The organism is Candidatus Njordibacter sp. Uisw_039 (assembly GCF_047730075.1).
Lineage (GTDB): Bacteria > Pseudomonadota > Gammaproteobacteria > Pseudomonadales > Balneatricaceae > Njordibacter.
Genome location: NZ_CP159831.1, coordinates 1,994,675 through 2,225,360, shown reverse-complemented (window position 1 = coordinate 2,225,360; position 230,686 = coordinate 1,994,675). Strand labels below are relative to the sequence as shown.

Annotated in this window: 214 protein-coding genes, 1 tRNA gene and 6 pseudogenes (2 of these 221 cut by a window edge); 162 read left to right on the top strand and 59 right to left on the bottom strand. The window is 44.3% G+C overall.

Features of this window, described 5'->3' with window-relative positions:
• Together ABXT70_RS10485 and ABXT70_RS10480 are read right to left on the bottom strand one after the other, a co-directional pair.
• Window positions 1-648 carry the 5' portion of a 5-oxoprolinase subunit PxpA gene (locus ABXT70_RS10485; protein ID WP_443640439.1) on the bottom strand. 129 nt of this gene lie to the left of the window's left edge, so only the first 648 of its 777 coding nucleotides appear in the window; the start codon lies at window positions 646-648; its stop codon lies off the left edge, out of view.
• Window positions 649-662: 14 nt separating this feature from the next.
• Window positions 663-1,445, bottom strand: a complete 783-nt coding sequence (locus ABXT70_RS10480; RefSeq protein WP_443640438.1) for a putative hydro-lyase — start codon at window positions 1,443-1,445, stop codon at window positions 663-665.
• Between the two features lie 226 nt (window positions 1,446-1,671).
• On the opposite strand from ABXT70_RS10480, the gene ABXT70_RS10475 reads away from it, so the two are divergent.
• From ABXT70_RS10475 to ABXT70_RS10440, 8 genes are all read left to right on the top strand, one after another.
• Entirely contained in the window at window positions 1,672-2,634 is a 963-nt protein-coding gene (locus ABXT70_RS10475) for a lytic murein transglycosylase (protein ID WP_443640437.1), read from the top strand.
• A 14-nt stretch (window positions 2,635-2,648) separates the two neighbouring features.
• Window positions 2,649-3,635 (top strand): septal ring lytic transglycosylase RlpA family protein, encoded by a 987-nt coding sequence (locus tag ABXT70_RS10470; RefSeq protein ID WP_443640436.1) that lies wholly within the window; start codon window positions 2,649-2,651, stop codon window positions 3,633-3,635.
• A 104-nt stretch (window positions 3,636-3,739) separates the two neighbouring features.
• The gene (locus ABXT70_RS10465; protein ID WP_443640435.1) at window positions 3,740-4,960 is read left to right on the top strand and encodes a D-alanyl-D-alanine carboxypeptidase family protein; all 1,221 of its coding nucleotides are present in this window, start codon (window positions 3,740-3,742) and stop codon (window positions 4,958-4,960) included.
• Window positions 4,957-5,235, top strand: a complete 279-nt coding sequence (locus tag ABXT70_RS10460; RefSeq protein WP_443640434.1) for a YbeD family protein — start codon at window positions 4,957-4,959, stop codon at window positions 5,233-5,235. Before ABXT70_RS10465 ends, ABXT70_RS10460 begins: the two co-directional genes overlap by 4 nt.
• Window positions 5,225-5,899, top strand: coding sequence for a lipoyl(octanoyl) transferase LipB (lipB, locus tag ABXT70_RS10455; RefSeq protein ID WP_443640433.1), 675 nt, complete (start codon window positions 5,225-5,227; stop codon window positions 5,897-5,899). The genes ABXT70_RS10460 and lipB overlap by 11 nt, the downstream gene beginning before the upstream one ends.
• 26 nt (window positions 5,900-5,925) lie before the next feature.
• A complete protein-coding gene (gene lipA / locus ABXT70_RS10450) occupies window positions 5,926-6,882 on the top strand; it encodes a lipoyl synthase (RefSeq protein ID WP_443640432.1) in 957 nt (318 codons plus the stop codon).
• Window positions 6,883-6,951: 69 nt separating this feature from the next.
• Window positions 6,952-8,115 carry a saccharopine dehydrogenase family protein gene (locus ABXT70_RS10445; protein WP_443640431.1) on the top strand — a complete coding sequence of 388 codons (1,164 nt, stop codon included), beginning with the start codon at window positions 6,952-6,954 and terminating at the stop codon, window positions 8,113-8,115.
• Window positions 8,116-8,117: 2 nt separating this feature from the next.
• Window positions 8,118-9,365, top strand: coding sequence for an NAD(P)/FAD-dependent oxidoreductase (locus ABXT70_RS10440; RefSeq protein ID WP_443640430.1), 1,248 nt, complete (start codon window positions 8,118-8,120; stop codon window positions 9,363-9,365).
• A gap of 3 nt (window positions 9,366-9,368) precedes the next feature.
• On the opposite strand, the gene holA is transcribed toward ABXT70_RS10440, so the two are convergent.
• Genes holA through leuS form a run of 3 tightly spaced genes read right to left on the bottom strand, consistent with a single transcriptional unit; the run spans window position 9,369 to window position 13,551 of the window.
• Window positions 9,369-10,373 (bottom strand): DNA polymerase III subunit delta, encoded by a 1,005-nt coding sequence (holA, locus tag ABXT70_RS10435; protein ID WP_443640429.1) that lies wholly within the window; start codon window positions 10,371-10,373, stop codon window positions 9,369-9,371.
• Window positions 10,374-10,378: 5 nt separating this feature from the next.
• Window positions 10,379-10,915 carry a hypothetical protein gene (locus ABXT70_RS10430; protein WP_443640428.1) on the bottom strand — a complete coding sequence of 179 codons (537 nt, stop codon included), beginning with the start codon at window positions 10,913-10,915 and terminating at the stop codon, window positions 10,379-10,381.
• A 44-nt stretch (window positions 10,916-10,959) separates the two neighbouring features.
• Entirely contained in the window at window positions 10,960-13,551 is a 2,592-nt protein-coding gene (gene leuS / locus ABXT70_RS10425; RefSeq protein ID WP_443640427.1) for a leucine--tRNA ligase, read from the bottom strand.
• 260 nt (window positions 13,552-13,811) lie between these two features.
• Here leuS and ABXT70_RS10420 point away from each other — a divergent pair.
• Together ABXT70_RS10420 and ABXT70_RS10415 are read left to right on the top strand one after the other, a co-directional pair.
• Window positions 13,812-13,888, top strand: a tRNA-Arg gene (locus ABXT70_RS10420).
• 404 nt (window positions 13,889-14,292) lie between these two features.
• A complete protein-coding gene (locus ABXT70_RS10415; RefSeq protein ID WP_443640426.1) occupies window positions 14,293-15,249 on the top strand; it encodes a phosphotransferase in 957 nt (318 codons plus the stop codon).
• On the opposite strand, the gene ABXT70_RS10410 is transcribed toward ABXT70_RS10415, so the two are convergent.
• The 3 genes from ABXT70_RS10410 to ABXT70_RS10400 are packed head-to-tail and all read right to left on the bottom strand — an operon-like array spanning window position 15,226 to window position 20,251.
• Window positions 15,226-18,264 carry an aminotransferase class III-fold pyridoxal phosphate-dependent enzyme gene (locus ABXT70_RS10410; RefSeq protein WP_443640425.1) on the bottom strand — a complete coding sequence of 1,013 codons (3,039 nt, stop codon included), beginning with the start codon at window positions 18,262-18,264 and terminating at the stop codon, window positions 15,226-15,228. The two genes, ABXT70_RS10415 and ABXT70_RS10410, sit on opposite strands and share 24 nt — an antisense overlap.
• Window positions 18,257-19,417, bottom strand: coding sequence for a pyridoxal phosphate-dependent aminotransferase (locus tag ABXT70_RS10405; protein WP_443640424.1), 1,161 nt, complete (start codon window positions 19,415-19,417; stop codon window positions 18,257-18,259). The genes ABXT70_RS10410 and ABXT70_RS10405 overlap by 8 nt, the downstream gene beginning before the upstream one ends.
• Before the next feature lie 60 nt (window positions 19,418-19,477).
• The gene (locus tag ABXT70_RS10400; RefSeq protein WP_443640423.1) at window positions 19,478-20,251 is read right to left on the bottom strand and encodes an inositol monophosphatase family protein; all 774 of its coding nucleotides are present in this window, start codon (window positions 20,249-20,251) and stop codon (window positions 19,478-19,480) included.
• 218 nt (window positions 20,252-20,469) lie between these two features.
• Between ABXT70_RS10400 and ABXT70_RS10395 the strand changes: the two genes are divergently transcribed.
• The gene (locus ABXT70_RS10395; protein ID WP_443640422.1) at window positions 20,470-21,435 is read left to right on the top strand and encodes an ornithine cyclodeaminase family protein; all 966 of its coding nucleotides are present in this window, start codon (window positions 20,470-20,472) and stop codon (window positions 21,433-21,435) included.
• A 40-nt stretch (window positions 21,436-21,475) separates the two neighbouring features.
• On the opposite strand, the gene ABXT70_RS10390 is transcribed toward ABXT70_RS10395, so the two are convergent.
• From ABXT70_RS10390 to ABXT70_RS10375, 4 genes are all read right to left on the bottom strand, one after another.
• Window positions 21,476-22,228: an amino acid ABC transporter ATP-binding protein gene (locus ABXT70_RS10390; protein ID WP_443640421.1), complete on the bottom strand. Its 753-nt coding sequence runs from the start codon at window positions 22,226-22,228 to the stop codon at window positions 21,476-21,478.
• 1 nt (window position 22,229) lies between these two features.
• Window positions 22,230-22,925 (bottom strand): ABC transporter permease, encoded by a 696-nt coding sequence (locus ABXT70_RS10385; RefSeq protein WP_443640420.1) that lies wholly within the window; start codon window positions 22,923-22,925, stop codon window positions 22,230-22,232.
• The gene (locus ABXT70_RS10380) at window positions 22,922-23,617 is read right to left on the bottom strand and encodes an ABC transporter permease (RefSeq protein WP_443640419.1); all 696 of its coding nucleotides are present in this window, start codon (window positions 23,615-23,617) and stop codon (window positions 22,922-22,924) included. The genes ABXT70_RS10385 and ABXT70_RS10380 overlap by 4 nt, the downstream gene beginning before the upstream one ends.
• Window positions 23,618-23,710: 93 nt before the next feature.
• Window positions 23,711-24,514: a transporter substrate-binding domain-containing protein gene (locus ABXT70_RS10375; protein ID WP_443640418.1), complete on the bottom strand. Its 804-nt coding sequence runs from the start codon at window positions 24,512-24,514 to the stop codon at window positions 23,711-23,713.
• A gap of 230 nt (window positions 24,515-24,744) precedes the next feature.
• Here ABXT70_RS10375 and thrC point away from each other — a divergent pair, with 230 nt between their 5' ends.
• Entirely contained in the window at window positions 24,745-26,202 is a 1,458-nt protein-coding gene (thrC, locus tag ABXT70_RS10370; RefSeq protein WP_443640417.1) for a threonine synthase, read from the top strand.
• 382 nt (window positions 26,203-26,584) lie between these two features.
• Here the strand turns inward: thrC and ABXT70_RS10365 are convergent, their stop codons facing one another.
• Together ABXT70_RS10365 and ABXT70_RS10360 are read right to left on the bottom strand one after the other, a co-directional pair.
• A complete protein-coding gene (locus ABXT70_RS10365; protein WP_443640416.1) occupies window positions 26,585-28,531 on the bottom strand; it encodes an oxidoreductase in 1,947 nt (648 codons plus the stop codon).
• Between the two features lie 5 nt (window positions 28,532-28,536).
• Window positions 28,537-29,184, bottom strand: coding sequence for a DsbA family protein (locus ABXT70_RS10360; RefSeq protein ID WP_443640415.1), 648 nt, complete (start codon window positions 29,182-29,184; stop codon window positions 28,537-28,539).
• 334 nt (window positions 29,185-29,518) lie between these two features.
• Between ABXT70_RS10360 and ABXT70_RS10355 the strand changes: the two genes are divergently transcribed.
• From ABXT70_RS10355 to ABXT70_RS10345, 3 genes are all read left to right on the top strand, one after another.
• Window positions 29,519-30,523 carry a glycine betaine ABC transporter substrate-binding protein gene (locus ABXT70_RS10355; RefSeq protein ID WP_443640414.1) on the top strand — a complete coding sequence of 335 codons (1,005 nt, stop codon included), beginning with the start codon at window positions 29,519-29,521 and terminating at the stop codon, window positions 30,521-30,523.
• Between the two features lie 103 nt (window positions 30,524-30,626).
• Window positions 30,627-31,490 (top strand): ABC transporter permease, encoded by an 864-nt coding sequence (locus ABXT70_RS10350; RefSeq protein WP_443642504.1) that lies wholly within the window; start codon window positions 30,627-30,629, stop codon window positions 31,488-31,490.
• Window positions 31,480-32,529: a quaternary amine ABC transporter ATP-binding protein gene (locus ABXT70_RS10345; protein ID WP_443640413.1), complete on the top strand. Its 1,050-nt coding sequence runs from the start codon at window positions 31,480-31,482 to the stop codon at window positions 32,527-32,529. Before ABXT70_RS10350 ends, ABXT70_RS10345 begins: the two co-directional genes overlap by 11 nt.
• 61 nt (window positions 32,530-32,590) lie before the next feature.
• Here the strand turns inward: ABXT70_RS10345 and ABXT70_RS10340 are convergent, their stop codons facing one another.
• Window positions 32,591-33,862, bottom strand: coding sequence for a CaiB/BaiF CoA transferase family protein (locus ABXT70_RS10340; protein WP_443640412.1), 1,272 nt, complete (start codon window positions 33,860-33,862; stop codon window positions 32,591-32,593).
• Window positions 33,863-34,191: 329 nt separating this feature from the next.
• Window positions 34,192-34,623: a GFA family protein gene (locus ABXT70_RS10335; protein ID WP_443640411.1), complete on the bottom strand. Its 432-nt coding sequence runs from the start codon at window positions 34,621-34,623 to the stop codon at window positions 34,192-34,194.
• A gap of 69 nt (window positions 34,624-34,692) precedes the next feature.
• On the opposite strand from ABXT70_RS10335, the gene thiI reads away from it, so the two are divergent.
• The 5 genes from thiI (at window position 34,693) to ABXT70_RS10310 (ending at window position 40,075) form a co-directional block, all read left to right on the top strand.
• A complete protein-coding gene (gene thiI, locus ABXT70_RS10330) occupies window positions 34,693-36,150 on the top strand; it encodes a tRNA uracil 4-sulfurtransferase ThiI (protein WP_443640410.1) in 1,458 nt (485 codons plus the stop codon).
• A gap of 207 nt (window positions 36,151-36,357) precedes the next feature.
• A complete protein-coding gene (locus ABXT70_RS10325) occupies window positions 36,358-36,612 on the top strand; it encodes an OadG family protein (RefSeq protein ID WP_443640409.1) in 255 nt (84 codons plus the stop codon).
• Window positions 36,613-36,666: 54 nt separating this feature from the next.
• A complete protein-coding gene (gene oadA / locus ABXT70_RS10320) occupies window positions 36,667-38,466 on the top strand; it encodes a sodium-extruding oxaloacetate decarboxylase subunit alpha (protein WP_443640408.1) in 1,800 nt (599 codons plus the stop codon).
• 11 nt (window positions 38,467-38,477) lie between these two features.
• Window positions 38,478-39,614, top strand: a complete 1,137-nt coding sequence (locus ABXT70_RS10315; RefSeq protein ID WP_443640407.1) for a sodium ion-translocating decarboxylase subunit beta — start codon at window positions 38,478-38,480, stop codon at window positions 39,612-39,614.
• Between the two features lie 5 nt (window positions 39,615-39,619).
• Window positions 39,620-40,075, top strand: coding sequence for a hypothetical protein (locus tag ABXT70_RS10310; protein ID WP_443640406.1), 456 nt, complete (start codon window positions 39,620-39,622; stop codon window positions 40,073-40,075).
• On the opposite strand, the gene ABXT70_RS10305 is transcribed toward ABXT70_RS10310, so the two are convergent.
• Window positions 40,072-40,563 carry a hypothetical protein gene (locus tag ABXT70_RS10305; RefSeq protein WP_443640405.1) on the bottom strand — a complete coding sequence of 164 codons (492 nt, stop codon included), beginning with the start codon at window positions 40,561-40,563 and terminating at the stop codon, window positions 40,072-40,074. The genes ABXT70_RS10310 and ABXT70_RS10305 overlap by 4 nt on opposite strands.
• Window positions 40,564-40,595: 32 nt before the next feature.
• Here ABXT70_RS10305 and ABXT70_RS10300 point away from each other — a divergent pair, with 32 nt between their 5' ends.
• Complete coding sequence (locus ABXT70_RS10300) at window positions 40,596-40,796, top strand: hypothetical protein (RefSeq protein ID WP_443640404.1); 201 nt, start codon at window positions 40,596-40,598, stop codon at window positions 40,794-40,796.
• Window positions 40,797-40,831: 35 nt separating this feature from the next.
• Here ABXT70_RS10300 and ABXT70_RS10295 read toward each other — a convergent pair whose 3' ends face one another.
• Window positions 40,832-41,347 (bottom strand): Lcl C-terminal domain-containing protein, encoded by a 516-nt coding sequence (locus tag ABXT70_RS10295; protein WP_443640403.1) that lies wholly within the window; start codon window positions 41,345-41,347, stop codon window positions 40,832-40,834.
• Window positions 41,348-41,574: 227 nt separating this feature from the next.
• Here ABXT70_RS10295 and ABXT70_RS10290 point away from each other — a divergent pair, with 227 nt between their 5' ends.
• Both ABXT70_RS10290 and ABXT70_RS10285 read left to right on the top strand, forming a co-directional pair.
• On the top strand, window positions 41,575-42,339 hold the full coding sequence (locus tag ABXT70_RS10290; protein ID WP_443640402.1) for a MotA/TolQ/ExbB proton channel family protein: 765 nt from the start codon (window positions 41,575-41,577) through the stop codon (window positions 42,337-42,339).
• 27 nt (window positions 42,340-42,366) lie between these two features.
• Window positions 42,367-43,584, top strand: a complete 1,218-nt coding sequence (locus ABXT70_RS10285) for a flagellar motor protein MotB (RefSeq protein WP_443640401.1) — start codon at window positions 42,367-42,369, stop codon at window positions 43,582-43,584.
• A gap of 19 nt (window positions 43,585-43,603) precedes the next feature.
• Here ABXT70_RS10285 and ABXT70_RS10280 read toward each other — a convergent pair whose 3' ends face one another.
• Complete coding sequence (locus tag ABXT70_RS10280) at window positions 43,604-43,948, bottom strand: hypothetical protein (RefSeq protein WP_443640400.1); 345 nt, start codon at window positions 43,946-43,948, stop codon at window positions 43,604-43,606.
• 47 nt (window positions 43,949-43,995) lie between these two features.
• Here ABXT70_RS10280 and ABXT70_RS10275 point away from each other — a divergent pair, with 47 nt between their 5' ends.
• Window positions 43,996-45,057, top strand: a complete 1,062-nt coding sequence (locus tag ABXT70_RS10275) for a flagellar hook-length control protein FliK (protein WP_443640399.1) — start codon at window positions 43,996-43,998, stop codon at window positions 45,055-45,057.
• Entirely contained in the window at window positions 45,054-45,329 is a 276-nt protein-coding gene (locus tag ABXT70_RS10270) for an EscU/YscU/HrcU family type III secretion system export apparatus switch protein (RefSeq protein WP_443640398.1), read from the top strand. The genes ABXT70_RS10275 and ABXT70_RS10270 overlap by 4 nt, the downstream gene beginning before the upstream one ends.
• A gap of 8 nt (window positions 45,330-45,337) precedes the next feature.
• Here ABXT70_RS10270 and ABXT70_RS10265 read toward each other — a convergent pair whose 3' ends face one another.
• The 4 genes from ABXT70_RS10265 to flgA all read right to left on the bottom strand — a co-directional run bounded on the left by ABXT70_RS10265 (window position 45,338) and on the right by flgA (window position 47,939).
• On the bottom strand, window positions 45,338-45,805 hold the full coding sequence (locus ABXT70_RS10265) for a DUF2802 domain-containing protein (protein ID WP_443640397.1): 468 nt from the start codon (window positions 45,803-45,805) through the stop codon (window positions 45,338-45,340).
• A 44-nt stretch (window positions 45,806-45,849) separates the two neighbouring features.
• Window positions 45,850-46,320, bottom strand: coding sequence for a flagellar export chaperone FlgN (flgN, locus tag ABXT70_RS10260; RefSeq protein WP_443640396.1), 471 nt, complete (start codon window positions 46,318-46,320; stop codon window positions 45,850-45,852).
• A 7-nt stretch (window positions 46,321-46,327) separates the two neighbouring features.
• Window positions 46,328-46,678: a flagellar biosynthesis anti-sigma factor FlgM gene (flgM, locus tag ABXT70_RS10255; RefSeq protein WP_443640395.1), complete on the bottom strand. Its 351-nt coding sequence runs from the start codon at window positions 46,676-46,678 to the stop codon at window positions 46,328-46,330.
• Window positions 46,679-46,814: 136 nt separating this feature from the next.
• Window positions 46,815-47,939, bottom strand: coding sequence for a flagellar basal body P-ring formation chaperone FlgA (gene flgA / locus ABXT70_RS10250; RefSeq protein WP_443640394.1), 1,125 nt, complete (start codon window positions 47,937-47,939; stop codon window positions 46,815-46,817).
• A 121-nt stretch (window positions 47,940-48,060) separates the two neighbouring features.
• Between flgA and flgB the strand changes: the two genes are divergently transcribed.
• The 10 genes from flgB (at window position 48,061) to ABXT70_RS10200 (ending at window position 61,198) form a co-directional block, all read left to right on the top strand.
• Window positions 48,061-48,453 carry a flagellar basal body rod protein FlgB gene (flgB, locus tag ABXT70_RS10245; RefSeq protein ID WP_443640393.1) on the top strand — a complete coding sequence of 131 codons (393 nt, stop codon included), beginning with the start codon at window positions 48,061-48,063 and terminating at the stop codon, window positions 48,451-48,453.
• 44 nt (window positions 48,454-48,497) lie between these two features.
• Window positions 48,498-48,911, top strand: a complete 414-nt coding sequence (gene flgC, locus ABXT70_RS10240) for a flagellar basal body rod protein FlgC (protein ID WP_443640392.1) — start codon at window positions 48,498-48,500, stop codon at window positions 48,909-48,911.
• Window positions 48,912-48,953: 42 nt separating this feature from the next.
• Window positions 48,954-49,304, top strand: a complete 351-nt coding sequence (locus ABXT70_RS10235) for a flagellar basal body rod protein FlgC (RefSeq protein WP_443640391.1) — start codon at window positions 48,954-48,956, stop codon at window positions 49,302-49,304.
• Window positions 49,305-49,346: 42 nt separating this feature from the next.
• Complete coding sequence (locus ABXT70_RS10230) at window positions 49,347-50,021, top strand: flagellar hook assembly protein FlgD (protein ID WP_443640390.1); 675 nt, start codon at window positions 49,347-49,349, stop codon at window positions 50,019-50,021.
• A 76-nt stretch (window positions 50,022-50,097) separates the two neighbouring features.
• Window positions 50,098-54,132: a flagellar hook-basal body complex protein gene (locus ABXT70_RS10225; RefSeq protein ID WP_443640389.1), complete on the top strand. Its 4,035-nt coding sequence runs from the start codon at window positions 50,098-50,100 to the stop codon at window positions 54,130-54,132.
• Between the two features lie 170 nt (window positions 54,133-54,302).
• Complete coding sequence (locus ABXT70_RS10220; protein ID WP_443640388.1) at window positions 54,303-55,439, top strand: flagellar basal body P-ring protein FlgI; 1,137 nt, start codon at window positions 54,303-54,305, stop codon at window positions 55,437-55,439.
• A 58-nt stretch (window positions 55,440-55,497) separates the two neighbouring features.
• Complete coding sequence (locus tag ABXT70_RS10215) at window positions 55,498-55,992, top strand: rod-binding protein (protein ID WP_443640387.1); 495 nt, start codon at window positions 55,498-55,500, stop codon at window positions 55,990-55,992.
• Between the two features lie 53 nt (window positions 55,993-56,045).
• The gene (flgK, locus tag ABXT70_RS10210) at window positions 56,046-58,733 is read left to right on the top strand and encodes a flagellar hook-associated protein FlgK (RefSeq protein WP_443640386.1); all 2,688 of its coding nucleotides are present in this window, start codon (window positions 56,046-56,048) and stop codon (window positions 58,731-58,733) included.
• A 22-nt stretch (window positions 58,734-58,755) separates the two neighbouring features.
• Window positions 58,756-59,682: a flagellar hook-associated protein FlgL gene (gene flgL, locus ABXT70_RS10205; RefSeq protein WP_443640385.1), complete on the top strand. Its 927-nt coding sequence runs from the start codon at window positions 58,756-58,758 to the stop codon at window positions 59,680-59,682.
• A 46-nt stretch (window positions 59,683-59,728) separates the two neighbouring features.
• On the top strand, window positions 59,729-61,198 hold the full coding sequence (locus ABXT70_RS10200; protein WP_443640384.1) for a flagellin N-terminal helical domain-containing protein: 1,470 nt from the start codon (window positions 59,729-59,731) through the stop codon (window positions 61,196-61,198).
• 143 nt (window positions 61,199-61,341) lie between these two features.
• Here ABXT70_RS10200 and galU read toward each other — a convergent pair whose 3' ends face one another.
• Window positions 61,342-62,226 carry a UTP--glucose-1-phosphate uridylyltransferase GalU gene (galU, locus tag ABXT70_RS10195; protein WP_443640383.1) on the bottom strand — a complete coding sequence of 295 codons (885 nt, stop codon included), beginning with the start codon at window positions 62,224-62,226 and terminating at the stop codon, window positions 61,342-61,344.
• Window positions 62,227-62,360: 134 nt separating this feature from the next.
• On the opposite strand from galU, the gene ABXT70_RS10190 reads away from it, so the two are divergent.
• The 9 genes from ABXT70_RS10190 (at window position 62,361) to ABXT70_RS10150 (ending at window position 69,718) form a co-directional block, all read left to right on the top strand.
• Complete coding sequence (locus ABXT70_RS10190) at window positions 62,361-62,981, top strand: L-threonylcarbamoyladenylate synthase (RefSeq protein WP_443640382.1); 621 nt, start codon at window positions 62,361-62,363, stop codon at window positions 62,979-62,981.
• Between the two features lie 206 nt (window positions 62,982-63,187).
• Window positions 63,188-63,700, top strand: coding sequence for a transcription/translation regulatory transformer protein RfaH (rfaH, locus tag ABXT70_RS10185; RefSeq protein ID WP_443640381.1), 513 nt, complete (start codon window positions 63,188-63,190; stop codon window positions 63,698-63,700).
• 151 nt (window positions 63,701-63,851) lie between these two features.
• Entirely contained in the window at window positions 63,852-64,172 is a 321-nt protein-coding gene (locus ABXT70_RS10180) for a MarR family EPS-associated transcriptional regulator (RefSeq protein ID WP_443640380.1), read from the top strand.
• A gap of 55 nt (window positions 64,173-64,227) precedes the next feature.
• Window positions 64,228-65,241: an adenosine kinase gene (locus ABXT70_RS10175; RefSeq protein ID WP_443640379.1), complete on the top strand. Its 1,014-nt coding sequence runs from the start codon at window positions 64,228-64,230 to the stop codon at window positions 65,239-65,241.
• A 33-nt stretch (window positions 65,242-65,274) separates the two neighbouring features.
• Window positions 65,275-66,009, top strand: coding sequence for an acylneuraminate cytidylyltransferase family protein (locus ABXT70_RS10170; RefSeq protein WP_443640378.1), 735 nt, complete (start codon window positions 65,275-65,277; stop codon window positions 66,007-66,009).
• Between the two features lie 289 nt (window positions 66,010-66,298).
• A complete protein-coding gene (locus tag ABXT70_RS10165; RefSeq protein ID WP_443640377.1) occupies window positions 66,299-67,090 on the top strand; it encodes a sugar phosphate isomerase/epimerase family protein in 792 nt (263 codons plus the stop codon).
• Between the two features lies 1 nt (window position 67,091).
• Window positions 67,092-68,114: a Gfo/Idh/MocA family protein gene (locus tag ABXT70_RS10160; RefSeq protein ID WP_443642503.1), complete on the top strand. Its 1,023-nt coding sequence runs from the start codon at window positions 67,092-67,094 to the stop codon at window positions 68,112-68,114.
• Window positions 68,098-68,928, top strand: coding sequence for an SDR family oxidoreductase (locus ABXT70_RS10155; RefSeq protein ID WP_443640376.1), 831 nt, complete (start codon window positions 68,098-68,100; stop codon window positions 68,926-68,928). Before ABXT70_RS10160 ends, ABXT70_RS10155 begins: the two co-directional genes overlap by 17 nt.
• Window positions 68,909-69,718 carry a class I SAM-dependent methyltransferase gene (locus ABXT70_RS10150; RefSeq protein ID WP_443640375.1) on the top strand — a complete coding sequence of 270 codons (810 nt, stop codon included), beginning with the start codon at window positions 68,909-68,911 and terminating at the stop codon, window positions 69,716-69,718. Before ABXT70_RS10155 ends, ABXT70_RS10150 begins: the two co-directional genes overlap by 20 nt.
• A 96-nt stretch (window positions 69,719-69,814) precedes the next feature.
• Here the strand turns inward: ABXT70_RS10150 and ABXT70_RS10145 are convergent.
• A pseudogene (locus ABXT70_RS10145) lies at window positions 69,815-70,899 on the bottom strand (IS3 family transposase).
• A gap of 139 nt (window positions 70,900-71,038) precedes the next feature.
• On the opposite strand from ABXT70_RS10145, the gene ABXT70_RS10140 reads away from it, so the two are divergent.
• The 11 genes and pseudogenes from ABXT70_RS10140 (at window position 71,039) to pseF (ending at window position 81,953) form a co-directional block, all read left to right on the top strand.
• Window positions 71,039-71,740, top strand: a complete 702-nt coding sequence (locus tag ABXT70_RS10140; protein ID WP_443640374.1) for a methyltransferase domain-containing protein — start codon at window positions 71,039-71,041, stop codon at window positions 71,738-71,740.
• Between the two features lie 242 nt (window positions 71,741-71,982).
• A pseudogene (locus tag ABXT70_RS10135) lies at window positions 71,983-73,123 on the top strand (IS30 family transposase).
• 100 nt (window positions 73,124-73,223) lie between these two features.
• Window positions 73,224-73,316: pseudogene (locus ABXT70_RS10130) on the top strand (transposase); the annotation flags it as partial.
• 144 nt (window positions 73,317-73,460) lie between these two features.
• Window positions 73,461-74,993 (top strand): annotated as a pseudogene (locus ABXT70_RS10125) (ATP-binding cassette domain-containing protein); the annotation flags it as partial.
• Window positions 74,994-75,455: 462 nt separating this feature from the next.
• Window positions 75,456-76,085: a D-glycero-alpha-D-manno-heptose-1,7-bisphosphate 7-phosphatase gene (locus tag ABXT70_RS10120; RefSeq protein WP_443640373.1), complete on the top strand. Its 630-nt coding sequence runs from the start codon at window positions 75,456-75,458 to the stop codon at window positions 76,083-76,085.
• Complete coding sequence (locus tag ABXT70_RS10115) at window positions 76,082-76,789, top strand: sugar phosphate nucleotidyltransferase (RefSeq protein ID WP_443640372.1); 708 nt, start codon at window positions 76,082-76,084, stop codon at window positions 76,787-76,789. The genes ABXT70_RS10120 and ABXT70_RS10115 overlap by 4 nt, the downstream gene beginning before the upstream one ends.
• Entirely contained in the window at window positions 76,786-78,159 is a 1,374-nt protein-coding gene (locus ABXT70_RS10110; protein ID WP_443640371.1) for a GHMP family kinase ATP-binding protein, read from the top strand. Before ABXT70_RS10115 ends, ABXT70_RS10110 begins: the two co-directional genes overlap by 4 nt.
• Window positions 78,160-78,287: 128 nt before the next feature.
• Entirely contained in the window at window positions 78,288-78,686 is a 399-nt protein-coding gene (locus ABXT70_RS10105; protein WP_443640370.1) for a hypothetical protein, read from the top strand.
• A 77-nt stretch (window positions 78,687-78,763) separates the two neighbouring features.
• Window positions 78,764-79,993, top strand: a complete 1,230-nt coding sequence (locus tag ABXT70_RS10100; RefSeq protein ID WP_443640369.1) for a hypothetical protein — start codon at window positions 78,764-78,766, stop codon at window positions 79,991-79,993.
• An 86-nt stretch (window positions 79,994-80,079) separates the two neighbouring features.
• Complete coding sequence (gene pseB, locus ABXT70_RS10095; protein WP_443640368.1) at window positions 80,080-81,078, top strand: UDP-N-acetylglucosamine 4,6-dehydratase (inverting); 999 nt, start codon at window positions 80,080-80,082, stop codon at window positions 81,076-81,078.
• Window positions 81,079-81,260: 182 nt separating this feature from the next.
• A complete protein-coding gene (gene pseF / locus ABXT70_RS10090; RefSeq protein WP_443640367.1) occupies window positions 81,261-81,953 on the top strand; it encodes a pseudaminic acid cytidylyltransferase in 693 nt (230 codons plus the stop codon).
• Window positions 81,954-82,022: 69 nt separating this feature from the next.
• Here the strand turns inward: pseF and ABXT70_RS10085 are convergent.
• Window positions 82,023-83,160 (bottom strand): annotated as a pseudogene (locus ABXT70_RS10085) (IS3 family transposase).
• Window positions 83,161-83,717: 557 nt separating this feature from the next.
• Between ABXT70_RS10085 and ABXT70_RS10080 the strand changes: the two are divergent.
• From ABXT70_RS10080 to ABXT70_RS09770, 63 genes and pseudogenes are all read left to right on the top strand, one after another.
• The gene (locus ABXT70_RS10080) at window positions 83,718-84,596 is read left to right on the top strand and encodes a dTDP-4-dehydrorhamnose reductase family protein (protein ID WP_443640366.1); all 879 of its coding nucleotides are present in this window, start codon (window positions 83,718-83,720) and stop codon (window positions 84,594-84,596) included.
• Complete coding sequence (locus ABXT70_RS10075) at window positions 84,583-85,662, top strand: N-acetylneuraminate synthase family protein (protein WP_443640365.1); 1,080 nt, start codon at window positions 84,583-84,585, stop codon at window positions 85,660-85,662. Before ABXT70_RS10080 ends, ABXT70_RS10075 begins: the two co-directional genes overlap by 14 nt.
• Window positions 85,644-86,279: a glycosyltransferase family 2 protein gene (locus tag ABXT70_RS10070; protein ID WP_443640364.1), complete on the top strand. Its 636-nt coding sequence runs from the start codon at window positions 85,644-85,646 to the stop codon at window positions 86,277-86,279. The genes ABXT70_RS10075 and ABXT70_RS10070 overlap by 19 nt, the downstream gene beginning before the upstream one ends.
• A gap of 424 nt (window positions 86,280-86,703) precedes the next feature.
• Window positions 86,704-88,473, top strand: coding sequence for an LIC12162 family transferase (locus tag ABXT70_RS10065; protein WP_443640363.1), 1,770 nt, complete (start codon window positions 86,704-86,706; stop codon window positions 88,471-88,473).
• 217 nt (window positions 88,474-88,690) lie between these two features.
• A complete protein-coding gene (locus ABXT70_RS10060; protein ID WP_443640362.1) occupies window positions 88,691-89,674 on the top strand; it encodes a phosphoglycerate dehydrogenase in 984 nt (327 codons plus the stop codon).
• A 1-nt stretch (window position 89,675) separates the two neighbouring features.
• Complete coding sequence (locus ABXT70_RS10055) at window positions 89,676-90,596, top strand: NAD-dependent epimerase/dehydratase family protein (protein ID WP_443640361.1); 921 nt, start codon at window positions 89,676-89,678, stop codon at window positions 90,594-90,596.
• Entirely contained in the window at window positions 90,568-91,419 is an 852-nt protein-coding gene (locus ABXT70_RS10050) for an FkbM family methyltransferase (protein ID WP_443640360.1), read from the top strand. Before ABXT70_RS10055 ends, ABXT70_RS10050 begins: the two co-directional genes overlap by 29 nt.
• 2 nt (window positions 91,420-91,421) lie before the next feature.
• Window positions 91,422-92,060, top strand: a complete 639-nt coding sequence (locus ABXT70_RS10045) for an HAD family hydrolase (protein ID WP_443640359.1) — start codon at window positions 91,422-91,424, stop codon at window positions 92,058-92,060.
• Window positions 92,057-92,827, top strand: a complete 771-nt coding sequence (locus ABXT70_RS10040; RefSeq protein WP_443640358.1) for an HpcH/HpaI aldolase family protein — start codon at window positions 92,057-92,059, stop codon at window positions 92,825-92,827. Before ABXT70_RS10045 ends, ABXT70_RS10040 begins: the two co-directional genes overlap by 4 nt.
• Window position 92,828: 1 nt before the next feature.
• Window positions 92,829-93,569 (top strand): FkbM family methyltransferase, encoded by a 741-nt coding sequence (locus ABXT70_RS10035; protein WP_443640357.1) that lies wholly within the window; start codon window positions 92,829-92,831, stop codon window positions 93,567-93,569.
• Between the two features lie 45 nt (window positions 93,570-93,614).
• Window positions 93,615-94,364, top strand: coding sequence for a 3-deoxy-manno-octulosonate cytidylyltransferase (locus tag ABXT70_RS10030; protein WP_443640356.1), 750 nt, complete (start codon window positions 93,615-93,617; stop codon window positions 94,362-94,364).
• On the top strand, window positions 94,357-96,321 hold the full coding sequence (locus ABXT70_RS10025; protein WP_443640355.1) for a TIGR04326 family surface carbohydrate biosynthesis protein: 1,965 nt from the start codon (window positions 94,357-94,359) through the stop codon (window positions 96,319-96,321). Before ABXT70_RS10030 ends, ABXT70_RS10025 begins: the two co-directional genes overlap by 8 nt.
• 80 nt (window positions 96,322-96,401) lie before the next feature.
• A complete protein-coding gene (gene rfbF / locus ABXT70_RS10020; protein ID WP_443640354.1) occupies window positions 96,402-97,178 on the top strand; it encodes a glucose-1-phosphate cytidylyltransferase in 777 nt (258 codons plus the stop codon).
• Entirely contained in the window at window positions 97,136-98,275 is a 1,140-nt protein-coding gene (gene rfbG / locus ABXT70_RS10015; RefSeq protein ID WP_443640353.1) for a CDP-glucose 4,6-dehydratase, read from the top strand. The genes rfbF and rfbG overlap by 43 nt, the downstream gene beginning before the upstream one ends.
• Window positions 98,268-98,738: a dTDP-4-dehydrorhamnose 3,5-epimerase family protein gene (locus ABXT70_RS10010; protein WP_443640352.1), complete on the top strand. Its 471-nt coding sequence runs from the start codon at window positions 98,268-98,270 to the stop codon at window positions 98,736-98,738. Before rfbG ends, ABXT70_RS10010 begins: the two co-directional genes overlap by 8 nt.
• Complete coding sequence (locus tag ABXT70_RS10005; protein ID WP_443640351.1) at window positions 98,735-99,691, top strand: NAD-dependent epimerase/dehydratase family protein; 957 nt, start codon at window positions 98,735-98,737, stop codon at window positions 99,689-99,691. Before ABXT70_RS10010 ends, ABXT70_RS10005 begins: the two co-directional genes overlap by 4 nt.
• Before the next feature lies 1 nt (window position 99,692).
• Window positions 99,693-100,607, top strand: a complete 915-nt coding sequence (locus ABXT70_RS10000) for a glycosyltransferase family 2 protein (RefSeq protein ID WP_443640350.1) — start codon at window positions 99,693-99,695, stop codon at window positions 100,605-100,607.
• A gap of 41 nt (window positions 100,608-100,648) precedes the next feature.
• The gene (locus ABXT70_RS09995) at window positions 100,649-101,749 is read left to right on the top strand and encodes a DegT/DnrJ/EryC1/StrS family aminotransferase (protein ID WP_443640349.1); all 1,101 of its coding nucleotides are present in this window, start codon (window positions 100,649-100,651) and stop codon (window positions 101,747-101,749) included.
• 107 nt (window positions 101,750-101,856) lie between these two features.
• Window positions 101,857-102,729, top strand: coding sequence for a polysaccharide deacetylase family protein (locus ABXT70_RS09990; protein WP_443640348.1), 873 nt, complete (start codon window positions 101,857-101,859; stop codon window positions 102,727-102,729).
• 682 nt (window positions 102,730-103,411) lie between these two features.
• Window positions 103,412-104,431, top strand: coding sequence for a hypothetical protein (locus ABXT70_RS09985; RefSeq protein ID WP_443640347.1), 1,020 nt, complete (start codon window positions 103,412-103,414; stop codon window positions 104,429-104,431).
• Window positions 104,432-104,433: 2 nt separating this feature from the next.
• Window positions 104,434-105,447: a lipid II:glycine glycyltransferase FemX gene (locus ABXT70_RS09980; protein ID WP_443640346.1), complete on the top strand. Its 1,014-nt coding sequence runs from the start codon at window positions 104,434-104,436 to the stop codon at window positions 105,445-105,447.
• A gap of 244 nt (window positions 105,448-105,691) precedes the next feature.
• Entirely contained in the window at window positions 105,692-106,657 is a 966-nt protein-coding gene (locus ABXT70_RS09975; RefSeq protein ID WP_443640345.1) for a glycosyltransferase family 2 protein, read from the top strand.
• On the top strand, window positions 106,658-107,062 hold the full coding sequence (locus tag ABXT70_RS09970) for a GtrA family protein (RefSeq protein WP_443640344.1): 405 nt from the start codon (window positions 106,658-106,660) through the stop codon (window positions 107,060-107,062).
• 82 nt (window positions 107,063-107,144) lie between these two features.
• Window positions 107,145-109,040, top strand: a complete 1,896-nt coding sequence (locus tag ABXT70_RS09965; RefSeq protein WP_443640343.1) for a DUF1420 family protein — start codon at window positions 107,145-107,147, stop codon at window positions 109,038-109,040.
• Between the two features lie 138 nt (window positions 109,041-109,178).
• A complete protein-coding gene (locus ABXT70_RS09960) occupies window positions 109,179-110,237 on the top strand; it encodes a glycosyltransferase (protein WP_443640342.1) in 1,059 nt (352 codons plus the stop codon).
• A gap of 96 nt (window positions 110,238-110,333) precedes the next feature.
• Complete coding sequence (locus ABXT70_RS09955) at window positions 110,334-111,362, top strand: polysaccharide biosynthesis protein (RefSeq protein WP_443640341.1); 1,029 nt, start codon at window positions 110,334-110,336, stop codon at window positions 111,360-111,362.
• Window positions 111,363-111,577: 215 nt separating this feature from the next.
• A complete protein-coding gene (wbjC, locus tag ABXT70_RS09950; RefSeq protein WP_443640340.1) occupies window positions 111,578-112,702 on the top strand; it encodes a UDP-2-acetamido-2,6-beta-L-arabino-hexul-4-ose reductase in 1,125 nt (374 codons plus the stop codon).
• On the top strand, window positions 112,703-113,824 hold the full coding sequence (wecB, locus tag ABXT70_RS09945; protein ID WP_443640339.1) for a non-hydrolyzing UDP-N-acetylglucosamine 2-epimerase: 1,122 nt from the start codon (window positions 112,703-112,705) through the stop codon (window positions 113,822-113,824).
• Between the two features lie 12 nt (window positions 113,825-113,836).
• Entirely contained in the window at window positions 113,837-115,081 is a 1,245-nt protein-coding gene (locus tag ABXT70_RS09940; RefSeq protein ID WP_443640338.1) for a glycosyltransferase family 4 protein, read from the top strand.
• A 7-nt stretch (window positions 115,082-115,088) separates the two neighbouring features.
• On the top strand, window positions 115,089-115,658 hold the full coding sequence (locus ABXT70_RS09935) for a sugar transferase (RefSeq protein ID WP_443640337.1): 570 nt from the start codon (window positions 115,089-115,091) through the stop codon (window positions 115,656-115,658).
• A 169-nt stretch (window positions 115,659-115,827) separates the two neighbouring features.
• Complete coding sequence (locus ABXT70_RS09930) at window positions 115,828-117,912, top strand: polysaccharide biosynthesis protein (protein ID WP_443640336.1); 2,085 nt, start codon at window positions 115,828-115,830, stop codon at window positions 117,910-117,912.
• A 69-nt stretch (window positions 117,913-117,981) separates the two neighbouring features.
• Complete coding sequence (gene gmd / locus ABXT70_RS09925; RefSeq protein ID WP_443640335.1) at window positions 117,982-119,061, top strand: GDP-mannose 4,6-dehydratase; 1,080 nt, start codon at window positions 117,982-117,984, stop codon at window positions 119,059-119,061.
• Window positions 119,058-119,618, top strand: a complete 561-nt coding sequence (locus ABXT70_RS09920) for a dTDP-4-dehydrorhamnose 3,5-epimerase family protein (protein WP_443640334.1) — start codon at window positions 119,058-119,060, stop codon at window positions 119,616-119,618. Before gmd ends, ABXT70_RS09920 begins: the two co-directional genes overlap by 4 nt.
• A 47-nt stretch (window positions 119,619-119,665) precedes the next feature.
• Window positions 119,666-120,070 (top strand): hypothetical protein, encoded by a 405-nt coding sequence (locus ABXT70_RS09915; protein ID WP_443640333.1) that lies wholly within the window; start codon window positions 119,666-119,668, stop codon window positions 120,068-120,070.
• A gap of 632 nt (window positions 120,071-120,702) precedes the next feature.
• Window positions 120,703-122,595, top strand: a complete 1,893-nt coding sequence (locus tag ABXT70_RS09910) for an N-acetylneuraminate synthase family protein (protein WP_443640332.1) — start codon at window positions 120,703-120,705, stop codon at window positions 122,593-122,595.
• On the top strand, window positions 122,592-123,188 hold the full coding sequence (locus ABXT70_RS09905; RefSeq protein WP_443640331.1) for a D-sedoheptulose-7-phosphate isomerase: 597 nt from the start codon (window positions 122,592-122,594) through the stop codon (window positions 123,186-123,188). The genes ABXT70_RS09910 and ABXT70_RS09905 overlap by 4 nt, the downstream gene beginning before the upstream one ends.
• Window positions 123,188-123,913 (top strand): acylneuraminate cytidylyltransferase family protein, encoded by a 726-nt coding sequence (locus ABXT70_RS09900; protein WP_443640330.1) that lies wholly within the window; start codon window positions 123,188-123,190, stop codon window positions 123,911-123,913. Before ABXT70_RS09905 ends, ABXT70_RS09900 begins: the two co-directional genes overlap by 1 nt.
• A gap of 8 nt (window positions 123,914-123,921) precedes the next feature.
• Window positions 123,922-125,298, top strand: coding sequence for an aspartate aminotransferase family protein (locus ABXT70_RS09895; RefSeq protein WP_443640329.1), 1,377 nt, complete (start codon window positions 123,922-123,924; stop codon window positions 125,296-125,298).
• Complete coding sequence (locus tag ABXT70_RS09890; RefSeq protein ID WP_443640328.1) at window positions 125,295-125,732, top strand: VOC family protein; 438 nt, start codon at window positions 125,295-125,297, stop codon at window positions 125,730-125,732. Before ABXT70_RS09895 ends, ABXT70_RS09890 begins: the two co-directional genes overlap by 4 nt.
• The gene (locus ABXT70_RS09885; protein ID WP_443640327.1) at window positions 125,729-126,709 is read left to right on the top strand and encodes a class I SAM-dependent methyltransferase; all 981 of its coding nucleotides are present in this window, start codon (window positions 125,729-125,731) and stop codon (window positions 126,707-126,709) included. Before ABXT70_RS09890 ends, ABXT70_RS09885 begins: the two co-directional genes overlap by 4 nt.
• Before the next feature lie 19 nt (window positions 126,710-126,728).
• Window positions 126,729-127,580, top strand: coding sequence for a sugar phosphate isomerase/epimerase family protein (locus ABXT70_RS09880; protein WP_443640326.1), 852 nt, complete (start codon window positions 126,729-126,731; stop codon window positions 127,578-127,580).
• 49 nt (window positions 127,581-127,629) lie between these two features.
• The gene (locus ABXT70_RS09875) at window positions 127,630-128,385 is read left to right on the top strand and encodes an SDR family NAD(P)-dependent oxidoreductase (protein ID WP_443640325.1); all 756 of its coding nucleotides are present in this window, start codon (window positions 127,630-127,632) and stop codon (window positions 128,383-128,385) included.
• Between the two features lie 68 nt (window positions 128,386-128,453).
• Window positions 128,454-128,699 (top strand): annotated as a pseudogene (locus ABXT70_RS09870) (SDR family NAD(P)-dependent oxidoreductase); the annotation flags it as partial.
• Between the two features lie 22 nt (window positions 128,700-128,721).
• Window positions 128,722-129,228: an SDR family oxidoreductase gene (locus ABXT70_RS09865; protein ID WP_443640324.1), complete on the top strand. Its 507-nt coding sequence runs from the start codon at window positions 128,722-128,724 to the stop codon at window positions 129,226-129,228.
• 159 nt (window positions 129,229-129,387) lie between these two features.
• Window positions 129,388-130,472, top strand: a protein-coding gene (locus ABXT70_RS09860) for an IS3 family transposase (RefSeq protein WP_443640323.1) whose coding sequence is annotated in 2 segments (ribosomal slippage) — window positions 129,388-129,640 and window positions 129,640-130,472 — 1,086 coding nt in all. Because the reading frame shifts where the segments join, the coding sequence is not laid out codon by codon here.
• A gap of 378 nt (window positions 130,473-130,850) precedes the next feature.
• A complete protein-coding gene (locus tag ABXT70_RS09855; protein WP_443640322.1) occupies window positions 130,851-132,458 on the top strand; it encodes an SGNH/GDSL hydrolase family protein in 1,608 nt (535 codons plus the stop codon).
• Entirely contained in the window at window positions 132,455-133,414 is a 960-nt protein-coding gene (locus ABXT70_RS09850; RefSeq protein ID WP_443640321.1) for a hypothetical protein, read from the top strand. Before ABXT70_RS09855 ends, ABXT70_RS09850 begins: the two co-directional genes overlap by 4 nt.
• A gap of 13 nt (window positions 133,415-133,427) precedes the next feature.
• Window positions 133,428-134,393, top strand: a complete 966-nt coding sequence (locus ABXT70_RS09845) for a Gfo/Idh/MocA family oxidoreductase (protein WP_443640320.1) — start codon at window positions 133,428-133,430, stop codon at window positions 134,391-134,393.
• A 26-nt stretch (window positions 134,394-134,419) separates the two neighbouring features.
• On the top strand, window positions 134,420-135,244 hold the full coding sequence (locus ABXT70_RS09840; RefSeq protein ID WP_443640319.1) for an ABC transporter permease: 825 nt from the start codon (window positions 134,420-134,422) through the stop codon (window positions 135,242-135,244).
• A 4-nt stretch (window positions 135,245-135,248) separates the two neighbouring features.
• Window positions 135,249-136,538, top strand: coding sequence for an ABC transporter ATP-binding protein (locus ABXT70_RS09835; RefSeq protein ID WP_443640318.1), 1,290 nt, complete (start codon window positions 135,249-135,251; stop codon window positions 136,536-136,538).
• Between the two features lie 257 nt (window positions 136,539-136,795).
• Window positions 136,796-138,553: a hypothetical protein gene (locus ABXT70_RS09830; protein ID WP_443640317.1), complete on the top strand. Its 1,758-nt coding sequence runs from the start codon at window positions 136,796-136,798 to the stop codon at window positions 138,551-138,553.
• Window positions 138,554-138,569: 16 nt separating this feature from the next.
• On the top strand, window positions 138,570-139,844 hold the full coding sequence (locus ABXT70_RS09825) for a hypothetical protein (RefSeq protein ID WP_443640316.1): 1,275 nt from the start codon (window positions 138,570-138,572) through the stop codon (window positions 139,842-139,844).
• Window positions 139,841-140,233 carry an SxtJ family membrane protein gene (locus ABXT70_RS09820; protein WP_443640315.1) on the top strand — a complete coding sequence of 131 codons (393 nt, stop codon included), beginning with the start codon at window positions 139,841-139,843 and terminating at the stop codon, window positions 140,231-140,233. Before ABXT70_RS09825 ends, ABXT70_RS09820 begins: the two co-directional genes overlap by 4 nt.
• Complete coding sequence (locus tag ABXT70_RS09815) at window positions 140,139-140,396, top strand: DUF5989 family protein (RefSeq protein WP_443640314.1); 258 nt, start codon at window positions 140,139-140,141, stop codon at window positions 140,394-140,396. The genes ABXT70_RS09820 and ABXT70_RS09815 overlap by 95 nt, the downstream gene beginning before the upstream one ends.
• A gap of 3 nt (window positions 140,397-140,399) precedes the next feature.
• Entirely contained in the window at window positions 140,400-142,235 is a 1,836-nt protein-coding gene (locus ABXT70_RS09810; RefSeq protein WP_443640313.1) for a carbamoyltransferase family protein, read from the top strand.
• 120 nt (window positions 142,236-142,355) lie between these two features.
• Window positions 142,356-143,450, top strand: coding sequence for a DegT/DnrJ/EryC1/StrS family aminotransferase (locus ABXT70_RS09805; RefSeq protein ID WP_443640312.1), 1,095 nt, complete (start codon window positions 142,356-142,358; stop codon window positions 143,448-143,450).
• Entirely contained in the window at window positions 143,451-144,878 is a 1,428-nt protein-coding gene (locus ABXT70_RS09800) for a mannose-1-phosphate guanylyltransferase/mannose-6-phosphate isomerase (protein WP_443640311.1), read from the top strand.
• Window positions 144,865-145,746, top strand: coding sequence for an alpha-1,2-fucosyltransferase (locus tag ABXT70_RS09795; RefSeq protein ID WP_443640310.1), 882 nt, complete (start codon window positions 144,865-144,867; stop codon window positions 145,744-145,746). Before ABXT70_RS09800 ends, ABXT70_RS09795 begins: the two co-directional genes overlap by 14 nt.
• Window positions 145,747-145,998: 252 nt before the next feature.
• A complete protein-coding gene (locus ABXT70_RS09790; RefSeq protein WP_443640309.1) occupies window positions 145,999-146,556 on the top strand; it encodes an acyltransferase in 558 nt (185 codons plus the stop codon).
• A 9-nt stretch (window positions 146,557-146,565) separates the two neighbouring features.
• Complete coding sequence (locus ABXT70_RS09785; RefSeq protein ID WP_443640308.1) at window positions 146,566-147,450, top strand: hypothetical protein; 885 nt, start codon at window positions 146,566-146,568, stop codon at window positions 147,448-147,450.
• 115 nt (window positions 147,451-147,565) lie between these two features.
• Window positions 147,566-148,549 (top strand): UDP-glucose 4-epimerase GalE, encoded by a 984-nt coding sequence (gene galE / locus ABXT70_RS09780; RefSeq protein ID WP_443640307.1) that lies wholly within the window; start codon window positions 147,566-147,568, stop codon window positions 148,547-148,549.
• Entirely contained in the window at window positions 148,546-149,304 is a 759-nt protein-coding gene (locus tag ABXT70_RS09775) for a glycosyltransferase family 25 protein (protein WP_443640306.1), read from the top strand. The genes galE and ABXT70_RS09775 overlap by 4 nt, the downstream gene beginning before the upstream one ends.
• A 239-nt stretch (window positions 149,305-149,543) precedes the next feature.
• Window positions 149,544-150,791, top strand: coding sequence for an O-antigen ligase family protein (locus tag ABXT70_RS09770; RefSeq protein WP_443640305.1), 1,248 nt, complete (start codon window positions 149,544-149,546; stop codon window positions 150,789-150,791).
• Here the strand turns inward: ABXT70_RS09770 and ABXT70_RS09765 are convergent.
• The 7 genes from ABXT70_RS09765 to ABXT70_RS09735 form a co-directional block, all read right to left on the bottom strand.
• Window positions 150,788-152,761 carry an acyltransferase family protein gene (locus ABXT70_RS09765; protein ID WP_443640304.1) on the bottom strand — a complete coding sequence of 658 codons (1,974 nt, stop codon included), beginning with the start codon at window positions 152,759-152,761 and terminating at the stop codon, window positions 150,788-150,790. The two genes, ABXT70_RS09770 and ABXT70_RS09765, sit on opposite strands and share 4 nt — an antisense overlap.
• Window positions 152,762-153,254: 493 nt before the next feature.
• The gene (gene ahcY / locus ABXT70_RS09760) at window positions 153,255-154,634 is read right to left on the bottom strand and encodes an adenosylhomocysteinase (RefSeq protein ID WP_443640303.1); all 1,380 of its coding nucleotides are present in this window, start codon (window positions 154,632-154,634) and stop codon (window positions 153,255-153,257) included.
• Between the two features lie 43 nt (window positions 154,635-154,677).
• Complete coding sequence (gene hpaI / locus ABXT70_RS09755; RefSeq protein ID WP_443640302.1) at window positions 154,678-155,523, bottom strand: 4-hydroxy-2-oxoheptanedioate aldolase; 846 nt, start codon at window positions 155,521-155,523, stop codon at window positions 154,678-154,680.
• 53 nt (window positions 155,524-155,576) lie between these two features.
• A complete protein-coding gene (hpaH, locus tag ABXT70_RS09750) occupies window positions 155,577-156,380 on the bottom strand; it encodes a 2-oxo-hept-4-ene-1,7-dioate hydratase (RefSeq protein ID WP_443640301.1) in 804 nt (267 codons plus the stop codon).
• 3 nt (window positions 156,381-156,383) lie between these two features.
• Window positions 156,384-157,256 (bottom strand): fumarylacetoacetate hydrolase family protein, encoded by an 873-nt coding sequence (locus ABXT70_RS09745; RefSeq protein ID WP_443640300.1) that lies wholly within the window; start codon window positions 157,254-157,256, stop codon window positions 156,384-156,386.
• Window positions 157,257-157,300: 44 nt separating this feature from the next.
• Window positions 157,301-158,812 (bottom strand): 5-carboxymethyl-2-hydroxymuconate semialdehyde dehydrogenase, encoded by a 1,512-nt coding sequence (hpaE, locus tag ABXT70_RS09740; RefSeq protein WP_443640299.1) that lies wholly within the window; start codon window positions 158,810-158,812, stop codon window positions 157,301-157,303.
• Entirely contained in the window at window positions 158,812-159,231 is a 420-nt protein-coding gene (locus ABXT70_RS09735; protein WP_443640298.1) for a 5-carboxymethyl-2-hydroxymuconate Delta-isomerase, read from the bottom strand. The genes hpaE and ABXT70_RS09735 overlap by 1 nt, the downstream gene beginning before the upstream one ends.
• A gap of 179 nt (window positions 159,232-159,410) precedes the next feature.
• On the opposite strand from ABXT70_RS09735, the gene hpaR reads away from it, so the two are divergent.
• Complete coding sequence (hpaR, locus tag ABXT70_RS09730) at window positions 159,411-159,836, top strand: homoprotocatechuate degradation operon regulator HpaR (protein ID WP_443640297.1); 426 nt, start codon at window positions 159,411-159,413, stop codon at window positions 159,834-159,836.
• A gap of 14 nt (window positions 159,837-159,850) precedes the next feature.
• Here hpaR and ABXT70_RS09725 read toward each other — a convergent pair whose 3' ends face one another.
• The 3 genes from ABXT70_RS09725 to ABXT70_RS09715 all read right to left on the bottom strand — a co-directional run bounded on the left by ABXT70_RS09725 (window position 159,851) and on the right by ABXT70_RS09715 (window position 163,257).
• The gene (locus ABXT70_RS09725; protein WP_443640296.1) at window positions 159,851-161,071 is read right to left on the bottom strand and encodes an NAD(P)/FAD-dependent oxidoreductase; all 1,221 of its coding nucleotides are present in this window, start codon (window positions 161,069-161,071) and stop codon (window positions 159,851-159,853) included.
• 129 nt (window positions 161,072-161,200) lie between these two features.
• Window positions 161,201-162,055: a 3,4-dihydroxyphenylacetate 2,3-dioxygenase gene (gene hpaD / locus ABXT70_RS09720; protein ID WP_443640295.1), complete on the bottom strand. Its 855-nt coding sequence runs from the start codon at window positions 162,053-162,055 to the stop codon at window positions 161,201-161,203.
• A 26-nt stretch (window positions 162,056-162,081) separates the two neighbouring features.
• On the bottom strand, window positions 162,082-163,257 hold the full coding sequence (locus tag ABXT70_RS09715; RefSeq protein ID WP_443640294.1) for a p-hydroxyphenylacetate 3-hydroxylase oxygenase component: 1,176 nt from the start codon (window positions 163,255-163,257) through the stop codon (window positions 162,082-162,084).
• 254 nt (window positions 163,258-163,511) lie between these two features.
• On the opposite strand from ABXT70_RS09715, the gene ABXT70_RS09710 reads away from it, so the two are divergent.
• From ABXT70_RS09710 to ABXT70_RS09680, 7 genes are all read left to right on the top strand, one after another.
• Entirely contained in the window at window positions 163,512-164,534 is a 1,023-nt protein-coding gene (locus ABXT70_RS09710; RefSeq protein WP_443640293.1) for a TRAP transporter substrate-binding protein, read from the top strand.
• Window positions 164,535-164,581: 47 nt separating this feature from the next.
• Window positions 164,582-165,067, top strand: a complete 486-nt coding sequence (locus tag ABXT70_RS09705; RefSeq protein ID WP_443640292.1) for a TRAP transporter small permease — start codon at window positions 164,582-164,584, stop codon at window positions 165,065-165,067.
• Window positions 165,068-165,072: 5 nt separating this feature from the next.
• On the top strand, window positions 165,073-166,407 hold the full coding sequence (locus ABXT70_RS09700; protein ID WP_443640291.1) for a TRAP transporter large permease: 1,335 nt from the start codon (window positions 165,073-165,075) through the stop codon (window positions 166,405-166,407).
• Between the two features lie 4 nt (window positions 166,408-166,411).
• On the top strand, window positions 166,412-167,620 hold the full coding sequence (locus ABXT70_RS09695; protein WP_443640290.1) for a multidrug effflux MFS transporter: 1,209 nt from the start codon (window positions 166,412-166,414) through the stop codon (window positions 167,618-167,620).
• Between the two features lie 82 nt (window positions 167,621-167,702).
• Window positions 167,703-168,446, top strand: a complete 744-nt coding sequence (locus ABXT70_RS09690) for a HisA/HisF-related TIM barrel protein (protein ID WP_443640289.1) — start codon at window positions 167,703-167,705, stop codon at window positions 168,444-168,446.
• On the top strand, window positions 168,410-169,408 hold the full coding sequence (locus tag ABXT70_RS09685) for a PfkB family carbohydrate kinase (RefSeq protein ID WP_443640288.1): 999 nt from the start codon (window positions 168,410-168,412) through the stop codon (window positions 169,406-169,408). Before ABXT70_RS09690 ends, ABXT70_RS09685 begins: the two co-directional genes overlap by 37 nt.
• Window positions 169,384-170,319 (top strand): pseudouridine-5'-phosphate glycosidase, encoded by a 936-nt coding sequence (locus ABXT70_RS09680; RefSeq protein ID WP_443640287.1) that lies wholly within the window; start codon window positions 169,384-169,386, stop codon window positions 170,317-170,319. The genes ABXT70_RS09685 and ABXT70_RS09680 overlap by 25 nt, the downstream gene beginning before the upstream one ends.
• A gap of 26 nt (window positions 170,320-170,345) precedes the next feature.
• Here ABXT70_RS09680 and ABXT70_RS09675 read toward each other — a convergent pair whose 3' ends face one another.
• Complete coding sequence (locus tag ABXT70_RS09675) at window positions 170,346-171,035, bottom strand: nitroreductase family protein (protein WP_443640286.1); 690 nt, start codon at window positions 171,033-171,035, stop codon at window positions 170,346-170,348.
• 13 nt (window positions 171,036-171,048) lie between these two features.
• The gene (locus ABXT70_RS09670; protein ID WP_443640285.1) at window positions 171,049-171,993 is read right to left on the bottom strand and encodes a hypothetical protein; all 945 of its coding nucleotides are present in this window, start codon (window positions 171,991-171,993) and stop codon (window positions 171,049-171,051) included.
• A gap of 485 nt (window positions 171,994-172,478) precedes the next feature.
• On the opposite strand from ABXT70_RS09670, the gene ABXT70_RS09665 reads away from it, so the two are divergent.
• Window positions 172,479-173,060, top strand: a complete 582-nt coding sequence (locus ABXT70_RS09665) for a sulfite oxidase heme-binding subunit YedZ (protein ID WP_443640284.1) — start codon at window positions 172,479-172,481, stop codon at window positions 173,058-173,060.
• Window positions 173,050-173,994 (top strand): protein-methionine-sulfoxide reductase catalytic subunit MsrP, encoded by a 945-nt coding sequence (msrP, locus tag ABXT70_RS09660; protein WP_443640283.1) that lies wholly within the window; start codon window positions 173,050-173,052, stop codon window positions 173,992-173,994. Before ABXT70_RS09665 ends, msrP begins: the two co-directional genes overlap by 11 nt.
• A gap of 8 nt (window positions 173,995-174,002) precedes the next feature.
• Here the strand turns inward: msrP and ABXT70_RS09655 are convergent, their stop codons facing one another.
• The 3 genes from ABXT70_RS09655 to ABXT70_RS09645 form a co-directional block, all read right to left on the bottom strand.
• Complete coding sequence (locus ABXT70_RS09655; RefSeq protein WP_443640282.1) at window positions 174,003-174,878, bottom strand: prepilin peptidase; 876 nt, start codon at window positions 174,876-174,878, stop codon at window positions 174,003-174,005.
• Between the two features lie 79 nt (window positions 174,879-174,957).
• Window positions 174,958-176,628: a 5-guanidino-2-oxopentanoate decarboxylase gene (locus tag ABXT70_RS09650; protein WP_443640281.1), complete on the bottom strand. Its 1,671-nt coding sequence runs from the start codon at window positions 176,626-176,628 to the stop codon at window positions 174,958-174,960.
• Window positions 176,625-177,881, bottom strand: a complete 1,257-nt coding sequence (locus tag ABXT70_RS09645) for a pyridoxal phosphate-dependent aminotransferase (RefSeq protein WP_443640280.1) — start codon at window positions 177,879-177,881, stop codon at window positions 176,625-176,627. The genes ABXT70_RS09650 and ABXT70_RS09645 overlap by 4 nt, the downstream gene beginning before the upstream one ends.
• 48 nt (window positions 177,882-177,929) lie before the next feature.
• Between ABXT70_RS09645 and ABXT70_RS09640 the strand changes: the two genes are divergently transcribed.
• On the top strand, window positions 177,930-178,529 hold the full coding sequence (locus ABXT70_RS09640; RefSeq protein WP_443640279.1) for a TetR/AcrR family transcriptional regulator: 600 nt from the start codon (window positions 177,930-177,932) through the stop codon (window positions 178,527-178,529).
• Here ABXT70_RS09640 and ABXT70_RS09635 read toward each other — a convergent pair.
• The 5 genes from ABXT70_RS09635 to ABXT70_RS09615 all read right to left on the bottom strand — a co-directional run bounded on the left by ABXT70_RS09635 (window position 178,526) and on the right by ABXT70_RS09615 (window position 182,334).
• Window positions 178,526-178,825 carry a helix-turn-helix domain-containing protein gene (locus ABXT70_RS09635; protein WP_443640278.1) on the bottom strand — a complete coding sequence of 100 codons (300 nt, stop codon included), beginning with the start codon at window positions 178,823-178,825 and terminating at the stop codon, window positions 178,526-178,528. The two genes, ABXT70_RS09640 and ABXT70_RS09635, sit on opposite strands and share 4 nt — an antisense overlap.
• Window positions 178,826-179,211: 386 nt before the next feature.
• Window positions 179,212-179,904 (bottom strand): ABC transporter permease, encoded by a 693-nt coding sequence (locus ABXT70_RS09630; RefSeq protein WP_443640277.1) that lies wholly within the window; start codon window positions 179,902-179,904, stop codon window positions 179,212-179,214.
• A 1-nt stretch (window position 179,905) separates the two neighbouring features.
• Complete coding sequence (locus ABXT70_RS09625; RefSeq protein WP_443640276.1) at window positions 179,906-180,631, bottom strand: ABC transporter permease; 726 nt, start codon at window positions 180,629-180,631, stop codon at window positions 179,906-179,908.
• A gap of 113 nt (window positions 180,632-180,744) precedes the next feature.
• Entirely contained in the window at window positions 180,745-181,509 is a 765-nt protein-coding gene (locus ABXT70_RS09620; RefSeq protein WP_443640275.1) for a transporter substrate-binding domain-containing protein, read from the bottom strand.
• Between the two features lie 39 nt (window positions 181,510-181,548).
• A complete protein-coding gene (locus ABXT70_RS09615) occupies window positions 181,549-182,334 on the bottom strand; it encodes an ABC transporter ATP-binding protein (RefSeq protein ID WP_443640274.1) in 786 nt (261 codons plus the stop codon).
• A 259-nt stretch (window positions 182,335-182,593) separates the two neighbouring features.
• On the opposite strand from ABXT70_RS09615, the gene ABXT70_RS09610 reads away from it, so the two are divergent.
• Window positions 182,594-183,466: a dimethylarginine dimethylaminohydrolase family protein gene (locus ABXT70_RS09610; protein WP_443640273.1), complete on the top strand. Its 873-nt coding sequence runs from the start codon at window positions 182,594-182,596 to the stop codon at window positions 183,464-183,466.
• 24 nt (window positions 183,467-183,490) lie between these two features.
• Here the strand turns inward: ABXT70_RS09610 and ABXT70_RS09605 are convergent, their stop codons facing one another.
• The gene (locus ABXT70_RS09605) at window positions 183,491-184,582 is read right to left on the bottom strand and encodes an NADH:flavin oxidoreductase/NADH oxidase (RefSeq protein WP_443640272.1); all 1,092 of its coding nucleotides are present in this window, start codon (window positions 184,580-184,582) and stop codon (window positions 183,491-183,493) included.
• A gap of 156 nt (window positions 184,583-184,738) precedes the next feature.
• Here ABXT70_RS09605 and ABXT70_RS09600 point away from each other — a divergent pair, with 156 nt between their 5' ends.
• Window positions 184,739-185,086, top strand: coding sequence for a RidA family protein (locus ABXT70_RS09600; RefSeq protein ID WP_443642502.1), 348 nt, complete (start codon window positions 184,739-184,741; stop codon window positions 185,084-185,086).
• Between the two features lie 56 nt (window positions 185,087-185,142).
• A complete protein-coding gene (locus tag ABXT70_RS09595; protein WP_443640271.1) occupies window positions 185,143-185,886 on the top strand; it encodes a M23 family metallopeptidase in 744 nt (247 codons plus the stop codon).
• Window positions 185,887-186,010: 124 nt separating this feature from the next.
• On the opposite strand, the gene ABXT70_RS09590 is transcribed toward ABXT70_RS09595, so the two are convergent.
• Complete coding sequence (locus ABXT70_RS09590; protein WP_443640270.1) at window positions 186,011-186,577, bottom strand: AAA family ATPase; 567 nt, start codon at window positions 186,575-186,577, stop codon at window positions 186,011-186,013.
• Between the two features lie 30 nt (window positions 186,578-186,607).
• Complete coding sequence (locus ABXT70_RS09585) at window positions 186,608-186,748, bottom strand: hypothetical protein (protein ID WP_443640269.1); 141 nt, start codon at window positions 186,746-186,748, stop codon at window positions 186,608-186,610.
• 102 nt (window positions 186,749-186,850) lie between these two features.
• On the opposite strand from ABXT70_RS09585, the gene ABXT70_RS09580 reads away from it, so the two are divergent.
• The 5 genes from ABXT70_RS09580 to ABXT70_RS09560 all read left to right on the top strand — a co-directional run bounded on the left by ABXT70_RS09580 (window position 186,851) and on the right by ABXT70_RS09560 (window position 190,981).
• On the top strand, window positions 186,851-187,417 hold the full coding sequence (locus ABXT70_RS09580; RefSeq protein ID WP_443640268.1) for a TIGR00730 family Rossman fold protein: 567 nt from the start codon (window positions 186,851-186,853) through the stop codon (window positions 187,415-187,417).
• Between the two features lie 24 nt (window positions 187,418-187,441).
• Window positions 187,442-188,881, top strand: coding sequence for an aldehyde dehydrogenase family protein (locus ABXT70_RS09575; RefSeq protein ID WP_443640267.1), 1,440 nt, complete (start codon window positions 187,442-187,444; stop codon window positions 188,879-188,881).
• Between the two features lie 180 nt (window positions 188,882-189,061).
• On the top strand, window positions 189,062-189,541 hold the full coding sequence (locus tag ABXT70_RS09570) for a hypothetical protein (RefSeq protein ID WP_443640266.1): 480 nt from the start codon (window positions 189,062-189,064) through the stop codon (window positions 189,539-189,541).
• Window positions 189,542-189,631: 90 nt separating this feature from the next.
• Window positions 189,632-190,267, top strand: a complete 636-nt coding sequence (locus ABXT70_RS09565; protein ID WP_443640265.1) for a DUF2026 family protein — start codon at window positions 189,632-189,634, stop codon at window positions 190,265-190,267.
• Between the two features lie 18 nt (window positions 190,268-190,285).
• Window positions 190,286-190,981, top strand: coding sequence for a pseudouridine synthase (locus ABXT70_RS09560; RefSeq protein WP_443640264.1), 696 nt, complete (start codon window positions 190,286-190,288; stop codon window positions 190,979-190,981).
• On the opposite strand, the gene arfB is transcribed toward ABXT70_RS09560, so the two are convergent.
• Both arfB and ABXT70_RS09550 read right to left on the bottom strand, forming a co-directional pair.
• Entirely contained in the window at window positions 190,961-191,380 is a 420-nt protein-coding gene (gene arfB / locus ABXT70_RS09555) for an alternative ribosome rescue aminoacyl-tRNA hydrolase ArfB (protein ID WP_443640263.1), read from the bottom strand. The genes ABXT70_RS09560 and arfB overlap by 21 nt on opposite strands.
• A 12-nt stretch (window positions 191,381-191,392) precedes the next feature.
• On the bottom strand, window positions 191,393-192,349 hold the full coding sequence (locus tag ABXT70_RS09550) for a hypothetical protein (protein ID WP_443640262.1): 957 nt from the start codon (window positions 192,347-192,349) through the stop codon (window positions 191,393-191,395).
• A gap of 167 nt (window positions 192,350-192,516) precedes the next feature.
• Here ABXT70_RS09550 and ABXT70_RS09545 point away from each other — a divergent pair, with 167 nt between their 5' ends.
• Window positions 192,517-193,134 (top strand): LysE family translocator, encoded by a 618-nt coding sequence (locus ABXT70_RS09545; RefSeq protein ID WP_443640261.1) that lies wholly within the window; start codon window positions 192,517-192,519, stop codon window positions 193,132-193,134.
• Between the two features lie 67 nt (window positions 193,135-193,201).
• On the opposite strand, the gene ABXT70_RS09540 is transcribed toward ABXT70_RS09545, so the two are convergent.
• Complete coding sequence (locus ABXT70_RS09540; protein WP_443640260.1) at window positions 193,202-194,386, bottom strand: YbfB/YjiJ family MFS transporter; 1,185 nt, start codon at window positions 194,384-194,386, stop codon at window positions 193,202-193,204.
• Between the two features lie 277 nt (window positions 194,387-194,663).
• Here ABXT70_RS09540 and ABXT70_RS09535 point away from each other — a divergent pair, with 277 nt between their 5' ends.
• Both ABXT70_RS09535 and ABXT70_RS09530 read left to right on the top strand, forming a co-directional pair.
• Window positions 194,664-195,818 (top strand): MFS transporter, encoded by a 1,155-nt coding sequence (locus ABXT70_RS09535; RefSeq protein WP_443640259.1) that lies wholly within the window; start codon window positions 194,664-194,666, stop codon window positions 195,816-195,818.
• Window positions 195,819-195,836: 18 nt separating this feature from the next.
• Window positions 195,837-196,235: a DUF2306 domain-containing protein gene (locus ABXT70_RS09530; protein WP_443640258.1), complete on the top strand. Its 399-nt coding sequence runs from the start codon at window positions 195,837-195,839 to the stop codon at window positions 196,233-196,235.
• A 23-nt stretch (window positions 196,236-196,258) separates the two neighbouring features.
• Here ABXT70_RS09530 and ABXT70_RS09525 read toward each other — a convergent pair whose 3' ends face one another.
• Window positions 196,259-197,362, bottom strand: coding sequence for a mandelate racemase/muconate lactonizing enzyme family protein (locus ABXT70_RS09525; protein ID WP_443640257.1), 1,104 nt, complete (start codon window positions 197,360-197,362; stop codon window positions 196,259-196,261).
• Window positions 197,363-197,493: 131 nt separating this feature from the next.
• Here ABXT70_RS09525 and ABXT70_RS09520 point away from each other — a divergent pair, with 131 nt between their 5' ends.
• The 20 genes from ABXT70_RS09520 to ABXT70_RS09425 all read left to right on the top strand — a co-directional run bounded on the left by ABXT70_RS09520 (window position 197,494) and on the right by ABXT70_RS09425 (window position 218,771).
• Entirely contained in the window at window positions 197,494-198,090 is a 597-nt protein-coding gene (locus ABXT70_RS09520) for a TetR/AcrR family transcriptional regulator (protein ID WP_443640256.1), read from the top strand.
• 93 nt (window positions 198,091-198,183) lie between these two features.
• A complete protein-coding gene (locus ABXT70_RS09515; protein WP_443640255.1) occupies window positions 198,184-200,223 on the top strand; it encodes an oxidoreductase in 2,040 nt (679 codons plus the stop codon).
• 116 nt (window positions 200,224-200,339) lie between these two features.
• Window positions 200,340-201,323, top strand: coding sequence for an acrylyl-CoA reductase (NADPH) (acuI, locus tag ABXT70_RS09510; protein ID WP_443642501.1), 984 nt, complete (start codon window positions 200,340-200,342; stop codon window positions 201,321-201,323).
• Window positions 201,324-201,565: 242 nt separating this feature from the next.
• Entirely contained in the window at window positions 201,566-202,207 is a 642-nt protein-coding gene (gene acuR / locus ABXT70_RS09505) for an acrylate utilization transcriptional regulator AcuR (RefSeq protein WP_443640254.1), read from the top strand.
• A 178-nt stretch (window positions 202,208-202,385) separates the two neighbouring features.
• Window positions 202,386-203,915, top strand: a complete 1,530-nt coding sequence (locus ABXT70_RS09500; protein ID WP_443640253.1) for a CoA-acylating methylmalonate-semialdehyde dehydrogenase — start codon at window positions 202,386-202,388, stop codon at window positions 203,913-203,915.
• Window positions 203,912-205,573 (top strand): GMC family oxidoreductase, encoded by a 1,662-nt coding sequence (locus tag ABXT70_RS09495; RefSeq protein ID WP_443640252.1) that lies wholly within the window; start codon window positions 203,912-203,914, stop codon window positions 205,571-205,573. The genes ABXT70_RS09500 and ABXT70_RS09495 overlap by 4 nt, the downstream gene beginning before the upstream one ends.
• An 18-nt stretch (window positions 205,574-205,591) precedes the next feature.
• Entirely contained in the window at window positions 205,592-206,848 is a 1,257-nt protein-coding gene (locus ABXT70_RS09490; RefSeq protein ID WP_443640251.1) for a CaiB/BaiF CoA transferase family protein, read from the top strand.
• A gap of 15 nt (window positions 206,849-206,863) precedes the next feature.
• A complete protein-coding gene (locus ABXT70_RS09485) occupies window positions 206,864-207,682 on the top strand; it encodes an enoyl-CoA hydratase-related protein (RefSeq protein ID WP_443640250.1) in 819 nt (272 codons plus the stop codon).
• 132 nt (window positions 207,683-207,814) lie between these two features.
• Window positions 207,815-209,074: an ABC transporter substrate-binding protein gene (locus ABXT70_RS09480; RefSeq protein ID WP_443640249.1), complete on the top strand. Its 1,260-nt coding sequence runs from the start codon at window positions 207,815-207,817 to the stop codon at window positions 209,072-209,074.
• A 133-nt stretch (window positions 209,075-209,207) separates the two neighbouring features.
• Window positions 209,208-210,095: a branched-chain amino acid ABC transporter permease gene (locus ABXT70_RS09475; protein ID WP_443640248.1), complete on the top strand. Its 888-nt coding sequence runs from the start codon at window positions 209,208-209,210 to the stop codon at window positions 210,093-210,095.
• A 4-nt stretch (window positions 210,096-210,099) separates the two neighbouring features.
• A complete protein-coding gene (locus tag ABXT70_RS09470; protein ID WP_443640247.1) occupies window positions 210,100-211,017 on the top strand; it encodes a branched-chain amino acid ABC transporter permease in 918 nt (305 codons plus the stop codon).
• On the top strand, window positions 211,010-211,774 hold the full coding sequence (locus ABXT70_RS09465; RefSeq protein WP_443640246.1) for an ABC transporter ATP-binding protein: 765 nt from the start codon (window positions 211,010-211,012) through the stop codon (window positions 211,772-211,774). The genes ABXT70_RS09470 and ABXT70_RS09465 overlap by 8 nt, the downstream gene beginning before the upstream one ends.
• Window positions 211,774-212,487, top strand: coding sequence for an ABC transporter ATP-binding protein (locus ABXT70_RS09460; protein WP_443640245.1), 714 nt, complete (start codon window positions 211,774-211,776; stop codon window positions 212,485-212,487). Before ABXT70_RS09465 ends, ABXT70_RS09460 begins: the two co-directional genes overlap by 1 nt.
• A gap of 17 nt (window positions 212,488-212,504) precedes the next feature.
• Window positions 212,505-213,401: a branched-chain amino acid ABC transporter permease gene (locus tag ABXT70_RS09455; RefSeq protein WP_443640244.1), complete on the top strand. Its 897-nt coding sequence runs from the start codon at window positions 212,505-212,507 to the stop codon at window positions 213,399-213,401.
• Window positions 213,402-213,404: 3 nt separating this feature from the next.
• On the top strand, window positions 213,405-214,304 hold the full coding sequence (locus ABXT70_RS09450; protein ID WP_443640243.1) for a branched-chain amino acid ABC transporter permease: 900 nt from the start codon (window positions 213,405-213,407) through the stop codon (window positions 214,302-214,304).
• Window positions 214,297-214,950 (top strand): ATP-binding cassette domain-containing protein, encoded by a 654-nt coding sequence (locus ABXT70_RS09445; protein ID WP_443640242.1) that lies wholly within the window; start codon window positions 214,297-214,299, stop codon window positions 214,948-214,950. Before ABXT70_RS09450 ends, ABXT70_RS09445 begins: the two co-directional genes overlap by 8 nt.
• Window positions 214,937-215,572 carry an ATP-binding cassette domain-containing protein gene (locus ABXT70_RS09440; protein WP_443640241.1) on the top strand — a complete coding sequence of 212 codons (636 nt, stop codon included), beginning with the start codon at window positions 214,937-214,939 and terminating at the stop codon, window positions 215,570-215,572. Before ABXT70_RS09445 ends, ABXT70_RS09440 begins: the two co-directional genes overlap by 14 nt.
• A 2-nt stretch (window positions 215,573-215,574) precedes the next feature.
• Window positions 215,575-216,018 (top strand): FixH family protein, encoded by a 444-nt coding sequence (locus tag ABXT70_RS09435; RefSeq protein ID WP_443640240.1) that lies wholly within the window; start codon window positions 215,575-215,577, stop codon window positions 216,016-216,018.
• A 41-nt stretch (window positions 216,019-216,059) separates the two neighbouring features.
• On the top strand, window positions 216,060-216,260 hold the full coding sequence (locus tag ABXT70_RS09430) for a hypothetical protein (RefSeq protein WP_443640239.1): 201 nt from the start codon (window positions 216,060-216,062) through the stop codon (window positions 216,258-216,260).
• 216 nt (window positions 216,261-216,476) lie between these two features.
• Window positions 216,477-218,771 carry an NADP-dependent malic enzyme gene (locus tag ABXT70_RS09425; RefSeq protein ID WP_443640238.1) on the top strand — a complete coding sequence of 765 codons (2,295 nt, stop codon included), beginning with the start codon at window positions 216,477-216,479 and terminating at the stop codon, window positions 218,769-218,771.
• 216 nt (window positions 218,772-218,987) lie between these two features.
• Here ABXT70_RS09425 and ABXT70_RS09420 read toward each other — a convergent pair whose 3' ends face one another.
• Window positions 218,988-220,115, bottom strand: a complete 1,128-nt coding sequence (locus ABXT70_RS09420) for an MBL fold metallo-hydrolase (protein WP_443640237.1) — start codon at window positions 220,113-220,115, stop codon at window positions 218,988-218,990.
• A 279-nt stretch (window positions 220,116-220,394) separates the two neighbouring features.
• Here ABXT70_RS09420 and ABXT70_RS09415 point away from each other — a divergent pair, with 279 nt between their 5' ends.
• Window positions 220,395-221,597, top strand: a complete 1,203-nt coding sequence (locus tag ABXT70_RS09415) for a DegT/DnrJ/EryC1/StrS family aminotransferase (RefSeq protein ID WP_443640236.1) — start codon at window positions 220,395-220,397, stop codon at window positions 221,595-221,597.
• 22 nt (window positions 221,598-221,619) lie between these two features.
• Here ABXT70_RS09415 and ABXT70_RS09410 read toward each other — a convergent pair whose 3' ends face one another.
• From ABXT70_RS09410 to ABXT70_RS09400, 3 genes are read right to left on the bottom strand one after another with little or no spacing between them, the layout of a single operon-like run.
• Window positions 221,620-224,061, bottom strand: coding sequence for a GcvT family protein (locus tag ABXT70_RS09410; RefSeq protein WP_443640235.1), 2,442 nt, complete (start codon window positions 224,059-224,061; stop codon window positions 221,620-221,622).
• A 60-nt stretch (window positions 224,062-224,121) separates the two neighbouring features.
• Window positions 224,122-226,545, bottom strand: coding sequence for an FAD-dependent oxidoreductase (locus ABXT70_RS09405; RefSeq protein ID WP_443640234.1), 2,424 nt, complete (start codon window positions 226,543-226,545; stop codon window positions 224,122-224,124).
• A gap of 24 nt (window positions 226,546-226,569) precedes the next feature.
• Window positions 226,570-228,111 carry a trimethylamine methyltransferase family protein gene (locus ABXT70_RS09400; protein WP_443640233.1) on the bottom strand — a complete coding sequence of 514 codons (1,542 nt, stop codon included), beginning with the start codon at window positions 228,109-228,111 and terminating at the stop codon, window positions 226,570-226,572.
• 139 nt (window positions 228,112-228,250) lie between these two features.
• Here ABXT70_RS09400 and gcvA point away from each other — a divergent pair, with 139 nt between their 5' ends.
• Entirely contained in the window at window positions 228,251-229,129 is an 879-nt protein-coding gene (gene gcvA, locus ABXT70_RS09395) for a transcriptional regulator GcvA (RefSeq protein WP_443640232.1), read from the top strand.
• Here the strand turns inward: gcvA and ABXT70_RS09390 are convergent.
• Window positions 229,126-229,953: an SDR family oxidoreductase gene (locus ABXT70_RS09390; RefSeq protein WP_443640231.1), complete on the bottom strand. Its 828-nt coding sequence runs from the start codon at window positions 229,951-229,953 to the stop codon at window positions 229,126-229,128. The two genes, gcvA and ABXT70_RS09390, sit on opposite strands and share 4 nt — an antisense overlap.
• 45 nt (window positions 229,954-229,998) lie before the next feature.
• Window positions 229,999-230,686 carry the 3' portion of a class II fructose-bisphosphate aldolase gene (locus ABXT70_RS09385; RefSeq protein WP_443640230.1) on the bottom strand. It continues 143 nt past the right edge of the window, so the window shows 688 of its 831 coding nt (coding positions 144-831); the start codon falls outside the window, past its right edge; its stop codon occupies window positions 229,999-230,001.

Here is a 230,686-nt window from a genome sequence, read left to right as displayed (position 1 = left end):
GGTAATCGTGCCGTGCTGCGTTAACTGTTGTACTTGTTTGAGCATGGCATCATGATCTAGTACGGCGCCAGCTTTAGAACGGGCCATCAAACTACCATCATCTTCATAACAACGATCGGCAAAAGCCTCAAAGTACAATTCCAGCTGTAAGTCTTGTGCCTGTTGTAGATGCTCCTCAGCGTTCGCGTTGGCTTGCAGCATTAATTTTAATGGCGGATTTGCTTCCCTATTGGCCGTTGCTCGGGTTGGGTAGCTACTTACTGCTTGCATAATGGCATTTCGCACCGCTACTTTACTCATCATGTCGTTGTACAAAGCGCCATGGGGTTTTACATAACTTAGTGTTAGCCCTTGGCATGCAGCCATGCCTTCCATAGCAGCGATCTGATAATGCATAAATGCAATTATTTCTTGCTCTGAACAGTTCATGGAGCGGCGCCCAAAACCCACCAGATCTGGGTATGCAGGGTGAGCACCCACCATCACCTTGTGTTGCTTTGCTAATGCCAAAGTGTGTTGCATTACCTGTGGGTCACCTGCATGAAAACCACAGGCAATGTTAGCTTGGTCAATGTGCGGCATGGCTCTGGCGTCATGGCCTATAGTCCAAGAGCCGTAGCTTTCGCCTAAATCGCAATTAAGCAACATAAAATCTTCCTTGCCTAGAATATGGCTAGTTGGCTGTTAGGTAAATCGGTTACCAGCATACATCCTGGCGCATGGGTAATACAAAATGGTGGTTTAGCATTTTCAACGGCCACTTGTGGGGTTACACCACAGGCCCAGTAGACTGGAACTTCGCCTTCGTTAACGGTAACCTTGTCTCCAAAATCAGGCTGGTTTAGATCCCCAATGCCGATCTCGCTGGGCTCTCCAAAGTGTACTGGAGCCCCATGCACAGATGGGAAGCGGCTACATATCTGAATGGCTCGGATAGCGTCAGCGGGTTTGTATGGGCGCATACTTACTACCATGTTCCCTGCAAATGGCCCTGCTGCTTTACAGGCAATGTTGGTGCGATACATGGGTACGTTTACACCTTCTGTAAGGTTACGAACATCTAGGCCGTCGGCTAGCAGCGCTTCTTCAAAAGAGAAAGAACAACCCAGCACAAAAGCCACTAAGTCGTCACGCCAATGGTCTAGAATATTGGTGACTTGATGTTCAGCCTGACCATGATTAAATAGTCTATACTGGGGTATGTCAGTGCGTAGGTCGATGTCTTTGCCCAGGCTTTTTAAACGGAAGTCGCCAGGGTTTTCTGACATGCCAATAATAGGGCATGGCTTGGGATTTAGGTGGCAGAATTTTAAAAAGTCATTGGCATACTCGGCGGGTAAAATGCACAGGTTGCCCTGCACGTAACCGGGACATAATCCAGAGGTATTGCTGGTCATAGACCCGTTACGAATCTGTTGCCTAAGTTGCAGTGGTGAAAGGGTCATAGGGCTTCCGACGATTAATGATGGCTATATATGTAGTAACATGTATTTTGCAGGCCAAGGGGGGTAAGTGTCTAATTAAATCTATTTCGAGTATTGATAGATATATTCTATCAATAATTGGCTTATTGATAATTTAACGGCTTAATTGATAGCTTTTATTGAGAAGAAACAAAACCAGCATGATGTGGGTATAAGCTGGCGACGTGGAATTTCCAAGGAGAAGGATGTGAAAAAGATAGTATTAGGTTGTCTGCTCGTTGGACTTTTTAGCGTACATGCTGATGCTGGTTTTGACCACAGAGATGACGTTTCACAGTGGCTAGATGAAGCTGGTGGTTTAGGGTTTACTAAAACTGAGGTGGCGCAGTATTTGGCACAAACTACAGCTAAACCAAGTATTGTGCCGGTGTTACGTAACGCTCCGGAACGCAAGCTATTATGGAGTGGTTATCAGCAGCGGCTGGTGACCTCATCGCGTATTAAACGAGGCCGAGGCTTTGTCAAAAAACATGCTGCCCAATTACATTTGGTGGCCCAAGAAACTGGAGTTGACGCGGCCATTGTTGCAGCTATTGCAGGCATAGAGAGTAATTACGGCGCTAACATGGGAAAGCATTTAACCTTGCGTGTGTTGGCAACATTATCATTTGACTATCCCCGCAGAAGTAAATTTTACCAGCGTCAATTAGCGGAGTTCTTCCGCCTTTGCTATAGGCAGGGCTTAGATCCCACACTGGTTAAAGGGTCTGCAGCAGGCGCGGTGGGTATGGGGCAGTTTATACCTACAAGCTATCGTGATTTTGCGGTGGATGGCGATGGCGACGCGCGCATCGATTTATTCCACAGCGAGGCTGATAATATAGCCAGTATTGCCAATTACCTTGCCCGTCACGGTTGGGAGGCTGGTGCACCATGGCTGTTGGAGGTGGACACACAAGTGGAACCAGTTTGGCTGAGTAAAAAGGTCAAGCGACAAGGAGTGGCTTTAGCTAAATGGCAGGGCAGGGGTATAGTGGTACCCACATCAGTAGATAGCACTGCGGAGTTTAATTTGTATGCTTTCTCAACTGAAGGTCAAAGCGAATATCGCCTAGCAGGAGCTAACTTCTACGCCATAACACGTTATAATCATTCCCTTTGGTATAGTCGAGCGGTGGTGGAAATTGCCCAAGGTATTGCCAAACCCTAAACTAGGTTTTCAATATGCAATATAGATCTCGACTCATTTTAAGCGCTTTTCTGGTGCTGGCTGTTAGTGCTTGCTCTAATACCAGCAGCCAGCCTAGCGGTATGTCACAATCGGCGGTGGTATCGGCGGCGAAAGCTAAAACTGAAGCTCGCTATGCTATTAAACAAGACTTGGGGCCTAAGCAGCACCTAGATATGAGTAAAGCCCCCGATGCAATTCCTAAAGTAGAGCCCCACAGCCGTGGTGGTAACAAGAGTCGATATGAAGTGTGGGGTAAATCTTATTCTGTAATGGCGTCTAGTTTAGGCTTTAAACAGCGTGGTTTAGCCTCTTGGTACGGCCAAAAATTTCACGGTCATTTAACCTCTAATGGTGAGATCTATGACATGTACGCAATGAGCGCAGCCCATAAATCTTTGCCTTTACCAACTTACGCTCGTATTACTAATCTGGCCAATAATAAGACGGTGATTGTTAGGGTTAACGATCGAGGCCCGTTTCATGGCGATCGCGTGATTGACTTGTCTTATGCTGCTGCCAGCAAGTTAGATTATCGTAAGACAGGTGTGGCAGAAGTGTTGGTTGAGGCCATTGACGCAAGTCAATGGAGTCCTGCGCTAGAGCAAAGTATTCGCAAGCAGCGTAACTACAGCAGTTTTTCGTCATCACAAAGTGTGGCTAAGGCACCAGCTAAGTCTACCGCTAAGCCTGTTGTTCAAGCGCAGGTCTCACCCCAGAATGAAATTCGCCAACAATATAAACGTGTGGCGGACTATTACGTGCAAGTGGCTGCGGTGTCAAAGATTGGTGGCGCTTTGTTGTTGCGAAATACTCTAGTGCAAGAGCTTAGGCGTTCTAATGTATTTGTAGAGCAGGCTAGTGATCGACCCGATTTATTTCGTGTGTTAATTGGGCCTCTCACAGATGCCAACAGCGCAGTTGTATTAATGCAGCGATTGGTGGCGTTGGGGCGTGGTCAAGGGCTTATGATAAAGCCTTAATTTTCTGCCTCAAGCACTGGTCTCATGCTATAATCTTGGCCGTTAAAAATTGCCAGTGGAAATTTTGAGTTTTCATTGAGCCAACACATTAAGGTAGTTTGAGTATGGCAAATTTTGTGGCTTCGGCTAAATTACTATTCTGTAAAGTTAGACAAGCAATACAGCATGGGCTTAGGGCTGCGGCGCTAGTCACGGCCGCAACTATGTTCCTGACTGTTAGCCTCGTTATTCCAGCACAAGCTGCTCAAGCATTAGTGCCTCAACCACCCCAACTTGGGGCTAGAGCATATATATTGATTGATGCGGTAACTGGCAAGGTCATCGCTGAAATGAACGCTGATGAAATGTTACCCCCTGCTAGCTTAACCAAGATGATGACAGCCTATATGCTGGCCTATGAGGTGGCTGCTGGTAACGTTTCCTTAGACGATCAGGTGCGCATTAGTGAAAAGGCATGGCGTACAAAAGGCTCGCGCATGTTTATCCAAGAAGGTAAATTTGTTAAGTTGGAAGACTTAATGCGTGGCATTATTATCCAATCTGGCAACGACGCGAGTGTGGCAGTTGCAGAACATTTAGCCGGTACTGAAGAAGCTTTTGCAGACTTAATGAATCAACACGCAACTCGTATGGGTATGACTAAAACTCATTTCAGTAACTCCACAGGCTGGCCAGCAGAAGGTCATTTAACTACAGCAAGAGATCTAGCTATTTTGGCACGGGCTATTATTCTTGACCATCCAGAGAATTACTTGGTGTATGCCGAAAAAGAATTTACCTTTAATAAAATTAGACAACCAAACCGTAATAAGTTGTTGTGGCGTGATAGCACAGTGGATGGCATGAAGACTGGTTATACCTCAGATGCAGGGTACTGTTTAGTGGCATCAGCTAAAAAGGATGGCCAGCGATTAATCTCAGTTATTTTAGGTGCTTCAGGCACCGAAGCTCGAGCTCAAGAATCTCAAAAACTCATCACCTACGGCATGCGGTTTTTTGAAACACATGTTCTTTACGATGCCCAAGAAGTCCTTGCCAAAGCGCGAATTTGGGGTGGTGCAAAAGATTATATAGAATTGTTACTTGAACGTGATGTAGCCGTAACTATTCCCCGTGGCCAGGCCAAGTACATTAAAGCCACCATGGAAATTAATAAAGGTATTGAAGCACCATTGTCTGCGGGTGATGTATTAGGTAAGCTGGTAATTACCCTAGATACAGACGTCATTCTTGAGCGAGATCTAATGGCCCGTAAAGGCATGCTTGAAGGTGGCTTTTTCAAAGGCATTGCAGACACTCTGAGGCGGATAACAAGTGGGGAATGATGAAAGTTAAGCCTGAAGCCCCTAAAATTGAATTCCCCTGTGCTAACTATAGTATGAAAATTGTCGGTCGTAAAACGGCCGATTATCACGCATGGGTTGTTCAGTGTGTGCAGCAGTTAGCACCAGATCTAGACCCCAAAAAAGTACAGGTGGTTGATAGCCGCAATGGCACGTTTCAGTCCATACGTGTTGCGGTAACCGCCCAAAGTGCAGACCACTTGCAACAGATACACCAAACACTAATGGCCAGTGGAAAGGTCAAACTTGTCCTCTAGCTCAGTCGCGAATGAAGGCGTGTTAATAAGACTGTTAGGCCCCCAAGCCTACGAACTAAGCTGGCAAGCGATGCAAGATTTTACCAACCAGCGAGATGCAACTACCTTGGATGAAATATGGGTGTTGCAACACCTCCCCGTATTCACCCAGGGCCAGGCTGGTAAAGCAGAACATATGCTGGACCAAGGCACTATTCCTTTAGTGCAATCGGATCGCGGTGGTCAAGTGACATACCATGGTCCGGGGCAGTTGATGATGTATCTAATGCTAGATTTAAAACGCTTAAGTATAGGTGTTAGGGTGCTGGTTGCGCATATGGAGAAAGCCCTCATCGACTGCTTACGCAACTATGGTATCGCCGCCAATGCAGACACTAAAGCCCCGGGTGTGTTCGTGCAAGGCAGTAAAATAGCCTCTTTGGGCCTGCGGGTCCGTAAAGGGTGCAGTTTTCATGGCCTAGCCCTGAACGTAGACATGGATCTTAGCCCTTTTGAACGCATTAACCCATGCGGCTACCCCGGTTTAGATATGGTGCAAATGATCGATTTCACCAACCCCATTGAGTTCGATAAAGTGGCCCTTAATATGTGCCAACATTTAGTAAAACAATTGCAGTACCAACACGTTAATAAAACTCAACAAGCTTGGGTTGAACATCATTGAATATAACCGACGAGCGATAAGTTATCATGGCGACATCATACAAAGCTGAAGCAGGCGTTAAACTTCGTGGTGCCGATAAGGTAGCCCGTATCCCAATTAAAGTGATTCCCACTGAGAAAATGCCTCGCAAACCGGATTGGTTGCGTATTAAGGTGATGAGTTCGCCTGCGATCAACCGTATTAAGTCTAAACTTAGAGAGCATAAGCTGGCTTCCGTATGTGAAGAGGCTAATTGCCCAAATTTAGGGGAATGTTTTAGTAATGGTACTGCTACCTTTATGATAATGGGCGAAATATGCACACGTAGGTGCCCATTTTGTGATGTGGCCCATGGCCGGCCGAATCCTTTGTCCGTAGACGAACCTCGAGAATTAGCCACAGCTGTAGCTGATATGGCGCTTAAGTACGTTGTGGTGACCTCGGTTGATCGTGACGATTTAAGAGATGGTGGTGCGCAGCATTTTGCTGATTGTATTGGCGCTATTAATGAGCGTACACCAGGGACTCAGGTTGAAGTGCTAGTGCCAGATTTTCGTGGGCGTATGGACATTGCCTTAGATATTCTAGCGGCAACGCCTCCTCATGTGTTTAATCATAACTTAGAATCTATTCCCCGCTTGTACAAAAAAATCCGTCCAGGCTCTGACTATCAATGGTCTTTGGATTTGCTGCAGAAATACAAACAGCGGTGTCCTGATGTGTTAACTAAATCAGGCTTAATGTTGGGTTTGGGTGAGACCAACGAAGAAGTATTACAAGTGTTGCAAGATTTACGAGACCACGATGTAGATATGCTCACCCTTGGACAATACTTGCAACCTAGTTTAAGCCACTTGCCAGTGGATCGTTTTGTACCGCCGGCAGAATTTGATGAACTAGGTGCCGCAGCGAGGGCAATGGGCTTTAAACATGTAGCCAGTGGGCCCTTAGTTAGGTCTTCTTACCATGCAGATTTACAAGCCAAAGGCGAAGTGATAAGTTGAGCGCTAACGATAAAACTCTATTTTATACCGCGTAATACAACAAATAATAAAATAATATAAGGGCAAATTATGGCGATCATTCATTGGTTAGGTGCTGGACTTTCTAGCGCGCCAGGTATCAAACGACTCATCGGTAATGGTGCAGAATTATGGTTGTGGAACCGCACACTGAGCAAAGCCGAAGCCGTTATCCATAATTTAGAAGGTCAATGTCAGGCGCGCACCTTAGACTGGCAACAACTAGCCAACAATGTAAGCAACGGCGATATTCTAGTGTCTATGTTGCCTGGGTCATTTCACCTGCAGGCTGCCCAGTTAGCCTTAGATAGTAATGCTCATTTTGTGTCTAGCAGCTATTTAACCCCGGCCATGGAAGCCTTGAACCAACAAGCCAAAGCAAAAGGTTTATGTTTGGTAAATGAGGTAGGTTTAGACCCTGGTATTGACCATCTTTTGGCCTATGCATTATTAAATGAATACCGTGGATCTGCGGCTTATACAGAAAGTAATCGCCTGGAGTTTAGGTCTTTTTGTGGTGGTTTACCCGCTGAAGAGAATGATTTTAAGTACAAGTTTTCTTGGTCTCCTTTAGGTGTTCTTACTGCTCTACGATCTACTGCAAAATGGCGGGAAGACGGTGAAGTTAAAACCAATAGCAAGCCTTGGCTTGCCGTGCGTGATTACACTATGCCGCTGTCTAAGGACTACAGTGCAACCTTTGAAGCCATTCCTAATCGCGACTCATTGCCTTTTATGTCCCAATACCAGTTTGACCCTCAGTGGCCTGTGGACACATTTATTCGCGGTTCGTTGCGGCTACAAGGCTGGGCACATGCGTGGCAAGATATTTTCAGTTTAGTGGAATCTGCTGAAGGTGCTGATGGGGATGCTGACCTTGCTGCTAAGTCTGATGAGCTTTGGCAGCAGCATGCTTTTAAAGAGGGTGAGCAAGACCGCGTAGTGCTGTATGTAGAGCTTTTGGCTAAAAATCCAGATACTAATCAGTGTATCTGGCGCGAAAGCTATTCCATAGATGCCTTCGGTAATGACAAAGGCAGTGCCATGGCGCGCTTAGTATCAACCACTGTTAGTTTGGCGGTTGAAGCCGTTTTAGAAGAGCGTATCGGTGCGGGTGTTAGTGCAGCACCCAATGATATTGCATTAGTGTCAGATTGGTTGGGGTATTTAAACGATTACCATGAACCCATTAAACACCTTAATCAACTAGATTAACCGTGCAACAACCTCAAAATGCTGTTGTTGTAGGGGCTGGAATGGTGGGCCTGAGCTGTGCTTATGCCCTCCACCTTAGAGGGGTTAAAGTCACTATTGTCGACCGCGATCCAGTGGGAGATAAAACCTCCTATGGCAATGCCGGTGCATTAGCTATCAGTGAATGTGTACCCCACAGTTTGCCCGGCCAAATTTGGTCTATTCCTAAATGGCTACTCAACCCAATGGGCCCCTTGTCCATACGACCAGCGCACATTCCGCAACTTATGCCTTGGTTACTGGCATATCTTGGCCATAGCCGTAAAAAAAACGTAGCGCACATTGCTAAAGCCCTGCAGGCCATTAATGGCAGAGTAAGTGCAGATTATGACCCCATGTTACAAACCATCGGCTATGCAGATAAAGTGCGTGATAAGGGGTGTATTAGAGTCTACGATGATTACAAAAGTTTTAAATTAAGTGCTCAGGAGTGGGATATTCGCAAGCAGTATGGGCAAGATTATGAGCTTTTGGGTGAGAGCGAATTACGGGCCATGGAGCCTGCTATAGGGAAGGCAAAGACGTTTGGTGTATTGCAGCCCCAATGGCGCATTATTGATGATCCAAAGGCCCTTGTTGGCAGCTTGAGGGAGTGGCTAGTAAACCAGGGTGTGGCTTTGGTTGCGGCTAATGTAGATGCCTTAGTAATGCAAGATAAGCGAATTGTGGGAGTTACAACGCCTACGGGAGAGTATTTGGCAGACATAACTGTAGTCGCTGCTGGCGCTTGGTCTAAGCAATTAGCTAAACAAGCAGGCGAACCCTGTTTGCTGGAATCTGAACGGGGCTATAACACCACCTTGCCTTACCCGAATATAGCACTAAGTCATGAACTTTTGTTTGCCGAAGAAATGTTTGCGGTATCTCCTTTGTCTGTTGGTGTACGGGTAGGTGGGGCCTCGGAATTTGCTGGCTTAGCAGCTGCGCCCAACTACAAACGCAGTGATAATTTATTAGGTTTAGCCAAACGCTACTTACCTGAGTTGAACACTGAAAATGGTCAACAGTGGATGGGGCATCGGCCATCTACGCCAGACTCGTTGCCCGTATTAGGGCCTTCAGTAAAGTGGCAGGGATTGGCTTATGCGTTTGGTCATGCCCATTTAGGCATGACTCAGGCGGCGTCCAGTGGGCAAATGTTAGCGGAAGTACTGCTAGAACCAGAAAAAGCTACAGATTTAACGGCCTATAGTATTGGTCGCTTTTGTTGATAGTTAGTGGATAGGTTTACCAGCGAGTTGCATGATTAAGCCGCCCAGTAAGTCCCAGGCATTGGCTTTACTCACGCCTTTTACACACTGATCAATGGCTTCGCATTGGCGCAACATATCTTGCGCACTGCGGCTATTATGTTGTTGTGCTGCAGTGCGAAGATAGTCTTTGCGTTTTTCCCATACCCGCTCCTGCTTAAGTCCCGCCTCAACCCCTTGAGGGTGATTAATGACATTGATTAGCAGCCTAATTTCTCGACTCAGTACCCACAGAATTTCCATAGCATTGGTGCCTTCTTCCTTTAAGCCATAGAGCATAGTGAGGCTGTGGCTAGCTTGGCCCGTAAGGGCGGTATCCACCAGTTGATAGTTACTATAGCGTGCAAAGCCTCCTACATCAGCATCAATATGTTCTGCAGTGATTTCAAAATCGGCACCATTAAGGGTGAACTTCTCCAGTTCCTGAGAGGTGGCAAGTAGGTTGCCTTCAGTTCTTTGAATCAGTAATTGGCAAGCCTCTGGGGTGATTTTTAGCGCTAGTGATTGGGCTCTATTATTAATCCAGCGACCCATGTGTTGGGATTCTAACGGAAAAATTGCAATACACACCCCAACTGTGTCAAGGGCTTTAAACCATTTAGCACTTTGGCTTTTTGAATCAATTTTGCCGCTGCTAATTAACACCAAGTTGTCGGGGTTAGGCTGGGCCATAAGTTGGCTTAAGGCAGTGGCACCTTCCTTACCGGGTTTACCACTGGGCATTCTAATTTCAATTATTTTACGGCTAGAAAAAAGCGACATAGCTTGATCTGAAGCAGTGATTTGCTGCCAATCAAAGCGCCCTTCTACGTGGAATAAATCACGTTCTACAAAACCTTCTTGGCGGGCTTTGTTGCGTATGGCATCACATATTTCTTGCTGTAATAAAGGTTCATCACCATGCACCATATAACTGCCGGCTAAGCCTTTAGTTAAGTGCTTTTGCAGCTGGTCTGGTTTGATGCGCATGGGCGTTATTCGAAACTAAGCTGACGGGTGATACGACTACCAAGTTGTTGGTACAGTATGGCCCAACTATCGGCTTCAATACGTTCGTTAATGGTGGCGTTAGTGCCGCTTAAATCAACGTCGGTGCTCACAGAAATAGGCAGTGAAGCCTGTGCAGTGAGGTTTGTTTTTGCCTCTAATTCTACATCCTTTGGGAGAAACAGGTACTGGCTGCTTAAAGTGTAGCGCCAGATTAAGGCATCACCATCACTATCTAAAATGAGTTCGGCTTTGTGTTTTAGTGTGCGTGTTAGTTGCAGTGTGGGTGCTGTGGCATCAGCGTCCACTACAGACTCTAAGACATCTAAAGAAACTTGATGTTGAACCAGGTCGCTCATAACCACAGAGGCTAATAAAGGGTCATCTACATAGAGATTTAGTTGGGCTGGAAAAGACTTTTGGCTTTGGCCTTGCAAATGAAAGCCGCAGCTAGCCATAACAAGGCTCAAGCATAATATACTGAGCCTGCCTAATAGGCCTAATTTTGAGGTTGTGTCGATCATTTTTTGCTTCCTATTTAGGCCAGCTTAGGCCGTGTTGCTCGGTGTTAACTAACAACAATATTAACCAGCTTATTAGGTACCACAATAATTTTACGTACCGTCATATCAGCCATAAAGCTCTGTACTTTTTTGTCAGCTAAAGCGAGTTGTTGAATGGTATCTCGGTCCATATTAGCATCAATGCTAATCTTGCTGCGGAGCTTGCCATTGACTTGTATCATCATATCAATGTTCGACTTCACAAGGGCACTTTGATCCACTTCTGGCCAGGGTGTTTGTAAAATAGTGTCTGTGCCAGAAAACGCTTGCCATAAAGTGTGACATAAGTGTGGGGTAAAGGGCGACATCAATAACACTGCAGTGCTTAAGCTTTCTGCTCTTACGGCACGGCCTTGGTCGCTCATGTCGTCAAACTTAGAAGTAGTGTTGCTCAATTCCATGATCGCCGCAATTGCTGTGTTAAAGGTAGCACGGCGCTCAATATCGTCGCTAACCTTAAGAATTGTTTCATGGGTTTTACGGCGCATGTCTTGTTGCTTTTGGTTAAGTAGACTTGCCTTTAAGGCAGGCGCAGCAGGTGCAGCTAAATGTTGGTGTACTTGTTTCCAAAAACGTTTGATAAACCGCTGGGAACCTTCAAGGCCGGCATCAGACCACTCAAGAGATTGTTCTGGAGGCGCGGCAAACATGGTAAATAAACGCACAGCGTCTGCACCATACTGATCAATCATGGTTTGTGGGTCAATACCGTTGTTTTTAGACTTCGACATCTTGCCCATACCATCATATAAAACTGCCGAGCCATCGGATTTTTTCACTGCTCCGGTAATGCGGCCTTTGTCATCGGTGATTGGATCAATGTCTAATGGTGAGATCCAGTCCTGACCGCCTTTTTCGTTTAGCTGGTAGTAGGTATGAGCCAACACCATGCCTTGGCAAAGTAATTTCTTAAAGGGTTCGTCAGAGGAAACAAGGCCCATGTCGCGCATTAATTTGTGAAAGAAACGCGAATACAATAGGTGCAAAATAGCGTGTTCAATGCCTCCCACATAATGATCCACAGGAGCCCAATAGTTGGCAGATTGTGGCGCTAACATACTGTCATTATGGTTAGCACTGGTGAAACGAGCGTAATACCATGAAGACTCCATAAAGGTGTCGAAGGTATCAGTTTCGCGTTCTGCTGCAGCGCCACACTTGGGGCAGCTGGTATTGATAAACGATGCCATTTTCTTAAGTGGAGAGCCACTACCGTCAAATTCAACGTCCGTTGGCAACACTACGGGTAGCTGATCTTCTGGCACAGCTACTGCACCACAAGTCTCGCAATTGATCACAGGAATGGGTGCGCCCCAATAGCGTTGGCGGGAAACACCCCAGTCGCGTAAGCGATAGTTGGTGGTGACTTTACCTTTACCACTCCGATCAAGTTCTGCCGCAATAGCGTCGAAGGCTAATTGGAAATCCATCTCGTCAAACACACCAGAATTAACCAGCAGGCCTTTTGCAGTGTAAGCCGCCATAGCCACATTCACTTCAGCGCTATTATCGGTAGGTCGAATCACTTGTTGGATATCAAGGCCATACTTAGTCGCAAATTCCCAGTCACGTTGGTCATGCCCTGGTACAGACATTACCGCACCAGACCCATAATCCATCAGCACAAAGTTGGCGGTCCAAACCGGTACAGACTTACCCGTAATTGGGTGAGTTGCAGTAAAGCCGGTGTCTAAGCCTAACTTTTCCATGGTGGCCATGTCGGCTTCAGCCACCTTCATGTTCTTGCAGCTGTCGATAAACTCAGCCATAGCTGGATTAGTTGTGGCGGCCTTAAAGGCAAGGGGATGTTGCGGCGCTACGGCCAAGTAGGTAACGCCCATTAGGGTATCTGGGCGAGTGGTAAATACTTCTAAAGCGCCATAATTAGCCACCTCAAAACTGAGTTCTACGCCCTGAGAGCGACCAATCCAGTTGCGCTGCATGGTACGAACTTGTTCTGGCCAATCGTCTAGCTGGTCTAAATCGTCTAACAGTTGATCGGCGTAATCAGTAATTTTAAGGAACCATTGAGGGATTTCTTTGCGCTCCACTAATGCGCCAGAACGCCAGCCACGGCCATCAATCACTTGTTCGTTAGCTAGTACAGTTTGGTCTACTGGATCCCAGTTAACCACGGCATTCTTTTTATAAACCAAACCCTTGTCTAGCAATTTGGTAAAGAACCATTGTTCCCAGCGGTAATAGGAAGGTTCGCAGGTGGCCAGTTCACGGCTCCAATCGTAACCAAAACCCATACGTTTGAGTTGTTCGCGCATATAAGCGATGTTTTCATGGGTCCACTTGGCCGGTGCTACGTTGTTTTTCATGGCTGCGTTTTCAGCAGGTAAACCAAAGGCATCCCAGCCCATCGGTTGTAATACGTTTTTACCTTTCATGCGCTGAAAGCGAGAAATCACGTCACCAATGGTGTAGTTGCGCACGTGGCCCATGTGTAAACGACCGCTAGGGTAGGGGAACATAGAGAGGCAGTAATACTTCTCTTGGTTAGGATTGTCCTGCACCTCAAAGCTATTGTTAGTTTCCCAAAAAGCTTGGATTTCTGGTTCTATGTCGCGCGCGTTATATTGTTCGTTCATGGGTGCCGTAAATAGTGGTAAAGCCAATATGGCTAGGAAATGAAATCGACGCACATAATACCACTAGAGCAGCAGTAACAGGTAGCTTGATCGATAAAATTGATCGATAAGTTAGGGAGCTTAATAGCTAAGTAAAAGTGACCTGAGGCTTTGGATTATCAAATAAACCTCTAATAATCAATCAATAACAGTTGAATTCCTAATTTACTGTCGTTATAATTCGCCTCCCTTATACGGCATACGCTGGAAAAAGGTATAGCGCGCCCGTAGCTCAGCTGGATAGAGTACTCGGCTACGAACCGAGCGGTCAGAGGTTCGAATCCTCTCGGGCGCGCCAGTCTATAGTATTGATGCATTGTTTCAAATGTGTTTCAAATGAGGCTTTAAAGCCACGCTTAATAAAGGCTTACTGAAAAGTGGGTCTTTTTTTTGCTTAAATTTTAGTGCTCTTGTTGTTGTTTACTTTAGGGCTGCGCAAAGAACCGTGCAATGAAATCAGGACAAAAGCCAGATATAGGCTTGACGGAGTGCACACGATACTATAATAAATAGGTTAGCTTTAGAAAGTACACCTAGTCCTCTGCTAAGAAGGAATAAATACTGGGCATCTAACAGCTCTTTCCACATTAACGAAACGGTATACACAACCCCACCAATCCCAACTGTAGAACTATAGCCAACACAAGCTGAAAACAGCAGATGTTGCACCATTGGAAACAAATTGGGATTTAGGACAAAACAATGAGTCATAATACAAACTTAACTAGTACAACCATCAGCGATATTTTATTTCCTTATGGCATTAAAAACATAGATTCATATCAACTATTAAGCGGTGGCTCAGAAAACACCAACTATTTGATAAAAACACCAATTCAAGATTATGTTATGACCATCGTCGAGAACAAATCGTTTGAAAAAAGTAAAGAATTAGCTGCGTTTCTCGACTATTTAGATGCAAACAATTTTGCCAGCTCAAAAATTGTAATAACGAAAGATGGCCAGGCCATTACCTCGTGGAATAACAAACCCGTCATGATAAAAGAATTCCTTCATGGTGCTATTTCAGACGATTTATCTGCAGACTTGTTAACTGACTTAGGGGCAGAATTAGCGAAGTTACATACACTACCTGCGCCTGGCTATCTGCCACAGACAGTCAGTTACGGCATCGAACGTTTTGATGAAGTAAAAGTCTATGCTGCCGAATCTTGTTTTTATGTGTGGCTAAAGGAGACAGAAGTATATATCGGAAAATTTATGAGTTCGAATCTACCCAAGTCTCTGATACATAGTGATATTTTTTGTGACAATATTATTGTAAGTAAAGATGGGAAAACTGCCACAATCATGGATTTTGAAGAAGTTAGTTATTATTACCGCATATTTGATATTGGCATGATGATTATTGGTACCTGCCGCAGTGAGGGCGCTCTTTCTCTGGAGAAAGCCAAATACTTATTAAAAGGGTATCAAAAGAATATCAAGTTACAAAACAGCGAAGTGAACGCATTACAAGCATTTACTGCCTACGGCGCGGCTGCAATCGCTTTCTGGAGGCACCAAAATTTCAATTATGTGAATGTCGATACAACAATGAAAGACCATTATCTAACTATGAAGAACTTAGCTGACGACGTAATGCGTATTCCACATGCGAAATTCCAGCAATCATTAGGTATTAATATTCTGGGTTAACCTTGTAATTGCTGTTTCAGAAAGAATCAAATCAAGCGTTTCGAGTAATATTACAACATCATCTGCTTCGATTGTCAGTGGTGGCCTAATTTTCAACACGTTATTATTGGGACCTTCCAAACCGGCAAAAATTCTATAATCTCGCAGGCGATTGACCACATAGGTGGCAACGTCTGTTGCAGGTTTTCGGTGCGACTGATGGGTGACAAAATCGACACCGATAAAGAGTCCCATGCCTCGGACATCACCGATAACTTCATGTTTTTCTTTCAACATTGTTAAACCTTCAAGCGCCTGCTTACCAACCAGAAGTGCATTAGCCTGCAAAGCTTCGTCATCTACAATATCGAGCACCTCCTTGGCCACGACACAAGACAAGGTAGAACCGCCAAACGTAGAAAAGAACTCAGGGCCTTCAGCAAAGCTGTCTGCAATTGCTCTGGTTGTAACCACCACCCCGATTGGATGGCCGTTACCTATAGGCTTACCAAGAACAACGATGTCAGGCAGGACTTCTTGCTGCTGGAAGGCAAAATAATACTCTCCTAGACGACCCAAACCAGTTTGTACTTCGTCGGCTATACAGAGTCCACCGGCAGCACGAATTTTACGATAAACGCTTTGCAGATAACCTTTTGGTGGAATAACCTGACCCCCAACACTGGGAAAGGTTTCCGCGATAAACCCAGCTAATTTCCCACCGACCTGAGTTATTCCATTAATGGCATCATCTACCTGTTGCGAATATAGATGTGCGCAGTCAGTCTCAGGTTGACGGAACTTGCCCCCATAAACATCAGGTATATCCATTAACCAAACCCAGTCAGGCTTGCCAACACCACCAGGGGCGTTGAACTTGTAAGCTGAGATATCAATTGCCCCGGTGGTATTGCCATGATAACCGTGGTCAAGTGTCACCATATGCTTACCACCTGTAACCGCTCGCGCCAAACGTAGCGCCAACTCGTTAGCCTCTGAGCCAGAATTGACAAAAAAGCAAACAGAAAGCTGTTCAGGCATTTTTGAAGTCAACTTGCGGGCGAGTGCAGATTGCGCAGGATGCAGGTAACGGGTATTGGTATTCAGGCGTTTTAATTGCTCACTAATTCTTGCTTGCAAACGGGGATTTGCGTGACCAATATGTGGCACGTTGTTATAAGCATCTAAATAAGGCCGGCCCCATTGATCAAACAAGTAATGTCTCCATCCACGCAGCAGCATGACTGGCTTGGAATAGCTCAATTTCAGATTTGCGCCAAAATCATTCTGTCGTTGTTGCAGGATCACAGATTCGTTCAATGAAACGTAACCAATTTTCTCATCAGGTAAATTCAACAACGCAGCTGGGTTGGGACACAATGCGTTCCAGAAATCGCGCTCATCCGGATCCGCAACCCCAGGCCAGTCTGCTCCTAAGCCTTCAATACCCATTGCCAGTTGAAGATGTAAGTGAGGCGCCCAGCCACCGTTCTGTTGGGGTGTTCCGAGCACAGCAAACACCTCACCAGCCTTAAGTTTTTGACCTTGATGAAGGCTCTGACAGACAGCAGGATCAAGGTGTCCATACAGACTGTAAAAGCGGTCTCCATGGGGCGTCATATGCTTGATTATAACCATGCCACCATAGTCAAGGGGCTCCAGTCGGTTTTCTATGACCTTTATCACGCCGTCCAACGGGGCACAAATTTTGGTGCCCGTTGGTGCGAAAACATCAACACCAAGGTGGACAGTACGACGATTGCTCGCTTTCCACGGGTTAAGCCGAAAAGCGTTATTGGTATAGATTAATCTGGGTTCGTTGTAATATCCCAGCGAGATGTCGGATGCAGCCGCAGTAGCATCTCCTAAAGTTAATGCTTCCAAAGACGTAAGCTCAAACGGATTTTGCGGCACACTGCATCCTTCTACCGACAGAGAATGGCAGGGTGCTTTATCCAGTGCCATGCCAATGATAGCAGCACAGTTCCCACGCACTTCCTGCGACAAATAGCGTCCCACCCTCGCAGCAGATTTTGTTACCGGCAAGTCACAGGCAACCCGTAACCTCGCTGTGACTATAGAATGAACAATTGAAGAACTTTCAAGAAACCGCCACGCAGGACCTTGTGAAATAATCACGTAGGGATCGTCTGGTTTGTCGAGGGCTTCAATTGTTGAATTGACTACACTCACCGCCAATCGACTGCGTAGTAAAGGGTAGATCAGATCAATTTTGTCACCATCCAAAGGCAGCACTGCATGGTAAGCAGCGACAAGAGAACTCAATGCTTGCTCAGGCTGAGTGTGATCGAGCACGATATAGGCGCCTGCGATAGCAAGATCACAAATCCTTGGGGATGAACACATATCACCAAAATCTACAATGCCAGAAATCTTAGGTTCTTCCTTCAGGCTGGCACTAACCAGTAGGTTGTAGTCATTAATATCATTATGGGTGGCAAATAATGGCAGAGCCCGAATAATATCAAGCTGGTCCTGATAATCCATCATCACCGATCTCAGTAGCTCCCTTCTTTGAGGATCGGTAATAAACGTCAGGCTATCGTTAATCCACGCCGCCTGCGTAAGATTCCATTTAAAATCTCGCTGCAGCGACTTGTGTTGAAAGCCTTCCAGTGCCAGATGTAAATTGGCGATTGAGGTGCCGAGTTGACTGATTAAATAAGGAGACTTTGGAGTGAAACCGGCGTAGTCGACACCTTCAAGGAAAGACAGAACCCATACCAGCCGGACCTTACCAGCTTCATCTACCAGCGTCTCAAAATTTCGCTCTGCTGTTGATGGGACGACTGAAGGGACATTAACCAGTTGCGAACTGGCGTGAATATGCTGTAATGCTTGGCACTGCATCTCCACCAGTCCCACATCGCACCCTACTCTCATTACTTTCAGTAAAAAACGGCAACCATCGGCAGTCTCAGCCTTGAAATTGAGGTCAAATTCGCCAGCCAGTTTGGTCAGCTGGGTCTTGATTCCCCAAGACTGAAGCAGACAATTCTCCCAATGTTCATTCATTTAAGCACCAGGTACCTTTGTTCTTTTCGACAAAACGGGCAAGCGCCTGTAAGCTTGTTGGCATCACTTTCTCGCCAAAGCCAATTCGGAAATAATCGTTATACTCATTGGCATCGTCCGTAAATGCATACGTTGGCTTTACAGATATACCATCCTCGGCTAATAGTTCACCAAGTTCGTCAGATGAGAGTGGTCCTTTAAATCTTACAAACCCCACTGCACTTGCTGTAGGTCTAACCCATTCAAATAAATCGCCATATTGATCCATAAATTGGTCAAGCAGCTGAAGATTTTCTTGAATGATGTGCAGGTTTTTTTTGAGAATAATATCACTAGCCCTTAAGGTCATAATAGCTTGAATCTCACTCGCTCTACTCGCACAGGCTGTTCCAAAATATTGAACATCGACGAGCTTTTGTTTTAGCTTCAAGTCTTGTAATGCGAGCCAGCCAATAGTGATACCACATCCTCCCCATGGCTTAGAAATGGTACACGCACTGATTCCATTTTCATAAACATCTGCCATTGCAGTCAGTTGGTCTTTTTTATTATGTTCTAATAGACGGTAGGCTTCATCACATAAAATAGTGATATTGTGCTTGCGGGCGATGGCTACCAACTGTAGTTGAATGTCAGACTTCATTACGGTGCCAGCAGGGTTGTAAGGTTCATTAAATACTATATACCGGGTGTTTTTCTCGATCGCTGATTCAACTTCAGCAGGATCAATTTGCCATTGGTTCTTTGCGTGAAGCTTGATTTTTGTTATTTTGCTGAGCGCATGTATCGGCGCTTGCTGGACTGATTGATAGCCAGGTGTGAAAACAATACTATGGCTGTCGCTATCAAGAAGGGCACACGCTGCTGTCTGCAATGCGACTTGCCCGCCAGCAAAAATTAATATGTTGTCTGCCCCTATTTGAGGTCCATAGAACCTAGCCACTTCCTCACGCAAGTCAAGGCTGCCTCCGTTGGGGGTATAGCTAAGTGCATGATTATAGTACTCGTCAACTAAATCATCATCGCCTCTTGCCAAAGAATACTTTATCAACTCTTCATTCGAGAGTGGTTCTGAAAAAGAGTTAGACAAATTGTAGGGCAACCCTCCTGTAACTCTTTTGTGCTTTTTGGACCATGGTTCTTTATATATCATTAGTCTTTATACTCAATTGGGTTTTATTAAATTAAGCTTGGTGATGATCTTGTGTAATCTTTAGCCATTCAATATTTTGAGAGCCTGGCTATGCATGGCTTGGTCACCACAAGCAAGGAATCGTGGTCCTGATGATAGTGTTAGGGGATTGCCTTGCCAATCTGACATGCTGCCACCAGCGTTGTTAATGATAGGTACCAACGCAAGGTAATCATGAATGTCGTGAGCGGTTTCAAATGCGATATCAATATAACCGTGAGCTACGCGTCCAAACGCATGACAGCCGCCACCAAAGATCAAAAATTGCACAGCCTTCGTTATTCTTTTGTAAGCTGCAATATCGCTCTCGGAAACAAAGTAGAGAGGTGAACTTGTGTGTGCAAAGGCTGTGTCCAATGAATGACATGGGCGGGACTGAATTACTGCCCCATTTAAGGTTGTACTAACCCCATCTACACCGATCCATCGTTCCTGTGTTATAGGACTGTCCATCACTCCGAGTATCGGTGAACCTCGCCAAGTGAGTGCGATCAAAGTCGCGAATGTTGGAAGACCAGCAATAAAGGCCATAGTGCCGTCAATCGGGTCCAATACCCAAACGTAGTCTGAATCTGAGTCAATGTTGTCATATTCCTCTCCGACGATACCATGTTCAGGAAACATTTCTGTTATTGCTTCACGCAGTGCTCGCTCAACCTTTTGGTCGATAGGAGTGACTGGTGTAGCATCTGATTTCACTGTGACCTCTCGAGGACGATAAATTTCTTCGCGAATTATATCGCGCGAAATATCAGCGAGACGGGTTGCGTGACTAACAAACTGGGTAGCATTCATGTATTAATCTCTGGGGAAAAATTTAATAGTGATTTTGAATTCATAGTTTTTATAAAGGCCACTGTACCCTGAAAATATGACGAGTAAAAGTGTCAAGATATGCGATTAAAAGCAATCAAAAGGTCGTTAATTTTGAACACATGATTTAAACTCAGTTCGAAGAGCCGCTATACAGGCTTTCCAATAAAAACTGTAACATTATATTGCTGAAGCATGAGATGCAGATGACAAAAATTTATACGCTTGAACAAATAAAAAATATAGTTGAGACAATGGATTTTTCAACTGAAATTGAACAAGGCTTTATAGCGTATTCGAATGGCCAGGTAATTGTACCGCCAGTTGGTGAGTTGATATTCGAGGACCCACCGGGTGATACACATATAAAGTATGGGTATATTAAGGGAGACGAATATTATGTCATCAAAATTGCATCTGGGTTTTATCAAAATGTAAAAATAAACTTACCTTCAAGTTCAGGCCTAATGCTGGTTTTCTCTCAGAAAACGGGTGTTCTTGAAACTATCCTGCTGGATGAAGGTTTTCTCACTAACATAAGAACTGCAGTTGCGGGAGAGATTGTTGCCAAATATATGGCGCCTAAAGAAGTTTCCACAATAGGTGTTTTCGGCACTGGAACAATGGCCAGAATGCAAGTACAGATTCTGCAATCCGTGACTAACTGTAAGCGCCTGATTGTTTGGGGGCGCTCTGAATCCAGCCTTGAAGCATACAAGAATGACATGGAGGCTGATGGATACGAAGTACAGACTACAATGGAATCAGCCGATGTAACTGAGGCCAGCAACTTAATTTTAATGACCACGCCTTCATCCATGCCACTGATTGATGCCAGTCAAATAAAAAAGGGGACACATATTACTGCAATAGGTTCCGATACTGCTGAAAAGCAGGAACTAGATACAAAAATTCTTCACATGGCTGATATTGTTGTGGCCGACAGCCTGACCCAGTGCCAAGAACGTGGTGAAGTCTATAAAGCTTTGTTAACAAGTGATCTTAAATTGGGTAAGGTTATTGAACTTGGCCACGCCATTAAGAGTGGTAATCGAGTTAGAACTTCAGAGGATCAAGTTACAGTGGCAGATTTAACTGGCGTTGCTGTGCAGGATGTGCAAATTGCTAAAGTGGTCAGCGCTGCACTTTCAGCTGTTTCTGAATAGGTTTATGGGTCGGTAAGACAACTCTTATGCAGTTACCTGATCAGTGGCTAAGGATTTGGTTAAGAAACGCCTTGGTTCGGTCATTGGTTGGGTTGTCAAAGAATGCTTGGGGAGTGGCCTGCTCAACAATCTCGCCCTCATCCATAAAGATAACCCTATCTGCGACAGAACGCGCAAAACCCATTTCATGGGTAACACAGACCATAGTCATACCATCTTTAGCCAGATCGACCATGACATCAAGCACCTCGTTAATCATTTCAGGGTCAAGTGCTGACGTAGGCTCATCGAACAGTATTATTTCTGGATTCATGCACAGTGCGCGCGCAATAGCCACCCGTTGCTGCTGACCACCGGATAGTTGAATCGGATATTTATCTGCCTGCTCAGGAATTTTGACTCTCTCCAGATATTGCATTGCAATCTGCCTGGCTTCGGCCTTAGGCGTTTTTCGAACCAGTTGCTGGGCAATCATCAGGTTCTTAGCGATAGTCATATGAGGGAAAAGATTGAAATTCTGAAACACCATACCAACTTCTCTTCGAACAGCGTCAATATTCTCAACCTTATCGGTTAGCTCAATGCCATCAATATTGATTCGACCATCATTATGCTTTTCAAGACGGTTAATGCACCTAATTAAAGTGGACTTCCCTGAGCCAGAAGGGCCACAAATAACGATGCGTTCACCTTTATACACCTCAAGGTCAATGTTTTTTAATGCCTGAAAGGAACCAAAAAACTTATTCACTTTGATCATTTCTATCAAGGGTTGGGTTTTGTTATCGTTCATGTTATTCCTCTCGCACGGTGTGACGACTTAGATATCTTTCAATTACACCAAAGAGTTTTTGTAACCCGAAAGTAAAGATGATGTACACCATTGCCAGTGATATAAAAACTTCGTAAGGTGCATAGGTATCAGCAACGATAGTTCGTGCAATTCCAGTCATGTCAGTGATGGTGATGGTGCTCGCCAGCGCTGTAGACTTGAGTAAACTGATAACATCATTACTGTACGCTGGCAAAGATAATCGTGTGGCTAATGGCGTTGTAATGTAAATAAACTTTTGCCGCGCCGACATACCTAAAGCGGAGCCAGCTTCAAGTAATCCCTTATCTACACTTAACACACCCCCGCGCAGAATTTCAGATACATAGGCTCCAGTATTTAGAGTCAGCGCAAGAATGGCACAACCTGTTGGCTCGCGCAAAATATGCCAGAACATACTTTCCCGAATTGCTTCAAACTGTGGCAGGCCATAGTAGATAATAAATATCTGTACTAGGATTGGCGTACCGCGAAAAATATAAATATAAATCTGTGCTATCAAATCCAGATAAAGTTTGCCGCTGATTCTCATTAGCAGGAGTAGGATAGCGAGTAACAGGCCCAGAAAACCAGACACCAGCAAAAGTTGTAATGTAATCCCTAGGCCTGCCAACATCTGTGGCAAACTTTGCAGAATTAAATTGAAGTCGAAGCTCATCTTGTGCCTACTGTAGTGCGATTACCAAATTTCTCAATCCCCATAACCGATAACGTAATAATCGTTGAAAAACCCAGGTAAATAACGCCAACCACTATATACATAGTAAATGGTTTGCCGGTAACGGTGATGGCCTGTTTTGCCACAAACAGAGTTTCGTTCAGGCCAATAATAGAAATGAGGGCTGTATCCTTGGTTAGGGACAACATGTGATTGCCAAATGGCGGCAGCGCGATGCGCCACATTTCAGGAATCCGAATGTAGATAAAAGTCTGAAGGGTTGACATACCCAGTGCTCGAGCAGCTTCTATGCTACCAGGATTAACACCAAGGAAGGCACCGCGGAATGTTTCGGTCGCATAAGAACCGACAATAAGTGAGATAGCTATTGTCCCAGCCCAAAAAGGTGGAACGTCAACAAATCGAATTTCTGGATTAAATATCTGCGCAATAGCCGTTAAAGTAATCGCTGAGCCGTAATACAGTAAAAGTATGACCAGAATCTCTGGGGTTCCTCTAAAAATAACCGTATAGGCACTGGCAGTTTTTTGAGCAAGACGGTTTCCCGAAAGTTTAGCACCGGCACCAATAAGCCCAAATAGAATCATTAAGAATAGAGATGCGATGAAAACTTCCGCAACGATAATTGCGCCCCAGAAGTAGTCATCCCACCAACCGTTTAATACTTCCAAATCATTTTCCCGCCAGACGGTAACTGAGCATTACATTGGTACTAAAGAAAAGGGCGACAAAACATGCTTTGTCGCCCAGACTTAACCGAATGCTTACTGACCCCACTCGTCCTTATGAAGTTTGAAAGGAAATATTTTCTTGGCGTAGGTTTCAAGCTCACCTGAATTGATGAGTTCTTTCAATGCGACATTCAATCGCCCTTTGAGGGCTTCTTGTCCTTGACGAAGTCCAATACCAACACCAATTCCAAAGTACTTTTCTTCATCAACTACTGGGCCTTTAAACTCGTATTTTGTACCCTCAGTTTTAGATAGGAATTTAAGATGCGCTTTCATTGGATTAGTCATAATGAGATCAACACGTCCATTCATCAAATCAAGATAAAGTGGTTCAGAACCATCATATAAGACAACATCTGCGCCGGGTAACTCTTCTTCAAACCAGCTTGAATAAGTAGTTGCACGTTCAAGACCAACCTTTAAACCTTTAAAGTTTGCTGCAATCGGGTTTCCTGCATCATCAAATAGATTGACCTTGGTTTTTTTCGCTCCGACAATCTGGCCTGTCGAAAATCGATAGGGACCCGAAAAGTCAATTTTTTTCAGACGCTTCTCAGTAATTGACATAGATGCAATAACAAGGTCAAACTTATTGGCCAAAAGCGCTGGAATCATTCCGTCCCAGTCCTGACAAATATACTCCAAGTCAGCACCAATTATTTTTCCAACACCCTTAGCAACATCGACATCATACCCTGCTAATTCACCATCGGCAGTTTTATAGTTGAATGGCGCGTACGTGCATTCCATACCCACACGAAGTGTTTCCGCAGAGGCAGTGGCACTGAAAACAGCAATAGCACCTAGGGCCATTAGTTTGATTAATTTAGACTTCATACTTTTCTCCTAACCAGTTTATTTTATTATTAACTATTCAAATAAGTATTATACTTCTAATATTATCGCTCAAAGATAATTGCAGGAGTAAAAAGAAATTGCAAGAGAATTAATTTAAACTAGAGTATATTTTTATTTTATTTCAGACTAGCTACAAACTTGAATACAAAAAGTAATAAGTTTTTTTTAAATTTAATGGGTTTTTCAAATAATCGTAGAGTTATAAATCGATGATCAAATATGTTAGTACCAGAGGTGGAATACCTCCAGTTGCTTTTGATGAAGCAGTATTAAGTGGTTTTGCTGCTGATGGTGGATTGTTTGTCCCTGAAACTATCCCAAAAGTTACTCAGGCACAGTTTCAAAGTTGGGCTGAATTAAGTTATCCCGAGCTGGCATTCGAAATATTATCAATGTTTATAGATCGGTCAATAATCCCAGCGACTGATTTAAAAAATCTATTGGATGATAGTTATAGTACGTTTGATAGTCCAAGTGTTATCGACATGGTGCCTCTGGGTGAGGATGGCCGCACTATCATTATGGAGCTGTTTCACGGGCCAACGTTATCCTTTAAAGATGTTGCCATGGGTTTTCTCATCAATGTGCTGGACTATTTACTGGAAAAAAGAAACCAGCGTCTTTCAATCGTCCTTGCGACAACAGGTGATACTGGGCCCGCAGCAGCTTGGGCATCTGCTGGAAAAAAGACCATTGATTGCTGGCCACTGTATCCTCGAGGAATGATTACAGAGGAACAGGAACGGCAGATGACGACATTGAATGCCTCAAATGTGCACCCAATTGGCGTGGATAATTGTGAAGATGGTGCCGATGATCTAGATTTCATCGTTGCAAAGTTATTCTCAGATCACGAACTGAAGGAAAAGATGAATCTCTCGAGCGTTAACTCTATCAACTGGTGCCGGGTGGTGGTGCAATCTGTCCACTACTTCTATGGATACTATCGGGCGGTAGAACAAGTAGGTGACAAGATCAACTTTTCTGTGCCGAGTGGAGCATTTGGCAATTTGTTTGGAGGTTATCTAGCCCGCTCTATGGGTCTACCAGTGAACAAGTTTATTTGTGCCAATAATGCCAACCAAGCATTGCATACCATTTTTTCTAGTGGCGTTTTTGCAAAGAAAGATCTGGTTCAAACAATTTCAACAGCGATCGATATTGTTGTCCCTTACAACTTTTGGCGCTTCCTGTATTACTGTACCGGAAGTGATAGTGAAAAACTGAAAGTATGGCAGGATGAGTTCAAGAACAGCGGCAAGGTGGAATTCGATGCCGCAACTCTTACCGCTATTCAAAATGGTTTTGTGTCAGTTACAGTTTCTGATTATGAAACCAGCAAAACGATCAAGGATACATTTGAGACTTGTGATGGTTACCTATTAGATCCACACACAGCTGTTGCCTTAGCTGCGGCGAACACCCTAAAAAACACGTTGCCAAAAAAAATGAAGGTTATCTGCCTGGCGACAGCCCACCCCGCAAAGTTCCCAGAAACCACCCGTGCTTGTCTTGAGGCAGGCACAGAAATGCCTAACCAAGGCAAACATGTGTCTCTGGAGAGAGCGAGCAAGGTTTGTCAGCATTTGCGAATATGTGATTTAGAAAATCTCGAGTTTGCTTTGATTGAGGCTATGACAACCCATTCAAAAATGCAGGCAGACTAAACTCCATCGATACGTCAACTAATGAGACACTGTAACAGGGTTTAAAGTGCCTCTGAAGAGCTTCTCAAAGGCGATTAGTTGATGTTAGTTGTTTTGGACCAGCAGCAGGATCATTCATCAGGTTTATTCGCCATCAATCTGGCACATCCCTAAACAAATCTGAATACAGAGTAATGATTTCAGCCATGTGGACTCAGACCAACCCCAATAAAGTTATGCACCGCTGTATCTATGAAAATGACGAGATTATAGTAGAGCACTCGATTATAAGGTATCAGGATGAATCACGTGAGTCTTTGATTAGCGTTAAGATGCTAAAGAATGGACAGGTTCTGAGGCAGGAAACTGGCGCTTCCCTAATGAAGTGATAGAACCGACTCGACTAAAGTTCGAAGCCCACCCTCAATCCATCTAATACTGCTTCCTCCGCTGTCCTTGGTGATAGGCAGTCGCCAATCGGGTAAATGGGTGCCACGCCCTCTAGTTCTTCAATAAGGCTGTCCACCCGCTGATGTCCAAGGCTGAGTGCTAAGGTGTCAATTTTTTCAAACACCATGGCTGCATCGGTTATGCTGTGCTGCATATACACTGTATCGTCGTCACAGCCAAATAGTCTGGCGTAGGGCACTATTTTCACGCCTAGGTTGTGTAGGCGTCCTGCCGTGGAGTCTCTTACATAGGATTGCAGCATTTCGCCTGCACATAGACCGTTAACTGCCAAAGTGACGGTGCAGCCTTGTAGAGCTAACTTTTCTGCCACCCCCATGCCGATCCAGTCCGAACGCCAGTCGGCGATGATGACACTTTTACCAACTTTCGCTTGCTCCTGCAGTATTTGCCATGCATCCACTACTTGCATAGATCCATTCCGTTCGAACTCTGGCCAATAGGGTTTGGCACCTGTTGCTAATATAATTGCATCGGGTGCTTCACGTTGCGCCAGCGCTTTATCGGCTGGCGTATTGAGGTGGATGTCTACGTCGAGGCCGCGCAGTTCTTGTTCTAGGTTAACCACTAATCCTCCAAACTCGGCTCTTGTGGGAATCAGTTGGGCTAACAATGCTTGCCCACCAAGGCGAGGTCCAGACTCAAACAGACTCACTTGATGGCCACGCCGAGCAGCGGTCTGCGCAGCCTTCATGCCAGCAGGTCCACCACCTACAACCATCACTCGTTTTGACTTGGTAGCCAGTTGTTGGTTGCTGTACTGCAGTTCTCGTCCTGTTTCCGGGTGCTGGATACACGAGATGGGCACACCTTTATGGAAGTGACCGATACAAGCCTGATTACAGCCTATGCAGGCGCGGATGGTGCGCTGATTTCCAAGCTCAGCTTTGGTCGGCATGTTGGGATCACAGATTAGGGCACGGGTCATACCACAAAGATCGGCCTGCCCAGAGGCAATTATTCGCTCGGCTTCTTGAGGTTGATTTATGCGACCAGCAACCATCACTGGAATGCCTAACTTTTGCTTGAAACGTGCAGACGCAGGTGCAAGGTATGCATGCTTAGTTGTCATGGGAGGTGCGATATGAATAGCACCGCCTGCGGTATTAGAGGTGCCGGCGGTGATGCTTATATAGTCGAGCCGTTGTTCCAGAGCCAATGCAGTTTGCAGTGCTTCCTCGCTTTGCAGACCACTAGGATCTCTTTCGCTTTCCGATAGGCGCAGGCCAATGATAAAGTCATCGCCTGTTTTGTGCCGCACTGCCGTCAATACTTCGGTTAAAAAAAGAAGCTTGTCGTTGCCATATTTATCTTCTCGCAGGTTGACTCGGGGGCTAAGAAACTGGGCAGGCAGGTAACCATGACTGGCGACAATTTCTACCCCATCCAAGCCTGCTTTCTGCATACGGACAGCGGCATCAGCATAGCCTTTGACCACCTCATCAATCAGCTCATGGCTCATGGCGCGTGGCATTTGATGAAAACGCTCAGAAGGTACAGCCGATGCAGAATAGGCTACGGGCTGCATGCCTTCAGCAGTTTCCATAATTTCACGGCCAGGGTGGAATAGTTGGCCAAAAATACACGTGTCGTAGTTATGGCACATGTCTGCTAAACGCCGATAACCTTCGATACAATGGTCATCAGTTGCCATTAATAAGTGAGAGGTATAGCGGGCTGTTTCGTGCACTCCTGAAACCTGCAATACAATTAAACCACAGCCACCGCGGGCGCGGGCTTCATGGTAAGCAACGAGCTCATCATTGACTAGGTCATTGCTAGGTAAGCAGGTGTCATGACCTGTCGACATAATACGATTCTTTAGCTGTTTGCCACGGATGGTTATGGTGGAGAACAAGTTTGGGTGCGCAGTGTGTGTCATGGGGATTACTCGACTGGACAGGTAATATTAATAATCGCCTGCTGCATGGTATGGCTATTATTGTAGTCCAGTGGGATAGCATGCAGCTTGTCCCCCTTGCTTAGCACTAAGCTAGGAAAGCCCTGGGCTGATAACCTGCGAGCTAATTGTAGTTGTTCTTGCAGCTGAATTTCCACGGTTTGGCTAACCATATCATGCCTGAATTGTTGTGGTTTCAGACCTATGCTAGTTGCGATGTCTGTAAGAACATCTATGTTTGAGGGGTTTTTGGCGTGGAGATAGTAGGCTTGTTGAATGCTCAGGATCATAGCCTGTTCTAATTCTGGGTCTTGTATTTTAGCGGCTAACACGGCCCGGCAGGATGGATAGGTGGAGCGCCTTGGCAGTGTTTTGCCGGCATGATGCCAAAAATCATAATTAAATTCGATGCCTGGTATTTGTTGTTGGATGCGTTGCCAGGTGGCTGTTAACGCCTGTTGCATGGCCATGGCCATGGGTAGGTCTGAATCAGCTGCTAAGCCGCCGACTATATAGACAATGTTTACTGTGGCGCTAAGCTGTTGTTCGAGTTGCTGCCATACGGGTCTGAAACCCCAGCACCAGCTGCACATAGGGTCGTGTATGTAAAATAAAGTGGCATTGGAAGTGGTCACTGAATCGCCTTTTAATGTGGCTTGTAGTGTAAATATAACTGCGTAACTCTCTCGTGACAATATTGTTTTAATATTGCCATACTTGCAAATAGGCCGCTTTTTTAACAATAGTCAGTTTAAGCTTGATTTTACTCCAAAGGCTTTTCCAACATTAACTATAGGCCACTGTTGTTTACTTCGGTTTAGCAAAGTAGACTATCTGCGTCATATATATATCTATGTGCGGCAGAGGTGCGTTTAATAAGGCTGTAGGCTTGTGAATGTGATCTTGTTTTGTTATTTTTTATTACCTCTTAAAGATTAATCCTATCTAATTACAATAACGGAGTTTTAAATGAATAAGTTTGTTAAAGGTATTGCTGTTGCTGGTTTAGCAACTGCCATGTCCCAAGGCGCTATCGCTGCCTGTGGCGACGTAACTATTGCAGAAATGAACTGGGCATCTGCCGAGTTTATGGCTAACGTAGACAAAATTATCCTGGAAGAAGGTTACGGTTGCACTGTTGAATTGGTTCCAGGTGCAACTCTGACTACTTTCGCTTCTATGGACACTAAAGGTGTACCAGATATTGCCCCTGAATTATGGACCCAATCGGTAGAAGCTCCGCTGAAAGCTGCCATTGCAGCTGGCAGCTTACATTCGATGAATCCTATGCCGATTATGGGTGCTGGTGAAGGATGGGTTGTACCTAGCTATACGCTAGAGAATCATCCAGAACTTAAAACTGTGCTGGACGTCATCGAGCACCCAGAATTGTTCCCATACAATGAAGATCCATCTAAAGGTGCGTTCGTGAGTTGCCCTGCAGGTTGGGGTTGTCAGCAAATTAATAATAACTTATTCACAGCGTTTGATATGGAAGCGAAGGGCTGGGTGTTAGTTGATCCAGGTTCTGCTGCAGGTCTTGACGGTGCTATGGCTAAGGCTGTGCAACGTGGTGACGACTACTTTGGTTACTACTGGTCTCCAACAGCGATGATGGGCAAGTATAATATGCAGATGCTTGATTTTGGTGTGCCATTTCAAGGAATGGATGTCTGGCTTAGCTGTACTACTCAAGCTGAGTGTGCGGATCCACAGCCAACCTCTTGGAGTGTCTCTGAAATCAACACCATTGTTACTGATTCTTTCATGAAGAACAATGATCCTAAAGCTGCTGCTTACATCACGGCACGTGAATACCCAGCAGACGCCATGGGCGCAATGCTAGTGTATATGGCTGATAACCAAGCTGGTGGTGAAGATGCGGCGATTGAGTTCCTTATGAACCATGAAGATGTTTGGACCCCGTGGGTTGGTGTTCAAGCTGCGAACTTAATCAAAAAATCTTTAAACTAACCTAAGGGTTATTTAAAAAGCCTGCTAACTTTGTTAGCAGGCTTTTTTTTAATGTTTTAACTGAGCAGGAAAAATTGTGGAATTATTTGACGACTTCCCTTCAATGGGGCGAACAGACTTAAGAGACCTAAAAAAAGGCATCGATCTTGCCTTTCGTGAGTTTTCTCGAGAGAACGGTGAGGCGATTGAGGGTTTCTTTGATCCATTAATGTATTTTATGGTGTGGTTTGAAAAGCTTTTAATGAGTGCACCTTGGCCCATTATGATTTTGATATTTGCTGTTCTAGCGTGGCTTGGCGCACGCAGTATTGGTATCGTCATTGGCACTATCGTATCGTTTTTAGCTATTGGTTATTTCGGTATGTGGGAAGATACCATGGCCACAGTGGCCATTATTTCTGTGGCGACTTTCTTGTGCATTGGCTTGGGTATCCCTCTGGGAATTTTGATGTCCCGTTCCAATCGTGTGCAGGCAGGGGTAACTCCTGTCCTGGACATAATGCAAACTATTCCTAGTTTTGTCTATTTGATACCGGTGGTGATGTTGCTGGGTATTGGTAAGGTGCCTGGCCTGATTGCAGTGTGTATCTACGCCTTACCTCCTATTGTGCGCTTAACAAATTTAGGCATTCGTCTGGTGGATAAAGAAGTGCTAGAAGCTGCTGAAGCCTTTGGCTCTAATTATCGGCAGAAATTATTTGATGTTCAAATTCCTTTGGCGTTACCTAATATTTTTGCGGGTGTAAACCAAACGATTATGATGGCCTTGGCCATGGTTGTTATTGCCTCTATGATTGGTGTCAAGGGTTTAGGTGTGCCAGTATTGCGTGCGGTTTCTAACCAGTATCTCGCATTAGGTTTGATGAACGGTTTGGCCATTGTAGCCTTGGCCGTTATATTTGACCGAGTTTCACAACAGTACGGCAAGCGGTTGCAAAAGCACCGTCAAGGAGGCCATGGTGTCTGATATTAAGATTTCCATTAAGAATCTATATAAGATTTTTGGTCCTAACGGTAAAGCTATGGTGCAAAAGGTCGAAGATGGGGCCACTAAAGCATCATTGCAAGCTGAGTATAAGCATGTTCTCGGCTTAAATAATGTCAATATAGACATTCCTGCCCGCCGTATTCAGGTGATTATGGGTTTGTCGGGTTCAGGAAAGTCGACCTTGATTCGTCACTTAAACCGTTTGATTGAGCCTACGTCTGGTGAAATAGTGATTGACGGTGAAAACGTTTTAGCCATGTCCAGTCAAGAGTTACGGGATTTTCGCCGAAATAAAATGTCCATGGTATTCCAAAAGTTTGCCTTGTTACCTCATCGTAATGTTATCGACAACGTTGGTTATGGCTTAAAGATTAAAGGCACCGATAAAGTAGAAATGAATGAGCGTGCCCAAAAGTGGATCGAACGAGTAGGCCTGTCTGGTTTTGAGCACAACTATCCAGCACAGTTATCTGGTGGTATGCAACAACGTGTAGGTTTGGCTCGCGCCTTAGCGACGGATGCTGAAATTCTACTAATGGACGAAGCCTTCTCGGCCTTGGATCCATTAATTCGTAATGACATGCAAGATATCTTGTTGGACTTACAGGAAGAACTACATAAAACTATTATCTTCATCACTCACGATCTGGATGAAGCCCTCAATATTGGTGACAATATTGTTATCCTTCGTGACGGTGCCGTAATTCAACAGGGTTCTCCACAAGAAATTGTGTTAGACCCTGCTGATGACTATGTACGTGACTTCATCAAAGACATCAACCGTGCACGTGTATTGGATGTGTGCTCTGTAATGGAGCCAGGGACTACTGACACTGGTTTAGAATTTGCTGAAAATGTTATTTTGGAGTTAGCCATGCCGGCCATGGTTAAAGCTGACGTAACTAGCGCTAACGTTATGCGCGACGGCGAAGTGGTTGGTGTGGTTACCTTGGCTGACATGATTGGTGGTATTGCCCGTCCAGAAAGTCATGATGGAGAGCAAGTAACTTATCGTTAAGGTTAAGGTTATTTGAACAAAAGGGTAGCTTAGGCTACCCTTTTTGCGTTATGTATCTAAGCTAGCCAAGCTGATCAATTTGCTCTTGGTTATAACCCAATAAATCGCGGTACACCACTTGGTTGGCAGAGCCCATCGGTAGGCCTGGAAAACGAAGTCTAGACTTCTTATTAGCCTCTGAATTGTCGCCCATACGGAAGGGCACATCAGGCATTTTAAGTTCTACGCCCGATACTGGGTCTGTCACCCTGATAATGCTGCCACGAGCTTCGTAGTGCGGGTCTTCGTCTATTTCCTTCATAGACATAATAGGGCCGGCTGTGATGCCTTCTCGGCGGAATAGCTCCAGCGCTTCTTGGTTGGTTTTACTCAACACCCAGGCTTTTATAATTTGATTGAGAGCGATACGGCTATCGGCCTGAATACGATCGTTATTAGTCTTAAAGCGAGGGTCATGAATGAGCTGGGGCTGGCCCATGACTTCGGCTAAACGTTCCCATGTTTTTTGGTTGGAACAAGACATAGCCACCCACAAACCATCACTGGTTTGGTAGTTGTTGCGAGGGGCTGCGGCCCTCAGTTCGTTACCGATCGGTTTGGGAATTTCACCTGTTAATTGGTAACCGATAAATTCACCACCTAAGTAACCAAACAAAGGTTCGTACAAAGAAATATCCACCACTTGGCCGCCGCTTTCTCCGCGCTTACTTTGATGCAGCGCTAGGCTCACAGCATAGGCTAAGTGAATTCCGGTGGTAAGGTCTGCCAAGGCTATGGGTGGACTGGTAGGGCCAGTTTCTTCATAGCCGTTAAGGTATGAGAAGCCACTATAGGCTTCAGCTAAGGTGCCAAAACCTGGCTGGTGGGCATGGGGGCCAGTCATACCATAACCAGATACCTTGCCAATGACGAGCCCTGGGTTAAGTTCTAGTAATGCGTTGTGGCTTAAGCCTAAGCGATCCATAACCCCTAGGCGCATATTTTCTATAAGCACATCGGCAGATTGAATCAGATCCAAAAAGGCCTGTTTACCTGCTTCTGACTTAAGGTTAAGGGTGATAGGTAGTTTATTTCTGCCAATGTAAGCGTGATAAGGTTCTATGCCAGTTGCTGCATGGGTGCCCCAGCCTCGCAGGGCATCTGGCGCCATTGGGTTTTCAACCTTAATGATTTCCGCACCTGCGTCACCAAGTAGGGCTGCACAGTAAGGCGCAGCCACTACGCTGGATAAATCGATCACCCGTTTGCCCTCTAAAGGAAAACCTGCGAAACAGGATTTTTGGCGCTGTTGGGCAATGTAATCGTTGAGGTTGGGTTGTTCTTGTTCACTCATAATGCAGGTCCAGTTAAGGTTATGAGCACAATTTGCATCATCACATGACTGCAGTCAATGCTATAAGTGCAATGAATGAAGTTTAAATGCAAACACTTGTTTTGTTTCCTATAGGCTACCAAAGGAAAGATGAAATAGTATATTTAAAGCTATATATATCATAATCTTAACAATTATTTTAAGATAAAATTCTAGGGTAGTTAAGTGTAGTTTCTAATGCGATATTTATACCGTAAAAATGAAAAATACCATTAAATATTCGCCAATAGGAAATATTGAAGCTAAATGACTTAAAAATCTCTGATTAGCCTTAATGCCAACGGGTTGAGCTATTTTTTGGCTCGCGCTATAGGCATGGTAGCAAAGTCTTTAACGTCTGGACTTATGGGTGTAGAGGGGAGGCGGCTACTGGCCCACACATTACATTGTGGTTGAAACCATGCAGCATCCTCCATAGTGCCTACTTTAATATGTATACGGTCTGGTCTGGTGCTGTTAGTGCCAAATAGTTGGCTGCCACAGTTAGGGCAAAAATGCTTGGTCATAATAGTGCCAGAATCGGCCCTGTGGCTAAAGGTTTTAGTTTCACCTTGCCAGCTAAGGGTTTCAATAGACACAAACGCCAAGGCTGCAAATGCAGAGCCGCCGTTTTTACGGCAATCCTGACAATGACAGTGGGCCTGAAACAACGGCGCTGCAACGGCTTTATAACGTATCTGGCCACATAAACAGCTGCCGTTAATTGTTTGTGTATTGGGCATAGAGCTTGCCTCCTGTTCATTGGTATAATGGCGGCAGATCCCATTATTTAATTGTTTGAAAACTACAGTATGAAATTCATTGTTAAACTCTTTCCTGAAATCACTATTAAGAGTCGTCCCGTAAGAAAACGTTTTATCCAGCGGTTACAGTCGAACTTACAGATCATCCTGCAACGGATTGAGCCAAAGATCAAGGTGCGTGGTTTATGGGATCGTGTAGACATAGATTGTCCACCAGAGGCCGATGCCCTATACGAAGAAATTGTTATGGCGTTGGGCGACACCCCTGGCATAGCTAATATTATTGAAGTGCAAGAATACCCATTAGAAAACCTTGATCAGGTGCTAGGCATTGTCAAGAATGTTTGGTCAGAGCGCTTAATAGGCAAGCGTTTCGTGGTGCGTGTTAAACGTTCTGGGCAGCATGATTTTACTTCTAGTGAAATGGAGCGATACATAGGTGCTGGTTTATTACAGCAGACTGAAGTGCTAAAAGTAGATCTTCACACCCCAGAGGTGACGGTTAATTTAGAAGTGAAGGGTGATACGGTGTTTGTGGTGGAGCGCCGTATTGATGGCCTTGGTGGTTACCCGCAAGGTAGTCAAGAACCTGTGGTGTCGTTAATTTCTGGTGGTTTTGACTCTATCGTCGCTAGTTACCTCACCATGAAGCGTGGTGCAAAAACTCATTTTGTGTTTTTTAATTTAGGTGGTGCAGCCCACGAAGCTGGGGTAAAGCAGGTTTCGTATTATTTGTGGAAAAAGTTTGGTTCCTCTGCACGGGTTAAATTTATATCTGTACCGTTTGAAGAAGTGGTGGGTGAAATATTACAAAACGTCGATCATTCTCATATGGGGGTGGTGCTAAAGCGCATGATGCATAGGGCCGCGGAGCGAGTGGCGGTTAAAATAAAAGCAGAAGCCATGATTACTGGGGAAAGTATTGCACAGGTGTCAAGTCAAACCCTAACCAACTTGGGTGTGATTGATCGTGTGACCGAAGGGTTAGTATTACGCCCTTTAATTACCTACGACAAACAAGACATCATAGACCTAGCCACTAAAATTGGTGCCTATGAGTTTGCCGCGTGTATGCCTGAATACTGCGGTGTGATTTCCGATCGACCTACGGTAAGGGCACAACTAAAACGTGTGGTGGAAGAAGAGCAAAATTTTAACTTTGATGTGCTTGAACAAGCCTTAGAAAAAACCTGTGTGACCAGTATAGACAAGATTCCAGAAGAGCTTAAAGAGCAAAGGCCATTCACGTCTAAGCAGCAATTACAGGTCAATGATGTGGTAGTGGATGTACGGGCCAGTGGCGAGCAACAAAAAAAGCCACTAAACCTGCCAGGTGTAGACATTGTCATGGTGCCTTTTTTCCAAATTAACAAACAGTTTCTGAGTTTTGATCAAAGCCGAAATTACCTGCTTTATTGTGAAAAGGGTGTAATGAGCCAATTACATGCGTTGCACATTAAAGATCAGGGTTTCGAGAATGTGGGTGTGTATCGACCAAAAAGTTAGTTTGTTGTTTAAATTGAGCAAAAGAAGTCGTGTTGTTGAATTTTTTTGACGTTTTTGGAGGCGATAGTAAAATCATTGGTTTTTATACTGAGTATTCTTGCGACTTTGGCCACAACTGGGTAAATTGTCAGATTGAAATGATAAGCAGCCTCACCATGGCTGCATAAATAAGCCGCCACAAGCGGCAAAAAAACCGGAGCTGCTACCGTGCCAACATCCGACTTAATGCTCGAAGGCCTCACCTTAATGGTGTTTGGCATGGGCTTTGTGTTTACTTTTCTTACGTTATTGGTGTTTGCCACCAAAATCATGTCTGCTACTGTGTTGCGGTTTACACCTGTGGAAGATGTGCTGGTAAAGGCTCCTTTGACAATGGTCTCACCTTCGCAGCAAGTTGCTAATGACTCCCAGTTAATGGCGGTGTTAAGCGCAGCAGTGCACCGTTATCGTCAACATCATTGATAGCCGCTTCATCCCCTATTTTTCATATTAGATTATTAGTACAGGCGTAAATACATGACCGCTATTAAACAACCTTTAGGTATTACCGATGTCGTCCTACGTGACGCCCATCAGTCTCTATTTGCTACGCGCATGCGCTTGGCCGACATGCTCCCAATTGCCCCCAAGTTAGATGAAATAGGGTATTGGTCTGTAGAAACATGGGGTGGAGCTACCTTCGATTCATGCATTCGTTATTTGGGTGAAGATCCGTGGCAACGTATACGCGCCCTTAAGGCGGCCATGCCTAAGACGCCACAACAAATGCTGTTTCGCGCCCAAAATATTCTTGGTTACCGCCACTATGCAGATGACGTAGTACGCAAGTTTGTAGAGCGTGCTGCAATTAACGGTGTTGATGTGTTCCGAGTGTTTGACGCCATGAATGATGCTCGCAATTTATCCACAGCTATTGCCGCTGTTAAAGAAACTGGCAAGCATGCCCAAGGTGCCATTTCATACACCTTAAGCGCGCTGCACAATATTGATTATTGGGTTGATTTAGCTAAAAAAATTGAAGACCAGGGCGCCGACTCCATCTGTATTAAAGACATGGCAGGGTTATTGAACCCTTATACGGCGTTTGAATTGGTAAGCCGCCTTAAGGCTGAAACCAACATGCCAGTGCACATGCAATGCCATGCCACCACAGGCTTATCTACAGCGGCTATCTTAAAGGCTGCAGAAGCAGGTATTGATAACGTTGACACCTCTATATCTTCCATGTCTATGACCTACGGTCATTCGCCTACTGAATCCGTGGTGTCTATTTTTGAAGGCAGTGATCGAGATACAGGGCTAGACATCAATGCCCTAGAGGAAGTGGCAGCTTACTTCCGCGATGTGCGTAAAAAATATGCCCAGTGGGAAGGTTCTCTTAGGGGTGTAGACTCCCGCATTCTAGTGGCCCAAGTGCCAGGTGGCATGCTAACCAACATGGAAAGCCAGCTTAGAGAGCAAGGTGCTGCAGATAGACTTGATGAAGTGCTAGCAGAAATCCCAAGGGTACGTGAAGACTTAGGTGTTATTCCTCTAGTGACTCCAACCTCACAAATTGTGGGTACCCAGTCTGTGTTGAATATATTGACGGGTGAAAGATACAAAACCATTACTAAAGAAACTGCAGGCATTTTGAAAGGTGAATACGGCGCTGCCATGGCACCGTTCAATAAAGAATTGCAAACCCGCGTGCTCGATGGCGCTGAAGCCATTACCTGCCGTCCTGCAGACCTTATTGAAGACGAATTGGATAATCTCACCACAGAATTACGTGGCCTAGCACAAGAAAAGAACATTAAATTGGCACCAGGTGATCGTGAAATAGATGACGTTTTAACCTACGCTTTATTCCCTCAAGTGGGGCTTAAATTCTTACAAAATCGTGATAATCCTGATGCCTTTGAGCCAGTGCCTACGCTAGAGTCGGCCCTTGCCGCGACAACGCCTAAACCGGCAGCAGGCGGATCTACCGTTTATACCATTGGTGTAAATGGCCAAAGCTACGTGGTAGAAGTAGAAGAGGGTGGTGACATTTCTGCCGTTGGTTTGGCCCAAGTGGCCATGACAGCCACCCCAGCTTCTGCCGCTGCACCGATCACCGGTGGAGAGCCGGTCACCGCGCCTTTAGCAGGTAACATTTGGAAGGTCCATGCAGTACCTGGCCAAGCGGTACAAGAAGGCGATGTACTATTTATTCTAGAAGCTATGAAGATGGAAACTGAAATTCGCGCCAGTAAGGCCGGTCAGGTTGGTTCTGTAACGGCTAAAGAAGGCGACTCTGTATCCGTTGGTGATACCTTGTTAACCTTAGTTTAGGCGGATCATTCATGGACAAGTTATTACAAATTTGGCACAGCTCTGGCGTTTACCAGGTGCAGCCGGGCCAAGTCATAATGATGGCTGTGGGCTTATTGCTCCTGTATTTAGCCATCAAACGCAACTTTGAACCCTTGCTACTGATCCCTATTGGTTTTGGCGGCATATTAGCTAATATTCCTGGAGCAGGTTTAGCCGAGTCCGGTGGCATTCTTTACATGTTCTATTCTGTAGGTATAGAGACGGGAGCCTTCCCACTCATCATTTTTATGGGTGTGGGTGCTATGACGGATTTTGGCCCACTACTGGCTAACCCTAAAACGCTATTTTTGGGGGCAGCAGCACAGTTTGGTATCTTTGTAACGCTCATTGGTGCTGTGGGTTTGACTACCTTAGGGGTGATGGACTTTACCTTAGCCGATGCCGCCGCCATAGGTATTATTGGTGGTGCCGATGGTCCCACATCCATCTATGTGGCCAGTAAACTTGCACCTGACTTGTTGGGGGCTATTGCCGTGGCCTCATATTCTTACATGGCCTTGGTGCCTTTGATTCAGCCGCCTATTATGCGTGCCCTCACCACAGAAAAAGAGCGTCAGATAAAAATGGTGCAACTACGCCCTGTAGGTAAAGTTGAAAAAATTGTATTCCCATTGCTGTTGTTGTTCCTTGTAGCTTTTATGCTGCCAGACGCTGCGCCTCTATTGGGTATGTTCTGCTTTGGTAACCTCATGCGTGAATCTGGCGTAGTGGATCGTTTATCTGATACCACTCAAAATGCGCTCATTAACGTGGTGACTATCTTCTTAGGTTTGGCAGTGGGTTCTAAACTGTCGGCAGATAAATTCTTAGATTTAACTACCTTAGGCATCCTGTTGCTTGGTATGGTGGCGTTTGCAATTGGTACTGCTTCTGGTGTATTAATGGCAAAGGCCATGAATAAATTGACTGGCGGCGGTATTAACCCGTTGATTGGTTCAGCTGGTGTGTCGGCAGTGCCAATGGCCGCTCGGGTGTCTAACAAGGTTGGTTTAGAAGCCAATAACCAAAACTTTTTGTTAATGCACGCCATGGGCCCTAATGTGGCAGGTGTTATCGGCTCTGCCGTTGCAGCGGGCATTATGATTAACTACGTTGGCGGTGGGTAACTAATATGGGGCGTAGGATTAGCGACAGCGATCCAAGTGGCAAAAAGCCCTGTGCTTTTTGCCGCACTATGCGCGTGGTGGTGATTTTTGCCGTTATGGTGGTGATGCTTATGTTTTATGCCGATAAGCTGCACTGGTTAGAAGACATCGACTTCACTAGTTTGTTTGGTTATCTAGTAGTAGTGTTCTTTTTTACAGTGCTGGGTTATCGGGTATGGGACGAGTATGGCAGGCCTAAGCAATCTCTCGAAGACCTAGAAGCAAAGCGAGTGCAACGAGAGCAACAGTTTGATGAACTAGATGCCTTGGAAGCAGAACGTGCTGTGGTGGAGCATTCAGAGTTGCAACTAAGCGAGGAGCCTCAGGTAGAGGCTGATCATGGGGGTCACGAGTCTGAGTTAAGTCCACAACCCGAACAGTTGGACTTACTGGGTTTTTCTACGCAAAAGAAACCAGACTAGTTTGTAGCTTGTGGCTTACGGAGGTGTTTAATTGCTGGAATACCTAGGGCGAGCAGCCACATAGCAGTAGCAAATAGTTTTGCAGGAAATGATAATCCTTTATGATGCCATCTACCATTGGCTTCTAGAGCATCGGCAAGTGATAAACTTAGTAATAAGAATAGGCCGAAATATGGTCCCATAGTCTGCGTAAGCAAACTAACATCCAGTTGCTCATGATTACCTAAGGCGATCACCGTTAAAGGTATAAATATGTACAGCAACCAACCTAGACATAAAGTAATGGCATAACCTAAAACACCAGTAAGGCTAGATAACGGCCTATAGTGACTCATGCGCTGTAATAGCAGGAGCAAGCCATAGACTAAGAAACCAGCTATTGAGCAGGTTAACAAAAATGCCAACATGCCTAAAAAAACTTGTAAATAAATAGGCAAACCGCTAGTCCACTGGTTAAAATTAGTGACTGCGAGAATAAACTGACCCATGATAACGAGGCTCCTTTTTACCTTGATCCACTATGAATACTAACAGCAGCACGCCTGATTGTATGCAATGCAAGCACTTCTACGTTACTTGGGAAGCAAAATTCCCAAGAGGCTGCCGTTTGTTTGCGATTAAGTCCCGTCAATTGCCCATGATAGAGATCATGCGTATTGATGGCCATGCCTGCCGGGGTTATGCCCCAAAACCTGCACCACAACCCAAGGACATACCTTAAACCGCCTTATAAAGGGTTGTTATAAGCGGTTAGCGTTAGTTTCTTACTAACATAAACCGGAAAGAATCAACCTTTGCTTGTTTGCTAAAGTAGTGGCCGCGATAAAAAAACAACGACCAAGCCATCGAACGTATCCAGAAATTTGATTCATTGCTCCAGTAAACTTCGGGTTCTATACCTGAAAATACTCGGGTATTAATCGAAGGTGATTTGCAATCAGCCTCCACTAAACTGCTCATTTCGTCTATTTCTGGTACTCGCCAATCATCAAAACCTGCTAACTCTAGCGATGCAGCCCAAGCTTTTGCATCCTCATAGGGCAGTAATAATGGGCCACCTTGGCACTGTCCATCACCCCACACCTGACCGGCACCACAGCGAAACCAAGTAAGGCCTGTGAGTGGGTCTTGAACTAAGCCATTGTCCATTCGCTGATAATGGCCGTCAGTTTGATGGGTTGTGAAATATTCGCCACACTTGGGTGCTTTGTCTACAACCCCGTGGCTCAAGGGTGAACACGCAAGGGCAAGAAAAAAAGGTACCAATTTCATAGTTCCACCTCGTTTTATGTTATCTACTATCGACCAAGAATAAGGTAACTTAAACGGTATTAACCAAGAAGAATAAATTTGGCATTTAAGCACAACAAGGCTAAATATTTATTACACTTGGTCGATAATAGTGGATAGTATAGGAATTCTAGTATTCGTGGGTGCATATTTACCCTACTTTACCCCTCAAGAATTTATTAGTCATAAGCTGGTTGGAGATAAGAGAGATGGATTTAGCAACACTTATTGGATTTATTGCGGCTTTTGGAATCGTTGCCACTGGCATTCTTATGGGTGGTCCCATGGGTATGTTCGTTAATGGTGCTTCCATTTTTATTGTTGTCGCGGGCTCTTTGGCTGTGGTATTGATGCGCTCATCTTTGGGTGATTTTATTGGTGCGGGCGCCCTTGCTGGCAAAGCGTTTGCAGATAAAGTGGATAAGCCAGAAGACCTTATTGAGAAGGTAGTAGAGCTTGCAACTATTGCTCGCAAAGATGGCATGATTGCTTTGGAATCTCAGGAAGTGAAGAATGAGTTTCTAAATAAAGGTATGGGTATGTTAGTGGATGGTCAAGATAGCGCTGCTATTAAATCTGCACTCTCTACCGAGGCTGGAATGGCAATCCGAAGAGCTAAAGCGGGTGGTTCCATATTTGAGTCTTGGGGAGACTTTGCCCCAGCCATGGGGATGATCGGTACCTTGGTAGGCTTGGTACAAATGTTGGCTAATATGGGTGACCCAAAATCTATTGGCCCGGCCATGGCGGTAGCCCTGCTAACCACACTCTATGGTGCCGTTATTGCCAATATGATTGCCTTTCCTATTATGCAAAAGCTGGAGCAACGTTCGGAAGCTGATGCGATTAACAATGAACTTATTATTAAATCTCTGCTCTTCATCTCTGAAGGGGGTAACCCACGGGTTATGGAAGGTATGTTGCTTAGCTATTTGTCGCCTAAAGTGCGTGCTAAGTTAGAATCGGCTTCCTAATTGATTGTGGCGTAAGGAGATACGATCATGGCCGAAGAAAATACTGAAGAAAATACTGAAGAACAAGAGAATCCCAATGGGCCCGAAACTACTGCGGGTGAAGAAGGCACAGAAGAGGTTGTTGAGGCGGCGGCTCCTCCTGTAGAGGAAGAGGACGAAGAGGAGTGCCCCGTCTGTAAAAAAGGAGCCCCCCTGTGGATGGCAACCTTTGCCGACATGGCCACTTTACTGATGGCGTTCTTTGTATTAATTTTATCTTTCTCAGAGATGAAAACCCTCAAATACACTCAAATTGCTGGTTCCATGAAAAGTGCGTTTGGTGTGCAAAAAGACGTTAAGGTGCCTGATCCCCCAAAGGGCACAAGCCTGTTATCGCAAGAATTTAGCCCCACAGTTGCAGAAGCTTCTGTATTGGTGCAGGTGAAACAGCAGACCACTGATACTGCCCAAAAAGATTTGGAATTAAAAACTGAGAGCAAAAAGAAGGACTATGACGTTGATGCGGAGAAGGAGAAGGTGGAAATCGCCTTAGCAGAAGAAATTGCTAATGGTCAGGTTGAAGTGACTATTAAAGATAACGAGGTGGTGGTTGAACTGAAAGGTCCTGGCAGCGTTGGTGAGGCAGAACATGACAAAGAGCAAGGCTTTGTGCCTGATGCAACGGTAGAGCTGTACGCAAAGATCGCCGATGCTCAGCAGGCCACAGATGCTCCCATTAAAGTCCAAGATCAACAATCACAACAGCAGCAGGATGAAAAGGTATTACAGGAGCAACAGGAAGAGCAAGCTAAGCAGGAAGTCGCGAAACTCCAAGCTATCCTTTCAGATGCTGTGGCCCAAGGTTTAGCTGAAGTAGAGCAGGAAGGGACTAAGATTATTGTACGCCTCACAGAAAAAGGAGCTTTCCCTGGTGGTGGTGCACAGCTTAACCCTGATGCTTTGCCTATGATTAGAGCCCTAAGGGATACCATTAATAGTAATAAGGGTCAGGTTATTGTGACTGGGCATACGGATAACCGCCAAATAAGACCGGGTGGTGAATTCCCGAGCAACTGGGATTTATCAGCAGTACGTGCAGCGGCTGTGGCTGACTCTTTAAGTAGCTTAATGAAGATTCCTAGGGAGCGTTTATCTGTTGAAGGCATGGCGGATACCGCCGCTCTAAACGAGAACGCATCAGCTGCAGATCGAGCTCGTAACCGTAGGGTTGAAGTGGTGTTAGATATAGCGGGTGTAGAACAATAACAGAAAGCTATGTTAAGGCTTAGACAATAGCGTCGACAGAGGCGCGTTGTTCTGGCTTTTCCATGGCTTGATAAGCGGCTGCTGCTTGCTGGGTGCGTTGTATGGGTATGTCAGTGTAACTGTTTAAGCCGTCACTCCCTTTAGCGGGTTCTGCTTTAGCGCTAATAGTGAGTTGGCTAGTTCGCCAGGAAGAGGCCTCTAAATTGGCTTTTTGTCGGCTTTGGTCTGGTGCTTCTGAACGCGGTGCTGATTCTGTGACTTCTTCTGCCTTTGGGAAGGCATTTTGTGCACGCACTTTAGCTTCCTGATTAATAGCAGGTTGCTGCACAGCAGGTGAAATCGGAGTAGCGTTGCTTACGTTCATGCACACAGTTTAACAAATAATTAACCAATATAGCAAAAGGTGGGCAGATGATCGATAAAGGCTCCCAACCTCTAGCCCCTTCAAGTGGCGTAGCCAGACCGGGTGTTAACCTTGGTAATGGCCCAATACTGCCGTCTATAACCCTAATCAAGGGTCAAATAATAGAAGGTGTGGTGGTGCAATTGCAACCACGACTGTTGGTAGAAACATCCAGTAGTATCTTTAGTGCAGCCATCAGTTCTGCAGCCTATACCCTTGGGGAGCGCTTGTTGTTTAAAGTGTTGGACCCAGATTTGCACCCCCCACGTTTAGAGCTGTTACGCTCTGGGCAGTTGCCTGACTCACTACTAGCGCAACAAAGTGCATATTTACGTAGCCTGTTATACCGCCCCAATGGCCTTGCACCGCTGCAGCAATGGTTATCTAGCTACCTTTCCAACACTAACTTGCCATCAGCATTAGCAGCGCTATTGCAAAAATTTTGGCAGCTACCCAGTGCCCCAAAAGCCCTAGATATACAAAAGGCGCTGTTGATGAGTGGTTTGTTTAGTGAAAGCCGGGGTAAGGCAAAAACCCTAGCTGGCGCGATGATGGGGCCAGCAAAAGCCTATAACGACCTTAAAGCGTTATTGCAGTTGCTGGCATTAGAAGAAGGTTTGGAGCAACAGGTTAAGCCGTTATTAGAGGCATTACATTCAAGCCAAATAAAAAGCCTAGATGCACTCCTTAACAGCCAACTGTATTATCAATGGTTAATGCCCTGGTTTGAGCAGCAACACTTGTTGATCACCTTGCAGCAAAACCAACAGCAGCGTAGTCAAAAACAATGGTCTATTAGTCTCGCTCACCAGGGGCCAGAGCTGGGCACTTTGCACATAAATTTGCTGCTCACTCAGGGCATAACCGCTCGTGAGGCAACGGCTAGTTTACACTTTGCCAGTGATACTTCGTGGCTAGCGCCCTTGGTGAATAGCTCTAAGCACCAGTTGCACAGCGCGTTACAGCTTCACGGCATACAATTACAGCAAGTGAGTGTGGGCCCAATAGCAGAAACTGAGGGTAAAACCAATCCTAAAACGGCCCATACTATCCTGGATGTTCACGTATGAAAAAGCCATTACAAGCCATTGCCATAGAATATGGGAATAACCCAGTGCCTTTGGTTGTGGCCAAAGGTAAAGATGAGTTAGCGCAAAAGATTATTGATGCTGCGGTTGCTGCCGGAGTGCCTATCAAAAAAGATGAAGAGCTAACTGCATTATTAGGCTTACTTGATATTGACGAACAAGTACCGCGCTCGCTGTACACCTTAGTGGCAGAAGTGTTGGTGTATACTTATTGGCTTAAAGGCATGAAGCCTGGGGATGAAAAGACGGCCTGAATTAAGGCTTATTGGTGTAGGTCTAAGATGAGGCTAACCTCACCTTCTGTAAGGCCGCAAACATGTTGGATTTTCTCGCCAGACATGCCTTCTTTGGCCATACGTATGGCGTGTTCGTAATTGCTTTGACTTGGCACTTCTGAAGACAAGGTGCTGCTTGGGCTGGGTTGGTCCTTGATGCGATCTAGCAGTTGGCTGTTAGACTCTATTAAGCCGTAGATATCTTGTAATACTTGGTCCATGCGCTGTTGGCGTTGAGCGCCTAAAAACTGTAGTTTTTCTAGTTTGTTGTAGTCTTCTTGCTGTTCTATAAGCTGGTGGCCTAGATCTGTGAGGCGCCGCTGTAACTGCTGAGCGCCTTGGCGCTCTAACAAAAGGGTAATTAAGGTAGTCACTAAACCCAACAGGCCAATCACCGCTAGCACTAAAAATACCGGCAGCTGAGGATCATTCATTAAGGTGTTGTAAATGTCCATAAATACGATCTGCTATTTAAATGTAGGTGGGGCTAGTCTAACCACTAAGCCTTATCAAGGCTACGGCCTATATTAGACTTGAAGGCATTGCCTAAGTTATTGTAAAGATTTGTGCTGGTCACCGGACTGTTAAGCTCTAGGATTTCTAAGGCTTTACTGATGGATTCTAGCTTGGTGCGCATAAACAAATCACTGGTGCGGTGCAGTTTGTCACAGGCCTCCAATACATCCAACAACTGCTGCCACTGGGCCTGTTGTGGTTTAGGTAGGTGGTGGCTAAAGTTTTTGTCTTCTCTGTCGATACCCGCGTTAGTGCAAAACTGATTACGCAGCGCATCAAATAGTTGAATGGTTTGCACATCGTGCTGTTTGTGGACTTGAAGTTCCTGAAAAGCTTGTAAGTCACTGCTTTTCAGGTATTCGTACTCGAGGTTAAGGGTGCTTTGCAATTGCTGTGCATCGATAACGGCTTGGTTCAGGTGGCCATCAAATTCTTCTTGTAGTTGTGGCAGCAATCGCGGGTTATCCTTGAATTAGTTTTTCTAAGCTAGTCATTTTTTCAGCAATACGTGCGGTATCAACAGGGAACTCACCGTTTTCTAGGGCCTGTTTAATACGATCAACCTTCTTTTGGTTAATGTCGCTAACGTCTTTACTTGCTTGAGTCATACGTAACAAAGTTTGTGATTCCGGCGTGAATTTAGCCTGATCTGCTCCTTGGCTGGGGGCAGCTTTGGTTTGTTCTGTTGCGCGTTGGGTTTGCGCAGTTTGTGTTTGCTGCTGAACATCCTGAGTTTTTTGAGCAGACTTAGCCTGAGTATTATCTACTCGGGTAGTCGTCCCTCCCTGATGCTGATTGCTAATGTCGTTCATGTTGCACCTCTAACCTAATCTAACCTACTTTTCCAACTACGTAGTAGTCATCGGCAGAATTGGTAAAAACTTGAGCCCAAAATAGCATTCTTTTCATAAAAAATCTTAACTTTTACTAAAACACGGTCTAGCCACCTTAACGGCTAAGCTCAACATGGCCTTTAGCAATCACTATACCACGCTTAACTAGGCCGCTAGGAATCACTTTAACCTCAATCTTATCACCCAAATTGCCATTAGACAAAGCCTCAGCTTGGCTGGTGATTTGGTAGTTGTCTAAATTAATCTGTAGGCTTACTTCGCTGCCCTTAGTCACCAGATAAGCTTGGCGTAGCATGTCTTGGGTAAGGGGGGTGCCGCTAGCAATATGACGTTTGGTCACCCAGCCGACTAACGCTTCTTTGTGGTTAAACCCTGCTTGCCTGAGTTTGTGGTCTGGCACCCATGCCATAGTGAGGTCTTGGGCGATAAGTTCTCTACCCATGGTTAATGCCTGGCTGCTAATGACCACATGTTGTTGGCCTTCTACGTCATTTTGATCCAATAGTTTGCCGGCTTTAATATAACGTTTTGCCAACTGACCCAGTAATTGGTTTTTGTTGGTAACGGCATTAGGGCTGGTGGTGCGTGTAGATTCTTTGCTAGCCAATAAGTGTTTTGAGGCGATCACCTGGCCCTGAGAAATGTCCTCTGCCGCGCGCCATAGCAGTTGTAAATCCATAAAATCTATCGGGCTAAGCCAATGGCCCACATCTAACCGGCGCTTAACTTGTTTTCCAGTGGGGTTGGTCTCGCTGCCGATATAACTGCTGCTGGTACCCGTGTAGGTCACCAACACAACCTGGTTGGCATTGATAGTGCCTTGTTCTGCAATGGGGCTAACTAAACGCCAGGCTTGGGTGTTGGTTTGTACATTAATGGATAGATATAACAACCAGCTAGGTTTGTTATTGCTGTGGGTTTTTTCGCAAACCACCTTTACGGTTTTGTGGTTGTTAAAAGGCAGTGACACTTGCAGTGGGGTTTTACACAGGTGGTAACGGCTGCGCTCGTCGAGCTGAGTAATGCGTGCATGGCCACCCAACTCCTGTTGTGAAAATTGATTAATTGCTTGGTAGATGTCTTGATGGGCCTGCCATTGTGCGGCTTGAGTTGCCGTGGTAATTAGCCATAGGCAGGCCATCAATGGCATCCACTTGGGCTGCGTTAACTGGGTGGCAAGGCCTTGCCGCTTGTTGTTTTTTGGTGCTAAATCTGTCATAAAATAATTTCTAACATGATGAAAAGTAACAATTTTTTAATATTGGCATAATCGTTGCTTTAGTGAGTGTGTAGCAGGCATTTTAAGGCCTCTAAACAGTTAACAAAAGTAGCGAGCGATTATGAGCATTTTACAAAACCCACTAGGCATTCACGCCACCGCTTTAAAGCTGCGCGAACAGCGCATTGGCGTATTGGCTTCGAACATTGCCAACGTAGATACACCTAACTATAAGGCTCGTGATATAGATTTTAGCAGCGTAATGGCTACCACGGAAAGTAATAACATGCGCACTAGCCACGGTCGTCATATTGGCGTGAGTAACTACCAGGCGTTGCAGGGCGACAGCATGATTAAGTACCGCATGCCCAGCAGTGCCTCTTTAGATGGCAACACAGTGGAAGTTAACACAGAAAACAGCCTGTTTACAGAAAACTCGATGCGTTACCAGGCCACCAATACTTTCTTGAATAACCGAATTAAAGGTGTCATGAGTGCTTTGCGTGGCGAATAAGCCAAACCTAGCCCACTCATCGTAAACCAAAAGAGGACAGCACAATGTCAATGTTAACAGCCTTAAAGATTTCCAGTTCAGCCATGACCGCGCAGATGGTACGCATGAACACCACTGCCAGTAACTTAGCCAACATGGACGTTGTGGGTACTACATCGGAAGAAGCTTACAGAGCCAAAAAACCGATTTTTAAAACAGTAATGGAGACTCACACTAACAGTAACTTTGAAGCCAGTGTGAAAGTTAACGGCATCCATGTTAGCGATCGGGCTAACACCAAGCGTTATGACCCACAAAACCCTGCAGCTAATGATGACGGTTACGTGTTTATGTCTAACGTGAATTCTATTGAAGAAATGGTGGATATGACCAACGCCTCGCGCTCCTACCAAACCAACGTAGAAGTGATGAACGCCACCAAAAAAATGATGATGGCCACGTTGCAGCTGGGCAAGTAATGCCTTAGCTGGCTTAGCCAGCATAAGCATAGTAAGGAGGAAATGATGACAGCATCTAACTTAGCCAACATGGACGTTTTGGGTACTACAACGGATGAAGTGTGCAAAGCCAAAAACCCAATCTTTAAAACGGTGATGAAAAATCACACTAGCAGTAACTTTGAAGCCAGTGTGAAAGTTAACCGTATCCATGTTGGTGGCCTGGCTAATACTAAGCGTTATGACCCACAAAACTCAGCAGCTAGTAATGACGGTTATGTGTTCATGTCAAACGTTAACTCTATTGAAAAAATGGTGGATATGACCAACGTTTCACGTTCCTACAAAACCAACGTAGAAGTGATGAACGCCACCAAGAAAATGATGATGGCCACGTTACAGCTTGGTATGTAATGCCTTAGCCAGCGTAGCCAGCATAAGCATAGTAAGGAGGAAATGATGACAGCATCAATTAGCTCGGTACCCGAAAGTTTTAGGACCTTGGAATCGACTCAACAAAAAGAAATTAAACGCACCTCGACGTTAGGGCAAGAGGACTTTTTGAAGTTGCTCATGACCCAGTTGCAAAACCAGGACCCAATGAAGCCCATGGATAACGGTGAATTCATGGGCCAGATGGCACAGTTTTCTACCGTGCAAGGCATCACCGAAATGGGTGAATCCGTCGACAATCTAGTGGGTATCTACCAGGGGCAGCAGTTGAGTAACAATGCCTCCATGATTGGTAAACAAGCACTGGTGGATGGTAACTGGGCGCAACTAAAAGGTGGAAAACTTGGTGGCGCCATAGATCTTACGATGGCAGCTAACGACCTTCGCATTGATATTAAGTCTGAAAGTGGTGAAGTAATGACCAGCTTAGGGCTAGGTTCGAAAATGGCTGGCTCCCAAGAATTTGCCTGGGATGGCATCAAACATGATGGCACCGTAGCACCTGAAGGGAGCTATTACCTTAGCGCCTCCGCCGTAAGAGATGGCGTAACCACGGTACCGCCAATGCAGGTGTATGGCACAGTAAATAGTATTCAGCTCAAGGGTGGTGAGGTCACACTCAATGTCTCTGGGCAAGGTAATGTCAGTTTTGACAGTGTTAAGCGCATCAGCCAGTAGGCAGTTAGCGTCACTTAAATGTAATTAACTAAAAGTAATTAATAGTAATTAATAGTAACTAAAAGGGGATCGACTTATGTCATTCTATACTTCACTAACAGGCCTAAACGCGGCGCAAGCACAATTAGGTATCACATCAAACAACGTATCCAACGTAGGTACTGTGGGTTTTAAGAAATCCCGTGCTGAGTTTGGTGACATATTTGCTACCTCACCCTTGGAAAACGCGTCTAGCGCCATCGGCCAGGGTGTGCTTTTGAAGAAAGTAAACCAGCAGTTTAGTCAGGGTAACATTGAGTTCTCTACTAACTCCTTAGACTTGGCGATTTCTGGCCAGGGTTTCTTTGCCTTAAAGCCAAGCCAAACATCTAACCAAACAGTGTACACACGAGCAGGTTCTTTTAGTGTAAACAACGACCGGTATGTAGTTGACTCCTCTGGTCAGTACTTACAAACCTTCCCGGTGAACGATGACGGCTCGGTAATTGCGACAGGTTTGGGTTCTGCTAAATCTCTGCAGTTGCCCTCAACTGCCGGCTTACCCCAACCCTCTTCACAGATTGAATTGGGTCTAAACTTACCAGCGGGTGCGGCAATATTGCCTGAGTCTGCCACTTACACGACCGATAACCCATACAGCTTTGATCGTAATGACAGTGACACGTTCAACAAGTCAACGTCGATCACAGTATACGACTCTTTAGGTAACCCTCACATTGCGACGGTTTATTACGTTAAAACCAGTTCGGCAACAGAGATCAACCCTACCAACAAGTGGGACACGAAAATCTTTATCGGTGATAAAGAGCTAGACCCGTCGATCATTGCGGCAAAAAATGACAAGAGCGAAACCCAGTACATGAATAAGTTTGGGCAAATTAGTACCAACCCTGCAGCCATCGACCCCACATTTAACGCGGCGGCTGCACACCCTCTATACTTTAATGATGACCAACAAACCACGGTGCCGTCATCTCCTGGTGCCACCACGGGTGGTTACATGACGCGTGCGACCGTAGGACACGACTTCGGTTCTACAGACAGCACTAAAGTCACGATTGTGAAGCCTACTGCAGAAGTCGACACCTATGGCTTTACAGCAGATATAGTTGCAACGGGAACAGTTTCCTTTGCCCACACAACTGACAGTGTCACAACGACGTACACTCAGCCCTTTATTACCAGCCACAATGCCACTTTGGACGCTCTGGTGACCAAAATTAATGCGGGCGAAACTGATTTTAAGGCCGCTCGAGTAGACGGTAAAGTCACTTTAACGGCATATAATAGTACAGCCATACCCCCACAGACGGTTACAGGCTTTACAGCCGGCTCTACTGCCCTGGCTTTGAGTGGTGTTAAGGAAGTCGATACTGTTACCTTTGGTGCTTCTGTCGCTTCTGGCGGCACCTTAAAATACAACTATGGTGGCACGACCTATTCAAAGGCCTTTGATACGGACGCAGCAACTACAATTGCCGGTCTTGTAACATTGATAAACGCTGGTGAAACTACGGTGACTGCAGCTGCAGTTAGTGGAAGTGCCACAACTTTCACCATCACTAAAGTAGATGGAAGTGACACACAGATGACTAAAGGCACCGTTGGTGGTACCGCGTCAGGAACTGGTACCGCGGAAGTGGATACTATTACCCTCGGCGCTGCTGTCGCCGCTAGCGGTAGCGTATCCTACACCTATGCTGGCACGACCTATACCCAGGCCTTTGCTACGGATGCGGCTACTACAATTACTAACCTTGTGGCGTTGATCAACGCAGGTACTGATCCGATTACTGCAGCTGCAACTAGCGGTACAGTGTTCACCATAACTAGCGATATGAAAAGTAGCACCCAGATGACCAAGGGCACCATTGGTGGCACAACTAACGGTTCTATTGATCTTACCATTACAACTGCAGACACGACCGCTGGTGTAGGCCTTACCGCCACAACAGCAGACACAACCGTTGGTAGTTTAATTATCCCAACAGCTGATTCTGCAGGCTGGCCTACAGAAGGTGGTGGAACATTTAGTGGTAGTAACTTCGTAACTGTGTCAGTAGATGGTAGTAATACTCAAACCATTGATATTGCTGCTGGATCATATACTGGTACTGAACTTGCAACATTAATGACCCTTAACCTTAACGCCAAGTTTGGCGATGAAAAAAGCTATAAGATGCCCACTACTACTGCGGACCGTACCATTACCCTAGAGCTGCAAGACAGCCTTGGTAATGACATCAACAAAGCCATGGGTCCAGAGGTGGACACTTTTACTTTCAACAGGGATCTTGTTGTTGGTGAAAACGTGACCTTCGCCATCGGTAGCAATACTTACACCCAGGCCTTTGACTCCAATAACACTAAGACCCTGGACGCATTGGCAGTCAAAATCAATGCTGGCGAATCAGCGTTTGATATCAAGCGTGTCGATAAAACCCTTGTGATGGCCGCCCGTTCAAGTACTGCCCTAGGTTCGGTAACAATTGGTGGATCCGTCACAGCAACCAAAGCTGATACAGCTGCTTCTACTGGAACGGAAACCACCGACTTAACGATTGTCGTTGATCAGTATCAAGAAAATACCACTAACTTCAGCCGCACCCAACTGGTCGCTAATGTTCAGGCTAAGGTCGATGCAGTGACTTACATAGGCACTGATAGTGTTGCCCATAAGGGTTTACCTTTGACTGTTGGTTATGACCTTAAAACTAGGGCCCTAACGTTTACGCCGACTGATGCCACTTACGGCAGTATTAAGGCGTCTTCACCAAGTTCTGTGGCAGCCTTTGGCTTAGACAGCGCAACAGCGACCTTCTCTTCTGTAGGTGATGCGTTTAGCGGTGGACAAATCGTGCCAACGGGTGCGGTCTCCCTAGACGCTAAGCAACAGCGCACTGGTTTATTGGTAACTTACAGTAAGGACGCCCATAAGTTCTCATTCTCATCAGGTACCACAGGTGAGGCATCCAAGATTTCTGTAGGTGTTCCTTCAGGCACTGCCGCTACTGGTGGCACCAGCCATCTCTTGGGTATTGGCGCAACCTATGCCACTGAAGTTAAAAATACTATAGGTACAGGCCTTGCCTCTACCGCTGGTATAGTAACCGGCAGCAAGGCAGGTGTAGACATTACGGGTACTTTCTCTGTGACCACTAATGACAACAGCATCAGTGTGACCATAGACGGCGTAGACGGCACCGTAGTTGTGCCGCCTGCTGCCTACACAGGTCATACCTTTGCCACAGCCATCCAGGATCGTGTTAATTTGATCCAGCATACGGACGGTCGCCAAGTGAACGATGTATCAGTTAAATTTGACCAAACAAGCCAAAGCTTTACCGTAACTTCAGGTACTGTGGGCGCAACCTCGTCGGTGAACATAAACGGCCACTCCAACTGGGGCTTTGATACCACCACTCAAACCAGGGGCGTAGTGCCAGCGGTAACGGTTGTGACTCAAGCGACAGATACGGAGGGTAACTTGTTGTACATTGACCAAGCGGGTAAACAAACCACAGCGAAGCCCGATGCAACGCCATCGTGGACCCCCATCTATCTAGATAAGGGTGAGCTGACTTTTGATACCTACGGTAAGCTGATCTCACCCAAAGAGGGTGTGGCTTACTCACCGTTTGACCCGAGTAACGGTTCTGACTTGTTAACCTTGGGCGTAGACTACGGTAAGTTCTCTACCCAGTATTCTGCACCGTTCTCTGTGTTATCTTTGTCTCAGGATGGTTACCCATCAGGCCAGTTAGACGGCTTGGATATTGACTCAGGCGGTGTTGTACGAGCCAACTATACCAACGGTACTCAGGTGGCCCTAGGTAAGTTAATGATGGCCAACTTCGCTAACCCGAACGGTTTGAAGCAGGTGGGTAACGCCAACTTCAAATCCACCACTAACTCAGGTGCAGCCGACTTAGGTGAGGCGGGATCTGACGGTTTTGGTGCCATACAGGGTGGTGCCTTAGAGCGAGCCAACGTGGACTTGACGGAAGAGCTGGTGGCCTTAATCACTGCTCAACGTAACTTCCAGGCCAACGCTAAGGCCATTGAGACCTCAAGTAGCTTAACCCAAACCATTATCAACATTAGGGGATAATTGTTTTAAGCTAAAAAAGCTGCTGCTTAACCCCAGCAGCTTTTTTGTGCCTGTTATTTGCTATCACTGCCTAGGCACCTAGTCGCTGCAGTTCCATCAAGGGCGGTTCGGTGGCTTATGTGACAAATTGGCATTGATATTGCATTAGCTATGACAAGAAGGAGAAGTTCATGAAAATTTGCCGTATTTTTGCCATATTTGCCACCATTCTGGTGGCTCACATTGCTACCCTTGCCCATGCTGATCGTGTGAAAGATCTGGCCGAAGTGGCCGGTGTGCGTGATAACCAACTGATTGGTTATGGTTTGGTTGTGGGTCTAAATGGCACGGGTGACGGTAAAATGTCGTTTACCAGCCAAAGCATGACGTCGATGTTGGCACGGTTTGGGGTAAACCTAAGCGACACCCTTTCTAACTTCGATGGCTCAACCACACGTAATACGCTAGAGCTCAAAAACGTAGCGGCGGTAATGATTACTGCTGACTTGCCCGCTTTTGCCAAGCCCGGTCAGCGTATTGATGTGACTGTATCGACTATTGGTGCAGCCACTAGTTTACGCGGCGGCAGCTTAATCATGTCCCGCCTTTTGGCTGTAGATGGTGAGGTCTATGCCTTGGCTCAGGGTGCCCTAGCCGTAAGCGGCGTTAGTGCAGCTGGTGCTGGCACGACAGCTACTGTCAATGTTCCGACAGTAGGTCGAATACCTTCTGGTGCTACCGTAGAAAAAATGGTTGAAACGCCTTTCTCTACCAGTGAATACATTGTCCTTAACTTAAAAAATTCTGATTTCACGACTAACCGTCGACTAGCCAACTCAATTAACGACACCTTTGGTCCAGGTACTGCGACCGCCTTGGATGCCGTTTCTACGCGCATCTTAGCGCCTGCAGAAATCAACCAGCGGGTGAGCTTTCTTTCCATGATAGAAAACCTAGAGGTGGAGCCGGCCTCACCGCCAGCTCGTGTGGTGGTGAATTCTCGAACCGGCACAGTGGTGATTAGTCGTAACGTTAAAGTAGACGCAGCGGCAGTAACCCATGGGGGCATTACCGTAACAGTGAAAACCAATAACGAAGTGAGCCAGCCAGGGGACTTTGCTAAAGTTGGTGAGACCACAAAGGTAGCCAATGCTGACGTTAATATTGATGAAAAAGCCAACAACATGTTTTTGTTCACCCCAGGTATAGAGCTACAAGACATTGTAGACGCTGTCAACGCTGTAGGGGCTACACCCAGCGCCTTGGTGTCTATCCTGCAGGCCCTTAAACGAAGTGGCAGCCTGCGTGCTGATTTAATCGTTATTTAGTTTAGCTGGTCACAGTGACCACCAACTGACTACCGCAAACCGCCAACGAGGCAACACCATGACCGTAAATACCACACAACATGCCAGTAACTACAACGACTTCACGGGTTTAGCAAACTTGCGTACCCAGGCCCAGCATGATCAAAAAGCGGCACTGGATGAAACGGCACAACAATTTGAAGCCTTGTTTATACAGATGATGCTGGCAGAAATGCGTAAATCCATCCCTAAGGATGGGATGTTTGATTCTCAAGCAGTGCAAACCTATCAAGACATGGCCGACAAACAGGTGTCGTTAGATATGTCTAAGCGTGGTGATTTTGGCATAGCTAATGTGATTAAAGCGCAGTTTGAGCGCCAGGGCATGGCCATGCCAGCTGAGCAATTGTTAAAGCTTAGGAGCGCTAACCAATCCTTTGATGTGCAATCGCTAATATCTGGCATGCCTCTTGCAGGTAGTATGAATACAGCGCTGGAATTGCCGGTTTTCCGCCAGCCAGCCTTTAATATAGAGCGGCAAGATCCTGCCGCTATGTTGTTAAACGCTAAATAAGGGCGCTAAAACGCTTTTTTAAACACCATAGAAACAGCTAACGGAACTAAATAATGGCCGATTTATTATCAACAGGTATCTCTGGAGTGCGCACTTATCAGCGCGCTTTAGCGACTGTGGGTAATAACATTGCCAACGTAGATACTGAAGGTTACAACCGACAGCGTATAGAGATTTCAGAAAACACGTCTTCTAACGAAGGTTCTTTAAACATTGGTAACGGCGCTAGGGCTGTTCGAGTTCAGCGCAGTTATGATAGTTTTGTTGTAGAAAACCTAAGAAGTAGTCAGTCACAGCTCTCTAAACATGCATCTACTCTAGAATATGTCACCCAGCTAGAAAATATTCTGGCCGACAAACAACTCAGCCTGTCCAGCTCCTTGGATGGGTTCTTCTCAGCGGTACAAGAAGTGAGCCTTTCACCTTCTTCTGTGGCTGCACGTCAAAACATGCTTAACGTGGCAAAAGCCACCGTGTCCCAATTTAGTTCTGTGGGCACACAGTTGACCCGTATAGAAGAAGACTCCTATAACGATATGAAAGGCAAAGTGAATGCACTTAATCAATTTGCTGGCCAACTTGCAAGGATCAACTCTTCGTTAAACCGTGTTAACAATATAGATAAACAACCCGGTGAATTGCTGGATCGTAGGGATACATTAATTAAAGACATGTCTAAGTTGCTACGTGTTACTGCAGTAGAAAAAGTAAACGGCGTGGTGGATGTTCATATCGGTGATGTGGCTTCTGGCCAATACCTAGTGCAAGGCACTAAAGGTAGTAGTTTAGGGGTTCAACGAAGTACTACTAACGCTGATGAAGCAACATTGGTTTTAAACCCACACATGAGCCCAGAAAAAGTGCACCAGTTGCTGGGCGGCAGTATTACAGGCATTTCAGAATTTAGACAGAATTCCTTAACAACGTTGAGAGATGAACTAGATACCTTGGCCCAAGTGTTTGTGGGTGAAGTGAATAAGGTCCACGCCTTGGGTATTAATGCCCATGGAACTTTTGGTGGTGAACTGTTCTCGTTGGGTAATGTTTATTCGGTGACTCCAGGCCTTAACACTGGCTCTGGGTTTGTGACCGTAAGCGCAGTGCCAGATGCGAAGATCGAAAAACTCACCATGGCCCTCAGCTATTCCGACAGCACAAAGAATTGGACACTAACCGACACGGCTAGCGAAACAACTGTAAGTGGCACCTCAGAGCTCACTATGGGTGGTATTAAAGTCACCCTTACGGGTGTGCCTAAAGATGGCGATACCTTTAGTTTAAAGTCTAACAAACGCCCTATTGATGCTCTGCAAGTTTCGGTGACAAACCATTTGAATATTGCCGCCGGTGGCGCCGTTTCTGTGGCTCGCGCCAGCACCAATACGAGTATTAGCCGAGTCATACTAAACAGTTATAGCAAACCTGCAGCCCCTGTGGCCGACACTAGCATGGACACAGCATTGCGTAATAATATTTCCCAAGTGGCCGCATCCACAATCACACCCAGTAATAACCTGGCCTTTGTTATCCCAGCCAATACCCAAAATAGTCAGTTTTATAGCACTGACAGTGGCAGTGCAGCGGCCCTGGAAGTAGACACCATTACCCTTAGTGCTGCGGTTGCTTCTAGCGGTAGCGTATCCTACACCTATGCTGGCACGACCTATACAAAGGCTTTTGATACGGACGCAGCAACTACAATGAGTGGGCTTGTGGCCGCGATAAATGCTGGTGCAGCTGGATCAACGGTGACTGCGGCTGCCGTTAGCGGCACAGTCTTCACCATCACTAAAGACGCTGGAAGTGGTACACAGATGACCAAAGGCACCATTGGTGGCACCTCTAACGGCTCTACCGAGCTTACCATTACAACGGTAGACACAACCGCTGGTGTAGATAACACTGTACAAATGCAGGTATTTACCCGAGAAGGTAAACAAATTTATGGCAGCGCTTTAAATAGCTCTGAGCAATCATCATTGCTTACTACTGCTAATGGTTTTAGTACCAATGCTGCCTATGACAGCACCTACAACAACCAAACTGGCAGCAATGCCTACATGGATGCCAACGTAACTGTAACTAACCCTACATCAGGTGACACGCGAGATTACTTCGCCATGGCAGGTAGCCTAAAAGAGGACCTGTTGGTATTCGTTACGGGTAGTGGTTCTGCAGAAGTGAGTGGCCAGTGGGGGAGTTTGGCCACCGTGGACTTGCGGGATCAGCTGCGCCAAAACATTGACGTTCAATTTGCTGCAGACGCCTCCACTTACGTGTTAAAGGATGTAACTACAAACACCAATATCGCCAGCGGTACGTTTACCGCTGGCAGCACCATAGAACACAACGGTTGGAAAGTTTCTTTTGATGGCGTCATCAAAGCCAACGATAAGTTTAGTATACGAGGCAACACCTACCAAGCGGGCGACAACCGCAATTTGCTTAACATCATAGACCTGCAGGGCAATAAAGACATTTTTAGTGGCCGAGGCGATTTTACAGAAGTGTATACAGACGTCATCGGTAATTTAGGTAACAGCGTAGTGCAGTCGGCAGTAAGCCGCGATGCACAGCAAATAATTTTTGATCAGGCACAGGCGAAGCGAGACGAAACGTCTGCTGTGAGTTTGGATGAAGAAGCGGCCGATCTGCTTAGGTTTCAGCAAGCATACCAAGCCTCTGCACAGATAATTAGTACAGCTAATAAGCTGTTCGATACGATATTGGGGATTGGATAGTAATGTGTCCTAAGGAAACAAAATGCGTATAACACAAGTCGGTTTTTATAACCAAGCCACCCAACAAATGGGTAATCAGCAAGCCAAAGTGTTTGAGACCCAAGCGCAGCTGTCGTCTGGTAAAAAGATATTAAGGCCCTCAGATGACCCGGCCCTGGCTACGGCTATTAACAACCTTAAGTCACAAATGGATGTTAACCAGCGGTACCTTACCAACTTGACTCGCATGGAGGACACCTTAAAAATGCAAGAGGCCTCTGTGAGCAGCTCGATAGAAGTGGTATCACGAATTAAAGAGCTCAGTGTACAAGCGGCTAACGACACCTACAGTGCTGCAGACCGGAAGAGTATAGCGATAGAAGTTAAAGAGCTCATCAGTTCATTAGCAGACTTAGGCAACATGCGCGGCACCGATGGTGCTTATTTATTTTCGGGTTACAGCCAAAATACAGCCCCGTTTTCGGAGTCGTCTCTAGGCGTAGTTACCTACACCGGCACTGCAGACCATCAAAAAGTATTGGTGGATGAAGGCCGCAGCATGCAAATAGGCATGCCAGGCTCAGAGCTGTTTGGTAGTTTGCAGCATTTAAATAGCACCACAGGTGTTACAAGCAATATAGATATGTTTACCGCTTTGGGCGCAATGTACCAAGCCCTAGTGACCAACGACTCAGACGCCGTTAGAGCTAATTTAGATAAAGTCTCTAGTGTGCACGAACACATTACCATACAGCAATCTAACATTGGATCGCGTATGAAACGCGTAGACACCTTAACCCATGCGATAGAAGACAGGGATTATACCTACAAAACCCTGCAATCTAGTATGGAAGACTTGGATTACGTAGAAGCCGCATCGCGGTTAAAGAATCAAACACTTGCCCTCCAGGCAGGACAACAAACATTCGCTCAATTGAGCGGACTAAGCTTATTTAAATATATCCGCTAAGCGGAAAAGTGCCTACAACGATGGGCAAAGAAAGGGAGTAGTTATTATGGCTATGGTCATTAATTCAAATATCGCGTCATTGACGTCGCAGCGACACCTGTCGCAATCGCGTAATGATATGGAAGTGGCAATGGAACGAATGTCCTCGGGCAGTCGTATCAACTCTTCTTGGGATGACGCAGCAGGTTTAGCTATCGGTAACCGTATGACGTCGCAGATCGAAGGCTTAAACCAAGCCATTCGTAATGCCAACGACGGTATATCTTTAGCGCAAACGGCAGAAGGTGCGCTAGAGGCGCACTCGGGTATATTGCAGCGTATGCGCGTACTGGCCGTGCAGTCTGCCAACGATACCTATTCCGCATTGGACAGGAAAACCCTCAATAACGAAGTCGTTCAGCTTAAAGAAGAGCTTAACCGAGGTGTGTCTCAGGCTACATTTAACGGCCAAAAAATCTTAGATGGCACTAATACTGGCTTTACCTTTCAGGTAGGTCATACTGCCACAGACACGGTTACCGTAGCCCTAGCTGACATGTCAGGTAGTAAAATTGGCACCCAAACATGGGCAGACAAGTCTGGTGTTACCGCGCCAACGACTGTCTCAGATGTTACAGGCATTACTACAGCAGTTCCTGAAGTGGATACCTATACCACAGGAACAGCGGTCTCCAGTGGCAACATATCCTTAGCCTACGATGGCACCACCTACACAGTGGCCTTTAATGGTAGTTCAACGCAAACGTTGACCGACCTTGCAACAGCCATAAACGCTGGAGCTGCTGGGTCAACGGTTACTGCGGCTGGAACAGGTGCTACGACATTTACCATTACAGCCGATGTTGGAAGTGCGACACAGATGACCAAAGGCACCGTTACTGGTGGTGGTACAATTACTACTGCAGACACAACAGTTGGTGTGGGGCTCCGCGCTGAACAAGAAAGCTACGACTTAAGTAGCATTACCTTGGCGATAGGTGATCGAATTAGCTTAACAATAGGCTCCAAAACCTACACCCAAGACTTTGCTACTGACCAAGCCACCACCATTAGTGCCTTAGGTGCATTAGTGGTGAATGGTGAATCTGGTTACGTCAGTAAAGCTGTAACTAGTGGTAAATTAGTATTCACTGGCGCTGCCGCTGGCACCGCCATGGCCGCTGCTACTATGAAAGTAGAGACTGGAAGTGTTTCAGCTGCTAATAGTGTCGATGACGTACTTGTCACCGACAGCGCCAGCGCCAAAGCGTCTCTTCTCGTACTGGATAACGCTCTAGAAATGATGGCCGACTTCCGATCTAGATTGGGCGCGTCATCTAACCGAATGTTCCATACTGTAGACAATCTCATGAACGTGTCAGAAAACACTTCTGCTGCCCGTTCACGAATCATGGATGCGGACTTCGCCAAAGAATCTGCCGACCTAGCCAAGAGCCAGGTACTGCAAAAAGCTGGCACCGCTATGCTTGCTCAAGCTAATGCCTCAACCCAAGACATATTGAACCTGCTTAAGTAGGTTCTCGTCTTTGGTTGGTGGCAAATCACCAACCCAAAACCCTTTCTTTGAAGTACCCTATTACCCCTAGCCTAAAACACTAGGGGGATTTTTTCCTTTCTGTTATTTTCGAAAGCTGTCATCCAGAGCCAAGCACAGCTATCCTAAACCTTTAAGCCCCGCAAGAACTCAGCAAACTCCTCTCCAATTGTCTCGTGCCTGAGTGCATGCTCCACATAAGCCATAGCTAAGCCCAACTTATCACCACAATCAAAAGTGCGATCAGCAATATGGTAGGCCTCAATAGCGCCGCCAGCTGCCAAATACGCAGCAATGGCATCTGTTAACTGAATTTCATTACCCACACCAGGTGCAGTCGCAGCCAGCTGCTTCCATACATTTCTGTGCAATACATAGCGTCCAGTAATGGCTAAGTTACTAGGCGCATCTTCCACAGCTGGCTTTTCCACCAGGGCTTGAATGCGAGCAAATTCACCATTGTTTAAACCACTGCCATTCACATCCACCACGCCAAAACTAGAGACCTGCTCCTTAGGCACTGGGTTAACCATAATCTGGCAAGCTGCATTATCATTAAAGCGCTGTACCATAGCGGCAAGGTTATCTTGGGCGGGGTTAGAGTTAAGGTTATCAACTAACACATCAGGCAACACCACCACAAAGTCATCATCACCAATGACAGGTTTAGCACTTAAAATAGCATGGCCTAAACCTAACGCCTTACCTTGACGAATGTGCATAATATTCACCCCAGGAGGCGTGATTGAGCGAACCTCATCCAACAACTGCCGCTTAACCCGTGTCTCCAAAGTAGATTCCAACTCAAATTGCGTATCAAAATGATTTTCAATGGAATTTTTACTGCCGTGGGTCACCAGCACAATGTCCTTGATCCCAGCTGCTGCAATTTCATCCACAATGAACTGAATCATGGGTTTATCCACAATGGGCAGCATTTCCTTTGGAATGGCCTTAGTGGCGGGTAACATGCGGGTACCCAAACCGGCTACGGGTATAATTGCTTTCATAATGTCCTTTTACTTTACTTTATTGCGGCCCAAGAGAAACGGTGCAATCTAGTCTAACCATATTCAAGGCGCAGTTTAACGCTTACAATAACCACTGCCAACATAAAATAGAATCCCAGACCAAAAAGACCTCCATGAGCCAATTTTTCCAAATCCATCCAGAATCCCCCCAACCCCGTCTAATCAAACAAGCAGCAGACATTATCCAAAAAGGCGGCGTGGTGGTATACCCCACAGATTGCGCCTACGCCATAGCCTGTCACCTAGGCGACAAAAAAGCCGTAGACCGCATCAAACAGATACGCCAACTAGACGACAAGCATCATCTCACCTTAGTGTGTGAAGACCTAAGCCAAATTGCCACCTATGCCAAAGTAGATAATGAAGCCTATAGAATACTAAAGTCCCACACCCCAGGCGCTTACACCTTTATTCTAAAGGCTAGCAAAGAAGTCCCCAAAAAACTCCTCCACCCTAAAAAGAAAACCATAGGCCTGCGCGTACCAAACAATGTCATCGCCTTAGCGCTGTTAAAGGAGTTGGGTGAACCCATGCTCAGTAGCTCGTTAATACTGCCCAATGAAGAGCTGCCTTTAACCGATCCATACGACATCAGGGCCACCTTAGAGCAAAGCCTAGACTTAATCATAGATGGCGGCTACTGCGGCATGGAAGTCACATCATTAGTGAGCTTAGTCGACGGTGAAGTTGAAGTACTGCGCCAAGGCATGGGCGATACAGCCAACTTCACATAGCCCAATCCAGTCTCTCTAACAGCATTGCGAGGAGAAAAGCCACTTGTCGATCAACCGCCAACCTAAAATTAGGAATATTTCCTAGATAATTAGGCGTATGATAGTTTAATTAGTTAAATGGGGTATGCATGATAACAATAATGCATTGGATGACCAAAAATTTAGTGCGTTTTGGCTCTCGAGATACTGCGTGTTAGGAGTAATGAATGAACATTACTAATTGGCTGTTGCTTCAGGTGAAGCCTAAGCAAGAAACTAGGGCGCTGGAAAACCTGCAGCGCCAAGGTGGCGAGTGTTATTGCCCTCAAATATGCATAGAAAAGCTCAGCCGTGGTAAGCGAATTCAAGCTGAAGAAGCCTTGTTTCCGGGGTATTTATTCATTAACGTGCAACCAGAGCGAAACGGCTTAACCTATACAAACATCCGCTCTAGCCGTGGTGTAAGTAAAATAGTTAGTTTTGGGGCAGAGCCAATAAAAGTGCCAGAAACCCTTATTGCACAAATCAAACACCGTGAACAAGCCGATTCAATCGGCATCCTTGCTAAGGACTTGCCTCAAGCAGGCGATAACATCAATATTACAGAAGGCCCTTTTAGAGGCTTAAAAGCAGTATTCAGTCATACCGATGGTATTCAACGGTCCATTGTATTAATTAATTTGTTAAATCAGCAAGCCCCCACATCATTAGCTAACACCCAAATCAAAAAGCTCGCATAAATAATTTAATCCACGATTAATAGTGTGCTAATATAGTTTGAGTGTTCATTAGTTGAACGCGGTTGAGAAACGCCACCGCAAATACCATAAGTGACCGGGTAGGGCGGTAGCGTGTCCGAAAACTACAAACTACAAACTGAAAACCTGGATCATGCCCACAGAAACTCACCTAAAAATACTCAAACACATACAGGCCAATCCAGATGTCTCGCAACGACAATTGGCAGAAGAGTTAGGTGTAAGTGTTGGTAAAGTGAATTACTGCCTAAGAGCTTTAATTAATAAGGGCTTTGTAAAGGCAGGTAACTTCAAACGTAATACAGATAAACTCAGTTATTTATACCTACTAACTCCTAGAGGTATAGAAGAAAAAGCCAGTTTAACCGCAAACTTTTTAAAACGTAAAATTGCGGAACATGAAAAAATAACTCAAGAGATAGAGCAGCTTAAACAAGATGCTCGATCAATATAATCCAGTCATTGCGATTAGACCAAGTTGATTCGTAATCTAAACTTAGAATTGTAAAATGAAAAAATACCAGATTTATGGCATAGGTGCCGCCCTTGTAGATACAGAGGTTGTGGTTACTGACGAGTTTTTAAACACTAATAAAATCGACAAAAGCTTAATGACCTTAGTGGATGAAGATAGGCAGTTTTATCTATTAGGGGCTTTGAAATCACACTCACATTACATTAAACGCAGCTGCGGCGGTTCGGCATGTAACAGCATTGTTGCGGCAAGTTCCTTCGGTTTGAATGCATTCTATTCGGCTAAAGTGGCCGATGATGAGGATGGGCAGTTCTTTGTTGAGGACCTGCAATCTACAGGAGTTGATTTTCATAATGCAGAAGTGAGTGCCGGTGTCACTGGTAAGTGTTTAGTTATGGTCACAGACGATGCCGAACGTACGATGAATACGTTCTTAGGCGCGAATCTGGATTTGACCTCAAATGAGGTAGATGAGACCGCCCTTATTAATTCAGACTGGTTATACTTAGAAGGGTATTTAGTTACCGATGACTCTAGAACGGCTGTTGCAGTAAAGGCCATGGAGTGTGCCAAAGCAAATCAAGTGAAGACATCACTCAGCCTTTCCGATCCATTCGTTGTGCAGGTATTCGAAGATAATCTGCACAAGGTTATTGGTGATGGCGTAGATTTACTGTTCTGCAACTCAGAAGAAGCACGAAGTTTCACTAATACTAATAGTACCGAAGCTGCAGCTAAGCAGCTAAAGAAGTACGCTAAAACTTTTGTAATTACCCGGGGTGCAGGTGGTTCTTTGTCGTACGACGGCACAGATTTGGTAAAAACTGCTGGTGTTACTACCAATGCAGTCGATACCAATGGTGCTGGAGACATGTACGCAGGAGCATTTCTTTATGCAATTAATGCAGGCCACGACTATGCTTGGGCAGCCAAGTTTGCCAACGCAGCTTCAGCCAGAGTGGTTAGTCAATTTGGCCCAAGAATAGAGGCCATTGAATATGAACAAATTAAACAGCAGTTTCTAATTAACGATGCCATATTTAGTTAGCTTAAATTATTTGAAATACTTTTAGAGGTTTGAATGAAAGTTTTAGCGCTAATTCCAGCGAGGTCAGGCTCAAAAGGAATAAAAGATAAAAATATAGTTAGATTAGGGGGCCACCCACTATTGGCCTACAGTATCGCAGCAGCCAAGCTCTGTGAGGGTATTGACGAAGTAATAGTTTCCACAGACTCAAAGAAATATGCTGCTACAGCAATGGCATATGGTGGAGCAGTACCGTTTATCCGGCCAAAAAAAATGGCTTTGGATAACAGTGTTGACGTTGAGTTCTTTAGGCATGCTATGGAATGGTTTAAAAAAAATAATACTAGTTTTCCAGAGCTTGTAGTGCACTTAAGACCAACTTCCCCTATTCGAGATATTACTGTTCTAAGTCAAGCGATAGCGTTTATGACTGAGAATCCTCAGTTTACAGCATTGCGTTCGGCGCATGAGACTCACCTAACTCCATACAAGATGTTTAAAAATGTTGGGCATTATATGAAACCTTTTTTGTGTTTTGAAGATGTGCTTGAATCTTATAACCTTCCTAGGCAAACATTTGAAAAATGCTTTATACCTAATGGGTATGTGGACATACTTCGTCCAAGTGTTTTTATGTCCGGGGCTCAACTTCATGGGCAACAGATGAAGCTGTGGGAAACTCCAGAAATCCCTGACATTGACACTACTGATGATCTTAAACTAGCAGAAAAATTAATTGGTACTGGAGCTAAAACTGCACTGCTGCAATATTTAGACCGACCAACTTAACTTTGGAGTTTTTTATAGCATTATTGACTATGCTGGAGCTTTTGTAACTGATTTTTGTTCAAAACTCAGCATCGTGTAAATATAAAAAGTATTGGAATGAATAACGTAGTTGATAGATTATCTGGAGCTTGTGATGCAAGTATAGAATATATCTTTCGTCCACTTCCCTCACTAATTATAACTTTTAGATTTTTAATTAATTAATGTTTTTTTATGCTTCCATAAACTGAAATTTTAGTCAAGAGAATTAATTATTATGTATAATATCGGCATAATGCAGGGTAGGTTAATGCCTGAATTATTAAATAAACTTCAAATTTTTCCAATATCTAATTGGTACGCTGAACTCAGTCTGGCTAGTGAGTTAGGTTTTGATGATTTTGAATTACTATATGACAAAGAAAAGGTATTCCTAGAAATTATTTCTGTTCAGGAAAATCATAATATATTATGCCTAGACCTAGATGTTAATAATAAAGTAATACGTCCAAAGTCTATATGTTTAGACTTCATTTCCTCAATGTCGTTAATAAATAAAACGAAAATTGAGAAGTTTATTGATGAACTACGTAAGGCAATACTGTTATTTAGAAATTCGAAGATCCAGATGCTTGTTGTGCCTTTTTGTGATGACAGTGTAGTGCCAGATTTGGCTACCCTCAAAGAAGCCTTGCAGACAATCGACGATTCTAACTTAGATAGTTTAGCTGCGGATTGTGGATTGCAACTTGCCCTTGAATTGACATTGCCGGGTCATATGTTGGTCGAAGGGTTTTCCAAGCACAGTTTTACCAATATCGGTATTTGTTTCGATTTGGGTAATATTAGATCTTCAGGTCTACAGCCTGAAAGTGGCATCCTAGACCTTGGCAGTTTGGTTCGACATGTGCATATTAAAGATAGGAGTGTAGGAGGTTCTAACGTTATGTTAGGCCATGGAGATGTGGACTTTGAAGCCTGTTTTAAATCACTAAAAAAAATAAACTATACAGGTATATGTATTATGGAAACACGTTATTTTACCGACCCTATTAAAGAGGCCAGCACCAACCTTGACTATTTGAAGGGTCTGGTTGTTTGAAATGAGAGCATTGTTCGTAGGAATGGGTTCAGTTGGGCAGCGCCATTTAAAAAATCTTAAGAATTTGATAGGGCCAGCGGCAGAGCTTTTTGCACTACGCAGCACTAATCATAATTTAATAATTGAGAATGGTATTGCTCACCAATGTGATTCTTTAGCTGATTACTGGGGTTATGAGCAGGTAGCTACACTCGAAAAAGGTTTAGCGCTTAAGCCAGATATAGTATTCGTTACTAATCCAAGCTCCATGCACATAGATGTGGCTTTGGCAGCTGCGAAAGCAGGTTGTAATTTATTTATCGAAAAGCCACTGTCGCACAACTTTGATGGTGTTGACGAGCTAAAATCTATTTTAGAGTCAAATGATCTGAGTGCGGTGGTCGGCTACCAAACTAGGTTCCACCCGTGTTTCACCTTTGTGAAATCTATTTTAGCTGAGGCGTCATTCGGAAGTTTGATATCTGCAGGCTTTGAATGGGGGACGTTTCTCCCTGATCACCATCCCTACGAAGACTATAGGCTTGGATATGCTGCTAATAATGATCTTGGTGGTGGTGTGACGTTGGGACTAATTCATGAAATTGATTTAATATATAGTTTTTTAGGTATTCCGAAGTCTGTTGCAGCAATTGGTGGAAGCTTGAGTTCACTAGATATGTCTGCTGAAGACACAGTTTCAGTCCTTATGGGTTTTGAACAAAATCATAAGTTGGTTCCTGTTTCTTTACATCTATCGTACGCGCAAGTTCATGAGGTGAGAGGCTTTCGAATGCAATTTAATGAAGCCTTGCTGGTATGTAACCTGATGTCAAATACTGTGTTGATTTATGGTAAAAATGGTAAAATTCTCGATGAACGTCGTTGGGGCGAAGTGGATCAAAACGAACTATTCAAGTCTCAAATGTTTGAATTTATCTCTCTGGCCATGTCAAAAGAAGGTTCTTCAGTATCTCTGCAAAACGGAATAGATACTTTGGCAATTGCTTTACGAATTAAGGAGAGTTTTAATGGTTTCAATGGCTGATCGATTTAGCTTGAAAGGAAAAATTGCAATAATCACTGGTGGTGCAGGACTTCTTGGATTTCAACATGCTAAGGCGGTAGCAGAGCAAGGTGGAACTCCACTATTATGGGACGTTAATATAGTGCTAGCTGAAAAGAGAGCCAGAGAAATTAATCAACTACGCAGCTGTAAGTGCAGGGCTTTTAATGTAGATATAACGAAAGTGGAAGACGTTAAAAATGCTTTTATGTTAATACTTGACAACTATAAGACAGTGGATATATTAATTAATAATGCAGCCAATGACCCCAAACCTTCGACTGATGAACCTCTTTCGTGGGCTAGAATCGAGAACTTCACTACTGAAATGTGGCAAAAAGACATAGATGTTGGAGTCCTTGGTGCATTTAATTGTAGCAAAATTATCGGAGTCCATATGGCTAGTGTGGGCGGGGGCGTGATTTTGAATATAGCTTCCGATCTGGGTGTGATAGCGCCAGATCAAAGGATTTATCAGGTTGACGGACTTTCAGATGACCAACAACCTGTTAAGCCAGTAACCTACTCTGTAGTGAAACATGCCCTTATTGGCCTGACTAAATATCTTGCAACGTATTGGGTTGGTAAGAATGTAAGAGTTAACTCACTTTCACCAGGTGGAATTCATACTAATCAGCCCGAAGAGTTTGTAAATAAATTGACCTCTTTAATTCCTATGGGGCGCATGGCTAAAGCTGATGAATATCAGGCGGCGGTAATTTTTTTGGTATCAGATGCATCATCATATATGACTGGCTCTAATATGGTTGTTGACGGTGGAAGGACTTGTTGGTAAATATGAATTTTATAAGGAGGCATTTATCAAAAATATAGATCTAGCTGCAAAGTATGACGGTATTTATAAAGACGGTGCATATGATAACTACTTTACTTACAATATGTATGCGGCTGAGAAGTTAATTGTTGATGCTATCCCGACTTGGGCTGGGATAGATGTCTTAGACATTGGTTGTGGTGAGGGAAATTTATCTGCAATGCTAAGTTTTGCTGGGGCCAATCATGTTGACGGGGTAGATTATAGCGAAGAGGCTGTTAAATTAGCTAACAGTCGCATAAATATAGATAACGTAGATTTTATTTACTCAGATTATAAAGGTGTTAATAGTAAATATGATGTTGTTGTAATGAATGGAGTGTTAGAACATTTTGATAACCCATGGGTAGAATTGGACTTTATTAGAAAGAATTTATTAAAAGATAATGGTTATGTAGTTACTACTTCCCCTTCGTTTTTGAATCCCCGCGGTTACGTGTGGATGACCCTTCAATTACTTCTTGATGTTCCAATGTCTCTCTCAGACTTACATTTTCTTTGTCCGTTTGATTTTATAGAATATTGTAAAAAGAGCGACTGTTCTTTGGGATTTGAGTCATGTGATCAGGACTGGGGAGCTGGTGAGAGAACAATACTTGATTTTAGAAAGAGACTAACGAATGCATTAAAAGATGCTGAACTTAGTAATGTTAATGTAGAAAAACTACTAACATGGATGGAAAAAGCAGTTCCCTTTTTCAACACTGATGAACATACTGGAGCTATGGTAGCTTATAAAATTGGTAAGTAGGCTATAACCCCAAAAAACTAGTCTTCATTATCAAAGGCATAGATGAGAGCCTAATTTGTAATCCCCCCATTAATAACCTAGGTTAAAAGTAGAGATTTAGGCAGCGGCCAACTTCATCATTGGTGTAATGCCGTTTAACGCCATATTTGGACGCTCGTTATCGTAGAACCAAAGCCATTGAGTTGCACGATTTTGGACATCTTTAATGCTATCAAACAAGTAATGATTCAACCAGTCATACCTCACCGTTCTGTTGTAACGCTCAACGTAGGCGTTTTGTTGAGGGTTACCCGGTTGGATAAACATGAGCTCAATACCTTTATTTATAGCCCAGGTGGCCAGTAAACTGCTGATGTATTCTGGGCCATTATCACAGCGTATCCGCTTGGGTTGGCCACGCCATTCAATGATTTGATCTAACGCCCTGACGACTCTGCTGGCAGGTAAAGAAAAGTCCATTTCAATGGCCAGGCCTTCCCTGTTAAAGTCGTCAATCACGTTAAATAGCCTGTAGCTTCGGCTATCAGCGAGCTGGTCATGCATAAAATCCATCGACCAACATTGATTAATTGATGTTGGTACTGATAAGGGTTCTGGCTTTTCCCTTACAAGGCGTTTCTTAGGTTTTATACGTAAGTTCAGTTCAAGCTCACGATAAATACGATACACGCGTTTATGGTTCCACTTGAACCCTTTGACGTTACGTAAGTACAGGTAGCACAGACCAAAGCCCCAGTTACGCTGATTATGCGTCAACCTAACCAGCCAATCAGCTATGAGGCCATTGTCACTGCAGAGCTTTGCCTGATAGCGATAACAGGTCTGGCTTACACCAAACGCTTGGCAAGCTAAACGTATGCTTACGGCCTTGTTTAATACGGCTGCCGGAGCCATCTCTTTTCTCTGAGATGGCTTCACCACTTTTTTGCCATGGCCTCCTGAATGATTTCAGACTTTAACCGCTCCTCGGCATACATTTTTTTGAGGTGTCGATTTTCGTCTTCTTATTCCTTCATTCTGGCCATTAATGACGCATCCATATCGCCATACTTTGCTCGCCATTTGTAAAAGGAAGCACCGCTCATTCCATGTTCTCTGCAGAGTTCGGGAATGGGCACGCCACTTTCAGCTTGCTTGATGATGGCCAGTATTTGGCTATCAGAATAACGTGATTTTTTCATGTAGATCTCCTTCGTAAAGTTTACGAGAAAATTCTACTTTTGACCTCCGTTATTTATCGGGGGAATTACCAATTTAGCTATCCTCCTATGCGGGATTTATATTCCTAGATGGGTTGCACTGTAAAAAGAGAGATAAATTATGTCAGACTACTTAACCACATATTATTCAGAGGAGAGGCGCCCTACATCAGATTATCCTCTAAAACTTGCAAAATATATTAGCGAAAAATATCTTGATGCTTCACATAAAAAACTTTTAGATATTGGTTGTGGGCGAGGTGATCAGCTTCGAGCTTTTTCTGCTGCTGGGTATGATGTTGTAGGATGCGATAATGCAGAGTCAGCAAAAGATTTGTGCGAGCCTCATAGTGTCGAAATTCTCAATATTCTTACTTCTAAACTAGAGTTAAAAGATGGATCTGTTGATGTTGTATTTTCTAAATCAGTAATTGAGCACCTAACTGAGCCTGAAAAGTTGCTTAAGGAAGCTCAGCGTGTCTTGAGGCCTGGAGGGAAAATAGTACTTATGTGTCCGAGCTGGGTTCACAATGCTTGGGGGCCATTTTATATAGACCATACGCATGTTACTCCTTTCACCAAACCCTCACTAAGGGATATATTGAAATTAGAAGGATTCAAAGCCGTTCAAGTGAAGCATTTTCGACAGCTGCCCATAACTTGGAAGTACCCTGTTACTGAATATTTATTTCGGCTTATTAGTCGGCTCCCAATTCCCTTTAGCCCCATTCATGATGTCAATTATCACCAAGGGTTAAATAAAATTGTTAGATTCAGTAATGAGGTAATGCTCTTGGCGGTCGCGGAGAAAGATGCTACCTAAACTTGCACAGAATTATAACACCGCATTAGGTTTAATCTGGGTTCACTATATCAATAACAATCATTCGAGCAATCTTTAAAAGCCGCCGTAACCGAAAGTGCATGGTTAAGGTGCAAGTTTAGTAATGGGTGAGTGTCTCACATTTGATGAAAAAACTTTGGGCTAATGGTGATCTCCCAATAAAAAACGGAGACGGATTCAACCGGTCACAGCAACACTCCTAAATAAAACAGAGTGTAAACATGAAGCATCCAAATCTGATGCCCTATAAAATGAATGAAACTATCTGGCACTTTTGGAAAGTGGGAGATCCAATGGCCAATATTTCTAAAGTTTTATCAAAGCCACCGGCCACTATTTTTTCATACGTGCAATACCATGGTGGCATCAGGCCGCGCCTACGTTCAAGGTCTCTCAACTCTTTGACTATTCGAGAACGAGAAACAATCACACGTGGGCTCGCAAGTGGAGACAGCATCCGAGCAATTGCACGTCAATTGGAACGTGGTCCATCAACGGTCTGCCGAGAAGTTAATAATAATGGGGGCTCGTCTAAATACCGAGCCATTGATGCTGATAATGCCGCCTGGAAAAGAGGCAAAAGGCCCAAGCTGTGTCTGCTTAGTATTAACAGGCAGTTGCGGGACGTGGTTGCTTCCAAAATTTCTGACGATTGGTCGCCCGAGCAAATATCGGGATGGCTTCGACGCCATCATCCCAACGATGAAAACATGAGGGTATCTCATGAAACTATTTACAAAAGCCTATTCATTGAAACACGTAATATATCCCATAAGAAATAACCTAAACACCTCAGAACGAAACGAAAATTTCGGCAGGCTAAGGCCCATAAAGTAGGTTCTAGAGGGAAAATTGTTGGTGGTGTATCGATCCATGACCGTCCTGCTGAGGTAGAGTCACGTGCAACTTTGGGTCATTGGGAAGGTGATTTAATAGTTGGTTCAAACAACAGTCACATCGCCACGGTAGTCGAACGATCCACACGATTTACCATGCTTGTACAGGTTGACAGTAAAAAAACTTCTGACGTTGTTGGGTCATTATCAAAACAACTCTCACAGCTCCCAGAGGCGTTTAAGAAAACCCTTACATGTGATCGAGGTGCAGAGCTGGCCGCCCATGCAGAACTCACCTTTGTAAAGGGTATGGACGTGTACTTTTGTTACCCTATGTAGTCCCTGGCGGCAAGGAAGTAACGAAAACACCAATGGTCTTCTTCGGCAGTATTTCCCTAAAGGTACAAGCTTAAAAGGTTATTCGCAGTATTATTTTGACAGTATCGCGTCAAAGCTCAATGATCGCCCACGGAAAACGCTGAAATATCATACCCCTCATGATATGTTAAATATGGTGTTGCTGTGACCGGTTGAATCCGTCGAGGTCAGAAGTGGAATTTTCTCGTAAACTTTATTAAGGAGATCTACATGACAAATCTCATTATTCCAATAGTCAAACACGGGTTATCATCAAGCAGGCTTAAAGTGGCGTGCCCATTTTTGAACTTTGCAGGGAGCACGGAATGAGCAACGATTTATTCTACAAGTGGTCAGCAAAGTAGGGTGGTATGGATGTGTTATTAATAACTTAACTGAAGGCGTGCAACCAAGATGTGTCAAAATGAATTAAAAAGGTTCGTTTATCCCTGTAATTTTTTAAGTACTGACTAGTTAACTCATCTTTCTCAGGGTAATAAATTAAAATGCCAAAATCGACCCTACCCCAGCTCTTACGCCGTCTGTGGAGCCACATTAATCCACAGAGGCGAGTGCAATTTGGGGTCTTGTTTTTAGTGATGATTCTGGCATCTTTTGCTGAAGTTATTAGTATTGCTGCTGTGTTACCATTTTTAGGAGCTTTAACTGCACCAGAACGGATATTTGTTAATCCCATTGCTCAACCGCTTGTTCATTTGCTTAGTCTTACAGAGCCTAAACAACTATTACTACCACTTACTATCGCTTTTTCCGCAGGCGCGTTGCTCTCTGGCCTGATGCGCCTAATGTTGTTGTGGTCGCAAACACGACTTAGTCATGCCATTGGCGCTGACCTTAGTATCAACATTTATCGGCGAGCGCTTTACCAACCTTACACTGTCCATATCTCACGTAATAGTAGCGAGGTAATTGCAGGAATCTCTACAAAGGCAAATCGTGTAGTAGCTTCGACCCTTTTGCCACTAGTCACCATTATAAGTTCTATATGGATTTTGATATTTATTCTACTAGCTTTATTGGCCATTGAGCCTGTAGTAGCTTCAACTGCTTTTATTGGCTTTGGAACTATCTATTTATTGATTGTTTTAGCAACTAAAAAAGCTGTGGCGCGAGATAGCAAACGCATTAGTTATGAATCAGGTCGTGTAATTAAGGCTTTGCAAGAGGGTTTGGGCGGCATCCGGGATGTACTCATTGATGGCACACAAGCAACCTATTGTTATATTTATCGCAATGCTGATTTGCCTCTTCGTCGAGCGCAGGCAAATCTCTCTATTATAAGTGGTAGCCCACGTTACGTTATAGAGTCGCTAGGTATGGTGTTAATAGCAGTTTTAGCATATTTTCTAGCTAATCAGCCGCCTGGTATCACTAGCGCTATACCTATTTTGGGTGCGCTAGCGTTGGGTGCGCAGCGCCTTTTGCCTGTGTTGCAACACGCCTATGCTAGCTGGACTGCATTGAAGGGTGGCCAGGCATCATTAAGTGACGCTTTAGATCTATTAGATCAGCCTATTCCCAACTATGCTGATGCGCCGCAGCAGGCACTTATGCCGTTTAAGCATAGTATTACCTTGAGTAACTTAACTTTTCAATATGCGAAAGATGCTCCATGGGTATTTAAACATGGTCTTAGTCTTAGTATTCCAAAAGGTAGTCGTATTGGATTGATTGGCGCTACCGGGAGTGGTAAAAGCACGTTAATAGATATTATTATGGGCTTATTAAAGCCTTCTGGTGGCAGTCTGGCGATTGATGACGTAATTGTTACTGGCCAAAATCACCGTAGTTGGCAAATGCGCATTGCCCACGTGCCGCAAGTTATATTTTTGGCAGATACCAGTATTGCAGAGAATATTGCTTTTGGTGTGCCAGCAGACCAAATAGACCTCCCCCGGGTACATCTAGCTGCTAGAAAGGCGCAGATTGCGCAAACTATTGAATCGTGGGATAAACAATATGATACTTTTGTTGGTGAACGTGGTGTGCGTTTGTCTGGTGGGCAGCGCCAGCGTATTGGCATTGCCCGTGCGCTCTATAAACAAGCTGATGTGGTGGTATTTGACGAGGCTACTAGTGCACTTGATAACGATACAGAGCAGTCAGTGATAGAAGCTATTGAAGATTTAAGTGATGAACTCACAGTAATTATGGTAGCGCACCGCCTAACCACACTTAAGAACTGTACCCACATAATAGAGTTTGCAGATGGAAAAATTGTGCGGAGTGGCAGTTACCAAACTATTGTTGAGTGTGCAGTCAATAAAATTTAGACTCCATACCTAAAATGTAAGCGAGTTAGATTATTACCATTTAAGTGCCTGTAAGGGTAGTAAAAGCTTAAAAATCACCTAAATGCTAAGTAGTTCATTAGTTCATTAGTTCATTAGTTCACAATGTTCGCTACACTGTTGTTTTAGCTGGTATTGACCTAGATAGAGCTTTTGCAATGTTTTTAGTGCCGTTAGTAAACTTTACACGTGAATAGCAAAATTGGAAATTACGAATTGATAAATTCTACGACTCCAACTAATACTCCAACTGGAGTCAGAGCGCTATTCCTAGATCGGGATGGTGTCATCAACATTGATCATGGCTATGTGCATCAGATTGATAATTTTGAGTTTGTTGATGGAATCTTTGATGTGGTGCAATCTGCTTGTGCCAATAATTTCAAGATTGTGGTAGTTACTAATCAAGCTGGTATTGGGCGAGGGTTATATTCAGAGCGACAGTTTCATCAACTAACATCTTGGATGTGCAGGAAATTCACAAAAGCAGGGGCTCCAATTGATAAAGTGTACTTTTCTCCTTTCCACCCTACTGAAGGTTTGGGTGAATACAAAAAAGATGATTTTTCACGCAAACCAAATCCAGGTATGATTTTACAAGCTGAGAAGGAATTGTGTTTGGATCTAGACAAGTCTATTTTGATAGGCGACAGGTCTAGTGATATTCAGGCTGGTATCGCGGCTGGCCTTGGTCTTAATATTTTTTTTGCTCAGGGGAGTCTCGCGGAAGTTATTCCTCAGCAATGTCATGTCATTACATCTTTGCTTGGCGCGTTGCCATTTATAAATAGTCATACTAAGTCACTGGAATTGAGATGAAGTTATTAATCTTAGCCGGTGGCTTTGGTACACGTCTTCAATCAGTAGTAACTCAGGTGCCCAAAGCCTTGGCACCAGTTGGCGATGTGCCATTTCTTTATCTTCAGATTGAGAATTGGAAAAGCCAAGGTCTACGGTCATTTGTATTTCTACTGCATCATCAGGCAGACTTAATTATCAATTTTTTGGAATTTGAGAAAACTAAGTTACTTAAAGACTGTGAAGTGGCATGGGTAATTGAGCCCAAACCGATGGATACTGGTGGTGCCGTCGCCTATGCGCTTAAGCAGCTTGAGTTGACTGGTGATTTTTTACTTACCAATGCTGATACTTGGTTGGGTACTGGGATTAAAACTTTAGAGCAGACCCCTGTTCCGTCAATGGCAGTGCTCCGCTTGAATGACTCTGCCCGTTATGGGCAAGTTCAATTTGATGATAAATTGAAAGTGACCTCTTTTATCGAAAAAAGCAATACACAGAAAATGGGTTGGATTAGCGTGGGTTTGTGCCATTTGCACTCTAATTTTTTTCGGTATTGGGATGGTTATCCATTTTCACTTGAAAGAATTTTGTTCAAGCTGTTGCTAGATGAAAGAGCCCTAAATGCTGTTGCCCTTAAAACCAATTTTATTGACATCGGCATCCCAGCTGATTACCACCGTTTTTGTATTTGGATAGAAAATAATCGTGAAGGTTCCTTGTGACAATAACTAATTTTTTGATTGATGAACATGCAACTCTGCGAGAAGCATTGGTTCTAATAAATGACAATAATCATGGCATTATCCTCACCGCGGGTTTAGATGGTGCGGTCACAGGGTTGGCTACTGATGGTGACATTCGACGCATGTTGCTCGAAGGTGGTTCGTTAGACGACAAGATAGCATTGTGCGTTAACCCTGATTTCTTTTGGGAAGCCCCATCTACACCGCGGGAGGTATTGCTAAAAAAGCTTGATTCTCGAACGCGTGTTATTCCATTACTGGATGCTGATAGGCAATTAATAGCTATCGTCAGCCATGACCACTTACCCATACAGTTAGAAGAAGCCGTTTACGCTCGCGCCCGTGCGCCAGTGCGCATTAGCTTTGGTGGTGGTGGTTCAGATGTAACTCATTACTTTGATGGGCAATATGGTGCGGTTATCAACGCTACTGTGTCACTATACAGTCATGCTACCTTGCGAATGCGTGACGATCAGAAAATTGCCATTCACTCGATGGATCTTAACAAAAAGCTTATTGCGGATGACCTCAGTGCAGCTCTAAAACAGGTTGGTAAGTTTGGGCTGATTCAGTCCCTACTTAAGACCATACAGCCTGAATTTGGTTTTGAACTTTTTTTGCACTCAGACTTTCCTATAAACTCAGGGCTGGGTGGATCTGCGGTAGTGTCCGCTACGATCCTTGGCTGCTTCAACGAATTCCGACTTGACCGGTGGGATCAGCATGAGTTAGCTGAGCTCGCATTTCAAGCAGAAAGGCTTTACTTGGGTGTTTCTGGGGGTTGGCAAGACCAATATGCGACGGTTTTTGGTGGATTCAATTTCATGGAATTTAGTATGGATCAAAATGTTGTACATCCTCTGCGAATTAATCGGGACACGCTTTTGGAACTGGAGGAGAGTTTGATTCTTTGTGATACCGGCACTGGGCATGACTCAGGTAATATCCATAAAGACCAGCGTCAGCATATGCGTAAGCAGACTATTCGCCAGCAAGTGGAAAAAACTGTTGATCTGACTTATCTCATGCGGAACCATATACTGCGTGGAAGGTTACATGAGTTTGGTGAAAGCTTGCATAAGGCTTGGCAAATGAAACGCCAGTTTAGTAGTAAAATATCTAATAAAAATTTGGATAAAATTTATGCAAATGCGCTCAAGCATGGTGCTTTGGGTGGTAAGTTACTCGGTGCCGGTGGTGGTGGTTTTTTTCTGTTTTATGTGCCACCTTTTTCCAAACATCATCTTATTAACCATCTCAGATCTGAAGGGTTAAACTGCAGTCCCTTTCGTTTTGAACAAGAAGGTCTTCAATCTTGGATGGTCCGTGAGCGCAAAGAACCTACATGAATTAAATATTCATGAATATAACAATTGCTAAGCAAACTATTGGCCACAGCCGTGCTTATGTCATTGCTGGAAACGGAGGCAGTTTTGCCGATGCATAACATCTATCAGCTGAATTCACCTCACGGTTTTTGTTCGACCGAGCACCTTTAGCATCCATTGCGTTGGGCACCAACAGCTCAGCCATGAGTGCGATAGGAAACGATTATGGCTATGATCGGGTGTTTTCTAGAGAGCTTGAAGCTATCACTAAACTCGGAGACGTATTCATTCCAATCACTACCAGTGGCAATAGTAGTAATATATTGTCGGCAGCCACGGCAGCCACGGCAGCCACGGCAGCAATTGGACAGGGGGTCAGCAATGTTGGGCTGACAGGAGACTCTGGTGGAAAGCTACGAACTGTTTGTCCATGTATTTGTATTCCATCAAGTGACACTGCACGGATTCAAGAGTGCCATATTATGCTAGGACATATTTTATGTGGATTGGTTGAAAGCTCTTACTTTCAGACAGATTATTCAACATGAATGGCGTAATCCTGGGCATAGGAAACAGATTTAGCCTGTAGGTTTTTTTTGTAAAAATAATTGAAGGGTTATGAGTTATGAGCAAACTAGCTGGAAGTATTTATGGATGGAGGTTAACTGGCGCATTAAAACAGTTTTTAACTAGGACAATTCCTGGCGTTAATCGCTTCAAAAATATCGCGTGGCATGGAAAAACTGGCTGTGACGTTTTGATTTATGATTCAATGGGGAGCGATGCTCTTCGATCTTGCATACCGACTGGTACAAAAGTCAATGTATTGCGTGTTCGAGAAGGGATGCCCTTGATTAAATCAGGATACTTTTTTTTCTTAGGATTAATTAATTTGTGTCTATACCGAAGCACAACACGTGCCTGGAGAACAGCTTTGGTTAATACCTGGAAGCCCAAAGTGGTTATGACTTTTATTGATAACAGCACTTCAATGGGACGAATTAAATCACTTTTTCCTGAAGTTCAATGTGTTTCTATTCAAAATGGTGCTAGATGGGTACTATCTATGCCATTTCAACAGCGTTTAGACCTAGACCATTATTTTTGTTTTGGAGAAGTTGAAAGCGACATGATGCATCGAGGTGGTCATTTAGTTGAACATTACTATCCAATTGGCTCAATAAAAGCTGGAATTTTTTGGGAACAGCAGCTATCCCATAAAACTAAGAAATTTGATTTATGTTTTATCTCTCAATTTCGATCACGGTTTCTTCCTGCTGATGGATATATTGGAGAAGTGCTAGATGCCTATAAAAAAACTGTTAAAGATGTCTTTACTCAAGTAGCAAATGTTGCAGTAAAAAGAAATATGAGTCTTTGTGTTGCTATGAGGTATCCTCTTGGGAGTGCAGAATACGATAAAGAAGTAGAGTATTTTACCCATAGTAATAATCATGAATTCACTTTCATACCGAAAAGTAATTATTCTTCCTATGAATCAGTACAGGTAAGCAAACTAACAGTCACATGTAGTTCAGCACTGGGGTATGAAGCGCTGGGTTTTGGTGAGCGTGTTATTTTTGCAAAAGACGTAAAAGAAATAGCGTCACTTGTTTTTAAAGGAACATGGAAAACTAATCTAGCCACGGATCATCTACCAGACCTCCAAAGATTATATTCGACTAGTGATGATGAATTATCTAGAAAGGTAGATTCGTTGCTAGCAATGACGGATGAAGAGTATCTGGCATACAGTGAGGAAGCGCGATGGCACTACATGAAGTTTGATAAAAATAAGCTCCCGCAAGATGTTGTTAAGAATAAAATTGCAATATGGTTAGAGCAAAGAGCCTAACAAGGTTACACATATATAATTTGAGCTATTTTTTTGTGAAATTTACTTTTCAATTCAGAAATTACTAAAACCTTAAAGATAAAAAAATGTTAAAAAACTCATCTATTTTAATTACTGGTGGCTCTGGCTCTTTTGGCCATACATTTGTACCCATGGCTCTAGCTAAATATAACCCACGCCGCTTAGTTATTTTCTCGCGTGATGAAATGAAACAATGGGAAATGGCTAAACTTTATCAAAACGATAAGAGGGTAAGATTTTTTATTGGTGATGTGCGTGATAAAGACCGCTTATCGCGTGCTCTTAGCGGTATCGATTATGTGGTTCATGCGGCAGCTACTAAAATTGTACCAACGGCTGAGTACAATCCATTTGAATGTGTTAAAACAAATATTATTGGTGCTATGAACTTGATTGATTCATGTATTGATCAAGGAGTAAAGCGTGTAGTGGCGCTTTCTACTGATAAAGCCAGTAGTCCAGCCAATCTTTATGGCGCCACCAAATTAGCATCGGACAAATTATTTATTGCAGGTAACTCATACAGTGGGCAACAAGATACGAGCTTTTCTGTTGTTCGCTATGGCAATGTAATGGGCTCGCGTGGCTCAGTAATCCCATTTTTCATCACACAGGCAGATAAGGGTATATTGCCTATTACTGATGCCCGTATGACGCGATTTATGATTACATTGGAAGAAGGCGTTAATTTGGTCTGGCATGCTTTTGACGATATGTTAGGTGGTGAAATTTATGTAAAAAAAATCCCTTCTATGAATATAGTTGATCTGGCTCTGGCGTCAGTGCCGGGAGCTCAGCATGAAGTAGTAGGTATTCGCCCAGGTGAAAAGCTGCACGAGCAAATGATTGGTCTTGAGGACGCTCCACATACTTATGAATACGCTGAGCATTACAAGGTGCTGCCTGCTATTCATAACTGGAGTCAAGACTTATCACGTATTGGTAGTGGTAAATTAGTTCACCCTGAGTTTACCTATTCATCAGACAACAATTCTGATTGGATGAGTGTAGAAACCTTGGTGAAATGGATTGCAGAAAACAGGGAAAAAATTGGACAAATTTAAACCATCGTTTGTTAAAATCATTAAAGCATTAACCAAGCCGGTATAGGTGTGTTGTTTCGGTGTGATGCTTATGCTCCCACATCTAAGGCCCTTGTAATGCAAATTTTAGAGAAAACTGTCGGCCATTTCTAGCTTACCATTTTGACTGGGGCACTTTTTTCAAATATCAGGACTAATTACAAATGAATATTGCTATTATTCCAGGCCGTGGTGGCAGCAAGCGTATCCAGCGAAAGAATATAAAAGGGTTTGCTGACAAGCCAATGATTGCCCACGCAATTATAGCTGCAAAGGGCTGTGGCCTTTTTGATCATATAATTGTCTCGACTGATGATGAAGAGATTGCCAAGATTGCAAGATTATGGGGAGCAGAAACGCCTTTTAAGCGTCCTGATAGCCTCGCTGACGAGTTCACGCCAATCGTCCCCGTCATTGCCCATGCAATAAGAGCTTGTCTAGATATTGGATGGTTTGTTGACTACGTCTGTTGCATATTTCCGTGTTCGCCATTTATATCAGCAGATGATTTGATTGCAACTTTAACTGATTTGCAGGCGCAAGATGCAGATTTTATTTACCCCGTGACTGAATTCGCTCATCCAGTGCAGCGTGCAATGCGTCGCCTATCGAGTGGTAGGATGCAATTTTTAAACCCAGAGAGTGAGCTATCCCGCACGCAGGATTTAGAAAAAACTTACCATGATGCTGGGCAATTCTATTGGGGCCAAACCAATGCATGGCTTGAGCATAAAAAAATGCACACTGATGGGCTAGGCTACCCTATACCAAATTGGCGAGTTATTGATATTGACACAGAAGATGATTGGAAGCGTGCAGAGTTGCTATTTAGTATTGTAAATAATGGGGTGATATAATTGAAAAACAACGTTATCGAACATTTAAGGAATCCACAAAAATTCTTTGATTGATACGCACCCATTTTTCTAGACACCCGCTTGGTTCCTAAAATAGTTATTTTCAAACTCCATGGGTGACAAGTCACCGTTATTTCCATGGCGTCGTGTTGGATTGTAAAACAGTTCAATATAATTGAACACATCGGATTTCGCAGCTTCCCTAGTTGGGTATGTGCGGCGTCTAATCCGTTCTTTTTTCAGTAAGCTAAAAAAGCTTTCTGCACATGCATTATCGTGACAGTTACCGCGTCGACTCATGCTGGCCTTTAAGCCATTTGCTTTGAGCATGCTGCGCCACTCGTAGCTAGTATACTGGCACCCTTGATCAGAATGAACGACCACGCCAGCGTGATCTCTGCGTCTCCAGCAAGCCATTGTTAACGCACCGAGTGCTAAATCCGTATTAATGCGATCACTCATAGACCAACCAATTACTGAGCGAGAATACAAATCTAGAACAACCAGCCTTCATGTGTGCGGATGTACGTAATGTCCGTTACCCAAGCGAGATTAGGCTTGGGAACCGAAAACTCACGGTTAAGATGGTTCTCGGCGATCATAGAGATCTCACCAGATTTGTAACTGGCGCGTCTCTTGTAGCCTCTTTGGGCACTAATGCCAGCGCCCTTCATGAGTCTAAGTATACGGTTTCGACCACAGGTTTCGCCCAATACCTTCATATCCTTGGTGATTTTATGGTAACCATAAACACCACCACTTTCTAGCCAAAACTGTTTAACGTAGCCAAGCAGATATGCGTCGTCCTTCTTGCGCTGACATTGCGGATCTCGCAACCAGGCGTAGTAGCCGCTGCGGTGTACCTTGAGTACTTTACACATCAAAGTCACTGGAAAACGGTCATTACGAGACTTTATAAACGTGTATTTTTCTTCGACTCGTTTGCAAAGAACACGGCGGCCTCCTTTAATATGTCACGCTCCTGAGTGACACGCTTTAATTCGGCTTTAAGGCGTTTTAACTCGCCTTCTTGAGCTTGGTTGGCTTCATACTCTGGCGCATTATCGCCGTACCTTGTTCGCCAGTTATAAAGACTTTTAGTGGTAATTCCGAGCCTTCTGGCGACGTCTGGAATTGAATGCCCTTCTTGGGTGATTTGCTTAACCGCAGCAATTTTAAACTCTTGGGTGTATCGTTCGCCTGCCATTGTTGGCCTCCTATTGCGTTACATTGTAACCAATTGGAGTGTCTATTAAACTGGGTGCGCATCAGATGCATTTAAGCTAAGTGAGGCGAGCTATTTATTTTATAGTGTTCCAATGTTTTCGTTATCAGCAATACTGGAAAATATTTTTAAAGATATTTTTCCTCGTTAGTTGTCCAGTGGCCATACGCATCTTTTTACAAATTCATCTATTGAAAAAATGAACTTATTGTGTGGAGCAAAAGTTATTTCTGAGTGGCCATTTGGGACTGATGTCCAGGACATTTATAGAAGTTTTGCCGTTTCATTGCAAGCCAATAAGGTTTCTGATGTGCTGATGCATGAATTTGAAAATGGCTTTATAGGCAGTATAGATAAAATTCAGTCAACTCTTGTTCACACCCATTTTTGTTCAGAAATACATTCAGTCATCATGAAGTCTGATTGATGTGGAAGGAAAATGGAAGATTTTCTAATAACAACTATTTTAAGGCTGGGAAGTTTTGTCAAATTAGTGATTCTCCGTTGTAAGACAGTATTCAGGATGCAAAGTTATTTATATGAATAAAATACTAATATTAGGTGCCACGGGTTTGCTAGGTTCGACTCTGGTTCCTTATTTGAAGGCAGGCCATCATAATATTGTTACTCAAGCAAGAAAAAAAGGGACTGCGGATTTTACATTTGATGTGGATGATTGGGATACGACTTGCGAGTTTTTGACGCAGATTGAGCCTACCATAATAGTTAATCTGGTAGGACTAACAAGTGTTGAAATCTGTCAACAGCAGGCGCATGCAGGCTATCTAGCTAATACGCGAACTGTGGAAAATCTTGCTCGATGGATCAATCAGTCATTCGCGCCCTGCCATCTAATTCAAATCTCTACCGACCAAGTATACGATGGAGATGGACCACATACTGAAAATAACGTAACTTTAACGAATAATTATGCACTGACCAAATATGCGGGCGAAATTGCAGCTGCACAGGTAAAAAGCACTATATTACGCACGAATTTTGTTGGACGGAGTAAAGTGAATTATCGAGAAAGTTTGACAGATTGGGTGTACACATCTTTAATAAACAGTAGGAACGTGCAAGTATTAACAGACGTGGTATTTAGCCCACTATCCATGAACACTCTGGTTGAGATGATTGAACTCGTTATCCGTAATAAGCCAGTTGGAGTATATAACTTGGGTTCAAGCGATGGAATGAGTAAGGCTGATTTTGACTTTGAGTTTGCAGAAAAATTAGGGCTTCCAGTGAACACTATGTTTCGCATTGATTCTTCAGAGGTAACTTTTTTACATGCTTATAGACCAAAAGACATGCGTATGGATTGCTCTAAATTTGAAAAGTTATTTGGTATAAAGCTTCCTCGTTTGAGTGATGAAATTAAAAAATCTGCTGAAGACTATTATGAAAAATCCTAATTCAATACTTGAAATTCAAGGGAGGGAAATTGGCTTAGAATACCCAACCTATTTTATAGCTGACATATCTGCTAACCACGATGGTGAACTTGGGCGAGCAAAAGAGCTTATTTATTTAGCTGCAGAGGCAGGTGCTGATGCAGCTAAGTTTCAGCACTTTCGAGCTGAAACAATTGTAAGTGATGTTGGTTTTAAATCGCTAGAGGGCCCACAATCCCATCAAGCCAGTTGGAGAAAATCTGTATTTGAAGTTTATAAGGGCGCATCAGTAAGTCAAGACTGGACCCCAGTTTTGAAAGAAACATGTGATGATGCTGGTGTCGCTTTCTTTACGAGCCCTTATGCATTAGATATCGTTGACCATGTTGATCCCTATGTTTCTGCATATAAGCTAGGTTCTGGCGATATCACATGGATTGAAATGATTGAATATATTGCTTTAAAGCAAAAGCCCTTAATCATGGCTACTGGTGCTTCAAAAATAGATGATGTTGTGAGGGCTGTATCCGCCGCACTTGCGCTTAACCCTATGTTGTGTCTGATGCAATGTAATACAAATTACACTGCTAGTTTAGAAAACTTCAAATTTATACAACTGCATGTGTTGCGAGTATATAGTGAAATGTTTCCAAATCTGGTCTTAGGCTTAAGTGATCACACGCCGGGGCATGCAACCGTGCTTGGAGCAGTGACATTAGGCGCGCGCATGATTGAAAAGCACTTTACCGATGATGTCCAGCGGACTGGACCAGACCATGCCTTTTCTATGGATAAGAAATTCTGGCGTGATATGGTCGATCGTACACGTGAATTAGAAAACGCGCTTGGAGAAGGTATAAAAAAAGTTGAGGGCAATGAAAAAGAAACAGTGATCCTGCAGCGCCGTGCGATACGAGCAAATATAAGCCTTGAGATGGGTAGTATTTTAACGCGAGACCACTTAACGGTATTGCGACCGTGTCCGACTGACGGACTTCCACCATACGAAATGGATAAATTAATTGGTAAGCAGACAACACGAAAAATTGGTATTGGGGAGCATCTTCGATGGACCGATCTCGCTTAGCGATTATCATCCCAGCTTACAACGAAGGCGCTACCATTAAAAATATCGTGTGTGCTGTTGTTCAGTATGGTATTCCTATAGTTATTGATGATGGTTGTACTGACCAAACTGCCCAAATTGCAATAGAGGCTGGTGCTGAAGTGGTAAGTCACGACAGTAATTTAGGCTACGATGCTGCGTTGAATTCTGGTTTTCTATGCGCACATAACAAAGGGTGTGACTTTGCATTAACTATGGACGCAGATGGACAGCATAATCCGAATTTGCTTCCGGTTTTTATCGTTGCACTAGATGATGGCGCTGATGTAATCGTAGGCGTGCGTGATAAAATGCAACGCTTTTCTGAACATGTGTTTGGTATTATTTCGGGTCTATTTTGGGGTATTCGTGATCCGCTGTGTGGGATGAAAGCATATAGGATGGAGCTTTACAGTTCACTTGGTCATTTTGATGCTTATGGTTCTGTTGGCACGGAAATGGCTATCTATGCAGCAAGGGAACAAAAAGCTATTGTACAGATTCCAATTCTAACCCGTGATCGAATGGATACCCCTCGCTTTGGTCAAATACTAGACTCTAACTGGCGGATTTTGAGGGCTCTATTTCATGCGCTTTGATGCATTAATCAGAAACAAGATTGTTTCATTGACTGATTTAGACTGGCTCTTACACAAGATTACAACCCATCTATAAACTCTGACTTGATTAACAGCTTTCGACTTTCAACAGGTCAATATGAATAGGTATTGGTCAACTCTAGGGTCATCAAAAGTGCGTTTTTAGGCGGTTAGATTATCAAAAAGTGCTAGAAGCTTAGCCACGATGAATCCAGTTCAGATAGTAGATTATTACTGCAGTATTTAGATCTAGCTATATTCTGAAGTGGTTCCTGCTGGATGGCTTTGAATCTAAAATAATAAGCGTCTGCCTTAGGAATTAAATGAATAATTAAATCGGTCGTTGCCTAAATTTCTATTTCTAACTAAGTTATTAATAGTAGATTAGCAAACAGTAAGCGCGAGTTAATTGGAAATAAAATAAATGGCAAAAGAGATAAGACATTTAATTACCACTGAAGATGAACGTACTTGGAAGTTTGATCGACCAGTTCTTTTTACTGGTGAATGGTGTCGACTGTATGATAAAAGGGCGATTTGGGGTGAAATGGATGCAGAAGTTTTACAGCACCAGTGGATAGATAAAGATAAACTGTATTCAGACTATCTCTATTTAGATGGTCTTTATGAAGTGTTGCTAATTCTGCTAGCTGAAAAGCTTAATCAAGTACATAGTGTTAATAAAGAAGTACGTTATTGGCGTATATTAGTAGGCCCGTGGCTTGCCATGTTTATACAGATACTTTTTGATAGGTGGTCAAGTGTAACAGTTGCAGTGAGTCATTTTGAAGTATTAACTAGCACTGTAATAGAGTTTAAGGACAGCACATTAGTGCCAAATGATATGGGGCACTTTGTTGAGATTATGCAGGGTTGCGATTGGAATCATTATATTTATTCATCTATTCTAGAGGAGTTCCCTACTATTTTTTGTAGTAAAAAGGTGTTGAACCATTCAAATGAGAAGGTATCTTCACGGGGAAAATTCAGATCAAAAATTTCTAATATCTATTCACATTTTACAAATTATTTAGTTAAAGAGAACGATGCGTTTTTGAAAAGTACATATCTACCAACTGTTGATGTGGCAAGACTTTCATTGCGTTTAGGGCAGTTTCCACAAATGTGGAAATCAACAAGTCCCGTTTGGGCAGTAGTTGATGTGAATCAACGTGATTGGAAACTGACAATACCAGAAAGTAGTAAGTTTGAGGAATTTGCACTTGCGATGATCCCTAAGCAAATTCCAACAATTTTTCTAGAAGGATACAAACAGTTAAAAGTACAAACTGATCTGTTATCTTGGCCAAAAAGGCCGAAGGTGATTTTTACTTCAAATGCACTTTGGTATGATACGGTAACCATGGCCTATGTCGCGGAAAAGACAGTGAATGGAGCTCCGCTTGTCTACGGGCAGCATGGCGGTCTGTATGGAGTCTGTAGGTTTTCGTGGGCTGAAAAACATGAAGTGGCCATATCTGATCGATATTTGACATGGGGGTGGTCTGATTCATTTTGCCAAAAAGTTAGAGCTATCGGTATGCTTAAAAGGCAAAAAATTAGGAATTTTTCGTCTAATACAAAAAAAAGACTTTTATTTGTAAGTCTTACGAAACCTAAACAAACGTATCTCCTTACCAGCGACACGATGGTAATGTCTAAAAATTTTATCAGCAATTGCCTAACCTTTGCATCCAATCTTGCGGACGTAACTAGGAGCAGCCTTTTAGTTCGGCTTCATGATCGTGACAATGGTTGGGGGCAGGCTAGTCAATGGCGAAATCGATTCCCAAATATCCAGCTAGACCTTGGTTCTAGAACTATGAAGGGTTTATTACGAGACGCTAGGTTGGCAGTTTATACGTATAACTCTACAGGCTATCTAGAGACATTTGCTGCAAATATACCTACAGTTCTATTTTGGGACACTAAATTGAGTACTTTGCGACCTTCTGCAATTCCATATTTTGCTGACTTAAAGTCTGTTGGTATTTTTCATGAAACGCCTGAATCTGCTGCCAGACATGTGAATAAAGTTTGGGATGATGTAGATGGATGGTGGTTGAGCCTTCCTGTGCAAGAAGTTTTGGCACGTTTTACAGTGCAATACTGTAATGCCCCTAAAAATATGCTAACTAGTATTCAAAATGCTTTGTGTGAAACGGCATCAACTTCTAAAAACAACAAAATCTAGCTAACTAATGCCAATGATTCGTCCAGAAAACCTTTATTTTTTCAACCTATGCAAGTTTGGATGAATTGACGTATTAGCGTTTTTACATGCGGACACTAAAATATAGGTATGGCGATGGAAGGTCATTTTACGTTGCTGAAGTTTTCAAGATGTTAAGGCAACATCTATAATTTTTAATTAATAACATTGGCTATAGTCAAATATTTTTGGAGTAGATATGCCCAAAGTGCTTATTACAACAGTGCCTTTTGGTGACAGAAACCGTCTGCCAATAGAGCAGCTTGAAAACGCAGGTATTGAGTATTTAATTAACCCGCTAGGCCGTAAATTAAAAGAAGAAGAATTGGCGGAAATGGTCACTGATTTTGATGCGCTGATTGCAGGAACAGAAATAATTAGTGATAAGGTAATGGGCTGTGCAAAAAACCTTAAATTCATTTCTCGCGTAGGTATTGGGCTGGATGGTGTAGACCTTTTAGCCGCCAAGAGGCGTGGAATTCAAGTAAGCTACACGCCAGATGCTCCAGCACCAGCGGTGGCTGAATTAACTATAGGGCTTATGCTTTCTTTATTAAGAATGACGCATGTATCTAATGCACAATTACATCGTGGTGAATGGCAGCGTCATTTAGGAAGGCGCATCCCTGAGGTGACTATTGGCATTATTGGCACAGGACGAATAGGCGGGCGGGTATTACGTCGACTTGCTGGTTTTGGAAGCCCACGTATTTTAGTTAACGATTTGCATCCAGACATGAAATTAGTACCTGAGCTAAAAATTGAATGGGTTGGTAAAGAAGAAATCTACCATCATGCGGATGTTATAAGTCTGCATGTACCGTTAACAGCTTCTACTAAGAACATGATACGCAGAGAGCATCTTATGCAAATGAAGTCCGATGCAATGATCATTAATACCTCGCGTGGAGGTATTATCAATGAACTTGATCTTGTGGAGGTTATGAATGGGGGGCATTTGAGTGGTGCGGCAATAGATGTGTTTGAGCAGGAACCATACACTGGTGCGCTTGCTCAGATCGATCGATGCATACTTACATCTCATATGGGTTCTATGACTGTTGATTGTCGTACGCGTATGGAAATAGAAGCTACCCAAGAGGCGGTGCGCTTTTTGACTGGGCAGGCTTTGCAAGGCGGGGTTCCTCACGAAGAATATGATGTACAAAGACAGGGGCTTTGATATGAAAAAAATCTGTGTGATTGGCGGTTCTGGTTTTCTGGGCTCGCACGTTTGCGATCAGCTAACAGAGGCTGGTTACAAAGTACTTATTTATGATCGTACTATTTCTCCTTGGATGCGTTCAGATCAAACAATGATTTTGGCAGATATTCTTGACGAAACTGCATTGAGTCAAGCAATTGAAGGCTGCGAAGCAGTTTTCAATTTTGCTGCAATAGCTGATCTGAACGAAGCGATTGACAAACCAATAGAAACAGTCAAAGTGAATATCTTAGGCAATGCAATGGTGCTTGAAGCTTGTCGCCACCATGAGGTCAAGCGCTATGTTTATGCGAGCACGGTCTATGTGCATAGTCGTGAAGGCGGTTTCTATCGTTGCAGTAAACACGCGTCTGAACAGTTTGTTGAAGAATATCAACGCCGTTATGACTTAGATTACACTGTGCTACGCTATGGTTCCCTCTATGGGCCACGTTCTGATTGGCACAACGGTCTGTGGCGCATAGTCAAAAAAGCATTGGACACTGGGCGAGTTAGTTACGAAGGTAGTCCTGAAGCTCTGCGTGAATATATCCATGTCGAAGATGCTGCACGAGCAAGTGTAGTCGCCCTTGGCGAGGAATTCCGCAACCAACATGTCGTTTTAACAGGGCAAGAACCAATGCGAGTAATGGACTTGCTTAAGATATTGGCAGAAATACTGGGGATGTCACAGGCGGTTGAATTTATCGAAACAGACTATGTTGGGCACTACGTTCGAACCCCATATGCCTATCAAGCTAGCTTGGGCCGCAAATATACTCCTCCTTTGCATGTGGATTTGGGGCAGGGGTTGCTACAGTTAATTGATGAGGTGTCTTCCGCTGTAAATGATTTTCAAAAGGCTCAAAAAGATGAAAAAAGTGATAAAGACGTTTCTTAAATCCATCAGTAGCTTACTGGTAAATAGCATTGTTACAACGGTGATTGGACGTTATTTTCTTGATCAGGTTTTAAACTCTGTAATGAGCAGAACCTGGAAGGTTCGACATCAGGGATTAGATTTGACTTTTGCCATGCCGAACAGTCTTAACTATTTCCGCATTAACACTTTTTCTACCAAGGAACCGGAGACGCTGGAGTGGATTGATGGCATTCCGAAGGGATCGGTAGTTTGGGATATTGGTGCAAACATTGGTCTTTATTCATGCTATGCAGCGAAAGCAAGGGAGTGTGAGGTTTTTGCATTTGATCCATCTGTATTTAATTTGGAATTATTAGCCAGGAATGTTTTTTTGAATAATTTGACTGATAAAGTGATCATTGTTCCGTTACCGTTGTGCGAAGATTTGTGTCGTAGCACTCTTAATATGACGAGTGTGGAATGGGGTGGTGCGCTTTCAACCTTTGGCAAGGATTATGGTTGGGATGGAAAAAAAATGCAGAAGGTTTTTGAGTTTCAGACTTTGGGCATCTCTATGGATGCTGCAAATAAAATTCTAAATATTCCATTGCCTCACTATATTAAAATTGACGTTGATGGAATTGAGCATTTGATTTTAAAAGGTGGGTTCGAGGTATTAAAAAAGGTTAATGGATTGCTAATTGAGGTTAATGATGATTTCCACGAGCAAGCAGATTTATGCCAACAGCTTCTTACTTTGGCTGGGCTTGTATTACAGGAAAAGCGACATTCAGAAATGTTTGACAGTCTGGATGCAATGGGTGGTGGGCATGTTTGGAATCAAATATGGACTAGAAAATAGTTATGATCACTCTGCTTGAGGCATCGAAAATAGTCTTTTGGGACTTTGATGGTGTTATAAAAGACTCAGTCGAAGTCAAGACAACAGCCTATGTTGAATTATTTCGCCCATACGGTAAAGAAATTTATGATCGCGTTAAGCAACACCATGAGGCTCACAGCGGTGTTTCCCGCTTTGATAAAATCCCACTTTACTTGGCATGGGCTGGCGAACCAGTGACTGCAGAAAAAGTAGCAGAGCTTTGTGAGTACTTTTCACAGTTGGTGGTTCAGGCTGTTATTAATTCACCCTGGGTGCCCGGTGTTTATGAATATCTGTTGGCACATTGTAAAAAGCAGTATTTTGTGTTGGTTACTGCTACCCCACAACGGGAAATTGAGCACATCCTTGCAGCACTGAATATCGCACACTGTTTTTGTAAATGCTATGGTGCACCCACTGGAAAAACCATTGCCATTAACGACGCTTTACAGCAATTAAAAATTTCACCTAGTGATGCTATTATGCTCGGTGATGCTGAGGGTGATTACAAAGCTGCTCTGGCTAATCATGTTGCTTTTGTGCTACGCAGAACGGCTATTAACCATCATTTACAAGCCCGACATGAGGGTGCTGCATTTAATAATCTGGATTTACAATGAACAGACTAGTCGTTATAAAGAAAATTCGAGAGTGCCTGCAAGGTGGTGGGCAATCTATAGGCAGTTGGATGCAGATACCTCATGCCTCAGTTGCTGAGATTATGGGGCAAGCAGGCTATGATTGGGTGGCGGTAGATATGGAACATGGCGCTATCGGTGCACATCAACTTCCAGATTTATTTCGTGCTTTAGAGCTAGGTGAGACACTGCCACTTGTTAGGCTTTCCCATGGGCACCCTAAAGATTGCAAACAGGCGCTGGATGCGGGGGCCGGTGGCGTGATTGTTCCAATGGTTGACAGTGCCGATCAGTTGTTAGCAGTTCGCGATGCGTGTCGTTGGCCACCCGCTGGCACGAGAGGTGTTGGGTTCTCTCGGGCGAATTTGTTTGGTAAGAACTTTGAAGCTTATCGTGAAGAGGCGCAAGTGCCGCTGTTAGTGGCCATGATTGAGCATTTTCATGCTGTAGAAAACTTGGAAAAAATACTCGAAGTTGAAGGTTTGGATGCTATTTTAATAGGCCCTTATGATCTTTCAGCCTCGATGGGTATGGTAGGTCAATTTGATCACCCCGATTTTCAAAAGATAATGACTCGAATTAGAGAACTTTGTACCAGTAAAGCTATAGCCTGTGGCGTACACGTGGTTCAACCGTCTGAAAAAGAGTTGTGGCAAAGAATCGATGAGGGATATCGCTTTTTGGCGTACTCAATTGATTCGGTATTTTTAAATGCATCATGCGTATCACCTCTTTCGAAGGACTATTAGAATGGAAAATGTAGGCGAATCCTATTCACGTAACAAAAAATTCCAAGAAAAATTTAACCGTGAAAAAATAATTCAAGAATTAGTCAAAGCCTCTCAGCCAATTATCTTTGATGTTGGTGCGCATTTTGGGGAAAGCGTTACATTTTTAAAGAAGGTTTTCCCAAATTCATTCATTCATTCATTTGAGCCCGATCCAGATTCATTCTCAGTACTCACATCTTCAGTAACTGAAAAGTCCCAATGTTTTAACATTGCATTGTCTGATATCGATGGTACGGCATGTTTTTATAGAAATAGTATTTCTCATACCAACAGTTTGCATAAAGTGAACACTGATAGTAAGGATTCAATTAGCATTGCGAAAGCAATTGAAAGTGGTGACTTATCATTTTTTGAAGGCTTCAATCATGAAATTTCTGTGCCAACGGTGCGATTGGATACATTTACAGATGCAAATAATATCGATGTTATTGATTTGCTGAAAATTGATGTGCAGGGTGCTGAGTGCTCTGTTCTAAAGGGAGGAGCTAATGCACTAAAGAAAACAAAGGTTTTAATACTGGAGATTTCTTTTTTTGACTATTACGACATTCAGACAAATTTCATGGATGTAGAACAAATCATTTACCCACTTGGGTTTCGACTTTTTACTATTAGTGAAATATCAAATAACCCAATGAATGGTCGCACTGATTGGGTTGAAGTGATTTATATAAACACGAATCTAAAGAAAAGCGATTAATGAAAAAGCAATCTGGCTAAAAGTAATTTTTGATGAGTATTTTATATGAATATATTAGCACTTATTCCTGCCCGCATGGGTAGTAGTCGTTTTCCTGGCAAACCAATGGCTAAGATTCTTGGTAAGCCAATGATAGGCCATGTTTATGAACGAGTAGCCAGGTCACCTTTATTGGCTTTGACTGCGGTGGCAACCTGTGACAGGGAGATATTTGACTATGTCGAATCGATAGGCGGTGCTGCAGTAATGACAAAAGATACTTATGAGCGAGCATCTGATCGTTGTGCTGAAGCTTTGCTTAAACTGGAGAAAGCAAATAACACGCGCTATGATATTGTAGTAATGGTGCAGGGTGATGAGCCAATGACTCACCCAGATATGATTGCTGAAGCCGTGCAGCCAATGTTGGATGACTCTACTATACGAGTGGTCAATTTGCTGGGTAAGATTGTGAATCTGACGGAGTTTGAAGATAGAAACTGTATTAAGGTGGTTTGTGACCTTAATAGTAATGCGATGTATTTCTCTCGGGAGCCAATCCCGACTCCTAGTAAAACAGATCATATACCAATGGGAAAGCAGGTATGTATTATACCTTTCCGCCGCGATTATCTTCTTGAATATACTCGCCTTGCGCCAACTCCTTTGGAGATAGCTGAGTGTGTGGATATGATGAGAATACTCGAACACGGAATGAAAGTGCGGATGACGCCTACTAAACATAATAGTCAGGCTGTTGACACACCCGATGACTTGAAGAGGGTGGAACTCTTAATGCAGGACATGAATGTCTAATCAAAGCAATAATGAGTCACATTATTTGCTCATCTGGGACAACCAAGCGCTACCTAAAATAACGAATGGCCAAGTGGCGCTTTGGTGCAGTTTTAATGATGGAGGTTCATCTAATACCGTATCTATTCCTGCGTTAGTGGAAGAAAACTCTGAGAGTCTTAGGAAACGCTACTTGGCATGGGTTTATGCATTAGGTGAGACTAAAATACTAGGTAGTCGGTTCGTTGATCATTTAGAGATTCGACCTGGGTTTAGCTACTGGTGGATGACGCTGTTGGTTGAGAAGTGTAATTATGCCAAATCACCACAGATTGACAATGCTATTAAATTGATGGCTTTAGAAGAGTGGTTGGTAGGGCAAACGCTTTCGCGTGTTAAGTTAGTGTCTGCTAATGTTTTGCTTGCCCAGTGTGTCGATACTTGGTGTGTGAATAAGGGACTTGCTTTTGAATGGCAGGCTTTGCCTGCCAAAATAGAACAATTAAAGATCTCCGCCGTACCTGGCACAGATCAAGCAGAGCAAGTATCTTGGGCTAGGCGTATTTATCAAAAGGTGCCTTGTAATCTGAAGGCGCTTATCTGGTTGATTAACTATTTGGGAAAGCGCTGGCCTTTGAAAGGGGTAGGCCTTCATCAATGGAATCAATCAAAAGGGAGGGTAACTTTTTTTTCTTACTTATTTAATTTGGCTCCTGATGCACTCAAGATGGGCAGATTTGAAAGCCGTTATTGGGGACATCTTCCAGATGCTTTACAACACGACAATTGCCAAACTAATTGGCTGCATATGTATGTTCAAGACTCGCCGATCAAAAGCGCTAGGAAAGCTGCTAAAGTGATTCGCGAATTTAATGTGACAGGGAAACCCACGCAAGTGCATGTGACGTTAGATACGTTTTTGGGGTGGCGTGTGGTTTTTAAGGCTATACAAGATTGGCGTTTCGTGCTTCGTGTAGCGCAAAAATATAAATATATCCCAGTTAGTAATACTAGTAACACTATTGATTTTTGGCCGTTATTTGCGGATGACTGGCAGCAATCGTTTATTGGTGTTGGTGCATTAATTAATCTGCTTAATCTTAATTTGTACGAAGTAGCACTTGGAACTCTACCAGCGCAGTGTGTGGGTGTTTATTTACAGGAAAATCAAGGATGGGAGTCTTCCTTAATCAATGCATGGCAGGCTGCTGGGCATGGTAATTTAATTGGGGCCCCGCACTCATCTGTACGTTTTTGGGACTTGCGCTACTTTTTTGATTCACGCAGTTATGATCGAAAACTTAAGAATAACCTCCCTATGCCAGACCAAGTAGCTGTAAATGGATCGGCGTCTATGTCCGCTTATTTAGGTGGTGAATATCCAACAGCTAAATTGTGTGAGGTTGAGGCATTGCGATATTTATATTTAGCTGATTATAGAAATGAAACACCTAAAACTCAGCGCCGGTCAGAGGCCCCCCTAAAAGTGTTAGTTATGGGTGACCATTTGTTAGAAGATATGCAATTGCAGATGGGTTTACTAGAGCAGGCTGCTAAAACTCTACCAAAAGATACGGTCTTTATTATAAAACCACATCCTGCTTGTCCTGTGAATCCGGGTCATTATCATCAACTTGGTATGAGATTCAGCGATGAGCCTCTCTCAATACTGCTTGATGATTGTGATATCGCTTATTCGAGTGGCATAACATCAGCAGCGGTTGATGCTTATTTTGCGGGTGTAGCGATCATTTCAGTACTTAATCTTAGTAAACTGAACTTAAGCCCTCTACGTGGCTGTGCTGGGGTGGTATTTATTAGTACACCAGATGAATTAGCAAATGCTCTAATGTTAGACTTCATTTCACTTGTGCAAGCAACTGGCGTTGATGATTTTTTCTTTCTAGATGCTACGCTACCGCGTTGGCGAGATTTATTAGACACTGACAATCCTATTAAATTAAGGAACTCTAATTAATACAGAACAACCACTAGGTTTGAACCTATGCTAGCTACTCTAGGTTGGTAGCTAAAATATATACTCAATTGAGACGCAATATGAAAACAGTTATTCTCTGTGGTGGCCTAGGCACCCGCCTTGCCGAAGAAACCCAGCTTCGTCCTAAACCTATGGTAGAAGTGGGTGGTCGGCCCATACTTTGGCATATTATGAAAATCTATGAACGCTTTGGTATGAATGACTTTGTGCTAGCGCTCGGTTACAAGGGTGAGTTCATTAAAGATTACTTCCTTAATTATCATCCGCGTATGAGTGATTTAACAATACACCTTAAGAGTGGTCAGGTAGATTATAATAACCCTACTGCTGAAGATTGGCGTGTGTCATTAATTGATACTGGCGCTAATACTATGACAGGTGGCCGTTTATTGCGTTTGAAGCTACAGTTAGAATCTGGTGGTACATTCATGCTGACTTACGGTGATGGTGTTGCTGACGTGGATATTTCTGCACTACTTGCGTTTCATCGCAGCCATGGCCGCCTGGCTACGGTGACCGCAGTCCGGCCTGTTGTGCGCTTTGGTGAGTTGACAGTTAACGGTGGACAGGTTATTAATTTTCACGAAAAGCCACAAGCTGCAGAAGGATGGATTAATGGTGGTTTCTTTGTGTTTGAGCCAGAAGTTTTTGATTTTATTGAAGGGGATGCTACTTTGCTGGAACGTGAGCCATTGGAAAAAATGGCCCAAGCCGGTCAATTGATGGCTTATCACCACCCTGGGTACTGGCAATGTATGGATACCATACGTGATAGGCAGGCGTTAGAAGATTTATGGGGAACTGGCAAGGCACCGTGGCAAGAGTCGAACACATGATTTGCTTTAACGATGTTTACCGTGATCGGAGGGTATTAGTCACTGGCCACACAGGTTTTAAGGGTTCTTGGTTGTCTTTGTGGCTTAAGCAGTTGGGTGCGGAAGTAGGTGGATTTTCTCTTGACACACCTAGCCCGCTATCTAATTTTGAGTTGTTGGGTCTTGAACAGCATCTACACCACTACGTTGGTGATATTCGTGATATATCGCGCTTAGCGCAAGTGATTGATGAATTTAAGCCCGATATAGTGTTTCATTTAGCAGCGCAAGCACTGGTAAGGCGCTCTTACGTAGACCCAGTTACTACCTTTGAAACAAACACTATGGGTATGGTCAACCTGCTTGAGTGCGTACGCACTAGACCTTGGATTAGTGCTGCTGTACTGATTACTAGTGACAAAGTTTACCGCAACGTTGAATGGTGCTGGGGTTATCGTGAAACCGATGTGCTTGGTGGTAATGACCCTTATAGCGGCTCAAAAAGTTGTGCCGATCTTGTGGCGCAATCTTATTTTCACAGTTATCTGCGTCATACACCTACTCATGTTGCCATCACTCGTGGAGGTAATGTGATAGGCGGTGGTGATTGGGCAGAAGACCGCATTTTGCCAGATTGCTTTCGTGCTTGGTCTTTAGGTGAGTCTGTTGAAATACGCAGTCCAGAGGCGACGCGTCCATGGCAACACGTCCTAGAGCCGCTAAGTGGATACTTGTGGTTGGGTGCGAAACTAATGCAACAAGCTGATGGACTTAACGGTGAATCGTTCAACTTTGGCCCTGATGCTAATGTCAATCAGACAGTAGCTGAATTATTAGATGCTATGACAATTAGGTGGCCCGGTGCCGAATGGCAAATTCCACACAGGTTTGAGGATAGTGGTCATGAAGCACAACTACTTAAACTTTCATGCGATAAAGCACTTCTTCATTTAGGCTGGAAAGCTATAATGCAGTTTTCAGAGACTGTAGCCTATACTGTAGATTGGTATCGTAGTTGGCATGACGGTACGCAGGACATGAATAGTTATACGGTTGAGCAGATCGAGCAGTATTGTCAGTTGGCAAAAGCCAGAGGAGCGGAGTGGAATCGTGATTAGCAATTTAACCATGATCGAAGGTGTTAAAACTGTTGCATTAAATGAATTTGCTGATGAGCGCGGTGCTGTATTGCACATGTTACGCAATGATGACCTTGACTTTATTCAGTTTGGTGAATGTTATTTTTCTGAAGTATTACCTGGAGCTATTAAAGCTTGGAAGTTGAACCATAATAAAACGCAAAATATCGCAGTTCCAGTTGGCCGAATACGTATGGTGATTTATGATGAGCGGGCAGAGTCGCGCACTAAAGGGAACCTAGACATACTGGAGCTTGGCCGTCCAGATGTCTATTTACGAGTGCAGATTCCACAAGGGCTTTGGTATGGCTTCTCGTGCATCGGTAACACACCAGCACTGCTGGTTAACTGTGCTGATCTGCCGCATAATCCCACTGAAAGTGAACGTAAATCTGTCTTTGATCCTAGTATCCCTTACGATTGGCAGATTCAGAACAAATGAAACATAGTGTTTTGGTTACGGGTGGTATGGGTTTTGTTGGTGGGCGCGTGGCGCAGTCACTGGCCGCATGTTCCAATGTTACTCTTACATTAGGTAGCAGAACATCGCAGGCAAACCCATACTGGCTAGCGAGCACACAGGTTGTGGCGATGGATTGGCGCTCTCCACAAAGTTTAACATTGGCTTGTGATGGTATCGACACTCTAGTGCATTTGGCGGGCATGAATGATTCTGACTGTTTGCGTGATCCGTTGGCCGCATTAGAGGCTAATGCAGTTAATACGGTACGCTTGATGCAAGCCGCCAAAGTGGTAGGCGTAAAGCGTGTTATTTATTTTTCAACAGCTCACGTTTATGGCCCTAGTTTAATTGGCCAAATTAATGAATCTACATTGCCCAAGGGCCTCCATCCATACGCTACCAGTCATCGTGCAGCGGAAGATGCGGTGTTGGCCGCCGCTAATGAAAATATGGACAGTATTGTATTAAGGCTATCCAACGGCTTTGGTGTGCCTGCTCACTCAGCGGTAAATGCATGGGCGCTTTTGATGAATGACCTATGCCGTCAAGCAGTAACTTTACGTAGTATGACTTTACGATCATCTGGATTGCAGCAGCGAGATTTTATAACGCTTCATGACGTGGTTCGGGTGCTTGATCATATGCGGCACTTACCGAGGGCTAGGCTGGGTGATGGAATATTTAATGTGGGTATGGGGCAGTCAATGCGGGTAATTGAAATGGTGCAACTAATACAAATGAGATGCACTCAAGTACTTGGCTTCACGCCAAAAATCATACGCCTAGAGCCTACTGTAGGTGAAAAAAGCGTAAAGCTAGATTATTGTATAGATAAGCTGTTGAACACTGGCTTCACTTTGAACGGAAACCCAGATGATGAGATTGATGCTATTTTACGTATGTGTCACGAATCATTTATAACAGCACAATAAAATGACGAACGCACCTCTAATATCAATTGTAATCCCTACTTATAACCATGCGCATTATCTTGCTCTTGCCTTAAATTCAGTTATCGACCAGACATATATACATTGGGAAGCCATTGTCATCGACAACCACTCTGCTGACAATACAGAAAGTATTGTACTAAGCTTTGATAATCCTAAAATAAAGTTATTAAAAATACACAACAATGGTGTAATTGGGGCCTCTCGTAATTTGGGGTTAAATGAGGCAAAAGGAGATTGGATTGCATTTTTAGATTCAGATGACTCTTGGTACCCAAGTAAACTTGAGACCGTGGTGAAAAATATTCGGCAAGATGACGAAATAGATGTGTTCAGTACTGATGAAATGCAAGTTAATGAAATGACTGGTGCAAAACAAATTCTTAGATATGGTCCTTACGCCTCAAATTTTTATCAAGTTTTGTTAACTGAAGGGAATAGAGTATCTCCATCAGCTACCTTGGTTCGGCACAAATTTATGATTGAAAATAAAATTTCATTTAGAGAAAATATTAATTTTGTAACTGTCGAGGACTACGACTTTTGGATGCTTTTAGCAAAAGCAGGAGCGCAATTCAAATTTATTGCAGAAGTTCAGGGGGAAGCTATGGTTCACCCGCATAATGCTTCGGGGCAAACCAGTAAGCATAAAAATAACTTATCTAATGTTCTAAAAGATCATGTCTTTAATATACAGAGTTTTGAACCAAATAAAGAAAAGCTTTGGAAAGATATAAAAGTACGTTTATTAATTTTAGAATTTAAAGAACGAGTTATAAATAAAAAGTATTTCAAATCTTTAAAATATTTAAGCTTAGCTTTTTTCAGTTCACCAAAATTTTTCATAAAAATTAGTGTTAATAAAATTTTAATAAATAAAATAATTAAAAATTTTTAATTAATTAATTAATTTTTACAATACCACTAGGATATATTTTAATGTTTATACATACATCGGCAACTCTAAATCCAATAGTGGCTTTTAAAGCAATTTTTTCAAATAAAAATAAAAAAGAAGAAAAATTAAAGTATTTTAGTTTCGCTAGAGGTGCACTAATAACGGCTATCGAATCAATAAGAATTAATAATAATATTTCTGACCCTTCAAGTATTTGGTTACCAGCCTTTATTTGTGACACTGTAGTTATTATTTTAAAAGAATATTCAGTTAATTGTAAGTATTATAAGGTGACTGATAACTTAGAACCCGACTTTACCTTACTAGAAGCCGAGAATATTAAACCAAATGATTTTTTATTATTAGTTCACTATTTTGGATTTTCAATATCTCAGGAAGAAACGGTGAGATTTTGTCACAATAAAAATATATTCCTAATTGAAGATTGTGCACATAGTATTGTTAAAAATATTGGTAAAAGCAAAATCGGTACACAGGGCGATGCTGGGATTTTTGGACTGCGTAAGGCTTTACCAATCCCGAATGGGGGAGTTTTATTTCTAAAAAAAGGGCAATTTTTTTTACCTAAAACTTTGTATTCATATCCTTCAGAATACAGAGGGGTGTTGAAGATGGTAGTGCAATGGTTTTTTCAAAAAATGGGAAGGTCTTGGAAGATTAAGTCAAAGCATGTAAATAAGGACGACTATCCAGTAATGCCAAAAAACTATTATTATTTTGATTGCCAAGAAACTATTGGAAAATGGTCAGAGAAAATAATCAACACCGTAGAACTCAATAACGTTGTAGCTCAACGTCGAGAAAACTATCAGATGTTATTCAAAGAGTTATCATCTGTTAAGTCAATTAAAATACCCAAACCATTAAACCTTGAAAATGAAGAAATTGCCCCTTGGATTTTTTTCTTTTATCACAAAGAATCTGAAAGAATTATCAATATGCTGAGGGATAATGGTATATCAGCATCAACGTTTCCTACTCTACCGGAAGATGTCTTTGATAATCCAGTCTGGAGGACTGAAAATAAGATGTATAGGGAAAGTGTGACACTCCCTGTCCATCAAGACGTTACTAAAGATGAAATTAAAAAAATAATTAAATTAGTGTTGGCTCATGCTTAGCTGTTAAGCAAAAGTTGATTGGTTGACCTTATGCCTTTTATTTCAATTAATAAAATTTACTAATTTGTGGGAAACTTCTTAGATGAAAAAAGTATGTTGGTGTAAAAGTGTCATTTAAACACTATTTATTGATGGCTGTTTATCAACCACTCAAAATCTATAATCTCATTCTAATAAAACTAGGGAGGAGACCTTCTGCCAGACTCAGAGTGTTGCTTTACCACGATATAGCACCTCATCACGAAGCTTCTTTCGATGTTCAACTGCGCTGGCTTGCTAAATCATGGCAGTTCGTTACGCCACAACAATTTTCTGAGATATTAGATGGCGTTCTCCCACTGAAGCACGACAGCTTATTACTTACTTTTGATGATGGATTCTTATCAAACAGGGGAGTTGCAGAAAGAATTCTTAACCCACTAAAAATCAGGGCGCTTTTTTTTATTGTTTCTAACTTTGCTAAACTTTCTACTGAGGATGATTGGCGCAGGTTTGTTGCTCAAAATATTGATCCTGGTCTTAGGCCAGAGGATGTGCCTTTTAGTAAACAGAACATGTCAATTGATGACCTTAAGTTTCTTAATAACACGGGGCACAGTATTGGGGCTCATACGGCCGATCATATTCGTTTATCTGATACTTTGAGTGATGGCTTAAATCGTGAAATCGTTGGTAGTGCTGATTATTTGGAGCAAAAATTAGGAATAAAAATTGAACACTTTGCTTACACATTTGGTGATTTATCCAGTTTTACGCCTGAAGCTTTAGTTGTAGCGAGACGTCGTTTTAAATACATACACACGGGTTTGCGGGGTGATAATTTGCCAATAACTCCGCCTTGGGCGATCAGGCGGGACTCTTCATCTCCTACTGATCCGCTTCATCTATTAGGAGCACTTCTAGAGGGTGGAGCGGACAGACTATATTTGATGAATATGAAAAAGTATGAATCATGGGGAGAGAGGAATCAATTAAAATGACAAGAATAAATGCTTTATACAATAAATTTAAAAATTTGGCTAAAATAACTGATTAAACTTCAAACTCAGTCCCTGTCACGCAGATATTATGTGATTGAAAACTTTTTCCTTAAAAAAAGGATACTCTCTTGACTTTGATGGCCTTATCCCTGCACTGAGCTGATAATTGAGTCAGATTTTTCTAAAAATATGTGACAGCCTACGAAGCGTATGGGAGCCATTATTCCAAATCTTTGTTACGCCATGTATTATAAATGGAGAAGAAACCAAAGTATTTTATTGACGTGGGGTGCGGCAGAGGCAAACAATGTATTTATGCAAAAAATACTTCAATTTTCAAATGATGATTAGAATATATTTTTCCAACAAGTTAATTGATATAGCAAATAAGAATCTATCTAACCTGGAATATAAAAATATTGATATTTTTTTAGCTGATGCCCTTGAGTGGAAGCTACCAGACGCATATAATTTCGTTTTTCTTTATAACCCATTTAATCATATTATTTTAGAGAATTTTATATCTAATAATATTGATAACTTTAAAAACTTTGGGTTGATAGTTTGTTATGAAAATTATTTATATAAAAAACCATTAAGGGATTCTGGCTTTGAAATACTATATCAAGATCATGATTCGAATTCAATTCACAAACTTATCTAGTTAAATAGGTCTTTATAAATGTATTATTTCAATAAATATTCAAAGGAATCTAGGAACGATTGGTTTGAAATTGCAGATCAAGAACCTAGGCTAGATTTAAATGCCTATGATGAATTTAATATTGAAAGAAATAATGATTTCAACTTAATTATCTATAAAAAATATGATGAAAATAGATACACACCAGTTGCAATATTCGTCTCAAATGGTTTTTTTTTAAAGAGTAAAGGTTTAATTAAGGTCTTAGATGCTAATTTTGGTGGACTATTTATTGCACCAAATAATCAAGATGAATTGTGGAAAATCAAAGACTTTTTATATAAAAAAATTGTGCAGGAATACTTTTCAAAAGAACACCGCATCGATTTTATTGATTTCATGTATCCAGCGATTGGAGCTATTGAAAAACCTGAGACATCTTTTATTTCGAATCCCACCCCATATTCTTACGTTAATAATAACTCTATCATGTATATGGAATTAGCTGGCGAATATATTAACAAGTTGAAAAAAACTCCGAGATATGAAATAAAGAAAGGCCTCAAATATTTGCAAAAAAATGATATTTTAAAGCAAAAAAATAAAAATATAATTAACCATTTTATTTATTTGGACAGATATAAATCTCAAAAATTATCTATCAATATGTTCAGCTACTCATACTTTGAGGAACTTCTGAATTCGAAATTTTACAATTTCATTGTTTGTTTAGATAAGGCCTCAAAAAAACCGATAAGTGGAGTTATATATTCAGTCCATGGTGCTATGGGGAATTATGTTTATAATTCCAGTACAGACGAAGGTAAAAATAATTTTTCAAATAAAGCACTTTTGTATTTAGCAATGGAAGAAAGTAAATCTGCAGGAGCAGAATATTTTATTCTAGGGAATGGTTTTGTTCAAACTGGAAATATGTTGTCAGTCACTTCTTTTAAAAGAAGTATGTCATCGAACGAGGTTGCATGTAGTTTATATCGAAATCCAATTTCTTTAAAAGGTAGAATCTATGCATCATTATTACTGCTTAGAGGGCGATAAAATTGTTGATTAGCAGTAAAAAATCGATCAAAGAAAGAACAAAGGTCTGGCATGTTCGCCAAGTATCTAAAAGTGAATGGATTAGTTTTTGGCAACGTTGCACACATAACAATTTGCTTCAATCTTGGGAGTATGGCGCCGCAAAGGAACAGTCGAGTGGCTGGACCCCAAAGAGATTAGTAGTCTTTAATGAAAATAATCTACCTATTGCTTTGGTGCAGGTGCTTACTAGATCTCTAACTTTCTTAGGTAGCATAGCTCGTATTAACCGTGGCCCTCTTTTATTGAATGGTAGTGTTAACGAAGATGTGCAACTGAAGATTGATACCCTTCATGTTTTAATGTCTGAAGCGCGTCGACAACGATGGTGGATTGTTCAAATTGCACCAGAGATAAGTGATTCAGAATGTGTTCGACTAGGTTTAAAAGACTTAGGGTTTCGAAAACAAGGGAACCCAGCTTGGGCTTCTAGTTTGATAGATTTGAGTTTGAGTATTAATGAACTTCACAGTAAGCTAAATCGCAGGTGGAAAAGAGCCTTACTCAAGGCTCCTAAACTTGGGGTGATTGTGAAAAATTTGGAGCTAACGGATGCTAGATTGGCCCATGTCTTGAAAAGCTATGGGGACTTACAGAAACGAAATAAATTTGTAGGTATTAATAGTAAACTCATCGAAGAAATGTCGAAAAAAAAATCAGTTAATTGGGATTTCAATTTATTTGTCGCCGAACTAGTTTGCGAAGAAGCGCCAAATAAGGAGGTGGGTTACCGAGTGACCGTTAGAAGTGGAAACACAGTCTTGGACTTTATGGTTTCGACTAATGAAAAAGGTCGTGAAGTAGAGGCTAATTCAGCACTATATTGGCATGCGATTGTTCAGGCTAAGCAAAATGGATGCCGCTGGTTTGACGTCGGGGGCTTGAGTGAGGCAACGCCCAAAGGTATTGCTGTTTTTAAGCAAGGGTTGAATGCTACTCCTTACCAACTAGTTGGCGAGTGGCGTAAATGGCTTTAGTTATCAAACATCGCAATGGAACTATCTCCTCGACCCATAAAATAAGATGAGTAGATACTAATTTTTTAAAGTGACGTGGAGTATTACGTCGTAGATAGAGTAATAGCTATCGTTTTGATACCTGACGCTTAATGAGTGTTTCACGTAACGGTATTGCTGAGTTTGACAAGGATCTTAACGGGCAGCCCTATTAGTAGTTGGTGAGTGGCACCTATTTTTAAGCTAACGTATTGGAAAAATGAAAATGGCAAATATAGCGGTTATTTTACCAGCATATAACGAAGAATTAACAATATCGGAAACGATTGTTGATTTCCATCGTGCGTTGCCGGACGCGCAAATATGGGTTGTAAATAACGCATCTACTGATAAAACCGAACAAATGGCGAAGGACGTTTTCTATTCCATAGACTGTAAAGGCGGCGTTCTCAGGGAAGACCGCCCAGGTAAAGGCAATGCGGTGCGTTGTGGATTTAGTGAGGTACAGGCAGATATTTATGTGCTCGCTGATGCCGACATGACTTATCCTGCAGAACAGGTTCATCAATTAATAGAGCCTGTGGTTGCTGGACGGGCCGACATGGTTGTGGGAGATCGCCATAGTGCAGGGCATTATGCTGCAGAAAATAAGAGACCATTACATGGTTTTGGCAATCGTCTCGTGGGCGCATTAGTTAATAGGCTGTTTAAAGCAGATCTCCACGATATAATGAGTGGATATCGGGTATTTAATCGAAGTTTTGTAAAGAACTATCCCATTTTAGTTGCAGGATTTGAGATTGAAACCGATATGGTTCTTCATGCATTAGATAAAAAATTCCGTATTGTAGAGCTACCAATTAATTATAAAGATCGACCAGAAGGAAGTGTATCTAAGCTCAATACGTTGGCTGATGGAATTCGAGTGCTGAGTACTATTGCTAATGTTTTACGTCACTACCGTCCCTTGGTGTTTTTTGGCACCGCTGCTCTTGTATTCGCTTTGTTAGGTCTATTGGCTGGCTATCCTGTGATTGATGAATGGGTAAGGATGAAATATATTTCTCATGTGCCTTTGGCGATTCTTGCCACAGGTTTGGCTATTGCCTCCATAGTATTTGGGGCTATTGGGTTGATATTGGATTCCATAGCATTCCAAGGGCGTCGCAGTTTTGAACTTCATTTGCTCAGCCGAACTAATACCTCAACTTTCCAACAAGACCTTGATTAGGTGCTTAATGCTATTCTAAAATTTCAGTTTATTCGTTTTGCTGTGGTAGGTGCTTTTGGGTTTTTCGTGGATGGCTTAGGCCTTGTTTTATTAATTGCGATGGACTGGTCTCTTTTTCCTGCGCGTGCGGTCTCCTTTGCTTGTGCTGTGAGTATTACGTGGTACGTTAACCGAATGTGGACGTTTAATAAAATGGGTGTGGCTAAAGCACGAGTAGTTAAGCAGTATGGCTATTATCTAACTGTACAACTTATAGGTGCAGGCATAAATTTTGGTACCTTTTTTCTAGTTATTTATTGGTTTCCTTATACCGGAAGCCAGCCGCTCATTGCTTTAGCAGTTGGTGCAGTGGTCGCAATGGGCTTTAACTATGTTTTGGCTAAGAAAGTTGTTTACACAAAGTAATTTGAGGACATAAAGTTGACCAAAAAATCTGTATACCCTTGCACTATTTACATTCTCTCCACGTTCCTCTCAGGTTTTTTGTATGTTTAGTTTAGATCAGTTGGCCGCTGTGCCACCTTTTTCAGTCCTGGCATCAGTATTTTTGGTAATTGGTCTTGATTATGTTGGCCTTCAGTTTCTTAAAGTGTCTGGTTTTGTAAGCAGTGACCACTTAAATCATAAAGATTGGCTGAGGTGGCAATCTTCCATAATTGGATCAGTGATCCTGGCAGTGGTTTTGTACCCACTTGCCTTGTTGGGACTTACTCATTTTGTTCTCATGCAAGGTTTGGCAATAGCACTTTTGTTAATGGGGTGTATTCATTTCTTTAATGGCTTATTTAAGCGACAAATAATGCGAAGCAACTGGAGAAAGATGTGGTCTGCACTGCGAAATCAATCTATTATTAAAACAACATTAGCAATGATATTAATAGGAATGGGCCTCACTTCTTTGGGACCTGTTACAAGTGCTGATGCTTTGGATAATCACATAGGCTCAGCTATTGCAGTATTGAATGATGGCGGCTTATTTGGTCATCATGAATGGTTTCATCATCGATTGTCTGGCAATGGTGAAGTGCTTAACGCTGTGGCATTATCGATTGGCGCGGAACAGTTTGGCTCATTATTACAGTTCACCAGTTTACTTGCCATTGTGGGTGCGCTGCTCTTTGTCCATTCTATTTCAAAGGTGTTTCAAGAACCTTTTGAATCACGCTATCTGATAGCTCTAGCTGGAGTATCTGCTCCAGTAGTGCTTTTTTTGACAAGTGCACCAAAACCACAGATGTGGCCCATTTCTATGACAGTTTTGGCGTTTGTGCTCTCTCTCCAACTGTATCGCCAAAATGCGACTCGCGCCAAGCTAATGTTAGAGTATTCTCTGGTATGTGTGCTGGTGATGGTTGCGACTCAGGCTAAATTTAATTACATTTTGGGTGGGGGCCTCGTTGGTATAATGGCATTTGTAGTGATGACTAAGCAGGGGTATTTTAGGCCAGCCCTGTGCCTCGGGTTGTTGATCGCAATCGTAATTCTTCTTCCTCCAGTAGCTTTGAAAGCGATTGCTTTTGATACTAGCTTAATTGATGCCTTTATTTCCCCACTTCCTGGCGATTTACCCGGTACGAGGACGATGGTGAATTTCTCCCAGTTCAATGCAGACAGTGCAAGTTTGTGGTTTTTCCCATTATCTATTTTTATTCCTTCCCACATTGGAGGATATGGAGTAGTTCTTGGCATGGGTTGGTTACTGTTTGTGGGATTAAGGCCTGGTCACTATTTTGTTTTGTGGGTAGGAGTGGCTGCGTCCATTATAATCATTATAGCTAACGTATTATTGGCCCCGCCAGCTGCGCGAATGTATATGGAACCATATTTTTGGCTCTTGCTTGTGTTAGCGATGCAAGAAAAGCAGTTATCGAAACGGTTTGTTAAAGTATTCAGCTGGCCTGTTCTGGGTCAAAGTGTACTTGCAGTTTTGGCTTGTTCGATCGGCGCTGTTACACTATTTCCGGGTGCATTATCACCATCTTGGCGTTCTGAAGTTATGGATCGGTCAGCAAATGGTTATGAGGTTATGCAGTGGGTAGATAAGGTGCTACCTGAAAATGCGGTACTACTCAGCGAACACCGATCAATGGCACTGGTCCCGCGCAAAGCACTTAGTGTGGAATGGGTTAAGTTCGTTGATATGCAAGCCCCCGAAACTGAGTACTATCTAAACATCATAAGAGATAGTCATGTAAGTCATATCCTAGTTATAGGTCCAATTAACTATAATCGTGCTTTGGCAGGCTGTTATGGCGCAGTATTGGCGGGTCCCGGTGTCGGTCATACGGCAACAAGAAACCCATTTAATCAGGGTGGGTATTATGAAGCGTGGATTATGGAATTTGAAAGTGAGCGGTTACCAGGATGTGTACAAAGCAATTAAATTAGACTCGACAGGAGTGGTTAAAATACTTTATGAACTTTAGGTTTCTTGGCCTTGTTTTATAATTGGGGATTGTATGACCTGGAAAGTATTTTTTATTAATGTTCTTTGGTCATATTTTTGAAATGGATGTGATTTATGAAGCTATTTATATTTGCTCCTAATGTTAGAAGTGGTGGTGGTTTAGTACTTTTAAAAGAATTATTTTTACGCCAACCTTCTAAATTAGTATCAAAATGGTTTTTGGCTGAAACTTGTGGGCTCGAGCTTCAGTCAAATATAAGTCTGTTTGAGGCTGGTTTTTTTGGACGCCTTCGCGCCGAGCTTAGTCTTTATATTGAGTCTAGTCAGGAAACAATTATTTTGGCTTTTCATGGCTCGCCTACGTTACTTCCTGTTCGCGGCCGCCAGATCTTATATTTACAAAATCTTTTGCTTGTGTCTAATATTTCGTTAGCTCAGTACTCATATAAAACAAGATTAAGGCTAAATATTGAAAGATGTTTGTTAAAAAAACGTTGGGGTGCTATACATTTATTTTTCGTTCAGACTGAAAGTATGAATTCTGCCCTCATAAACTTTGCAGATCGTTATAGTTTGCCGAAACCAAGAGTAATTGTGCTACCATTTATTAGCTCACATTTTCATGGACCACGCCGTAAAAACAAGGATTGGTTGCAAGGTGAAAAGCAAATATTTTTTTATCCATCATTTTTCCACCCTCATAAAAATCACCTGAATCTCTTAAAAGCATGGTCTGTGTTCGTTAAAAGTGATAGTTCTGAATTTTTATACTTAACTATCACCCAGAGCCAACTTGATTATATAATATCGAGTAATAACTCTTCAGATTGGAATGTTCGCGTTGTGGCCCTGGGTGAAATAACTCATAACGAAGTACTGACAATTCTACAAAATAGTAAAGCACTTGTGTTCCCGTCTGCAGCCGAATCCTTTGGTCTGCCGCTACTCGAAGCAAAGCAGTTAAATGTTCCTATACTTGCCTCTGAACGAGACTTTGTAAGAGATGTGTGTAGCCCCATCGAAACCTTTGATCCAGAATCAAGCCTGTCGATTCTCCGAGCCTTAAGGCGCTTCTCAGGCCACCACGATTCCTTTCAAGACGTTGAAGGGGGTGCAGGTGTTTGGAATAAACTTGTAGATTTAATTGATAGTGAACTAGACGATTGTAGATAATTTGCTAACATGTTTGCAATTGGTAGAACAAAAAAATGCCACAGATAGAAACTTTTCTAGTTAATAAAACATATATAATTAAGGAAAAAGAAAGTAATGTTTGATAACAAAGTTTTGCTAATCACCGGGGGCACAGGGTCTTTTGGTAATGCCGTTTTACAACGATTCTTGGACTCTTCAATTTCAGAAGTTCGAATATTTAGCCGCGATGAAAAAAAACAAGATGATATGCGGAAAAGGTTTTCTAATGATAAAGTCAAATTTTATTTGGGTGATGTTAGGGATGTTGAAAGCATACGCTCTGCAATGCGTGGAGTTGACTATGTCTTTCATGCAGCTGCACTTAAGCAGGTCCCGTCCTGTGAGTTTTATCCTATGCAGGCGGTTAAAACCAACGTCATTGGAACAGAAAATGTTCTAGAAGCTGCCATTGAGTGTGGTGTGGAGCGAGTCATCTGTTTAAGTACTGATAAAGCAGTATACCCAATTAACGCGATGGGTATAAGTAAAGCAATGATGGAAAAAATCGCTGTGGCTAAGTCTAGACAGAGTGGTAAAACGTGCATTTGTGTGACTCGCTATGGCAACGTAATGGCATCCAGAGGCTCTGTAATTCCATTATTTGCAAATCAAATTAAGAGAGGGGTGCCGCTAACAGTTACTGATCCTGATATGACGCGATTCATGATGACGTTGGATGATGCTGTGGACTTAGTGTTGTATGCTTTCCAGAATGGTGAGTCTGGAGACATTTTTGTGCAGAAAGCACCAGCGGTAACTATAGAAATTCTTGTTAAGGCGCTGACACACCTCATGGGTGTTCCTCATCACCCATGTAACGTGATTGGAACGCGTCATGGAGAAAAATTATATGAAGCGCTCCTTAGTAGAGAAGAGCTTGTAGCTGCACGAGATTTTGGTGATTATTACCAAATACCCCCTGATTTTAGAGATTTGAACTATGAACAATACGTGGAGCAGGGGAAAAAAAAGGTTTCATTGGCTGTAGATTATAATTCACATAACAGTACTCAATTGAGTGTGCCAGATATGCAAAGTCTACTAAGAAAGTTGGATGATTTTCGAGAATTTGATGGAGGCAAAAGACGGAAGCTGGAAGAGTAGAATGTATACACATGCGCAAAGAAGGGCGCTGCAAGGTGTTGCAACTGGCAGCGCTGGGTCAATAAAAATGGCAGTCATAGTGGTATTTTTGATAGCTTGCATTGGCAATCCGTTCCTAGCGTTGCGATTAAGCCTGCAGGTAAGGCAGGTACGAGCGATAGTTTATTATATGTCTAAATTTGCTTTTAAACGACCCATTGGAGGATGTGCGGATAATGATTAGTCAGCCCATTAATATCATATTGGTTACAGGAGCATCCGGTTTCATAGGCCAAAACCTAGTAGTGCGCTTGCGAGAAATGCCTAATATTTGTGTTGTTCCTTTTACTCGTCAAGAAAATTCCAATAGCTTGGTCGAACTATTAGCCAGAGTTGATATGGTTGTCCACTTGGCTGGAGTTAATCGCGCTAATGATGAAGGTGAATTTACTATAGGTAACGTAGATTTAACGACAACAGTTTGTGACGCAATTCGGGCGTCAGGTCGGAATATTCCCATGATTTTAGCATCGTCAACACAGGCCTCCCTGCCTACATCATATGGCCAAAGCAAAAAAATGGCTGAAAAAACGGTACAATTATTAGCTGAACAGACGGCCAGTCCAGTTTGTATATACAGACTGCCGGGAGTTTTTGGTAAATGGTGTAAGCCATATTATAATTCAGTTGTTGCTACTTTCTGTCACAATATTGCTCGAAATATACCTATCAAAATTTCAGACCCAGAAGCTAATTTGGACTTGGTATATATTGATGATCTTGTGAGCATATTTATTGATAAGTTGTTTAATATGACTTCAGGTTTAGATTGGGGGCAAGTGACACCTATTTATAATATAACCCTGGGGGAATTGGTTAAGCAGATTCGGAGTTTTGATGGGTGCAGAACAAGCTTAATTTCAGAACGTGTGGGGAATGGGCTGGTTAGGGCGCTCTATTCCACTTATGTAAGTAACTTACCAAAACAGAAGTTTGTTTATACTGTGCCAGTATACGGTGATGAAAGGGGTGTGTTTGTGGAGATGTTAAAAACCCATGATAGTGGTCAGTTCTCTTACTTTACAATCACTCCAGGTGTTACAAGGGGTGCTCACTATCACCATACAAAAACTGAGAAGTTTTTAGTGGTTAAAGGAACAACTCGTATGCGATTTAGACAGTTAGTTGATGGTGATGACTTTGAAATAGTTGTCAATGGAGACACCCCTCAGGTTGTTGACTCAATACCTGGATGGGTTCATGACATTAAAAATATAGGAAATGAAGACGCAATAGTTATGTTATGGGCGAACGAGGTGTTTGACCGTGGAAATCCTGACTGTGTGCCTTGTGAGGTTTAAATGAACGTTTTAAAAGTTCTGACAGTTGTGGGGACTCGTCCTGAAATCATACGGCTGTCGAGGGTGTTAGCGCAGTTGGATAAATACTGTGATCATGTCTTGGTCCACACTGGGCAAAATTATGATTATGAGCTTAATCAAATATTTTTCGAAGACTTGGGTGTCCGCATACCTGACTACTTCCTCAACAGTGCGGATAACTCATCGAGCTCAGCCAATACTATTGGTAACATTATCACCAAAGTAGATGATGTGTTAGTAGAAGAAAAACCAGATGCTATGCTAGTGCTAGGGGATACCAATAGCTGTTTGTCGATTATTCCTGCTAAGCGCAGAAAAATTCCTATTTTTCATATGGAAGCAGGTAATCGCTGCTTTGATCAACGGGTTCCAGAAGAGATAAATCGAAAGATCGTTGACCATACGGCAGACGTGAATTTAACATACAGTACCATTGCCCGTGATTACTTATTGCGTGAGGGTTTGCCTGCAGACCTAGTGATAAAGACGGGAAGTCCCATGTTTGAGGTGCTCAGTCACTATCAGAAACATATTGATCAATCGTTAATATTGCAACAATTAGGTTTGACACATAAAAACTATTTTGTGGTAAGTGCTCATAGGGAAGAAAATATCGAGTCGCCTCAATCTTTTGGTAATCTAGTGGAGACCCTTAATTCGGTTGCAGAAGATTATGGTCTTCCCGTAGTTGTTTCCACCCACCCGCGAACGCAAAGTAAAATTGATGTTATGGGCACGTCATTTCACCCGCTTGTTCGGTTGCTTAAACCTCTGGGTTTCTTTGATTATAATCAGCTGCAACTATCAGCGCGGGCAGTATTGTCTGACAGCGGCACCATTAGTGAAGAGTCGTCAATACTTGGGTTTCCAGCGTTGAATTTAAGAGACGCTCACGAGCGTCCTGAGGGTATGGAGGAGGCTGTCGTTATGATGGTAGGGCTTGATGCTAACAAGGTTCGTCAAGGGCTTACTATATTAGCAGATGGGGAAAGTATGAGGCCTGTAGAAGATTATAATGTACCCAATGTAGCTGCCAAAGTGGTGCGAATTATTCACAGCTACACAGACTATGTTAACCGTGTAATTTGGCGGAAATATTAGTTTGGTAATTTTGTGAATATTCTAATAGTTAGCCAATACTTTTGGCCCGAAAACTTTCGTATCAATGACCTTTCTAAAGAGCTAGTAGAAAGGGGGCATAACGTGACTGTCCTTACGGGCTTGCCTAATTACCCGCAAGGGCATATTTTCCCAGATTTTAATAATAATCCAAGTGATTATCAATATTACGAAGGTGTTGATGTCATCCGTGTGCCATTGATCTCGCGTGGTAAAAGTTCTTGGCGCTTGGCTTTAAATTACTTGAGTTTCGCTATTTTTTCTTGTGCTTTTGGACCTTGGTTGTTACGTAAAAAGAGAATAGACTTAGTTTTTGCCTATCAGCTATCTCCAGTTACTATAGGTTTACCCAGCATTTTAGTGGGGCGCATTAAGCGAGCCCCTGTGGTTTTTTGGGTACTGGACTTGTGGCCTGAGACGCTATCTGCAGCTGGTGTTGTTAAGTCAGGTTGGATGTTGCGTTGGATTGGAAAATTGGTCGGGTTTATTTATCAACGTTGCACCTTAGTGTTAGGCCAGTCGCAAGGTTTCCTTGAGAGTATGGCAAACTATTGTAGTAATGTTGAAAAACTCCGATATTTTCCAAGTTGGGCTGAAAATGATTTTGATGAAGAGAACCTACAACTAGCGCCAGAAGTACCAATTATTAGTGGTACTTTTAATATTGTATTTGCAGGAAATGTTGGTAAAGCACAAGATTTTCCTGCAATTATTCGAGCTGCAGAGTTGTTGAAAGATTACAATTGTATCCGTTGGATCATTGTTGGGGACGGGAGCGTGTTAAGTTGGTTGCATAGGGAAGTGTCTGAAAGAGGTTTGGGGAATAATTTTCTAATATTAGGACGTTTCCCTTTAGAACGAATGCCATCTTTTTATGCTCATGCGAGCGCTTTATTAGTCACTTTAAAAAAGGATCCAGTCTTTGGTATGACAATTCCAGGAAAGGTCCAGTCATACCTGCTGGCGGGGATACCAATACTTGCTATGCTTGATGGTGAAGGTGCGAGGGTGATCAACGAGGCTAATGGAGGGAATGTAAGCCCAGCTGGGGATTCAAATAGTTTGGCAGAATCCATCTTAATGATGTTGATGCTTTCTCCCCAAGATAGAAGGCAACTCGGTTTGAACGGCAGAGCTTATGCTCAACAAGAGTTTGCGAGAGGGTTAGCGATAGATCGGTTGGAAGCTCTATTTCAAGAAGCTCTCGATATAGATAAACTAGCAACATCAGAGTCTTGATTTTCCAATGAACTTTAGTAAGCGAATGCTTGATATCTTTCTGTGTATAGTGGCTGGTTTGTTATTAATGGGACCTGTCTTTATCGTGGCAAGTGTTGTGCTTGTGACTTCTAAAGGCCCCGTCATTTTTTGGTCTGACCGTGTTGGACGAAATAATAAAATTTTTTCAATGGCTAAATTTAGGACTATGAGGTTTGGTGCTCCTACTGTCGCTACAAATGACCTTCAGAACCCGAAGTCACACCTAACCTCTGTTGGAGCCTTTTTGCGTAAAACTAGTTTAGATGAGCTACCCCAGCTTTGGCATATAATTAGAGGTGAGATGAGTTTCGTTGGCCCAAGGCCAGCACTCTTTAATCAAAAGGAACTTATTGAATTACGTAGTGCTAAGGGAGTTCAAATACTCACTCCAGGGCTTACTGGATGGGCTCAAGTAAATGGTAGAGATCAACTTTCCATTGCAGAAAAAGTTGCTTTTGATTCAGCATATTTGGAATCTAAAAGCATCCTTTTTGACATAAAAATTCTGTGGTTAACGTTACTTAGAGTCGTTGGGTCCAGTGGTATATCTCATTAGTAATTTTCATTTAGTAGTAAAGATCGTATAAGCCGATTTATAGTTTAGGATTGAGGTAAAAATACGTCAGTTAGTCACAGAGCACTAATGCTGGGCTAGTTCAATAATTGAGCCAAGCGCCAATTTAAACATATGTTATAAATTTTAAAGATCATAAGCTGGCATTTAAATGTATATATTTTTCAAATATCTCTTGTCAATCTCTCGCTCTACAAAGCGCAGCATTCTCATTACTGTTGACTTTATATTACTCATAGGGGCACTCTGGTTATCGTTTTCACTGCGCTTAGAGAATTGGTATTGGCCTCTAGGAGGCTTTAATAACCCAATAGTCTTTTTGGTGTTGATAGCACCCGTGTTTGCTGTACCTATCTTTGCTCAGTTTGGACTTTATAGGGCTATCATTCGATATTTGGGTATGAGGGCAACATGGTCTATCGTGAAGGCGGTTACGCTTTATGCGGTATTGTGGGGGGTAGTTGTTTTTTTAAGTGGTATACAGGGGGTGCCTAGGTCTGTTGTGCTCATTAATGCCATGGTTGCCGTACTGGCTATTGGTGGTTCCCGTATGGGTGCGCGTTGGTTATTACGTAAGACTGAAGATTCACTTAAAGTGGAAAGCGACGGAATATATATTCGTGCTTCTGACCAATCTAGGGTGGTGGTCTATGGTGCAGGGGCTGCAGGTCGGCAATTAGCAGTTGGCTTAGGGCAAAGCCGTGAATGTATCTTGCTAGCTTTTGTTGATGATAATATTGAACTGCAGGGTAGGGATTTAATGGGTGTACCTATTTTATCGCGAGAAAACCTGCGGACTTTTGTGGCTGACCAGCGCATTGATGACATACTCCTTGCCATTCCTTCCATTACTCGTAAACAGCGTAGTGTAATTATAGAAGGCCTGCGGCCATTGAATGCACGTATTCGTACTTTACCAGGATTGATTGAAATGGCCCGTGGGAAAGTTGACTACAGAGATCTGCATGATCTGGATATCAATGACTTGTTATCACGTGAACCTGCAGAACCAGACGAAGCAATGTTACAAGAGCAAGTGTCAAAAGCAACCGTCATGGTTACTGGAGCAGGGGGCAGCATTGGTAGTGAGCTTTGTAGGCAAATATTGCGGCGTAAACCAAAGGTTTTATTGTTGTTTGAGTCAAGTGAGTTCGCACTTTACACTCTGCATAACGAGTTGCTCGATTCTATACATTACTTTACTCGTCAAGAACATAGTAGTGCTGAGATTGAAATATTGCCAGATATCATACCTTTATTGGGCTCAGTTTCGGATGAAAACCGTGTAAGTGATGTTATCCAAACTTGGAAACCGAGTATTATTTATCATGCGGCGGCGGTAAAACATGTACCCATTGTTGAACAAAATATAGCCGAATGTATAAAAACGAACGTGCTAGGTACATTAGTGATGGCTAAGGTGGCGGCAGAGCAACAGGTAAAACGCTTTATACTCATTAGCACTGATAAGGCGGTGAATCCCACCAACGCCATGGGCGCTAGTAAGCGCTGTTGTGAAATGGTTTTACAAGCTTTGGCTGAGGAACAACACCCTTCATTTGAACCCATGTGGGATGGAACGCCTTCTTCACAAATCGTCCTCACAACACAATTTGCTATAGTTCGTTTTGGCAATGTATTGGGTTCTTCAGGCTCTGTGGTGCCTCACTTTAGGAAACAGATTGCCCAAGGGGGACCAATTACCCTAACGCATAAAGATATTACTCGTTATTTTATGACTATTCCCGAAGCTGCTCAGTTAGTCATGCAAACGGGTACGATGGTGGGTGACCTGAGCCAAGGCATTGGCGGTTATAGAAATCAACACGCCCATAATGGTGCAGATGTCTATGTCCTAGATATGGGTGACCCAGTTAAAATATATGATCTTGCATGCAGAATGATTGAACATTCTGGTTTCCAAATTAAAGACTATAATTCACTGGGAGGTGACATTGCTATTGAACTGGTGGGGTTGCGTCCGGGTGAAAAGCTATATGAGGAACTGCTTATTGGTCATAACACACAGAAAACTGAACATCCGCGAGTTATGAGAGCTCGTGAAAAACATTTACCGTGGGATGAGTTAAAACCTATGCTAAAAACGTTGCAGGTTGCAGCGTTAAATGGCGATGTAATGATGATACGGGCTATTTTTAAGAACCTGGTGCCTGAATATATACCTGATGAGAAAATTGCAGATTGGGTGTACAAAGAACAGCTTAAGCAGTTGTAGATTCGCTCGGAAAAAAATCTATAAATCCTTTATAATTCAGTTTCAACCATTTTAAATTTTTGGATTGACATGAAGATTGCTCTTATCACTGGTATCACTGGCCAGGATGGTGCCTATCTTGCAGAATTTCTTTTGCAAAAAGGCTACATCGTCCATGGCGTTAAGCGCCGTGCGTCCCTTTTTAATACAGCTCGTATTGATCGCTTAATTGAGGCCTCTGCAAGTGGAAATTGTGAATTTTACTTTCACCATGGAGATATGACTGACTCTTCGAGCCTATTCAATATCATTCAAAAAACGCAGCCCGATGAAATCTATAATCTAGCAGCGCAATCACACGTAGCTGTTTCTTTCGAAGAGCCTGAATACACTGCTAATGCTGATGGCACTGGTGTATTGCGAGTTTTAGAAGCTATTCGTAGCTTGGGATTGCAGAATAAAACACGCTTTTACCAAGCGTCTACTTCTGAGCTTTATGGAAAGGTTCAGGAAGTCCCTCAAACTGAAAAAACTCCATTTTATCCACGCAGTCCTTATGCAGTTGCTAAATTGTATGCTTATTGGATCACCATCAATTACCGCGAAGCTTATGGCATCTATGCTTGTAACGGAATTCTATTTAACCATGAATCGCCGTTACGGGGTGAAACCTTTGTTACTCGTAAAATAACTCGTGCGCTTGCGCGTATTAGCTTAGGAACACAGGACTGTTTGTATCTAGGCAACATGGATGCTAAACGTGATTGGGGTCATGCTAAAGACTATGTCCGTATGCAATGGCTCATGCTGCAACAAGAAGAGGCCGATGACTTTGTTATCGCTACAGGCGAACAATACAGCGTACGTGAATTTGTTGAAATTGCCTGTACTAAATTGGGTATGATAATCATGTGGCGTGGTGAAGGGGTGGAAGAAAAAGGCTATGATGCTAATGGTAATTGTGTTGTTGCAGTGGATGCAAAGTACTTCCGTCCTACAGAGGTAGAGACCTTGCTAGGTGATGCAACTAAGGCGAAGACCTTATTGGGATGGGAACCTGAAATTAGTTTTGATCAGCTAGTTTCTGAAATGGTCGATTATGATCTAGCTGAGGCAAAGGTAGAGCAGCAAACGGGTGTTTTACCTCGGCAGGTGAGTGAGCTTATATGAGTTTTGGATTTGAAATATCTGAATCTAAAAGTGTTGCAGGTGTTTATGCCATCACGCCGTCTGTAGCAACAGATGATCGTGGTGATATTTGGACATCATTTTTGAAGCGTGATGTCGAAGCCTTACTTCCTAAAGGTCTATTCTTTAAGCACGATAAGTTCTCTCAGTCTAAGTATAATGTGCTCAGGGGCATTCATGGTGATTCTAAATCATGGAAGCTGGTAACCTGCGTTTATGGTGAAATTACGCAGGTAGTAGTTGATTTACGTAAGGATTCAAACACTTATTTAAAGTGGCAAAGCTATCAAATTAACAAAGCAGAACAAAAAATGGTATTGATTCCACCAGGCTGTGGCAATGCTTATTATGTAGGTAGTGAGCACGCCGTGTATCATTACAAATTAGCATATCAAGGGGCTTATATAGATGTAGGAGAGCAGTTTTCTGTGCGTTGGGACGATCCTAGTATTGGCATAAGATGGCCGGTGTCTGAGCCACTTTTGTCTAAACGGGACTTGGAAGCACCTTTTATTAAGCTGGGTTGTTATTTGCGTTGAAATGAGACCAATTAACCTGGAAATCAGAACAAATTGTAGAGATTGTTATGGCTAAAGAATATAAAGATGGAGAACAATTGTTGGCGCGCCACATTTCAGCTTATGAAGCTTGGAAAGATGGCCTTAACTTTTTTTCTGAGGATGAAGAGTATGTGCAGGTTGGCAGCTGGGGTTATGATAAGGGTACAGCCCTTAAACCCCATGTGCACAATTATGTGCCACGTGAAGTAACTGTAACTCAAGAGGTATTGTACGTGCGTCGTGGTGCTATAAAAGCGCGCATATTTGGTTTGCAGGATCAGCCTGTTGCTGAGTTTAATGCCAGTGAGGGTGATGTTGTTATTTTACTGTGTGGTGGCCATGGTTATGACATTATTGAAGACGGTACTCAGGTGTTGGAAATGAAGAACGGTCCATATTTAGGTGCTGAAGTTGATCGGCGTCGGATTTAAGTTTTTGGGTTCACGTATATTGTGTTTAATTCTATTAAAAGCATCACTCACAATCACATTTGAAAGCTCCCTCGTAATTTTAAGTAAGGTAGATAGTTAGTCATGGCCAAAGAATATATTATGCAAATGCGCCCGTGGTTTGGTGCAGAACAAAAACACACTTAAGAAGATCTGTTGGAAAAATGCCCCCACTGCTAATTTCAATAAAAACGATATGGATTATTTTATTGATAGAACCTTGCCATGGCGAGAGACATTAAATTTGCTCAGTAACCATTCTTGTGGCATTGTATTTAAATTTTAAAATAGTTGCTCTTATGGCGGCGCCAAAAACGATCAAACCAAAGAGTCATCGAGCACTCAATACTGCTATAATGATTTTTAACAATCCTCTTATAGAATAGAGAGTGTGCAAACATATGATTCATTACCAATAGAACCACTGGTGGTAAGTTGCTTGGGGCAGGTGGGGGAGGATTTTTTCTCTTTTATGTAACCCCATTTCGCCAACATGAGCTCATAGCACACTTAAAAGGCGTGGGACTTAAGATACGGCCCTTCCGCTTAGAACCTGATGGCCTCCGTGCTTTGTATGTGTGAGAATGTAAAAATAACAAGGAAAGTGAAAGCAATTGAAAATTAATATTGGTAACTACGAAATTGGCTCTGGGCGTGCTTATGTTATTGCGGAAATAGGTAATAATCACAACGGTAGTTTTGAACGCGCAACCGAAATGGTCGATCTTGCAATTGAAATGGATGCAGATTGCGTAAAATTTCAAATGAGACATTTGGATGAAGTGTATCGTCAGCGCACATTGCGCAAGGATGGCGAAGATTTAGGCACAGAATACGTTCTTGATCTGCTACGTCGTTTTGAGCTTACAAAAGACGAACATCGCAAGCTTTCAGAATATTGTGCGCAGAAGGGTGTTCAATACCTATGCACCCCATGGGATGCTCTCAGCGTGGATGTACTGGAAAGCTTTGGGGTGCCCGCATACAAGGTGGCATCAGCCGATCTAACTAATCTGCCGCTGCTCGACAAATTAGCTAAGACGAAAAAGCCTCTGATTCTTTCCACCGGCATGAGTGCAACAGAAGAAGTTCAGTCTACAGTCACTTTTCTGAATCAACGTGGCGTGCAGTTTGTGCTTTTGCATTGTAATAGCACGTATCCAGCGCCACTGCACGACATTAACCTCAAGTGGATTCACCAACTCCGAAAAATTCATCCGTTGGTCGGTTATTCTGGACACGAACGCGGTATCAATGTGTCTCTTGCAGCAGTGGCTATGGATGCCTGCGTTATTGAGCGTCACTTTACTCTGGATCGAAACATGGAAGGCCCTGATCATGCAGCCAGCCTGACAAATGTCGAATTTAAACGTATGATCCAGGGTACACGTGAAATTGAAGAGGCACTAGGTGAAGGAAAAGAACGGCTAATTTCTCAAGGTGAAATGATCAATCGTGAGAACCTTGGCAAAAGCTTGGTTGCGTCTAAAATTCTTTTAAAAGGTGTTGTTCTTGGCCCGGAGCACATAAAAGTATGCAGTCCTGGGCAAGGTTTGTCACCGCAGCGTTATGAGGAATTGTTAGGCCGTATACTGCAGCATGATATGGGTGAGGAAGATTTTTTCTACCCCTCAGACCTGAGAGATAATCGCATCGAACCGCGCCCTTATCATTTCTCCCGGCCTTGGGGTGTGCCTGTCCGTTATCATGACTTTACAGATTATGCCGCGCGTATTCAGCCCGATTTATGGGAATTTCACCTTTCATATTCAGACATGGACCTAGACCCAGCAGAATTTCTCGATGGTCCCTATACTGCAGATTTCGTCGTGCATGCACCAGAGTTGTTTACGGGTAGCCGCTTGATGGATCTCGCGACGCCTGACGATGAATATCGAAATGAATCGATTCGCGAAACCCAGCGTGTGATCGATATCACACGCAATCTGAAACGTTTTTTCCCTAATACAAAACGGCCCCAAATCGTCGCCAACATTGGTGGCTTCACCATGGATGCCCCGCTGCCAGAATCGGCGATTCAGGGATATTATGAGCGTTTTGCTCAGAGTTTGAAAGAGTTGGACATGGAAGGTGTGGAGTTAATCCCACAGACCATGGCGCCGTTTCCGTGGCATTTTGGCGGGCAGAGATACCAGAATATCTTTGTCAAAATTGATGAAATTGTGGAATGGTGCAGCAAGCTAAATTTGCGTATGTGTTTTGATGTCTCTCATACTCGACTGGCCTGCAATCATTTGGGCTATGATTTTTATGACTTCTGCACCAAGATTGCTCCCTTCACTGCGCATCTTCATTTGGGCGATGCCAGGGGTCTTAATGGTGAAGGACTTCAAGTCGGTGAAGGCGAAATTGATTTCGTTCGTCTCGGTGGTATTTTGCAAAAGGGCTGTTCAACAGCAACTTTTATCCCCGAAATTTGGCAAGGACACAAAAATGGTGGAGAAGGGTTCTGGGTGGCTATGGAGCGTCTTGAGGGTGCACTATGAATAGCCTGATGGCCGACCAGATTCTTAATCAGATTGAAGTGTCGGTTAAGGTAAAGCAAGCTTTAAAGAAAGATTCGCAGATCATCGCCCAGACGGAAGCCTTGATAAACTTATGTTTGCTTTCTCTGCAAGCGGGCGGCAAAATCATCTTTGCAGGTAATGGGGGCAGTTTTGCCGATGCTCAGCATCTATCTGCTGAATTTACTTCGAGATTCTTATTTGACCGGGCGCCTTTGTCATCCCTTGCGTTGGGTACGAATAACTCTACTATAAGTGCAATTGGCAATGATTACGGCTACGACCAGGTATTTGCAAGGGAGCTTGAGTCGATTGCGAAAGCAGTTGATGTGTTCATACCAATCACAACAAGCGGTAACAGTGAAAATATTTTGGCCGCCGCGAATGTAGCTAAACGAATAGGTGTTACCACAGTCGGCCTGACGGGCAAAACAGGTGGTAAGCTGCTATCACTGTGTGAATGCATTTGCATCCCATCAGTTGATACTGCGAGCATACAGGAGTGCCATATCATGCTGGGGCATATTCTTTGTGGTTTGGTAGAATCCGGCTATTTCCAAAAGGAAGGTATTTAATGAGTGAGGTCATCGCGCTTATCCCTGCGCGTGCCGGGTCAAAAGGTGTGCTGAACAAAAACATAAAGATGCTCGGTGGACATGCTTTAATTGAATGGTCTATCGCAGCGTGTAAAAAATCAAAATCAATTGATCGAGTTATTGTTTCTACGGACTCAGTTGAGTACGGTAAACTATGCCAGAGCTACGGTGCAGAAGTACCATTTCATAGACCAGAAAGGATTTCTGGAGATTGTTCGACAGATTATGAATTCGTCATTCATGCCCTTGATTGGTTAGCCATAAATGGTGGTGAGCCAGATTTTATCGTTCATATTCGACCCACTACACCATTCCGCTCTCCTCATTTGATTGATGATGCAATTGTCTCGTTTCAAGCTTCGGCACAAGCAACTGCTTTGCGTTCCGTTCATGAAATGTCTGAGTCAGCATATAAGACATTTGAAGTCTCAGCAGATGGTCAATTGAAGCGTGTAGGTGACGTTAGCACTGCACTGGATGCTGCTAATAATGCTCGTCAACAATTTCCCAGTACATACTTTGCAAATGGTTACGTGGATGTATTATCCACAGTATTTATTCGCAAGCAGGGTTTATTGCATGGTAACAAGGTGATGCCTTATATTACGCCCTCAGTTGCTGAAGTGGATACAGAAGATGACTTTGCTTATCTCGAATTTCAACTTTCCCGCTCTCCATTACTGGCACAGCAAATATTTAATTAAGGAGATATATGACTGGATACGACTTCTCCCGTGACGCAATAACAGTGCCGCTGGTTAGCACAGCGCATCGCAGTATTCAAACACCGATTCCGGCACCTGGAACCAAAGTGATTCTTGAAAGGCTCGACCGTATCGAGTCACGGTCCATGCAAGGTCAATTACCTTTGGTTTGGGATAGGGCCTTAGACTTTAATGTTTTCGATGCCGCAAATAATAAGTGGATTGATTTTACCTCCACTATTTTTGTTGCCAATGTTGGCCACTCAAACCCTCGTGTGACTGCAGCAATAAAGGATGCACTGGATAAACCGTTATATAGTTGTTATGCCTACGGGAACGAAATTCGCGTGCGCTATCTCGAAAAATTGGTAGCATTTGCCGGTAAGCCATTTGAAAAAGCTTTTTTGTTATCTGCTGGCACAGAAGCGACTGATGCCGCCCTCAAATTGATGCGTATGCATGCTCAAAAGCAAGGCAAACGGCGCAGAGGCATCATATGTATCGAGGGCAATTGGCATGGCCGTACCCTAGGTGCTCAAATGTTGGGCAGCAATCTAGCACAACGTGATTGGATTGGTTATCAAGACAAGGATATTTACCACATTCCATTTCCTTATTCCTGGGTGTTGAAGGGGAAAAGCCCTGAATCATTTTTTGAAGAAAGCTTGGACAAACTTACGTCTGCTGGGATTGATATCGCCCAAGATATCGCGGGCTTTATGCTTGAAACTTTTCAGGGTTGGGGAGCAGTTTTTTATCCAAAAGAATATGTGCAGGCCATCGAGGCCGTCTGCCGTCGAAACGATATTCTTTTGGCGTTTGATGAAATGCAGTCAGGTTTCGGTCGAACCGGTAAAGTATTCGGCTTTCAACACTATGAAGTCACCCCAGACTTGATTTGTTGTGGCAAAGGGATGGGCGGTGGTGTGCCGCTTTCTGGCGTACTTGGTCGTGCGGAAGTTATGGATCTACCAGATGTTGGCAATATGAGCAGCACCCACTCTGCGAATCCATTCGTATGTGCAGCAGGGCTGGCGGTCATTGAAGAGCTAGAAGGAAGAGATCTTGTTGCTGAATCGGCTCGTAAAGGCGAGTTGATGTTTGATGGCCTTGCAGGGTTACAGGCCCGATTTCCAGACCGCATTTCAGGATTGCTGGGCAAGGGAATGATTGCAGCGGTATTGTTTCGCTCACCACAAACCGGTGAACCAGATGGTCTGTTTACCAGCAAAGTAGCAGAGCTGTGTATGCACAAGGGGCTGCTTGTCGTGCATACTGGGCGCGAATCGATTAAAATCGGGCCACCTTTGACTATAACGGATGCAGCCCTTTTAGAGGGTGTTGCTGTGTTGGGCGAAGCCATCGCTGAGGTGGCGTCTTCATGATCACTGCGATTCGCCACACTGGCCTAGTAGTTGCTGACTTAATGGGGGCATTACACTTCTGGTGCGATGTATTGGGTTTTAAGGTGGCGAAACAAATGGAGGAGTCAGGCCCACACCTCGATGCCATGATGGGGCTTAAAGATGTCCGCGTGACTACAGTCAAGCTCGCTGCGCCTGACAATAATCTGATTGAGCTTCTGCACTTTCAATCGCATCCAGATAAACCGAATTGGGCCGGCCAACCCTTTTCAACTGGATTTACACACATCGCGCTGACTGTTGACGACCTTGATGAGATGGTTAATAGATTAACTCAGGTTGGCGTTACCTTTCCTGCGAACCCGCAGTACTCTCCTGACGGGTATGCAAAAGTAATCTATGCGCGAGGCCCAGAGGGTATTTTACTCGAACTAGTTGAAATATTAGCAAAATGAAAAATAACTCAAATATTAGTAATCAAATTCATTCAAAAATTTGTCCTCTTTGTAGTTCTATAACAAATCAAATGTTGGCTAAAGAACTAAGGAGAGGCAATGGTGAGGTCTGCTATTGCGCTGCTTGCGATCATGGCTTTCTGGTGCAGAATGAACAGATTGACGCAAAGACATATTACGCTAAACATTATCGCAAGGAGTATTCGCATAATGCTGAAGCAGCCGCGACAAATGCACGCGAACTATTCGAGGTTTACCGAAATTATCAGGAAGCTCGGTTGAAGATTATTAATCCTGTTTTGACTAGTTCCACGCGATTGCTAGAGGTTGGGGCATCATCAGGTCAATTTCTAACTCATATTAAAGATCGGATCGATCTCGTCAATGCAATTGAGTTGGACAAGGCTTGCTGTGCGTTTCTTAACGATGAACTAAATATTCAAACAGATTCTGAATACCTAGAGAACTCAATGTTCGCCAATGAAAAGTATGAAGTTGTTTGTGCATTTCAAGTTATGGAGCACGTGGAGGCACCAGTTAGCTTTTTGAAAGGATTGCGTCGAGCAACCAAGCCTGGTGGATCGATATTTATAGAAGTGCCAAACCTCCGCGACCCTTTGCTTTCAGTTTGGGATGTGGTTTCATACCAGAAGTTCTTTTTCCATTCTGCACACCTTCACTATTTTACAGAAAATTCATTACGGCAAGTTGCACTAGAAGCTGGTTTTCAGCCTGATGAAATAGAAATCAACTTTACTCAGGACTACAATCTTCTGAACCATCTTCACTGGATCATGAACGATGGTCCCCAGTCGAATTGTCATATTGGATTGAATAAGGTATCTTTTATTGGGCGCAATTCAGAAGTAGCCACCTGGTTGACGCAGGAAATGATAGAATTAAATTCCAGATATGTTGCAAAATTGATTGCAGGAAAATGTACTTCTAATATGATGATGACATTAATTAAAAAATAAAACAATAAAACAGTAAAAAATGAAAAATAGAATTGGATATATGCAAGGACGGCTATCCCCCATGGTGAATGGCCTCATTCAGTCATTCCCTTGGCAACATTGGCAAAGCGAGTTTCCGCTTGCCGAGAAAATTGGATTGGGGATGATGGAATGGACATTGGATCAGGATAATCTCTATGAAAATCCATTGTTAACGGCTGATGGGCAGAATGAAATCCGTCAACTTTGTACTCGTCACTCAATCAATATCTGTTCACTGACCGGTGATTGCTTCATGCAGGCGCCTTTCTGGAAAGCAAAGCTTGATAAGCTTAAAGCCTTGGAAGAAGATTTCATTGCTATTGCTAATGCTTGCAGTGCTGTTGGCATTACCTTCATCGTGGTGCCATTAGTAGACAATGGGCGACTAGAAAACCCAGAGCAAGAGAACCAACTAGTCAAATTTTTGCAAGAACAAGCAGATTTCTTCGTGTCTAAAAAGTTGAAGGTTATTTTTGAGTGTGACTTTAACCCGATTGAACTTACTCGTTTTATTGACCGCCTTGATCCGAATATTTTTGGAATCAATTACGACATCGGCAATAGCGCAGCCATAGGTTTTTTACCTGAGGAAGAGTTGGCTGCCTATGGCCACCGTGTCCTGAATGTTCATGTTAAGGATAGAGTCTTTGATGGTAATACGGTACCGTTGGGTTTTGGCACCGCAGATTTTGAGGCTGTATTTAAAGAACTGAGTCGGATCAACTATCAGGGTAACTTCATTTTGCAAACGGCTCGTTCAGTGGATGATGATCACATGATTCCATTGGCTCGATATCGTGACATGACAGATGGGTGGATTAAACAGTTTGGGCTGACATCAGATGTTTGAAACAGTAAGAACCTTTTATAGCTCAACCTCCAACAGAGCATAATAAACCATGAATCTTGATCTTTCCGGTAAGGTAGCACTTGTTACTGGTTCCTCTCGCGGAATTGGGCGGGCTATTGCTGAAACCTTGCATGATGAGGGATGCCGGGTCGCGCTGAATGGACGGAATGCGAAGGACTTGGCCACAGTAACTGCCGCTCTTCCGGGAAGTTTAGTAGTGGTTGGTGATGTTACTCGTGCTGAGGTCGCACGTCGTGTCGTGGCGGAGGTGGTTAGCAAGTTCGGCAGCCTTGATATACTCGTATGCAATGTCGGCAGTGGGCGCTCAGTCCTGCCTGGTAATGAATCGCCTGAGGAATGGCAGCGGGTCTTTGCGCTCAACCTATGGAGCACTACTAACACTGTAGAAGCTGCTCGCGAATCACTGGTAGCGAGCAAAGGTTCAATTGTCTGTGTTTCATCTATCTGTGGGCTTGAAGTAGTGCCAAGTGCACCAGTCACCTATTCAGCAGCAAAGGCTGCATTGCACGCATATGTGAGAGGTATTGCGCGGCCATTGGGCAAAATGGGGGTGCGAATAAATGCTGTGGCACCGGGTAATATTTTATTTGAAAGCTCGGTTTGGTCGCGTAAGTTGAACGAAGATAAGGAATCTGTTCAAGCTATGTTGTTGCGTGATGTAGCGATGGGTAGCCTGGGGGCACCGCGCGATATTGCAAACTTGGTTGCATATTTCTCGTCACCTCGTGCCAGCTTTGCTACAGGTAGCGTATGGGCGCTTGATGGTGGGCAAATTCATTCTTGAATTAATAGGGGATGTGTGAAAAAAATTCGAGAAATTTGATCTGACAGGCAAAACTGCACTCATTATTGGTGCAGCGGGTTTGCTTGGTATTGAACACGCAGCAGCTTTGCTTGAAAGTGGTGCTGACCGATATAGGGGTCTCTGGGCTTGCATCTGCGCGTAAAGTGATAGAGCAGAATGCCGTGGCTAATCGCATCCTCTTATACAAAATGGATGTTTCGAAACTGGATGAAATTCAGAAAGTAGCGAACGATTTATCTAGGACTGGTTGTCGAGTGGATGTTTTAGTTAACAATGCGGCAATTGACCCCAAGGTAAATGGCGATCAAGGGGGTATTGGAAACATCACGTCTAGAAAACTTTCCAATAGACCAATGGGATTTGCAAATAGCAGTGGGGTTGACAGGAGCTTTTTTATGCAGAGAGATTTTTGGTGCAGCGATGGCGAAGGATGGAAAAGGTGGTGTGATACTTAACATTGCTTCTGATTTGTCTGTATTTTCACCGGATCAGCAGTTGTATCGTAAAGATGGCATTTCTGATGATATGCAACCAGTTAAACCGGTGACTTATTCTGTGATTAAGGCGGGGCTTATCGGCTTCACACGTTACTTGGCGACATATTGGGCAGATAGAAATATCCGTGCCAATGCTATATCTCCCGGAGGTGTCTATAACGGCCAAAGTGAGGAGTTCGTGCTGAGACTAACTTCGCTTATACCAAGTGGCCGTATGGCTAACCGTGATGAATATCGAGCAGCAGTGCAATTTCTGTGTTCTAATGCTTCTTCATATTTGAACGGGCAAAACATAGTAATGGATGGCGGTCGCTCAGTTTGGTGAATAAACATAACCTCAGTAATACCGGGTCAAAATTTATGCTTGGTTTAGTATTAATTGCAATGGGTGCATGGAACCGCTAGTGTTGCCGGGGTAATCCCCCCGAAAAATAACTGAGGCCAAAAGTAGAATTTTCTCGTAAACTTTACGAAGGAGATCTACATGAAGAAATCACGATATTCGGACAGCCAAATACTGGCTATCATCAAGCAAGCTGAAAGCGGTGTGCCTATCCCAGAGCTATGCCGTGAACATGGCATGAGCAATGCGTCATTTTATAAATGGCGAGCTAAATACGGTGGCATGGACGCATCGCTCATGGGTCGAATGAAAGAACTAGAAGACGAAAATCGCCGCCTCAAAAAAATGTATGCCGAAGAACGTTTGAAGTCTGAAATTATTCAGGAGGCGATGGCAAAAAAGTGGTAAAGCCATCTCAGCGCAAAGAGATGGCTCAGGCAGCAGTTAGTAATAAGGCGATAAGCGTACGCTTGGCCTGCCAAATCTTTGTCGTAAGCGAAACGTGCTATCGATATCAGCCGAAGCTCAGCGGTGAGAATGCGGTGATTGCAGACCTTCTCGTTCGGCTGACGCATAATCAGCGTAACTGGGGCTTTGGTTTATGTTATTTATACTTGCGTAACGTTAAGGGTTTTCAATGGAACCATAAGCGCGTGTACCGTATCTACCGTGAACTTGAGCTCAACTTACGTATAAAACCTAAAAAGCGATTAGTGAGGCAAAAGCCTGAGCCTCTGTCTGTTCCTGAGGCGATCAACGATTGCTGGTCGATGGATTTCATGCATGATCAACTATCGGACAGCAGAAGCTATCGTCTATTTAATGTCATCGATGACTTCAACAGAGAGGGGTTGGCCATTGAGGTGGATTTTTCACTACCTGCTAGCCGAGTTATAAGAGCACTAGGTCAGGTGATTGAATGGCGTGGAAAGCCTAATCGAATTCGTTGTGACAATGGACCCGAATACATCAGCAATCTGCTGGGTGACTGGGCCAAGAGCAACGGCATAGAATTGGCATTTATACAGCCAGGTAACCCTCAGCAAAATGCATACGTTGAGCGCTACAATCGGACTGTGAGGTATGATTGGTTAAACCATTACCTGTTTGAAAGTATTGATGAGGTTCAAAGGCATGCAACAAATTGGCTTTGGACCTACAATAACGAACGCCCTAATATGGCGTTAAACGGCATTACACCAATGATGAAGTTGGCAGCTGCCTAAATCTCTACTTTTAACTTCGGTTGTTAATGGGGGGATTACCCCGGTTTCTGGTCCCTGTATAAAGTGAGACAATTTGCAGGATTTTAAAGAGCTCATTCAGGTGTCATAGTGCGCTTATGATTAGCACAGTTAATAATTGGGAATTTGTGTTGTCAGCTTTGTATTTCCCCAACTGTTTTATTAGATATCAAAATTAATTTTTTACGGGTAGTTGACATGCAGTAGGTGCGGCTAGATTTGCTCATCACTTTTATGATAAATTTGATAGTCCCATGCTATGAGGCCCCGACAAGCCCGTGCATTTCCATTGTATGTCGCCTAAAAAATACAGTAAACAAAGCCCTAAATTGGAGCCGAGTTTACGATTTTCGTCGGATTATGTATCAAGGATTGATGTTGAGAAATATAGCCATTGTTGCACTTTCTATTTCTATAACACTCTTAGTTGTAGAGATTGGCCTGCGTTTCTTTTTTGTATCAACACCTGCCAAAGCTTACCCTTGTCCTGATGGTGGGCATCCAGCATATTTGTACAATCAATGTCCAACCAGCCAAGACCGGATGGGTACTGCGCAATTCTCTGGAGATTTACTTTATACGCCTATACCTGAAAGCAAAGGTTTGGGTTGGAGTACAGATGAGCATGGATTTCGCCGCAACCAACCTGTGGTAAAGGTCACATTGCCGGTCCTGGTTCCTTTCGAATCTCATCTAAGTAGCGTGGCTACATCTGATAATTTTCAAGAGCATATTGTTGGACGCTCAAGTGTTGATGGCAATATTCTAATTAGCTTTGATGCAAAAATAAAACAGGGGACTTACAACTGGGCCTGGAGAATAACGGTTAATGGTTTGATCAGAGATTCTGGTAACTATATGGACAATATTCAATCTTCTCCATCTCCACATGAATACCGAACAATTGTTACTAACGGGATTGAGGTCAAGCAAGGCGATACCATTGCATTAGAAATGGCACATGCTAATAATGATGGTCAGCCCGTACTCAAGGGAAATCAGGAATTTGATGTAGAGAATTTTTCGATAAATCTGCAATTTGATAATCCTGAGGCTGACAAACATAAAAACATTGCCAACCGACCTAATGATGGGCCAGCAAGCTCGATACCAATCCAAATAAGCGTAACAGGCGGGAGTACAGCTTGGGGCGTAGGTGTGAGGAATGAGCAAACCTTTCCGGCGCAACTACAAGCGCTACTCATACATGAGTGTCCAGGTATGGATGTGGTGGTTTTGAATGCTGCCTTTCCGGCTCAGACATCAGGACAAGAGCGTCGGCGATTTGAAACTGACGTCCTTCCTTTGAGGCCACAAATACATATGGCTTTTTCTGGCTTCAATGATATTTACAACTCCTATACCGGAATACTTCCTCATCAAAATCGAGACTATTTTGACATCGGTAAGCGATTTGGTGTAAAGGGCGTAGATGATTTCATACCAGTCACTCCTAAGCAGGGAGACTCCGCTTTGCGAATTGTGTATCTTGGTAAGCTAGCCTATTTTAATGTGACACATGATGCCAAAAAAATCAGCCAGGCCATCAAACGGCGCCCCGTCAGTGTAGATGAGACCGTGCTTTCAAGTTTGCGTACTACTAAGATATTTGCAGATTGGTCTAAAGAATATGGGTATGAATTCTATTATGCGCTGCAGCCATCGATTTACTCAACAAAGAAGATACTGACATCTGATGAAATAAAGATAAGGAAGTCATCTGCTGACTTTGGAAATTTTCACAACCAAGGTTATGGAAAGCTCAAAGCAGCACTTGCTAAAGCAGCAAAAAAATATGGTTTTAGCTATATAGATATGGACAATGCATTGCGTGATGAAAGCCAAGATGTGTTTATCGACAACGTTCATTTTGGCGATCGTGGATACATGATGCTTGCTTCACTAATGGTAACTCACCTTTTGCAGGTTAGCCCCACCATACAACATCACTGCAAGGAGATGAAATGAAACGGGCAACTGTTCTGTTATCAGGAGCTGGGACACTAGGCTCGCGACACCTGCAAGGCTTAGCAAGATGCGCAATCCCTTTGGATATACACGTCTATGACATTTATCCTGATGCTTTGCGAATATCACAAGCTCGTTGGGAGGAGGTCACAAATCTAAAAGCTGATCATCACGTATTTCTGCACAACACTTGTGAAGCCTTGCCAGTGAACGTTGATATAGCAGTGATTGCAACTACAGCCAATGTACGCCATGAGAACATTGCAGAAATTGTCAGCAAGTGTAGTGTAAAATATTGGATTCTTGAGAAGGTTCTGGCGTGTAGTGAGGAAAATTTAGATCAGATTTTAACTAGTATTAGTGAATTGAAAAATGCGTGGGTTAATACGCCTCGTCGCTCATTGCCATGGCATAGTGAAATTAAAGCATTACTTGGTAAGGGTTACGCCATGACGATGAAGGTAGATGGGGGGGCATGGGGGTTGGCCTGCAATGCCATACATTTTCTGGATATGTTTGCTTGGTGGACTGGTGAAACACTTGTAGAAATTGAAACTAACGGCCTTGACTCTAATTGGATTGAAGCTAAACGTGCAGGCAACATGGAGGTTATGGGAACCTTGCATGCAAGGTTCTCTGGGGGTAGTACAGTGCAGTTGACTGCCCAACCTGGGGATGTATACTACGAATTTGAATTAAATGATGGTTCGTTTATCTGGCATATTGACGAGGTTGGAGGTACTTGTTTCCGGTCTGATGGCCTTAGTATACCCGGTCGTATTCCTTATCAGAGTGAAGTAACAGGTGAGCTTATCGAGTCGTTGTTAAGTAAGGGTGTCTGCCATCTGCCCGGTCTTGAGACGTCAGCACAAATGCACAGGGTGTATTTGCATGCGTTGCTCAAACATTGGCAACATAATGTTAGTTCGTCAGCTAAAATAGTACCTATTACTTAAGTAAAGGAAAAATATGCCAGTTTGGTTGGTTGGTGCTGGTCCACACGCACAAGAATACGCAAAAGTTTTGAGCAGCCTTGGTGTTGATTTCGATGTTATAGGGCGGAGTTCGCATTCAGCGAAGACATTTGAGACTAATACAGGCAAAAAGGTGGTGACTGGCGGTCTGATTAATGCACTGCAATCTCACAAAGCGCCAGAGCAGGCAATTGTAGCAGTAAGCTTTGAGCAACTCGCCAGCACGGCGATTGCTCTCATTCAGGCTGGCACTCGGAGGATTCTTTTGGAAAAACCGGGTGGTATTAGCATCGATGAGTTGGAGCAGGTGTCCAAAGCTGCTAAAGGTCGCGCTCAAGTGATGATTGCTTACAGTCGCCGTTTTTATGCATCTGTAACCGGGGCTAGAAAATTAATAGAAGAGGATGGTGGCCCTGTTAGTTGTAATTTTGAATTTACTGAATGGGCACATACAATTGAACCAATGCCACTCCCGTCGGAAGTGAAAAACGCATGGGTTATTGCTAATTCTTCGCATGTCATGGATCTAGCTTTTCACCTATGCGGGTTTCCAAAGGAATGGAAAAGCTGGCACTCTGGGAAAATGACATGGCACGCTGCGTCAGCAAGGTTCGTCGGGGCTGGCGTAACAGATAGGGGTGTGATGTTCTCCTATCATGCAGACTGGGAGGCGCCAGGTCGCTGGGCGGTGGAAGTGCTCACGCGCAAGCGGCGATTTTTGTTTAAGCCTCTCGAACAATTACAAGTTACCTTATTGGCTTCCACTGCGGTCTCATTTGTGGCCATCGAAGACAGTTTGGACAAATCGTTCAAGCCAGGTTTGTACAAGGAGACGTGTGCATTTCTGAGCGATGACGATAGCTTGTTTTGCAATATTGACAATCAGCTTGATAACGCAAGAGTCTACAGTGAGATGGCTGGATATAGGCTAGGTGGTTACCCAGCAAGTTATAAATTCTGAAATCTATTTAAATTGGATCAAATTAAATGAAAAATATTACTGTCATCGATTCGAAAAAGCATCGTTTTTCATGGGGTTCACTCGTCGAGTTGTGGGAGTTCAGGGAAATGCTTTTGCTATGGATTTGGCGGGACATCAAGGTTCGCTACATGCAATCGACGCTTGGCATTGGCTGGGCATTGTTTCCCATGCTTTCGCAAGTGTTAATTTACACTCTCGTGTTTGGAAAACTTGTTCGTATCGATTCAGATGGAGCACCTTATGCATTGTTTGCGCTAGCAGGGGTAGTACCTTGGATTTTCTTTTCACAAGCACTAACTACAGTTTCTTCCTCAGTGTATGGGGCTGGACAATTTTTGCAAAAAGTATATTTCCCGCGGTTGATATTACCTATTGCAGCTTTGTTCGATAAATTTTTCGACTTTTTGATTTCCTTTACTTTGCTGTTAATCGTCCTGCTGGTTTCTGGTGTTACATTTAGCGTTAATGCTTTGGTTGTACCTTATTTGATTCTTCTCACCATGATAACGGCACTGGGCTTTGGAATGTTGGCTGCAGCCTTGGCCGTGCACTTTCGCGACGTTCTGCACATGATGGGTTACGTTACCATGGCCATGATGTATGGGTCTCCGGTCGTGTACCCTATGAGTCTCGTTCCAATCGAGTACAAATTTTGGTATTCACTCAATCCAATGGTCGGTATAATTGAAGGTTTTCGGGCAGCACTTTTGTCTACGCGCCCTATGCCATGGGACTTGATCGGGATCTCAACTCTAATTGCTTTAAGTGGCCTGATTTTAGGAGTACTCTATTTCAAATCAAGCGAATCAAAATTTACAGATGTAGGATAAGTTAATGGCTGATCAAGATGTTGTATTAAAAGCGACGGGTTTGTCCAAAAGATATCGAATTGGAAGCAAAGTCAATTCGGATTTGACAGTTCGTAAACAGATTGTTGATTTTTTGATGCGGCCCGTCCAGCGATTCAAAGATATTCGTAGCCTATCAAATTTCACTGAAGAAGAGGCCAATGAAAGCGTTTTTTGGGCATTAAACGATGTTAGTTTTGAAGTGCGACGCGGTGAAGTACTGGGTATTATGGGCGCGAATGGTGCGGGGAAAAGTACATTGTTAAAAGTCCTTTCTCGTATTGTCACACCAACATCAGGTGAGTTCTGGTATAAGGGAACTACATCAAGCCTTCTTGAGGTGGGAACCGGCTTCAATGGTGAATTAACAGGACGCGAAAATATTTATCTGAACGGAGCGATACTTGGAATGCGTCGCCATCAAATTGACAAGGTGTTTGACGAAATTGTTGATTTCTCTGGTGTGGAAAGGTTTATTGATACTGCTGTTAAGCGCTATTCAAGCGGAATGACAGTGCGGCTGGCTTTTTCAGTAGCGGCGCATCTGGATCCCGACATTCTCATACTTGACGAAGTCTTATCTGTTGGTGACGCACAATTTTCTCAAAAGTCTATGAAGAAGATGGAAAGCGTTGCCCAGGATGGTCGTACAGTCATTTTTGTTAGCCACAGTGCTTCAGCAGTTTCCAGATTATGTCACAGGGCAATATTTCTTGGTGCAGGTGCCATCACCGCCAGTGGTTCAGTGGAACAAATCACCGGGATCTATCTCGGAGATACCGTCCATACTCGAGCAGAAAAAGTCTGGGACGATGCCGTGGCCCCAAGTGCCGAAGGTTTGGTTAAACTGATATCCGTCAAAATTGTGAACAAACAAAAAGAAACATTGGATATCGTGGATATCAGGCAATCTTTAGGTATTGAAATTTGCTTTCAAGTGTTGCGGTCAGGGAAAATAATTCTTCCTGAGTTTCAAATTGTTAACGATGAGGAGAATGTACTATTCACTTCTATAGAGAATAGAACTGATTGGGATCAAAGTCCACGTGACCCTGGCCTTTATACGGCTATAGGCTGGTTGGATGGAAACTTTCTAACTGAAGGAAGGTTTTCAGTAAATATTTCTTTATCTTCACCGTCACCAAGAGCAGTTTTCTTGACGGAGAATGCCATTCTCTATTTCCAGGTGATTGATTCTCTGATTGGTGATAGCACACGCTGTGATTATGGTACGCAGGTTCCAGGGCTTATCAGTCCAAGACTGCATTGGAGCTGACATGAATTTAGTCGTTATATCGTCAATTTAGGCTTTGAATGAAATATAGTAATGCAACGTACCAAAAAACTAGTTTGTACCTGCTTCTCAGAGTTAGAAACCAGCTTTTAGGAACGAGTAGCTAATACTCTTTTGTCCTTTGAAAACGAAGCCCTCGATTCCAAGGTCATCGGCCTTTTTTACGTTGACATCACATGATGTCAGTATGGAACACAAACCCTGAGACATATTAGCCCGAGATTACACAGGAATTAGATTTGACCACCGACTTGTTCAAAACTTCAAAGACTAGTATACGTCAGACCAGTAAGAAAAAACTTCTGTTGATCAGCTTCTCTGACTCGGAAACATCGTTTCTGGTCCGAGTAGCGAAGAACCTTTTACTCTCGGGAGATTGGGTGTGCAGTTTTCTCATTCTCCACTCCCTAAAAGAAAGTGACCCTATTACTCATGACTTTGATGCAAACAGTATTAAACATCTCATTATTCGAGAGAATGAGTTTTACGATGAATACACGACAGAAAATATTCAAAGCATCGTCAAGTCCATTAAGCCTAGTAGTCATTTAAGGTTATCGGATAAAATGCATTTAAGGTTATCGGATAAAATGCATTTTGCTTGCAGAAAATTTAAATCTGGTAGCTTACGCCATCGCATGGTTGGACGACTGCTAGAGGTTTTGCTTTTTATCCCATGGGTCCCGTTGGTTTTTACACCTTGGTTCCTTAGAACTGGCTATAGATACTGCGTTAGATATTTTTGGCGTAGAGCGTATGAGAGAATTAAGCAGTGGGCAATGGTCCGGCATCCTTATTTATATAATCGGCTTAAACACTATTTAAGAACCATTCAGTTCGTCTGGAGTGAGATCCCCCTGATCTCTAAAGATCGCTTGAAAATCAAAAAAGCCTCCCATATCGATCGTCTAAAAAAATGTATCCGTGCAGCTGAGCACTTTCTTCAAGATACCACGCCAGATACCCTGATTCTAGCGAAGGACTCGGCTTACTACACGACGATTGTTTTTGTTGAGGCAGCCAAAAACCTGGGGATTCCGAGTGCGGTCATTCCCTACGACCGGGCTGACTCGGATACTCTGGCCAATGACAGGCTCGATCATCCCGACCATGTCATAAAATGCTATGCATCACGGGTGACTGCACAAATGTTTCCCAGCTGGGTTTACTCCTACAGTGGCCAATCGTTGCTGCTGTCAAGCCCTGGAGTTGTCTGCGCCATCGAAGAACTGAATTTGTCTCCACCCAATCCTTGGGGATACAACAATAGTCGTTGTGACAGAATTTTTCTCGAAACAGATGAGGACAGGCAGCATTTCATTATTGGTGGGTGGCCAGAATCGCAACTGGTTGTAATTGGCGCCCCCTACATGGACAAGATTGATGATTTAAAATTTCAGAGAAATGAGCTCAGACAAGAATTGTGCAACCGACATAATTTTGACATTAAAAAGCCTTTCGTTGTTGTATCAGTGCCACCGAATAAGTTGTCGCAACGTACTGTTGAGGTTGAGTTTAAAACTTACAGGGAAATAGTTGATAAATGGTCCTCAGCAATATCTCAATATTTGAACTGCAATCTGATTTTTTCATTGCACCCTTTGACTAACAAAAAAGAGATAGCATTCATAGAGAATAGAGGCGGATTGATACTGAATCATCCCATTGAGGAGCTTCTAGCTTTGGCAGATTTATATGTTGTAGACTGTTCAGCCACAACCCGTTGGGCTCGCTATGCTGGTGTAGATGTGATTGATTACGATGTCTACAAATACAATTTGTGGTTCAATTCGAAGATTGAGGGAGTTATTCATGTAGAAACCTATGAGGAATTCGAAACCGAGTTGTTTAAAGCAAATTTAAGGATTAACAATCTAAAGCTTTTTAAACCTAACCAATCTGATTCAAATTCCAAAATGCGGGGCAGATATTTTGAACGACTAAGTAAAGAGATGGATGATATGGTTTTAAATAAAAAGGTTAATAATGTCATTTAATAGCTACCGCACGAACATGAAATATTCAGCCGTTGACTCTGTCAGAGTATTTGTAAGCGCGGTTGCCAATGAATTGCAACAAGACGAACACGTCTTTGCTCAATTCCCAGTGAGTCGATTTACAAATCTTGTTATTCCTCGTCTGGAAAAGTTGGCTTTTTGGGCGGAGAATTTTCCCAGGTTGTTATCTGTCATTGCAAATATAGCGTATATATTCTGGGTGCCGTTATATTTATTATTCCTGTTGCTGCAGACCATAGGTGCCACTTTCTATATATCAGGGAAAAGTGCCTTAGAAGAAAAGGAAATATTTTTTGCAAATTCGTTGGTTTCCATAATTAGTTCAAAAAGCACACATTACTGTGGCAAATTTCTTTATAGCACGAAGGCTCTGGAAAAGGCAGGTCCAGCGGGTGAATCACTAGGTTGTATCAGGGACTATGCTTCCTTGTCTGATATAAGGTCAGCTTTTTTGAATTCGGTTCGATCTCTTTTTATAATCTGGAAGGACAACCGAAAACGAGGGGTTATCTTTCAAGTTTACCCCGCCTTCCAATGGTTCTTAACGTGGAATGTACTGCAAAAAAGCAAAGTCGGTTTGAAAACTATTTGGATAAGTAGTGATAGGGACCGATGGGCAGTGCTTTTTGATCAATTGCCCATAAACGCCGAAAGAATCATTGTCCAGCATGGCTTACTGAACGATCCTGCTGGTCAAGCTGGATTCAGGAACCCAGAGTCTCTTCCAACGCTGCTCAATAATATTTATAAAATCATACTGCTCGACAAAAATTCTGAGTCTTGGTATCGGGATCGGGTGCTTGCCAAAGAAAGTCACACCCAATTTGTATGTAGTAAAGGTTTGTTACCACAACAAGGGTCGCTTCCAAACGCTATGCCAAGCTCGTTGATCGTCGGGCAGCGCGAATGTCTGAAAAAAGAGTGTAGGCTTGCTAACTATTTAGTAGCGGCAGTTCCAAAAGTCCGCATCTATCTGAAACCGCACCCCAGTGTCAGTACGAGACAATACGAAAAATTTTTGGACAAGCGCATCAGACTGATTAAAGACCCATTTTTTTTCCCGATCGTCAGTTTGTGCATCTGCAATGACTATTCAACGCTAGCGTATCTTTATGCAAAGAACGGTACCAAAGTAATCTATATTAATGAAATCGAAGAAGAGACACCTGATTATCTCCAGCAACTGCTCCTAGATACTCTGGCAGCTCAGGCAGCGACTTCGTCAGCTATAGTTGTTCCCAATAGCTCAACTAATTATTCAAGCCTATGAAGCCACTACCATCTGACAGAAGCTTTGGGTTTTTTGTCTCAACTATCATGGCTTGTGCAAGCGTATACTTCCTAATAAAGCACCCGGGAGCTGCCGTCCAATACGTCTTTATATTTTCTAGCATACTGGTATTATTCATTGCCTTAGTCTTCCCGCAGCGTCTACATTCATTGAACCGAGTTTGGTTTTCCATTGGAGAAATTTTGGGTAAGATTGTAAGCCCAATTGTGTTATCCGTAATCTATTTTGGGTTGATCACCCCGATTGCATTGTCTACCCGGCTATCAGGACGCGATGAACTTCGGCTTAAAAAACGAGTCACTTCAACTTATTGGGTCGAGCGCGGACCCGGTGAACCTTCACCCGACTCTTTCAATAACCAATTCTGAGGTAGTTATGAGCTTTAGCTTTATTAAAGAACTTTGGCTGTTCCTTCGTGAGAGAAAAAAACTCTGGCTAGCCCCTGTCATTTTTGTGATTGTACTGATTGGCAGTCTCTTGATTGCTGTACAGGGATCAGTGATGGCACCCTTTATCTACACACTCTTCTGATCAATGAATATTCTTGGAATTTCTGCCTATTATCATGATTCAGCAGCCTGTCTGGTTGTCGATGGTGAGATTATTGCTGCCGCTCAGGAAGAGCGATTTACCCGGAAGAAACACGATTCTGAATTTCCTGTCCAGGCGATCAATTTCTGCCTGGCTGAAGCCGCCATTCGTGCCGAGTCACTAGACTGTGTCGTCTTTTATGATAAGCCCTTTCTGAAGTTTGAACGTCTTTTTGAGACTTACTTGGCCTTTGCCCCAAGAGGCTTCAAGAGCTTCGCTACTTCACTGCCAGTATGGGTCAAAGATAAATTGTTTCAAAAAAAAACCATTACTGATGCTTTGAAAGTAAACTTTGGTACGGATATTGATTGGGGTGCACGTTTACGTTTTTCTGAGCATCACCTGAGCCATGCGGCGTCTGCTTTTTACCCATCCCCCTTCAAAGATGCTGCCATACTGACGATGGATGGTGTTGGTGAGTGGGCAACAACCTCACTAGCGGTTGGCGCAGAAAATACAATCACAGTTCACAAAGAGATTCACTTCCCGCATTCAATTGGTCTGCTCTACTCTGCGTTCACTTCCTTCGCCGGTTTCAAGGTTAACTCTGGGGAATATAAACTTATGGGACTTGCGCCTTATGGTGAGCCTAAGTTCGTGGAATTGATCAAAGACAACTTGATAGATATCAAGGATGATGGTTCATTCCATCTTGACATGAGTTACTTCGATTATTGCACTGATCTGGCTATGACCAATGCACGTTTTGATGCGTTATTTGGCGGGCCGGCGCGCGTTAGCGAAAGTAGTTTGACCCAGCGTGAGATGGATCTTGCGGCCTCGATTCAGGCGGTTACTGAAGAGGTCGTAATCAAACTGGCCCGGGGCATACGCCAATCGACGGGTCAGAGGAATCTCTGCTTAGCTGGAGGAGTTGCGCTTAATTGTGTCGCCAATGGGAAACTGTTGCAAGAGAGAATATTTGACCAGATCTGGATTCAGCCAGCCTCAGGTGATGCGGGTGGAGCTATTGGCGCTGCATTGAGTGTTTATCACCTTATGCTCCAGCAGCCCAGACATATACAGCCAAGAGATGGGATGAAAGGAGCCTATCTTGGCCCATCCTACTCACAGGCAGAAATAGAACGTCGACTTAAAGCCATTGGTGCTTTATTTTCGATTGTCTCTGATGAGGAACTTATCGATGAAACTGCCTCTGCGTTGGTTGAAGGCAAGGCTGTTGGCTGGCACCAAGGCCGAATGGAGTTTGGCCCGCGCTCACTGGGTGCGCGTTCTATTATTGCTGACCCGCGTTCTTCACAAGTTCAAAAACAGCTGAACCTAAAAATAAAATACCGTGAATCGTTTCGCCCATTCGCCCCCAGCGTGTTGCGAGAAGATGCCTCAAACTGGTTTGATATCGACGTAGATAGTCCCTATATGCTCTTAGTTGCCGACATTTCCCATGACAAAAAATTGCCTATGAACGATGAGCAAAATACACTATTCGGCATCGACAAGTTGAACGTAGCCAGATCAGAAATACCTGCAGTCACTCATATTGATTACTCGGCACGTATTCAGACTGTTGATGCAGAGACAAATCCGAAGTATCATGCTTTGATTTCGAAATTCAAGGCGTTGACACAATGCCCGGTTCTAGTGAATACCTCATTCAATGTTCGTGGGGAACCCATTGTGAACACGCCGGAAGATGCCTTTCGATGTCTTATGGGAACCGAGTTAGATTTCTTGGCTATTGGTAACTGTATCCTTCACAAGACTGGGCAGAATCCGGCTTTGATCATCAGGTACGAAAATGAATTCGAACTCGACTAAAATTCAAATAATTATGAAATTATATAATCTAATTCGTCTGTTGGTTACAAATTTACTCATTGCCATCGTCATTCTAGCTGTCGTTGATTTAGTAATCACAAATAAGGTAAAGAGTTAGGTATGGCCAAAGAATTTATTATGCAAATGCGTCCTTGGTTTGGCGCAGAAGAAAAACAGGCCCTCATGGCCTATATGGATGAGGATGGTTTTTTAACCGAATTTAAAAAAACCGAAGCTTTTGAGCAAAGCATTGCCAACTATACTGGTGCTAAGCACTGTGTGGTTGTGAATAATGGCACTATTAGCTTAACCCTAGCCGCGATGGCAGTTGGCATTGAGGCCGGTGACGAGGTGATTGTGCCTAACTACACCATGATTGCCAGCCCTAATTCCTTGCGGATGTTTGGTGCAGTGCCGGTGTTTGTGGATGTTGAACCAGACACCCTTTGCTTAGATATTGCTTTAGTGGAAAAGGTTATTACGGCTAAAACCAAAGCTATTATGTTGGTGGTTGCTAATGGACGCGCGCCAAGTGCAGGTATTGAGGCTTTTCAAAGGCTTTGTGATGAGCGTGGTCTTTTGCTGATTGAAGATGCTGCCCAAGGCTTAGGCAGCTATTATCCAGATGGCGCCCATACAGGCACTAAAGGCCTAGTAGGCAGCTTTTCTTTTTCTGCACCGAAGATTATATCCACGGGCCAAGGTGGCGCATTAGTCACTAATGATGATGATGTGGCAGAAAGGTTAAAGCGCTTAAAAGATTTTGGCCGCGCTGGTGGTGGCAATGATATTCATGACAGCTTGGGCTTTAACTTCAAATTTACCGAGCTACAAGCGGTGGTGGGTTTGTGCCAAATGGACAAGTTGGCTGCTAGGGTCACTCGTAAAAAACACATTTGGCAGCAGTATGCCGATCAGTTGGCTAACTGCCCGCAGGTAAAGCTATTTGCCCACGACTTAAACATTACCACGCCTTGGTTTATTGATGCCTTGGTTGAAAAAAGAGAAGCTCTAGCAGCCCACCTAAAGACCGAATTGATTGGCACTCGGGTGATGTACCCTCCGATTACACAACAAAAGGTTTATGATCTTGCTGGAAATCACCCTGTGTCAGAAAATATTGGGGTAAATGGCTTGTGGTTGCCCTCTTCCAATCAATTAACAGACGCTGATATCACCCGTATATGTGATGCGGTGAAGGCGTTCTACGCTTAAATGACTGCTTTAAAAACGCCATTGGTTTTTGCTTCGGTGGTTATGTCTGGGGGTGTGGGTAGTCGTTTGTGGCCCTTGTCTCGCGCATCCTACCCTAAGCAGTATCAGGTGCTGGTTGACAACAATCATGAGCACACCATGTTGCAGCAGACGTTTGCGCGGTTGCGTGGGCTAGACCAAGTCAATAGTCAGCTCATTTGTAATCAGGATCACCGGTTTTTAGCAGCAGAGCAGTTGCGTAGCCTAGGCCAAGACGCAGATATCATATTAGAGCCAATGGGGCGCAATACTGCCCCTGCAGTCATTATAGCCGCCTTGCGTTTACAGCAGATGGATGGAGACGAGCCCATGTTAGTGTTGTCTGCCGATCACGATATTGCTGATGTGCCAACTTTTCATGTGGCGTTAAGATCAGCCCATGAATTAGCTATGCAAGGTTTTATTGTGACTTTGGGTATTACGCCCAGTTTTGCGTGTACTGGCTATGGCTATATTCATTGTGGTAATCCAGTGCTTAAGGGCTTTGGTGTGGAGAAGTTCGTCGAAAAGCCCAATGGCACTGTGGCTCAAGGCTACTTAAACGCAGGTGACTATTTATGGAATAGTGGCATGTTCATTGTCAAACCCAGTGTCATACTGGCAGAGGCTTTAGCCCTTTGTCCTGGATTACTCAAGCAATGCAAAAGTGCCCTCAATGGGTCTGCCAAAGATTTAGATTTTATCCGTTTGTCCGTTGCTGAGTTTGAGCAGTGCGAAAGCATATCCATAGACTATGCCATTATGGAGAAGACCCAAAAAGCAGTGGTTGTGCCTGTAGCTTGTGGATGGAGTGATGTGGGTGACTTGCAGTCTCTTTGGCAGGTTAATGATCAGGACGAATGTGGCAATGTTAAACAAGGTGATGTGGTGGCCATGGATAGCCACAACTGTTTACTTAAAGCCGATAGCCGTTTGCTGGCTGTGCTGGGTATGGAAGACATTGCCATTATTGAGACTAAAGATGCAGTGTTAGTAGCCAAGTTAGATCAGGCTCAGCAAGTTAAGGAACTGGTGGCCACACTAGCTGGACGAGAAGAGTTAGCGCATCAGCGCGAGGTCTTCCGACCTTGGGGCAGTTATGACAGTGTTGATAGTGGTTCTAATTACCAAGTAAAGCGCATTAGTGTGAATCCCGGGGCACGGTTAAGTCTGCAGCGCCATCAGTTTCGAGCCGAACATTGGGTCGTCGTGCAAGGTCAGGCACAGGTGCATGTGGATGGACAAGATCACCTGCTCAAAGCCAATGACTCTATTTACATCCCTAAGGGTGCCGTGCACTGTTTAGCCAATGAAACCAATGAAGCCTTGCATCTGGTAGAAGTTCAATCGGGTAGTTATTTGGGTGAAGATGACATTGAGCGCTTAGAAGATGTGTATGGCAGACAATAAACATGCGGTGTATGTGCGCTTGTTGGGCGGCTTGGGTAACCAGCTGTTTCAATATGCCATGGGCCGAGCATTGTCAGATGCCAGGCAGACCGAACTGGTTCTAGACCCTCGCTTTATATTGCGTAAAGGCTGCATCTCTGGACTGGCTATTGATGAGTTTGCCATTAGAGCCCGTTATTTAACTGATGCAGAAGCTGCTCATTTTAAAGAGCCTGTATGGAAGTTAACTCGAGCATTAAGGCGCCAAATTAATCCTTGGATGGGTTATTACCACGAGACCGTGCATAGTTTTGATTCTGCAGCACTAGTCCAGAGCTACGACGTCATGTTGTCTGGATTTTGGCAATCTGAGCGCTATTTTGATAACCACAGTGACCTACTACAAAGTGACCTTGTGCTAAAAAAGGCACTTCCACCAGAAGCTGCGCAAGTTGCTGCGCAAATGAAATGTGGCACTAGTGTTGCTATGCATGTGCGGCGGGGTGACTATTTGAGTGACCCTAAAGCATTAGCAAAGCACGGGGCAACCAGTGCACACTATTATCAAACGGCGCTGCAGTTGATGATTGAGAAGTTAGGTGGTGTCGATTTGTATGTGTTTTCTGATGATCCTGAATGGGTTAGAGCCAATATTCAGCACCCCAGTATAACTTTTGTGTCGGACTTCGGTTTTTCTGCTGAGCAAGATCTGTGGCTCATTAGCGCATGCCAACACCAAATTATTGCTAATAGTTCGTTTAGCTGGTGGGGAGCATATTTGAATGATTATGCCAGCAAGATAGTGGTTGCACCCGAACCCTGGTTTGATGCCAAGCATATGGCACAACAAGATATTATTCCCACTGACTGGAATACCTTGGCTAAATAGCATTGGGTATATTTTCAATTTGAGTTTAATGGGTAATATGTTTTTGTATTTTTTGATTCAAAGTAGATTGAGGGATGGATTCTAAAATGAAGGCAAGTAAAAAAATGTCTTGGTGAAAGTGAAGTCAGAAATAAATTTCTTGAAAGCTTCAAAGGCAGTTTACGATAGCACCATTCTAGTTGTGAAGTTATGTTAAAAGAGTCTTCACATAAATCAACACTAAAACATAGAATATTAAAAGCTGAGACGATTGTGACTGATAATATATTTTTTAATAGGGCGGACCTAAAGCATTGCGGCAGCAATGTCATTATTGGCAAAACAGCTAGAATCCGTTATCCAGAATTGGTGTCGATTGGTGATAATGTCATCATTGATGATTTTACCTATATTTCGACACAGTTAGAGGTGTCATCTTTTGTGCATATTTCATCGGGCTGCTCGATCATTGGTGGGCGAAATGCCATGGTGTCCTTTGGCCAGTTTAGTACCTTAGCGCCTAACGTGGTGCTGGCCGCGGGAAGTGATGACTATATCTCGGGCCTTGCCACCCCCATGGTGGCTGAAGAGTTTAAAGGTGACGTAGAGATTGGTAGTATACACATAGGTGATCATTGCATTGTGGGTGCTAATTCTACCATTTTACCTAATGTAACTTTATCCACTGGGGCAAGTGTAGGGGCTAATTGTTTAGTTAAGCATGACTTGGAAGGGTGGTGTTTGTTTGCAGGCGCCCCAGTACGCCGTATCAAACAGCGAAATGCTAAAATAATTTTGGCATTAGAACAAAAATTTAGAAATAGTAAATAAACTGCACCCATGCCTGAACATAGTGAAGAAATTAAAGTGGGTATATTGCCCCATGAACTTAGATACCAAGTAAAGCTAGGCGGTGTGCCTTTGCAGTCATTAGATTGGCCGGGGCAGGTTGCCCCAACAAACGGTACCATAGCCGATTTATCAGCTAGAGACCATGTGGTCGTTTACCCGTCGTCTAAACGCCTATTGCGTGGTTTTGGGCCTCTCAAGTGTAAAATTGACTTACTCATGTCTGAGCCATTAATCATCCATGGTAAGTATTATAAAAATATTTGGCTATTACGTCACAAATTCAATTACATTCTATGCCGATATCAGCAGTATGCAGCTAGGTACGCCAATGTCATTCAGTTTGCTGTGGTTGAATCATGGGTAGATGGTAGTCAATTACAATGGCCACCGATAAAAACACACAATTGTTCGCTTATTGCGTCTGAAAAGATACACTTAGTCGGGCATAAATTGCGCCATGCAGTGGTTGACTGGGTCAGCACTGTACAAGCAGATGTGCATATCATGGGCAGGGGCTATCAGCCCTTCGACTTAAAACAAGATGGTTTGTTGCCTTACCACTATTCTGTAGTGATTGAAAATGTTCCTGAACCTGATTGTTTTACTGAAAAGCTTTTAGATTGCATGCTGTGTGGCACCTTACCCATTTATTACGGGCCAAAGAATATCGGTGACTACTTTAATTTAGACGGTATGATTGTTTGTTGTTCGATCACAGAACTTCAGGCAGCAATAGCCACCACTTTTACTCCCCCTAATGAGATTCAATGGACTGCCATGGAAGAGAATAGGCAGACCGCTTTACGTTATAGCAATCTGAAGCAAAGAGTCGTCGAAGTAATTAGAAATAATGATGTTATTAGAAACGGTTGAATATGGATGTATTTCGCTTTAAAGGTGCGGGCGGATGCCTGTTTTCGCTAGTGCCCTTGATAGCAGCATACATAGTGGAAAAGTTTAGAGCCTAAGAATTGTAGAGGAAGTCGATATGAAAGTACTAGTATTAGGAGGCGCTGGTTATATTGGGTCTCATATGGTGACTTATTTACAGGCTCAAAATATTGGTGTTGTGGTAATCGATGATCTTTCAACAGGCTTTTCAGATTCAGTGGCGGGCGTGCCGCTTTACCAAGGTGATTTTGCCAATCAAGAGCTATTGCAGCAAGTATTTAAAGAACATCAGATCGATGCCGTAATGCACTTCGCGGCGTCTAGCCAGGTAGGCGAATCAGTGTTAAACCCGGAGAAGTACTACTCCAATAACTTGTGTAAAACTCAAGTGCTGCTGAATATTATGCGCCAGCATCAGGTCATCAATATAGTGTTTTCGTCAACGGCAGCTGTGTACGGTAGCCCGGAGCAAGCCTTGATCGACGAACAGCACCCAGTAACGCCTATCAACCCCTATGGCCGCTCTAAACTCGCTGTTGAGTGGATGTTGCAGGACTACGCTAGTGCCTATGGTATAAAGGCGGTTTGTTTGCGTTATTTTAACGCAGCAGGAGCTGCTATTGATGCCAGCAATGGGGAGCGGCATGATCCAGAAACACACCTTATCCCCCTAGTGCTTCAAGCATTGTCAGGTCGACGTCATGGCATTAAGGTTTTTGGAACCGACTATGCAACACCAGACGGTACCTGTATTAGAGACTATATTCATATTTTGGATCTAGCTCAAGCTCATCTTTTGGCCTTGAACTGGCTTCTTACTCAATCAAGTTGCACCTATAGAGCGTTTAATCTTGGCAATGGTGCTGGTTTTTCAGTATGTCAGGTCATTGCCACTGCCAAGGAAATCACGGGCCAGCAGTTAAATGAAGAGGCCTCTGCAAGAAGAATGGGAGACCCTGCTGTTTTGGTAGCCAGTGCGGAACAAGCAAAGCAAGTATTGGGCTGGAAGCCACAATATACTCAATTGCAAGAAATCATTGCCCACGCTTGGGCGTGGGAGCAAAAGTTGGCAGGTCTATGAACGTTGATGATGACTTTGAATACTATGTGATTAATTTGGATCGTTCTAAGAAACGCTGGCAACGGATCAATAAGCACTTACAAAGTATGAGTATCGAGGCTCAGCGAGTTAGTGCTGTTTATGGAGCTGATTTGCCAGACGATGAAATAGCCCGCTATTACACACCATATTTAAATCAAAAACAGTTTTTCATGCCGCTTAAACCTGCAGAAATTGGCTGCTTTATGTCTCATCGAAAGGTGCTTAAATCCTTTGTTGATCTGAGCGATAAGGCCTATGCAGTAATATTGGAAGATGATGTAGAGTTTATTGGTGATGTGCTGGAGTACCAGCAGCAATGGTTGGATGCAGTTCAGGGTGAAGAGCCCGTGATGTTAAAGCTTTTTTCTCGTCGGCAAGTACATGGCCAAGTTGTGTATACACACCAAGGTCGTAGCACAATAAGGCCTCACTTGGTGCCTTTGGGAACACAAGGGGCAGTATTAAATCGTTCTGCTGCGTATCAATTATTAAACACTTTGAGCCAATTTGGAATGCCTGTTGATGTAGCATATCAACATTGGTGGCAACATGGTGTAAGGGTGCTGGTTACTGTGGGAAACCATATTAACGAAATTAGTGCCCAGCTAGGTGGGTCAAACATCTCTAACAAGCAGAATCTACCACTGACTTATAAGATCAAACGAGAGTCTAAACGTTCTTGGTTTCGACTGAAAATAAAACTCATTTCTATGTTTTATTACATGAAAAGCTAATTTATTTATAGTCTGTAACGAGGCGCTTCTTATGATATCTATGGCTCAATTGCAGTGATAAACATGCTCGCTGATGTTATTTGCAAGGTATAATACAACTGCTCACTTAGTGCTGGATGTTAGGTGGCTGATAACGCCAGACCGTTATTAGAATTAAAAATATAAATCTGCACAAAATACTTTTTAAAAAATTAAAAGGTCTTAGAAAGTCAAATACAAAGCAATGAGAAAAGTTAAACATGGAAGTATTGCGTTCTAAAAATATACACATTGGCTTGTTTTGGCTAGTGTCTCTGCTGGCTTTAGTCGTGCCTGCTGCCAGCATCAATTATCCAGTGGCATTGTATTACGTGGCGGTTAGTTTAGTCGTTTTGGGGTTATGTACGGTTATTGTGAGAACAGACCCCCAGCCCTTATCTAAACTAGAAAAGGTGATGATTTTCACTTGGTTATTTTATCCATTGTTTACGGCGCTAGATTTTTGGCTCAGAACAGGGTGGATATGGACTCAATTCCAGGAGCCTAGCCGGTTTATTTTGGTGTTGCCAATCTACCTCATGGTTAGGCGTTTTGGCTTGTCACAAAATGCTTTAAAATGGGGTGTTTTTTTTGGTGCTGTTCTTGCTGGATTTTGGGCTTTTTATCAAAAGCAGGAGTTGGGGATACATCGCGTTCATGGAGGCACCTCTGGCCTCAAAGCTGCCTTTGGTGACATTAGTTTATTACTAGGCGTTATGTCCGTTGCCTTGTTTCAGCCCAATTGGTGTGAAGACAAACGGTGGTGGCTAGTCGTGTTATTTTCTCTTTCATTAGGATTATTTGCATCTTTAGCCTCTGGCACTAAAGGTGGGTGGATTTCTGCCCCTGTTCTATGCTGGGTGATGGTGAGTCTGGCTCGTCATCCATCTTATACCAAGCGCTTTATAATGTTAGCTGTTATGGCCATAGGAGCAGTTTTGGTGTGGTGGTTTTCACCATTTGTTCAGGACAGAGTGGGAAATATACCTCTTGCTGTTGCTACATACTTTGAAACTAGACAAGTAACGGATGGTTCGGCAAGTATTCGTTTGGCTTTATGGCATGCTGCAACCCTAGTTTTTATTGATAATCCTTGGTTTGGTGTAGGCCCCAGTAACTTTGATGCTGCTAAACTACCTTATATTGAAGCCGGCCTACTGCCAACTATAGTTGGTAACTTTGATGGTGCCCATAGTCAATTTTTTGATACTTTGCAAGAGTCTGGCATATTTGGCCCTTTCATGATCTTTTCTATTTATGGTGCGTTTATTATGCACTGTCGTCAATATGTTTTGCAAAACAAAGCGCTTGCCACGGCGGGAATTTTGTTAGCAGTAGGCTTTATGGACTTTGGTTTGGTTGAGATGATATGGGATATCAACAACGCTGGAGTGTTCTTCACAGTAATGATGGCTTTGATCGCAGGACAGTTGTCTTATGAAGGTAATACAAAACCAACAACTAACTAGTTGGCTTGTATAATATCTATGACCACTGGCGCCACTATGTCAGCGCCTGCTTTACTTAAGTGGTTAGTATCATTGTAAAGTAGTTTGGGTAACTGGCTAGTATTGCACCAACTCTGGTCTTTGCATAAGATTTGTTTAGGCTGGGCCCAGTATAGGTTTTTGTGCGTTAGTGATCTAAATTTCTCTAGCGCGGCTGTATGCTGTTGATAAACTAATAGTGGATAACGAAAGTTCTCATCTCTAAGCTCCCCCAACTGAGCTAGCTTTAAATATCGGTTAGGTATATTCCAACCAGCCACCGGAATTTGGTCGATAACAATGACCTTTTTTCCTACACCCAAGAGTTGTGAAACGTATTCAATGTAGCCATTCACAACTTCTTCTTCACGTTTCTGTGATGCTCGTCTGTTGTTACTAATGTCTTGGTAATAATAGTTCATGGCACCAGTTTCGTGCCCACCTAATAAATTATCAAAGCCTTTTCCTGATGAATAGAGTGACCACTGCGCACTCAAAATTACCCATTCAGCAGCATCGCTAGAATCTAATCTCTCTCGCCTACCCTTGTTAATTCTTGAGCATTGATCAGATTGAGTATTGGAAACGTAAAAATCCATTAACGGTGGACAGTTTGGGTTAGTGTGCCATTCAAATGTTTCTAGCGAGCTTGAAAAGGCTGTTGATAAGCTTGGTGCAAGGCTTGCTGCGTGGCTGTCTCCTATTAGCACAATGTCTGCTGAGAAATTGCTGGTACAAGAATCAAAATTACACCCTTGCCATTTAAAATTAGTATTCGTTGCAGCGTTATAGTTTGCTAATTGTTGCTTATTATAACGGCCGGTAAACCCATCTGTCAGGATTGCCGCCATACCAAAGGCAAAAAATGCAATAACTATGCATGTGCCAAGTATGAGCAGTTTTTTTGCCTGAGGCTCTGGGCTGGTACTTTTTCTAAATGGCTGTTCAACGTATTTCCATATAAAGTATGCGGCCACAAAACTTGCTAACCCTAAAGCAACCATTAAGCTAAGATCAGGTTCGCCTAAGCTTCGGTGTCGTGCGAAGGAAAAGAGTGGTTGGTGCACAAGGTATGCGCTGTAGCTAATTAGGCCTAACTTTACTAGGCCAGTATTGCTTAGCAGCCTGTTGGTGAGAGTGCCCTTGGTAGCAAACATGATGATCAACGCTGTTCCAACCGTAGGCAGTAGAGTATAGAAGCTTGGAAACGGGGTATGTTTGTCGAATAAAAAAATAGAAGCAAGAAGGAAACCTAGACCGCATAGGCTTAGTGGGCCGTTGAAGTGAACTTTAATGTAATGGGACAAGCCACCCTTAAATGCAGACATTGCAATAAAGGAGCCAATCAGTAACTCCCAGCCTCGAGTGGGAAGTAGGTAAAAACCAGCCTTTGGGTAATGGTAAACTGTCCATTGTGCAAAATATAAACTCAAACCAGCTAAGATTAGCAAGGTTGGAGTTATGGCTTGTTTACGAACGCGCCAAATCAAAGCAAGTAGTAATGGAAACAACACATAATACTGTTCTTCTACTGCTAGGCTCCATGTATGCAGCAGGGGCTTAAGTTCTACCTCAATATCAAAGTAATTACTCTCACTAAGGAAGTATAAATTAGATGCAAATATAGAGACGGAGGATAGGCTTTGAGCAAAATCCAACATGTCCTTGGGTGGTAACCATAACCATGCAAATGGGATGCACATCAGTGCTACAAAAAAAAGTGCTGGTAGAATTCTACGCGCACGACGTTGATAAAAAACGTTTAAGCTGTATGTATCGTTGGCGAGTTCTTTGAGTAATATAGAGGTGATTAGATAACCACTGATGACGAAAAATACGTCAACACCGATAAATCCACCGCTAAAAGATGAGAAACCTGCATGATAGAGAATCACGGGTATTACGGCTAATGCTCGTAGACCATCTATTTCGGCACGATAATGCAACAGCAAACCTATTTCGTATGTGATTAGATATTTTTGATGAATCAGATTTTACCAGTAACATAGGATTAATTGAAGCCAAGTCTCACAGTTGGCAACGATAATTTGAGATTGGATTAGTTGAAAGCGGCGGGGCATCCCAGCCCCGCACTTTTACACCAACATCCATGTTGATAAACACTGCCATGACAGACCATCCCGGTCTGCGCTTTATGCCTGCGTCCGTGCAGGTAAATACAAGTAAGGTGTTGCGTTTGGAAGCTTTGGAGTAGGAGATAAATACCAAAACCTAGTTGGGTTCTGAGTTCCTTGTCTTTCAGTTGCAATCCGTTTGCAGCGAGGTAACTCACTAGGCGTAAATCTTAGTGAGTTATTTGAAGTGTAGTTTAGATTTTGGTGTTTGCAAAAAAGAATTTAAATTCTGATAGATTGCCAGGCTGCACGTGTGTGGATGATGGGAAGGAGTTCATAAGAACGAGGCGGCTGTGCCGCCTCGTGAACTTTAGTACTTGTAGCTTTCTGGCTTAAACGGACCTTCAGATGGTACGTTGATGTAGTTAGCTTGAGTGGTGGTTAGCTTGGTCATTACACCACCAAAACCTGCCACCATGTCGGCTGCTACTTCTTCATCTAGTTTCTTAGGCAAGATTCTTAGCCATAAGTTGGCTTGCTTGTCGGCTGGGCTTAGGTCTGCGAACTTGGCGTCCCATAGGTGCATTTGCGCTAGCACTTGGTTGGCGAAAGAACCATCCATGATACGTGATGGGTGACCTGTGGCGTTACCTAGGTTAACTAAGCGGCCTTCAGACAGTAGCAGTACGAAATCGCTCTTGTTGTGATCAGCAGCACGGTACACCTTGTGTACTTGGGGCTTCACTTCTTCAAACTTCCAGTTCTCACGCATGAAGGCAGTGTCAATTTCGTTGTCAAAGTGACCAATGTTACAGACTACAGCGCCTTTCTTAATGGTCTTAAGCATGTTGGCATCACACACGTTAGTGTTGCCAGTGGTGGTGACGATAATATCTGTGGTGCCCATCAATAGAGTATCAATGCAGCTGATATCGCCAGTGTTAGTGCCGTCTAGGTACGGCGACACTACTTCAAAGCCGTCCATGCACGCTTGCATGGCACAGATTGGATCAATTTCTGTAATCTTAACGATCATGCCTTCTTGACGAAGTGATGCTGCAGAACCTTTGCCTACGTCGCCGTAACCCACTACAAGGGCTTTCTTGCCTGCTAGAAGGTGGTCTGTAGCACGTTTGATCGCATCATTTAAAGAGTGGCGACAGCCGTACTTGTTGTCGTTTTTGCTCTTAGTCACAGCATCGTTAACGTTGATGGCAGGTACTTTTAAGGTGCCCGCTTCCAACATTTCTTGTAAGCGGTGAACACCAGTAGTGGTTTCTTCAGAAATACCGTGGCAGTTAGCTAAAATTTCTGGGAATTGATTGTGCAGCATGGTGGTTAAATCACCACCGTCGTCTAGGATCATGTTAGCGCCCCAGTCTTTGCCATCTTGCACGATGGTTTGCTCGATGCACCATTCGGCTTCGTCTTCTGTTTCGCCTTTCCAAGCAAATACAGGAATGCCGGCAGCAGCAATAGCAGCAGCGGCGTGATCTTGGGTAGAGAAGATGTTGCAAGAAGACCAACGTACTTCAGCACCTAAGTCGACCAATGTTTCAATCAGCACAGCTGTTTGAATGGTCATGTGGATACAGCCCATGATTTTGGCACTGGCTAGAGGCTTTTGTGCAGCGTATTTAGTACGCAATGCCATAAGAGCGGGCATTTCTGTTTCGGCGATGTCAATTTCCATACGGCCCCACGGGGCTAAAGAGATATCGGCAACCTTGTAATCGGTGAAGTCGGTCATTGGTAAAGCGTCCATAGGTTAAAAATTCAGCCGGTATTATACGCTAGTAAACGTCTGCTGCCGATCGCAAAGCAGAGTTATTTTTCTTTTTAGCGTCATCCTTACTTTCATCTACTCCATTTCCGCCGATGTACTGCGCAGCTAGGGTGTCAGTGGATTTAACGAAGCTGGTAACGTCGGTGCCTACAGCCACAAAGGTGGCGCCCAGAGTAAGGTATTGTTGTACCAGTTCTGGTGCGGCCATAAGAATACCGGCAGCTTTGCCTGCCGCTACAATTTGTTCAATGGCAGTGCGTATTGCCTTTTGTACGGGTTCGGCTGTGGGCTGGCCTAAATAGCCCATGTCTGCAGCCAAGTCTGCCGGGCCAATAAAGACACCATCAATACCGTCTACGGTGAGTATCTCTTTAAGGTTATCTAACCCACGCTGAGCTTCAATTTGCACTAACAGGCACACTTGGTCGTTGGCGGTTTGGAGATAATCTGGAATGCGGTTGTGGTGGGAAGCGCGTGCTAAAGCGGCACCTACGCCTCGAATACCTTGAGGTGGGTAGTTCATGGCCTGTACCAGCTGTTTTGCCTGTTTGGCGGTTTCTACCATGGGCACTAAGACTGTTTGGCAGCCTATGTCTAAAATTTGTTTGATCATCCATGTTTCGCCTATTGGTGGGCGAATCACAATGCTGGAGTCAGACCCTTGCAAGGCGTGCATTTGGCTAACGAGGCTGGTGATGTCGTTGGGGCCGTGTTCGGCGTCTAGGACGAGCCAATCAAAACCTGCACCGCCGGCAATCTCTGCGGCGTTAGGGCTGCCCATAGAGAGCCAAAAACCAATCTGTTGTTGGCCTGTAAGAAGCTTTTGTTTAAACTGATTGATGGGTGCAGGCATGGGTATTCCTTTTACTATCAGTTAAATGTACTAGCAGTTATATGAGTGGCAAATCAAAAGCGGCAGCTTACTTGGCCAAAGTCGCCAAAATCGGCTTCGATTAAAGTGCCTTTTTGGGTTTCTATAGGCCGAATAAAGGAGCCAGACAACACAATTTCACCAGCCTTTATGCTATCACCATATTGGTTTAAACGCGCGGCTAACCATGCAATGCCTAAGGCGGGCTGATTAAGTACACCAGCACCTAAGCCCGTTTCTTCTACTTCGCCGTTGGCACTGACAATGGCGCCAATCCAGCGCATATCCACTTGGCTTGGATCTGTATGCTGCGTTCCCAATACTAAACCTGCGTTGGCTGCATTGTCAGCTATGGTGTCAAATACATTGCGCGCCACGCCCGTGTCTGGGCATGTTCTGTATATACGAGTGTCCAAAATTTCTAAGGAAGGTACAAGGTAGTCTGTCGCCTCAATCACTTGTTCTACGGTGATATTCTCGCCAGTAAGATCATGTTTCATCACAAAAGCGATCTCTGCTTCTACTCGAGGTTGAATAAAACGCTGTTGAGGAATATTGCAGCCACTTTCAAACAGCATATCATCAAACAAAATACCAGAATCTGGAATATCTATGTTTAAAGCGGCTTGCATAGCCTTAGAGGTGAGGCCAATTTTGTGGCCCACAATACGGCGACCACTATTGAGCTTGTACGTTACCCAACCGGCTTGAATGGCATAGGCGTCGTCCATAGTCATGTTAGGGTAGGCCAGAGAGATTAGCCCCGTTTGTTGGCGGGATTGTTCTGCGGTGTCTAGGCGTTGGGCAGCTTCTGAGATCTGTAGTTGATTGAGGGACATAATTTAAGCCTCGTCCACAACGCTGTTGCGCAGGCAGCCAATGCCTTCAGCTTCCACTTCTACGATATCACCTGGCTTTAAATACACTGGTGGATCTAGGCGTGCACCAGAACCCGTAGGGGTGCCAGTGACAATAATGTCACCAGGGGCCAAGGTGGTAAATGTAGAAATGTAGTTAATAATGTAACGGAAATCAAACATCATGCGGCTGGTACGGTCTTCTTGGCGTAATTCACCGTTAACCTTGGTAGTGAGGCGAATGTCTGCAATTTGGCTTTCATCTTTGTAAGCCACCATCCAAGGGCCAATAGCACCGCTGGAATCAAAGTTTTTCCCTTGGGTGACGTTAAACTTAGCGTGACGTACCCAGTCTCGTATGGTGCCTTCGTTACAAAGGCTAATGCCAGCAATATGGTCCAAGGCCGTGGCTTTAGGGATGTGGCGGCCGCCTTTACCAATGACAATGACCACTTCACCTTCGTAATCCAACTGTTTAGAAGCTTTGGGGCGCACTAGTGACGTGTCATGGCCGGTAAACGAGCGAGCAAAACGAATAAACATGGACGGAAATGGTGGCGCTTCTTGGCCGTCTTTGTATTCTTCATTACGGGCTGGGTAATTAACGCCAATGCAAATGAGTTTCTCAGCGTTATTGATGGGGATTTGATAGGTGAATTCACCCTCTTTGAAGTCATCATTCTGGCCTTTGGCAGCGTCTTCTAAAGCCTCTAATTGACCTGCTTCAATGACGTCTTTTAGGGTAGAGTACTGGGCGCCAAAGGTGTTGCTTAGGCTGATAAAGCCAGTATCGGTCACTATGCCGTAGTGGTTTTTTTGGCCTGTCGTAACGGTGGCGAATTTGGGGTAATTGCTCATGCTAGTTCCTGTGTATTGTGCTATAAATCGGCTTGTAAATAAGACTATTTAGCCAGCTGAGGTGGCTGGTGCCCAGCCATAGCAAAACAAATGTTTTTCGTTTCCATATAAAATTCAAACGACCAGTCACCGCCATCACGGCCAATGCCAGAGGCCTTAACACCGCCAAAGGGTGCCGGTAGGTGACGTGAGTTTTCAGAATTAATCCAAATCATGCCAGCTTGCAGTTGATCAGCAATAGCCCAGCAGCGCTCTACATTCTGGCTCCACAGGTATCCTGCCAAGCCGTACTCAATGTCGTTGGCTATGGCTACAGCATCGGCATCGTCTTTAAAGGGAATGGCTGTTAATACGGGACCAAAGATCTCTTCTTGAGAGATGCACATTTGGTTATTGGCCTGGGTAAAGAGTGTGGGTTGCACATAACAGCCCGCTAGGTCGGCCACTTTCTTACCGCCAGCGACAATGGTGGCGCCTTCAGCTTTAGCTACTGCAAAGTAAGATAATACCTTGGCTTCGTGTTCAGGGTGGATGAGTGGGCCAATTACAGTGTTTGGGTCTAATGGATGTCCCACTTTAATACGGTCAGCGCGGTCTGCCACCATGGCACAAAAAGCGTCGTAAATACTTTCTTCTACCAGTAGGCGTGACGAAGAGGTGCAGCGTTCACCATTAAGTGAGTAGATCATAAAGGCGGCAGCATCGGCGGCCTTATCTAAATCGGCATCAGCAAATACCAATACGGGGTTTTTGCCACCTAATTCAAAGTGTGCGCGCTTTAAGGTGTCGGCTCCTTGTTTTTGAATTAACGAGCCGGTGCGGCTTTCGCCTACAAAGGCAATGGCTTTAATTAAAGGATGCTCGGTGAGGGCTTTGCCAGCATCTTCTCCCATGCCATTAACCAAGTTCCATACCCCTTTAGGTACGCCTGCGTCTTCAGCAATTTGGACTAACAAGTTGGCCGTTAGGGGTGAAAACTCTGCGGGTTTATGCACAATAGTGCAACCAGCGGCCAAGGCTGGGGCAATTTTCCATGTGGATAACATAAACGGTGTATTCCACGGGGTAATCACGCCTACAGGGCCGATAGGATAACGTTTGGTGACGTTGACTTGGCCTTGTGCATAAAGCGATTGACCATCTTGGGCTTGTACCGCTTTGTCGGCAAAGAAACGAAAGTTTTCTGCTCCCCTTAGGGCTGCCTTGGCCATAAATTTAATGGCCTGACCCGTATCGATACATTCCAGCAGTGCAATTTCTTGGGCGCGGGCTTCTATGCCGTCCGCCACCTTGTGGAGAATTTTTTGCCTTTGCTTACCACTCATGGCAGCCCATGGGGTAAAAGCATGGTGTGCGGCTTGGGCAGCAAGGTCTATGTCGGCAGCTTTGCCATGGGCCACTTTGGCAAGGGGTTTTAGATCAATGGGCGATAAAATTTCAAACCAAGTGTTATCCAATGCTGCTTGCTGTTGGCCGTTGATGTGGTTTAACACACTACCGTTAAACTGGGCTAAATATTGGGCCGCATCTTTTTGGTTTTGGGCGAAGCTGCTCATTATTTGTGTCCTTTGTCTGTGCTAGAGGCGTTAGCAGCGTTTCGAATACGTGGATGCATGGCGTTGGTTTTCCAGCTAAGCGGGGTGTTAATTTCCCGCACTTCGATGGAAAGAGCAAAGTAAGGTTGGCTTAATTGCGCTGCTAAAAATGCGTTCATGGTGGTATTAATGGCTTCACCAAGGCGTTCTTTATCGGCTTGGCTGCGGCCTAAACCAATACGAATGGAGGTATCGATAAAGCTATTTTTTGGCTGTAAATCGGCTACTGCGTAGTGATCACATTTTATGGCACGTACACGCACGGCACCCAGTTCAAATAGGCCGGTGGCAATGCCAGTGGCGTGAATAGCGCGGCATAAGCCATCAAAATCAACTTGTGATTCCAGATTGGCGGAATATTCCATGGTAACGTGGGGCATGGGTTTGTCTCTTTGTTGCGTGGGCTGCTGACTACAGCAAACTAATTAATATGTTAACTAAATTATTAGTATGATGCAAATCATCTTGCCAGTAATTGTTATTAGTTAACCTGTTTAGTAATTTGTCCTAAGCCCGTATAATAGATGATCATGCCCACTTTAAACCTTAGAGACTGACTATGCAGCCTACTAAAACAGACCGCGCTTTACCTTTGGCCCTATTAAGGGCGCGGGAAACTGTGATGTCGCCTATTCGGCGGGTGCTTAAAGCCCACGATGTGACCGATCAGCAGTGGCGAGTGTTACGGGTGTTGCACGAAAATGGCGTAATGGATGCTAAGGAGTTGGCTAAAAGTGCGTGTGTTCTGGCACCTAGCCTAACGCGAATCATTAAATACCTAGAACAAAAAAACATGCTCACACGGTGTGCCGACGGCAAGGATGGCCGCCGAGTGTTATTGGATATCTTACCCTCAGGTGCTGCGTTAATCGAATCAGTTACCCCAGAAGTGCAGGTGATCTATCAAGCTTTCAACGATAAGTACGGCGCTCAAAAAATGAGTGACTTATTGGATTTACTCCACGATGTGGTGGAGCTAAGATAGGGAGCAGTATGATTCTAGACTAGGCCCTTGGTAATGTTTTGCGAGAGGATGTACGCACCTGTCCATGCATTTTGAAAGTTAAATCCACCTGTAACTGCATCAACATCTAACACCTCTCCTGCAAAATAAAGCCCATACACACGCTTGCTCTCAAAGGATTTAAAGTTAACTTCTTTAAGTGATATGCCTCCTGCTGTAACAAATTCCTCTTTAAACGTACTTTTCCCTGCTACATTAAAAACAGCCTGTGTGAGTTGTTTGGCAAGGGTCTCTATTTGCACTTTGTTGACATCGGCCCAGCGCGCATCTTCAGCTATGTTGGACGCCAAAACCAGCTTATTCCACAACCGTTTGGGTAAATTAAATTGGCTAGACTTAAACGCTGTTTTTTTAGCCCATTGTTGTTTTGAGTTTTTTAACGCCTCCAAGCAGTCGTCAAACGATTGCCTGATAAAGTTAACTTCTATTTGAAATTTGTACTCTCTTTTTGCTATTTCTAAAGCCCCAAAAGCAGATAGTTTTAAAATAGCAGGGGCGCTCATTCCCCAATGAGTAATGAGTAAGGGGCCTTCACTGCATAAATTTGTGCCAAGGATTTTAACCTCTACGTCTTCTGCTACCACTCCAGGTATGTCTTTTATACGCTCATCATTTATTTTGAATGTAAAAAGAGAGGGCACCGCTTTAGAGACGCTATGCCCTAAACCTTCGAGAAGGTTCCAGATTTTAGTATTACTGCCGGTAGCGATGACTATTTTTTTTGACAAAAAAGACCCTTGAGACGTGTCTAACTGAAATAGACCATGTTCATTTTTAAGGGATTTTAAGGAGTGACTGTAGAGCACATCTACATGGTATTTTTTTGCTTCACTTAAAAAGCAATCGATGATGGTTTGCGACGAATTTGAAACAGGAAATATGCGGCCGTCATCTTCAATTTTTAACTCTATGCCGCGTTCTTCAAACCAAGCAATGGTATCCCCCGTCATAAATTGATGAAAGGGCCCTAATAACTCCTTTTCACCGCGGGGGTAGTTCTGCACCAATTCTGAAGGAATGAACTCGGCATGTGTGACATTACATCGACCTCCTCCAGACACCTTAACTTTAGCTAATCCTTTTTGTCCCCGTTCTAAAATGGCTATTTTTAAGTATGGCGCTTGTTTAGCTATATTGATTGCAGCAAAAAAACCTGAGGCTCCTCCACCAACAACAATAATATCTTTTTCAATCATATTTAAAATTACACTGGTTTTAATGCGTCAATAACACGTCGATGGGATTATAGGCTCCTGTATAGGCACCATCAAGAGGCGGGGTGATCTAGGTTTGTGGAGCGTGTTATTGGCGTGTAAGGCAGATGCTTAATCTGGTTCAAACACAACATTCACTTGTCCTGTGCCAGAGCTAGGGAAGTATTCACCAATAATTTCTCCCTTGCCTTGATATTGGTCCCAGCCTAAAGCGCCATAAAGCATGGCGGTGTCATGCATGCCACCTTCGCCGTTACACTTTTGGGCGTATTCGGGCAGCATTTTTAGAAAAGTGGCATGGTCGCCTCGAGTCCATAAATCCAGTACATGCAGGTCCATTTGGCGATTGAATTCACTGGATATAGTAAAGGTGCCATTATTGGCAGCGTAGTCTTCGTTAGCCCATATTTTGTGGGACAAAGAGCCAGAGGCTAATAACAATACCTTGCTGTCACTTTCTTCTACGGCTTCTTTAATGGCTTCGCCCATCAGGCGTGAAGATTCAATGCTGTGTACGCTACACCAAGCTGCAACAGACACTATCTTAAGATCTGACGTTGGATTCATCCAGATCATGGGCACTAGTGTGCCATATTCTAATGTTAATGACTCAAGTTGATGGGAGAGAGCATGCACGCCTTTGGCTTGGGCTTTTTCGGCAATTAGATCACCTAATGCGGGGTTACCTTCATACTGGTATTCTAAGTTTTGAATAAATTGGGGAAATTCATGGCTGGTGTAATTGCCTTTAAAGCTAGCTGCGGCGTTCACGTGATAGCCTGCGTTCACCAACCAATGGGTGTCCAACACAATAACGGTATCGGCTCCCAGCGCTTTAGCTCGGGCTACAATTTCTTTATGGCCGTCAATGGCTTGAGTACGTTTACCAAAGATAGGCCCTGGTTGCTCCGACATGAGCATGGTAGGCACGTGAGTAATTTTGGCGGCTAAGACGATATTTCCCATGGGAGTCTCCTATGTTAAGTGTGATGTTAAAGCAAACGAGGGTCTGGTTCTAGGCCCACTAAGTGGCGGCCATAGATCTGTTTGCATACATCATAATCCGTATAGGCGTGGGCGGCGGTCATGTGGGAATCCCTAAACAAACGTTGAGCTTCATTGGTTAAGAACCATGCATTTGCGCCGCTAGATTCAAATAAACGATCTACCGCTGCCACGCACATTTTAACGGCATAGGCTTGGTTAGTCCGCCATTGAGCCAGCTGGTCGGCATTGGGCAGTGCATGTTTAACGCCCATTTGTGCTAGGTCATTCCAGTCTTTTTCTAACAGGGCGCGGGCGGCATTAATTTGGTGTTTTGATTCTGCTAAGCGCATGTAGGCGGGTACGTCTTTACCTACTTCTGCCCCGGTATAAGCCCGCACGCGGGTTTTGGAGCGCTCGGTAAACCACTTAATCATTTGCTCGGCAATACCCAAGCTTACGGCAGAAAAACCGCTGGCAAAATAAGGCCGATAGGCGGCAAAAAATATATTGCTTTCTGGGTACATGCCATATCCCCTGGATTTTCCGGTCATTAATGCTTTGGCAGATTCAATGCGATGTTCTGGCACAAATACGTTACGCACTTTAAGGGTTTTGGTGCCAGAACCTTTCATAGCCATGGCATGCCAGTCATCGATGATTTCGTAGTCGCCCCGTGGTATTAAAGCAAAGTGCTGGTGGGGTGCAGGGTCAACAGCAGCGCCGGCACGAATGAAGCCCATAATAGCCCACTGAGCATGGTCACACCCACTGCTCCAACTCATGTCGCCACTAAACATCACACCACCGTCTACTTCTGTAGTTTTACCAAAAGGGGCAATGCTAGAGCTAATGGTGGCTTCAGGGTCCTGGCCCCATACGTCTTCTTGGGCTTGTTTTGAGAACAAAGCCAGCTGATGGCTATGAGTGCTAAGTAAGCTAGTAGACCATGCCGTGCTAGCGCATGCACCAGCCAGAGTGGCCACCGCTTCAGCAAACTCTGGTAAAGACAGTTCCAACCCTCCCCATGCTTTTGGCTGAAGGGCGCGCATGAACTTAATGTCTTTTAATAGAGCAATGTTCTCTGGTGGCGTCATACGCAGTGCTTCGGCATTGGCAGCATTGGCGGCAATGGCAGGTAGGATACCTTGTAAGGCGCCGAGAAGATGGCTGGAGGATGTCATGATGGTGGCCTAAGTAATATTTTTATAAATATAGTTAACACATTAACTATTAATGAGCATATAGTAGCAACTGTTGTATTGCTCCGCAACAGATAGAAATGATTCACAAAAATATAATTTATGTGGAAAAAGTATCGTATTAGCGCTTTGTATAGTTTACTTGTGAAGTTAATCGCGTGTATGCTAAAACCAAATCGGTGATTTAAATCACTGTTTTATTGTTTTACTGATAAATCTAAAAACCGGAGTAACACATGAAAAAGTTAATCGTCGCCACTATGGCCACGGGCCTTATGCTTGGAGCATCCACCATGGCCAGTGCTGCCGAAACCCTATTATTATCATCTTGGTTACCACCCAAACATCCCGTGGTTGCCTCTATTATTAAGCCTTGGATTAAGGCTGTAGAAGCTGAAAGTGGTGGTGAACTTAAAATCCGTATTTTACCTAAGGCTTTAGGTGCGCCACCAGCTCATTACGACCTTGCTAAAGATGGCGTTGCCGACATCACTTACGGCGTTCATGGCTATCAGCCAGGTCGGTTTAAACTCACAGCAGCTACTGAGTTGCCTTTCTTAGGTGACAGTGCAGAAGATGTGTCTGTCGCTTACTGGCGTATCTATAAGAAGCACCTTGAGTCGGTTAACGAACATGAAGGCACCGTAGTTTTGGGCTTAATGTCCCATGGGCCAGGTGTAATTCATAACAACGTACGCGCCATTAATAGTGTTGCCGATATGGCAGGCTTAAAGTTCCGCGTTGGTGGAGGTGTTGCAGGTAATGCAGCCAAGGCCTTGGGTGTGACTGCAATGTTAGCCTCTGCAACTAAGAACTACGAAATGTTGTCTAGTGGTGTTGCTGATGGTACCTTCCTGCCCACTGAATCCATTAAGTCGTTCAAACTGACCAAGTTGTTGTCCTTTGCAACAACAGTGCCAGGTGGTTTGTACAACACCAGTTTTTTCTTGACCATGAACCCTGCTAAATTTGACAGCTTAAGTGCCAACAGCCAAGCTGTTCTAATGCGCACTTCGGGTGAAAACTTTGCGCGTATTGCGGGTCAAGGTTGGGATAAGCACGATGCCATAGGTCAAGCTGCTATGGATGCTGCAGGCATTGCCACTATAAATGCAAGTGATGCGTTTGTAGCCGAAATTAAAGCCGCAACAAGCCACTTGGAAGCTGACTGGATTGCCACGGCTAATGGTTTAGGTGTTGATGGTGCTGCTGTAATGGCTGATTTACGTGCAGAAATTGCTAAGGTAGCAGCTGAGTAATGTCGCTTAGTCAATCAAGGAGCCGGACTTTACAGTCTGGCCCCTTAATGCAGTTTGTGCTGCAGCGTATATTGGGTGGCCTAGCGGCCACCTTTTTGTTGGTTTTAATGCTGTTAACATTAGTTGACGTGGTGGGCCGCTACGGCTTTAATGCGCCGGTCAATGGCAGCTTTGAAATTACCGAACTGCTGTTAGCTGCCATCATATTTTCTGCCTTGCCTTTGGTATCTGCCAAAGATCAACATATTACTGTGGATCTCATTGATGCTTTTGTGCCTAGCTTTTTTGCGTGGGTAAGGGATGTCGCTATTGCCTTAGTAACGGCTATAGTCCTAGCGGGAATTAGCTATAAGGTTTGGAACAAAGCCCTTGAATCGGTGCATTATGGCGACCAAACAGCCATGCTGTATCTACCCACAGCACCAGTATACTTTTATATTAGCATTGCCTTAGGCTTGAGCAGTGTGATTGCTTTATTACTCACTTGGCAGTATGCCCGCGCAGGCGCGTTACTTTCCTCTAGAAAAGCATAATTAACATGTATGAATCTTTAATTGCCTTTGCTGCCATGCTCACCTTGGTGATTTTGGTGCGTATGCCCATTGCCTTTGCTATGGGGCTGGTGGGTTTTGTTGGCTTTGGTTTAATGACCAGCTTTTCTGGTTCTTTGGCTATGGCCAGTATCATCACCTATGACACGGGCCTTAACTATGGCCTTTCGGTGGTGCCTTTATTTATTTTAATGGGTAATTTTGTAAGTCGAGCAGGCTTATCTGACGAGTTATATAATGCCGCTAATGCCTTTTTGGGCCATCGGCGCGGTGGCCTGGCCATGGCGACAGTGGTTGCGTGTGGCGGTTTTAGTGCGGTTTGCGGTTCTAGTTTAGCCACCGCTGCCACCATGTCTAAGGTGGCTATGCCACCCATGAAAAAATACGGTTATGACGAAGGCTTAGCCGCGGGATGTATTGCTGCAGGAGGCACTCTCGGTATCTTAATACCTCCCAGTGTAATCCTTATTATTTTTGGCATTATGACTGAAACTGATATTGGTTTGCTGTTTATTGCTGGTATTTTGCCAGGCCTGTTAGGTGTACTTTTTTACTTGGTCGCAGTATTGGTGACGGTCACCTTAAAGCCAGAAAAAGGCCCCAGAGGTGAACGCTTTTCATGGCCTCAACGCTTACATGCGCTTTGGGGTGTGTCTGGTGTATTAAGCTTATTTACATTGGTGATTGGCGGCATTTATGGTGGTATCTTTACGCCTACTGAAGCGGCGGGCATTGGTGCTTCTGGGGCCTTCTTAATTGCCCTAATCCGTCGTCGTTTAAGCCTGCAATCTTTACTTGAAACCTTGGTTGAAAGTGCCCGTACTACGGCGATGATTTTTGTCATCCTTATTGGTGCAGAAATCTTCTCAAACTACGTCAATATCGCAGGCCTGCCCGAGCTGTTATCAGACTGGGTGGTGTCTTTCGACTTGTCAGCCATTGCAGTAATTATGCTCATTATGTTGGTGTATGTGGTGTTGGGCACCGTATTAGAAAGCCTGTCCATGATCATGCTTACTGTGCCAGTATTTTATCCTTTAGTATTGGGGCTTGATTTAGGCGATTATTCAGACGCTTTAATGGATCCAGAAATGGCACTCATCTGGTTTGGTATTATTGTGGTGGTGATTACTGAAATTAGCCTCATTACACCACCTGTTGGCCTTAATGTATTCGTGCTCAAAAGTATGCTTGAGGATGTGAAGCTCAGCACCATATTTCGTGGTGTGACACCGTTTTGGATGGTTGATATCGTGCGTTTAATGACGCTGATATTACTCCCTGGATTGGTGCTATGGCTGCCCAATTTAATGGCGAGCTAGGTCAATGGGTGCATCTAATGTGTCCATGAGCCAACTCGAATTTATTTTCATTATTGCCTCTCTCATGTCTCTGGTGGCTCTTGCTACGGATGCCATGCTGCCGGCTTTAGGCTATATGGCTCAGGACTTTGGTGTTGATGGCAATGCCATCCAATTGGTTGTGACCAGTGTGTTTGTAGGCCATGCCTTAGGCCAGTTGGTCTATGGTCCCGTGTCAGATACCTATGGCCGTAAGCGCAGTATATTTGTGGGCTTGGGTATTTTTTGCGTGGGTAGCTTGATCAGTGTTTGGGCCAACTCCCTAGAGATGATGCTAGTCGGGCGTTTTTTACAAGGTTTTGGTGCTTCAGGGCCACGAGTGATGGTGGTGGCTCTTGTGAGAGACAGTTTTAGTGGGGCGGCCATGGCGCGTATCATGTCCTTTGCCATGACCTTGTTCATGGCCGTGCCTATTATGGCGCCTTTACTGGGGCAGGGCATTTTACTGGTAGGGCCTTGGTCGTGGATTTTTGGTTTTTATGTGATGTTTGCGGTGATTATGTTTACCTGGGTATACCTGCGCTTGGATGAAACCCTCAAGCCTGAAAATCGATTATCTCTGCATCCTAAAAAGCTTTGGCATACCATGCTAAGAGTGCTGCTGAACCCCATAGCTGCAGGTTACTCCATAGTTGCTGGTTTGGGCTTTGGTGCATTTTTGGGTTACCTAAGTTCAAGCCAGCAGATATTTCAACAGCTTTATGGCGTGGGAGACGCCTTCCCTATTTATTTTTCAGTGCTGGTTACACCGACGATTGTGGCGTCGTTACTCAACGCAAAGTTAGTTCTTCGATTTGGTATGTACCCTCTGGTACAAATGAGTAATGTCATCACTGGTACAGCGTGTTTGGCCTTCTATATCTATGCCCAAAGCCTAGCTGCAGGGCCAAGTTTGGGTCAATTTATGGCCTTATGTAGCATTATTTTCTTTGGTGTTGGGTTTCAGTTTGGCAATGTTAATGCACTAGCCATGGAACCCTTGGGTAAGCTTGCAGGGATGGGGGCTTCCGTTGTTGGTTCTAGTTCTACCTTGGTGGCAGTGCCTATTGGTATGTGGGTGGGTATGTCTTACGATGGCTCCGTGTTGCCTTTGGCGTTTGGTTTTGCTGTTGCCTCTTGGACAGCTTTTATGGTCATGCTCTACCTCAATAGCTTGCATCGGTCACCAGCCTAAGGTCGATTTTCCAGTAGTTGAAACTGGATTTTTTGCCACGGCAGAGTATGCTAGAAGAACAATAATAAATAGGAGTTCGAAGATGGTTATTTATCCAGACATAGAAATCCAAAACGGTCGCTGCGTCAATTTACGTCGTGGCCACATGCAAGATCCCATCGTTTATGACATAACCCCCCTAGAGGCTGCGCAGCAGCACGTTGCAAATGGCGCCCAAGTGCTGCATGTAGTGGATTTAGACAACGTTATGCGTGGTGGGCACGACAATCACAAGACGGTATTGGAAATTATTCAATCGGTAGATGTGCCAGTGCAAGTGGGTGGTGGCATCCGCACCATAGAAGGGGCGCGTTGGTGGTTCGAGCATGGTGCCTCGCGGGTGGTAATTGGTACGGCTGCCATAGAAGACCGTCATTTTTTACACGAACTGTGTAATCATTATCCAGGCCAAGTAGTGGTGTCCATTGATGCGCGTCAAAATAAAGTAATGTGCCATGGTTGGACTGAAGAAACCATTTTCACACCACTAGAGGTGGCTAGGGACCTACAAGAACGAGGCGCAGCAGCTATTATCTATACCGATATTGACCTTGATGATGATCATCCAGAAGCCACGTTCGCCATAACGACTAAAATGGTAGATGAACTGCATATTCCAGTAATCTCAAGTGGCGCGGTGAAGACCTTAGATGACATTTCTACCTTACGCATGCTGCCTAATATTGCTGGGGTCGTGGTAGGTAGGGCTCTGATGAGTGGGGCAGTTTCCTTAGCTGATGCTTTGGCCGTGTGCCAACAGCCAGATACCTACGCGGAGTTTTTATAAAACCCTACTGTGTCGTCGTTGGTGGCGCAAATATGGATCTCTTGGGCACACCCCAAGATGCACTAAAACAGCACACATCTAATCCTGGTAAGGTTTCATCTAGTCCTGGAGGAGTAGGCCGAAATATAGCTGAAAACCTACGTCACCTTGGCCAGCCTTGCTGGTTGATGGCCCCCGTAGGTGATGATGCCAATGGCATGTTACTTAAACGTCATTGCCAACAACTCGGCATGCAAACTGATTGTATGGTTGCCCTACCAGGAAAATCCACCTCAACCTATCTATCAATCGTTGATGCAGCGGGTGAAATGCAGATCGCCATTGCTGATATGGCGTTGATCGATGAGTTTGGTGCAGCCCAGTTACAAGAGTTTTTGCCCCAACTACAAAATGCGTCAATGGTGGTCTTAGATGCTAATTTGGCGCCACACTGTTTGGCTTTTCTTGTTCAAGAGCTGCCGCTGCAACATTTTTTTGTGGATACGGTCTCCGTTGCTAAAGCTATTCGAATAGCACCATTTTTGTCACACATACATAGTCTTAAACCTAATTTGATGGAAGCTCAAGCTATCGCTGGCACAGATTTTGGTAGTCACCCTTCCAACTCTCAGCTATTGCAGTTATCTAAGTGGTTTATGGCCCAAGGCGTAAAGCACTTATATTTAAGCCTAGGCCCTATGGGCTTACTTTATAGTGATGCTAACCAATGCTTTATCATCGCGCCTAGTGCGCCTATAAAGTCTATTGATATAGTCAATAGTAATGGCGCTGGAGATGCTATGATGGCCGCCATAGTTGATGCGTGGTTACAAGGTTGTGATGCATTACAAAGCGCCGCCAGTGCCTTGGCCTGCGCTCAAGTTGCTATGGCCAGTGAAACCACCATTAGTCCACACTTAACGCCTGATTTACTACTTCGCATGTTAAAGGAACACCCGTGCAGCATAACCCCACTAACTTAAACGCTTATCTTGATATTCACCCCCGCATTCAACAAGCATTGGCGAACAATAAGCCTGTTGTGGCCTTAGAATCCACCATTATTTCTCATGGTATGCCCTATCCACAAAATGTAGAAACGGCTATGTTGGTTGAGCAAGCCGTGCGAGATAATGGAGCAGAGCCAGCCACCATTGCCATTATCAATGGACGCTTAACAGTAGGGTTAGATGAAGGGCAAATTAACCACATTGGCAAGCATGGCTTTGAGGTTATTAAAACCAGCCGCCGTGATATCCCATTTATTGTAGCAAAAAAGCAAGATGGTGCTACAACGGTAGCCTCCACCATGATTATTGCAGCTATGGCAGGTATCAAAGTGTTTGCCACTGGAGGCATAGGCGGTGTTCATCGCCATGCCGAAACAACGATGGACATTTCTGCAGATTTGCAGGAATTGGCACATACCTCGGTTGCTGTAGTGTGTGCAGGAGTGAAGTCTATTTTAGACATTGGGCTTACACTGGAATATTTGGAAACCCAAGGCGTTCCTGTAGTGGGCTATAAAACTAAGGTTATGCCTGCATTTTATACCCAAACCAGTGCCTATGAAGTGGATTATTCGTTAGACTCTGCGGCGAGCATAGCCCAAGTGTTGTCCGCAAAATGGCGCATGGGATTAGTAGGTGGCGTGGTGGTAGCTAACCCCATACCAGATGCCTATGCTATGGATCCTGTTGCAATAGAGCAGGTTATCGCTGAAGCCATTGTAGAAATGCAAGAGCAGGGCATTTATGGCAAACAAAGTACGCCGTTTTTGTTGTCTAAAATTGCGAAAGTTACCCAAGGCGAGAGTTTAGCGGCTAATATTCAGTTGGTATTAAATAATGCCCGTCTTGGGGCTAATATTGCCAAAGAGCTAGCTAAGCTTTAGCCACTCTCAATACCTTAACCTTAAATTTATATGACAGTTAGTATTTCATCCAATGGCTTTTTGATCCTAGCTACACCAGGCACGGTGGCGTCTTTAGAAGCATGGCCCACGGCTAAGATCATTACGGCTTTTTCGTGGCTTGGCCGGTTAAGGAGTTTGTTTAGAAAGCGCATGGGATTTGGCGTGTGTGTGAGACTGTATAAACCCGCATGGTGCAATGCCGAAATCAGAAATCCCGTGGCGATACCCACACTATCGGGCACATAATAGTTTTTAAACCGAGTGCCATCGTCAAATACCCCGTAACGCTGGGCAAAGATAACAATAAGCCATGGGGCAATATCTAAATGGGGTTTATCTGCATTAGTGCCGATAGGTTCTAAGGCTTTAATCCATTCATCGCCACCACCTCCGGCGTAAAATTTTTCTTCTTCGGCTTCTGCGGCTAAACGCATTTCATGCTTTACCTCAGGATTACGGATAGCCACGAAATGCCATGGTTGGTGGTTGGCTCCGCTGGGGGCCGAGCCTGCCGTGCGAATACAGTTCTGAATCACCTCCTCTGGCACTTTTCGGTCAATAAAATCACGAACTGTATGCCGTTGTTTCATGGTTTGGTAATAAGCCAAAGCAGCTTGCTGCATGTCTTTGTCAGTCATTTCTGGCCGAGGAGTTAGCTGTACCGCTTCATAGGAAAGTTGTTCTCGTGCAAACATGGTGGGTTCCTAGTTAATACTGTGAGGTGATACCAACGGAGATGCTGCTAGAACCCCAGTTAACGCCATTAAGGCGTTGGCTAGCAACGGTTCCCGCGGCACGATAGAAATTGTGCACGCCGGCACCAGTGGAGTATTGGCTTTGTTTAAAGTCTACATTAAAAAAGCTGTTAGGTGTGGGTAGCGCATACGTCATCCCTAAACCCATTTGAGTGCCCTGGCCGCGGGCAGTTTGTCCGAAGCTTTTAGGGTGTTTTAGATCGCTGCGTAAATTCCAATTAGCTTCAGCGTCATAATAGCTGTAGTGATATTCTAACTCAGCGAAGGTGGTCCAACGTTTGGCAGTAACGAAACGCAAATCTAGGCCTACCCAAGGGCCGCGCCAATGTGTGGTAAATGTAGAATTTAAGCCCGCAATTGGTCCAAGGCCGCTACCACAGCTTAATGGTGAGCCGCTGGCGTTACACACCGTTTGATTGCCATTGGTCATAGTGAATGTTTGTCTGTGGCTAGAGAAGCCTACCAGTGGCGTGATATCAATGCGGTTATTAATACGAATTTGCTGGCCAATGGCAATACTAAAATCTTCTGCCGAACTGCGGTCTGAGTCGGATAAAGATCGAGAAAATTCTAAGCTACGGTTATCGCCATTATAGTCTGAGTCTTGGTTAGTGCCCGTGAAGCCCCAACCTTTTGAGGTGTAGCCTTTAACGTGCAAGCTATCGTCGCCAATAACACGAAAGCCAAGCCGTGCTTGGTGAAAACCTACATTGCTCCATGTGAGCTCAGAAATTATATTGGGGCCTGTACCAGCTAAGTTACCGGCGATGTCCCAACTAAACTGGTCGTAACGGATACCATAGTCTAAATCTTGTTTATATTCCCACTTGTTGATCGCCTGAACTTGGGTAGAAATTAACACACTAGCTAAAGCCGCAAGGCCTATAATGCGTTTCAAAAAAACGCTAACAATGTGGGTTATTAAATGTGTATTCATACACGAGTGGCTCAAAACCCATAGGCTATATTAAAACTGTAATCACCATTCTGGATTTTTTGAGTCATTATGTCTAACAGTTTTGTTAGTTGCGGGCCTGTTTTAGGGCCAAGTTGAACAAAATGCTGTGACTTAATTTCATGGCTAAATAACATGAAGTACCCTCAGAACATCTAACTCACTAGCTAAGGATAACTAATGACAATTAATAAAATTAACTATAGCCATGATCGTATAGATGTCTTTGGTTAGAAAAAAGTCATGGGGCTTGTCGAACTTGCCAGATATCCGTTTAGGGTAAATAACCCTTCGTAATATGACCCTGGTCAAGTTTAGATACACAAGGTCACCACTTGCCGAAGCATTATGGTCTGCTATAGTTAATGGTAAATGCCTAAGTCTTTTTCCAAACGATGATTTTTGGTTAAGTAAACAGGGAGCAGTTTGTGGAATTACCCCAAGTACCAATTGCAACACGCAAACACCTGCTGAATATTGGCCTGTTTCTGGCTTTGATGTGGGGTGTTTATGAGGCCATAATGGGGCCAGATTTAGTGTCTGATCTCCGTGACTTTACGGGCCGGTATGGGGCTTATTTATTGCTCATTAGTTTACTATTTACCCCACTGAGCCAGCGCTGGAAATGGGTTAAGCGTCATGTGTCCATGCGTCGTAATATTGGCGTATGGGGCTTTATCTATGCCACTCTGCATTTGCTCATTTGGATTACCCTTGAGTTTTATTATGATTGGCAACTAATGCTGGATGAGATTGCAGGTAACCTATTTATCTTACTGGGCATTTTAGCCTTTGTTTTGCTGTTGCCCTTGGCATTGACATCTAATCACCGCGCTGTTAAATACCTTGGCTACCGTAAGTGGCAGATGCTGCACGTGCTCACTTATGTAGCTGTTCCTGCTGTCATGGCCCATCACTTTATGGCGCAAAAAACTGCCATGTTAGAACCCATACTTATGGGCTTAGTATTAATGTTAGTGCTTATTTGGAGGTACCGTCATGCCCGTTAACTCGTCCGAAATAACACCAGAAAAAGTATATAAAAAACGACGTTCTCTAATCGCTGCTGGGCTAGGGGTGTTAGCATTGCCATTACTAGACAGGGGTTATGGGTTACTTCAGCAAAAGCAGGAAGAGAAAAACCTGCCGTTTGCGCGTGTGGCATTAGAACCAAGTAGGCAGAACCAACCTCTAGAACCTACGCCATATGAGACAGTAACGGGCTATAACAACTATTACGAATTTGGTTATAACAAAGATGATCCTGCTAAAGCAGATAAAAGCTTGATCACTTCGCCCTGGAGTGTGGAGATTGGTGGTGAGGGTGCAGACAAGCCAGGCATTTACGACATTGAAGAGATCAAAGGTGAGCACGCTATAGAGAATCATCTTTACCGATTCCGCTGCGTAGAAGCTTGGTCTATGGTGATTCCGTGGAACGGCATTAAGCTGGCAGAGGTTATTAAAGCAGCCGCTCCAAACAGCAAGGCTAAGTTTGTGCGTTTTACAACCCTAAATGATCCCCAACAAATGCCCAATGCAGACTGGGCAGGTGGGCCCTATGTAGAAGGCTTAACCATTGATGAGGCCATGAATCCGCTAACCTTATTGGCTACGGGCATTTATGATAAGCCGTTAGAACAGCAAAACGGCGCACCTATTCGTTTGGTAGTGCCATGGAAATATGGTTTTAAGTATGCAAAATCTATCGTTAAAATCGAATTAGTGGAGCAAATGCCACAGAACACTTGGTGGTTACAAAATAAGCGTGAATATGGCTTTTATGCCAACGTTAATCCACGGTTTGACCATCCCCGCTGGACCCAAGCTACAGAACGAATTATTGGTAAATTAGGCCGCAAACCTACGCTCTTATATAACGGCTACGCAGAAGAAGTGGCCCATATGTATCCAGATTTAGACAATCGTTTGTATTTTTACTAAGGCAGCTGTTAAGGCTGAAAAATGTGCCATAGTTGCGCGCCCCAGAACAAGTAGACCAAACCACCCACGGATAAAAAAGGGCCGAAGGGCATCTGAGGATCGGTTTGACCCGTCCTAATGCGCAGCACTAAGCCAACCACTATTCCCGCTACTGCGGACACCAGCACGATAATTGGCAAGGCCTGCCAGCCTAGCCATGCACCTAATGCTGCGAGTAACTTAAAATCCCCATAGCCCATACCTTGCTTGCCTGTAGCTAGGCGAAAACACCAGTAAACCAACCACAACGACACATAGCCCGCTACAGCACCCCAGAATGCATCTGCTAGTGTGGTGAGACAACCAAAGGCGTTAATGACCAAACCCAGCCACATTAACGGTAGGGTGATCTGGTCAGGCAATAGCTTATGATCTAGGTCGATAAAGGTTAAGGCCACCAACATGTACACCAATATTAACGTCATCGCAGTGGCTAAACTTGGCCCCAGTACCCACGCAACCAGTACGCCTAGAGCAGAAGTTAGTAGTTCAACTAAGGGGTATCGAGGGCTAATCTTGTTATTGCAAAAAGCACATTTTCCACCCAGCAACAGGTATGAGATAACAGGAATATTGTGCCAGGCTTTTAATGGCACATCACAGCTTGGGCAATGGGAAGCTGGCCACACAATTGAGGCCAACGCTGGGCTTGAGGACTGCTGATCATTTTCTGTTAGCTTGAGGAGAACGCGACATTCTTGCTGCCATTCTTGGTGCATTGCATTAGGCATCCGGCCTATCACCACGTTTAAAAAGCTGCCTACTAATAGGCTAAACAAAGCAACGCTTACTAACCAGAATTGAGAATGTTGCTGTAGTAAATCAAAAAATGGGTAAGAAGTCATGGGCTATGTAAGTTGTATAGAGAACGTGGGTCTATTACAAGGATGTTATACCGGTACACTTTAGTATAGACGCTAATAATTAAAACGGTATTGTGGGTTCAATTTGATCCATCATTAACGCCTCGTTAATCTCTAAGAGCATGGGAGTTTGGTTATCAGCGGCCTGTTGCAGCAAGTCAGCCAACGCTGTGAAGGATGTTAGACGGGCATGGTTTATGCCATAAGCTTGCGCGAGAGCATCTATACTGGGTGGTTTAGGGCTCACACCAATAGGGGTGATACCCACAGCCAACATGGAAGACTCAATTTCACCATACCCTTGATTGTTCCACACCATAAATATAATGGGCAATTCCCAATCTTTGGCAGTGGCTAGTTCAGCTAAGCAAAACTGCAAGCCACCATCACCGGTTAAGGCAATGATAGGCTGATTATTATGTTGTAGCCGTCGTCCTAAAGCGGCCCCTATGGCCGCAGGCACAGCATAACCTAAGGTGCCAAATCCTGTAGCAGAGTTGAACCACGTTTTGGCCGCAGGTGCGTCAAAATAACAATTACCACCATAAGCTGGTTGGGTGGAATCACCCACGATTATTACTTCGGGAAGCGCCTTGGTTATGGCTGTTAGAAAACTATGGTGTTGTTGATACGGCTTAGGAAGCTCGGTAAACGCTTCCTGTCTAGTGGTGCGTGCGCGGGCTTCACCTAAGCTGGTAGAGGGCTGCTTAGGTGCTAACAGTGGCAGTAAGCGGGTTAACCCTTGTGATACGTCACAATGAATCCCAAGCTGCTCTGTTGCTTGTATTACGCTAGGATTAATGTCGATACGAATGAGGTTTTTTAATAGTGGGAAGCCGCCGTTCACGTACATATCGTAATCGGTTTGTCCCATTTCTGTGCCTAGGGCGATCACGCAATCAGCTTGCGCTAGTAGGCTACGAGTTGCTTCTAAGCTAGGACTGGCTGGCACCGACAGGGGGTGGTTAGCTAGCAGGCCACGGCCATTGATGGTGGTTACTACTGGCGCATCAAGTGTCTTAGCAAGCTGCTTTACTTGATGTTGTGCGTTAACTGCGCCACCACCTGCAAGGATAACGATTTGGCTATGCTGATTAATAACATTGGCTGCATTTTGTATCTGGTTTAGTGCTTTGGTGCATTCCTCTGTCAGTTGGTCATGACGCTTAACGGGTTGTTTAACCCCGTTGGCCGTTTCATCACCGGCTAATTGTCCAATAACGTCTAGGGGAATCTGCAGGTGTACAGGACCAAGTTGGGTGCCATTACGGGCCTCTAGTGCGGCAAACACTTGGGCAAGGGTTTCTGTGACACTGTCGTTAGCATTGAGCTGAAAACTAGCAACAGTCAGTGGTCTAATTACGTCTGCCTGCTGTGGCATGGCGTGTAAACAGCCTTGTGCTTCTGTACCAGCAGCATTGACTGTAGAGATGACGAGCATGGGGATACTATCCCCAAGGGCTTGGCCCATGGCCGTAGCAATGTTGGTGAGGCCGGGCCCAGTGATGACAAAACAGACGCCTGGTTTTGCTGTGATTCGAGCGTAGCCATCGGCCATAAATCCTGCACCTTGCTCATGGCGGGGCGTAATGTGTTGAATGTTGGAGGCGGCTAAACCTCGGTAAAGCTCCAAGGTGTGCACACCAGGGATACCAAATACAGTATCGACACCATAAGCTTCCAGCAACTCAATGATTTGTTGGCCTTTGGTTATGGTTGGTGCGCGGCTCATGGGTTAGCCTGCTGACATTGATCAATAAAACCACGAATGCGCTTACAGGCTTCCAGCAATAAGGCCTCATCAACGGTAAATGAAATGCGCACCCAACCGAATGAGGTTTTACCAAAAGCGCCGGCATCGAGAACAGCAACGCCGGTGGCATTATAAAGTGCGTTGGCAAATTCAAGGCCGTTCATGCCTAAGGCACGCACATCCATCATGATAAACATGCCTGCGCTCGGTTTAAGAATTGGAGTGGCTTTAATATTCTTAAGTTCAGCAAAGACCAAATCTCGACGTTGTTTAAAGGTCACCCTAATGTGCTCACTTTCAGCTTGTGATTGTGTTAACGCAGTGTAGGCAGCGGCTTGGGAAAATCCGGCTAAACCATACAACATACACAGGCCCAAGTTGGAAAAATGTTCAACAAGTGCCGTTGGCCCAATAGCCCAACCTACACGCCAGCCTGTCATAGCATAGGTTTTTGATAGGCTGTTTAGAGTAACAGTACGCTCAAACATACCAGGATGGTGGGCGATACTGATATGTTCACCTTCAAATATCAATTGATCGTATACCTCATCGGCAATGACCCAGAGATCATGTTCTATGGCAAGATCGCAAATTAACTCAACCTCATCGTTAGACATCATCACCCCTGTAGGGTTGTTAGGATTAGTAATAAGTATGGCTCTGGTTTTAGGTGTGATGGCTTCACGAGTAGCTTGGGCATTAAACCGAAAGCCACCATCGGCATGCATAGGTACCGGTATTAAGTTAGCACCGGATGCGCCTAAGGTGGCTTCGTAGGTAACATACATTGGGTCTAAGGCCAGTATTTCGTCACCGGGATCTAATAAGCATAAGCTGGCAGCAAATAACGCATTTTGAGCACCAGCAAAAAGCATGACGTTGTCTGCGCTTATGTCTGGGGTGTGGGTTGATCGGAACTGCTCGGCGATAACTTGCCTAACCTCAGGACGTCCCGCTACCAGTTGATAGTGAGTGTCTCCTGACTCCAGGGCTTCAATCGCAGCTTGGGTGATGGCTGTAGGTGTGGCAAAATCTGGATCGCCTACACTTAGTACAATCACATCTTTACCTGCCGCGGCAGCTTTTATAGCAACTTCATGAAGGTCCCATGCAGCTGCGCCTTCGCCGTTGATACGATTAGTTAATTGGGAAAATTGCATAGTCACCTTGGCAGCGTAAACTTCGCTATTGAACGATCGTCCAATAATATTGAGCACTTGCTCAATAGTCAAATAAAGCCGACAATTAAGATTAACTATTTTGCCTGTTTTGGAACTGCTTTGAAGAAAAAATCAGATCGTTTATCCCCCCCTGAAAGGCGAATTCAGCTCATTGAAGCGACACTGATATGCTTAATGAGTGAGGGTGCGAGTGGTTTATCATCACGCAAAATTTGTGCCCAAGCTCAGGTTTCAGTGGGGTTACTCAATCATCACTTTTCCAGCCAAGAGGAGCTGGTGGCTGCAGCCTATGAAGAAAGTTCTCGGCGTTACCATCAAACCTTAAGGACACGTATAGAGGCCGATACGCAGAACCAAGATTCACCCATCAAAACCCTTGTATCTTGTGCCTTTGAGGAAGATATTATGTGCCCAGATCAGTTGCGAGCTTGGGTAGTGTTTTGGTCTAAAACCATTGATTCTAAAGTGATGAGGGCCACTCATGACCGCATTAATGAAAGGCTGCAATCTTATCTTATAGAAGTGCTCGCTAAATCCTTACCTAACAGTAAGGTTGATCTTCGCGTGTTAGCGATTGAATACAGTGCATTAGCAGACGGCCTTTGGTTGGATTGGAGCCTTAACGGCAAGCACCAAAGTTCTGAACTGTGGCAAACCATTTTGAATCAGTGGTTAGATCGTACCTTAGCCTTGGCTTAGGTGGTTAGGGCACGTTCAACTACACTGGGGGCCTGCTCAATTACACGCAATAATATTCTAGCAGATCGTTCAGGTGTGCGACGCCCCTGTTCCCAATCACGCACCGCTCCTAAAGTGAAGCCATAGCGCTGTGCGAATGCTTTTTGTGTTAGGCCTGACACGGCTCTTAATTGCTGGACATCAATTGATTCTGGCACTTTTATTTTAGTTTCTCGTACCGGAACTGGCTTGCCCTCTATGTAGGCTAGGGCTTCTTCTAAGCCTTTGTGAATACTGGAGAAGGTATCTTTTGTCATGATGGTGACCTTATCGATCTGATCTTTTGTGTGATTTTTTTGAGGCTATTTAATTGCTTTTTCGACAAGTTATCTTTGGTGCTCTTGCTATAGACCGAAAGCAATAAAAGAGGTGAATTTTGATGGTAGAAAAAATAGATTACTCGGACACCACCAGTGCCTGTAAGCAAATCCCCAGCATAAGGGTGTGATGACAAAAATATCTTTAGGTCATCAATTGCAGAGTCGTCCATTAATCTGCGAGCTTCACGAAGAGATTCAGGAAGCTCAATTATTGTTTGCATAGTCCATTGCATAAATCCAAGGGTACGGCAATGCCTTACTCAATGCAAGTGTAGAGACCAACAAAACATCTACCTGATGGAACGGTTTTACCCTGAAATCTATTACCCAGAAGCCTTAGGCACTCGGCCTTCTAACCAATGGAATAGCAGAACAATAACGCCGGTGAGGCAAATATAAACACCAGCAATAAGCAGTAGTGGCTCATAGATACGGTAGGTTTCTTGACGGATGATGGTGCCAACACCAAAAATTTCATACACGGTAATAGTAGCCGCCAAGGGTGTGGCTTTAAGGGTGAGCACCATTTCCCCTGCAAGGGTGGGAAATACATTCTGTAGCGCTCGTGGTAGCCATATTCGGCGTAGTAATTGAAAACGGCTCATGCCACTAGCAATGCCTGCTTCTAGTTCGCCCTTGGGTACGTTTTTAAATGCCCCGCGCATAATTTCACCTTCGTAGGCTGCCACACTTAGTGTAAAAGCAACCACGGCATAGGGGAACGCATCGCGCAAATAAGGCCAAAAAAAGCTCGTGCGTATGCCATCTATATAAGGGAAAATGGAGCCAAGGCCATAGTAAAGCAACCACAGTTGAATGAGTAGGGGAGTGCCACGAAAGGCGGTGCAAAAGGCTTTCGCTGGCAGAGATAAAATCCGTGGCCCAGTTACCTGCACCAAACCAAGGGGGATAGCAAGCAGCATGCCAAAAAATATGGCCATCACTAGTAACTGTATAGTGAGCCATGTGCCGGCAAGTAATTTAGGAGCGTATTCGCCTACCCAGTACCATTCCATGTTAATGCCCTAAGCTAGTCATGCCACGAGTTGAACGGCGTTCTAACCACTGAAATCCAAGGTTGGAAATAAGTGTGACGGTTAAATAAATGGCCGCAGCTATTAAAAAGAACTCCAAATAATAACGAGTAGTACCTGCAGCTACACGGGTAGTTAGGGTGAGTTCTTGGAATCCAACAACGGCTAATAATGCTGTGTCTTTGGTGACGATTAACCACAGGTTAGACATGCCTGGCAACGCCAGGGGGATCATGGCTGGGATGGTAATCCGTCTAAACAAGGTGAACCTAGACATGCCAAAAGCTCGCCCAGCTTCTAATTGGCCCCTAGGTATGGCTTGTAATGCACCACGGATCACTTCTGTGGAATAAGCACCTTGAACCACACCCAAAACAACAATACCTGCAACTAAACCACTGATGTCAATGGGCTTGTATCCCAAACTCATGAGTAGCTGGTTTAGTAGGGCACTGCCTGCGTAATAAAGTAATAAAATAAGTACCAGCTCTGGCACTGCACGTACCAAGGTGGTGTAAGTACCGAGTAAAAAACGGGCAACTGGACCGCCGTTTATTTTGCCTAATGCGCCAGAAAAGCCTATGGCGGTGCCTAAGAAGTAAGCCCCAAAGGCGATTTGTAGAGTAGCTAACAAACCATAAAACAGGTTGTCACCCCAGCCCATATCTGAAAACTTGAGTATGTTGAGGAATGCTAGAAATGCGTCCAAGAGTGTCCTTTAGGTTAAAAATAATGGCCAAAGATAAGTGGATGCCATCTAGAACGTAGCCGAGAGATCTAAGATCCTTCGACTACACTCAGGATGACAAGGAACGCTAAACGTTAGCCGCCATAGATGTCGAAGCTAAAGTAAGGTGCCGAGATCTTATCAAAGGTGCCGTCGGACCGAATTTGAGTAATAGCTGCGTTAATTTTGGCTTTAAGATCGGAACCCTTACGTAAGCCAACACCCACACCAGGTCCAAAGATGGCTATATCATGTAAGTCACCTTTAATTTCGCAACATTGGCCTTCGGTAGATTCTAAGAATGGTTGCATAGCCATGCTGTCGCCGATTACTGCATCTAGGCGGCCAGAGAACAAGTCTTGGTTGTGCTCATCAAAGTTCTGGTAAGACTTAATGGTAGCACCAGTCATGTGAGCCTCAACGTAGTTTGCATGCGTAGTAGCTACCTGAACACCAACAAACATACCCTCAACGCTGGCAGCATCTGCGCTAATATTTGAGTCTTTAGGTGCAACAATAACCGCTGGCGTATTGTAGTACTTGTCTGAGAAATCAATGGTCTTCATGCGTTCTTCGGTAATCGACATGGAATTGATAATAGCATCGATTTTGTTGGAGGTTAGTGCAGGAATAAGGCCATCCCACGCCGTCTTCACCCATACGCAGTCTTCATTCATGGCCGCACAAATAGCGTCGGCAATCTGAATTTCCCAGCCTTCGAGTTGTCCAGAGGCGCTTTCTGCTGAAAAGGGAAGGTAAGGTGCGGGGTCGATACCAATACGCACTTCCGCTTGGCTAACGCCGGCCACTAATATTAACGAGGCTGCAGAGCCTAATAGGAGGTTTTTAATTTTCTTCATAGTTAGTTTTCCTTATTTTTATTAAATTGCTTGAACCTTTTAGTTCACACTGCTTAGAAAGGCTCGGCAACGAGCACTTTCAGATTCATAAAATACTTTTTGTGGGCTACCTTGTTCTTCTATACAGCCCTCATGCAAAAACATGATTTGATTCGATACATCTCGTGCAAAGCGCATTTCGTGGGTCACCATAATCATGGTTCTACCCTCTTCGGCAATGCCGCGTATCACTTTTAACACTTCACCTACCAATTCTGGATCTAGAGCAGAGGTGGGTTCATCAAACAGCATCATCTTCGGTTGCATAGCTAAAGCGCGAGCAATAGCCGCACGCTGTTGTTGGCCGCCGGACAAGTGCATTGGATATGCATCTCGTTTATCCCACAAACCTACACGATTTAGCAAGCGCTCAGCTTCATCTATAGCTTGGGCCTTGTCTATTCCTAAAACGTGAATAGGTGCTTCAATGATATTTTTAAGTACAGTTTGGTGTTGCCACAAATTAAAGCTTTGAAACACCATGCCCATATTAGTTCTTAGACGTTGGATTTGTTTTTGACGGGTAGGGCGTAATATATGTCCTTGTAAATTTCTTTTAAATTCAATGGCTTCACCAGCCAGTGAGATATGGCCTTGGCTTGGCAGTTCTAACAAATTTAAACAACGTAAGAAGGTAGATTTACCGGAACCGCTGGAGCCAATAATGGACCACACTTCGCCATCTTTGGCACACATCGAAATGCCTTTGAGCACGTCATTAGCACCAAAAGATTTATGTAAGTTTTCAACCTCTAGGGCATTATGGGCTTGGGGTTCCGTGGGCATTAACATGACCTTCGCGTTTTTCTTATTATTGTACGACTGTTCAATAGTATGTAAGCCATAGTGGTTAGTCAACCTTAGTATAACGATGGGTAGTTGTGGATCAAGTTGAGTAGAACAGGGCGATTTAATCGTGACGGGCTTTACTTCATCACAGCATGTTTGTAGCATCGCATTAACTGAACGATCGTTTAATACCATGTTAATTATGTCAGTGCAGTTGTTACACAATTACTAAACAGTCACCACAAGGAAATCTCCCATGTCCAGCTTTGGTTGCCAGTCCATGTCTCTGCCTCTTCAACGTGTGTTGATGCGGGCACCGCGCGAGAGTTTGTTACACGCCGACCCTCAGCAATGGCACTACGGCCCAACTTTTAATGGCGCTAAAGCGCAGGAACAATATCACCTTTTTCGTAAATTAGTGGAGGCCTGTGGAACAGAAATTATAAATATTGAAGACCATAACGATGGTTTATCAGATGCTATGTTTACCTATGACCCTTCACTCATGAGTGATCATGGCGCTATTATCCTTAATATGGGTAAACCGTTGCGTAAGGCAGAGCCTGCGCTGCATGAGCAGGCTTATATAAATGCTGGCATACCTATTTTAGGGCGTGTGAAAGGCGAGGGCCAGATCGAAGGAGGTGATTGTATTTGGTTAGACCACAACACCCTGGTGGTGGGGCGAGGATTTCGTTCTAACCAAGCTGGTATAGATCAACTTAATGCCATGTTGAACTCTCATGGGGTTAGCGTGCTAGGGTTTGATTTGCCGGTTTGGCAAGGTGCAGAAGCCTGTTTGCACTTGATGTCGGTGATCTCACCTTTAGCTCCAAAGTTAGCTTTAATTCACACCCCTTTGGTACCTACAGCCCTCTATCAGTTGATGCAGGCCATGGGAATCGAGTTGATAGAAGCACCCAATGATGAATTTATAGCGAGTAGTGGTCTTAACCTTAACGTGCTTCCTACGGCACCCTTAAAGTGTATTATGATTGAAGGTTTTCCAGGCACGAAGGCGGTTATGGAGGCATCTGGTTGCGAGGTAAAAACCTTTACCGGTGATGCCTTGTGTATTGCTTGCGAGGGCGGCCCTACGTGTTTAACGCGGCCAATTCTGAGGGCCTAAATATAACCTTACTAACTGACGCTACTAACGGCCTATAAAAAACTGATGCAGTGGTGGCATAACTTGAGGCATTTCAACACCTAGCTCCTTTGCTGCGTGGGTAGGCCAATATGGATCATGGAGCATTGCTCTGGCCAACAGAACAATGTCGGCTTGGCCGCTAGCAATAATGCCTTCGGCTTGCTGTGCTTGGGTGATTTCCCCAACTGCCATGCTCATTAAACCAGAACCTTGGCGCAGGTCTGCGGCCATGCCCACTTGTTGAGCGATACCACCATTAATGGAACCTCGGGCTGCGGGCGTGGCTCCACCAGAGCTACAGTCAACCAGGTCTACGCCTAATGCTTTGAGCCATGTAGCCACCTGGATGTTGTCTACAACAGTTAGCCCACCTTCTACCCAGTCGGTTATGGATAGCCGCACCGCTAAAGGCAACCCTTGGGGCCAAGCAGCACGAACTTTTTCCGTAGTTTCAAGCAGCATACGGGCACGGCATTTGAGGTCGCCACCATAAGCATCAGTGCGCGTATTTACCAGTGGCGACAAAAAACTATGCAATAAATAACCGTGTGCACAGTGGATTTCGAGAAATTCATAACCCGCCTTTAGTGCCCGTTTAGCAGCAGCCACAAAGGCGTCTTGTATCTGCCCTATGTCGTCTTGCTGCATTTTTTTTGGCGCTTTCCATAAGCGAGTGCCATCATCATCAAACGGCTGATCTGTTGGCCCTATGGTACCCCAACCGCCTTCAGCATCCGTAAGTTGTTGCCCGCCTAACCAAGGCTGTGCACTGCTACCTTTGCGGCCAGCATGGGCAAGTTGAACGCCAGGCACGGCACCTTGACTTTTAATGAAGGCGGTAATGGGTTTTATAGCTTCAACTTGAATATCGTTCCACAGGCCCATACACGAAGGAGTAATGCGGCCTTCTGGTAACACGGCAGTGGCTTCGGTAATCACAAGTCCTGCGCCACCTACAGCTTTAGAGCCGAGTTGTGACATGTGCCAAGCTTGGGCAGCACCATCAACGGATTGATATTGGCACATAGGCGCTACTCCAATACGATTACGTAAGGTGATGTCTTTGATCGTTAGGGGGCTAAATAAATGTGACATTGTGACGTTTCCAGTGCAGTGGCAATAACAATGGGCCAGACCATGACATGGTCTATGGATGGGGTCAATAAACTTCTTCAGTGTTGCAAAAAGTTTGATTTACATTTGCTTAAAGATAGATTTTGGTTTTATTATTAAGCTTTTGAGAACATGATTATGAACATAGGTCGTCACCAAACCAATGAACGTACCAGTAAAGTGGTGGTACACAATAATGTAGCTTATCTGTGTGGTCAGGTTGCTGCTGATGCCGAAACAGATATTACCCAACAGACTCAGACCATGCTAGCCAAAGTAGATGAGTTGTTAGTCAGCGTAGGGTCGGACTCTACGCGTATGTTGACGGCCACTATCTATTTAAAATCTATGGACGATTTTGCTGCCATGAACCTGGTATGGAATGCGTGGGTGCCATCAGGCCATGCGCCTGCAAGAGCCTGCGTTCAAGCCGCTATGGCTCGGTCTGCTTTGTTGGTTGAAATTTCTGTCACCGCAGCTTGTTAACGCTTAAGTCAAAATATATAACCTATCGCTTGGTCATAATGGTGGTGGTGTTAGCTGTGAGTGGTATCTCTACTGCATCGGATTACCAGCAAGGTGAGTTGGTCATTGGTCAAGTTGAGTCTGGCACAGATGTATGGCTTGATGGTGTGCAAGTACAGGTGTCAGATACTGGCTTGTATGTATTTGGTTTAGGCCGCAATGCTGCTCCGGGGGTCACCTTGGCGACTAGGCTGAATAACATTCGCACCGAAACCCCTCTGTTTGTTAAACAACGCAGTTATTTAGAACAAAAAATTGATGGATTGCCCAGCAAAAAAGTCACACCTAATGCTGAATCTACTCAACGTATCCGCTCAGACAACCAACAGATTGGCGAGGTTAGGCAAAGCCACAGCCAAGCACATTGGTTAGGCCAACAATGGATACAACCCGTTGAAGGCAGGATAAGTGGGGTTTTTGGTTCACGACGTATTCTTAATGGTGTTCCAAAGAACCCGCATAATGGTGTGGATATTGCTGCGGCTGAAGGCACTAATATCATTGCGCCTTTGGCTGGCCAGGTGGCCCTAGTGCATGAGCAAATGTTTTATACGGGTAAAACCATTATGTTGGATCATGGGTTAGGTGTAACAAGCGTATACGCGCACATGCAACACATAGAAGTAAGTTTAGGGCAAGTTGTTAAGCAAGGACAAGTGCTGGGTCAAGTAGGCCAAACTGGCCGCGCTACGGGGCCACATTTACACTGGGGCGTCACTTGGCAAAAAACCCATTTAGACCCACTGCTGTTAGTGGACTAGACGGCATGTTTAGTCAAATCGTTAGTGAGTTTGTGGGCCCATTTGGCCATGCCATTTATCTTCGAGCCATTCACCCAGTGCAGCACTGCTGCAAAGCGATGGTACTAGGTGTTTGACTGTATGGTTATTGCGCTGGATTTTTTAATAGGGTTTGGATTTGACTAATCAAGAGCTCAATTTTTACTGGCTGGTCTGTTTTAACGATAATAAGTTGGCCTAAATTTAGTGGCCCAAGGCTGGCTTCGGCTTTGTATTCAGACAGCAGGTCATAACCTAAATTTGTGCGGTTCGATTCAGATGTCCCTTGTTTTTGTTGGCGAATTTGAATGCGTTCGTATGACGTTTCTGCTGGGCAGTGGCAATAGATTTCAATCACACGGCTGGAGTGAGTGCGCAACCAAAGGGCATCAGTGCCTGGGGTGGTAGTGGATGCTGGGTGGTTCCAAAAAGTGCATAAAATACCGCAGCCTAATTGCTTGGCTAAGGCCACAAAAACTTGGTCAGCAGTGCTACTAATCTGACGACGCTGCTCTGCACTAGTGGCGCGAGACGCAACATTCATTGCTTCTAAGATGGTGTCTTTATCCATCATTGGCCAATCGAGCTTATCTTGTAGCTGCTTCGCTAAAGTAGATTTACCGCTGGCAGGTAAACCAGTTACTAAAATGTAGTAGGGTGGTTGTGATTTCATGAACGTACACTACTGAATAGGATTTGCTGACTATTCTCTTCCTTTTAGCATCAAATGCCAATAGGTAGAAGGCATAGCTTTGGCGCTAGGCGTTTTAGTGCCGTCCCCTAGACCCAATGTATTGGCGGCACCTGCATCCACAATACAGACATCATAGTTGATTTTTGGCATAGTGGTGCCTTGTCTATTCGTGGCTACTCATTTTATTATTTTCAATTCAATAATAATCTTATAAATTAATCACATATCATTATGGTAAAAAGGTGAATATAGATGCAAGACGTGTGCGTTTTTTGTGGTTCTAGCCCGGGTGAAAATCCTTTGTTTATGCAATCTGCAAAGGCATTAGGGGAAGCAATCAGTAGCAAGTCTATGGGATTGATTTATGGTGGTGCTCAGGTGGGCCTCATGGGCCAGGTAGCTGACGCAGTATTGGCTGGTGGGCAAAAGGTGATTGGCGTAATCCCTCAGTCGTTTGCCCATAAGGTTTCACACGAGGGTTTGACAGAATTACATGTGGTGGATTCAATGCATACCAGAAAAGCCATGATGTTTGAATTGGCGGGTGCTTGTATTGCCTTGCCTGGAGGTTTTGGTACCCTAGAAGAACTAACAGAAGTACTAACTTGGGCACAATTGGGATTCCACCAAAAACCTATTGGTTTACTCAATATTAATGGCTATTATGATGCATTGTTGGTTTTTTTTGACCAAGCAGTTTTAGCTGGTTTTATTAAGCCCCAGCACTTAGAGTTGTTAATTGTGCATCACGACCCTTCAGAATTACTGAAACTACTCGAAGACTACAGGCCGCAAAACGTCGCTAAATGGTCCCGTTAATTAGATTTATAGAGACATAGTTTTATGATTGATACTAAAAAGTTTTACATCAATGGTGCTTGGGTTGCGCCATTGTCCGGTAGTGAAATGGACGTGATAGATCCGTCCACAGAGCAGGTGTGTGCTGTCATTTCAATTGGAGACCAAGCCGATACAGATGCTGCTGTAGCTGCAGCCAAAGCCGCTTTTGATAGCTGGAGCCAAACCCCAAAGGCACAACGGCTAGCACTACTAAAGAAGTTTTTGGAAATATATCAAACCCGCAATGAAGAAATGGGCCATGCCATCAGTCAGGAGATGGGAGCGCCCATTGACATGGCCCTAACCTCTCAAGCGGGGTCAGGGTCAGGCCACACCAAAGGCTTAATTAGAGAGCTAGAAAAATTTGAGTTTGAACGTACGTTAAACGAGCATGCACCTAATGATAGAATCATTTATGAAGCCATTGGTGTGTGTGCATTAATCACACCCTGGAACTGGCCCATGAACCAAGTAAGCCTAAAAGCCATTGCGGCTATGGCTGCTGGTTGTACCATGGTGCTTAAACCCTCTGAGATTGCGCCATTATCGAGTTTAATATTTGCAGATATGATCCACCAAGCGGGAATACCTGCAGGCGTATTCAATATGGTAAATGGCGATGGTGTAGGTGTTGGCTCGCAACTAACTAGTCACCCTGATGTTGATATGGTTTCTTTTACTGGCTCCACTAGAGCGGGAGCCCTTATTTCTAAAAATGCGGCAGATACGGTTAAACGGGTGTCTCTGGAGTTGGGAGGCAAAGGCGCTAACATTGTGTTTGCCGATGCTGACGAAAAAGCCATTTCACGTGGCATTTATCATTGCTTTAACAACACGGGGCAATCCTGCAATGCGCCAACACGAATGCTGGTGGAGCGCAGCGTTTATCAACAAGCCGTGGCCACAGCCATAGCTGCAGCTGCAAAGGTGCAAGTGGGCAGGGCCGCCGATCATGGCCGTCACATTGGGCCTGTTGTATCTGAGTTGCAGTACAACAAAATACAAGCGCTTATTAAAGTAGGTATTGACGAAGGTGCTCGCGTGATCATAGGTGGCCTTGGCAAGCCGGAAGGTTTAGAGACGGGCTATTTTGTTAAACCAACCATTTTTGCTGACGTAAATAACGACATGCAAATTGCCCGGGAAGAAGTGTTTGGTCCAGTTTTATGTATGATCCCCTTTGACACAGAAGAACAAGCCATTGCCATGGCCAATGACACACTTTACGGGTTAACCAATTATATCCAAACTCAAGACAGCGCCAAGGCAAATCGCATTGCTCGCCGTTTACGCTCTGGCATGGTGGAAATGAACGGTACTTTTAGGGCTTCTGGTTCTCCATTTGGTGGTTATAAACAATCAGGCAATGGCCGCGAAGGTGGTGTTTGGGGTTTAGAAGATTTCTTAGAAGTGAAGTCTATAAGTGGGTGGAGCAACGATTAAGGTTACTTGTATTTAGCCTAATAATGGTCGACAAGGTTAGCCTTGTTGATTCATATTGCTATTATGAACGTTACTTTCTATGGTTTAATTTACCATCTAACAACTCACCATAAAAGTAAGATAAATCGACTACATGGTTTGATATACTGATAGATAGATTTAAAGAAAAGGTTCCCTAGTATGTTTACTAAAGTGACTCCAGTTAGGCCTTATTGGTCTGAGATCCGTGACAAAATGTTTACTCAGATTACGGTTGCTGGTTTTACCATTGATGAGGCAGACGTTATTGGTATAAATCAGACTGATGACACAATCATGTCACACTTAATGACTAGAGAAGGGCATATATTGCTGGTGCCTTATAACGCCTCTTCAAGTAACGACACTGCCATGAAAACGGGCCTGGATGTTGTGTTTGCGATTCATGATAATATTCCTAAACTTTTCCCATCACCTATTATTATGCCGGTGGCAAACGCCTTAGCTAGTTCTCTTAGATCAAGACTTGCTGAAGAGCGAGGGAGTGGTCGTTTAACACCACAGATAGACCGGCAAATTTTGTTTATTGCAGAAAATGATTTAGATCGCCCAGAGTTGGCACTACGTATCCGCAGTCATGTGGAAAAACTCTATCAAGCACATGCTTTATTAGACACCTAGTTTAGCCTAACAGGCCTTTGGCCCATGCTTGTTAACGAAAGCTACAATGCTAGCAGATAGGCTTTTATTTTACTTTTTTAGATCTCATATATGCTTATTTCTCTTGCCAATTATCGCCGTATCTATTCAACAATTCACTCTCTATTAATTGCCGATTCGGTAAATAGTCATGAAGCTAGTATGCTGTTTAGTGTGTATGGTGCACAAATTCTAAAACGTCACTTCGGCATGGCAGCCCAGCCTATTGTTGGTGCTTCAGTCTATCACCTTGGTTTGCAGGCTAAGATTCTGGCCTTTGGAGAATATCAAGGTGGGCACTTACAAAGTAGTGATAGCCAACACCACTGGTGGATTGAAGTCGATGGATGGATGATCGATTTTATGGCACCCCTGTTCCCTGTATTGGTTAAGCGGACTGGGAAAAATGCTCAAATTGAACCGTGGATGATGCAAAAGCCTTTAGCGAAAGCCAAAAAAACCTTAGCAGCTGTGCAATATCAAGGTGATTTCTTACTCTTAGAAAACGATAGTTTGGCGAGCCAAAAAATGTCTCAGATGGTCACAGAAAAAGCGCACATACAACGAGGAAAACTAACCGTAGATTGGTTTGTTAAGGCACCTAAAAAGATGCCATCACCACTGAATGTGAAACTTCCAGGTGCCCAAGATGCTGGTAAAAAGAAACTCATAGCTTATAAAAGCTTCCTAGTGAGTGGCTCTTGGTAGCTGGGTAGGATTAAATCTATGGTTTCCTACGCAGCCCGTCTAGATAAGTTTATTAGCCAACAACTGGGCTATAAAAAACGCCAAGTTCAGCTGTTGCTGGCCCGTGGTTTAGTCAGCCTAGATGACGTTATTTGCTACCAAGGTGAACAGATCATTGGGCAGTTTTCGAAACTAGAGGTTGAGGGCAAGGTCCTAAGGCATCAAATGCCCATCTACCTAATGCTATATAAACCTGTGGGTGTTGTCAGTGCCACCCAAGATGATAAACACACTACGGCGTTGGATATTCTGCCATCAAAGTACAGTGGCTTGCACATTGCAGGGCGCTTAGATCTGCAAAGTACTGGCTTGTTACTGTTAACCAACGATGGGCAATGGTCTCATCAAATTACTCAACCAGACACAAAACTCCCTAAGCATTATTCGGTTACAGTAGCTAACCCAATTACCCAAGAGCAAGTGGATGGCTTTACTAGGGGTATTTATTTTGCCTTTGAGGATTTGACTACAGCACCAGCACAACTAAACATTACCACTGATACAACAGCCCAAGTGATATTAAAGCAAGGGCGCTACCACCAAATTAAGCGTATGTTTGGCCACTTTCGTAACCCAGTGCTGAGCATCCACCGTACTCAAATAGGTCATATTAAACTCCCCGCCGATTTGGCGCCTGGGGATTACCGTGTGGTCTCAGACCCCATCGACTTTTGAGCGTAATTTTTTAGTGTGGCCCTTTTGGGTTTTAGTATCTAAGCGCCTGGTTTTAGAACCTTTGGTGGGTTTGGTGGCTATACGGCGTTTTTCTTGCACCATGGCTGCTTGGATCACCTCGACTAACTGCGCTAGCGCTGTCTGACGATTAGCGTCCTGGCTGCGACTGGCTTGGGATTTAATAATGATCTTGCCTGAGGCGCTGATACGATGGTCTGAGGTATTAAGTAGTTTCTGTTTTACGTAGGCTGGTAAAGATGCTGAGGCACGGATGTCAAAAAACAAATGTACTGCAGTAGAGGTTTTGTTGACATGTTGACCACCTGCACCCTGCGAGCGAATAAACTGCTGCTCAATTTCGTGGTCTGGAATGATGATGCGGTTGGATATTTTTAACATGTGCTTTACTGTCTATGGTCTCATTAAATGTTTGTGTTGGAACTCAGGGCTTACCTTAGTGAGCCAGTAACTCATGGCGCTGGTGAAGATAAATGCGAACACTAAACGGAACCAGAGTACACCAGAAAGATGAGCACCTAATAAAACCACTAATAACGTGTCTTCAATAAGGCTGTGACAGAAGCCAAGTAGCACTAAAGAAGAAAAAACGTCCTTTTTAGATACATGCCCTGCATGGGCCTCCTTAATCAATAATCCGCCACCAAAAGATAGCCCTAGGGTAATACCCACTAAGGTAATCGTGGTGGCTTCTTTGCCAATGCCCATTAATTTAAGTATTGGGTGCAGTAGCCATTGGATAATTTTTTCTACACCAATAACACGCAGGATTTTTAAAAAGGTGAGCAACACAATAATGATGATTTGAATCATGGCTAAGGCTTTTAATTGGCTCAATAACCAATAATTTAATCCATCGGCAATAGGTTCTGGTTGCCACACCATTTGCGCAGGTTCCTGCAACCATTGAGTTTGATCGTAGAACACATGTAATAACCAGGCAAAAGCAAAGGCGCCAAACATACGTGTAATAATAGCTGCTCGCATTCTCATACCAGCTAGTTGAGCAATACGAACCTCAATGGGCAGTCCATGAGCCATTAACAAGAGGCCGCTCAAAACGGTCATTTGTGCCACGGTTAAATTGCTTTCACCAGCAAACGAGTAAAGTACTATCATGCCCCCATAAATATTTGTAGCAATGGTGGCTGCCCACACTAAACCCATTTCTTGGGGTAGCCCAACAAGGGCCATAAGTGGGCCTAACCACTGACCTAAAAGTGCTATACCACCAACTTCTTCTAGTACTTTAACAATTAAAATTATTGGCACCATAAGCTTAAAAAGAGGCCATGAAACCGCAATAACTTCGTCAAACAATTGCTTAAAAAATTGGTGCACTTGAAGCATTAAATAAACCTTAATTTGGGCTGGCGCTCTATATAGAGTCATGCAGTAACGTGAGGGCTGATGGTAACTGATTTGTCTATCCGTGTCTTAGGTTGGACGCATCCATTGACACAGATTCCAACCCCATGCACTATCCGCGCGTAGATTCGATTCAATGGACGAAATCAATGAGTGCAGCATTACTCTTAGCCTTAATACCCACCTTCTTTTTTGTATCCGTGACCCCGGGAATGTGCATGACCTTGGCGCTGACCCTCGGCATGACTGTTGGTATACGCCGCACTATGTGGATGATGTTGGGTGAGCTCATAGGTGTAGGTCTACTGGCTGTGCTAGTGGTTTTAGGGGTGGCTGCACTTATTGTCCAGTACCCAGCACTTTTTGTGGTGCTAAAAATTGCGGGTGGGGGTTACCTATTTTATTTGGGTATTCAGCTGTGGCGTTCACGAGGCAAAATGGCCATAGACCTTAACGGTGCTCCTAAAACAACGGGACGTAGGCAACTAGCCAGCCAAGGATTTATCACCGCCGTTGCCAACCCTAAAGGTTGGGCTTTTTTTATCGCGTTGTTGCCACCGTTTATAGAACCATCACGCCCCTTGGTAAATCAAATGGTTATTCTATTAAGTGTAATTCTAACCCTAGAAGCACTATCCCTTTTGGTGTACGCCCTTGGTGGAAAAAGCCTGAGTAAGGTGTTACAAAAGAGTGGCAACGTCCGCCTGATGAACCGTATTGCAGGTACCTTAATGATTGCTGTGGCGGGATGGTTAGTGCTGGGCTAGGGGTGGTGACAAAGGTGGCGTTGGTTGGCGTTATTAACTCAATTTTTTGAGTGAAAAATTAATTATTTTACTCATGGTTGCGCAGTCCGTAGATTAACCAACAGCCTACAAACATGATGCCGCAGGAAATGATAATACTTAAATGGTAGCTGCCAGACCATTGAGCTAAAACGCCTGCGGCTGCTGGAGCGGCCATCTGAGCTAAGCCATAGGATAACGTCATCTTACCCATCATTTTTGCAGGGCGAGTAGGGAAGTATCGTCCTGCCATGGTAAGAACTAGGCTTACAATGCCAATAAAGGTGCCACCAAATAAGCCAGCACCTATAAAGGTCCAGATTAAACCTGGGCTTAAAATGGGGATGAGCATGCCAGTAAACTGCACAACAAAGGCCAACAGTAAGGCGTTTAAATTGCCAAGCTTACGGGCGATAAGGTCCCAAACAATACATGCCGGAGCAGCTGCTAGGCCAATGATCATGAAGGTTACTGAGCCATAGGCATGGTCTGCAGTAATTTGGTTTACATGGGCAACGATGAAAGTGGTAATAACAGCGTAACCCACACCTGCACAGAAATAGGCCAACATAAAGGTTTGTAGAAACTGCTGTGATGGTGGTTGATCCACCATTTTCTCGCCACCCACTGTATAACCACTAGTATCAGGTTTAGGTAACCAAAACCACGCAGGGATCGCTAATAAACAGCCTAATGCGCTAAGCCAAAACCAATGCTGTTGCCAGCTTATCTGGCCTGCAATTAGGTATACAAAAAGTGCGGTCAAAAAGATTCCAGCACCCATGCCAATAAAATGAATTCCCAATTCAGAACGTAATTGATGACGTAGCAACCAATGCATTACTAAGCCAGATCCCAACAATAATCCGGCCGCACTACTGAGGCCTGACAAAAACCTCAACAAACCCCATAACCAAAAATTTAGTGTGAATCCTAAGCCCGCTGTAGTAACTATAGCCACTAATAAACCTAGCCGGTACAGACGGTCTTTCTTAGCTAGATCACTAATGTTTGCAGCAATTAAAGCACCACAAAAATAGCCTGCGTAATTAAAAGCTGCTAACCAGCCCCCTTGAGCAATACCAAGGCCTGCTTGTTGTTGCATTAGAGGCAACATTGGCGTGTAGGCGAATCGCGCAATACCAATCATTAAAATAAGGCTGGCAATGCCCGCAAATAAGACTTTAAGCCGTTGAGCGTTGTACAGAAATGTGGAAGAAACAGTGTTGGGCATTAAGGGCCTGTGCACACGTAAAAGCGATGGAGCCCATTATGGAGAGGCCATCCACACAATACAATCTAGACATTCCGCTAACAGGACTTTTGCACCGTCTTCGGCTACACTTTCGCTGCGTGATTTTACCAGCGGACTTTACCAGTGGAACAGAGACATATTATGGAAGATATAACACCCAAAAAACCAGATGGGGCGACTGACAGTAGAGCCTTAACAGGGATTGGTTTTAATCTGTTAGTGGACGATTTGTCCCGAACATTGGAATTCATAGATTATGCCATCTAGTACTTCATTAACTAAGTTGCGCGGGCAAACGGTATTCTCAGGGTTTTTCTTCGCGTACTTTTGTTGTTTTGGTTTAGTGTTGCCATTTCTGCCTTACTGGATGGTAAGCCGGGGTTTAGATGCCCAAGAGGCTGCGCTGATTCTTAGCTCTGCATTTGTGAGCAAAGTGTTTTTTGGTTTAGGTGTGGGTATTTTGGCAGATGCTACTGGCCATAAGAAACGTTGGATACTATTGTTGTCAGTACTTGCGTTTTTGGGCTTTGGTTTATTTGTGCAATTCGAAACCTTTTGGTCCATGCTTATGGTCTGGTTTGTGGTAGGCGCCTTACAAACTAGCCAAGTTCCCATGGTGGATGGATTAGCAATCGCCACCTCTCGGCTGGGCAAGCTTAATTACAGCAGTGCGCGGCTATGGGGTTCCATAGCTTTTATAGCCTCTTCTACCCTAAGCGGGCTTTACATTGCAGCCTACAGTATTGATGCATTCCCACAACTCCTTTTAGTGCTTGCTGCCATTGTCATCGTGTTTGCTTTATCTTTGCCAGATATCCGCCCGCAAGCTAAAACAAGCCGTAAATTGGCTTTTTTGGAGTTGTTTAAATTACCTGGGTTTGTTGCAGTGGTTGCTGTGGGTTCTTTATTACAAGCTAGCCATGGCGCCCTTTACGCCATCGGCACCTTGCATTGGATTGAGGCGGGTATAAGTGAATCGACTATTGGTCTGTTGTGGGCGCAAAGTGTGGCCGCCGAAGTAGTGCTGTTTGCCGTTGGTATCTGGTTGCTAAGGAAACTTGGTGTTAAAGGCCTATTATGGACGGCAGTGATTGCTGGTGTTGTACGTTGGCTTGCATTGGGCTGGTCCACTGAAGTTGGTCTGCTTTTTACGGTACAAATACTACATGCCTTCACCTTTGCAGCCACTCACTTAGCGATAACTCAATACATCACCCAAAAAGTACCAGACCAGTTAACAGCTTCTGCCCAAACTTTTTATGATGCTCTTGCTCTAGGGGCTTTGATGGGTATGAGTATGACCTTAGTAGGAGGTTTGTATGAGCATATTAGTGGCCAAGTTTTTTGGGCTATGGCATTAATATCCATGATGGCAGGCGTTGTGCTCAAACGCTACGAAAAGTTAATTTAGCAAAACAACAGGCGCATTATGAATCTAAACAACAGTTATGAATTCTTGTCCTTTGTCCACTTAAGTACCATTGGGCCAGCATTTATTATTGCTACTTATATGATGCTAATCAAAAAGGGCACGGCACAGCATAAGTTCCTAGGTCGTATCTACATGGTGCTGATGTTGTTTACAGCCATGGTTACCTTGTTTATGTCGGCCCAAGTAGGCCCTACACTGTTTGACCACTTTGGGTTCATTCACTTGCTGAGTGTGTTGGTGCTTTATTCGGTGCCATCGGCCTACTTTGCCATCAAGGCTGGCGATGTGAAAAAGCACAAGCTCAACATGATAGGGCTCTATATTGGTGGCATGGTAGTTGCTGGTGGTTTTACCTTGGTACCTGGACGTTTTCTTGGCGACCTGATCTTCACTTAAGTCAGGTCGCTGCATAGGTCTTATTAAAATGAATATAACAGTTCGCCAATCCGGTCCTCTTGGGGATTAACACCCAAACCATAGCCTTTGGGTAAATCGAAGTAGCCGTCACTGCAACGAATGGTGTTTTCTGGATCATAACTTTCTTCGATGTAGTTGCCAGCTGTCCAAACAGCTTCGAGCATGGTTGGCTTAACTGTGGCTCCCATATGTAAAATGGCCGCAGATAAAATGTCACCCCCCCAAGTGTCTTCACAGGTATGGGGTAGACCCCGCGCTTCGCAAATATCTCTCATGGTAGCCATGTTGTTAAGGCCACCCACACGAGTGAGTTTTAAACCAAATCCGTCACATACGTTCATGGAAATTGCTCGTAGCATGTCATTGATATTTTCAATGTTTTCGTCAAGGGCAATAGGGTGAGCCATTTGCGGCCTAATGTTAGCCACCTCTTCCATAGTATTGCAGGGTTGTTCAAACAAAAAAGGAATGTCTTTGCAGGCTAAACTTAGTTGCAAGGCTTGGCTACCCGTCATGCCGCGGTTGGCATCTACCACTAGGTTCACTTTTTTGCCCACGGTTTCCCAAACCTTATGAATGACTTCTATGTCCGTTGCTACGTCGCGTCCACCACTTTTAACCTGTATGCGCTGGTAGCCCTGGTCTACCTTATCCTTTGCCTTTCTGGCTACTTCATCGGCGGTGCCCTTGCTGATGGCGAAGTAGGCTGGTAAACGTTCACGCTCGGCGCCACCTAATAAGTCACATACACGCATTTTATAATGTTTACCCATTAAATCCATAATGGCAAAATCAATCGCTGCCTTGGCATAGTTGTGGCCATTTAATAGGTCATTCATGCGCCTTTGTAACAGCAATGGATGGAGGCAGGAACTGCCTATTAATGCTGGTGCTAGGTGACATAAAGCCGCCCGAGCACCTAGTGCATGTTGGGGTTGGTAAACAGGGCCAAGGGGGGACACTTCTCCCCAGCCAACTAACCCGGTGTCGGATACGACCTTAATGATGGTGGCGTCAACGGATGTGAGGGTCATGGTGGACATGATATAAGGCCCATCGACTATAGCTTGATGTTTTTGGAAAATATGTATTTCTGCGATGTTCATCCGTTGTCTCCAAGTTTTAATATGGCTTTAAAAGTAGTAATGCGTTGTTTAAAGATTAACATAGTTGACATATGTGTCAACATTAACGACACTAATGTCAAGTTAGTCATACGCAACATAAAAGGATTATTATGCAACCTAATGCAGGTCGCTCTGCTTGGCTTGATGCTGCCTACAAAATTTTGCTTGAGGCAGGTGTAGAAGCGATAAAAGTAATGACTCTGGCTCGACGTTTGAACGTGTCTCGCACTAGCTTCTACTGGCACTTCAAAGATAGGGTAGATTTGCTAGATGCGCTGGTTATTCGTTGGCAGGAAAAAAATACGGGTCATTTAATTGCCCAGGCTAATTTATTTGCCGGTTCTTTGTGTGAGGCAATGCTCAATGTGATGGACTGTTGGCACAATGCCAATCTGTTTGATTCTCAACTGGATCAGGCCATTCGTTATTGGGCAAGGACAGACCCACAGCTGCAGAGGCATCTTGATATAGCAGATGAACAACGGTTCGAGGCTATTAAATCGATGTTTATGCGCCACGGGTTGGGGGCTGCTCAAGCGGAGGTGAGGGCCATGACGGTGCTCTATACCCAAGTGGGTTATATATCGATGGCCATAAAAGAACCTTCGGTGGTGCGACTCTCACGTATTGCTCAATATTGCGAAGTATTTACTGGTCAGCAGCCCAGCCAAGTTGAAATGCAGCGCTTTTATAGCCGCCATACCTGAGTGTATAACCTATTGCATCAATGGGTGCATGAATGATAAGAATACTATTAAGTTTTTGGATAACTCCTTTTGTCTCTCTTTGGGTACACAGCCATGTCGTCTAATGATCCCTTGTTACAGCCCTACAAGCTAAAGCACTTAACCCTTAAAAACCGCATTATGATGACCTCCCATGAGCCGGCTTATCCTGAAGATGGGTTGCCTAAGGAGCGTTACCTTGCTTATCATGTGGAACGTGCCAAGGCGGGTGTTGCACTCACCATGACAGCTGGATCTGCCACTGTTTCTAGGGACAGTCCGCCAGTATTTAACAACATATTGGCCTATAAAGATGAGGTGGTTCCCTTTGTAAGAGATATGGCAGATGCCTGCCATGAGCATGGCTGTGCAGTGATGTTACAGTTGACTCACCTTGGTCGCCGAACGGGTTGGAATAAAGGCGATTGGCTACCTGCTGTGTCTCCCTCACACCACCGAGAAGCGGCTCACCGTGCCTTCCCTAAAAAAATGGAAGATTGGGACATTGACCGCATTATCCGTGATTATGCTGATGCCGCTGAACGTATGTACGCTGCTGGATTAGATGGTATTGAACTGCAAGCCTACGGTCATTTAATGGATCAATTTTGGTCGCCCTTAACCAATACCTTAGAGCCTCCTTACGGTGGCGCGTTAAACAACCGCATTCGGTTTACCTTGCAGGTGTTGCAGGCAATTCGTGACCGAGTGGGTTCAGAATTCATTGTTGGTGTTCGTTACACTGCAGATGAAGCTTACGCAGGAGGTATTAATCCAAGTGAGGGTATAGAGATTTCTAAAATTCTGCGTGACACGGGCCAAGTCGACTTTCTTAATGTTATTCGTGGGCGCATTAACACTGATGCAGCATTGACTGATGTGATACCCATTATGGGCATGAAAAGCTCGCCCCACCTAGATTTTGCTGGCTCTGTGCGCGAGGCAACAGGATTCCCTGTTTTTCATGGTGCTAAAATCCCCGATGTTGCCACAGCACGCCACGCCATAGCAGACGGAAAACTGGACATGGTGGGCATGACAAGGGCACACATGGCTGACCCTCATTTAGTGCGCAAAATCATGCAGGGTAAAGAAGCAGACATACGTCCTTGCGTCGGGGCTAACTATTGCTTAGATCGTATTTACCAAGCCGGTGATGCTTTGTGTATTCACAATGCGGCTACTGGTCGAGAACTCACAATGCCACATGACATTGCCAAGGCTGATATACGTAAAAAGGTGGTGATTATTGGCGCAGGACCAGGTGGCTTAGAGGCTGCTCGGGTGGCTTCTGAAAGGGGTCACCAGGTCATTGTGTTAGAGGCAGCAGCCGAGCCAGGTGGGCAAATACGCCTCACCGCGCAAACCCCAAGACGCGCAGAAATGTTGTCTATTATTGATTGGCGGATGGCTCAGTGTCAGAAGCGAGATGTGGAATTTCACTTTAATCACTGGGCCGAGGCGGATGACGTTAAGAGCTTGGACCCAGATGTGGTGATTGTAGCCACCGGTGGTATGCCTGATACTGATGTATTAACCTCGGGTAACGAACTTGCAGTGTCGAGCTGGGATATTCTTTCTGGCGATGCCAAACTTGGTAGCAATGTGCTGATTTTTGACGATGCTGGCGACCACCCAGCACTTCAGGCTGCAGAATTGTTAGCTAACAGTGGTGCTAGGGTAGAAATCATGACACCTGATCGAAGCTTCTCACCTGAGGTGATGGCCATGAATCTAGTGCCTTATATGCGCAGTTTACAAGATAAGGATGTTATCTTTACGGTGACTTACCGAGCTGAAAAGGCACGCCGCTTGGGCGATCAAATTGAAGTAACGTTAAGTAGTGATTATGGCAGCATTAACAAAACTCGGCTGGTGGATCAGCTAGTGATTAATCATGGCACTTTACCCTTAGATGGCCTCTATTTTGACTTAAAGGAAGACGCTTCTAACCAAGGTGAGCTTGATCAAAAGGCCTTTATTGAAGGTTTACCTCAAACCAGTCTTCGCAATCTGCAGGGCCAGTATCAGCTGTTTCGTATTGGCGACGCAGTGGCTGCACGCAATACCCATGCAGCTATCTATGATGGTTTACGCTTAGCTAAGGACATCTAACTGCCTTTTATAGAAGCTTAGTTCTTTTTAAGAAAGTGAAGGATTATAGACAAAAGGCTAATAGCTTCGGCACAATTTCAGCGTATGGTTGTTTGCTGATTTACTCTGAGATAGCAATAATGCAAGCACTATTAATCAACAAAGACGAAGCAGGTTACACGGCCCGGTTAGGCCAGATTGAAGAAGCACAGCTACCTGAGGGTGATGTGTTGATTAAGGTGGACTACTCCACACTCAATTACAAAGATAGCCTAGCCATTACTGGCGCATCCCCTGTTGTACGAAGCTTTCCAATGGTGCCTGGAATTGACCTTGCTGGCACCGTAGTAAAGAGTGATCACACCGATTTTAAAGTGGGTGAAAAAGTGGTGTTGAATGGGTTTGGTGTCGGTGAGGGCCATTGGGGAGGTTTAGCCCAAATGGCTCGGGTCAAAGGTGATTGGTTAGTGCCACTGCCTAGCGCATTTACAGCTAAACAAGCCATGACTATTGGTACTGCAGGTTACACAGCCATGTTGTGCGTTATGGCTCTAGAACAACATGGGGTAACCCCAGAAAAGGGTGAAATTTTAGTCACTGGCGCAGCTGGCGGTGTGGGGAGTGTTGCCATTAGTTTGCTGGCTAAATTAGGATATAACGTAGTGGCTTCAAGTGGCCGAGCAGAAGAAACAGATTATTTGTTGAGTTTAGGTGCCACCAAAGTGATGGACCGTAATGAGTTGACTGAAAAGGGTAGGCCGCTAGCTAAAGAGCGTTGGGCTGGTGCTGTAGACGTTGCAGGTAGCCATACCTTAGCTAATATTTGTGCATCGATGAAGTATGGTGGCGCCGTTGCTGCGTGTGGCTTGGCCCAAGGATATGACCTACCAGCCACAGTGATGCCTTTTATTTTACGCGGTGTCACGTTAGCGGGCATTGACAGCGTATATCGTCCTAAGGCGGACCGTATTGCTGCATGGAACCGCTTAGCTCAAGATTTAGACCTTACGCACCTAGAAGCAATAATGACTGAAATAACCCTAGCTCAAGCATTAGAAACTGCCCAATACCAAATTGATGGCCTTACCCGTGGTCGCTTTGTGGTTAATGTAAACACTTAGCTGTTATATTACCAACCCAGCCTTAGGTGTCCAGTGTAACTTGCAGATGCTTGAGGCTCCTGGTATTTGGTCCAATGTTGCGTTTTCTGGTAGACATCAATATATGGCTGCCAAATGGGGAGACCAAAAGTGGATGATCTAAGCAAATTTATTGGTCGCCTGCCTGTATATGTTTTACGAAACACGTCTATTCAGGTTAATTTAGGGTTGAAATATTAGACAGTCGTCTATATAGTGAAGATATGAATAATGTAAGTACCATAAAACAGGCACGTGGGCGCCCCAGTAAAAGTGCCCAACAAACTGATGAAAATCGCCAGCGACTAACTACTATCGGCGTTGCCTTGTTAACCAAAAAAGGTTTTGGTGCAACAGGTTTGGATGAGGTTACCGCAAAAGCCGGTCTGCCTAAAGGATCATTTTATGCTTATTTTGACAGTAAGGAAGCATTTGGTCTGGTACTGATTGATGCTTATGCTAAATTTTTTAATAAGATGTTGGACCATGCTTTTCTGAATGAGGCTTACACTCCGCTTGAGCGGCTCAACAATTTTATTATGGAAGCACGCAGCAACATGGCCAAGTATGATTTTAATCGAGGCTGCCTAGTGGGTAACCTAGGCATTGAAATATATGCCTTGCCAGGAGTTTTTCGGCAACGCCTAGTGGATATCTTCTGTGAATGGCAGGGTAAAACTGAAATCTGTTTGTTAGCAGCTCAGGCCTTAGGTGAAATACCACCAAACATTAATTGCGCAGCCAAAGCTGAATCATTCTGGATTGGCTGGGAAGGAGCTATACTGCGGGCTAAACTAGAACGACGTGCTGCTCCTATTGATATCTTTAAAACAGATTTTTTAGAAAATTTAACAAGGCAGAGGTAGGATTTTTTTTAATTAATTAATAGTCGACTGTCTAATAACTATAATAAATTTAATTTTATATGGCATTATATTTATTATCCAAATGTCTTATAAATCTGAATTAACAAGATTTACTTATTTTATTTATTAGTCGATTGTCTATTAAATATTTGATTTTAACGCTTTAAGGAACATTAATATGACAGGTGTAAATACGGTTACAGATCAGAAAGCCGTCACAGTGATTGGCAACTATGTAGCTGGGCAGCACTGTGAAGCTTCAGGTTCAGTCGGACATGAGGTGTTTAACCCAGCCTCTGGAGAGGTCTGTGCCCATGTGACTTATTCAACCGTTGATGATGTGAATCAGGCTGTGGCGCAAGCCCGTAAGGCTTTTGTAACTTGGTCAGAAGTGCCACCCATTATCCGTGCTCGTAAAATGAACCGCTTACTAACCTTAATGCAAGATCATAAAGAAGCCTTGGCAGCAGCCATCACTACCGAACACGGTAAAGTGTTTTCTGATGCGATGGGTGAAGTTGAGCGGGGCATTGATATTGTTGAGTTTGCCTGTGGCATCCCGCAGCTGCTGAAAGGTGACTTTTCGGATCAAGTGTCTACCAACATGGATAACTGGACTATGCGCCAGCCTCTTGGTGTGGTAGCTGGAGTTACACCATTTAACTTTCCTGTCATGGTCCCCGCTTGGATGTTTCCGGTAGCCATTGCTTGCGGTAATACTTTTATTCTTAAGCCATCTCCTACTGATCCTACCCCTTCGTTGTTGATCGCCGATCTTATAGAGGCTGCTGGTTTCCCTGATGGTGTATTCAATGTTTTGCAGGGTGATAAGTTGGCTGTAGAAGCATTACTTGATCACCCAGATGTAGAGGCCCTGTCATTTGTAGGATCTACTCCCATAGCCAATGCTGTTTACCAGCGTGGTGCTGCCAATGGCAAACGCATACAAGCTCTAGGCGGTGCCAAAAACCATATGGTGGTAATGCCAGACGCCGATATATCTAAGGCGGTTGATGGTCTTATGGGAGCCGCTTTCGGTTCTGCTGGAGAACGATGCATGGCTATTTCGGTTGCTGTACTAGTGGCTGATGCAGCTGATCGGGTAATGCCCTTGTTGACTCAGCGTGCGCAAAAGATCTGCATTGGTTCAGGAATGGCACCAGAAAGTGAGATGGGGCCGATTATTAGTGATTCTGCGCGCCAGCGCATAAGTGGCTACATTGATACAGGTGTTGAAGAAGGGGCACAATTACTTGTTGATGGCCGCGATCATTCTGTGCCTGGGTTTGAAGGAGGGTTCTTCTTGGGGGCCACTTTATTTGATCAGGTCAAGCCCACTATGAAAATTTATCAAGAAGAAATATTTGGCCCAGTGTTGTGCTGTGTTCGAGTTGATACGGTGGAACAGGCCATTGAGCTTATTAATTCTCATCGTTTTGGCAATGGCGTTTCCTGCTATACCCGCAGTGGTGGGGTAGCCCGATTATTTAATCGCACCATACAAGTTGGAATGGTAGGTATCAATGTACCTATCCCTGTACCTATGGCTTGGCAGGGATTTGGCGGTTGGAAGAAAAGCTTGTTCGGTGACATGCATGCCTATGGAGAAGAGGGAGTACGTTTCTATACCCGACAAAAGTCAATAATGCAGCGTTGGCCTGAAGATATGGCGGATGGCGCAGAATTTGCTATGCCAGTGGCCAAATGATGAATCAAAAATTTGATTACATTATCGTTGGAGCTGGCACAGCTGGTGCGCTCTTAGCTAACAGGCTAAGTGCTGATAGCTCAAAGCGTGTGCTGTTGTTAGAGGCTGGAGGTAAGGATAATTATCACTGGATTCATATTCCTGTGGGATACCTGTATTGCATCGACAACCCCCGCACTGATTGGCAGTTTAAGACGGAACCAGAAGCAGGTCTAAATGGCCGCTCCCTGTTATACCCACGAGGTAAAACACTGGGTGGTTGTTCCTCTATTAATGGCATGATCTACATGCGTGGCCAGGCCAGAGATTATGATCAGTGGGCAGAGCTAACGGGCGACCCTGACTGGTCTTGGCCCGCCAGTTTGGAGGACTTTAAGGCCCACGAGGACTACTATCGTCTGGATGACAGTGCTAATAGTCTTGACCCAAAAATACAAGGATGTGCGCGTTTGCATGGTTCTGGTGGCGAATGGCGAGTGGAAAAACAACGCTTGCGTTGGGAAATATTAGAAGCTTATGCCAAAGCAGCAACCCAGACAGGCATACCCTACACCGATGACTTTAATGGTGGTGATAATACTGGTGCTGGCTACTTTGACGTTAACCAGCGTTCAGGCTGGCGTTGGAATACTTCAAAGGCGTTTCTGCGGCCCATAAAAAAACGCCCAAATTTAGAAATCTGGACCCATGCTCAAGTCACCAAACTTAATCTTGGTACGGATGCTGATGGCCAAAAAAGATGCACTTCTGTAGATATTAGGGTTAAGGGTAAAGGCCTAACTGTCGAGGCTGGGTTGGAGGTGTTACTGAGTGCCGGTGCTATTGGCAGCCCTCACATTTTGCAGCTTTCTGGCATTGGTTGCCCAGAACATTTGGCCAGTGTAGGTGTTGAGGTTAAACACGCCCTTAAAGGGGTTGGCCGTAACCTGCAGGACCATTTGCAAATTCGTACTGTATACGGTGTTGAAGGGGTGAAAACCCTCAATAAAATGGCCTCTACTTTAATAGGCAAAGCAGCTTTTGCTCTGGAATATGCACTCAAGCGCACTGGACCTATGAGTATGGCACCTTCCCAATTGGGAATATTTACCAAGAGTGACCCAGCCCTCAAACATGCCAATCTAGAATTCCATGTACAACCTCTTAGCCTAGAAGCCTTTGGTCAGCCATTGCACGATTTTCCAGCCATTACTGCCAGCGTTTGTAACCTTAACCCCACTAGCAGAGGCACAGTATTACTCAAGTCAGCTGACCCTTTTCAAGCACCAGCTATTGCGCCTAACTACCTGAGTACAGAAGAAGATCGTAAAGTAGCCGCTGACAGTATGCGAGTGGTGCGTGGCATCGCCCAGCAGCAGGCATTGGCTCAGTACAAGCCTAAGGAAATAAAGCCTGGGGCCCAATTCCAGACCGACGCTGAACTGGCACAGGTGGCTGGTGATATTGCTTCCACCATCTTTCACCCAGTGGGAACTACCAAGATGGGTCAGAAGAATGATCCTCTAGCCGTGGTTGACAGTCACTTAAGGGTCTACGGTATTCGTGGCCTGAGGGTCGTGGACGCTGGCGTTATGCCAACCATTACCAGCGGTAATACAAACAGCCCAACTTTGATGATTGCCGAAAAGGCAGCGCGTTGGATTTTGCAGGATAACTAACCGGACATTAGCAAAGCTATGGATGATATACCTTTGAAAAAAGGCCCCCTCAGTGGGGTCACAGTACTCGACTTTTCACGAGTTTTAGCTGGCCCTTACTGCACCATGGTCCTAGCTGACCTTGGAGCTCGTGTTATTAAGGTTGAAAAAATTGGCACTGGTGATGATACGCGTGCCTTTGGCCCCTTTATTGAAAAAGAATCGGCTTACTTTAATTGCTTCAACCGACATAAGGAAAGCATCGTCTTAGATATTAAATCGCCACGTGATCGAGAGTTATTAGAACGCTTGTTTGATACGGCTGATGTGCTGGTAGAGAATTTTCGTCCTGGCGTCATGGATCGCCTAGGTTATGGACCTGAGCGTATAGCCAAGACCCACCCCCATTTAATCTACACCTCCATTTCTGGTTTTGGCCATTCGGGTCCCTATAAGGAGTTCCCAGGCTACGACATGGTGGTTCAGGCTATGGGTGGCATTATGAGCCTCACAGGCTGGCCCGACGGTGAGCCCGCTCGTGTAGGCACTAGTTTTGGTGATTTAGGTGCGGCTTTGTTTGCGGCAGTGGGTATTGTTTCAGCACTTTATAGTCGTACAAAGGATGCACAGGGCACTCGAGTAGATATTGGCATGCTTGATTGTCAGGCAGCGTTAATGGAAACGGCCCTTGCACGTTATGATGTTGAGGGTATTGTGCCCAATCGGACAGGCGATTCTCACCCCTCGCTGGCTCCCTTTGAAAGTTTTCTCACTAAGGATGAGAAGATTGTTATTGCTGCAGGTAATGACACCCTGTTCATGTTGATGGCAGATGCTCTAGAAATTCCAGGATTAGCCCTTGATCCACGCTTTATGACCAACGATCTAAGGTGTAAAAATAGGCCCGAGATGGTCATTGAGATCGAAAGAGCACTAAAGCAACAACCTGTGACTCACTGGATTGATGCGCTGAATGATGTGGGTGTGCCCTGTGCCCCAATTAATACCATTGACAAGTTGTTTGACCACCCACAATTGCTGTCTAGAGACATGATTGTTCAGGTAGAGGGGCCTTCAAAAGTACCACTAAGAACCGCTGGTAATCCTATCAAGATGCATGGCCATGAGGAAATTGATGTTAATACTCCTCTCTATGCACCCGGTTTGGGTGAGCATCGTGAGCGTATTTTGGCTGAGCTCTTGGGCAACCATGGCGCTTATGACCTGCCTGCCAACAAGCAGAAAGGTAAGCAAAAAGAAACACCAAAAAAACCAAAAAAAACTTCAAGTAAATAAGGGGAAATAACTCAGATGACTGCAAATAAAGACAAAACAACGACTCAGCCAAGTACTAAGGCTGAACCAGAAATGATTTTGGTTGAGCGACGTGAGCAGGTGGGCTTAATCACCCTTAACCGGCCCAAACAGTTAAATGCGCTCAATCGGCAACTCGCCAATGAAACCCTTGCGGCACTGCGTGATTTTGATGTTGATCCACAAATTGGTGCCATCGTTATTACTGGAAGTTCTAGAGCCTTTGCTGCTGGGGCAGATATTGAAGAAATGGCATCACAGAGTTTCACCGAATTTTATATGGATGATTTTTTGTCCCCTTGGGATCAAGTCAGTAGTATCAGCAAGCCTATTATTGCAGCGGTTGGTGGCTTTGCCTTAGGGGGTGGTTGTGAGTTGGCATTGCTATGCGACTTTATTATTGCCTCAGAAGATGCTCAGTTTGGTCAGCCAGAAATTAAACTTGGCATCTTGCCAGGTATCGGTGGATCTCAACGACTGACCCGTTCTGTGGGTAAAGCTTTGGCCATGGACTTAGTGCTAACTGGTCGCAATATTGGCGCCCAAGAAGCGAAAGAGGTGGGGCTAGTGGCGCGAGTGGTGCCATCAAAAGATCTACTACAGATCACATTAGAAGCTGCTCATACTATCGCTGGCTATAATGCTCCAGCCGTAAGAATGGCTAAGCGAGCTGTCAATATGGCACTTGAGGCGCCATTAGCTGAGGGTTTACGCACTGAAAGACTATATTTTCAAGCGGCCTTTGCAACGGATGGCCAAAAAGAAGGCATGAGTGCCTTTTTGCACAAGCGCGCCCCAGTATTTCGTAACCGCTAAATCAACGAATGAAGAATTACGAAGTAAGGATTATTAATGGAGGATAACTAAGAGAGGATAACTAAGAGAGGGTAACTATACCTAGTATTAAATTTTACTTAACTAACTAAATAACAAAAAGAGAGAGAAACTATGAAACAAGTAACAAGAAACATAATTGTCAGTGCAGTATCAGCTCTGCTGCTTACCTCTGGCGCAGCAGTTGCTCAAACGGAAATTAATATTGCCGGTTGGGGTGCTAAATCGGGGCCGTTAAGATCATTCGGTATTAATTCAGAAGCAGTGATGAAGGCTGCTGTTGCCCGAGTTAATGAAATGGGTGGTGTTAAACTGGCTAATGGTTCTATGGCGAACCTTACCTATAATTACAGTGACAGTGCCTGTAATGCTGAGCAGGCCATTGCCGTAGCTCGAAAAGAAGCAGCTGAAGGTAAATCACTTATTGGTATAGGTCCCACATGCTCTGGCGCAGCTGCAGCAATGTTTGGTGTGTTCCAAAAGCAGGTTGATGATGCTGGTGACACTGGTCTGCAATATCCTATTCTAACGGATACCGCAGTCCGTAATGGCTTGGCTAAGATTTCGCAATGGACCTTCCGTAACACGCCCAACGAGCCAGAAATGTATGATCGTCTATGGGCTTGGATAGCTGAAAACAATCCTGAGCTAAAGACTATTTATGGTGGCACAGAAACAGACCAAGGGCACTCTAATGGAACTTACTCTAAGGTTATTGTGCAAGCGGCTACGCGTCATGGCTTTACCTGGGCTACAGGTGACATCGAAGGTTTAACTGGTGATATAGCCTCTGGCTACAAGGAAGTGTTAAATAACTCTTCTAACTGGCTCCAGGCTGATGCTAGTTTTTCGGTCCAAGCACGTGCTTTTCGACGTTCAAATGCTGATGTTTTGATTATTTCATCTCACCCTTTCACCACTTGTGGCATGCTCAAAGAATTGTCCCGCCAGAAGGTTAAACCAAAGATGATTGTAGGTTTGACGTCATCGTCATCTGCAGAAGTTATGAAAGGTTGTGCGGCTGAAGCCGAAGGTATGATTATTCCTACTAGTTTTGCTCCGATTACAGAAGCCGCTGCTGAAGTTGCAGCACTTGCTAATGCTAATGGTGGTGATGCCGATTTGCACTCTGCTGCAGTATGGGAAAACGTGATGATCATTAAACAGGTTATCGAAAATGTAGGAATTACTGGTGATCCAGCCATGATTGAGCAAGAGCGCCGTAAGATTCGTGATGGGCTTGCTGCTCTAACTGAAACTGACGGTTTGCTAGGTAAGATTACCCGAGTACAAGACGAAGGTGAGGCTCTTAAGCCCTACGTATTTGTCCAGGCTCAGAGTGGTTCATGGAATGTAATCCACGACCCTAGGTAAGCTGGGTATACGCCCTTTGAACCCGCTGGTATGACACTGGCGGGTTCGTGCCCAAATTAATAAGCCATAGCCACACTTAATGGGTGTTTCGCATAAAGGTGGGCTGTTGCAAAAATGTACGAAGTGAAAACTTATGAATTTTGACCATATAGACATAATCCAGTCACTGATTGACGGAGTCCTGTTTGGCTCCATTTATGCCTTGATTGGGTTAGGCTTTACGCTGATTTTTGGGGCAATGCATAAACTCAACCTAGCCTACGCAGCATCCAGTATTGCTGGTGCGTATTCGGGTTTGATGTCGTTGACCATATTTGGCCTACCCCCACTAATGGCTTTTATTATCGGACCCATTATGTCGGGTGTTATTGGCTTGATACTTTATTTTGCCTGCTTCCGATTCATGCCAAGGGGCAACCATCTTGCACCCCTAATGGCTTCCATCGGTGCCCTATTTTTTATTGACGAACTGATTATTCACGAAACTTCTGGTTCGCCATTGTCGTTCCCCGCAATCTTGCCAGACGCCTATTTTTTTCTGGGTGAATTTGGTATTCGTGGTGATTTACTTTTGGTTATGGGTTTTAGTTTCATCCTCATGGCTATCGTTATGCTGTTGCTCTACCGAACTAAACTTGGATTGGGCACACGTGCCACCTCACAGCAACCTGTAGCTGCATTACTATGTGGTATTCCAATCCATAGAACTAATAGTGCGACCTTTATTCTGGCGGGTGTCTTGGGAGGCTTTGCAGGGTGTCTATTAGCCGCTTCAGTAGGCGTGCTGTCACCCCTTTTGACCTTGCCCCTCACGGTAAAGGGTCTTATCGTTACCGTAATTGGAGGCCTTGGTAGTATTCGTGGTGCCATCGTTGCTGGCTTCGCAGTAGGTGCAGCTGAAGGTATCTTCTTACTAGTTCGTGGTGTAAACGAACGTGACATCTATGTATTCCTGCTGCTTTTCTTATTCCTTGTGCTGCGCCCCAACGGGTTATTCGGCACCACCATCAACCGGGATTGATACCATGACGTATTTACTAGGTATTTTTCAGACTATCGGGGTGCATACGCTGCTTGGTCTGTCAGCTTATTTATTATTACTTACCGGCCAGTTAAGTCTGGCTCAGGTTGGTTTTTTTGCCATTGGTGCCTATGTTTCAGGCATTTTGACTGTTATTTTTAGTTGGAATATTTTTGCTGCCTTGATTCTTGGCTCTCTTATGGCTGGTTTTTTTGCCTTTTTGGTGGGTTTTCCAGCGTTAAGGGTAAAGGGTTTGATGCTGGTGGTCGCGACTATTTCTTTTTCTGAAATTGTGCGCTTGTTCTTCTTTAACCTCAGTTGGCGAGTTAACGTGAACGGTGTTGAAGTTGGCCCTGATAGTACTCAAGGGTTTAGAGAAATTCGTTATTTTGCTGCCAATGGCTGGGAACAGATACATATCGTTGGCCTCATCTGGTTTGTGGTCATGGTGGTAATGCTGGCACTTTGGTGGCTGGACCAAGTCCGGGCTGGTGCTGTTTTGCGGGCCGTTGGTACGGATGAGCTTGCAGCTCAAAGCTCAGGTATTAACCTGACTATGGTAAAGGTTGCTGCTATGACTGGGGGTGGTGTTATCGCTGGTATTGGAGGTGGGTTATTTGCTCATTCAACCACTTATGTTGACCATCATACTTTTGTGATTTTATTGGCAACTTTTGCTGTCTCTTATCCCATTATAGGTGGCCTACGTAGTGTTATGGGAACACTATTGGCGGTCATATTTATCCAAGGGTTTATTATTGAAGGCTTAAGGTTTATGGGTGATTACCGCAACCTTATTTTTGGTTTGCTGATTATTCTAGTAATGAATATGCGGCCACAAGGTTTGCTCGATGGTCACCTAGTGGCAGACATGAGAAAGCTGCTGTTAAGACTGACAAAGGGAGACAAGGCAGATGCTTGAAGTACGAAACTTAGTTAAGCATTTTGGCGGTGTACGTGCCGTAGATGGACTTGACTTTAAAATTCAACAAGGTGAAGTGTTTGGCCTTATTGGCCCCAATGGATCTGGCAAAAGCACCACTGTGAATCTAGTGTGTGGTGTCTTTGCGCCCACTGATGGGGAAATTCTGTTGGATGGTATTGATCTTTGTGCCATCGCTCCCCACAACAGGGTTGATGCGGGAGTTGCCCGTACCTTTCAAAATATCAGGTTATTCAGTGAGTTGACTGTTTGGCAGAATTTATGGGTGGCCTGGCGAGATCAGCCTGGCCAAGAACAGGGCTGGGTATCTAACTGGTTTGGCCGTTCGCCAGCACGTCGACAGGAAATACAGAAATTATTAGAGTTCTCGGGCTTGGGCGATAAAGCAGACCATCTTGCGGGTAATCTCGCCTTTGGCGAACAAAGGCGTTTGGAGCTAGCCAGGGCGATGGCATCCAAACCTAAGCTAATTCTCTTAGATGAGCCGGCAGCGGGCATGAACTCTGCTGAGATCAAAGATCTTTGTCAGCGAGTGCTGGCTATGAAGGAAATGGGTATGACTGTATTGCTAGTGGAACATGTGATGGAATTGGTGATGAATGTGACTGACCGCATTACAGTGTTGAACTTTGGTAAGCCTATAGCACAGGGTACTCCAGTCGAAATTCAGAATAACAAGCTAGTGCAAGAGGCTTATTTTGGATCGGCAGAAAACGCCCATGGAGGAGTTAGCTAATGTTGAGTGTAAACAATTTGGTTACTTCATATGGACTCATTAAGGCTTTGAAGGGGGTTTCGTTGGAGGCCAAGAAAGGCGCAGTGACTTGTATCCTTGGCCCCAATGGTGCAGGTAAGACTACCCTTATGTTTACCTTGGCTGGAATTTTGACTCCAGATACTGGCACAGTTAACTTGCTTGACCAAAATTTAACGGGCCTTGGAGCACCAAAAATACTGCGTAAAGGTTTGGCATTGGTGCCAGAGAATCGCTTAGTATTTGCTGATTTGTCAGTGTACGAAAACCTTCTCGCTGGCGCCTTTACCCAAAGTCGAGCCATGGCTACGCAAGTCAGTGACGACATAGAAAAGATGTACGACCGTTTTCCGATCCTTAAAGATCGCCACGATCAGCCAGCAGGTAACCTTTCTGGGGGTGAACAGCAGATGTTGGCTTTGGCACGTGCATTAATGTCACGACCAAGTATATTGTTGATGGATGAACCCTCTGTTGGCTTGTCACCTATTATTGTGGATGAAATTTTTGCCATTATTAAGCAGCTCAACGAGGACGGTATGTCTATCCTTTTGGTGGAACAAAATGCCACTAAAGCCTTGCAGGTCGCAGATTATTTCTACTTATTAGATCAGGGCAAGGTCACCTTTAGTGGCACACCAGATCAGGTAAAGGATGATGATATTATTAAGCGGGCTTACCTTGGTGGTGGCTAGAATATAGGGTGGTGCTGATGGATATGCTGCAAACAAGTCTTGATGGCCTAATGATAGGATCTACGTATGCGCTACTGGGACTAAGTTTTGCCTTAGTGTTTGGCATCATGCGCCGAATCAACCTTGCCTTTGGAGCCTGCCTGCTATTTGGCGCTTCCCTAGCTATTTACCTTGAACCCATACTTGGATGGGGTGCTTGGGGTCTGTTTCTAATTACGATAGTGGGAGTGGCTCTAGCCTCTGCCTATGTAGAACGTCTGTGCTTTGCCCCCCACAGCAAACGCCATGGAGCTTTAACAGCAATGGTTGCTAGTTTCGCTGTGTGGATGCAGTTGGACGAAATTTCATCCCAACTTTTACCACAGAGAACCCACGCATTTCAGGGGCTTGAGGTGCCAAATTTTTGGTGGGGAGAAATTTTTGTGCGTGGTGATCAACTGCTGCACTTTGCTATAGCCTTAGTTAGCATCCTCTTATTGTATCTGTTGCTTTATAAAACTCGCCTTGGGCTTTTGATTAGGGCCACGGCGGACAGTCCGGAAACGGCGCACTTGTTGGGTGCTCAGGTGCCTTGGTTGGGTTTTATAATCTTTTTGTTGGCAGGGATTTTAGGTGGTGTGGCAGCCTTCATGATTTTGTCTGCAGATGGTTATGTGACGCCTTTGTTTGGCTTATGGAGCACATTTAAAGGCCTTGTAGCCATGATTATTGGTGGTGTAGGCTCATTAATGGGAGCTGTCCTTGGAGGGCTTATACTGGGTCTTGTCGAAACTCATGCTGGGGCTGCACTGGGTGCTGAGTTTCGTGACATGGTGACCTTTGGTTTAGTTTTTCTAGTATTGATCATAAGGCCAGGTGGCCTAATGGGAGTTAAAATTTATCGTACCGATAGCCTAGCTCGGGACCGAGTTTAAGCGATGGATATTTACCTTGCCTCTGTATTGACCAATATGACGTTAATTGCATTTTTGGCTCTTTCTGCTTATCTGGTGCTAGTGGTTGGTGAAGTCTCATTTGGGCAACAGGCTTTTTTTGGCATTGGTGCTTATATTACCGCATCAGTAACAGCTCTGGCTGGCGCTCATATTTTTTGGGGGCTATTGGCTGGGGCTATAGGTGGAGCAGTCTGTGCTCTGTTGTTAGGGCTGCTTACTATACGTTTGTCAGGTATCTACTTTGCTATTAGCACCCTTTGCTTTGCTGAATTACTACGTTTTTTTTTGTTGCACATTCGTTTCACCCAGAATATTGATGGACGTATAATAGGTCCCGATGGTCCGGAAGGGTTTTCTAACATCCGCTGGATTTTTGAGAATCATTATGAGGTGGTGGATTTTTTATTATTGGCAGCAACGTGTCTGACAATACTGCTGATATTACTCTTTAGTCTAGAGCGCAGCCGGATCATGTTAGGCGCGCGTATGGTGGGTAATGACCCTATTCTAGCTCAGTCCCAGGGCCTCAGCCCTACTCGGTACCGACTTAGTTTTATTACCTTATCTGGCGCTGTGGCAGGTTTTGGTGGTGGCCTATTTGCCCTTTTTAATACCCATATTGAGCCAGCTATGTTTGGTGTCATGCTGGGAATACATGGCTTAGCCTATGCCATTATTGGTGGTCTTGGTTCGGCAATGGGTCCCCTATTAGGGGTTGTTCTAGACATAGGATTGCTGGAAAGTATTCGTCAACTGGCAGCCTACCGGATGATTATTTTTGGTGGTCTGGTGGCATTGTTGCTGGTGTTTCGACCTGAAGGTATTGTTAGCCCAAGGCTAGTGTCTCGCCTAAAAAGCCGTTGGAGAAACCGCCATGTATAGTCTTCAAGGCATAGGAAAATCCTTTGGTGGGATTGATGTACTAACCGATATATGTCTAACATTAAGGCCTGGGCAGCGCCTAGGCATTACTGGTGCTAATGGGGTGGGTAAGTCAACCCTAATTAATATTGCTACAGGCTTTTTGACACCTGATTCAGGTCATATTCATCTCAACAAAAAAATATTGACATATCGACCTGCCTGGGCCTTCGCTCACGCAGGTATTCAGAGAACTTTTCAAACTACTCGTTTTTTAACAACAGCCAATCTGGGAGAACAATTACTGTTCGCGGCCCGGGCTCCTGAATCAAAAATAAGATTGACCCAGCTAATAAGATTGAGTGGCTTGCAGGCAAGCTTGCACCTGTTTCCAGACGAGATCCCTCTACCTGTGCTGCGTAAAGCTGAAGTTATAAGGGGCCTAGTGGTTAGCCCAGAAGTGCTTTTTTTAGATGAACCATCGGCTGGTTTGACGGTCGACGAACTAGATCAATTTGGTGCTTTTTTGCAGCAACAACTGGGACAAAAAACGGCTTTGGTGGTGGTAGAGCACAGGTTAGACTTTATGGCCATCATTACTGATTCTATAGTCGAAATGAAACTTAATCGGGGGCTAGTTAAGAGGGTGGTTGATGTTAAAACTTGACCAAATAACGGTTCAATACGGTGCGCTTACGGCCTTAAATAAGGTGGGCCTATGCATAGCTGAGGGCACAATTAGTGTGGTTGAGGGGCACCATGGCGCAGGTAAATCCAGTCTCCTCAGAGCGATTATTGGAGCGGTACCTTCAAAGGGCAAGGTCTGGCTTGATCAGCGCCTGATAACTCGCCGCAGTCCAGCCCGGTTGCTGCAGGCGGGAGTGGTGCTGGTGCCAGAAGGGCGACAGTTATTTGGGCGTCTTTCAACGCGGGACAACCTTCAGTTTGGCCTCCACGTAGCAGGTGTCAGGGGCAGCATTGAAACAGCACTTGAGTATTTTCCACAGCTAACACCGCTGCTAGATAAGCCAGCCTATGTCTTGAGTGGTGGTCAGGCACAAATGCTCGCCATGGCTAGAGCAATGCTTGCTAAACCTCGTTACCTATTAGCTGATGAGCCATTGATGGGCCTGTCGGATGGCCCTAGAGAGCAGGTTTGGCAAGTGCTTGTCGATCTGCGGAGCAGGGGAATTGGCGTCTTGGTTACTGGTGAACATATGGTGCCCACTGGCACAGTTATTGAACAGCATAAAATAATTAATAATGGCAACCTTGAACTAGGAGAATAATAATGAAAAACACCATAACCTATGCTTTGGCCCTGACAATGGCCAGTGGTATTGCACAGGCTAATATGGCCAAAACTCAGACTAGTTGTATGCCCCATGAACAGGCATTAACCTATGCCTGCATGGTTAATCTATCCGTCCATAGCAAACCAGTCAGCAATGCTGGCATTAGTGTCAGTGCAGATATGCCCTCCATGCCTATGGCACACAATATGAGGCAAATCATAGCGACGCCCGTTGCCGGTTTAACGGGCCAGTATGAGTTTGTTCTGGTATTAGAAATGGCAGGTGACTGGAGGCTCATTTACAATATTTCCAGCCCATTTATTGATCGACTGCATGAACCTTTGGTTATAGGGATTAGTGATAAGTCTAAACAGCCTAAATCATCACATGACAATACCATGGCAGATCACTCAAGCACGCACAGTACAGACCATAACTAAACTATTACCTAGGTTTTTTGGTTAGCCAAGCTGAAAGAGAAATGGTCATTGTTACCACATCCAATAATGCTCAAGCAACAGTCGATGAGGATTTTGTGGTATTGAAAGGTCATGGCTTTAGTAATGATGACATTTGGGACATTGCTGCCATTACAGCCTTTTTCGGGCTCGGCAATCCTATGGTCAACTTTGCCTCAATGCGGCCTAATAAAGAGTTTTATAGCATGGCCAGAGAGATCTGATGAGAGTCAAAATAGGTGTGGCAGTCTACTAAAAACACTCCAGTACTAGCTTAGTGAGTTATTAGACTTTAGTCACACATAAATCACCACTATCTAGCATTTTATAGCGCTCAGTCCTGTTGATCTTACTCCAAACGCGTTACCATATGCGACCTTTTTATACACCAAGCCGACACTGCTGCTGTCCGTTAATTAACTACCGCCAAGGAAAACTTCATGCCTGAGTCTCTCAAAGATAGCGCCATGCGCTACCATACTCACCCAACACCCGGTAAATTGTGTATTCAACCCACAAAACCGCTAGCTAATAAACGTGACCTTGCTCGCGCTTATTCCCCTGGTGTGGCATATGCTTGTGAAGCGATCGTAGAAGATGAGGATATGGCAGCAGCAGTTACTGCCCGTGGTAACTTGGTGGGTGTAATTACTAATGGTACAGCAGTGCTTGGCTTAGGTAACATTGGCCCATTGGCATCTAAACCGGTGATGGAAGGCAAAGCCGTTTTATTTAAAAAGTTTGCTAATATCGACGTGTTTGATATTGAAATTCAAGAAAACGAAGTAGATAAACTAGTGGATATCATCGCCTCGTTAGAGCCTACCTTTGGTGCCATCAACCTAGAAGACATTAAAGCACCAGAATGTTTTTTGGTAGAGAAGCAGCTACGTGAACGCATGAATATCCCTGTATTCCATGATGATCAGCACGGTACAGCTATTGTTGCTGCGGCTGCGGTTTATAATGGCTTACGAGTGGTAGGAAAGAACATAGAAGACATCAAGGTGGTAGGATCAGGTTCTGGTGCGGCCAGCATTGCCTGCTTAGACTTGCTTGTGAGTATGGGTTTGCCACGTGACCAAGTCACCTTGATAGATCGCTCAGGCGTTATCTATAAAGGCCGAGATCATGGAATGAACCCCTGGAAGGAAGACTACGCAAGGGAAACTGGCGATCGTACCTTAGCTGATGCCATGGTTGATGCTGATCTGTTTATGGGGCTATCTGCGCCCGGTGTGTTAACCCAAGACATGGTAAAAACCATGGCCCCAAAACCACTTATTTTAGCCATGGCTAACCCTACGCCAGAAATTATGCCTGAACTAGCTATGGCAGTGCGTCCCGACGCTATTGTTGCTACAGGACGTTCTGATTTCCCTAACCAGGTAAACAACGTGCTGTGCTTCCCGTTCATCTTCCGTGGTGCATTAGATTGTGGTGCCACTACGATTAACGAGGCTATGAAACAAGCTTGTGTTAGAGCTATTGCAGACCTAGCTTGCAAGGAAGTCACAGATGTTGTGGCAGCAGCTTACCCTGGTGAAAACTTTAAGTTTGGTCCCGAATACCTTATTCCTAAGCCCTTTGACCCGCGCTTAATCGAAGAAGTGCCGCTAGCCGTAGTTAAAGCAGCCATGGAAAGCGGCGTAGCAACGCGGCCTATTGAAGATTTAGACGCCTACCGCGTTAAGTTACAAGGCTATGTCAACCAAGCTGGTTTGTTCATGCAGCCCATGATCGAAAAAGCCAAGCAAGGCCCAAAGCGTCGAATCGTTTATGCTGAAGGCGAGAATGACGATGTGCTCATGTCCATGCAAGCCATGGTGGATGAAGCCGTAGCAAAACCTATTCTCATTGGCCGCCAAAGTGTGATCAAAACATCTATAGAACGTTTGAGTTTGCGCTTTAAATTAGGCGAAGACGTAGAGGTGTTTGATCCTAAAGATTGTGACTTACACGATCGTTATTGGCAGCACTATCACAAAAAAGTAGCACGTAAAGGGATCTCAATAGACAGCGCCAAACAAGAAATGCGTAATAATAGCACTGCGTTGGCTTCTGTTATGGTGGACCTGGATGAAGCACACGGTATGATTTGTGGCAAAGTAGGGCGCTTTGATACCCACTTTAAAACACTACTGCAAGTGCTTGGCCCAAAGACCCCAGACACCCATGTGTCTACCGTATGTGCGTTATTATTGCCTAGTGGTCCGTTATTCTTAGCAGATGCGTTCTTAACCGTAGACCCAACTGCAGAAGACATCGTTGCCTCCACTGAAGCCAGCATGGGCTTTGTACGTCAGTTTGGTATTAAACCCAAGGTGGCACTTTTGTCCCACTCTAACTTTGGCACTTCTAATGACCCCCAAGCTAATAAAATGCGCCAGGCCTCTGCTACCTTACGTGAACGTTATCCTAATGAGGAAATTGAAGGTGAAATGCACTCTTTCACAGCCCTGAATGAAGAATTGCGGCAGGCCATTTTCCCCAACTCAAACTTAACAGGCCAGCCCAACCTATTGATAATGCCTAACCTAGATACGGCCAACATTACTTTAGGTCTTATTCGCTCGTTAACTGATGCTCTGCTCATCGGCCCCTTTGTTCACGGTTTAGCCAAACCTGCACACATTGTTATTCCATCGGTTACAGGTCGTGGCATGTTTAACATGAGCGCCATTACGGCAGCCGATGTGGAAGTGCATTGTGAAAATAATGAGTGTAGCGTTTAGTTCATAGCTAATTTTTTGTGAATCCTTCTGCACTAAAGTGATTCATGGTCTATACTAATTATGCATAATGAGTTTATGCGTAACAGGTATCTTTAAGTGACTTTGCCCAGTTGATCTGGGCTTTTTTTGCTTAAAAATAATCAAACTAGAAAGAGAAATTTTTACAGCATTACGGGCCTTCGATAAAGCTTAACAAAATATTTTGTCGTCTTTGGGTCAGTATTTCTGCCACCAGGGACCTCTAACTATGGGTTCATGGAGTAACTGCATTAGTTCACCGATGCGTGGAATGACAAACGCCTGATCTTGCTGTTGAGCCAGCAACCTGGTCTGCTGCGCAGGTTCGTCCCATGGATGCAATGACAAGGTAAAAGCGCCCCAGTGCACGGGCATCATAATATGGGCATCTAAATCTTGCGCAGCTTGAACACTCTGTTTAGGCCGCATGTGAATCGCCTGCCAGCGGAAATTATATTGCCCTGTATCTAGGAGGGCGATATCAATGGGGCCAAAACGTTGGCCAATTTCTTTAAAGTGAGGGCCATAGCCGCTGTCGCCACTAAAAAATACCCGCTGGTCTGGGGCTTCAACCATCCACCCTCCCCATAAAGTAGAGTTGCGATTGTCCCAGCGTCTGCCAGAAAAGTGACGAGCGGGGGTGAGTGTCAGCTTAATGCTATTTAAATTGTTAGATTGCCACCAGTCCATTTCGCTAATGCGCTCTGGCGCTATGCCCCAATGTAGTAGATGTTGCCCTACCCCAAGGGGCACATAATAGTGCTTAACCTTGGCATCTAGCTGCATAATGCTGGGGTAGTCTAGATGGTCATAGTGATCATGGGAGATGATGACAGCATCTATAGGGGGTAGTTGTTCTGGCTCAATAGGCAGGTTTTTGTTATAGCGCTTGCTACCTAGAGCAGGGTGGGGTGCGGCTGTGTCACTGAATATAGGGTCGAATAACAAGGTTTGATTGGCGCTTTGTAGTAAAAACGAGGAATGACCAAGCCACATGAGTTGGGTTTTATTGTTGGCGTTGTTGAGTTGTGACGGATCAGCTTTAACTATTTCCAGGTTGTGCTCTGGGGCTAGCCCCTCTGCAGTAACGTAGTCCCACAATGCACCAGCCATCAGCCCAAAAGTTTGGTCCATGTCAGTGTTTATCTGATTAATGAACAGGGTTTCTGAAAAGTTACTTGAGGTGATGTAGCTCCGTTGCTGGGCAGGTGTCATTGACGCACCAAACACAGCAGCGTTGGAATACCAATAATAGCCCACTGCAACTGCGGCTAGGGTTAATGTGAGTGTTATGGCAGCTAGACTGAGGCCTATTTTTTTAATCATTGAAACTGAAACTCACGATATTTTTTCTAGAATATTACGATGATCACCATGCAGGTTAGATAATACTCTACACACTGTTCTTTTACTTGTTTCTATAGAACTATAGCCAAATATTAAGTGGGCGTTAGTGTATTGTAAAGTTAGTATTAGTTGATGTTTTTTACGGGTTCAAGTAATTGATTTATATCATAGGTTAGGGTGAATCTAGTAGTTGCATGTAATGCTTGTTTTGGGTGATGATATGTACAAATTGACATGTTAGTGTCCAAGGAAAATGTAATGTCAAAACTGAAGTTTATGAAACCCTTTACCCAGCAAGAACCTATTCCCGAACAGGCTAAAAAAAAGGTCATGGAGCTGCTTGATTCAGGGCGATTACATCGTTACAACACGGTGGGTAGTGAGTTGTCTGATGCGGCCTTGTTAGAACAAGATTTTGCTCAATACCAAGGTCGAAAATACTGTTTAGCCTGTACTTCAGGAGGTTATGGTTTGCATATCGCTCTACGGGCCATGGGTTTGCAAGCAGGCGACGAAGTGCTAACGAATGCCTATACATTAGCGCCAGTACCTGGCGCTATTCATGCTGCTGGAGGTAAACCAGTATTGGTGGAAATTGATAACAACTACCACCTCGATTTGACCGACTTAGAGGCTAAGGCAAAGGGCAGCAATGCTAAAATTTTGTTGTTATCGCTTATGCGTGGGCATATTCCCAATATGGATCAGCTTATGGCCTTATGTAATAAGTTAGGTCTGCAGGTATTAGAGGATTGTGCTCACACCATGGGTGGCGCATGGTCTGGTGTGAAGTCTGGAAATTTTGGTCAGGTAGCGGCGTTTAGCCTACAGACTTATAAACACATGAACACTGGTGAAGGTGGCTTAGTAGTAACTGATGATGCAGAAGTAGCGGCCCGCCTCATTATGCATTCTGGATCCTATATGTTCTACGAACGCCATGGTGCAGCACCGGCACCAGAGGTATTTGAAAAAATACGTTTAACCAGTGCCAATATGTCTGGCCGCATGGATAATATACGTGCGGTTATAGGCCTAGCACAATTACCAGGGTTAGATAAAAACTGTGAGCGCTGGAATCAGCGATATAACATCCTTCACAGCTCTATTGCATTGATTTCGGGGCTGGATATTCCTGCTAGAGACAAGCGAGAGTCTTTTGTGGGTAGCTCTCTTCAGTTTCGGGCAACAGGCTTAGACGTAGAGCAAATCCCTGACTTTATTGCTGCCTGCGTAGCTCAAGGTGTAGAGCTCAAGTGGTTTGGTGCGGCTCAGCCCAATGCTTTCACAAGTCGCTATGACAGCTGGCATTACATTGAACCCATGCCACACTTGCCGAACACTCTTAAAGCCTTAGAGAAAACATTAGATCTTCGTGTGCCGTTGACATTCAATGATGAAGACTGTTATTTAATCGGAGCTGTTATTGAACAAGTTATGGCTCAGTTCATGGGGCGATAATCCCATGAACTGAGGCCTAGATCTATGCTTTCGGGCGCAGACCTTTAGGGTCGTAGAAGCCTTGTAAGCTGGCTTGAGCTGAGTAGCGTTTGAGGGCAATTTCGATTTCGAATTTAGCCTTGGATAAACGAATTGGAGACAGGTCAGGAGAGTTTACATATCCCATGCCAATGGCACTGCCTATGGCATGGCCATACATGCCTGAGGATAAATAACCCACGATTTCACCGTTCATGACGATGGGTTCGTTATGGAATAACATTGCTTCAGTATCGTCGAGCTTAAATTGCACTAACCTGCGGGTAGATTTTTTAGATTGAAGTTGTTCTTTAAAGCCATTAATGCCTATAAAGTCACCCGCATTTGGTTTAGCGGCCCACTCAAGGCCAGCATCAAATAAGGTGTCTTCTGGTCCCACATCATGTCCCCAATGCACAAAACCTTTTTCCATACGGGCACTATTAACGGCATGCATACCCACATTACGTATGCCAAACTTGGCACCCGCTTCAAATAAAGCACGGTATACTGTGGCTGTGTGTTGAGCGGGAACAAACAACTCCCAGCCTAGTTCGCCAACGTAACTTAAGCGTTGTACCCACATGCGTACACCCGCCACGTCCATCACTTTACCCGTAGCAAATGGGAAGGCCTCGTTGCTTAATTCTGTGGCTGTAACTTTAGACAACACATCTCGAGCTAATGGACCTTGAAGGGCCATTGCGCCAAAATTCATGCTAATGTCTTGCAGCAACACATCGTCGATGAGGCGGTGATTAAGGTGCCACCAATCCCTTGAATGGGAGCTAATGCCAGTGATGACCCAGTAAGTTGTCTCACCAGTGCGCACAACAGTCAGATCTGCTTCGATACCACCGCGAGCATTAAGGAAGTGGGTGTACACCACTTTGCCTACGGGCACATCAATATTGCCTGCACAAATGTATTGTAAGTTCTTGCCAGCCGCAGGTCCGGTCACTTCAAACTTACCAAAGGATGACATGTCGTAAATACCAACACTTTCACGCATAGCCATGTGTTCTTGTTTGTTGTTGTCGAACCAGTTTGGCTTTTGGTAGCTGTATTGGTAATTGGCTTCTTGTCCTGGGTTGGCAAACCAGTTAGCGCGTTCGTAGCCACACACTTCACCAAAACAGGCGCCTGCTGCTGTAAGTTCTTGGTGGAGTGGTGAATGAATCTGGTCACGTGCTGTTTCGTATTGATAGAACGGCCAATGCATAGCATAACTATGACCTAAGGCTTCTGGGATACGTTCTGACACATATTCGTCGTGTTGTTGGGCAGGGTGATGGCGGCGCAAGTCGCACTCACTCACGTCACCCGATGGAAAACCATCAATCATCCAATCGGCCATGATTTTACCCACGCCACCCCCAGCACCAATGCCTTTGGAATTCATGCCTGCTGCAATAAATAACTTGTCTATTTGAGGGGTAGGGCCAAGCAAGTGAAGGTTATCGTTAGTGAAACTTTCTGGGCCATTAAACCAAGTGCGAATTCCTGTTTCTTGTAACTGTGGGAAGGTTTCCATACCATTCAACAGGTAGGGTTCTACGTGATCTTGGTCTAAGGGAAACTGTCCAAAACAGAAGTCGTCAGTAATTTTATCCATGGGTAGCCCAATAGCGTTGTCTTCAAACCATCCCACTAACATTTTTCCAGCGTCTTCTTTAAAATATAAACCACGGTCAAAGTCACGTAATACTGGGCGCTGGGTTAAGCCTTCCATTTCCTCTGTGACAATGTAGGAATGTTCACAAGCGTAAAGAGGCAGCTGAACACCCACTGTTTTAGCAAGGTCACGGGTCCACATACCACCACATAGGATCACCTGGTCAACTTCCATAGTGCCTTTGTCGGTGCGAATACCGGTAATGACGTTGTCTTTAGTGAGCAATTCTTCCATGACGGTGTTTTCAAAAATTTCCACACCATTCATCTTGGCACCTTTGGCTAATGCCATGGTGGTGTCAATGGGGTTGGTTTGGCCGTCACCGGGTGTGTAGAGCGCCCCTATAACACCTTCAGTATTAATACCAGGGTAAAGCTCTGCTAAACGGGTGTTGTTGATCATTTCTGATTCCACACCAAACACTTTGCATATAGACGAGGTGCGTTTAATTTCTTCTAAACGTGCTTCTGTACGCGCTAAGGAGATGCTACCAATACGCTTGTAACCTGTAGCTTGGCCTGTCTCCTCCTCTAAACTGGCATACAACTCGTGGCTGTATTTGGCCAAGTTAGTAAGGGTAGGTGTAGCCCATGCAAGGCTTATTAGGCCTGCAGCGTGCCAAGTTGTGCCGCAGGTTAACTGCTTACGTTCTATTAGCACTACATCTTGAATGCCACGTTTGGCTAAGTGGTAGGCTACGGAGGTGCCGATAATACCACCACCAATGATGGCAATACGGGCTTTTTCTGGCAATACTTGGGTGTCGCTCATAACATTCTCGTTAGTCGTGGAGTAGTAATAGCCCACGGTGTTTTTTATTTGTATTAGTGGTTAGCCGCGCAATAAACTATTGTTTGGGTTATACGCAGCGTCGAGTTCTACATGACAATGTCGCGTGCCAACAGAGGTCTCTACGGTAAGTGCCTGACCCACATTACAGTGTTCGGGTTTTAGGTAGGCAAAGGCTAAACTTTTTTCTACCCGATAGCCATAGGCGCCGCCGGTGATAATACCTGTATGGTCACCATTAGCAAACACCGCTTCGTTACCAAAACATTCTGCAGGCACGTCGTCATCAAATACCAGATAAGCCAGTTGTATAGAAAGGCCATTAGCTTGGCGTTGAAGCATATTAGTGCTGCCAATGAACTCGTGGCTTAAATCCAAGAAACGATCCATGCCAGCTTCTAACCCAGAAATTTCTTCAGTAAATTCAGTCCCATAAGCACGGTACATTTTTTCCATACGCATGCTATTAAAAGCACGAGTGCCAAAGTCTCGTAAACCCAAAGGTTTCCCAAATTGCATTAATGACTCATAGATAGAAATAAGTTGCCAAACGGGCATGTGTAATTCCCAGCCTAATTCTCCAGCATAAGACACCCGCATGGCAAAAACAGGGGCAGAATCCAGCTGAATGGTTTGGCAAGCGAGCCAGGGGAAGGCGCTGGTGGATAGGTCGTCTTCACAAATGTGCTCAAGAATTTCGCGGGCTTTAGGGCCAGTGAGTAATAAGCCACCCCAATCTTCGGTGAAATCTTCAATAGCAACGTCATAATCACCCACATGCTGTTGCATCCACTGCAGGTCTTTAATTTGTGAGCCAATAGCGCCCATCAATACAAAGTGGTCTTGGCTAATACGGCTTACGGTTTGCTCGGCCATGATGCCACCGTTTTTTGCATGGAATAGGGTGAGGCTAATACGGCCATCTTTAGCGGGTAGCTTGTTGCATGACAGGTGATCTATGAAGGCGTAAGCGTCTGGTCCTGTAACACGATATTTGGCTGTTCCACTGATGTCAGTGATGCCGCAGGTGTTTTGCACTGCAGCACATTCTTCTGCTACAACAGTATGTGCTTCGCTGTGGGTCCAAGTTTCGCTTTCGCTGCGCACTGCATTGGTCTTAAACCAAGCTGGTTTTTCATAACCTGCGGTAACAAAATGTACCGCATCCTTTTGTGCCATCACCGTATGTAATGGGCTGGTACGAATAGGGCGTCCATGGGGACGGTTTTCTGTAGGTGAACCGCTGGAGTACATGCGCTCATAGGATTCAATAGCGCGGGTAATACAATAATTTTTATTAGCCCAATCACCAAAGCGGCGACTATCTAACGAGGCCATATTGAGTTCTGTTTGGCCGTGCACCATCCACTGCGCCATGTATTTACCGATACCACCTTGAGCGATACCAATAGAGGCCCCAGTCATGTTCCAAAAATTAGTTAAGCCGGCTACTGGGCCCACTAAGAAGTTGTCATCTGGTGTGTGGGTAATAGGGCCATTAATGATGTTTTTAACGCCTACTTCTTGGAAGATAGGCACCAGTTCCATACAACGTTCTAACCAGGGCATTAGGCGTACTAAGTCACCAGCAAATAACTCCCGATCAAAGTCCCAATCCATGCCGTTGATGGCCCACGGTTTTGAACCTCGGGTTTCGTAGGGTCCCACCAATAAACCATTGCCTTCTTGGCGAATGTAAGCAGCAGCAGTGGAGTCTCGGGTTACTGGCAGTTCTTTGACTAAGGCTGCTAGCTCTGGGTGGTCTTCGGTGACTAGATATTGGTGTTCTAGGTTGATAATAGGCACATGAACGCCTACCATGCGGCCCACTTCTGGGGCAAAACAACCCCCTGCGTTGACCACGTGCTCGGCAATGATGTTGCCTTGTTCGGTTATGACCTCGTAACCACCTTGGGGCAGTATATTAATGTCTGTGACGCGGTTAAAACGGCTAATTTTAGCACCATTTTCACGGGCTAGTTGAGACAAGGGCATAACCACAGCCGTTGGATCCACGTGGCCGTCATTTGGCGTGTATAAAATACAGCGAGCGCCATCAAAGTTCATCACGGGATTAATTGCTTTGGCTTCTTCTTTAGACACCCAGCGCATTTCACAACCAATGTTGTGAGCCCGGCTCATGATGTTACGGAACCATTGCTCTTCTACTTCTGTATAGCCTACCCGCAGGCTGCCACACTTGTGGAATGAGGAAGGTAGTCCCGTTTTGGCAGGTAAAATTTTGTCATACAACTCGATAGTGTAATCGTGAATTTTAGACAGGGTATGATTGCCATTAAAGTTAGGGCAAAGGCCTGCGGCGTGCCATGTTGACCCGCTAGTAAGCTCACCCTTTTCAATCATTACCACATCGGTCCAGCCTTCTTCTGTAAGGTGGTACATGAGGTTAACGCCAAGGGAACCACCACCAATAATTACAACGCGGGCATGGGATTGTAGGGACATAATATGCTTCTCTAACGGCTAGTATTAACGGCCAATTTGTTCACGGGTGAGGCGGATGTCAAATTCCGCGCGTATAGCTAAGTCAGCCTCGTCGCTAATGTGTGTGGGGAAATAGTTGGCTAACAGTTCTTTCTTTTTAGCGATCGCCTTTTCTAATAACACGGGTTTACCTTGTTCTGCCCATACATTAGGGCTGCTGCGGTCGCCTAGATTGGGGTAAATATATTCGCTTTGCATTACTGATAGAGTTTGATCTGAACCTAGGTAGTGGCCCTTACCACCCATACAGACTTCATTAATTACGTCAAAACTTAGGCTGTCTTCGTCTACTTTAATGCCTTTGGTCATGCGCATGCAAGCACCTAATACGTCATTGTCCATGAGTAAACTTTCTGGGCAAGCGCCCATAAGACTGCCGTACATGCCTGCAGATTCGTATACCACGTTGGCACCGGCCATGGCCGCTGCTACGGCGGTATAGGCTCTTTCAGCACCGGCTTGAAAATCTGGGAATTTTGCGTCGGTCATGCCACACGCTGTGCCCGTAGGTAAATCAAAATAGTTACCCATCTGTGCACATGCTGCAGATAATATGCCTTGTTCTGGGGAGCCTCCACTCATGGCACCGGTGCGTAAATCAGAGACAAAGGGCCAGGTACCAATAATGGCGGGAGCACCTGGTTTAATCGCATTAACGTAAACTAAACCGCCTAAACATTCAGCCCAAGCTTGAGATACTGCGCCAGCTAACAGCGCAGGAGACGTGGCTCCAGCCTGTCCGGCAGAGAGCAACAGAATGGGCATGCCACCTTCTACCCCCACCCGCAGGCATTCTAAGGATTCTTCTGCAAAGGTCATTGGGGGCACTACAAAGCAGTTGGACATGCTCACAAAAGGCCGTGCTCGCCAAGCTTCTTCGCTACCAGCAAAGTGGTGTAGCATCTTCAGCCCAGCTGTCACATGGTCTGCTTCAGTAAAGCTGGTGCCTATATGCTTGCTGTTACCAATAATAGAGCAGTATAAGGTATTTAAATCCATAGTTTTTGGATCGTCTATGTCCCTTAAAACACACATGCGCTGGAACATGTGGATATGTTCACAGGTATCAGCAATACGCGCCATGTCATACAAATCTTCTGTAGCAGAATTACGGTAGGTGTTGTTTTCTGGATCTGACACATGCACAGCGGCACCAGCCGTCGAAAAATGCACACGCTGTCCACTTAGCTCTAAATCATGTTTAGGCTCTACGCCATGGAGTGTTAGATTTCGCTGGCAGATACTTAAGGTATGGTCTACTAAACTGCGTGAAATGCGCAAACGCCCATCATCTCCCATAATCGCCCCGGCGGACACCATGGTTTCTGTGCAGTGAGGTGTAGAGCGACTAAAACCAATTTCAGACAAGATGCGATAAGCGTTGTCTGCGACAGCGGACATGGCGCTTTCAGACAGGGGCATAAACGTGCCACCAGTTTCTCCAGGATGAACGGGTTTGGCTTCTTCAGTTAAGGGTGCCAAACGTACTGCTAAACGGGCCTGACGGCCACCGGATCGACGTGACATAGCTGGTTTCCAAGGTAGTTTTTATTGCTTTAAAACAGGCTGATTTTTAGCTTAAATCTAATTCTGTTCAATTGATTAATTCTATTGATATGGATTAGAATAACTAATCTAAAATGCGACGCATGAATGAGGTTAATTAATGGCCAGAAAACTGCCTCCACTAAACAGCCTACGTGCTTTCGAAGCAGCGGCAAGACACCTGAGTTTTACTCGCGCTGCAGACGAGTTATTTGTCACCCAAGCGGCTATTAGCCACCAAGTGAAAGGCTTGGAAGATTATCTGGGCCATAGTTTGTTTAAACGGTTGCCACGCAACCTAACGCTCACCAACCAAGGTGCGGCCTTGATGCCCGTGTTAGCAGATGCGTTTGACGATATGGCCAATGCCGTTATTAGTCTTAAACACGAGAAGACTGGCTCTGTACTTAACGTGCGCTTAGCGCCTTATTTTGCCGCTAAATGGCTATCACCACGGTTAGAAGAGTTTTGGCGACTTTACCCCAAAATTGACTTGCGCTTGTTTCATAGTCACAAAGCGGTCGATTTTGAACGTGAAGACATTGATCTAGCAATAACTTATGGCCGAGGCGACTGGAAGGGAGTACAGAGTACACCTATCATAAAGTTGAATTTTTTTCCTGTAGCAAGCCCTATGTGGCTCGCCAATAACGGACCCTTAATTAAACCTGAACAGTTGCTCGATGTAACGTTACTGCATGATGCAGACCCGAACGCCTGGAACGACTGGCTAAGACAAGTGGGCGTGAAGGGTATTAATAACAAACGTGGCACCACTATTGACGACACCAATGTATTGATTCAAGCTGCGATAGATGGTCAGGGCGTGGCGTTAGGTGCTACCCCGTTTGTGGAGGACCACTTGGCGTCTGGACGCTTGGTTGCTGTGTTTGATCAGGTGCTAATAACTGACTATGTCTATTATGTAGTGTGCCCTAAAAACAATCTACAACGCCCAGATGTAAAGGCGTTCAAGGAATGGTTGTTGGCTCAGGTTTAATCGGGTAACCGCTGCTCAGGCACCACCATGGCATCACTAGCAGCCCACACGGACTGATCAAAATTAACTATGGAACCGGTCATTAATCCAGATTCGTCGCTGGCTAGGAAGGCTAAGGCACGGGCCACTTCTTCAGGGTCTACTAAACGCCCAAAAGGCATCTCGGCACCTATTGCTTCTTGCCAGCCGTCTTCAGCACCATGGTATTTTCGCTGAACGACGTCTTCTCCATCGCTCGACATCCAGCCAATATTTAAGCAGTTAACGCGTATGCGGTCACGCATCAGCGCGTGGGCAGCATTTCGGGTGAGAGTGTTAAGACCGCCTTTGGAAGTGCAGTAAGCGGTGAGCATAGGCATGCCTGCATAGGCGGCAATGGAACCTATGCTCACAATGGCGCCATCGGCACCCGTACTGCGCATCAATTTAGCCGCTTCTTGTATAAGAAAGAAGGGGGCTCGCACATTAATGTTCATAATGCGATCGTACAACTCAGGTGAGGTGTCTAATATCGTGCCACGGGCAGACAGGCCGGCTACGTTGATGAGAATGTCTAATTGTCCAAAATGCTCTTGTGCAGCCCCTATGATGTTCTTTGGGGAGTCGATTTCAGCTAAATCTGCGGTGACAAAGTGAACTTCACAGGATGGGTGTTGTTGTTGAATTTCATCAGCTACTGCTAGGCCCTTGTCTGTTTGGCGCCCACACAACACAAGGCCTTTAGCACCTCGCGCTGCAAATAGGTGCGCAGTGGCAGCGCCTAGGCCTTGGCTGCCACCTGTGATAACAGCTACTTTGTTATTTAGACCAGTCAAAAGAGCCATAAACTTATCTCGTATGAGGTTAGTTGCGTTAGTTTATCAGCCTAGTTATTGTCCAAGCAGCCCAATCATTTTATCAGCTTCATTGCTAACTTCAGGAATAATAGTTTTCATTATGGTAAGCCGGTCAAATAAATTGGGGTCGGTTTCAAGGATGTGACGCAAAGACTTACCAAAACGTTGTCGTAAGCAAGTGCCTATGTTGAACTTGCAGACATTGCCCTGAGCTAGCTTTTGTATATCAGGGGTTTTTACACCACTGGTTCCATGGATGACTAAGGGCACATTTAAGGCAGTTTGTAGTTCACCAAAGCGGCTAAAATCAATGTCTACGAAGGTGTTTTCTAAACGATGCACATTTCCAACAGATACGGCTAGTACATCAGGCTTGGCCTGTTCTAGCATCATAATAGCCTCGTTGACGTCTGTTAGCTCAGACTTAATGTGATCGCGACCACTCGCATAAGGTACTGAGCCAACTTCAGCTTCTACAGACACTCCTAAAGGTTTAGCATGTGCAACCACCTGCTTCACTCCAGCAATGTTTTCCGCGATGGGTAGCTGGGAACCGTCGTACATAACCGAGGTGAAGCCTGCGTCCACTGCTTTGAGTACCGTAGGAATATCGTAGTTATGATCCAGATGCAGGCACACCGGCACCGTGGCGCTTATTGCAAGAGGCCTGAGCATGCCTACAATATGATCCAATGGCATAAACTGGGTCATGTCTAAGTTA

What these genes read in the sequence shown, in the direction of transcription:
- ABXT70_RS10280 (WP_443640400.1), bottom strand. Translation starts at nt 43,948, where the DNA reads ATGAACGTAAGCAACGCTACTCCGATTTCACCTGCTGTGCAGCAACCT.
- ABXT70_RS09700 (WP_443640291.1), top strand. Translation starts at nt 165,073, where the DNA reads ATGTATGAATCTTTAATTGCCTTTGCTGCCATGCTCACCTTGGTGATT.
- ABXT70_RS09820 (WP_443640315.1), top strand. Translation starts at nt 139,841, where the DNA reads ATGAAGCCACTACCATCTGACAGAAGCTTTGGGTTTTTTGTCTCAACT.
- ABXT70_RS10005 (WP_443640351.1), top strand. Translation starts at nt 98,735, where the DNA reads ATGAAACATAGTGTTTTGGTTACGGGTGGTATGGGTTTTGTTGGTGGG.
- ABXT70_RS09420 (WP_443640237.1), bottom strand. Translation starts at nt 220,115, where the DNA reads ATGATTAAAAAAATAGGCCTCAGTCTAGCTGCCATAACACTCACATTA.
- flgL (WP_443640385.1), top strand. Translation starts at nt 58,756, where the DNA reads ATGCGTATAACACAAGTCGGTTTTTATAACCAAGCCACCCAACAAATG.
- ABXT70_RS10070 (WP_443640364.1), top strand. Translation starts at nt 85,644, where the DNA reads ATGGACCGATCTCGCTTAGCGATTATCATCCCAGCTTACAACGAAGGC.
- ABXT70_RS09775 (WP_443640306.1), top strand. Translation starts at nt 148,546, where the DNA reads ATGAACGTTGATGATGACTTTGAATACTATGTGATTAATTTGGATCGT.
- ABXT70_RS10215 (WP_443640387.1), top strand. Translation starts at nt 55,498, where the DNA reads ATGACCGTAAATACCACACAACATGCCAGTAACTACAACGACTTCACG.
- ABXT70_RS10030 (WP_443640356.1), top strand. Translation starts at nt 93,615, where the DNA reads ATGAATATATTAGCACTTATTCCTGCCCGCATGGGTAGTAGTCGTTTT.
- ABXT70_RS09455 (WP_443640244.1), top strand. Translation starts at nt 212,505, where the DNA reads ATGGATATGCTGCAAACAAGTCTTGATGGCCTAATGATAGGATCTACG.
- ABXT70_RS09920 (WP_443640334.1), top strand. Translation starts at nt 119,058, where the DNA reads ATGAGTTTTGGATTTGAAATATCTGAATCTAAAAGTGTTGCAGGTGTT.
- ABXT70_RS10460 (WP_443640434.1), top strand. Translation starts at nt 4,957, where the DNA reads ATGATGAAAGTTAAGCCTGAAGCCCCTAAAATTGAATTCCCCTGTGCT.
- ABXT70_RS09615 (WP_443640274.1), bottom strand. Translation starts at nt 182,334, where the DNA reads ATGCCCACGGAACCCCAAGCCCATAATGCCCTAGAGGTTGAAAACTTA.
- ABXT70_RS10300 (WP_443640404.1), top strand. Translation starts at nt 40,596, where the DNA reads ATGAATACTAACAGCAGCACGCCTGATTGTATGCAATGCAAGCACTTC.
- oadA (WP_443640408.1), top strand. Translation starts at nt 36,667, where the DNA reads ATGACCGCTATTAAACAACCTTTAGGTATTACCGATGTCGTCCTACGT.
- ABXT70_RS09735 (WP_443640298.1), bottom strand. Translation starts at nt 159,231, where the DNA reads ATGCCCCACGTTACCATGGAATATTCCGCCAATCTGGAATCACAAGTT.
- ABXT70_RS10100 (WP_443640369.1), top strand. Translation starts at nt 78,764, where the DNA reads ATGAGCAAACTAGCTGGAAGTATTTATGGATGGAGGTTAACTGGCGCA.
- ABXT70_RS09580 (WP_443640268.1), top strand. Translation starts at nt 186,851, where the DNA reads ATGCAAGACGTGTGCGTTTTTTGTGGTTCTAGCCCGGGTGAAAATCCT.
- ABXT70_RS10305 (WP_443640405.1), bottom strand. Translation starts at nt 40,563, where the DNA reads ATGGGTCAGTTTATTCTCGCAGTCACTAATTTTAACCAGTGGACTAGC.
- ABXT70_RS10170 (WP_443640378.1), top strand. Translation starts at nt 65,275, where the DNA reads ATGAAAGTTTTAGCGCTAATTCCAGCGAGGTCAGGCTCAAAAGGAATA.
- ABXT70_RS10180 (WP_443640380.1), top strand. Translation starts at nt 63,852, where the DNA reads ATGCCCACAGAAACTCACCTAAAAATACTCAAACACATACAGGCCAAT.
- ABXT70_RS09515 (WP_443640255.1), top strand. Translation starts at nt 198,184, where the DNA reads ATGTCGTCTAATGATCCCTTGTTACAGCCCTACAAGCTAAAGCACTTA.
- ABXT70_RS10065 (WP_443640363.1), top strand. Translation starts at nt 86,704, where the DNA reads ATGGCAAAAGAGATAAGACATTTAATTACCACTGAAGATGAACGTACT.
- hpaR (WP_443640297.1), top strand. Translation starts at nt 159,411, where the DNA reads ATGCAGCCTACTAAAACAGACCGCGCTTTACCTTTGGCCCTATTAAGG.
- ABXT70_RS09390 (WP_443640231.1), bottom strand. Translation starts at nt 229,953, where the DNA reads ATGGCTCTTTTGACTGGTCTAAATAACAAAGTAGCTGTTATCACAGGT.
- ABXT70_RS10220 (WP_443640388.1), top strand. Translation starts at nt 54,303, where the DNA reads ATGAAAATTTGCCGTATTTTTGCCATATTTGCCACCATTCTGGTGGCT.
- ABXT70_RS09560 (WP_443640264.1), top strand. Translation starts at nt 190,286, where the DNA reads ATGGTTTCCTACGCAGCCCGTCTAGATAAGTTTATTAGCCAACAACTG.
- ABXT70_RS09490 (WP_443640251.1), top strand. Translation starts at nt 205,592, where the DNA reads ATGGATGATATACCTTTGAAAAAAGGCCCCCTCAGTGGGGTCACAGTA.
- rfaH (WP_443640381.1), top strand. Translation starts at nt 63,188, where the DNA reads ATGAACATTACTAATTGGCTGTTGCTTCAGGTGAAGCCTAAGCAAGAA.
- ABXT70_RS10465 (WP_443640435.1), top strand. Translation starts at nt 3,740, where the DNA reads ATGGCAAATTTTGTGGCTTCGGCTAAATTACTATTCTGTAAAGTTAGA.
- ABXT70_RS10355 (WP_443640414.1), top strand. Translation starts at nt 29,519, where the DNA reads ATGAATAAGTTTGTTAAAGGTATTGCTGTTGCTGGTTTAGCAACTGCC.
- ABXT70_RS10295 (WP_443640403.1), bottom strand. Translation starts at nt 41,347, where the DNA reads ATGAAATTGGTACCTTTTTTTCTTGCCCTTGCGTGTTCACCCTTGAGC.
- ABXT70_RS09885 (WP_443640327.1), top strand. Translation starts at nt 125,729, where the DNA reads ATGAAAAATAACTCAAATATTAGTAATCAAATTCATTCAAAAATTTGT.
- ABXT70_RS09810 (WP_443640313.1), top strand. Translation starts at nt 140,400, where the DNA reads ATGAATATTCTTGGAATTTCTGCCTATTATCATGATTCAGCAGCCTGT.
- ABXT70_RS09405 (WP_443640234.1), bottom strand. Translation starts at nt 226,545, where the DNA reads ATGTCCCTACAATCCCATGCCCGCGTTGTAATTATTGGTGGTGGTTCC.
- ABXT70_RS09880 (WP_443640326.1), top strand. Translation starts at nt 126,729, where the DNA reads ATGAAAAATAGAATTGGATATATGCAAGGACGGCTATCCCCCATGGTG.
- ABXT70_RS09435 (WP_443640240.1), top strand. Translation starts at nt 215,575, where the DNA reads ATGAAAAACACCATAACCTATGCTTTGGCCCTGACAATGGCCAGTGGT.
- flgK (WP_443640386.1), top strand. Translation starts at nt 56,046, where the DNA reads ATGGCCGATTTATTATCAACAGGTATCTCTGGAGTGCGCACTTATCAG.
- ABXT70_RS10415 (WP_443640426.1), top strand. Translation starts at nt 14,293, where the DNA reads ATGAGTCATAATACAAACTTAACTAGTACAACCATCAGCGATATTTTA.
- ABXT70_RS10175 (WP_443640379.1), top strand. Translation starts at nt 64,228, where the DNA reads ATGAAAAAATACCAGATTTATGGCATAGGTGCCGCCCTTGTAGATACA.
- ABXT70_RS09795 (WP_443640310.1), top strand. Translation starts at nt 144,865, where the DNA reads ATGGCAGACAATAAACATGCGGTGTATGTGCGCTTGTTGGGCGGCTTG.
- ABXT70_RS09635 (WP_443640278.1), bottom strand. Translation starts at nt 178,825, where the DNA reads ATGACAAAAGATACCTTCTCCAGTATTCACAAAGGCTTAGAAGAAGCC.
- ABXT70_RS09890 (WP_443640328.1), top strand. Translation starts at nt 125,295, where the DNA reads ATGATCACTGCGATTCGCCACACTGGCCTAGTAGTTGCTGACTTAATG.
- ABXT70_RS09905 (WP_443640331.1), top strand. Translation starts at nt 122,592, where the DNA reads ATGAATAGCCTGATGGCCGACCAGATTCTTAATCAGATTGAAGTGTCG.
- ABXT70_RS09695 (WP_443640290.1), top strand. Translation starts at nt 166,412, where the DNA reads ATGGGTGCATCTAATGTGTCCATGAGCCAACTCGAATTTATTTTCATT.
- ABXT70_RS09500 (WP_443640253.1), top strand. Translation starts at nt 202,386, where the DNA reads ATGACAGGTGTAAATACGGTTACAGATCAGAAAGCCGTCACAGTGATT.
- ABXT70_RS09570 (WP_443640266.1), top strand. Translation starts at nt 189,062, where the DNA reads ATGTTTACTAAAGTGACTCCAGTTAGGCCTTATTGGTCTGAGATCCGT.
- ABXT70_RS09815 (WP_443640314.1), top strand. Translation starts at nt 140,139, where the DNA reads ATGAACTTCGGCTTAAAAAACGAGTCACTTCAACTTATTGGGTCGAGC.
- ABXT70_RS10200 (WP_443640384.1), top strand. Translation starts at nt 59,729, where the DNA reads ATGGCTATGGTCATTAATTCAAATATCGCGTCATTGACGTCGCAGCGA.
- galE (WP_443640307.1), top strand. Translation starts at nt 147,566, where the DNA reads ATGAAAGTACTAGTATTAGGAGGCGCTGGTTATATTGGGTCTCATATG.
- ABXT70_RS10115 (WP_443640372.1), top strand. Translation starts at nt 76,082, where the DNA reads ATGAAGTTATTAATCTTAGCCGGTGGCTTTGGTACACGTCTTCAATCA.
- ABXT70_RS09630 (WP_443640277.1), bottom strand. Translation starts at nt 179,904, where the DNA reads ATGGAATGGTACTGGGTAGGCGAATACGCTCCTAAATTACTTGCCGGC.
- ABXT70_RS10350 (WP_443642504.1), top strand. Translation starts at nt 30,627, where the DNA reads ATGGGGCGAACAGACTTAAGAGACCTAAAAAAAGGCATCGATCTTGCC.
- ABXT70_RS09690 (WP_443640289.1), top strand. Translation starts at nt 167,703, where the DNA reads ATGGTTATTTATCCAGACATAGAAATCCAAAACGGTCGCTGCGTCAAT.
- ABXT70_RS09745 (WP_443640300.1), bottom strand. Translation starts at nt 157,256, where the DNA reads ATGAGCAATTACCCCAAATTCGCCACCGTTACGACAGGCCAAAAAAAC.
- ABXT70_RS10140 (WP_443640374.1), top strand. Translation starts at nt 71,039, where the DNA reads ATGTCAGACTACTTAACCACATATTATTCAGAGGAGAGGCGCCCTACA.
- flgA (WP_443640394.1), bottom strand. Translation starts at nt 47,939, where the DNA reads ATGACAGATTTAGCACCAAAAAACAACAAGCGGCAAGGCCTTGCCACC.
- ABXT70_RS09675 (WP_443640286.1), bottom strand. Translation starts at nt 171,035, where the DNA reads ATGTTTGCACGAGAACAACTTTCCTATGAAGCGGTACAGCTAACTCCT.
- ABXT70_RS09650 (WP_443640281.1), bottom strand. Translation starts at nt 176,628, where the DNA reads ATGAGCCGCGCACCAACCATAACCAAAGGCCAACAAATCATTGAGTTG.
- ABXT70_RS09460 (WP_443640245.1), top strand. Translation starts at nt 211,774, where the DNA reads ATGTTGAGTGTAAACAATTTGGTTACTTCATATGGACTCATTAAGGCT.
- ABXT70_RS09550 (WP_443640262.1), bottom strand. Translation starts at nt 192,349, where the DNA reads ATGCTTCAAGTGCACCAATTTTTTAAGCAATTGTTTGACGAAGTTATT.
- ABXT70_RS09655 (WP_443640282.1), bottom strand. Translation starts at nt 174,878, where the DNA reads ATGACTTCTTACCCATTTTTTGATTTACTACAGCAACATTCTCAATTC.
- ABXT70_RS10235 (WP_443640391.1), top strand. Translation starts at nt 48,954, where the DNA reads ATGATGACAGCATCTAACTTAGCCAACATGGACGTTTTGGGTACTACA.
- ABXT70_RS10445 (WP_443640431.1), top strand. Translation starts at nt 6,952, where the DNA reads ATGGCGATCATTCATTGGTTAGGTGCTGGACTTTCTAGCGCGCCAGGT.
- ABXT70_RS09450 (WP_443640243.1), top strand. Translation starts at nt 213,405, where the DNA reads ATGGATATTTACCTTGCCTCTGTATTGACCAATATGACGTTAATTGCA.
- rfbF (WP_443640354.1), top strand. Translation starts at nt 96,402, where the DNA reads ATGAAAACAGTTATTCTCTGTGGTGGCCTAGGCACCCGCCTTGCCGAA.
- flgC (WP_443640392.1), top strand. Translation starts at nt 48,498, where the DNA reads ATGTCAATGTTAACAGCCTTAAAGATTTCCAGTTCAGCCATGACCGCG.
- ABXT70_RS09410 (WP_443640235.1), bottom strand. Translation starts at nt 224,061, where the DNA reads ATGAGCGACACCCAAGTATTGCCAGAAAAAGCCCGTATTGCCATCATT.
- ABXT70_RS09995 (WP_443640349.1), top strand. Translation starts at nt 100,649, where the DNA reads ATGTTTATACATACATCGGCAACTCTAAATCCAATAGTGGCTTTTAAA.
- ABXT70_RS09985 (WP_443640347.1), top strand. Translation starts at nt 103,412, where the DNA reads ATGTATTATTTCAATAAATATTCAAAGGAATCTAGGAACGATTGGTTT.
- ABXT70_RS09520 (WP_443640256.1), top strand. Translation starts at nt 197,494, where the DNA reads ATGCAACCTAATGCAGGTCGCTCTGCTTGGCTTGATGCTGCCTACAAA.
- ABXT70_RS10400 (WP_443640423.1), bottom strand. Translation starts at nt 20,251, where the DNA reads ATGAATGCTACCCAGTTTGTTAGTCACGCAACCCGTCTCGCTGATATT.
- holA (WP_443640429.1), bottom strand. Translation starts at nt 10,373, where the DNA reads ATGCGCATCAAACCAGACCAGCTGCAAAAGCACTTAACTAAAGGCTTA.
- hpaH (WP_443640301.1), bottom strand. Translation starts at nt 156,380, where the DNA reads ATGTCCCTCAATCAACTACAGATCTCAGAAGCTGCCCAACGCCTAGAC.
- ABXT70_RS10395 (WP_443640422.1), top strand. Translation starts at nt 20,470, where the DNA reads ATGCAGATGACAAAAATTTATACGCTTGAACAAATAAAAAATATAGTT.
- ABXT70_RS09590 (WP_443640270.1), bottom strand. Translation starts at nt 186,577, where the DNA reads ATGAAATCACAACCACCCTACTACATTTTAGTAACTGGTTTACCTGCC.
- ABXT70_RS09710 (WP_443640293.1), top strand. Translation starts at nt 163,512, where the DNA reads ATGAAAAAGTTAATCGTCGCCACTATGGCCACGGGCCTTATGCTTGGA.
- ABXT70_RS09900 (WP_443640330.1), top strand. Translation starts at nt 123,188, where the DNA reads ATGAGTGAGGTCATCGCGCTTATCCCTGCGCGTGCCGGGTCAAAAGGT.
- ABXT70_RS09535 (WP_443640259.1), top strand. Translation starts at nt 194,664, where the DNA reads ATGCCATCTAGTACTTCATTAACTAAGTTGCGCGGGCAAACGGTATTC.
- ABXT70_RS09470 (WP_443640247.1), top strand. Translation starts at nt 210,100, where the DNA reads ATGACGTATTTACTAGGTATTTTTCAGACTATCGGGGTGCATACGCTG.
- ABXT70_RS09440 (WP_443640241.1), top strand. Translation starts at nt 214,937, where the DNA reads ATGTTAAAACTTGACCAAATAACGGTTCAATACGGTGCGCTTACGGCC.
- ABXT70_RS09840 (WP_443640319.1), top strand. Translation starts at nt 134,420, where the DNA reads ATGAAAAATATTACTGTCATCGATTCGAAAAAGCATCGTTTTTCATGG.
- ABXT70_RS09425 (WP_443640238.1), top strand. Translation starts at nt 216,477, where the DNA reads ATGCCTGAGTCTCTCAAAGATAGCGCCATGCGCTACCATACTCACCCA.
- ABXT70_RS09480 (WP_443640249.1), top strand. Translation starts at nt 207,815, where the DNA reads ATGAAACAAGTAACAAGAAACATAATTGTCAGTGCAGTATCAGCTCTG.
- ABXT70_RS09705 (WP_443640292.1), top strand. Translation starts at nt 164,582, where the DNA reads ATGCAGTTTGTGCTGCAGCGTATATTGGGTGGCCTAGCGGCCACCTTT.
- ABXT70_RS09585 (WP_443640269.1), bottom strand. Translation starts at nt 186,748, where the DNA reads ATGCCAAAAATCAACTATGATGTCTGTATTGTGGATGCAGGTGCCGCC.
- ABXT70_RS10165 (WP_443640377.1), top strand. Translation starts at nt 66,299, where the DNA reads ATGCCTGAATTATTAAATAAACTTCAAATTTTTCCAATATCTAATTGG.
- ABXT70_RS09495 (WP_443640252.1), top strand. Translation starts at nt 203,912, where the DNA reads ATGATGAATCAAAAATTTGATTACATTATCGTTGGAGCTGGCACAGCT.
- ABXT70_RS09415 (WP_443640236.1), top strand. Translation starts at nt 220,395, where the DNA reads ATGTCAAAACTGAAGTTTATGAAACCCTTTACCCAGCAAGAACCTATT.
- ABXT70_RS10025 (WP_443640355.1), top strand. Translation starts at nt 94,357, where the DNA reads ATGTCTAATCAAAGCAATAATGAGTCACATTATTTGCTCATCTGGGAC.
- acuR (WP_443640254.1), top strand. Translation starts at nt 201,566, where the DNA reads ATGAATAATGTAAGTACCATAAAACAGGCACGTGGGCGCCCCAGTAAA.
- ABXT70_RS10060 (WP_443640362.1), top strand. Translation starts at nt 88,691, where the DNA reads ATGCCCAAAGTGCTTATTACAACAGTGCCTTTTGGTGACAGAAACCGT.
- ABXT70_RS09565 (WP_443640265.1), top strand. Translation starts at nt 189,632, where the DNA reads ATGCTTATTTCTCTTGCCAATTATCGCCGTATCTATTCAACAATTCAC.
- ABXT70_RS09975 (WP_443640345.1), top strand. Translation starts at nt 105,692, where the DNA reads ATGGCAAATATAGCGGTTATTTTACCAGCATATAACGAAGAATTAACA.
- ABXT70_RS09835 (WP_443640318.1), top strand. Translation starts at nt 135,249, where the DNA reads ATGGCTGATCAAGATGTTGTATTAAAAGCGACGGGTTTGTCCAAAAGA.
- ABXT70_RS10310 (WP_443640406.1), top strand. Translation starts at nt 39,620, where the DNA reads ATGGGGCGTAGGATTAGCGACAGCGATCCAAGTGGCAAAAAGCCCTGT.
- ABXT70_RS10430 (WP_443640428.1), bottom strand. Translation starts at nt 10,915, where the DNA reads ATGATCGACACAACCTCAAAATTAGGCCTATTAGGCAGGCTCAGTATA.
- ABXT70_RS09955 (WP_443640341.1), top strand. Translation starts at nt 110,334, where the DNA reads ATGTTTGATAACAAAGTTTTGCTAATCACCGGGGGCACAGGGTCTTTT.
- ABXT70_RS10035 (WP_443640357.1), top strand. Translation starts at nt 92,829, where the DNA reads ATGGAAAATGTAGGCGAATCCTATTCACGTAACAAAAAATTCCAAGAA.
- ABXT70_RS10000 (WP_443640350.1), top strand. Translation starts at nt 99,693, where the DNA reads ATGACGAACGCACCTCTAATATCAATTGTAATCCCTACTTATAACCAT.
- ABXT70_RS09610 (WP_443640273.1), top strand. Translation starts at nt 182,594, where the DNA reads ATGTCCAGCTTTGGTTGCCAGTCCATGTCTCTGCCTCTTCAACGTGTG.
- ABXT70_RS09605 (WP_443640272.1), bottom strand. Translation starts at nt 184,582, where the DNA reads ATGTCACATTTATTTAGCCCCCTAACGATCAAAGACATCACCTTACGT.
- ABXT70_RS09620 (WP_443640275.1), bottom strand. Translation starts at nt 181,509, where the DNA reads ATGAAGAAAATTAAAAACCTCCTATTAGGCTCTGCAGCCTCGTTAATA.
- pseB (WP_443640368.1), top strand. Translation starts at nt 80,080, where the DNA reads ATGTTAAAAAACTCATCTATTTTAATTACTGGTGGCTCTGGCTCTTTT.
- ABXT70_RS09400 (WP_443640233.1), bottom strand. Translation starts at nt 228,111, where the DNA reads ATGTCACGTCGATCCGGTGGCCGTCAGGCCCGTTTAGCAGTACGTTTG.
- ABXT70_RS09545 (WP_443640261.1), top strand. Translation starts at nt 192,517, where the DNA reads ATGAGTGCAGCATTACTCTTAGCCTTAATACCCACCTTCTTTTTTGTA.
- galU (WP_443640383.1), bottom strand. Translation starts at nt 62,226, where the DNA reads ATGAAAGCAATTATACCCGTAGCCGGTTTGGGTACCCGCATGTTACCC.
- ABXT70_RS09465 (WP_443640246.1), top strand. Translation starts at nt 211,010, where the DNA reads ATGCTTGAAGTACGAAACTTAGTTAAGCATTTTGGCGGTGTACGTGCC.
- arfB (WP_443640263.1), bottom strand. Translation starts at nt 191,380, where the DNA reads ATGTTAAAAATATCCAACCGCATCATCATTCCAGACCACGAAATTGAG.
- ahcY (WP_443640303.1), bottom strand. Translation starts at nt 154,634, where the DNA reads ATGACCGACTTCACCGATTACAAGGTTGCCGATATCTCTTTAGCCCCG.
- pseF (WP_443640367.1), top strand. Translation starts at nt 81,261, where the DNA reads ATGAATATTGCTATTATTCCAGGCCGTGGTGGCAGCAAGCGTATCCAG.
- hpaE (WP_443640299.1), bottom strand. Translation starts at nt 158,812, where the DNA reads ATGAGCAGCTTCGCCCAAAACCAAAAAGATGCGGCCCAATATTTAGCC.
- ABXT70_RS10365 (WP_443640416.1), bottom strand. Translation starts at nt 28,531, where the DNA reads ATGACACACACTGCGCACCCAAACTTGTTCTCCACCATAACCATCCGT.
- gcvA (WP_443640232.1), top strand. Translation starts at nt 228,251, where the DNA reads ATGGCCAGAAAACTGCCTCCACTAAACAGCCTACGTGCTTTCGAAGCA.
- ABXT70_RS10345 (WP_443640413.1), top strand. Translation starts at nt 31,480, where the DNA reads ATGGTGTCTGATATTAAGATTTCCATTAAGAATCTATATAAGATTTTT.
- ABXT70_RS09935 (WP_443640337.1), top strand. Translation starts at nt 115,089, where the DNA reads ATGAACTTTAGTAAGCGAATGCTTGATATCTTTCTGTGTATAGTGGCT.
- ABXT70_RS10470 (WP_443640436.1), top strand. Translation starts at nt 2,649, where the DNA reads ATGCAATATAGATCTCGACTCATTTTAAGCGCTTTTCTGGTGCTGGCT.
- ABXT70_RS09785 (WP_443640308.1), top strand. Translation starts at nt 146,566, where the DNA reads ATGCCTGAACATAGTGAAGAAATTAAAGTGGGTATATTGCCCCATGAA.
- ABXT70_RS09915 (WP_443640333.1), top strand. Translation starts at nt 119,666, where the DNA reads ATGGCTAAAGAATATAAAGATGGAGAACAATTGTTGGCGCGCCACATT.
- ABXT70_RS09875 (WP_443640325.1), top strand. Translation starts at nt 127,630, where the DNA reads ATGAATCTTGATCTTTCCGGTAAGGTAGCACTTGTTACTGGTTCCTCT.
- ABXT70_RS10230 (WP_443640390.1), top strand. Translation starts at nt 49,347, where the DNA reads ATGATGACAGCATCAATTAGCTCGGTACCCGAAAGTTTTAGGACCTTG.
- ABXT70_RS09445 (WP_443640242.1), top strand. Translation starts at nt 214,297, where the DNA reads ATGTATAGTCTTCAAGGCATAGGAAAATCCTTTGGTGGGATTGATGTA.
- ABXT70_RS09930 (WP_443640336.1), top strand. Translation starts at nt 115,828, where the DNA reads ATGTATATATTTTTCAAATATCTCTTGTCAATCTCTCGCTCTACAAAG.
- thiI (WP_443640410.1), top strand. Translation starts at nt 34,693, where the DNA reads ATGAAATTCATTGTTAAACTCTTTCCTGAAATCACTATTAAGAGTCGT.
- gmd (WP_443640335.1), top strand. Translation starts at nt 117,982, where the DNA reads ATGAAGATTGCTCTTATCACTGGTATCACTGGCCAGGATGGTGCCTAT.
- ABXT70_RS09725 (WP_443640296.1), bottom strand. Translation starts at nt 161,071, where the DNA reads ATGATTGAAAAAGATATTATTGTTGTTGGTGGAGGAGCCTCAGGTTTT.
- ABXT70_RS10270 (WP_443640398.1), top strand. Translation starts at nt 45,054, where the DNA reads ATGAAAAAGCCATTACAAGCCATTGCCATAGAATATGGGAATAACCCA.
- ABXT70_RS10340 (WP_443640412.1), bottom strand. Translation starts at nt 33,862, where the DNA reads ATGAGTGAACAAGAACAACCCAACCTCAACGATTACATTGCCCAACAG.
- wecB (WP_443640339.1), top strand. Translation starts at nt 112,703, where the DNA reads ATGAACGTTTTAAAAGTTCTGACAGTTGTGGGGACTCGTCCTGAAATC.
- wbjC (WP_443640340.1), top strand. Translation starts at nt 111,578, where the DNA reads ATGATTAGTCAGCCCATTAATATCATATTGGTTACAGGAGCATCCGGT.
- ABXT70_RS09895 (WP_443640329.1), top strand. Translation starts at nt 123,922, where the DNA reads ATGACTGGATACGACTTCTCCCGTGACGCAATAACAGTGCCGCTGGTT.
- ABXT70_RS10160 (WP_443642503.1), top strand. Translation starts at nt 67,092, where the DNA reads ATGAGAGCATTGTTCGTAGGAATGGGTTCAGTTGGGCAGCGCCATTTA.
- ABXT70_RS09430 (WP_443640239.1), top strand. Translation starts at nt 216,060, where the DNA reads ATGGTCATTGTTACCACATCCAATAATGCTCAAGCAACAGTCGATGAG.
- ABXT70_RS10375 (WP_443640418.1), bottom strand. Translation starts at nt 24,514, where the DNA reads ATGAAGTCTAAATTAATCAAACTAATGGCCCTAGGTGCTATTGCTGTT.
- ABXT70_RS09855 (WP_443640322.1), top strand. Translation starts at nt 130,851, where the DNA reads ATGTATCAAGGATTGATGTTGAGAAATATAGCCATTGTTGCACTTTCT.
- ABXT70_RS10265 (WP_443640397.1), bottom strand. Translation starts at nt 45,805, where the DNA reads ATGGACATTTACAACACCTTAATGAATGATCCTCAGCTGCCGGTATTT.
- ABXT70_RS10225 (WP_443640389.1), top strand. Translation starts at nt 50,098, where the DNA reads ATGTCATTCTATACTTCACTAACAGGCCTAAACGCGGCGCAAGCACAA.
- ABXT70_RS10080 (WP_443640366.1), top strand. Translation starts at nt 83,718, where the DNA reads ATGAATAAAATACTAATATTAGGTGCCACGGGTTTGCTAGGTTCGACT.
- ABXT70_RS09965 (WP_443640343.1), top strand. Translation starts at nt 107,145, where the DNA reads ATGTTTAGTTTAGATCAGTTGGCCGCTGTGCCACCTTTTTCAGTCCTG.
- ABXT70_RS09770 (WP_443640305.1), top strand. Translation starts at nt 149,544, where the DNA reads ATGGAAGTATTGCGTTCTAAAAATATACACATTGGCTTGTTTTGGCTA.
- ABXT70_RS10410 (WP_443640425.1), bottom strand. Translation starts at nt 18,264, where the DNA reads ATGAATGAACATTGGGAGAATTGTCTGCTTCAGTCTTGGGGAATCAAG.
- ABXT70_RS10290 (WP_443640402.1), top strand. Translation starts at nt 41,575, where the DNA reads ATGGATTTAGCAACACTTATTGGATTTATTGCGGCTTTTGGAATCGTT.
- flgM (WP_443640395.1), bottom strand. Translation starts at nt 46,678, where the DNA reads ATGAACGACATTAGCAATCAGCATCAGGGAGGGACGACTACCCGAGTA.
- ABXT70_RS10275 (WP_443640399.1), top strand. Translation starts at nt 43,996, where the DNA reads ATGATCGATAAAGGCTCCCAACCTCTAGCCCCTTCAAGTGGCGTAGCC.
- ABXT70_RS09800 (WP_443640311.1), top strand. Translation starts at nt 143,451, where the DNA reads ATGACTGCTTTAAAAACGCCATTGGTTTTTGCTTCGGTGGTTATGTCT.
- ABXT70_RS09530 (WP_443640258.1), top strand. Translation starts at nt 195,837, where the DNA reads ATGAATCTAAACAACAGTTATGAATTCTTGTCCTTTGTCCACTTAAGT.
- ABXT70_RS10315 (WP_443640407.1), top strand. Translation starts at nt 38,478, where the DNA reads ATGGACAAGTTATTACAAATTTGGCACAGCTCTGGCGTTTACCAGGTG.
- thrC (WP_443640417.1), top strand. Translation starts at nt 24,745, where the DNA reads ATGATCAAATATGTTAGTACCAGAGGTGGAATACCTCCAGTTGCTTTT.
- ABXT70_RS10040 (WP_443640358.1), top strand. Translation starts at nt 92,057, where the DNA reads ATGAACAGACTAGTCGTTATAAAGAAAATTCGAGAGTGCCTGCAAGGT.
- ABXT70_RS10285 (WP_443640401.1), top strand. Translation starts at nt 42,367, where the DNA reads ATGGCCGAAGAAAATACTGAAGAAAATACTGAAGAACAAGAGAATCCC.
- ABXT70_RS09475 (WP_443640248.1), top strand. Translation starts at nt 209,208, where the DNA reads ATGAATTTTGACCATATAGACATAATCCAGTCACTGATTGACGGAGTC.
- rfbG (WP_443640353.1), top strand. Translation starts at nt 97,136, where the DNA reads ATGGGGAACTGGCAAGGCACCGTGGCAAGAGTCGAACACATGATTTGC.
- leuS (WP_443640427.1), bottom strand. Translation starts at nt 13,551, where the DNA reads ATGAACGAACAATATAACGCGCGCGACATAGAACCAGAAATCCAAGCT.
- ABXT70_RS10155 (WP_443640376.1), top strand. Translation starts at nt 68,098, where the DNA reads ATGGTTTCAATGGCTGATCGATTTAGCTTGAAAGGAAAAATTGCAATA.
- msrP (WP_443640283.1), top strand. Translation starts at nt 173,050, where the DNA reads ATGCCCGTTAACTCGTCCGAAATAACACCAGAAAAAGTATATAAAAAA.
- ABXT70_RS09525 (WP_443640257.1), bottom strand. Translation starts at nt 197,362, where the DNA reads ATGAACATCGCAGAAATACATATTTTCCAAAAACATCAAGCTATAGTC.
- flgB (WP_443640393.1), top strand. Translation starts at nt 48,061, where the DNA reads ATGAGCATTTTACAAAACCCACTAGGCATTCACGCCACCGCTTTAAAG.
- hpaI (WP_443640302.1), bottom strand. Translation starts at nt 155,523, where the DNA reads ATGCCTGCACCCATCAATCAGTTTAAACAAAAGCTTCTTACAGGCCAA.
- lipA (WP_443640432.1), top strand. Translation starts at nt 5,926, where the DNA reads ATGGCGACATCATACAAAGCTGAAGCAGGCGTTAAACTTCGTGGTGCC.
- ABXT70_RS09575 (WP_443640267.1), top strand. Translation starts at nt 187,442, where the DNA reads ATGATTGATACTAAAAAGTTTTACATCAATGGTGCTTGGGTTGCGCCA.
- ABXT70_RS10075 (WP_443640365.1), top strand. Translation starts at nt 84,583, where the DNA reads ATGAAAAATCCTAATTCAATACTTGAAATTCAAGGGAGGGAAATTGGC.
- ABXT70_RS09600 (WP_443642502.1), top strand. Translation starts at nt 184,739, where the DNA reads ATGAACATAGGTCGTCACCAAACCAATGAACGTACCAGTAAAGTGGTG.
- ABXT70_RS09485 (WP_443640250.1), top strand. Translation starts at nt 206,864, where the DNA reads ATGACTGCAAATAAAGACAAAACAACGACTCAGCCAAGTACTAAGGCT.
- ABXT70_RS10480 (WP_443640438.1), bottom strand. Translation starts at nt 1,445, where the DNA reads ATGACCCTTTCACCACTGCAACTTAGGCAACAGATTCGTAACGGGTCT.
- ABXT70_RS09850 (WP_443640321.1), top strand. Translation starts at nt 132,455, where the DNA reads ATGAAACGGGCAACTGTTCTGTTATCAGGAGCTGGGACACTAGGCTCG.
- ABXT70_RS09845 (WP_443640320.1), top strand. Translation starts at nt 133,428, where the DNA reads ATGCCAGTTTGGTTGGTTGGTGCTGGTCCACACGCACAAGAATACGCA.
- ABXT70_RS10190 (WP_443640382.1), top strand. Translation starts at nt 62,361, where the DNA reads ATGAGCCAATTTTTCCAAATCCATCCAGAATCCCCCCAACCCCGTCTA.
- ABXT70_RS09960 (WP_443640342.1), top strand. Translation starts at nt 109,179, where the DNA reads ATGAAGCTATTTATATTTGCTCCTAATGTTAGAAGTGGTGGTGGTTTA.
- ABXT70_RS09540 (WP_443640260.1), bottom strand. Translation starts at nt 194,386, where the DNA reads ATGCCCAACACTGTTTCTTCCACATTTCTGTACAACGCTCAACGGCTT.
- ABXT70_RS10055 (WP_443640361.1), top strand. Translation starts at nt 89,676, where the DNA reads ATGAAAAAAATCTGTGTGATTGGCGGTTCTGGTTTTCTGGGCTCGCAC.
- ABXT70_RS10405 (WP_443640424.1), bottom strand. Translation starts at nt 19,417, where the DNA reads ATGATATATAAAGAACCATGGTCCAAAAAGCACAAAAGAGTTACAGGA.
- ABXT70_RS09805 (WP_443640312.1), top strand. Translation starts at nt 142,356, where the DNA reads ATGGCCAAAGAATTTATTATGCAAATGCGTCCTTGGTTTGGCGCAGAA.
- ABXT70_RS10385 (WP_443640420.1), bottom strand. Translation starts at nt 22,925, where the DNA reads ATGAGCTTCGACTTCAATTTAATTCTGCAAAGTTTGCCACAGATGTTG.
- hpaD (WP_443640295.1), bottom strand. Translation starts at nt 162,055, where the DNA reads ATGGGAAATATCGTCTTAGCCGCCAAAATTACTCACGTGCCTACCATG.
- ABXT70_RS09715 (WP_443640294.1), bottom strand. Translation starts at nt 163,257, where the DNA reads ATGACATCCTCCAGCCATCTTCTCGGCGCCTTACAAGGTATCCTACCT.
- ABXT70_RS10335 (WP_443640411.1), bottom strand. Translation starts at nt 34,623, where the DNA reads ATGCCCAATACACAAACAATTAACGGCAGCTGTTTATGTGGCCAGATA.
- ABXT70_RS09825 (WP_443640316.1), top strand. Translation starts at nt 138,570, where the DNA reads ATGAAATATTCAGCCGTTGACTCTGTCAGAGTATTTGTAAGCGCGGTT.
- ABXT70_RS10050 (WP_443640360.1), top strand. Translation starts at nt 90,568, where the DNA reads ATGAAAAAAGTGATAAAGACGTTTCTTAAATCCATCAGTAGCTTACTG.
- ABXT70_RS10390 (WP_443640421.1), bottom strand. Translation starts at nt 22,228, where the DNA reads ATGAACGATAACAAAACCCAACCCTTGATAGAAATGATCAAAGTGAAT.
- ABXT70_RS10045 (WP_443640359.1), top strand. Translation starts at nt 91,422, where the DNA reads ATGATCACTCTGCTTGAGGCATCGAAAATAGTCTTTTGGGACTTTGAT.